We start from the raw sequence: 167,075 nt of genomic DNA, 5'->3' as shown, positions 1-167,075 counted from the left end.
GGCGGGCAGGGCGGCAAGCTGCGTGCGCCAGTGTGCTGTGGCCTGTTCCCGTGCGCTGTCGGCGGCCTGGGTCCAGGCGGCGAGATCGCGCAGCCGCACCGGCGGTGGCGGCACGCTGTCGCCATCATAGAGGCGCAGCACGTCGCCAAGCAGGCGCGACATGCTCCAGCCGTCGAGCAGCGCATGATGCCATGTCCACAGGAAGCGGTGGGTGGCCGGGCCGGTGCGGACCAGGGTCACCCGCATCAGCGGCGCTTGGGCGGCATCGAAGCGGCGGCGGTATTCGTCGTCGCACAGGCGAGCCCAGGCGTCGTCGGGATCGCTGGCGTCGCGTCCGTCCAGCAGCGTGACGGGCAGGTCGGCGTGTTTGGCGATGACCAGCAGGGGCTGCTTGCTGCCGCCGGCCTGCGGCAGGTCGGCGAAGGCGGCGCGCAGGATGTCGTGGCGGGCGATCGTCTCCCGCCAGACCGCCGCCAGCCGGTCGGGATCGAGCCGGTCGATGGTCGCCCACACCTGCACCATGTAGGCGTCGGAAGCCGGCGTCGAGACGCTGTGGCGCAGCATCGCCGCCTGCATCGGCGTCGCCGGCAGGATGTCGGCGATTGCCGGGGCGGCGATGGGCAGCGCGTCGATCTGCGCTTGGTCCAGATTGACCAGCGGGAAGTCGGATGGCGTCGCCTGACCGGGCGGGACCGTGGCACAATGGGCGGTCAGTTCCGCCAGGGCGGCGCGGAAATCCTCCATCAGGCCGGCGATGACGCCGTCCTCGAACAGGGCGGCGCTGGCGCGGGCATGTAGTGTCAACTCCCCCGCCATCACCTGCCCGTCGATGGAGATCAGGGCGCCGAGCGGCGCGTCGGGATCGGTGCCGGCACCGCACTCCTCCGCGGCAGGACGCCAGGGCGCCTCGGCGGCGGCGCCGTCGAACTGCCCCAGATAGTTGAAGGAGAGGGCGATGGGGCGACCGGACAGCGCGGTGCGGGCCTCCGGCGGTCCCAGATGGCGCAGCAGGTTGAAACCGATGCCGCCGTCGGGGACCGCGCGCAACGCCTCCTTGACGTGGCGGATGGCGCCGTCCCAGCCGGGCGGCGGGGCGAGGCGGACGGGATAGACGCTGGTGAACCAGCCGACGGTGCGGCCGACATCGAGGTCGGGGAACAGGCCTTCGCGGCCATGCCCCTCGACATGGACGGTCAGGGCGTCGGCCGGCCAGCGGCGCTGCACGGCGCGGGTGAACGCGGTCAGCAGCAGCGTGTCGATGCGGGTGCGGTAGGCGGCCGGTGCCTCGGTCAGTAGGGCACGGGTCTGCGCGCGATCCAGCCGCAGGCTGCGGGTGACGGCATGGCGGCGGGTGTTGAGCGACAGCGGCCCCTCGACCGGCAGCGGTGGCGTGTCGAGCGCGCAGCGCCAGTGGTCGATCTGGCCAAGGAAGCGGGGAACCTCCTGCACCAGACGCCTCGCCCACAGGGCGAAGGGCGTTCCGGCGGCGGGAAGCCGGTCGAGCATGCAGGGGCCTTGCAGGGCGGCCTCCAGATCCTCCAGCAGGATGCGCCAGGACACGCCGTCCACCACCAGATGATGGGCGACCAGGAACAGGCGCTGTTCGCCATCGGGCTTGCGGATCAGCAGCGCCCGCATCAGCGGGCCGCTGGCGAGGTCCAGCCGGCCCTGTGCCTCGTCGCACAGGCGGGTGAGGGCGGTATTGTCGGCGGCGTCCGCCTCCTCCAGCGGGATGGTCGCCGGCCCGTTGTCGTGGGTCTGCGTCCAGTTGCCCCCGGCATCGGCCGTAAAGCGAAGGCGCAGGGCATCGTGACGGCCGGCGACCATGGCCAGCGCGCCCGCCAGCCGGGCGGCATCCACCGGAACGGTCGCGGCCAGCAGCACCGACTGGTTCCAGCGGTCGCGGTTGGGAACCGGCTGGTCGAAGAACCAGGCCTGGATCGGCGCCAGCGGCGACGGACCGGCGGGGGCCTCGGCCGTGGGAGCGCTGGGAGCGGCCTCTTCCGCCACCAGGGCGAGGGCGGCGATGGTCTGGCGTTCCAGAAGCTGCTTCGGCGTGATGCGCAGGCCGGCGGCGCGGGCGCGGGCGACGATCTGGAGTGCGATGATGGAATCGCCGCCGATCTCGAAGAAATTGTCGGTGACGCCGATGCGCCCGGCGTTCAGCGCCTCCCGCCACAGCCGGACCAGCAACTCCTCGACCGGGTTGGATGGGGCGACCTGCGCTGCGGCCTCCCAGCGCGGGACGGGCAATGCTGCGCGGTCGAGCTTCCCGGTGGGGGTGACGGGGATGGCGTCCAGCACCATCAGCCGGGCGGGCACCATGTGGGCGGGCAGCCTTGCCGCCAGCGCCGCGCCGACGGCGGTAGGGTTCGGATGGGCACCGGGGGTGGGGACCAGATAGCCGATCAGGCGGGTGACGCCGTCGGTCTCCTGTGCCACCACCACGGCTTCGCGCACGCCGGGTTCGGCGGCCAGATGGGCCTCGATCTCGCCAAGCTCGATGCGGAAGCCGCGCAGCTTCACCTGATGGTCGCGGCGGCCGAGAAACTCGACGGTGCCGTCCTCCCTCCAGCGGGCGAGGTCGCCGGTGCGGTAGAGGCGGGCACCGGGACGGCCGAAGGGGTCTGGGATGAAGCGCTCGGCGGTCGCCGCCGGGCGGCCGAGATAGCCGCGGGCAAGGCCGCTGCCGCCGATCCACAGCTCCCCCGTCACGCCGATGGGCAGCGGGTTGAGATCGTCGTCGAGGATATGGGCGCTGCGGTCGCCGACCGGACGGCCGATGGGGACGTAGGCGCTGTCGGGCAGGCCGGCGCCATCGCCCTTCCACACCTCGCTCTTCCACACCAGCGGCGTCACAACGGTCTCGGTCGGGCCATAGCCGTTGATGGCGTGGCGGGGACGCAGCGCGCGGAACAGCCGCTCCAGCCCGGCGCGCGGCATCGCCTCCCCGCCGAAGGAATAGAGCTGCATCGGCGGCGGCTCGCCGCCCTGCTGCTCGGCCCAGGCGGCAAGCTGCTGGAGGTATTTCGGCGGGAAGCCGGCATGGGTCAGGCGGTGGCGGCGGATGGCGTCATAGGTCTGCTCCGCCGTCCACAGACTGTCGTCGCGCAGCAGGATGGCGCCGCCGGCCGTCAGCGCGGTCATCCAGCGCTCGTGCGCGCCGTCGAAGGTAAAGGACAGGAAATGCAGCTCGCGGCTGTCCGGGCCCATGTCGTAGACGGCGCCGGTGGCGACGCAATGCATGGCGAGCGGGCCATGCTCGACCGCCACCCCCTTCGGCGCGCCGGTGGAGCCGGAGGTATGGATGACATAGGCGAGACTTCGCGGCTGGATCGTCACCGCGGGCGCATGGTCGGGGGCGTCTGCTCCATCGCCGGGATGAAGGGTGGTCACGCCGTCGAGCGGGCTGTCGGCGATCAGCAGGGTCAGGCCGGCGGCCTCGCGGATCGCCTGCCAGCGCTCGGCGGGATGGGCGGGGTCGAGCGGGACGAAGGCGGCGCCCGATTTCAGCACGGCCAGGAAGGAGACGACCAGGTCGGGCGAGCGGGGCAGGCAGACGCCGACGCGCTGCTCCGGCCCGGCGCCGAGGGCGACCAGCCGGTTGGCGAGGCGGTTGGCCCGGCGGTCCAGCTCGCCGCGGGTCACGATGTCGTCACCGAACAGGATGGCCGGGGCGTCCGGCCGCTCCGCGGCGAGGCGGGCGAGCAGGACGGGCACTGGATCGGGCGTAGGACCGGTCCAGTCGGGATCCACGGACCAGCCGGCGATGGCCTGGATATCATCCTCGCAGCGGATGTCTAGGGCGCGGAGCGGGCGGTCGGGGGAGGCTGCGATCTGTGTCAGCAGGCGCTGCCAGCGCCGCAGCAGGCGGTCCGCCGGAGCGGCCTCCCCCCGGTGGGCGAGGCGGACGAGGATCGTGCCGTCGGGCCGCTCGGTGCCGGCGAGCGCGAGGTCGAACTTGGCGCTGCGCACCGGCAGCTCCAGCGGCTCCACCCGCAGGCCGTCGAGGCCGCCCGCGGCAAACGGAGCCGGGCGGTGGTCGAACATCACCTGGACCAGCGGATTGGCGCCGCGCTCCGCCCGCACCGTCTCCTGGATGGCGTCGAGGGGGAGATCCTGGTTGTCCTGGGCGGCGGTGACGGCGCGGGCGGCCTCGTGCAGCCAGTCGCGGAAGGGCGGGGCGGGGGGGAGGCGCAGGCGCAGCGGGAGGGTGTTGACGAAACAGCCGATGGCCTGCTCGGCCTCCGGCTGGCGGCGGCCGGCGACCGGGATGCCGACGATCAGCTCGTCCTGGCCGCTCATCCGGCCGAGAAGCAGGGCATAGGCGGCCAGCAGGACGGTGAAGGGGGTGCAACCTTCGCGGGCAGCCAGTTCCTTCAGCGTGGCGGAGAGGGTGGGGGGCAGGACGGCGGTCCGCTCGCCGCCGCTGTCGCTGTTGCCGTCGCGGCGGCTCTCCGTCTCAAAGCCCGGCAGGGTCAGGCGGGCGGGGGCGCCGGACAGGGTGTCGCGCCAGAAGGCGGCCTGGCGCTCGGCCTCCCCGGTCTCCAGCCACGCCGCCTGCCAGACGGCGAGGTCGGCATGCTGCGCCGGCAGTTCGGGCAACGCGGGAGGGCGGCCCTGGCGGGCGGTGTTGTAGGCGGCGGCGAGGTCGGCCATCAGCAGGCCGATGCTGGCGCCGTCTGCGGCGATGTGGTGCAGCGTCACCAGCAGCCAATGCTCGTCGGCAGCGAGGCGCAGCAGGTCGGCCCGCCAGGGGGGGGCGCGCTCCAGATCGAAGGGGGCGGCGGCAAGGCGTTCGGCAAGGTCTTGCGCCGTGTCCGGACGGCCGGTCAGGTCGTGGCGGTTCAGGCGGACGGGACGGTCCGGCAGCAGGACCGCCCACAGCTTGCCGTCGCCATCCTCGCGGTAGGCGGTGCGCAGGATCTCATGGCGGGCCGAAACCGCGTTGAGCGCCGCCTCCAAGGCTGCGGAATCGACCGTGCCGGTCAGCCGGAACGCGCCCGGCATGTGGTAGGCGGCCGAGGCCGGGTCGAGCCGGTGCAGGGTCCACAGCCGGCGCTGTGCGGGAGACGCCGCCACCGGAGCCGCCGCATCGCCCCGGCGTTTGGGGACCGGCAGCCGCGAAAAGGCGATGCCGCGCGCCCGCAGCGCATCGAGGAAGGCGCGCCGCCTGTCCGTCGGCAGCCGGGCGAAGCCCTGCGCGATGTCATGCAGGCTGGGGGCGAGCGTATCGGCCATGGAGGCGTACCGTTTCTGGAAAGGGAGGGAACGCAGAATTTCCCCCTCTTCCTGGGGGAAGAGGGGGCTACGGGAGAGAGGATGCCTAAGCCGCGGCGCGGTCGAGCTGGCCGGGTTCGGCTTCCGTGGCGCGCAGGGCCTGGGCGAGGGCGGCGGGGGTCGGGTGGTCGAAGACGAGGCCCGGCGGCACCTCCACCCCGAGGCGACGGCGCAAACGGGACACCAGCTTGATCACCAGCAGCGAATGGCCGCCGAGATCGAACAGGTTGTCGGTCGCGGCGACCCGCTCACGCTCCAGCAGGGTGGCGATCAGTCCGGCGATCAGCGTTTCCAGCGGGGCGGCGTCGTTGGCCGGCTGCCCCGAAACGCCGGCCGAAGCGGTGGCCGGAATTGCGGCGGGATCGGGCAGGGCGGCGCGGTCGATCTTGCCGTTGCCGAGCCTCGGCAGGCTGGCGAGGATGGCGATCTCCGCCGGAACCATCGCGTCGGGCAGGAGAGCGCGCAGGGCTTCCCGCAGGGCGGCCGGGTCGGGGGTGGTGCCGGCATTGGCAACCGCATAGGCGACCAGCCGGTCGGTGCGCACCAGCTTCACCGCCGCCTGGGCGATACCGGGCAGGGCGAGGAGTGCGGCCTCGATCTCCGCCGGCTCGACACGGAAGCCGCGGATCTTGATCTGGTCGTCGATGCGGCCGATCAGTTCCAGCCCGCCGCCGGGCAGCAGCCGGGCGCGGTCGCCGGTGCGGTAGAAGCGGGTGCCGTCTGGGTCGGTGAAGAAGGCCGCATCGTCCGGCCGGTCGAGATAGCCACGGGCGACCTGCGCGCCGCCGATGACCAGTTCGCTCTCTTCCCCGAGCAGGCGGACGTTGCTTCCTGCCAGAACGCGGTCGAGCGGCAGCCGGTCCGGCAGCGGCGCGTCCGGGGCCAGGGCATGGACCATCACGCCGACGGTCGTCTCGGTCGGGCCGTAATGGTTGAAGATGCGGCAGGCCGGTGCGGCGGAGCGGATCGCCTCCAGCAGCGGGCGGGCGGCGGGCTCGCCGCCAAGGATCAGGGTGCCGGGAAGGACCGGGGATGGCCGGTCGATCAGGGCGGCCAGATGCGAGGGAACGATCTTCAGGCAGTCGATGGCCTCATCCCAAATGAAGCGGGCGAAGGCGGCGCCGTCGGTCACCGTCGCCTCGTCCGCCACCACGAGGCAGCCGCCGGCCGCCAGCGCCCCGAATAGGGTGGTGTTGCCGAGGTCGGCGGCGACGGTGGAGGTCAGGGCGAAGCGGCGGCAGGCGGTCAGGCCGAGCGCCTCCGTCACGCCCGCCACATAGGCGGCAAGCTGGGCATGCTCGACCACCACGCCCTTCGGCGTGCCGGTCGAGCCGGAGGTGAACAGCAGATAGGCGGCGTCCTGCGGCGCCGGGGGCGGCAGCGCGATGTCCGGCGCCCGCTCCTCCAGCAAGGTGGCGACATCGGCGGCGGTCAGCAGCCGGCAGGGCCGGGCGGCATCGAGGACCGCGGCCCGACGGGCTTCCGGCCAGGCGGGATCGACCGGCACATAGGCGCCGCCGGTCCGCATCACGGCGTGGAGCGCGATGACCAGTTCGGCCGAACGGGGCAGGGCCAGCGCCACCCGCTGTTCCGTCCCGACGCCGTCGCGGCGCAGATGGCGGGCGAGCCGCTCGACCAGCGCGTCCAGTGCGGCGTAACCGAGCGTGCGCGTGCCGTCCTTCAGAGCCGGGGCGTCGGGGTTGCGGGCGGCCTGGGCGGACAGCAGGGCGGGGATGGTGGTCCCGGCGGTTATCTCAGTGCTCATCAGGCCATCTCCTCGATGCCGGTAACAGCCTGCCGCTCGATCATCGCGCCCATGGCGACGACGATGCGGCGCGGTCCCTCGAACGGGTCGCGGGCGTGGGCGGTCAGCATGTTGTCGACCATCACCGCGTCGCCGCGAAGCCACTGGAACCGCACGGCGCAGGCCTCGTAGGCGTCGCCGATCAGGGCCATGGTCTCGTCCGGAATGGTCTCGCCGTCGCCGAACAGCACGTTGCGCGGCAGCCGGTCGACGCCGACCAGGTCCAGCAGATCCTCGCGCAGATCGGGTTCCAGGCAGGCGGGGTGATGGAGCTGCAACTGGTTGAAGAAGCTGCGCTCGCCGGTCAGCGGGTGGCGGATCACCGCCGGGCCGCGGGTGCGGGTCTGCGGCGTCTCGTCGTCGAGCCAGCGCAGGTCGATGCCGCCGGCGGCACAGCGCGCCGCCACCGCCGCGCGGTCGTCGGTCTTGAAGAAGTCGCGCCAGCCGACGTCCAGCCGCGGCGTGAAGGTCCGGACATAGAGCAGGCCGCGCGCCTCCAGCGTCGCCACCAGATCGGCCGGCAGCCGCTTCAGCATCTCGCGGCAATCGACGATGGGGGTGCAGCCGCCGACCGGCGCCACCTGCTCGGCAAAGAACCACTGCTTGCGCGGCCAGCGGTCCAGATGGCTGCTCTCATTGTGGTAGAGGATCATCTGCCGTTCCGGATAGGGCGTGGAGCGGTAGGTGTTGCGCCCGCCCTCCTTCTTCGGCAGGTCGCCGTAGGAACCGAACAGGCCGGTCGGCTCCATCGCCTCGGCGAAGGTTTCGAAGCTCTGCGGGTCGGGCAGATCGAAGCCGCGGAACAGGATGGCGCCATGACGCAGCAGCAGCTCGTCGATCTGGCCGCGGTTGTCGCGCGCCCAGGATGTGGGGTCGAGGCCGGATTCCATCGGCTCCAGCATGATCGGGAATTCGGAGCCCGGCATGGGGAAGGAGCGGCGGACGGAAGCGTCGGAGGTGGGCGAGGCGCTGACGCGCCGGATCTGGTCCATGGGGTGGAACTCCTGACCGGCAAGGGGAGCGATCTTGGGGGTGTTGGGACGGATGGGTTGGGTCGGGTCGGCGACGGCGCGCTCCAGCAGCGCCACCCAGTTGCGGTGGAAGCGCTGCACGGTGGCCGGGTCGAACAGGGCGCTGGCGAACACCCAGTCGGCGGCGAGCGCCGGGCCGTCGGCGGTCCGCTCCGGCTCCAGGAACAGGGCCATGTCGAACTTGGACTGGCGGTCGGTTGGCGGGGATTGCCCGACGGTCAGGCCGGGCAATTCCAAAGGGCCGCCGGGGACGTTCTGGAGGACGAACAGCACCTGGACCAGCGGGTTGCGGCTGCGGTCGCGTGGCACGCCGACCGCCTCGACGATGCGGTCGAAGGGCAGGGCGTCATGGTCGAAGGCGTCGAGCGCCATGCGGCCGGTGCGGTCCAGCAGGCTGTCGAAGCTGTCCTCCGGCTCCAGCCGGGAGCGCAGCGGCACGACATTGACGAAGAAGCCGACCAGCCCCTCCAGCGCCCGGTCGGGGCGCCCGGCAGTGTCGGTGCCGACCAGCAGATCGTCCATGCCGCTCTCCGCATGCAGCATGGCGGTGAAGGCGGCGAGCAGAGCCATGAAGGCGGTGGCGCCGCGGCGGCGCGCCCATTCCTCCACCCGCGCCAGCAGGGCGGGGTCGAGGGCGAGGCGCAGGCTGCCACCCTGGGTAGCGGCGACCGGCGGGCGCGGCCGGTCGGTCGGCAGGGCGAGCGCCGTCGGCACGCCGGACAGGCGGTCTCGCCAGAAGCCGGTCAGTTGCGCGAGGCGTTCGCCCGACAGCAGGCGGCGCTGCCACACCGCATAGTCGGCATACTGCACCGGCAGCGGCGTCCAGTCCGGCGCCCGGCCGGCCAGCGCCGCGCGGTAGGCGGTGGCAAGGTCCTGGCACAGCACGCCGACCGACCAGCCGTCGGCGACGATGTGGTGCATGGCGAACAGCAGCCGGTGGCTGCCGGGCTCCATCCGCAGCAGACGGGCGCGCAGCAGAGGGCCGGCGGCGAGGTCGAAGGGGGTGCGGGCATCCTCCTCCGCCAGCGCCTGGGCGCAGGCCGTCCGCTCCATGGGCGGCAGGCCGGACAGATCCTCCAGCGGCAGCGGCACGAACAGCGCCGGAGCGGCGACGGCGGCAGGCTCCTCATCGCGCTCGGGATAGGCGGTGCGCAGCACCTCGTGCCGGGCGACCACGGCGTTCAGCGCGGTTTCCAGCGCCACGCCGTCGAGGTCGCCGGTCAGCAGCAACGAGGCCGCCATCACATAGGCGCTGCCGCCGCCGGACAGCCGGTCGACCAGCCACAGGCGCTGTTGGGCGGGGGAGAGCGGCATCGCCTCCCGCCGCTCGACAGGAAGCAAGGGCGGGGTGTCGTCGCCGGCTGGCAGGGACAGGGCATCGAGCCGGGCGGCCAGATCGCGCAGCACCGGCGTGTCGAAGACGGTTCGCAGGGCCAGACCGGGCCAGCCGTCGCGGCGCAGCCGGGCGATCAGTCGGGCGGCCAGCAGCGAATGGCCGCCAAGCGCGAAGAAATCGGCATCGCGGGCGATTCCGGCGCCGGGCAGCAACTCCTGCCACAGGGCGGCGAGACGGCGTTCGGTCACGGTGGCGGGTGGCTCGGCGACCGTTGCGGCGGGCTGTTCCGGATCGGGCAGCGCCTTGCGGTCGAGCTTGCCGTTGGCGTTGCGCGGCCAGACGGCCATGCGGACCCAGCGGGTCGGCACCATGTAGGGCGGCAGCAGGGCCGCGGCGTGGGCGGCGAGGTCCGGCGGCGGGGCCGTCTCGTCCGACGTTTCCCACCAGGCGGTCAGATGGTCGGCGCGGATGTGGACGGCGGCGCGGCGGACGGCGGGGTGGCGCTCCAGCGCCGCTTCGACCTCGCCGGCCTCGATGCGGAAGCCGCGCAGCTTCATCTGGAAATCGCTGCGCCCGGCCCATTCGATGACGCCGTCGGCCGACCAGCGGCCGAGATCGCCGGTGCGGTAGAGGCGCGACCCCGGAGCGCCGTCCGGATCGGGCACGAAGGCCGCCGCGGTGCGGCGCGGGTCGCCGAGATAGCCGCGGCCGACCCCGACGCCGCCGACGGCGATCTCCCCCACCGTGCCGAGCGGCACGGGAGAGAGGTCGCCATCGACGACGCGCAGCTCCGCCCCCGCCGTCGGCCGGCCGATGGGGGCGGCGGTGCCTGCGACGGGGGCGGCGTGCAGCGGATGGAAGGCCACGTCGTCGGCGCATTCGGCCGGGCCGTAGGCGTTCATCAGCGGCACGTCGGGGTAGGCATCGAACCACGCGGCGGCATCGGCCGCGCCCAGCGCCTCCCCCGTCGGCAGCACCCAGCGCAGGGCCGGCAGCGGGCGGGAGCGGCCGTCCGCACCGCGGGTTTCCGCCAGGGTGCGCATCAGCGACGGCACCGGCTCGAACAGGGTCACGCCCGATGCCGCCAGCCGGTCGAGCAGGGCGTCGGGATCGCGCATCACCGCATCGGGGACGATCTCCACCACCGCACCCAGCAGCGGGGCGGTCAGCGTCTGCCAGACGGAGATGTCGAAGCAGGCGGGGGCGGTCTGGGCGATCACGTCATGCTCGGACAGGCCGAGCGGGTCGAGCTTCGCCAGCATGTTGTTCAGCATGCCGTCGCGGGTTACCATCGCCCCCTTGGGCGTGCCCGTCGAGCCGGAGGTGAACAGCACATAGGCGCGCTGGTCGCCGCGGGCGGGCCGTGTGGGCAGGCTGCCGGCATCGGCGCGGGCCAGCAGGTCGGCGGGGGTGAGGGCGGGAATGTCGCAAGGCACGGCGGCATCGCGCACCAGCAGCGGGGTGCCGGCCTGCTCTATCACCTGCGCCCAGCGGGCCGGCGGATGGCCGGGGTCGAGCGGCACCCAGGCGCCGCCGGCCCGCAGCACCGCGACCATCAGGCAGAGCAGCTCCAGCCCGCGCGGGGCGAGCAGGGCGACGGCTTCGTCGGGACGGACACCGGCCGCGGCGAGGCCGCGGGCCAGCCGCTCCGAGCGCTGCCAAAGTGCGCCATAGGTCAGGGTGGCGCCGTCGCAACGGGCGGCGATGCGGTCGGGGTGGGCGGCGACGCGGGCGGCGACCCGCTCGACCCAGCCCGGCGACAGGCTGTAGGGGGCGGGGGTGACGGCCCAGCGGCGCAGGGCCTGCGCCTCCGCCTCGCCCATGCGCGGCAGGGCGGCCAGCGGGGTGGCGGCGCCGCGGGCGAGCGACAGCAGGGCGGCGCGGAAGCCCTCGGCGATGCGGGTGAGCGATGCGGCGTCGATGCGGCGGGCGTCGGCGTCGATGGTGGCGCCCAGCGTCTCGCCGGGGAAGACCTCCAGCGTCAGGCCGTAATGGGTGCGCTCGACATTGGCGCGCTGGCGCAGTTCGAGCGCGCCGACCCGGCGGCGCCGGCCCTCCAGCATCGGCAGGTTCTGGAAGACCAGCAGCGTGTCGAACAGCGGACCGATCCCGGCCTGCGCCTGGATGTCGGCCAGCGCGCTGTGCTCATGCTCGCGCATCGCGGCGTTGTCGGCCTGGATGCCGCGCAGATAGTCGCCGAGACGCCGGTGGCCGGGCGCGTGCACCCGCAGCGGCAGGGTGTTGATGAAAACGCCCAGCATATACTCGGCGCCGTCGAGGTCGGCCGGGCGGCCGGCGGAGGTGACGCCGAACAGCACGTCGTCGCGGGCCCCGCGGGCGGCCAGGACGAGGCCCCAAGCGCCCTGCACCAGCGTGTTCAGTGTGACGCCCAGGCCGCGCGCGGCGGCGGTCAGCCGGGCGGTCTCCGCCTCGTCCAGCACGATGCCGCGGCTGAGCGGGATGGCGCTGCCGGTTTCCGGAGCCGATTCCGGTGCCGGGGTCAGCAGGGGCAGCGGCGTGGCGGCCTCCACCCCGGCGAGGGCGCTGCGCCAGAAGGCGGCGGACCGGCTGGAATCCTGTCGCAGGGTCCAGGCGATGTGGTCGCGGAAGGGGCGGCGAGCGGGCAGGACGGGAGCCTCGCCGGCCAGACGGGCGCGGTAGCGTTCCAGCACCTCGTCCAGCAGCAGGATGGAGCACCAGCCATCGACCACCAGGTGATGGCGGCTCCACAGCAGCAGCCAGCGGCCGGCGGCGCAGCGGATCAGCGCCAGCCGCATCAGCGGCGCCCGGTCCAGCGCAAAGCCGCGCGCCCGGTCCTCCGCCAGGAAGGCCGCGAGGGCTGCGTCGCGGGCGTTTTCCGTCAGGTCGCTCCAGTCGCGGTGGGCGACGGGCAGGGTGGCGGCGCGCTCCACCAGCTGCAGCGGGCGGTCGGTGCCCTCCCAGCGGAAGGCGGTGCGCAGGATCGGGTTGGCGGCGACGGTGTCCTGCCACGCGGCGGCGAAACCGTCCGGATCGAAGGGACCGTCCGCCTCGACCGCCAGCTGGTTGACGTAAGCGCCGCCGGTGGGGTCGATCAGGCCGTGGAACAGCAGCCCCTGCTGGAGCGAGGACAGCGGATAGGCGTCCTCCAGCGTCGGACGTTCGGCTTGCAGGGCCGCCAGCGCCGCGGCGTCGAGTCCGCTGAGGGCGAAAGGCTCGATGCGCTTTTCGGCGGGCGCCGCGATGGGTTTGGCGGCAGGCAGCGCCGCGGCGATGGCGGCAACCGTGCGCTTCTGGAAGAACAGCTTCGGCTTCAGGGCCAGCCCCTTCGGCCGCGCCTTGGCGATGACTTGGAGCGCCAGGATCGAATCGCCGCCGATGGCGAAGAAATCCTCCTCCACCCCGACAGACGGGCGGCCGAGCACCTCGGCCCAGATCGCCGCCAGCGTTTCCTCGGCCGGGGTCAGGCTGCGGGGAGCGGGGGCGGTGACGGCCTGGGCCGGTTCATCGTCGGGCAGGGACTTGCGGTCGATCTTACCGTTGGACAGGCGGGGCAGGGCGGGCAGGGCGCGCAAGGCTGCGGGAACCATGGCGTCGGGCAGGGCCGCCGCCATGGAGGTGCGCAGCGCGTCGGTGTCCACCGTTTCCGGCGCGACGAAGGCGGCAAGGCGCAGGCCGTCGCCGGTCAGGGACGGGCGGGCGACGGTGACCGCTTCGGTGACGTCCGGCCGGGCGCGCAGCCACGCATCGACCTCGCCAAGCTCGACTCGGAAGCCGCGGATCTTCACCTGATCGTCGGCGCGGCCGAGGAACTCGATCATGCCGTCGGCGGCCATGCGCACGCGGTCGCCGGTGCGGTAGAGACGCCCGCCCCGGCCCCACGGGTCGGGCACGAAGCGCTCGGCGGTCAGGGCCGGGCGGCCGAGATAGCCGGCGGCGACGGTGGGGCCGCCGATGGCAAGCTCGCCGACGACGCCCAGCGGCACCGGGTCGCCATGGCGGTCGAGCACCGCGGCGCGAAGGCCGGGCAGCGGGGTGCCGATGGGCACCGGCTGGGCGGGGTCCTGCGGGGCCGGGGCAGTCAGGCAGCCGACGGTGGTCTCGGTCGGGCCGTAATGGTTCAGCACGCGGCAGCCGGGGGCGAGGGTTCGCAGATGCGCGACGAAGCGGCCGTCCAGCGCCTCGCCGCCGAGCACGAGGCAGCGGCGCGGCAGCAGGCGGGCCGGGTCGGGCACGGCCATCAGGGCGGCGAGGTGGGACGGCACGATCTTCAGCATGTCGACCGGCCGCGCGGCGAACTGGCGGGCCAGCGCGTCGGGATCCTCGGCCAGCGCCGGGGCGACCAGCCGCAGCGTCCGCCCGCCGAGCAACGCGCCGAACCATGCGGTGTAGCCGAGATCGGCGGTGACCGAGGCCAGCGTGGCGAGGGTGGCGTCCTCCGGCAGTTCCATCGCCGCCAGCACGCCCTGGGCGTAGTGGGCGAGGTTGCCCTGGGTGACGACCACGCCCTTGGGCGTGCCGGTGGAGCCGGAGGTGTAGATCAGGTAGGCCGGCAGATCAGGGCCGGTGGGGAGGCTGTCCGGTTCGGCCTCATCGGAGGGGGCGTCGATGTCGAGCCATGCGGCGTCGCCGCACCAGCCGGGAGCGGTCCCGCCGCCGACGATGGCGCGGCTGCCGCTGTCCTTCGCCAGGAAGGCGAGGCGGGCATCGGGCAGGGCGGGGTCGAGGCAGAGATAGGCCGCACCGGCCTTCCACGCCGCGATCATGCCGACCGCCAGCGCCGTGCCGCGCGGCAGCCACAGCCCGACGCGGTCGCCGGGACGCACGCCGGCGGCACGCAGCCGGCGGGCCAGCCGTGCGGCGGCGGTGTCGAGGTCCGCATAGGTCAGGGACTGGTCGCCATCCTCGACGGCGGTGCGGTGGGGGTGGCGGGCGACGGAGGAGTCGAACAGGGCGAGGGCGGTGGAATGATGCCCATTCCCGCCTTGGGAAGATCCCCTCTCCCCGGGTGGGAGAGGGAGAATTGGGGCCTCGCGCAAGGAAATGTCGGCTTCGTCGGCGGACGCCTGCAATGTCGAAACCGGAGCGTCCGGATCCTCCAGCACGCGCTCCAGCAGAGCCAGGAAGCCGCGGCGCATGCGAGCCGAGGTCTCTTCGCCGAACAGTGCCGGATCGGCGCGCCACTGGCCGGTCAGGCGGTCGCCCCCGTCCACCCAGCGCAGGTTCAGCGCGTTGGCGGCACCGCGCTGGTGGGCGAACAGCTCGCGCCGGACATGGCGGTAGACGACGGCGCGCTCGCCGACCGGGACATAGGTCGTCATGTGGCGGAACAGCGGGCCGCCGGTTCCGGCCAGGGCGGTGATGCGGGCCAGCGGCAGGCGGCGGTGGCGCAGCAGCGCCATCAGCGTGCGCTGGGCAGTGCGCGCGACCTCGGCTGCCGTCGGGTTACCGGACAGGTCGGCGGACCAGGGCAGCGCGTTCAGGGTGTAGCCGATCATCGCGCGGTCGGCGGCACCCTGGCGGCCGGACACCGGCGTGCCGATGGTGAAGCGGTCCTGGCCGCTCCAGCGGTGCAGGAAGATCTGGAAGACGGCGCCCAGCAGCGGGAACAGCCCGACCCCGAGACGCCCGGCGGTGGCGCGCAGCCTCGCGGTCGTCGTCGGGGAGAGGTGGACATCGGTCTCCTGAGGCCGGCCGGGTCGATCCATCCGGTCGGCGGGCAGATCCGGAGGCGGGGCGATGTCGGCCGTGCGCCCGCGCCAGAAGGACTCCAGCCGGGCGGCTTCGGGACCGCTTTGCAGGCTGCGCTGGCGCTCCAGCCATGCGCCGTAGCGGCCGGTCGCCAAGGTGGGCACCGCGGAGCCGGACGACAGCACCTCGTAAAGGGTGAAAGCCTGTTCGCAGAGAATCTCGAAGGACAGGAAGTCGCCGGCGATGTGGTGGATGGCGACCAGCAGGTGCAGCCGCCCTCCCTCCTCGTCCAGCAGCCGCACGCGGCAGGCGATGCCGCGGTCGAGCGGCAGCGGCGTGTCGGCCTCGCGCTCCAGCCAGTCGAGGCGCCCGGCATCGCTCAGCGGGCCTGCGGCGTGGACCGAGACGTCGGGCTGGAAGCCGGGCTGTCGTTCCATCACCAGCCGGCCGGTCTCGTCCTCGCGGTAGAGGCTGGACAGCGCCTCATGCGCCGCGATCGCCTGGGCGAAGGCGGCGGCCAGTGTTTGCGGGTCGGTGCCGGGCGCCAGCTCCACCGCGTAGGTCATGGTGTAGGCGGGATCGTCGGGGGCGAGGCGCCACGCGGTCCACAGGGCGCGCTGTTCCTCTCCGGCGTGAAGCACGGTGTCGGTGGGAAGGATGCTGTCCATGATGCTGACCCTCACGCGGCCGGGAGATCGGGGGAGCGCACCGGGTCGGCCATCGCGACGATCACCTTGCGGGCCCCGGTGAAGGGATCGCGCCCGTGGGCGGCCAGCATGTTGTCCAGCATCATCACGTCCCCTTCCTGCCAGGGGAAACTGCGGGTGCAGCCGTCCAGGACGGTGCGGATATGGTCGAGGTCGGCATCGGCGATGGGTGTGCCGTCGCCGTGGAAGACGTGGCGGGGAAGTTCGGTTTCGTCCTCCACCACCGCCAGCAGGCTGTCGCGCACGGCGGGCGGCAGGTTGGAGACGTGGAACAGGTGGGCCTGGTTGAACCACACCTCCTCCCCCGTCGCCGGGTGGCGGGCGACGGCCTGACAGATCTGGCGGGTGCGCAACTCGCCGTCCTCGGTCCATTCCCAGGCGATGGCGTTGGCGCGGCAGAAGCGCTCCACCGCCACCGGGTCGTCGGTGTTGAAGGCGCGCTGCCAGGGCAGGTCCAGCCCGTTGCCGTAGTTGCGCACATACATCAGCTGCCGCTCGGCGAAGCGGGCGCGGACGGCGGGATCGATCCGGCGGAAGACCTCGCGGCTGTCGGCAATCGGCGTCGCCCCGCCGGTCGCGGCTGCGGTGACGCAGTGGAACCAGATCGTCTGCGGCCATTGCAGGGTGTAGGCCTGCTCGTTGTGCAGCGGGATCGACTGGTGGGCCGGATATTCGGTGGAGGTGTAGACTCCCTTGTCCACCGCGGAGCGCGGGGTGGAACCGAAATCATAGTCCAGCAGCGGCTTTCCGAAACTCTCGACGAAGCTGCGGAATGCGGCGTCGCCATGGATGCCGAAGCCGCGGAACAGCAGCCCGCCGGCCTGCGGCAGCCGGGCCTCAACCACCGCCCGGATGTCCGGCAGCAGATCGCGCCATCCCCCCGGCGCCAGCGGGCCGTCCGCCGGCATCGCCAGCAGCGGCAGGTCGCCGCCGGGAAGCAGCGGGCGCAAGGTCAGGCTGTCGCTCCGGGAGGGGGCTTGCGGGGCCGTTCGGGGGTCGGAAAGGCGCTGGTCCATTGGTCGATGGTTCCGTCCGATTGCGGGCCCGATTTCGGGTCCGATTGCTGGCAAGGCGGCAGAAACGTCTTTACTGCGAGTAAGAATCGTTCGCATACTGGGGCACGCCATTGCCTCCGGCCGGCGGGTGGGCAGCAATCGCGGCGGGTGCCGGCGCTTCCTTGAGCACGCGGCAGGGTGGGATCGGCAGAGACACCACGCATTGCGCGGGTATTGGCGCCGTCACCATTCATCCGGACCGGACGTTAGCCTACTGCGAATCATCTTGCAAATGAGAATCAATCTCACTATGCAAGAAAGCACGACGCGATCTTCCAGGCGTCCTTACCCCGATAACGATCATCCCTTCCGCGTCCTCACCAGAAGGAGCTTCGGCATGAGCTGGGACAGCCCCGACACGCGATTCCACGTCGTGGTGAACGAGGAGGAGCAGTATTCGATCTGGCCCGACCACAAACCGGTGCCGGCCGGCTGGCGTACCGTCGGCGTCAGCGGCCCCAGGGAGGACTGCCTCGCCCACATTGAGCGGGTGTGGACCGACATGCGCCCGCTCAGCCTGCGCCGCGCGCTGGGCGAGGCCGCCTGACGGGCGCCGCCCGGTTCCCATTTTCCCCTTGAGGGAGGCTTTTGGCATGACCGCGACCCTTGCGGCGCCCTTCGGGCTGGACGGCTTCCGCAGCCAGCCGCCGATCCGCCTGCGCGACGACCCGATGCTGCGCCGGCAGGAGGCGCGCGAATCGAACGCGCGCTCCTATCCCCGGCGCATCCCGCTGGCCCTGACCGAGGCGCGCGGCATCTATCTGCGCGACAGTGCGGGACAGCTGTTCATCGACTGCCTTGCCGGGGCGGGGACGCTGGCGCTGGGCCACAACCATCCGGACGTGGTGGCGGCGATCCGGGCGACGCTGGACAGCGGTCTGCCGCTGCACACGCTGGACCTGACCACCCCGGTGAAAGACGCCTTTGTCGAGGAGCTGTTCGCGGCCCTGCCGCCGGCCTTCGCCCGCGACGCCCGCATCCAGTTCTGCGGCCCGACCGGCGCCGACGGGATCGAGGCGGCGATGAAGCTGGCGCGCACCGCCACCGGGCGGCGGACAATCGTCGGCTTCTCCGGCGGCTATCACGGCATGACCCAGGGCACGCTGGCGATCATGGGCAATCTGGGACCGAAACGCCCGTTGGGCGGCGGGACCGGCGACGCGCACATGCTGCCCTATCCCTATGATTTCCGCTGCCCCTTCGGGCTGGGCGGCGAGGCCGGGGTCGATGCCGGGCTGGCGCTGATCGACCAGCTGCTGAGCGATCCGGAATCCGGGATCGTCACCCCCGCCGCGGTGGTGGTGGAGGTGGTGCAGGGCGAGGGCGGCGTGGTGCCGGCCCCGGCGCGCTGGCTCCAGGGGCTGCGCCGGCTGACTCGCGCCCATGGCGTGCCGCTGGTGATCGACGAGGTGCAGACCGGGCTCGGCCGCACCGGCCGGCTGTTCGCCTTCGAGCATGCCGGCATCGAGCCGGACGTGCTGGTGCTGTCCAAGGCCATCGGCGGCAGCCTGCCGCTGTCGGTGGTGATTTATCGCGCGGAACTGGATTGCTGGGCGCCCGGCGCCCATGCCGGCACCTTCCGCGGCAACCAGCTGGCGATGGCGGCGGGCACGGCCACCCTGCGCCGCATCCGCGCCGACCGGCTGGACGAGCATGCCGCCGCCATGGGCGCGCGGCTGAGCGGCCATCTGCGGGCCATCCAGGCGGACCATCCCTGCCTGGGTGACGTGCGGGGGCCGGGCCTGATGATCGGCGTCGAGATCGTGGACGAACACCGGCCGCCGTCGCGGACCGGTGCCCGCCCGGCCGACGGCGAGCTTGCCCGGTCCCTGCAACGCCATTGCCTGGAGCGCGGCGTGATCCTGGAGCTGGGTGGGCGCCACGGCGCGGTGGTGCGCTTCCTGCCGCCGCTGATCGTCGATGCCGCCGAGTTGGACGAGATCGCCGACCGCTTCCGCACCGCCTTGCGGGCGGCGCTGGCCGAGCGGGCATCCGGCGCCAGGGCATCGGCGACCGTGCCCACCGGGCTGGCGGCGGAATAGGCGGGCCTTGAGATGCTAGTAAGTCTTAATCGCGTTAGCCTCGATCAGGTCGAGCGGAGTGCGCCGCTGTCGCTGGCGCAGGAACGGCTCTGGCTGCTCCACCGGCTCGACCCGGGCGATGCCGCCTACAACCTGACCCGCGCCTTCCGTCTCGCCGGCGCCCTGGAGGCGGCGGCGCTGGAGCGGGCGCTGGAGGCGCTGGCCTGGCGTCATTCCATCCTGCGCACCCGCTTCGCGGAACGGGACGGCGGGCCGGTGCAGCTGGTGCTGTCCCGGCCCGCGGTTCGGCTGGAGTGGGAGGTGGGGGATCTGGACGAGGCGGGGCTGGCCGGGCGGATCCGGGCGGAGACGCAGCGGCCCTTCGACCTTGCCGCCGGGCCGCCGCTGCGCGCCACGCTGCTGACGCTGGCCGGTGGCGACGCGGTGCTGCTGCTGGCGATGCACCACATCCTGTCGGACGGCCCGTCCAACCCGATCCTGGCACGCGACCTGCTGGCCGCCTATGGCGCGGCGGTGGCCGATGAGGAGGCCGACCCGGCAACGCTGCTGCCGCCGCTGGCCCTGCACTATGCCGACCATGCGCTGGAACAGCGCGGCGCGGCGGCACAGGCGCGGATCGACCGTGCGGTGGAGCGGGCGCTCGCCCGGCTGGGCACCGATGTGCCGGCGATGGAACTGCCGACAGACCGGCCGCGCCCGGCGGTCCGCGGCAACGGCGGGGCACGGCTGGAGTTCGCGCTTCCCGCCGACATGGCGGCGGCCTTGCGGGCATTCTCGCGGGCGGAGGGCTGCACGCCCTTCGTGCCGCTGCTGGCGGCGTGGCAGGCGCTGCTCGGCCGCTGGTCGGGTCAGGGCGATTTCGCCGTCGGCGTGCCCGATGCCGGCCGCGCCGACGAGGCGCTGGAACCGCTGGTCGGATTCTTCGTCGAGACGCAGGTCTTTCGCGCCCGGCTGGCTCCCGACCTGACCGGCCGCGCCCTGTGCCGGCGGCTGCGCGGCGAGATGCTGGCGGCGCTGAACGATGGAGCCGCTCCGGTCGAACGGCTGCTGGAGCGGCTGGACCCGGTGCGCGACGGCAGCCGCACGCCGCTGTTCCAGACCCTGCTGAATGTGCGGATGGAGGCGCCGGCCGTCGTCCGCCTGCCCGGCCTGACGGTGACGGCGCTTCCAGTGCCGGAAACCACGGCGAAGCTCGACCTCGCGCTCGATGTGGCGGTGGGGGAGGCAGGCGTCGTTTGCGCGCTGGATTACGCCACCGACCTGTTCGACACCGCGACGGCGGAGCGGATGGCGGTGGGCTTCCGGGCGCTGCTGGGCGGGATGATGGCTGACCCGGAGAGGCTGCTGGCCGATTTGCCGCTGATGGCAGCGGCGGAGCGGGCGGATGAGGTGACGCGCTGGAACCGCACCGCCCTGCCGCTCAACCCGGCGGAGGATCTGGTGGCGATGGTGGAGCGGAAGGCCGCCGAACTGCCGGACTGCGTCGCGCTGGTCGCCGGGAATGCCGCGCTGACCTATGGCGCGCTGAACGCGCGGGCCAACCGGCTGGCGCGCTGGCTGGCGGAGCGTGGCGTCGGGCCGGACCGGCTGGTCGCGGTGGCGCTGCCGCGCGGGGCCGATCTTGTGGTTTCGCTGCTGGCGATCCAGAAAGCGGGCGGTGCTTACCTGCCGCTCGACCCCGACCAGCCGGCGGCGCGCAACGCCCATATCCTGGCCCATGCCGCCCCGGTGCTGCCGCTCGACGCGCCGCCGGAGGAGTTCGCGGTGGGGTTCGAGGCTTTGCCGGACGGCAACCTCGGGCGGCCGGCGCATCCGCGCCAGCTTGCCTACACGCTCTACACCTCCGGCTCGACCGGCGTGCCGAAGGGCGTGCAGATCGACCGGCAGGCCTTCGCCAGCTTCCTCCATGCCATGCAGAAGCAGATCGGTTTGACGGCCGACGACCGGCTGCTGGCGGTGACGACGCTGGGCTTCGACATCGCCGGGCTGGAGCTGTTCCTGCCGCTGGCGACCGGCGCCCGCGTGGTGCTGGCGACGCGGGAGGAGGCACGCGATCCCCAGGCGCTGGCCGGGCTGATTGAGCGGCACGGCGTCACCGCGATGCAGGCGACGCCCGCCACATGGCGGATGCTGCTGGAGGCCACCGCGGCGCACTGGACCGGCTTGCGCGCGCTCTGCGGCGGCGAGGCGCTGGGCGCCGAGCTGGCGCGGCGCCTGCTGGAGCGCGGGGTGCGGCTGCTGAACGTCTACGGTCCGACCGAGACGACGGTCTGGTCCGCCGCTTGGCCGGTGGAGGGCGTGGCGGACGTTGAAGCCACCATTCCCATCGGCCATGCCATCGCCAACAACCGCCTGCACATCCTGGACGGCCGGCTGGAGCCGGTGCCGCCCGGTGTCGTCGGCGATCTGTGGATCGGTGGGATCGGGCTGGCGCGCGGCTATGGCGGGCAGCCCGGCCTGACCGCGGCGAGCTTCCTGCCCAATCCCTTCCCGGACGACGAGGCGCCGGGCTGCGGGGCTGGCAGCCGTCTCTACCGCACCGGCGACCGCGCCCGGCGGCGCAACGACGGCGCCATCGAGTTTCTCAGCCGCCGCGACCATCAGATGAAGATCCGCGGCTTCCGCATCGAGGCCGGCGAGGTCGAGGCGGCCCTGGACAGCCATCCGCAGGTGCGCCAGTCGGTCGTGACCGCCCATGTCCCGGCTGGCGGAGAGGCGCTGCTCTGCGCCTATCTGGTGACGGCGGACGGCAGCGAGCCGGCCGACCTGCAGGCCCATCTGGCGGCGCGGCTGCCAGCTTACATGCTGCCGTCGGTCTGCGTCGTGCTGGACCGGCTGCCGCTGAACGCCAACGGCAAGGTCGACCGCAAGGCGCTGCCGACCCCGGACGCGCCCGCGCGGTCCACCGGCTTCGAACCGCCGGCGACCGACACCGAAATCCGGTTGGCTGTGCTGTGGGACGAGGTGCTGGAGCGCCGCGGGCCCGGCCTCACTCTGGGCGCCACCGACGACTTCTTCCGGCTGGGCGGCCATTCGCTGCGGCTTGTGCGGTTGCAGACCCGCATCCGCAGCGGGTTCGGCCACGACCTGCCGCTGGCCGATCTGTTCCGCGCACCGACACTGCGCGCCATGGCGGCGCTGATCGACGCGCAGGGCGTGCGCGACGAGGCCGACGACCTCGCCTTCATGGCCGGTCTGCTTGCCGACGTTGAAAAGGACAATGCCGGACAGGCGGGTGCGCCATGATGCTGCTGATCCCACTGCTGCGCCGTTTCCGCTGGCGCCTGCCGCTGGCGCTGGCGCTGGGGGCGGCCGGGTCGCTCGCCGGGCTGTCGGTGATCGCCCTGGTCAACCGGCTGATTGCCGGCACCGCCTCGCCCGACGCGCCGACCATGGCGCTGATCGCGCTGCTGCTGGCGGGAGTGTTCGGCTTCGGCTTCGCCGCACAGGCGATGCTGACGGCGCTCGGCCACCGGGTGGTGTGCGAGATGCGCACCGCGACGGTGAAACGCCTGCTCGACACCGATGTGGAGCGGCTGGAGGCCATCGGCGCGCCTGCGCTCTACGCCACGCTGACCAAGGACATCGCCGCGGTGGGCCAAGCCTTCAACCGGCTGCCCTTCATCTTCAGCAACGGCGTGCTGGTTCTGGGCGGCTTCCTCTATCTCGGCTGGCTGTCCTGGCAGCTGTTCCTGCTCAGCGCGGCCGCGGTCGGGCTGGGGGTGGCGGCGGCCTATGGCTGGGTGTCGGCGATGCGCCGGCTGATGATCGAGGTGCGCGAGACCGACGACCGCCTGTTCGCCGGTTATCGCGGCGCCGTGGAGGGTCGCAACGAGCTGGCGCTGAACACGGCGCGCAAGCGCGTCTTCCACCGCCATGACGTGACCGGGGCGGCGGAGCATGCCCGCGACACCGAAACCCGCGCCGACCGCTATTGGGTGCTCAGCCTCAGCTGGACGGCGCTGGTCATCCTCGGGCTGATCGCCGGCATCTTCGCGGCGGGCGAGGGGCTGGGGCTGCCGCGGGCGCACACCGCCGGCTTCGTGCTGGTGCTGATGTTCCTGCGCATGCCGCTGAACGATCTGGTCGGCACGCTGCCGATCCTGCTGTCCGGCTCGGTCGCCCTGGCGAAGGTCGAGGCGCTGCGGCTGGAGCCGCACCGGGCGGAGTTCGGTGGGGAACAGGCTGCGCCCGCAGCGCTGCCCACCCACGGCCCGCTGCTGAGCCTGTCCGGAATCGTCTACGACCATCCGGCCCAGGGCGACGAGCCCGGCTTCCATCTCGGCCCCGTCGACCTGACGGTGCGGGCGGGGGAGACGCTGTTCATCGTCGGCGGCAACGGCGGCGGCAAGTCCACCCTGCTGACCCTGCTGGCCGGCCTGCGCCGCCCGTCCTCCGGCAGCATCCGGCTGGCCGGGCTGGAGGTGACGGAGGAACGGCGCGGCTGGCACCGCGAGCAGGTCAGCGCCGTCTTCTCCACCCCGCACCTGTTCGACCGGCTGGTCGGCCCCGGCGGGCAACTGGACGAGGAATTGGCCCAGGCCTTCCTGCGCCGGCTGCGGCTGGACCGCAAGGTGACGCTGGACGGCGACCGGCTGTCCGACATCCGGCTGTCGCAGGGGCAGCGCAAGCGCCTCGCCCTGCTGGCGGCGGTGGTGGAGGAGCGGCCGATCCTGCTGCTCGATGAATGGGCGGCCGACCAGGACCCGGTGTTCCGCCGCTTCTTCTACGAGGAACTGCTGCCGGAACTGAAACGCGGCGGCCGGACCATCGTCGCCGTCAGCCATGACGACCGTTTCTTCCACCTCGCCGACCGGGTGCTGCGTTGCGACGCCGGGGTGCTGACGCCCTGGAGCGAGACACCGGCCCAACCGGTGCAGGCGGCGCAATGACCCCGAAAAGCCCAATCCCGAAAAGCCCGACCCCTTTCCCGAACGCTTTTCCGCCGCGCCCGCCGCGGTCGGACATGAGGAGGCGCCTGCGATGACCGCCCTTTCCGATACCCTGGCTGCCGATATGGCCGCATCCGGCGGCGCCCCGTACTCCTGCGCGTCCCCCTGCCGCGCGTTGGGCCGTCCTTTTTATTCTCAGTGGGACGGCGCGGAATTGACCGTGCGGCTGGACGGCGCGGTGCAGCAGCGCTGGCGCCTGACCGGCGAGGGGCCGTCCGCCGAACTGGCCCTGCTGCAGACCGCGGCGGAGGGCGAAGCCTGCCGTCTGGCCGCCCTCGCGGCGCTGGAGGCCGCCTTCGTCCGCGCCGACGATCCGGCCACCCTGCGGCTGATGGCGCCGGACGATCTGGCCGAGGCGCTGCGGCTGGACGGTATCGCGGACGACGATGCCGGCGGCAGGCTGCTGGCGTCGGCCGGCATGCTGTTCCAGCGCCCGGACCTGTGGCTGCTGGGGGCGGGGTCCGGCGGGTTTCCGCAGACGCATATGGTGTCGAACGGGCGCTACCACCCGCGCCGGCCGCCGAAGCCGAAGGGCCTGCTCTATGCCCGCCACATCCCGTGGCTGGAGCAGACGCTGTCCTTCCGCGTCGCCGACATCGGCGAGGATCTGGAGCGCTTCCACCGCTGGCAGAACGACCCGCGCGTCGCCGTCTTCTGGCAGGAGGAGGGCGATCTCGCCAAGCACCGCGCCTATCTGGAGGCGCAGCTGTCCGACCCCCACACCATGCCGCTGATCGCCAGCCTGGACGGCGTGCCCTTCGGCTATTTCGAGGTCTATTGGGCCAAGGAGAACCGGATCGGCGCCTTCTACGACGCGCAGGATCACGACCGCGGCTGGCATGTGCTGATCGGCGAGGAGCATGTGCGCGGGCGCGCCTATGTCAGCGCCTGGCTGCCGTCGCTGGTGCATTTCATGTTCCTCGACGATTCCCGCACCCAGCGCATCGTCGGCGAGCCGCGCGCCGACCATCACCAGCAGATCCGCAACCTCGACCGCTCCGGCTTCGCCAAGGTCAAGGAGTTCGACTTCCCCCACAAGCGGGCGATGCTGGTGATGCTGCTGCGCGAGCGCTACTTCGCCGACCGGCTGTGGGTGCCGCGTGCCGATCCGGTCACCGGTAAGCAGGGGGCCTGAGCGATGCACGGCATCCCTTCGCTGATCGGCGACAACGGCCGGGTTCTGGATCTTGCCGGCGTCGGGTTCGGCCCGTCGAACCTCGCACTGGCGGTGGCGCTGCGCGAGGCGGATGCCGGGCTTGCCGTACGCTTCCTGGAGAAGCGCGACCGCTTCGTCTGGCACGGCAACATGCTGCTGGACGGCAGCCGGATGCAGATCTCCTTCCTGAAGGATCTGGTGTCGCTGCGCGACCCGACCAGCCGCTACAGCTTCCTCAACTACCTGCACCGTCAGGGGCGCTTGCAGGACTTCATCAATCTGCGGACCTTCTATCCCAGCCGGCGCGAGTTCAACGACTACCTGTCCTGGGTGGCGTCGGACTTCGACGGGCTGTGCGACTATGGGATGGACGTGGTCGCCGTCGAGCCGGTGCGGGTCGGCGATGCCGTGCCGCATGTCCGCATCCGCGCCCGCGATGCGGAGGGCCGCGAGCGCAGCCTGCTCGCCCGCAATCTGGTGATCGGCGCCGGGGCGACGCCGCTGGTGCCGGACGTCTTCGACGGGCTGGTGCGCAAGGGCACCGGCAAGGCGTCGAGCGGACCGCTGGTCATCCATTCCAACGATTATCTGGCCGCGGCCGGGGAACTCGCGCGGGCCGGCCGGGTCGCGGTGGTCGGGCTGGGCCAGAGTGCGGCGGAAATCTTCCTCGACCTGCATGCCCGCGGCGTGGATGTCGACATCGTCGCCCGCGGACCGGCGATGCGCCCGGCCGACAGCAGCCCCTTCGCCAATCAGGTCTTCGACGCCGACTATACCGGCTATCTCTACGGCCTTCCCCCGGCCGAGCGTGCCGACCTGCTGCGTGCCTTCCACAACACCAACTACGCGGTGGTCGATCCCGACCTGATCGACGCCATCTACGCCATCTTCTACCAGCAGAAGGTCGAGGCGACCGACCGCCACGGCCTGCTGACCCGCCACGAGGTGGTGGCGGCGCGGGCCGACGCCGCGGCGGGCGGCCTGCTGCTCGACCTCGCCGGCCTGGATGGCGGGGAATTGCGGCAGCGGCGCTATGGCGCCGTAGTGCTCGCCACCGGCTACCGCCGCCGCATCCATGAAGAGCTTCTGCGACCGATGGAACCCTGGCTGACCGGCGGGGAGGTGGGGCGCGACTATCGCCTGCCGACTGTCCCCGGCTGCACCGCCGGCCTGTATCTGCAGGGCTGCTGCGAGGCGACGCACGGCCTCAGCGACACCCTGCTCTCCATCCTGCCGATCCGCGCGCAGGAAATCGCCGTGGCCCTGACCGGGGGGACCGGCTGGGGCCGCGGCCAACAAATCCGTGAATTGACATCAGCACAGTGACGAATGGGGGATCATCGGAATGACGATTAACGGGCAGCCCGGACGCCTTGGGAGACAGAACAGGGGGCGCGTCCGCCTGCTGGCGTCGGTTGCGGCGGCAGCCCTGCTGCTGCCGGCCCTGGCCTTGGCGCAGGCGACGAAGAACACGGGAGACGCCGCCGCCTCGGGGACGACGTCGTCCGGGGCGATGACGTCCGGGGCGATGACCCTGCCGACCATCGACGTCGGCGCCGACCGCCAGCGCGACGCCAACCCGCCGACCACAATCGGCTCCAAGCTGCCGCTTGCCCCGCGCGAGGTGCCGCAGACCGTCACCACGGTGCCGCGCGAGCGCATCGAGGAGCAGAAGCTCATCACGCTCGAAGACGCGATGAAGCAGACGCCGGGCGTCACGGTGGAGCCGATCGACGGCAACCGCCTGCAATTCTATTCGCGCGGCTTCGAGATGACGAACCTGCAGTTCGACGGCGTGCCGACCACGCTGGACAGCCGCATCTTCGCCTCGCCCGATCTGGCGATGTATGAGCGGGTGGAGGTGCTGAAGGGACCGGCGGGGCTGCTGAACGGCATGGGCGGCCCCGGCGGCGCCATCAATCTGGTCCGCAAGACGCCGAAGAAGACGCTGGAAGGCTATGGCGAGCTGACCGCCGGCTCCTATGCCAACTACCGCGGCGAAGGCGACATCACCGGTCCGCTGAACCAGTCCGGCAGCCTGCGCGGACGCTTCGTCGGCGCCTATCAGGACCGCAACGGCTTCCAGGACTGGACCGAGCAGGACCGGGCGGTCGCCTATGGCAGCATCGCCGCCGACCTGACGCCCGACACCACCCTGACCGCCGGCGCCTGGTACCAGCGCATGAGCTACAAGGGTGCCTGGAACCTGCCGGGCTATGCCACGGTGGTGAACGGACAGCCGCAGTTCCGGCTGCTCGACGTCGACCGCTCGACCTCGCTGGGCGAGGAATGGAACCGCGACATCTTCACCACCAAGGGCGGCTTCGCCGATCTGGAGCACCGGTTCGACAATGGATGGGCGGTGAAGCTCGCCACCCATTATATCGACAATGAGATGGACCGGAAGATGGCCTATGCCTACTCCCCGGTCACGCCCGGGGTGAACCGGACGACGCTCTACGCCCAGAAACTCCGCTACGACCAGGACCAGATCGGCGCCGACCTGTCGGCCAGCGGCAATTTCGGGCTGTTCGGCCAGACCCACGAGGCGGCGGTCGGCGCCAATTACGAACGCTGGACCTTCCGCCACCGCGCGGCCAACCCGGTCGGCAGCTGGTCGGTGACGCAGAACATCTTCGCCCCCAACGCCTCGGCCCCCGAGCCGGCCTGGCGCAACTGGCAGCGGGACACCAAGACCACCACCGACAGCTGGGGCACCTACGGCGTCCTGCGCCTGAAGCTGGCCGATCCGCTGAAGCTGATCGTCGGCGGGCGGATGAACTGGTGGCAGACCAAGGTCGATGCCGACGCGCTGGCCGGCACCGCGGAGAGCAGCGCGTCCGTCCGCGGCAAGGTCACGCCCTATGCCGGCCTCGTCTATGAGGTGAACTCCACCTACGCGCTCTACACCAGCGTGACACAGATGTACCAGCCGCAATCCTTCGTCGATGCGTCGGGCAAGGTGCTGGAGCCGTTGAAGGGCCGGCAGTACGAGGCCGGCGTCAAGGCCGACTACTTCGGCGGACGCCTGCACGCCACCGCCTCAGTCTTCCACATCGAGGAGGAGAACCGGCCGCAGGCCGATCCGCGCTATCCCAACCAGTCGATCTACATCTCCGGCGGCAAGGCGCAGAGCCGCGGCTTCGAGCTGGACGTCTCCGGCGAGATCCTGCCGGGTTGGGACGCCTACGCCGGCTACACCTTCACCCGCGCCAAGAGCCTGGACAGCAGCGCCAACTCCGGCAGCGCCTTCACCGCCATCGCGCCGATGCACCAGTTCAAGCTGTGGACCAACTACCGCTTGCCCGAGAGCATCGACGACCGGCTGAGCGTCGGCGGCGGCGTCACCGCCCAGACCTCGATGTACAACGAGTTCCCGTCGCTGGGTGGCGCCCGCCTGACCCAGGGCGGCTATGCGACGGTGGACGCCCGCGTCGCCTATGACGTGACCGAGAAGGTGACGGCGGCGGTGAACGTCAAGAACCTGTTCGACCGCACCTATTACCAGCGCATCAACAACGTGCAGTCGGGCAACATCTATGGCGAGCCGCGCACCGTGCTGCTGACCCTGCGGGCCAAGCTGTAACGGCGGCTGTGCGGGGGTGGGGACCGGTCGGTCTCTCCCCCCGCAAGTCCCCAAGAAATCGCTTGTCCATCGCGGTGGGTGGGCGCAAAGCTCAGGTCTTCCGCCGGCCCTACCCCTTTCGAAGGAAGGGGCCGGCTCCGACCTTTTCCCAAGTGCCACCGCGATGATGACCCTGTTCCGCCGTGCCGTCCTGCCGTTCGGGCTGGCGGCAGCCCTGCTGTGCCTGCCTGCCTCGGCCATGTCCGGCCAGCGCAGCTATGCCGCTACCCATGGGGCGGCCCCCTTCGTGACCCAGCATCTGATCCCCGGATCGGACCTCGACCTCGCCCAGGTCGATCTGACACTGCCATCGGCCCGGGTGGTGGCGCTGACCATCGACGACGGGCCGGACGGGCATGACCCGCACATCCTCGACATCCTGCGGGCGCATGGGGCGAAGGCGACCTTCTTCTACATCGGCACCAAGATTCCGGAGCATCACGACATCGCCAGGATGGTCGCCACCTCCGGCAACGAGGTCGGCAGCCACACCCAGACCCATCCGATGACCACCGACCTGAAGCCGGCCGAGCGCGAGTGGAACCTGGCGCAGGCGGAAAAGGCGCTGGCGTCGGTCGGGGTGACGGCGACATGGTTCCGGCCGCCCTATGGCGATGTGGACGATGCGCTGGCCGCACTGGCGCGCCGGCACGGCATGGCGACGGTGCTGTGGACCGCTGACAGCCAGGACTGGAAGGACACCGGTCCCGACATCATCCGCCACCGCATCGTCGAGCGGCTGGCGCCCGGTGCCGTCGTGCTGATGCACAGCACCAAGGCGGCGACCGTCGCGGCGCTGCCGGCGATCCTGGAGGAAGGGGAGAGGCGGGGCCTGCGCTTCGTCACCATGAGCGACTGGGACGCGGCGATGCGGCAGTCGGTGACCCCGGAACTGGCCCTGCTGCACCCGGCTCCGCGGCGGCGGTGAATGCCCGCGGCGGGGGTAGGGATGCAAGGATGTCCCATCGGCGGGGACGCCCCGCCGGTGTAGGATGGCGCGGATAAGGCCGCCCCACGCCAAAGGAGCCTCCTCCTGCGGCCGCTGCCGGGAAAACCGCCATGCCTGTCGAACCCTTCACCCTGGTCCTCTCGCTGCTTCAGCAGATGTGCGTCTATCTGGTGATCGCCTATCTGCTGAGCCGCACGCCGCTGTTCCTGCCCTTGACCCATGTGACGGTGCGCTGGCCGCACAAGCTGGCCTGCTACGTGATCTTCTCGATCTTCTGCATCATGGGCACCTATTTCGGCCTGCACATCGACGACAGCATCGCCAACACCCGCGCCATCGGGGCGGTGCTGGGCGGCATCTTCGGCGGGCCGTCGGTGGGGCTGGCGGTCGGGCTGACCGGCGGGCTGCACCGCTATTCGCTGGGCGGCATGTCGGCGCTGGCCTGCGCCATCTCCACCATGGCGGAGGGGCTGATCGGCGGGCTGGTCCACCGCCACATGGTGCGCCAGGGCCGGATCGAGCCGCTGTTCAACCCGCTGCGCGTCGGCGCCGTCACTTTCGTGGCGGAGGTGGTGCAGATGCTGATCATCCTGGCGGTCGCCCGGCCGTTTGAGGCGGCGATGCATCTGGTGGAGGTGGTGGCGGCCCCGATGATCGTCGCCAACACCCTGGGGGCGGCGCTGTTCATGCGCATCCTGCTGGAGCGCCGGGTGCTGGATGAGAAGCAGTCCAGCGCCTTTTCCGCCAAGGCGCTGAAGATCGCCGCGCGCTGCGACGGCGTGCTGCGCGGCGGCTTCAACAGCGAGAACAGCACCCGCGTCGCCCGCATCATCTATGAGGAGACCGGCGTCGGTGCCGTCGCCATCACCGACCGGGAAAAGCTGCTGGCCTTCATCGGCATGGGCGACGACCACCATCTGCCGGGCACGCCGATCAGCTCACCGCAGACCCATCAGGCCATCGCCAGCAACCAGGTCATCTATGCCGACGGCAACGAGGTGGCCTATCGCTGCTCGATCAGCCCGGCCTGCCGGCTGGGGGCGGCGCTGGTGATCCCGCTGGTGGGGGAGGATGGCGGGGTGATTGGCACCATCAAGCTGTATGAGCCGAAGACCAAGATCTTCTCCACCATCAACCGCACGCTGGGCGAGGGCGTGGCCCGCCTGCTGTCCAACCAGATCCTGGCCGGCCGCTACGAGCAGCAGAAGGCGCTGCTGGCGCAGTCGGAGATCAAGCTGCTGCATGCGCAGGTGAACCCGCATTTCCTGTTCAATGCGCTCAACACCATCTCCGCCGTCATCCGCAACGATCCGGAGCGGGCGCGGCAACTGGTGCAGAACCTGTCGACCTTCTTCCGCAAGAACCTGAAGCGCCCCAGCCAGATGGCGACGCTGGCCGACGAGGTCGAGCATGTCAGCGCCTATCTCCAGATCGAGCTGGCCCGCTTCACCGGACGGCTGGCGGTGGAGATCGAGGTGCCGGACGATCTGCGCCACGCCCGGCTGCCGGCCTTCTCGCTCCAGCCGCTGGTGGAGAACGCGATCAAGCACGGCACGGCGCAGCTTCTCGGCGACGGCCGGGTGCGCATCGCGGCGCGGCGGGAGGGCGGCGACCTGCTGCTGGCGGTGGAGGACAATGCCGGGCTTTTCGAGGCGAAGCCGGGCGGCGACGGGCTGGGAATGACCATCGTCGACCGCCGCATCCGCAACCGCTACGGTGAGGCGTACGGCGTCTCGGTCGCCTGCGAACCCGATGCCTTCACACGTGTCACCCTGCGCCTGCCCCTTGAGGAAACCGTGCCCGCATGACGGCCTCCGCAATGCCCGCTGCCATGACTGTCCTGATCGTCGATGACGAGCCGCTGGCGCGGGAGGAACTGCGCCGCCTGCTGGAGGAGGCGGCCGACATCGGCATCGTCGGCGAATGCGCCAATGCCATCGAGGCCATCGGCGCCATCAACCGGCAGGCGCCCGACGTGGTCTTCCTCGACATCCAGATGCCGCGGGTCAGCGGGCTGGAGATGCTGAGCATGCTCGATCCCGAGCGGATGCCGCGCATCGTCTTCCTGACCGCGCACGACGAATATGCCGTCCAGGCCTTCGAGGAGCACGCCTTCGACTATCTGCTGAAGCCGGCCGATCCGGCGCGGCTGGCGAAGACCCTGCAGCGGCTGCGCCGCCAGCATGCGCCGCAGGAGCTGTCGGTCCTGCCGGGGGCGGCGGAGCTGCGCCACATCCCCTGCACCGGGGTCAACCGCATCACCCTGATGAAGCTGGCCGACGTCGAGTATGTCGTCTCCCGCCCTGCCGGCGTCTATGTGGTGGGGGAGGACGGGCAGGAGCGCTTCACCGAGCTGACGCTCCACACCATCCAGGAGAAGAGCCCGCTGTTCCGCTGCCACCGCCAGCATCTGGTCAATCCGGACCGCATCCGGGAAATCCGCTTTGTCGATGGCGGGCTGGCGGAAATCCAGACCACCGGCGGCCATGCGGTTCCGGTCAGCAGGCGCTTCCTGGGTGCGCTCAAGGAGCGGCTGGGGATGGGGTGAAGCCGGCGATGGCGAGATCCACCGCCGCGTCGGCATGGATGGCGGTGGTGTCGAACAGCGGGACGGCGCTGTCCTCCGGCTTCACCAGCAGCATGATCTCGGTGCAGCCGAGGATGACCGCCTCCGCGCCGCGCTCGACCAGCCGGGCGATCACCTCGCGGTAGGCCTGGCGGGAGGCCGCCTCGACCCGGCCCTGGACCAGCTCCTCGTAGATGATGCGGTGGACGGTGGCGCGGTCGGCCTCGTCGGGGATCAGAACCTCCAGCCCGTGGCGGTCGGCCAGCCGGCCCTTGTAAAAGTCCTGCTCCATGGTGAAGGCGGTGCCGAGCAGCCCGACGCGGCGGTGGCCGGATGCTCGGATGCGCTCGGCCGTGGGGTCGGCGATGTGCAGCAGCGGGATGGCGACGGCGGCCTGCACCTCGGCGGCCATGCGGTGCATGGTGTTGGTGCAGATCAGCAGGAAGTCGGCGCCGCCGCGTTCCAGCCGGCGGGCGGCGTCGATCATCAGGGCGGTGGCGTCGTCCCAGCGGCCGGCATGCTGCAACGCCTCGACCTCCGCAAAGTCGAAGGACCACATCAGGCAGCGGGCCGAGCGCAGCCCGCCCAGCCGGTCGCGGACGCCCTCGTTGACGATGCGGTAATACTCGGCGGAGCTTTCCCAGCTCATGCCCCCGATCAGGCCGATCACCTTCTGCGACACCGGGCGGGTCTCCTGTCCTGGCTTCGGATGGAACGTTTGGAACAGCATGAAACAGGTTTCGGCCTGCTGTTCACCTGTTCAACGGCCGCTCGCCGCTGACTCTTCCTTCCTATCATGGGGAGCCGTGGGGCGGGTAGGCCGCGATGAAACGGGCGCCTTGAGCCTCCGGCCATGACCGAATGGCCGCTGCCGGTGTTACCGGGGGGAGACTGTGCGGGACGGGAGGGGGCGATGGGCAGGGTGCGAAGGGGATGGGCGATCGTCGTCGATGCGGCCTATGGCTGGATGAACGACGACGCGATGAGCATGGCGGCCTCCATCGCCTTCTACACCATCTTCTCGCTGGCGCCGCTGGCGATCCTGGTGATCGCGCTGGCCGGGCTGGTGTTCGGCGACGAGGCGGCGCGCGGCGCGCTGGTCGATCAGCTGACGGCGCTGGTCGGGCACGATGCCGGCCAGACCCTGCAGGACCTGATCGCGCGGGCCGGCGCCAAGGAGACCGGCATCGTCGCCAGCCTCATCGGCATCGGCACCATCCTGGTCGGCGCCACCACGGTCTTCGTCGAGCTTCAGGCCGGGCTGAACCGCATCTGGCGGGTGGCGGCACCCCAGGAATCGACCATCACCTGGCTGGTGCGGGTGCGGCTGAAGGCGCTGGCGCTGATCGGCGCCATCGGCTTCCTGCTGATCGTCTCGCTGGTGGTCAGCGCCGGTCTGGCGGCGGCCGGCCGCTGGGCCTCGGCCTATCTGCCGGCGATGCCCTCGCTGCTGTGGCTGTTCGACGTGCTAGTGTCCTGGACGGTGCTGACCGGCCTGTTCGCCCTGATCTACCGCATCCTGCCCGACACCTACATCCGCTGGGCCGACGTCTGGCTGGGGGCGGCGGTGAATGCCTTCCTGTTCGCGGTGGGCAAGTTCATGATCGGCTTCTACATCGCCACCAGCGGCGTGGTGACGGTCTATGGCGCGGCCGGCTCCTTCGTGCTGATCCTGCTGTGGGTCTATTATTCCGCGGTCATCTTCCTGTTCGGGGCGGAACTGACCCGCGCCTATTCGGAGCGCAGCGGCAGCCGGGCGCGGCTGCCCGGACTGAACCCCGAGGCCGGTCACGGCCCCAGCCCCGGCCCCGGTGCGGGGGAGCAGGCTAACGTCCGCAGCAGCCGCGTCCCAGCGTCATCAGGATCTGCCGTGCCTTGAAGGAGCGGGGATCGAGCGGCGGCTCGTCCGGGGCGAGGCGGGCCTGGGCCTCGCGGTAGCGGTCGTAGCTGTCGTCGTTGAACAGGCGGCGCAGGTTGGCAAGCGCCTTGCGCAGGGGGGTGCGGGGGCAGGTGTCGGTCATCGGAGATCTCTGGCGAAAGCCGGCGCGGCGTTGTGGGACGTCCCACCCTAGCGCCGTTGCGGCAAGCGCCGGGCCGCTTTCCGGCGAGCGGCGCCCTGGCGGCGCGAGCGGCGCAATCGGGGGCTCGAGCGGTTTTGGGGCCATGCCGCCGACCCGGATTGTGCAGGCGATTTTCTTTGGACAATTGATCCGTCGAAGCCAAGCACGTCCCTTATCGACCGTCATCCCCGCGGAGGCGGGGATCCAGTGTTTTCCGAGCAGAACCAATGGATAAGCCTGGATCCTCGCCTACGCGGGGATGACGCCGAAAGAGGTGCTGGCCCGTTGGGAATGGGCAGGATCCTGAAAGTCAGCGCTCATCCGCCTTCGCGGGGATGACGGACGTGCCTTGCATGGAAATTTCGATTCCAAATGCGCTAGCCCTGTCCGGCCCGTCACACCGGTCCCTGCGCCTCTCCGACCAGCCAGTCGACGAAGCCGGCGACCAGTTTCCCCGCATCGGCCTGGGGTGGAACCAGCGCCACGTACCCCGTCCTCGGAACACGGATGTCGGGCAGCGGCGTCATCAGCCGTCCATTGGCGATGTCGATGTCCAGCATCGGCAGTGGGCCGATCCCGATGCCGAGCCCGTCCTCCACCGCCTGACGGGTGACGAAGAAGTGATCGAAGATCTGGCGGGGATGCCCGGCCAGATGCTGGAGCCCCGCCGCATCGAGCCAGCCGGTCCAATCGCCCGGACGGGTTTCGCTTGCCAGCAGCGTGTGGCCCTCGATGTCGGCGGGCTTGCGGATCGGCCGTTGCGCGAACAGCGCCGGGCTCATGATCAGCGTGTCCACATCGTCCAGCACCGGAACGACGCGGTGCTGGGGCCACACATGCTCCCTTGCCACGCCGCGCCGGATCGCCACGTCGACGCCGCCGCGCAATTCCTCCAGCACGGTCGAAACCGTCGTGACCGCCACCTCGACCTGCGGATGGCCGGCGTGGTAGCGGCCGAGCCGCGGGATCAGCCAGCGCATGGCGAAGCTGGTCGGGGCGCTGACCCGCAGGATGCGGCGGGCATCGGGCCGGCCGCAGGCTTCCGCCGCGACGGCCAGCCGGTCGAAGGACAGCCCGACCTCGGACGCGAAGATCCGCGCCATCGGCGTCGCCACCATGCGGCGCCCCTCCCTGGTGAACAGCCTCTGCCCGAGCCAGCTTTCCAGCGCGGCGATCTGCCGGCTCACCGCACCGTGGGTGAGGCCGAGTTCGGCCCCGGCCTCGGCATAGCTGCCGGTCCGGGCCGCGACCTCGAAGATGCGCAGGGCGTTCAGGGGAGGAAGGCGGCGCATGAGCGATCCTTTGGGGCAAACCCGTGAGGAAAACGAACGCTATCCGTGATTCAAACCATACTAGTCGATGAAACATCACGGGTATACCCTGCCTGCCCATTCAGATCAGCCGGGCAATGGCTGTGGCGCCGCCGGGAAAGCCAATGAAGATGAATCCGAGACAGTGGTGGACGGAGAAGAAGAAAAGCCTGACGGGTGCGTGTCTTGCCCATGCGGTGCATGACGGGTACACCGACGCCCTCTATGTCTTCCTGCCGGTGTGGCAGGCGCAGTTCGGCCTGTCCTATGCGATGCTTGCCGTCATCCGCGCCCTTTATTCCGGAACGATGGGAGGACTGCAAATCCCGGCCGACCGCGCTCTTCGTGGTCTGTCGCCGCGGGCGTCGCTGATCCTGTCGACCATCCTGGCGGCGGCGGGCCTGCTGATCATGGCGTTGCCGTTCGGCCTGCCGGGCCTGTGCGTCGGCCTTGTCCTGGCTGGCATCGGATCGAGCATCCAGCACCCCTGCGGCTCGATGCTCGTCACCGTCAGCTACGGCGCTGCATCGCGCCATCCGCTCGGCATCTACAACTTCTCAGGCGATCTCGGGAAGGCGGCACTGCCGGCGCTGGTCGCGGTGCTGCTGCCGACCGTCGGCTGGCAGCCGGTGCTGGGGCTGATGGCGGCCATCGGGATCGTCCTGTCGGCCGCCCTGCTGCCGCTGTTGCCGGCGACCCCCATCGTCCGGGCCGCCAAGACGGCGGCGGCGGGCCGCGGCCGTGGCGGCTTCGGCATCCTGACGGCGATCGGCGCGCTCGATACCGCCACCCGCATGGGCTATCTGCTCTTCCTGCCCTTCCTCATCCATGGCCAGGGCGGGGATTCGGCGACGGTCGGGCTGGCGCTGGCCCTGCTGTTCATCGGCGGCGCTCTGGGAAAGGCGACATGCAGCCTGCTCGGGGAGCGGCTGGGGGTGGTCGGCAGCGTCATGGCGACCGAAGCCGCCACGGCCGTGCTGATCGCGGCGACTCTGCTCACCTCGCTGACGCCGACCCTCATCCTGCTGCCGCTGCTCGGCATCGTGCTCAACGGCACCTCCTCGGTGCTCTACGGCACCGTGCCGGAGCTGTCCAACGGCGACACCGGCCGGGCCTTCGCGGTCTTCTACACCAGCGTCATCGGCTCCGGCGGGCTTGCCCCGATCCTCTACGGCGCCATCGCCGACCACAGCAGCCAGACGACCGGCGTGCTGGCCTCGGCGGCGACCGCCGCCCTGATCGTTCCGCTCGTCCTGATGCTGAGGCCGTATCTGAACGCTTCCGCCGCGGCACCGCATGGCGAGTCCGGCCTGCCGCGTTCCGCCTGACCGCTCCACCGCCATAAGGAGAACCTTTCGATGACCACAGTTTCCCAGGCGCCGCTGATCCTGATAACGGGTGGCGGGCGTGGCATGGGGGCTGCGACCGCGAGGCTCGCCGCTGCCCAGGGCTACGATGTCGCGATCAGCTTCGTTTCCGACGAGGCCGCTGCCCATGCCGTGGTGGCGGATGTCGAAGCCCTGGGGCGCCGGGCCTTGGCGGTGCGCGCCGACAGTGCCGAACCGGCGCAGGTCGCCGCACTGTTCGAGGCAATCGACCGCGAGTTCGGCCGGATCGACGTTCTGGTCAACAACGCCGCGGTGCTGGCGCGGCAGTGCCGGACCGAGGATCTCGGCTTCGAGCGGATGCAGCGCATCTTCGCCGTCAACGCCATCGGCCCGATCCTCTGCGCGCAGCAGGCGGCCAAGCGCATGTCGCATCGCCACAACGGGCGGGGCGGCGCGATCGTCAACATCTCGTCGGCATCGGCCCGGCTCGGCAGCCCGAACGAGTATGTCGACTATGCCGCCTCCAAGGGTGCCTTGGAGACCTTCACCATCGGCTTCTCCAAGGAGGTCGCGCGCGACGGCATCCGCGTCAACTGTATCCGCCCCGGCCACATCTACACCGACATGCATGCCAGCGGCGGGGAGCCGGGGCGGGTGGACCGCGTCAAGGACTCGATCCCGATGGGACGGGGCGGCCAGCCCGAGGAGGTCGCGCGGGCGATCCTGTGGCTGGCTGGCCCCGAAGCCTCCTTCATCACCGGCACCTTCCTGGACGTCACCGGCGGCAAGTGAGCATAAGCGGGGCGGCAGCCGGCGGGACATTCGGGCGCCGCCGCTCGCCCCCTGCCGGCTGCCGCTCGGCACGTCCCGGCTGCCGCTCGCGGCATTCCACCACACGGCACTTCGCGGCGGGATTACACCGGCGGCATATCCCTTTCAGGAGAGCCGTCATGGATCACGCCCTAACATTTGTGATCGCGACACTCTGCATTCTTGCGCTCTGCTACCGCTTCTACGGCGTGTTCTTCGTGCGCAAGGTTCTCCGTGCCGACGATTCGGAAGTCACCCCGTCCCACATCCTGGCGGACGGCAAGAACTATGTGCCCACCAAGAAATGGGTGAATGCCGGCCAGCATTTCGCCGCCATCGCCGCCGCCGGCCCGCTGGTCGGTCCGGTGCTGGCCGCCCAGTTCGGCTATCTGCCGAGCTTCCTGTGGCTGCTGATCGGCTGCGTCATCGGCGGCGCGGTGCATGACACCGTCGTGCTGTTCGCCTCGATGAAGCACAAGGGACAGTCGCTGTCCGAAGTCGCCAAGGCCGAACTCGGCCCGGTGGCCGGCTGGTGCACCGGTCTGGCGATGCTGTTCATCATCACCATCACCATGGCCGGCCTGTCGATGGTCGTCGTCCATGCGCTGGAACGCAACGCCTGGGGCGCCTTCGCGGTGTTCATGACGATCCCCATCGCCATCGCGCTCGGCCTGTACGAGAAGGTCACCGGCTCGTCCAAGGGCGCCACCCAGGTCGGCATCGCCGCCATCGCCGCCTCGGTCTTCGCCGGCCCCTACATCCAGGGCACGCTGCTGGGCGAGTGGCTGACGCTGCATGCCGAAACGGTCGCCGTCATCCTGCCCATCTACGCCTTCTTCGCCACCGCCCTGCCGGTGTGGCTGCTGCTGACCCCGCGCGGCTACCTGTCCAGCTTCATGAAGGTCGGCGTGTTCGGCGCGCTGGTCGTCGGCGTTGTCTTCATCAACCCGGAAATCCGCTTCCCCGCCCTGACCGACTTCATCCATGGCGGCGGCCCGGTGCTGAACGGCCCGGTCTGGCCCTTCATCTCAATCACCATCGCCTGCGGCGCCATCTCCGGCTTCCATGCCTTCATCGGGTCGGGCACCACGCCCAAGCTGATCGACAAGTGGAGCGACATCCGTCCGGTGGCCTTCGGCGGCATGCTGGCGGAATGCCTGGTCGGCGTCATGGCGCTGATCGCCGCCACCGCTCTGCACCCGGCCGATTACTTCGCCATCAACTCCGCTCCGGCCGCCTTCAAGGCCCTGGGCATGAGCGTGGTGGACCTGCCGCGGCTGAGCCAGGACATCGGCCTCGACCTCTACGGCCGGACCGGCGGTGCGGTGACGCTCGCGGTCGGCATGACCGAAATCTTCACCCGCGTGCCGTGGTTCAACAGCCTCGCCTCCTACTTCTTCCAGTTCGTCGTGATGTTCGAGGCGGTGTTCATCCTGACCGCCGTGGACAGCGGCACCCGCGTCGCCCGTTACCTGATCCAGGACCTGCTGGGCGACGTCTATGCCCCGATGAAGCGGTTGGACTGGGTCCCCGGTTCGATCATCGCCAGCGTCATCGCCTGCGTGGCCTGGGGGTATCTGCTGACGTCGGGCGACATCAACTCGGTCTGGGCCCTGTTCGGCGTGTCGAACCAGCTGATGGCCTCGGTCGGCCTGATCATCGGTGCCACCATCATCCTGCGGCTGGCCCAGAAGCGGATCTACATGCTGACCTGCCTGGTCCCGCTGGCCTACCTGTTCGTCACGGTGAACGTCGCCGGCTACTGGATGATCGCCAACGTCTATCTGAACAAGGCCGCCAAGGGCTACAACCCCTTCAACGCCGGCATCTCGATCATCATGCTGGTGCTGGGCTTCATCATCCTGATCGCCGCCTTCCGCAAGTGGAAGGAACTGCTCCAGGCCCGCGCCATCGAGGTTCCGATGGTCGCCACCCCGGCCGAATGACGGTTCAGGTGTCATAGAAATGCGAACGGGCCCTGTGGAGTGTTCCACAGGGCCCGTTCGCTTTTGTCCGTTCAGCGCTTCCGCGGCAATCAGGCCGCCGCGACGAGCGTCTCTTCCGCCGGCAGTTCGGCGGGAACCCAGGCGATCAGCTCCCGCCCGGTGTTGGCGAGGCGCTTCGGCTCGATGCGGCCGATGACGCGGGTGCCTTCCTTGGCGATGCGCAGGATGTCGCCATCCTCCGGAACCAGCGCGCGTTCGACACCGCAGCTGCGGGCGAGACGGGCGTGGGCTTCCATATGCTCGATGGTGCCATGGACCGGGACGGCGAAGCGCGGGCGGACCATCCCGTACATGCGGGCGAGGTCGTTGCGCTTCGGATGGCCGGAGACATGGACCGGCGCATCGGCCGGGGTGACGATCTCGACGCCCATGCCGCGCAGATGCTCGTGGATTTCGGCCAGCGCCTCCTCGTTGCCGGGGATGGCGCGGGCGGAGAAGATGACGGTGTCGCCCTCTTCCAGCCACAGGTCGCGGTGCTCGTTGCGGGCCAGACGGCTGAGTGCGGCGCGTTCCTCGCCCTGGCTGCCGGTGCACAGGAACACGAGGTTGTCGCGCGGTGTCCAGGACGCCTCGCGGACATCCATGAAGTCCGGCACATGGTCGAGGTAGCCGCAGGCCTGCGCCGCCTTTTCCATGCGCAGCATGGAGCGGCCGACCAGAACGACCTTGCGCCCGACCGCTGCCGCCGCTTCCGCCACCGCGGTCATGCGGGCGACGTTGGAGGCGAAGCCGGTCACCGCGATGGCGCCCGAGCGGTTGGCGAAGGCGCCGATCAGGCCGGCGCGGGCGTCGGCCTCCGATCCCGTCGAGCCGGGCACGTCGGCGTTGGTGCTGTCGCACATCATGGCGAGCAGACCTTCGTCGCCCAGACGCTTGAGGGCTGCGAAATCGGTGCTGCGGCCGACCAGCGGGTTGGGATCGAACTTCCAGTCGCCGGTGTGCAGGACCGTGCCGGCCGCCGTGCGGATCGCCAGCGACATCGGTTCGGGGATCGAATGGGTGACGGCGATGGTCTCGATCCGGAAGGGACCGATGGTCAGCGTGTCGCCGATCTCGAAGGTCTGCACCTTGGCGGCGCGGTGGGCGCCCTTTTCCTTCAGCCGGTCCCGGATGATGTGGGAGGCGAAGGGGCTGGCATAGATCGGGCAGCGCAGGCGCGGCCACAGATGGTGGATCGCGCCGATATGGTCCTCGTGCGCGTGGGTCACCACCAGCCCGACGACGTCCTGCATCCGCTCTTCGATGAAGGCGGGATCGGCCATCAGGCTGTCGATGCCGGGCATCTCGTCGCCGACGAAGGCGACGCCGGCATCGACGATCAGCCATTTGCCGGCATGGCCGTAAAGCGCCATGTTCATGCCGATGCGGGAACAGCCGCCCAGCGGAAGGAACAGGATCTCGTCCTTGCCCGGAACCGGGCCGGTGGGGCCGCCGCCATGGACCGGAGTGGCCGGAGGGCGGGAGCCGTCGAAGTCATCACGCGGACGCGGGTTGCGGTTGCGTGCGCGGTTGTTCGGCGCCATCCGGCGCCGCTTTGAATCAAACGTCATGCCTCTGTCGTACGTCTCACTTAGGCCGGCATTCGACGCTGCCGGACGGGCGTGCATCGCTCGTCGATGCGGATCTCGGGTTGGGAAGGAACCCTGCCGGAGGCGCCGTGCGGCGGCCGTCGGACGGCTGGGACCGAATGTTTCGTATGGGCTTATGTGGGCAAAGGGATGCGGACGTCAAGGGCGGTCGCAAAAGGTCACACGAAATGGTGGGGCATTGCTGGGATGCGTGGGGGGACCACAGGTCGGGTCGATGGCGCCGCCCTCCGGAAACTCCGCAGCCCGCTAGAGCTGGGATGCGACGGCCGCCTTGTCGATGACCGACCATACGCTGTCGATGCGGCCGTCACGAAACCGGTAGAAGACGTTCTCGCTGAACCGAACCCTCCGGCCGTTGACGGGAAGATCGAACAGAAGGCCTTTCGGGGTGCAGTCGAACAGCAGGCGGCTCGCGACATGGGGAGGCTGCGAGACCAGAAGATCAATGTTGAACGTCAGATCGGGGATTGCGCGGACATCCGCCTCCAACATCTCACGATAGCCGGACAGCCCGAATTTCCGTCCATTGTGCTGGACCTCTTCATGGACGAAAGTCCCCAGGCTTTGCCAATCCCGGTCGTTCAGGCAGGCGATATAACGGCGGTAAAGGGCGGAAAGATCGGCCTCGGTCATCTGGCAGCTCCCGGCGTCAGGCGAACATTGTCGTAGGACAGGGCAGAGGGGACAACGGTTCCGGACGCTGTACTGTATCCCGTGTGGCGACTACCGCAGCGCCACGGTCCCTCCCGAAGCCTCCAGGGCGGATTTGAACAGCGGCTGGCCGGCACCGGAAAGCCATTGCTCCAGACTCAGCAATTTCCCGAACTCCTCACGGAGGGCCGGGATGTCGACGGCGCCCGCGCAGCGGCCGTCGTCGACCAGTTCGGCGAGCCGGCCGAGGAGCGGGTTCTGCGCAAGGAGGCTGTCGGGAAAGCGGTTGTAGGTGATCGTTCTGCCCGCAGCCCGGCTGAAAGCGTCCTGCAATCCCCGGCCGGTCACGGTGTCCCCGGCGATCTCGATGGTGCGGCCGGCGAAGCGGTCCGGACCCGAGAAGATCGTCGCGACGATCCTGCCGATGTCGTCGACCGCGATGAACTGCATCGCCTGATCGGGGCGCATCAGGAACGAGTAGGTTCCATGGTCGAGCCCCATGCCCGGCAGCATCAGTATTTCCATGAACGTCACAGGACGCACGATGGTGCTGCGGATGCCGAGGCTCCGGACATGCTCTTCGATCCCGGTCTTCATGTCGAAATGGCCGAGGCCGGTGACCCCCTTGCCGGCGGCGGCGACGGATGTGTAGACGAGGTGGCGGACGCCGTAGGCCGCGGAAAGGTCGGCGATGGCCTTGCCGTAGCGAAGTTCCTGCTCGTCGGTGATGCCGTGGACGGGCCCCTGCCCGGAACTGGGCTGCACGCTGAAGACCCCATGGACGTCGGACATCGCCGCGGCGATGGAGGCATGGTCGGAAAAGTCGCCCGGACAAAGATCGATGCCGGCGGTCGCCAGAGCCTTCGCCTTCGTGCCGGCGGGGTCGCGGACCAGCGCTCTCACCAGCCAGCCTTCGGCCAGAAGCGCTTTGGCAACCGCTCCGCCCTGCTGTCCGGTGGCGCCGAACACCAGCACCGTCTTTTCGTCGGCCATCATGAGTTCCTCTTCGTAACCATTGTGGGTTACGAAATGACACCGCTATGAAAACCGCACAAGACGGCACAATTTTGTAAGTCGGTGACAGGGAGGTGACTGTTGGAAAAGACGATCCATGGCCGGCCCTACAAGGAAACCAAGCGAGGACCGGTCCTCACGCCCTGCGCGCCGAACAGCGTCCTGGCAAGGTTGGGCGACAAATGGACGATCCTGGTGATGAGCATCCTCGCGCTCGATCCCGCCAGGCCGTTGCGGTTTTCGGAGATCAGGACCGGGATTCCAGACATCTCGCAGCGCATGCTGACCCTGACCTTGCGGAACCTGGAACGGGACGGTCTCGTTCTGCGCCGCTATTTCGCGGAGGTGCCGCCGCGGGTCGAATATGAGCTGACGGCGATGGGCAAAACGATGCTGCCGGCTCTCGAAGGGTTCACCGGCTGGATCAGGGAGAACTGGCAGGAGATCGAACGGTCCCGTCAGGCCTTCGACGCGGCGGAGGCCGAGCGGTCCGCGTCCGGCACGTGATGGAAGCGCACCAGCGCCCATCCACTGCTATGCGGGTGGGCGCCGTGCGGCTCGACAGGCTCGGCCTCAGTGGTTGTCGCGCGGGATCCCCATCGTCTGGGCAACACGCTGGTACTTGACCGCCGGCTTCAGGACCATGCCCTCGTCCAGCTGGTCGACGATGCCGCGCTGGATTTCCTGCCACGGCGTCTGCGACGGCGGGGCGGGGTAGCCGCCGGCCGCCTCCAGCGTGGCCTTGCGGTCGGCAAGCTCCGCTTCGGAGATCAGGATGTCGGCGCTGCCGCGGCGCAGGTCGATCCGCACGCGGTCGCCGCTGCGCAGAAGGCCGAGATTGCCGCCGGCCGCCGCCTCCGGCGAGGCGTTGAGGATCGACGGCGACCCTGAGGTGCCGGACTGGCGGCCGTCGCCGATGCAGGGCAGGGAATGGATGCCCTGCTTGATCAGCTCGGCGGGCGGACGCATGTTCACCACCTCCGCCGCACCGGGATAGCCGATGGGGCCGGCGCCGCGGATGACCAGGATGGTGTAGGCGTCGATGCCCAGCGACGGGTCGTCGATGCGGTGATGGTAGTCCTCCGGACCGTCGAAGACGACGACCTTGCCCTCGAAGGCTTCCGGATCCTTGGGATTGGACAGGTAGCGCTCGCGGAACTCGTCGGAGATCACGCTGGTCTTCATGATGGCGGCGTTGAACAGGGTGCCGCGCAGCACGACGAAGCCGGCGTTGATCTTCAGCGGGTCGTCGATCGGGTGGATGACGCGGGTGTCGAGGATCTCGGTGTTGCGGCAGTTCTCGCCGATGGTGCGGCCGTTGACGTTGGGCGCATCCTCGCGGATCAGCCCCTTGGTCATCAGCTGGCCGACCACCGCCGGCACGCCGCCGGCGCGGTGGAAGTCCTCGCCCAGATACTCGCCGGCCGGCTGGAGGTTGACCAGCAGGGGCACGCCCAGCCCGTGGGTCTGCCAGTCGTCCACCGTCAGCGGCACGCCGATGTGCTTGGCGATGGCGTTGATGTGGATCGGCGCGTTGGTCGAGCCGCCGATGGCGGAGTTGACGACGATGGCGTTGAGGAAGGCGTCGCGGGTCAGGATGTCGGACGGCTTGATGTCCTGGCGCACCATCTCGACGATGCGCTTGCCGGTCTCATAGGCGGCCTGCTGGCGCTCGCGGTAGGGGGCGGGGATCGCGGCGGAGCCCGGAAGCTGCATGCCCAGCACCTCCGCCAGCGAATTCATGGTCGAGGCGGTGCCCATGGTGTTGCAGTAGCCGGTCGAGGGGGCCGAGGAGGCCACCAGCTCGATGAAGCCCTGATAGTCGATCTCGCCGGCCGCCATCATCTGGCGCGCCTTCCACACGATGGTGCCGGAGCCGGTCCGCTCGCCGCGGAACCAGCCGTTCAGCATCGGGCCGACCGACAGCGCGATGGCCGGGATGTTGACGGTCGCCGCCGCCATCAGGCAGGCCGGCGTGGTCTTGTCGCAGCCGATGGTCAGCACCACGCCGTCGAGCGGATAGCCGTGCAGAACCTCGACAAGGCCGAGATAGGCCAGGTTGCGGTCGATGGAGGCGGTCGGCCGCTTGCCGGTTTCCTGGATCGGGTGGACGGGGAACTCGATGGCGATGCCGCCGGCGGTGCGGATGCCCTCGCGCAGCCGTTCGGCCAGCACCAGATGGTGGCGGTTGCAGGGGCTGAGGTCGGACCCGGTCTGGGCGATGCCGATGATCGGCGCGCCGGATTGCAGCTCTTCGCGCGTCAGGCCGAAATTCAGGTAGCGCTCCAGATACAGCGCGGTCATGTCGGGGTTGGCGGGGTTGTCGAACCACGCGCGCGACCGCAGGCGCCGTTCTGAACCGGAGGCTGAACCGTCAGCGTTGGGCGGGAAGGGGGGCTTCGTCTCGGACATATCGACACCGGTTTCAGGTTGGGGCGCGGACCGTAGGCCCGGCGCCGGAGTTGTGGTTGCGTCTCTTCGGCCTTGTTAAGGCCGTGGTCGGATCAGGCCGCGCGCATGTCGGCCAGGAAGCGCGACACGCAGCCGCGCAGGTCGTCGGCCTCGCCGGACAGGCCGTCGGCGGCGGATTTGACCTGACGCGAGGCGTCGCTGGTGGCCTGGAAGGCGTGGGTCACGCCGGCGATGGTGTCGCGGACATCCTGGGTGCCGCGCGCGGCGCGCTGGATGCTGCCGCTGATCTCGCTGGTCGCCGCCCGCTGCTCGCCAATGGCGGAGGCGATGGTGCCGGAGACCTCGTTGACCTCGCCGATGACCTTGACGATCTCGGTGATGGCGCCGGCCGCCTCGCTGCTGACGCGCTGGACGGCGGCGATCTGGGCCTCGATCTCCTCGGTCGCCTTCGCGGTCTGGGCGGCGAGGCTCTTGACCTCGTTCGCCACCACGGCGAAGCCGCGGCCCGCCTCGCCGGCCCGTGCCGCCTCGATGGTGGCGTTCAGCGCCAGCAGGTTGGTCTGGGCGGCGATGGAGCCGATCAGTTGCACCACGTCGCCGATCTGGCGGGCGACGCCGGTCAGGCTGCGCACCGTCTCGTCGGTGATGCGGGCGATGCCGACCGCCTGTTCGGTCACCTCGGCGCTGTGGGCGACATGCTGGCTGATGGCGACGATGGAGACGGCCAGCTCCTCGGCGGCGGCGGCCACCGTCTCGACGCTGCCGGTGGTCTCGCCGGAGCTGCGGACGGCGTCGCCGGCAAGGCGGCTGGTCTCGTCGGTGGTCGACTGGATGGTCCGGGCGGTGGACTGCAACTGGGTGGCGGCGCTGGCGACGCGGCCCAGCGTGCTGTCCACCATCCGCTCGAACTCGCGGGTCAGGCGGTCGATGCGCTCGCCGCGGCGGACGCGGGCCTCATGCTCGGCAGCCTTGTCGGCGGCCATGCGGTCGGCCTCGATCAGCCCGGCCTGGAAGACCTGCACCGCCTTGGCCATGCCGCCGATCTCGTCGCGGCGGTCGAGGCCGGGCACGGTCACCGAACGGTCGCCGCCGGCCAGCCGGGTCATGGCGTCGGTCATGGCGACCACCGGGCGCGACAGGTTGCGGGCGATCAGCACCGCGGCGGCAAGGCCGAGGATCAGCCCGGCGGCCGACGCGCCGGCCATCGCCTGCCGGTAGCCGGCGATGTCGGCGGTGGTGTCGGCGCGCAGCTGCTGCTCGTCGGCGATGCCCTGGTCGGTCAGGCCGCGCGCCTGATCGCCGATGGCGGTGCCGAGCGGGGTCAGGGTGTCGTTGACCAGGGCGTCGCGGCGCTGGGTGGTTTCCACCAGCCGGTCGAAGCCGGCGGCATAGCCGTCGAGCGTCTTGAGGAAGGCGGACACCAGACCGCGCAGCGCCGGATCGGTCACCGTCTTCGCCATGGCGTCGCCATTCTGGGCGGCGGTCTTCAGCTCGGTCTTCGTCGCGGTGGCGAGGCCGGCGCTGCCCTCGCCCTGGAAGCGGGCGGCGACGGTGCGGGCGGCCTGGACATGCATCGCCGCCTGCGCCGCGAGGTTCAGGGCCTCGACATTGCCGCCGCTCTTGGCGTTGGTCAGGATGGTGCTGAGCATGGTCTGAAGCTTCGACCCGAACTTCGCCACCTCGGCCACCGCCTCGCTGCGCTGGCCGTGGGCCTCGCGGACGGCGGCGAAGCTGTCGCGATACTGGGCGACGCGGGCTTTCATCTGCTGCACCGCAGCGTTGTCGCCGCTGCCGGAGAGGCGCCGGTCGACGGCGGCGACGAGGTTGGCGGCCTCCGCCGACAGGGAGGCGACGGCTTCGGCATCCTCGTCGCGGCCGTTCAGCAGGAAGGCAGCGGTCTTCAGCCGCATGTCTAGCATCAGCGTCTGCATGCGCCCGAGATCGACCACCTGTTCCGCCAGCACGCCGTTGCGGCGCACCACCGTCTCCGTCTCCGACAGGGCATTGATGCCCACACCGGCGACGGCGGCGAGGAACAGCAGGATGCCGGCGCTGCCGGCGGTGATCCGGTGGCCGATGCGGGTGCCGAGTTTGATACCGGCTGCGGTGGGCATGCGGGGGACCTCCCAGTTGTGGGGCCCTGTTGCGGGACCCTGTCGCGGGGGCTGCTACCAGTCGAAGGAATCGGTGCGGTGCCAGCGGCCGACCATGCAGGCGTCGGCGACCAGTGACAGCGGACGGCCGTCCACGTCGCTCGCCCCGTCCGTCACCAGCCGGTGGAAGTGGCGGTAGATGCGCTGGTACTCGGTGTCGGGCTCGGCCAGCACCGGCACGCCATCCGCGAACAGGCGGGTGCCGCCATGGGTCAGGTCGAGGCGGCCATCGGCGGTGTGGATGACGATGGACCAGGTCTGCTCGCCCTGCTGGAGGAAGTCGAAGTCGGCGGTGATGCGGCCGATGCGGGAGCCGGGGGCGGCACCCATCTCCAGCGTCGCGGCGATGGGGGTGTCGCGGTTGGCCGGCACATGCAGGTCGGCGGCGCGGACGAAGACAGGGGCCGGCAGGATGTCGGTCAGGATCGACAGGGCGTTGATGCCGGGATCGAAGACGCCGAAGCCGCCCGCCGCGAAGATCCAATCCTGGCCCGGATGCCAGCGCCGGACATCCTCCTTCCAGGTGATGGCGACGCTGCGGATGTCGGCATTTGCCAGCCGGCGGCGGGTTTCCTCCACCGCCGGGTTGAACTGCGAATGCCAGGCGGTGAACAGGGTGCGGCGCGCGGTCTCCGCCTCCGCCGCCAGATCATGAAGCTCCGACAGGGTGGCGGCGGGGGGCTTCTCGATCAGCACATGTTTGCCGGCGCGCAGGGCCTCGACCGTCAGGCCGTGGCGGACGGCGGGCGGGGTGCAGAGCGCCACGGCGTCGAGGCCGGGCAGGGCCGCCAGCATGTCGGCCTGGGAGCGGAAGCTCGGCACGCCCTCAGCGGTCGCACCGTCAGGGCTGACCACGGCGGCGAGCTTGAACAGGCCGGTGGCGGCGATGGCGGGGATGTGCTGGTCGCGGGCGATCTTTCCCAGACCGACAAGTCCGAGGGTGGGGAGCGTCATGGCGATATGTCCGGTCGGGGAAGGTCGGCGGCGGTCACAAGACCGCCGTCAGGCCTTGCCCTTGTTGTAGACGTCGAAGCAGACGGCGGCGAGCAGCACCAGACCCTTGATCACCTGCTGCCAGTCGATGCCGATGCCGACGATCGACATGCCGTTGTTCATCACGCCCATGATGAAGGCGCCGATCACCGCACCGGTCACCCGGCCGACGCCGCCCGAGGCCGAGGCGCCGCCGATAAAGCAGGCGGCGATCACGTCCAGCTCGAAGGACACGCCGGCCTTCGGCGTGGCGGTGTTGAGGCGGGCGGCGAAGATCAGGCCGGCGAGTGCGGCGAGCACGCCCATGTTGACGAAGGTGTAGAAGGACAGGCGGCGGGTGTCGATGCCCGACAGCTTGGCCGCCTTCTCGTTGCCGCCCAGCGCGTAGATGCGCCGGCCGATGGTGGTGTCGCGGGTGACGAAGGCGTAGATGCCGATCAGCAGCGCCATGATGATCAGGACGTTCGGCAGTCCCTTGTAGGTGGACAGCAGCCAGCCGACATAGGCGACCACCGCGAACAGCCCGGCGCTCTTCAGCAGGAACAGGACCAGCGGCTCCTGTTCGATGGCGAAGCGGTGGCGGCGCAGGCGGGCGGCGACGCTGAAGGCGATCAGGATCGCCGGGGTGGCGAGGCACAGCACCATCGTGGTGGTGTGGAAGCCCTCGGTGCCGAAGATGTCCGGGATGAAGCCGGAGCTGAGGCGCTGGAACTCCACCGGGAAGGGGCCGACCGACTGGCCGGCCAGCAGCGCGAGGCTGAGGCCGCGGAAGACCAGCATGCCGGCCAGCGTCACGATGAAGGACGGGATGCGGAAATAGGCGACCCAGTAGCCCTGGGCGGCGCCGATGGCCGCACCGGCCAACAGGCTGACGATGGCGGTGGGCACGAAGTGCCAGTGGAACTGCACCATCAGGATGGCGGCCAGCGCGCCGATGAAGCCGACGATGGACCCCACCGACAGGTCGATGTGCCCGGCGACGATCACCAGCAGCATGCCCAGCGCCATGATGACGATGTAGCTGTTCTGCAGGACGAGGTTGGTCAGGTTCAGCGGCTGCAGCAGCGTGCCGTTGGTCATGTACTGGAAGAACGCCACGATCGCCAGCAGCGAGATCAGCATGCCGTAATCGCGCATGTGGCTCTTCAGGAACTTGGCCATCGAGGCCTGGCGCGGCGGCGCGGCCGGCAGGTTCAGTTCGGCGCTCATTGCAGGGACTCCCGGGCGGCGGCGGCGACGGCGGCGCGGGCTGCCGTGGCTTTCGAGGCGGACGACATGATGGCGTGCATGATCTTTTCCTGGCTGGCCTCGGCCGCCGGCATCTCGGCGACCAGGGCGCCTTCGTTCATCACATAGATGCGGTCGGCCACACCCAGAAGCTCCGGCAGTTCCGAGGAGATCAGGATGACGCCGCGGCCTTCGGCCACCAGCTGGTTGACGATGGTGTAGATTTCATATTTGGCGCCGACGTCGATGCCGCGGGTCGGCTCGTCCAGGATCAGCACCTTGGGGTCGGCGAACAGCCATTTGCTGAGCACGACCTTCTGCTGGTTGCCGCCGGACAGGTTGACCGTCTGCTGGAACACGTCCGCGCAGCGGATGCGCAGGCGGCGGCGGAAGTCGTTGGCGACCTCGATCTCGCGCTCGTGGTGAATGACGCCGCGCTTGGCGACACCGTCCAGATTGGCCAGCGTCACGTTGTGGCGGATGTCATTGTCCAGCACGAGGCCGTAATGCTTGCGGTCCTCGGTGGCATAGGCGAGGCCATTGCCCATCGCTTTGCTGATGGTGGAGACGTCGATCTCGCGCCCGTCGAGGAAGGCCTGCCCCCGGATGTTGCGGCCATAGGAGCGGCCGAACAGGCTCATGGCGAATTCGGTGCGGCCGGCGCCCATCAGCCCGGCAATGCCCACAACCTCGCCGCGGCGGACATGCAGGTCGATGTCCTTGACGACGCGGCGGCCCGCATGGATGGGGTGGTCGGCGCTCCAGTCCTTCACCTCGAACAGGATGCCGCCCGGGTTGCTGGTGCGGCGCGGATAGCGGTCGGCAAGGTCGCGGCCGACCATGCCCTTGATGATGCGGTCCTGGCTGATCGGCGCGTCGTGGCAGTCCAGCGTCTCCACCGTGGTGCCGTCGCGCAGGATGGTGACGCGGTCGGCGACCTTGGCGATCTCGTTCAGCTTGTGCGAGATGAGGATGGAGGAGATGCCCTGCTCCTTGAAGCGCAGCAGCAGTTCCAGAAGCGCGTCGCTGTCGCTCTCGTTCAGGCTGGCGGTCGGCTCGTCCAGGATCAGCAGCTTGACCTGCTTGGACAGCGCCTTGGCGATCTCGACCAGCTGCTGCTTGCCGACGCCGATGTCGGTGATCAGCGTCTCCGGCGAATCGGTCAGCCCGACCATGCGCAGCAGTTCGCGCGCGCGGGCGGTGGCGGCGACCCAGTCGATCCGGCCCCGTTTCGCCTGCTCGTTGCCGAGAAACAGGTTCTCGGTGATCGACAGCAGCGGAACCAGCGCCAGTTCCTGGTGGATGATGATGATGCCCAGCTTCTCGCTGTCGGCGATGCCGCGAAAGGCGCAGGGCTGGCCGCGGAAGCGGATCTCGCCCTCGTAGGTGCCGTGCGGGTAGACGCCGCTCAGCACCTTCATCAGCGTCGATTTGCCGGCGCCGTTTTCACCGATCAGCGCGTGGATCTCCCCCTCGCGGACCGAGAGGTTGACGTTGTCGAGCGCCTTGACGCCCGGAAACGTCTTGGTGATGCCGCGCATCTCAAGAATGCTGTCCATTTATGAACCTCTGAACGCCCGATCCGCTGTTGGGCGGAGCGCGGGGGAGGGCGCCGGTCGGCACCCCCTCCCGCGCCGCTCACTCACTTGATCTGCGATTCCTTGTAGTAGCCGCCGTCGACCAGGACCTGCTTCCAGTTCGAGGAGTCGACGCTGACCGGCTTCAGCAGATAGGACGGGACGACCTTCTTGCCGTTGTCGTAGGTCTTGGTGTCGTTGACCTGCGGGGTGCGGCCGGCCAGCAGGTCGTCGACCATGCCCACCGTGACCTTCGCCAGCTCGCGGGTGTCCTTGAAGACGGTGGAGCGCTGCTCGCCTGCCAGGATCGACTTGACCGACTGCACCTCGGCGTCCTGGCCGGTGACGACCGGCATCGGCTGCGCCGCCGAACCGTAGCCGACGCCCTTCAGCGACGAGATGATGCCGATGCTGAGGCCGTCATAGGGCGACAGCACGGCGTCGACCCGCTTGTTGCCGTAATAGGCGCTCAGCAGGTTGTCCATGCGGGCCTGGGCGACGGCGCCGTCCCAGCGCAGGGTCGACACCTTGTCCATGCCGACCTGGCCGCTGCCGACCTTCAGCTTGCCGCTGTCGATGTAGGGCTGCAGCACCGACATGGCGCCGTTGTAGAAGAAATAGGCGTTGTTGTCGTCGGGCGAGCCGCCGAACAGCTCGATGTTGAAGGGGCCCTTGCCCTCCTTCAGCCCGAGCGCCTTCTCGATGTAGGAGGCCTGGAGGACACCGACCTGGAAGTTGTCGAAGGTGGCGTAGTAATCGACGTTGGCCGAACCGCGGATCAGGCGGTCGTAGGCGATGACCTTCACGCCACGCTCGGCCGCCTTCTGCAGCACGTCGGTCAGCGTCGTCCCGTCGATGGCGGCGATCACCAGAACCTTGTCGTTCTTGGTGACCATGTTCTCGATCTGGGCGAGCTGGTTGGGGATGTCGTCCTCTGCATATTGCAGGTCGGTCTTGTATCCCTTTTCCTGGAAATACTTGACCATGTTGTTGCCGTCGTCGATCCAGCGCGCCGACGACTTGGTCGGCATGGCGATGCCGACGGTCGGCTTGTCCTGGGCCATGGCCGGGACGGCGGCGGCGGTGGCGACCAGGATGCCGACGGCGAGGCCGGCGAATTTCGAAGTGAAGGAAGTGCGCTTGGCGGACGACATGGACCGGAATCCTCCCCGTTACTACGGCACGCGATACGCCGCCCCCGCGTTCTGTGGCGCGGATGGCGTGGGACGCGATGGTTGGTGTCCCTAGCAATCCTCCCTTTTCCCATAACTGTCAAATATGATTATTCGGCAAATCGATATGCATTTCGGTATCGGTCTTCACCGTGCTGCGGCAGTGGTGGGGGAGGCGGCGGCGACGAGGCGCATCTTGAGTTCAGACGCCGCGCGGACGGCCGACAGCACGGTGCGGGCGCCGGGCGACAGCGGCCGGTCCTTCAGCCAGAAGATGCCGTAGGGCTCGACGCTGAAACGCTTGTGGAAGGGCATGATCGCGCAGCAGCCGCTGGGCGAGAACACCTGGGCCAGCGCGCGGGCGAAGACGGTGATCGACTCGGTTTCCGCCACCATCGCCATGGAAATGACCGGCGATGCGCTCTCGATCACCTTGTGCGGCAGCCGGGCGCCCTCGGCGCGGAACAGCGCCTCCACCCGGTCGCGCAGCAGGGTGCCGACGGGCTGGAGGATCCAGGTGGCGTCGGACAGATCCGCCGCGGTCAGCGGACGGCCGAGCCGGAGCAGCGGGTTGGTGTCATGGCAGATGAAGCACAGCTCCTCGCTGCTGATCTCCTGATACTCGAAGGCGGTGGGATCGTAATGGCCGGGCAGGCGGCCGATGGCGAAATCCATCACCCCCTGGTGGACCCGGTCGGCCAGCACGTCGCTGGTCTCCACCGCCACGGCGACCTTCAGGTTGGGATGGTCGCGGGTCAGGCTGCTGATGACCGGCACCACCAGCTCCACCGCCGGGGCCATGACGGTGCCGATGGACACCCGGCCGCTGTGGCCGGCGAGCAGGGCGTTCAGCTCCTCGCCCGTCTCCTGCAACTCACTGAGGATCATCCGGGCGTGGCGGATCATGAGGCTGCCGTACCAGTTCGGCTCGATCCCGCGGCCATGGCGGTCGAACAGCTCGATGCCCAGCGTCTCCTCCAGGTCGCCCAGCAGCTTGGAGGCGGCGGGCTGCGACATGTTCAGGCTGGCGGCGGCGCGGTGCAGGTTGCGGTGTTCGTCGAGTGCCGCGAACAGCTGGAGATGGCGCAGCTTCAGCCGCGCCTTCTGGAACCAGTTCGGCGGAAAGCGTTGGGGGGTCACGGGGGTGCGGCCTCCGATGGGGCACGGCGACTTGATAGCAGACGTCGGGATACGACATTTGGTATCGCAAGCGCCGATCTTCGTATTGGACGATTATCAAGAGGCCTCTTATCGTTTGCGCCGTCAACAAATTTAAAAATTCACCGGTGGCGGCGATTTGCCGGGGGCGAACTCCGGGACGAGAAGAGCGAAGCGAGGGGGAGTTAAGCGGGATGGCGCAGGAAGCGCGTTGCGTCTGGCAGGCCCGGGCTGTGCTTGGGGAAGGTCCGCTCTGGTCCCCGCGGCAGGATGCCGTCTATTTCGTCGATATCCGCGGATCCCGCATCCTGCGCCACGGCCTGTCCGATGGCTCGCAGGCCGGGTGGGATCTCGATGACGCCGCCTGCTGGCTGGTGGAGAGCGCCGACGGCGACGGCTTCATCGCGGGCTTGCGCTCGCGCCGGGTGGTCCGGCTGCGGCTGGAGCCGGGCCGGGCGGTCGTCGCCGGGGAGATCGCGCGGATCGAGCCGGACAAGCCGGGCAACCGCCTGAACGACGGCAAGGCCGACCGCGACGGCCGGTTGTGGGTCGGCAGCATGGACGATGCGGAGGAGGCGCCGGCCGGCAGCTTCTACCGCATCGACACCGATGGCGCCGTCACGCCGGTCGACGAGGGCTATACCGTCGCCAACGGGCCGGCGCTGGCGCCGGACGGGCGGACGATCTACCACACCGACAGCGCGGCGCGGACGATCTACGCCTTCGACATCGGCGCCGACGGCAGCCTGTCGGGCAAGCGCGTCCACATCCGCTTCACCGAGGCCGACGGCTATCCCGACGGCATGACCTGCGACGCCGAGGGCGGGCTGTGGGTCTGCCATTGGGACGGTGGCCGCGTCAGCCGCTTCCGCCCCGACGGCACGCTGGACCGCGCCATCGCCCTGCCGGTGTCGCGTGTCACCTCCTGCGTCTTCGCCGGTCCGGATCTGGACCGGCTGTTCATCACCACCGCGGCGCACGGCCGGCCGGACGAGCCGCTGGCCGGGTCGCTGTTTGAGTGCGACCCTGGCGTCCGCGGCCTGCCGCCCGGACAGTTCGGGTCTCCGTTGCGCTGACTGTCGATTCGATTTCGAGGAAGGACCTTACCGCCATGCCGTCCAGCGCCCGCCCCTATCGCGGCGTCTTCCCCGTCGTCCCCACCATCTTCACCGAAGCGGGAGAACTGGACCTCGACGGCCAGAAGCGCTGCGTCGATTTCATGATCGACGCCGGCTCCACCGGCCTGTGCATCCTCGCCAACTTCTCCGAACAGTTCGTGCTGACCGACGACGAGCGCACGCTGCTGATGGAGACCATTCTCGCCCATGTCGCCGGTCGGGTGCCGGTGATCGTCACCACCACCCATTTCAGCACCCGCGCCTGCGCCGACCGCAGCCGCCGCGCCCAGGATCTCGGCGCCGCGATGGTGATGGTGATGCCGCCCTACCACGGCGCCACCATCCGCGTGCCGGAAGCCGGCATTGTCGAGTTCTTCCAGCGCGTGTCGGATGCCATCGACATCCCGATCATGATCCAGGACGCCCCCGTCAGCGGCACGCCGCTGTCAGCGCCGCTGCTGGCGCGGATGGCGCGGGAGATCGCGCAGGTCTCCTACTTCAAGATCGAGGTGCCGCAGGCGGCGGCCAAGCTGCGCACCCTGATCGAACTGGGCGGCGACGCCATCGAGGGGCCGTGGGACGGCGAGGAGGCGATCACCCTGCTGGCCGACCTCGACGCCGGGGCGACGGGGGCGATGACCGGCGGCGGCTATCCCGACGGCATCCGCCAGATCGTCGATCCCTATCTGGCGGGCGACCGCGAGGCGGCGGTGGCGGCCTATGGGCGCTGGCTGCCGCTGATCAACCACGAGAACCGCCAGTGCGGCATCGCCACCGCCAAGATCCTGATGAAGGAGGGCGGCATCATCGCGTCCGACGCCATGCGCCACCCGACGGCCAACCCGCACCCGATGAGCCGCGACGGCCTGCTGGACGCCGCCAAGCGTCTCGATCCGCTCGTGATGCGCTGGGCGCGCTGAGTGGCACTCAGGTTGCGGCGTTCGAGTTAAGGAGAGATCCGAGATGACCATCACCGGCGAGATGCTGATCGGCGCCAAGGCCCACCGCGGCAGCCAGGGCGAATTCCGCGCTTTCGACCCCGCCACCGGCGAGGCGCTGGAGCCCGTCTTCGGCGGCGGTGGTGCCGCCGAGGTGGAGCGCGCCTGCGCGCTGGCCTGGGCCGCCTTCGACGCCTTCCGCGAGACCGGCCTGGAGCAGCGCGCCGCCTTCCTGGAGACGGTCGCCCAGAACATCCTCGACATCGGCGACGAGCTGATCGTCCGCGCCATGGCCGAGAGCGGCCTGCCGCGCGCCCGGCTGGAGGGCGAGCGCGGCCGCACCGTCGGCCAGCTCCGCCTGTTCGCCCAGGTGGTGCGCGAGGGAAGCTGGGTCGAGGCCCGCATCGACCCGGCCATGCCGGCGCGCACGCCGCTGCCGCGCGCCGACATCCGCCAGCGCCACATCGCGCTGGGGCCGGTCGCCGTGTTCGGCGCGTCGAACTTCCCGCTCGCCTTCTCGGTGGCCGGCGGCGACACCGCGTCCGCCTTCGCCGCCGGCTGCCCGGTGGTGGTCAAGGGCCATGGCGCCCATCCCGGCACCTCGGAGCTGGTCGGCCGCGCCATCCAGGCGGCGGTGGCATCCTGCGGCCTGCCGGAGGGCGTCTTCTCCCTGCTGTTCGGCACCGGCAACGAGATCGGCACGGCGCTGGTCGCCGATCCACGCATCAAGGCGGTCGGCTTCACCGGCTCGCGCGGCGGCGGGCTGGCGCTGATGGGGGTGGCGGCCAAACGGCTGGAACCGGTCCCGGTCTATGCCGAGATGAGCAGCATCAACCCGGTCTTCCTGATGCCGGCGGCGCTGGCGTCCCGCGCCGAGGCGCTGGGCAAGGCGTTCGTGGCGTCGCTGACCATGGGCGCCGGGCAGTTCTGCACCAACCCCGGCATCCTGCTGGCGGTGGACGGGCCGGACCTCGACCGCTTCGTCGCCGCGGCGGTGGAGGCCCTCGGCGGCAGCGCCGCCTCGACCATGCTGACGCCGGGCATCCATGCCGCCTTCGACAGCGGTGTCGCCAAGCTGGCCGGCAGCGGCGAGGTGGAGACTCTGGCGCGCGGTCTGGCCTGCAACGGGCCGAACCAGGCGCAGGCGGCCTTCTTCACCACGACGGCGGACGCCTTCCTGGCCGATCCTGAGTTGCAGGAGGAGGTGTTCGGCGCCGCCTCGCTGCTGATCCGCTGCCCCGATGTGGCGGCGATGACGGCGGTGGCGGAAAGGCTGGAAGGGCAGCTGACGGCAACCTTGCAGATGGATGGGGCGGACAAGGCCGCGGTGGCCGGGCTGATCCCGACGCTGGAGCGCAAGGCCGGGCGCATCCTGGCAAACGGCTGGCCGACGGGGGTGGAGGTCTGCCACGCGATGGTGCATGGCGGCCCGTTCCCGGCGACCTCGGACCCGCGCAGCACCTCGGTCGGCACGCTGGCGATCCGCCGTTTCCTGCGCCCGGTCTGCTACCAGGACATTCCCACAGAGCTGCTGCCCGAAGCCCTGCGCGACGGCAACCCGCTCGGGCTGTGGCGCCGGGTCGACGGGACTTTGGGACAGGAGTGATCGCCGGTCCAAGATGACCGGGGCCGGGACCGACCGGCACCAGCAACCCGCAACGGCTGCGTCGGAGGGAGCGCTGACGCAGAGTACACCGTCGGACCCGGCCCTGCGCCGGGCCTGACGGTCGGGCAGGGCGTGCGTCCAGCGCATCGCCGAAGCATCGCTCCCACCCAGTGCATCGAAGCAAAAACAAACCGCATTTAGAGGAAACGCAAATGGTGAGATCAGCTCTGCTGCTTGGCGCAGCCACCCTTTCGCTCGCCTGTGTCACGGCGGCCGGTTCGGCTTCCGCCCAATCGAAGTTCGACATCATGCTGGGCGGCGACGCCTATTTCGAAGGCGGTTACGTCAACCAGGACCGCGACTCCGGCCAGCGCAACACCGAGTTCCGCAACCGCCTGCGCCTGCTGGTGACGCCGAAGGCCAAGGCCGACAACGGGCTGGAATACGGCGCCCGCATCCGCCTGCTGGCGGAGAACGGCACCAACAACGCCCGCACCGTCACCAACGACCGCGCCTTCATCTTCGTCAACGGCGGCTTCGGCGTTCTGCATCTGGGCGTCGAGAACGGTCCGTCCGACGACAGCGGCATCATCGCCCCGTCCGACTGGGGCACCGGCGGCGTCGACGGCTCCTTCCCGTCCTGGCTCGGCAACAGCGCGGCCAACGCGCCGGTCACCATCGGCAACATCCGTGCGCTGATCTCCGGCAACAGCGCCACCCGCGCCACCTACTGGACGCCGGAGATCGCCGGCTTCAAGCTCGGCGCCTCCTACCAGCCGGCGTCGGACAGCAGCAACACCGACGTCAACCGCTCCAAGCTGGCGCTCGCCTCGGCCAACCGCACCGGCGCCTATCGCGACGTGTACGAGGTCGGCGGCACCTACACCAACACGCTGGGCGGCGTGGCGGTCAACGGCAGCCTGTTCTACCTGGGCGGCGAGGCCAAGAACTCCACCACCACCCCGGCGCAGCAGTTCGACAAGCTGTCCTCCACCCATGCCGGCCTCACGCTGGCCTATGCCGGCTTCAAGATCGGCGGCAGCTATGCCTGGTCGGGCGACAGCGGCTATGCCAAATCCAGCGCTGCCATCGTCAGCCGCGAGAAGCAGGACGTCTGGACCGCCGGCGCGCAGTACACCTTCGGCGCCACCACGCTGGGCGTCGGCTACCTGAACGCCAAGGACGCCGGCGACCTGACGGTGCGCGGCCGCAGCAAGTTCGAGCTGATCACCGTCGGCGCCAAGTACGTCGTCGCTCCCGGCTTCAGCCTCGCCCCGGAATACAACCACTTCAAGCTCAGCTCCGACGTCGCCGCCAACAGCGACAAGGGCGACATCTTCATCATCCGGACCGATCTGGCCTTCTAAGAACCGTTCGTTCTGGAAAGGCCGACCGACGTCCTGGCCTTTTCGTCTCCTTCGGCTTCGCGCCGCTGCGGCGTTTCTCTCCATCCCGCCGCGGTGGTTGCGTCCCGGCGCGCTCTCCCTCGGGTGCGTCGGCCCCGGTCCAAGCTGGAACGGGGTCATCTCACGGCCGGGCGGCACTCCGCTGCCCGGCCGTTTTTTTGACCGGATTTGGCCGAGTTTTTGGCCGCCACTTTGGCCGGCCATATCCTTTTCAGCATCGCATCGGTCAAGAATCGTATTGGACAGTTATGGTTCTGCGTACTTAAAGTAGGCATGACGAACAATTCCGGACCGGGCCGCGATCACGATCTTCCAGCGCCCCGTCCCATCGCCTGCCCCTCGTCCATCGCGCACCGCAAAAACCTCGCCATAAACACTCAGGGAGTGATTCGGATGTCCAGGAAATGGGTGATCTCCGCCGCCACCGCCGCCGCGGCCCTGTTCATCGGGCTCGGCGCCGTCCAGGCCGCCGACAAGAAGCTGGTGGTCGGCTTCTCGCAGATCGGCTCCGAATCGGGCTGGCGCGCGGCCGAGACCAAGACCGCCAAGGCCGAGGCCGACAAGCGCGGCATCGACCTGAAGATCTCCGACGCCCAGCAGAAGCAGGAGAACCAGATCAAGGCGGTGCGCTCCTTCGTCGCCCAGGGTGTCGACGCGATCTTCATCGCGCCGGTGGTGGCGACCGGCTGGGATTCGGTGCTGAAGGAGGCCAAGGAGGCCAAGATCCCGGTGGTTCTGCTCGACCGCCAGATCGAGACCAAGGACCAGAGCCTCTACATGACCGCCGTCACCTCCGACACCGTGCATGAGGGCCGGGTGGCCGGCGAATGGCTGGCCAAGCAGACCGGCGGCAAGTGCGCGGTGGTCGAGTTGCAGGGCACCGTCGGCTCGTCGCCGGCCATCAACCGCAAGAAGGGCTTCGACGAGATCGTCGCCAAGAATCCGGGGATGAAGATCGTCCGCACCCAGTCCGGCGACTTCACCCGTGCCAAGGGCAAGGAGGTGATGGAAAGCTTCATCAAGGCCGAGAATGGCGGCAAGGGCATCTGCGCCGTCTACGCCCACAACGACGACATGGCCGTCGGCGCCATCCAGGCGATCAAGGAAGCCGGCCTGAAGCCGGGCAAGGACATCCTGGTCGTCTCGATCGACGGCGTGCCGGACATCTTCAAGGCGATGTCGGAAGGCGAGGCGAACGCCACGGTCGAGCTGACGCCGAACATGGCCGGCCCGGCCTATGACGCGCTGATCGCCTTCAAGAAGGACGGCAAGGCCCCGCCGAAGTGGATCCAGACGGAATCGGCGCTGTTCACCCCGGACACCGCCAAGGCCGAGTATGAGCGCCGCAAGGACGCTTATTGATCCGGGTTGAGGGTTGCGGGAGGGCTCCCTCTCCCGTCCCGGGAGAGGGAAGGGGCCCAAGCGAAGCTTGGGAAGGGTGAGGGGGTGGGCACGAAGCTATGCGCTTCGGGGCCATGCGCTTCAGGTTCCTTGGATCACCCCTCACCCTCCCCACGCCTGACGGCGCGGGTCCCCTCCCTCTCCCGGGGCGGGAGAGGGCCTATCCGCCGCCCATTTGTTTTTCTTGCGCATCCGGCGAGGTCCGCCATGACGGCATCCACCGCTCCCCCTTCCGCATCCTCCTCGGGGCCGCTGCTGGCGATCCGCGGGCTGTCTAAGGCGTTTTTGGGCGTCCAGGCGCTCGACGGCGTCGATTTCACCCTGCGCCATGGCGAGATCCATGCCCTGCTGGGCGAGAACGGCGCCGGAAAATCGACCCTGATCAAGACCCTGACCGGCGTCTACCTGCGTGACGGCGGCACCGTGGCGCTGGAGGGGCGGGAAATTGCGCCGCGCGGGGTGGAGGAGGCGCAGCGCCTGCACATCGGCACCGTCTATCAGGAGGTCAATTTGCTGCCGAACCTGTCGGTGGCGGAAAACCTGTTCCTGGGGCGCCAGCCGATGCGCTGGGGGCTGGTCGACCGCGGCGCCATGAGGCGGCGGGCGCGGGCGGTGCTGCAGCCCTACGGCCTGTCCATCGACGTGACGGCCCCGCTCGGCCGCTTCTCGGTCGCCACCCAGCAGATCGTCGCCATCGCCCGCGCGGTCGACATGTCGGCCAAGGTGCTGATCCTCGACGAGCCGACCGCCAGCCTGGACGCGCAGGAGGTGGCGGTGCTGTTCAAGGTGATGCGCACCCTGCGCTCGCGCGGGATCGGCATCGTGTTCGTCACCCATTTCCTCGATCAGGTCTATGAGGTCTGCGACAGCATCACCGTGCTGCGCAACGGCCGGCTGGTCGGCGAGCGGCGCACGGCGGACCTGCCGCGCCTCGACCTCGTCGCCATGATGCTGGGGCGGGAACTGGAAGCGGCGGCCCACCGCATCGACCTCGGCCCGGCGGAGGTGGACAGCCGTCCGCCGCTGGCAAGCTTCAAGGGATTCGGCAAGTCGCGCAGCGTCGAGCCCTTCGACCTCGACATCCGCCCCGGCGAGGTGGTGGCGCTGGCTGGACTGCTGGGCTCCGGCCGCACCGAGACGGTGCGGCTGGTCTTCGGCATGGACCGCGCCGACAGGGGCGAGGCGACGGTGGACGGGCAGGCGGTGCGTCTGAAGGGGCCGCGCGACGCCGTGCGGCTCGGCTTCGGCTTCTGCCCGGAGGACCGCAAGAAGGAGGGCATCGTCGGCGAGCTGTCGGTGCGCGAGAACATCATCCTGGCGCTCCAGGCGCGGCAGGGCTGGCTGAAGCCGATCCCGCGCCACCGCCAGGAGGAGATCGCCGACCGCTTCATCCGCCTGCTCGACATCCGCACGCCGGACGCCGAGCGGCCGATCCAGCTGCTGTCGGGCGGCAACCAGCAGAAGGCGCTGCTGGCGCGCTGGCTGGCGACCGAGCCGCGGCTGCTGATCCTCGACGAGCCGACGCGCGGCATCGATGTCGGGGCGCATGCCGAGATCATCCGCCTGATCGAGCGGTTGTGCGCCGACGGCATGGCGTTGCTGGTCGTCTCGTCGGAGCTGGAGGAGATCGTCGCCTACAGCCGCCGCGTCGTCGTGCTGCGCGACCGCCGCCATGTGGCGGAACTGAGGGGAGGGGAGGTCAGCGTGGAGCGCATCGTCGCCGCCATCGCGTCGGAGACGCCCAATGCCATCGCGTCGGAGACGCCTGTTACAGCCGGATCGGGTGCAGAGGTGCGGCAATGACGCTGTCCGCCCCCGGCCCGGCGCGCAACCTGCCGCAATATGGCGCGCTGTTCGCCGTCCTGCTGGCCAACTGGCTGCTGTTTCCCGATTTCTTCGCGATCCGCCTGCAGGACGGCCGCTTGTTCGGCAGCCTGATCGACGTGCTGAACCGCGGCGCCCCGGTGGCGCTGCTCGCCATCGGCATGACGATGGTCATCGCCACCCGCGGAGTCGATCTGTCGGTCGGTGCCGTCATGGCGATCTCCGGCGCCATCGCCGCCACCATGACCGGGGCGGGCTGGAGCCTGCCGGCGGTGCTGGCGGCGTCGCTGGCCGCCGGGCTGCTGTGCGGGCTGTGGAACGGGCTGCTGGTGGCGGTCCTGCGCATCCAGCCGATCATCGCCACCCTGATCCTGATGGTCGCCGGCCGCGGCATCGCCCAGCTGGTGACGGAGGGGCAGATCGTCACCTTCACCAGCCCGGCGCTCGCCTTCATCGGCAGCGGGTCCTTCCTGACCGTGCCGATGCCGGTGGTGCTGACCATCGTCGTGCTGGCGGTGACGGCTCTGCTGGTGCGGGCGACGGCGCTGGGGCTGATGATCGAGGCGGTCGGCATCAACCGGCTGTCCAGCGCCGGGGCCGGCGTCAATACGCCAGTGGTGCTGGTCGCCGTCTATGTCTGGTGCGGGCTGTGCGCGGCGGTGGCCGGGCTGATCGTCACCGCCGACATCCGCGGCGCCGACGCCAACAATGCCGGGCTGTGGCTGGAGCTGGACGCCATCCTCGCGGTGGTGGTCGGCGGCACCTCGCTGCTCGGCGGGCGGTTCGGGCTGGTGCTGTCGGTGGTGGGCGCGTTGATCATCCAGTCGATGAACACCGGCATCCTGCTGAGCGGCTTCAAGCCGGAATTCAACCTGATCGTCAAGGCGGGCGTCCTGCTGGTCGTCCTGCTGCTGCAATCGCCGACGCTGACCCTGTTCCTGCCGCGGCCGAAGGGCGCGCGGCCGATCGGGACGGTCAAGCCGCCGGTGGCGCCGACCAGCGGAGGGGCGAAACCATGACCGGTGCACTCCAGCGCTTTCTGCCGCTGATCGTCACCACCGCCGTGCTGGTGGTGGGATTCCTGATCTGTGCTACGCAGTTTCCCAACTTCGCCTCCTGGCGGGTGGTGGCCAACCTTTTGACCGACAACGCCTTTCTCGGCATCACCGCGGTCGGCATGACCTTCGTCATCCTGTCCGGCGGCATCGACCTGTCGGTGGGCGCGGTGATCGGCTTCACCACCGTGCTGCTGGCCGTGCTGATCGAGCATGGCGGCTGGCACCCGGTTCCGGCCTTCGCCGTGGCGCTGATCGCCGCCGGCGGCTTCGGCGCGGCGATGGGCGGGGTGATCCATGTCTTCCAGATGCCGCCCTTCATCGTCACGCTGGCCGGCATGTTCATCGCCCGCGGCCTGGGCTTCGTCCTGACCACCGACTCCGTGCCGATCAACCACCCGCTCTATGGCGAGCTGAACGACATGGCGCTGCGCTTCGATTTCGGGCTGAAGCTGAGCCTGCCGGCGCTGCTGATGCTGGGGGTGGTGGTCGCGGCGGTGGTGCTGGCGCACTGGACGCGCTTCGGCGCCAACCTCTATGCGCTGGGCGGCAACCGCCAGTCGGCGGAGCTGATGGGCGTGCCGGTCGGGCGGACGACGGTGGCGGTCTATGGGCTGTCCGGGCTGCTGGCCGGGCTGGCGGGGATCGTCTTCTCGCTCTACACCGGGGCCGGCTATTCGCTGGCGGCGACCGGGGTGGAGTTGGACACCATCACCGCGGTGGTGATCGGCGGCACGCAGCTGACCGGCGGCTACGGCTATGTCGTCGGCACCTTCGTCGGCGTGCTGATCCAGGGGCTGATCCAGACCTACATCACCTTCGACGGCACGCTCAGCAGCTGGTGGACCAAGATCGCCATCGGCGTGCTGCTGTTCGTCTTCATCCTGTTGCAGAAGGGCCTGCTGGTGGTCTGGGCCGGCCGCGGCGGCGAACCGGCGGAGGCATGATGCCCATCGAGAGGTTTCTGTTCGACACCATTGAGGGCCGTCCGGTGGAGGGCTTCACCCTCTCCGCCGGCGGGTTGGAGGCAACAATTGTCGCCCATGGCGCCCGGCTGGTGCGGATGCTGGTTCCCGGCCATGACGGGGCTAAGGCGGACGTGGTGCTGGGCTTCGACCGGGTGGCCGATTACCTGGCGAGCGACGCCTATTTCGGCGCCACCTGCGGCCGCTACGGCAACCGCATCGGTGGGGCGGCCTTTACACTGGACGGGGTGCGCCATGCGCTGGCCGTCAACGAGCCGCCGAACCAGCTGCATGGCGGGCCGGACGGGTTCGACCGGCGGATCTGGGACGCACAGGTGGAGGAGGCGGAGAACGCCGTCACCTTCACGCTTGAGTCTCCCAATGGCGACCAGGGCTATCCCGGCACGCTGACGGCGACGACGCGCTACCGTCTGACGGACGACGGGGTGCTGGACATCGCCATGACGGCGACGACCGACCGGCCGACCATCGTCAACATCGTCCACCACAGCTACTGGAACCTCGGTGGGCATGGCTCCGGCGACCTGCGCGACCACCGGCTGACGGTGCAGGGCGGCTTCACCACGCCGGTCGGCGCCGACCTGATCCCGACGGGGGAGGTGCGGCCTGTGGACGGCACCCCCTTCGACCTGCGCGGCGGGGTGAGGTTGGATGAGGCGCTGGAGGCGGTCGGCGGCTTCGGCTTCGACCACAACTGGTGCCTGGAGGGGCCGGCAGGGGAATTGCGGCCGGTGGCGCTGCTGGAGCATCCGGCCAGCGGCCGGCGGATGGAGCTGGCGACCGACCAGCCGGGCCTGCAGGTCTACACCGGCGGCTATCTCAGCGAGAAGATCGTCGGCAAGGGCGGGCAGCCCTACTGCCGCTTCGCCGGGCTGGCGCTGGAAAGCCAGCGCTTCCCCGGCAGCCCGAACATCGGCCATTTCCCTTCGGCCCGGCTCGATCCCGGCGAGACCTACCGCCATCGCATGCAGCTGCGATTCCGGCCGGGCTGAGCGCGGCGCGGGAACCGTCCTGAGGCTTCGCGGGTTCATCCAAGGCGCGGCAGCGGCTCCGCTGTCGCCCTTGCGATGATGCCCACGACGCCGGAAGGAATGGTCGATATGGCCGCGATGCCTGACGCCGCCCGCCCAACTCCCAATTTTCAGGGTTCCGCCAGTCAGTTGGGCCAGCCCTGCGCCGATCCGATCCTGGTGCCCGGCCGGACCTGCTGGCGGATGGAGACGGCGGACCGCGTGGCGGTGATCATCGACGCCGCCGCCTATTTCGCCCGGATCAAGGCGGCCATCCTGAATGCCCGCCACACGGTGATGCTGATCGGCTGGGATTTCGACACCCGGATCAAGCTGGAACCCGACGATCCGATGCCGGGCGTGCCGAACGAGCTGGGTGATTTCCTGTCCTGGATCGTCCGGGTGCGGCCGGAACTGACGATCAATGTGCTGAAATGGGATCTGGCGATCCTGAAGATGCCGTTCCGCGGCGGGACGCCGCTGGTGCTGCTCGACTGGATCAGCAGCCGGCGCCTGCGCTTCCGCCTGGATTCCGCCCATCCGCCCGGCGCCTGCCACCACCAGAAGATCGCCATCATCGACGATGCGCTGGCCTTCTGCGGCGGCATCGACATGACCACCGACCGCTGGGACACGACCGACCACCGCGACGGCGATCCCCGGCGGGTGCGGCCGAACGGCGAGGCCTACGGCCCCTTCCATGACGTGACCACCGCCGTCGACGGTGCCGCGGCGCGGGCGCTGGGGGAGCTGGCGCGGGAGCGCTGGCACCGGGCGACCGGCGAGATGCTGACCCCGCCGCCGCCGGTCCCGGCCTTCTGGCCCGACGATCTGGAGCCCGACTTCCGCGATCTCCCGGTCGCCATCGCCCGCACCGATCCCATGGCGGATCATGAGGGGACGCAGAAGACCGGCAAGCGCGGCGTGCGCGAGATCGAGGCGCTGTATCTGGCCGCCATCGCCGCAGCGCGGGATTTCATCTATCTGGAAAGCCAGTATTTCGCCTCGCAGAAGATCGTCGGCGCCATCATCGACCGGCTGTCGGAACCGGACGGGCCTGAGGTGGTGGTGATCAATCCCGAACGCACGCCGGCCTGGATCGAAGAGGAGTCGATGGGCAGCGCCCGCTCGCTGCTGCTCCAGCGCCTGCACGAGGCCGTCGCCAACCCCCGCTTCCGCATCCTGGCGCCGGTGACCGAGGGCGGCGAGGGCATCTATGTCCACGCCAAGGTCCTGGTGGTCGACGACCGGCTGCTGCGGGTGGGGTCGTCCAACATCAACAACCGGTCCCAGGGGCTGGACACCGAATGCGACCTCGCCATCGAGTGCGCACCGGGGGAACGGCCGGAGGTCTGCCGCTCCATCCGCTCGGTCCGCACCCGCCTGATGGCGGAGCATCTCGGCGTCTCCGTCGAGGAGGTGGAGCGCACCGAGGAGGCGGCCGGATCGCTGACCGCCACGATCGACCGGCTGATCCGCCCGGCCGGGCGTTCGCTCCGCCCGCTGGAGCCGCAGCCGCTGACCGAGACGGAACGAAAGCTGGTGGAAGAGCGCCTGCTCGACCCCGACCGTCCAGAGCCGATGGCGACCACCATCCTGCGCGGGGCGACGGTGTTCGGCGACGTGAACCGGACGGCATGGCGCATCGGCGCCGGGGTGGCCGCGGCGGCGGCGGTGGGGGTCGGACTGGCTCTTCTTGCCCGCCGGAACGGGCGGCATAAAAAAATGCGCGGGGAGTGAATTCTCTGCTTGCGGGCCGCGATCCATCCCGCTACATAAGCGCTCCCCGCGGCGCCCAACGCGGTGCGGGGAAAGCGCTTGTGGCGGAATTGGTAGACGCGCTAGGTTCAGGTCCTAGTGGCTGAAAGGCCGTGGGGGTTCGAGTCCCTCCAAGCGCACCAACACTCCAAGTGTTGGTGTAGAGGTGCAGAAGTATAGTGGGGCCATAGCTCAGCTGGGAGAGCGCTACAATGGCATTGTAGAGGTCAGGAGTTCGATCCTCCTTGGCTCCACCACTTCTGAAGAGTTTGAGTAGGTTTAGGTCTTGTCTGTCGGGGTGAAGCCTTGTATAAGGCGCCGCTCCTCAGCGCGGGTGTAGCTCAGTTGGTTAGAGCGCCGGCCTGTCACGCCGGAGGCCGCGGGTTCAAGTCCCGTCACTCGCGCCACTTTGCGGGCGTAGCTCAGGGGTAGAGCACAACCTTGCCAAGGTTGGGGTCGAGGGTTCGAATCCCTTCGCCCGCTCCATGACTGGAGCGACAGTTTTGGGTTCCCGTGGTCTCGTAGCTCAGCGGGAGAGCACTACGTTGACATCGTAGGGGTCACTGGTTCAATCCCAGTCGGGACCACCATCTATGAAGGCCGCCAACCGGAACGGGTTGGCGGCCTTCGCCGTTTCCGGGCCGCTTGCTGCGGCTGCCCGTCTGCTCCGCTCTCAGATCTCCGCCGGTGGCCTGACCGGGATCGGCCCGCCCGCAACCGGGGGAGGGGCCGGCAGCGACCGCAGCGACGCCCGCGCCGCCTCGCGCATCGGGGCGAAGCCGTCCTCCGGAAAACGGCGCATCAGCGTCTGGTAGGATGCGCGCGCCACCTCCGGGCAGTTCAGGATGCGGAACTGGTCGCCCTGGCGCAGCAGGGCTGCGGCCTCGTCGGTCTTCGGATGGCCGGCGATGGAGGACGCGACTCCGTACCAGCGCCCATAGGCCGACCACATCTCGCGCACGGCATCGCCGTCGCATCGGCCGGCGGTCAGCGCTTTTTCAAGGGCTTGGCGGTAATCGCTGTCGGGGGCCTGCGACACTTGCGCACAGCCTCCCAGGACAAGCAGGCAAGCAGCGGCTGCGGCCGCCCCAAGGACGGACAACGTCGTTCCGGACATGGAACCTCCTCAAACGCGGATGCCCGGGGACCCTATGACATCAGGGTTAAACCAGCGTTCATGTTTGTAAGCGTTGGTTTTCCGTTTCATCACCAGCGTTAACCATAGGTGGCGGGCGAATTAATGGTTGTTTGCAGCGATCACTCGAAAATCGCATAGAGCTTCCAAGTAAAACGCCACATGAATAAAAATTTATCCAGTCTTTAGTCGAACGGAACCATTAAAACCACGTAAAACCGGGGTCGCGCCTATGTCTATCCGGGTAACCCAATCTGTTGACATGTTGCCTTTGGATAGGTTCTTTTGGGGCTGTGATAAGCATGTGACATCAGCGCAATTGCGTAAAAAACAATGCTTTATCTGCGCTTGCTCGACAATGGAGAATCCAATGCAGGCTTTGTTGATTGAGCCAGCCGATCTGATCGCCGACGCCATCGGCAAGCAACTCGCCCTGTGCAAGGTTAACCATGACCGCCTGGACCTGAATGGACTGCGCGATCTGGTGGGCGGGCATGGCTCCGTCGACATCGCGCATGACGCGATCATCATCGGCGATGTCGGCGACACCGAAGCCTGCGTCGCCATGCTGCGCGCCCGCAACGTCACCGCCGCGATCATCTGCCTGATCGAGCGCCGCTGCGCCAACACCACCGCCGGCATCCTGCGGGCCGGGGCCGACGACGTGCTGGTGAAGCCGGTCGTCAGCACCGAAATCCGCGCCCGGCTGGAGGCGATCCGCCGCCGCTCCTACGGGCTGACCAGCAACGCGGTGACGGTGGGCCGCCTGACCGTCTTCCTCGACGGCCGCGATCCGGAGGTGGACGGCGAACGCCTGCGCCTCAGCCAGCGGGAACACGCCATCCTGTCGGTGCTCGCCCTCAACCACCGCCGCGTGGTGTCGAAGGAGCACATCTACGAGGAGGTCTACGGCCTGTCCGGCTCCGACCCGCTCGACAAGGTGATCGACGTCTATATCTGCAAGCTGCGCAAGAAGATCGACACGGCGACCGGCGGCGGCCGCTACATCGAGACGGTCTATGGCCGCGGCTACAAGTTCGAGGCGCCGCCCGACCATGTCGCTCCCGACCGTGGCCAACTGATGCTGGACCGCTGGTCGAACGCCGGCGCGCTGTCCGGAACCCGCGTGCCCTTCATCCCGCCGGTGGTCCCCAGCAACGCCGTCCGCGCCGCGGCCCGCGCCGTCGGGCGCTGATCCTCCGCTTCAAATCCTCTGCCCGCCCGACCCCGAAAACACCGTCCGTCCCGAACGCTTCCGATTTTTTACCCCGGCTTAAACCGGCCCGGTCATCCTCGAATTCGCCGCTCGCGCCCCCGCACACCAGATCGGGAAGGCCGGCGCGATTGGCCCCGGCGTCAGAAAGGCGCCATGCATCTCGCGAATGGAGATACCCATGGCCTCGATTATGACGAACACCTCCGCCATGACCGCGCTGCAGACCCTGCGTCGCGTGACCGGGGATCTGGAGACCACGCAGGACCGCATCTCCACCGGCCTGAAGGTCAACAACGCCAAGGACAATGCCGCCTACTGGTCGATCGCCACGACCATGAAGGCCGACGTCGCCGGCTTCAAGGCGGTGAAGGAATCGCTGGAGCTGGGGTCCGGCACCACCAACACCGCGTCGGTGGCGTCCAAGAACATCGTCGAAAACCTTCAGACGCTGAAGGCCCGTGTCATCGCCGGCCAGACCAACGGCGTCGACAAGTCGCTGATCCAGAACGACGTCGACCAGCTGGTGAAGCTGATCAAGGGTGCCGCCGCCGACGCCTCCTTCAACGGCGACAACCTGCTGCGCGTCACCTATTCGAACGACGGCACGGCCAAGGACAAGAACGTCGCCATCCTCGCCTCGCTGAGCCGCGCCGACGGCACCGTCGATCCGAGCTACATCGATTTCCAGCGCCAGGACATGCGCGTGGAATCCATCGTTGGCAAGGCCACCATCGAGCAGCAGGTCGATTCGACCAATGCCACCAAGGCCAAGGTCGACATCAAGTTCGGCGCCCCCGGCGACACCTTCATCGATGGCCAGAGCCTGGGCCTCGGCAGCCTGACGCTGACCGTGACCAAGGAGGACGGCACCAAGGCCGACGTCTCGGTCGACCTGTCGGCGCAGAAATACACCACCGATCTGGCGACCACCCAGGGCAACATCGCCACGGCGGTCAACACCGCCCTGACCGCCGCCGGTGCCGACTTCCAGGTCGCCTTCACCGGCGACACCCTGACCTTCACCGACCAGGACGTGAACACCGACGGCAACTTCACCGCCCAGGTGTCCGGCCTGTGGGTCGGCTCGAAGGAGAGCGACGCCTTCGGCGGCCTCGCCGATCTGACCCAGATCGACGTGGTCAACAACTCGAAGAAGTCGCTGGAGGTCATCAACAAGCTGCTCGACAGCGCCATCGGCAAGGCGTCGGTCATCGGGTCCATCGAGAACCGCGTGTCGGTGCAGAACGACTTCGTGTCGAAGCTGACCGACTCGATGAACAAGGGCATCGGCGCCCTGGTCGATGCCGACATGAACGAGGAATCGAGCCGCCTGCAGGCCCTCCAAGTCCAGCAGCAGCTCGCCATCCAGGCTCTGTCCATCGCCAACCAGGGTCCGCAGAACATCCTGTCGCTGTTCCGCTAAGTCCCCTCGCGGGCGGCTCCATTGTCCGAACCCCTGGACGATGGAGCCGCCCCGTCGGCCATGCCCGTTCATCACGCCCGTCGCCGGACGGAGCGGGCATCGCCGACGGCCGGCCCCCCGCCCGTCTTTCGACAGACCCACCGCAACCGGTCCGGCATCCCGCCGCCAAGGACCCCACCGCAGGGGTGCGCCCATGAGCATCGCCGCCTATCACCAGACCATCGCCGAGTGCGACGATCCGCGAAAGATCGAGTACCGGGTGTTCCTGCGGATCACCCTGGCGCTGGAGAACAACCGCGACGCCGACTGGCGCTCCGCCGCGCTGAAGGACGCGCTGTGGCGGAACCTGGAGCTGTGGAACGCGCTGCGCGCCGACCTGCTGGAGGACGGCAACGCCCTGCCGGAGGCATTGCGCGCCGGTCTGGTCTCGCTCTCCTTCGCAGTGAACCGCAACACCCAGCGGGTCCTGCGCGGCGAGGGTGGCATCGACCTGCTGCTCCACATCAACCGCTCGGTGATGCAGGGCCTGCAAGGGGCTGCCCAGGGGGCGGCGCAGCCCGCGCTGGAACTGGCGACGGAGGATCTGTCCTATGGCACTTAAGCTGCGCCTGAAGCCGTGCGAGCGCGTGGTGATCAACGGCTGCGTCGTGCAGAACGAGAACCGCCGCTACACCCTGACGATCTCCAACTTCGCCCAGATCATCCGCGGCAGCGACATCCTCCAGGAGGAGGATGCGGTGACCCCGGTGCGCCGCGCCTATTTCCTGATCCAGAGCATGCTGCTCGATCCCGAGGTCGCCGCCACCGGCAGCGGTGCCGTAGCGGCGATGATGGCGCAGCTCTACACCGCCTTCGCCCGCCCCGACATCCAGGACCGCATCGCCCGCGCCATGGGCCATATCGGGGAGCGCGACTATTACAAGGCGCTGTCCGCCCTGCGTCCGGTGATGGAGTATGAGGGCACGCTGCTGGCGGCGTCCCCCTCTGCCTCTCCCTCTGCCCCGGCGGCCTCCTTCCAGGCGGACGGCATCGGCCATCACGCAGGAGGCTGACGCCATGCCGACCCCCGTCACCGGCGTGACCGGCCCGTCCGGCGACCGCGCCACCACCACCAGCGCCGACATCATCGCGGAAGCGCGCCAGCGTCAGGCCGACCGGCTGCGCGCCGCCCAGGCCGAGACGGCCAAGCCGGTGGAGGCGGCCGAGCGCGCCCAGCAGGCCGCCGGGAAGGCCGACGCATCCGAGGCGGAGGCGAAGCACGCCGCCCGGCCCTATCGCGTCAACCTCGATCCCGACACGAGGCGGCTCTACACCGAGGTGCTCGACACCGCGACCGGGGAGGTCATCATGCGCATCCCCGCCGGCTATGGCGCCGAAACCGATGCGGCCGACGAGGATCCCGTCCTTCCGCAAGGCGAGGACGGCCGGGGCGGGGAGGTCGAGGCATGACGACGCTCGTCGATCTGCGGATGGTCAGCAAGAACCACGACCGCTACGAACAGGCGGTGCGCAGCCGGCCGGCGGTGCAGCGCGCCATTTCCTATTTCCAGGACAACATCGGCAAGATCGCCAGTACCGAAGACTTCATGAAGGACGACAAGCTCTACCGCTTCGTCCTGGACGCCTTCGACCTCGGCAGTCAGGCGAAGTCGCGCGGCCTGATCCGCAAGGTTCTGGAAGAAGGGGTGAGCGACCAGTATTCCACCGCCAACCGGATGAGCGATACCAAGTTCCGCGAGATGGCGACCATCCTGGGCTTCGCCGAGAACGACGGCGCCAACCTGAAGCAGCCGGCCGTCGTCCAGGCCATCGTCGACCGCTATGTCGCCGTGACGCTGGAGGTGGAATCGGAGGACAGGAACCCGGCGGTGCGGCTCGGCCTCTATTTCCAGCGGCGGTCGGCGAACATCACCAACTGGTATCAGGTCATGGCCGACAATGCCCTGCGCAAGGTGGTCTACACCACGCTGGGGCTGCCCGACCAGACGGCGCTGCTGGACGTCGACAAGCAGAAGGCGCTCTTGGAAAAGCGGATGGACATCGCCGACCTCAAAAGCCCGGACAAGGTCGCCAAGTTCCTCGACCGCTTCGCCGCGATGTACGACATGCAGAACGGCAGCGCCGCTGCGACCGCCGCCATGCCGTCCATCGGGCCGATTTCCCGCCGCGGGCGGGCCTCGGTCATCTCCATCGATCCGTCCATCACCATGACGCTGATGAGGTTCCCGCGCTTCTGACAGGGCCGCGGGGCTCGCCCGAGCGGGAGGAGTCCAGCCGTGCAGACGCCAGCCGGCACCCCACCGGACCACAGGTCCGGCGACTTGCAGGACCACAGGTCCAAAGAGCCACAAGACCGTAAGGCTCGTGACCGCATCCGCCCGCCGGCCACCACCGGGGCCGCCGCCGTGGCTCTGCGCGGTGCGTCCGCGGAGGACGAGGATGACGGGCGCGACGCGCTGCACATCCTGCCGCTGTCGATCCTGCCGCTGGAAACGCCGGGGCTGCGCCGGGCGCGGCTGATCAAGAATGTCCGGCTGGAGACGGTGGCGGAGCTGTTCAACGACGCCCAGACGGGCAGCGGCCAGATCCGCATCGACCAGCTGTCGAAATGCTTCGGCATCGACGGCCCGGAATTCCGCCGCGACCTGCGCAAGATCGTGCAGATCGCCGAGGCCGCCAGCTTCGACGTCTACAGCCTGCGGCTGGAGCTGCGCCGCCTGAACATCGATGTGGAGGAAGCGGCGGCGCTCCGGCTGTCGGCCGCCAAGCGGGCCGAGCTGACCAGCTACATGCGCGTCTTCACCCGGCCGCTGGTGGAGCATGTCTATGGCGTGCAGGGGGCGGACATCGCCAGCATGGACGAGCTGGTCCGCCTGTTCGCCCAGCCCGACGTGGAGGAGGCGCGGCGCCGCCTGCAACTGACCGCCGACCGGCTCGACATTCCGCTGGGGGAGATTCCGGCCTTTCTGGAGGAGTATGCCGACATCTTCCTGTCGCTGGCCTATTTCAAGCGCTGCCTGGACGACATCGTGCCCGACGTGCAGGGCTTCCTCGGCTGGATGGCGGAGCTGTATCAGGTCAGCGAGGTGCGCCGCGACGCCCGCCAGGGCCGCATGCTGGACGACATCGGCCATGACCTGACCGACATCGCCACCTCGATCACCGGGCGTTTCGAAAGCTTCGACACCCGCTCCCGCGATTTCTGGCGCGACATCAACCCGGAGAGCTTCCGCAGCATCCGCGACCTGATCGTCACCCATCACCTGACCATCGGCGGGGTGCTGTGCGGTCTGGCGGTGAAGATGAACCTGTGGAAGCACCGCTTCTCGCGCGGCGGCGGCCCGGTGCGGCGTCTGGAGTTCATCCGCTCGGAAATCCTGCCGGGGCTGGCCCACATCAAGACCATCGAGCAGACCTCCCGCAACAACATGGGCTGGTGAGGGGGCACTCCTGATACTCCCTCTCCCGCCCCGGGAGAGGGAAGGGGCCCGCCGCGAAGCGGTGGGAAGGGTGAGGGGTGATCCAAGGAACCATGCGGTTCGGGATTCTTGCTCTACCCCTCACCCTCCCCACTTCGTGGGTCCCCTCCCTCTCCCGGGGCGGGAGAGGGCATCGACCGCCAAATCCCGGAAAAAGCGCTGCCGCACCCTTGTTTCGAACGCCGAACTCCACATCTAACCGAATGTCGGCGGTGACGCCGCGACCCAAGAATGTCGGCGGCGACGCCGCGAACCCGGTACGATCCCGCGTGACGAGGCCATTGCCCGGCCGGCGCGGCAACTTCGGTGATCTTCCCTTGATCTAAGTTCCCCGGTTCGGCCCCCGCTGCGGGAGTGCCGGCGCCATCCTCTCCGATCCCGTGACGCGCAGGCCGCCGCGACCCTCCCCCGTGCCGTGGCGCCGCCGGTGGGATCGGAGAGGACCCCCCTTTTTTCCAATTCCGAGCGTCGCATCCGCCAGGGACGCGCGCATGCCCCGCGCATCCGGCGCCGGGGCGGGCACAAGGAACCCCATGGGTACGAATCCGAACACCGACTCCAAAACCATCGAAACCCGGCAATCGAATTTGGGCCGCGCCCTCGTCCTCCACCCGGTCCTGCGCGGCGTCGAGACCGTCCGCAGCCCCGAAGCCTCGCTGGAGGAGGCGGTCGGTCTTGCCGCAGCCATCGAGCTTGAGGTGGCGCAGGCCGCCATCGTCAAGGTCAACCAGCCGCGCCCGGCCACCCTGCTGGGCGGCGGCGCCATCGAGCAGCAGGCCAAGCTGATCGAAGACGCGCGCGAGGCGGGCGAGGCCATCGACCTTGTCATCGTCGACCATCTGCTGACCCCGGTGCAGCAGCGCAATCTCGAGACGGCCTTCGGTGCCAAGGTCATCGACCGCACCGGCCTGATCCTGGAGATCTTCGGCGCGCGCGCCCGCACCCATGAAGGCCAGCTTCAGGTCGAGCTGGCGTCGCTGACCTACCAGAAGTCGCGGCTGGTGCGGTCCTGGACCCACCTTGAACGCCAGCGTGGCGGCTTCGGCTTCCTCGGCGGTCCCGGTGAATCCCAGCTCGAACTCGACCGCCGTCTGATCGGCAACCGCATCGTCAAGATCAAGCGGGAGCTGGACGATGTCCGCCGCACCCGCGGCCTGCACCGCAAGGCGCGCGCCAAGGTGCCCTATCCGGTGGTGGCGCTGGTCGGTTACACCAACGCCGGCAAGTCCACCCTGTTCAACCGGATGGCCGGCGCCGACGTGTTCGCGAAGAATCTGCTGTTCGCGACGCTGGACCCGACCATGCGGCAGGTGGTCCTGCCGTCGGGGCGCAAGGTGATCCTGTCCGACACGGTCGGTTTCATCTCCGACCTGCCGACCCATCTGGTCGCGGCCTTCCGCGCCACGCTGGAGGAGGTGCAGTCGGCCGACATCATCCTGCATGTCCGCGACATCGCCCATCCCGACACAGAAGCCCAGAAGGCCGATGTGGAGGCGATCCTGACCGATCTCGGCATCGATCCGGAACGCGACCCGCGCGTGGTCGAGGTTTCCAACAAGATCGATTTGCTGGACGGGGCGGAGCTTGAGGCCGTGCTTGCCCGTGCCGAACGGTCCGGCAACGCCTGCGCGCTGTCCGCCGCGACCGGGGAGCGTCTGGACACGCTGTTCCGTATCCTCGACGAGCGGATGACCGCCGGCCGCGAGCTGGTTGAACTCGATGTCGAGCATGGCGACGGGGCGACGCTCGCCTGGCTCTACGCCCATGGCGAGGTGGTCGGCCGCCGCGACGACGACAGCCACGCCCATCTGCAGGTCGCCATCGAGCCGGCGACGCTGGCCCGCCTGGGCCATCCGGGGCAAGAGCGTGCCGCGGCCTGAGCGAGGCTTTCAAACTTTGAAGGAAGGGGGCTGCTGGAAACGGCGGCCCCTTTTCCTATGGAGTCGGACGGGACACCACATAAGCGGCGGCACCCACCATGACCAGCCCGGTGCCGGCGAGCACCGGGTAGCCGGGAGAGGTCAGGGCCAGGATGGCGAAGCTGGACGACATGCCGCCGACCGCCATGACCTTCGCCTTCACCGGAATGGCGCCGCGATCCTGCCACTCGCGGATGGCGCGGCCGAACCGCGGGTCGTTGCGCATCCGCTCGCGCAGTTCGGGATTGCCGCGGGCATAGGCCCAGCCGGCGACCAGCAGGAAGGGGACGGTGGGCAGGATCGGCAGGAAGGCTCCGGCGGTGGCCAACCCCACCGCGCCATGGCCGACCAGCAGCCACAGCCGCCGCCGTCCCTTTCCCTTTCCCTGTTCCAGGCCGTTGCCTGCATCCATCGTCCGACCGCCCGCTCCGAAGCCTCCCGGTTCCGGATCATTGAACCGCGCCCGGCGGTGCCGCGCAAGCTGGGGTTGGTCACGGCGCCGTGCGCGCCATCCCTGGCGTGCCGGCCCTGGCCGTCGCCTCCAGGCTGTACAGCTTCGCCAGCAGTTGCGGCGCCGGCTGTTCGGTACCCGCCGGCACCCCCGCTGTCGCTGCCATTTCCGCCGCCGGCGCCGATTTGCGGCGCAAGGCCTCCTCCAGCGATTGGGGGGAGGGCAGGGCGCGGTCGCCGCCGCTGCCGCCGCCCATCCAGGGCAACGCCCCTGCCGGCGCCTGCTCCGCCGCGGCGGTCTCCGTTCCCTCCTCCAGCAGGCTGCCGATATGGCCCAGCACGCTGTCGCCGGTGACCTCCTCGAAGGCGACCATGGCGGCGCTGCCGATCAGGCCGGGCAGCCCGCCGAACAGGAAGCCGCCGGCCAGCCGGGCTGGGATGGAGATGTCTTCCCCCGTCGCCTCGCGGTAGACCGACGACACCACGGGCAATTGCTGGAGCGGGTTGACCACGTCGAGCAGATCGTCGAAGCCGACGCTCATCCTGTCGGCCAACGTTTCCTCCGGCTCGGCGGCGGCCTTGCGGTGTGCCGAGGGCGGGGTGACGGCCTGGGCGGCCAGTTTGGTATTGATGCTCATGCGTGGTCTCCGAGGGCGGCGAGCAGCGACTCCAGCCGTGCGAAACTCCCGGCGGAGGGCGAGGGGTCGTCCTTGCCCTGGCGCAGGAACTCCTCCAACTGCGGATGCAGGTCGATGGCGGCGTCGGTCTCCGGATCGGTGCCGCGCTTGTAGGCGCCGAGCCGGATCATCTCCTTCATGCCGTCATAGCTGGCGGCCAGCGCGCGGGCGCGGCCGACGATGCGGTTCTCGCGTGCGTCATGGCAGCCGGGCAGGCTGCGCGACACGCTGCGCAGCAGGTTGACGGCGGGATATCGCCCCTGCTCGGCGATTTTGCGGTCCAGCACCAGATGGCCGTCGAGGATGCCGCGCACCGCATCGGCGATGGGTTCGTCATGGTCGTCGCCATCGACCAGAACGGTGAAGATGGCGGTGATGTCGCCGTCTCCACCGCTTTCAGGACCCGGCCCGGCGCGCTCCAGCAGGCGGGGCAGTTCGGCGAAGACGCTGGGCGGATAGCTCTTGGCGGTCGGCGGCTCGCCGGCGGCCAGCCCGATCTCGCGCTGGGCCATGGCAAAGCGGGTGACGCTGTCCATCAGGCACAGCACATGCTTTCCCTGATCGCGCATCTCCTCCGCCACCGTCATGGTCAGCAACGCCGCCTGCCGGCGCATCAGCGGCGGCTCGTCCGAGGTGGCGACGATGACGACGGAGCGCGCCAGCCCCTCCGGCCCCAGATCGTCCTGGATGAATTCGCGCACCTCGCGCCCGCGCTCGCCGATCAGGCCGATGACGATGGCCTCGGCCTCGGCATGGCGGGCGACCATCGCCAGCAGCGTCGATTTGCCGACGCCGGAGCCGGCGAACACGCCCAGCCGCTGGCCGCGGCAGAGCGGCACGAAGCTGTCGATCACCCGGATGCCGCTGTCCAGCCGCCTGCCCACCCGGCGGCGGGCGCAGGCGGCTGGCGGCGGCTGGCGCAAGCTGCGCGGATGCTCGCCGTTCGCCAGCGGGCCCTTGCCGTCGATCGGCTCGCCCAGCGCGTTGACCACCCGGCCGAGCCAGCCGGGGCCGGGCCGCAGCGTGAAGGCGGTGTCGTCGGTGACCGCGGCGCAGCCCTCCGCCACGCCGTCGAGGCTATCGAAGGCCATCAGCAGCGAGCGCCCGTTGCGGAAGCCGATGGTCTCGCACAGCACGCGCCCGCCGCGCAGCGTCTCCGCATGGCATTTGTCGCCGACCGACAGCACGCGCTGCAACCCGTCGACCTCCAGCGTCATGCCGGCGGCCGAGCGGATTTCCCCGCGCCATCGGCGCGTCGGCAGCCGGTCGAATTCCGCGGCCAGGGTGGCGAGTGCCGGCATCGCTTCTGTCTCCACCATCTCCATCGATGCAAGGCATCCTGGAGCAACGAATTTAAATCCGGCTTTAAACCGGCGGGATCATCGTCCGATCCGGTGTTCCGGCGAGAATTGCCGGCAAGAATTGATGGACCGAGGTCGCAATGGATTTGGGTAAAATCGGTTTCTTTCAGCTTGCCGGCACGCGGCTGGACTATCTGGCACAGCGGCAGAAGCTGGTCGCCGAGAATGTGGTGAATGCCAACACGCCCGACTACCAGGCGCGCGACCTGAAACCCTTCGACAGCGTGATGGACGGCATCCGCCCGGTGGAGACCGCCCGCACCTCCGGCCTGCATCTGGCGAGCACCCGCTCCACCGCCGGCTTCCGCGAGGAGGGCAGGGCCGCCCTCTGGGAATCGACACCATCCGGCAACGCGGTGTCGCTGGAGCAGGAGATGATCAAGGGCAGCGAGACCCGCGACGCCTTCGCGCTGACCACCAGCCTGTTCCAGCGCAATGTGCAGATGCTGCGCATGGCCTGGAAGAACGGCTGACGGCTTTTAGGACGGAGACGACCCGATGATGAACGATGTCCTCGGCGCCACGCTGAAGATCGCCGGCGCCGGCCTTCAGGCGCAGTCGACCCGCCTGCGCGTGGTGGCGGAGAACCTTGCAAACGCCGACAGCACCGCCACCGCCAGGGGCGGCGATCCCTACCGCCGCAAGACGGTGTCCTTTGACAGCGTGATGGACCGCGGCGTCGGGGCGGAGCTGGTGCAGGTCAAGCAGATCGGCCGCGACCGCAGCGACTTCCAGCTCGCCTACGACCCCTCGCACCCGGCGGCCGACGACAAGGGCTACGTCAAGAAGCCCAACGTCCAGCCGCTGGTCGAGATGATGGACATGCGCGAGGCCGGCCGCGCCTTCGAGGCCAGCATGAACGTCATCGAACAATCGCGCGCGATGATGACCCGCGTCGTCGACCTGCTGCGCAGCTGAGGAGCCGTTCCATGATCGAGATGTCCGTCGGCCGCGTCGCCGCCGCCTACGCCGCCAACCGCAGCCCCATCGCCAGCGGCGTCGCCGAGGCGCAGACGGCGACCTCCCCGCTATCCTCTGCGAACCAGTCCGACGCGGTGGCCGCCAGCGCCGAGAGCGATTTCGGCGGTTTCCTCGACAAGTCGATCTCCCAGGCGGTCGACACGCTGAAGGAAAGTGAGCGGGTGTCGCTGGCCGCCGTGTCGGGCAAGGCCAGCGCACAGGACGTCGTGCGCTCCGTCCTGGCCGCCGAGATGACGGTGCAGAGCGTCGTCGCCATCCGCGACAAGATGGTCCAGGCCTATCAGGAGATCATGCGCATCGCGGTCTGAGCGGGTGCGTCAGCCCACCGGGAAGAATCCCCTCTCCCCCCGGGGAGAGGGTTAGGGTGAGGGGGACGCACCGCGTGGCTTCCCGAGAATCCTCGCCTTGCATCCCCCTCACCCCGGCCCTCTCCCCGGGGGAGAGGGGGATTTTCCACTCCATAGGAAAACCAAGGACCACCCCATGAACCAGGCCGACGTTCTGGAGGTGCTGCGCAGCGGCATCTGGACGACCCTGCTGATCGCCGCCCCGCCGCTGATCGTCGCGGTGGTGGTCGGCGTGTCGATCTCGCTGGTGCAGGCGCTGACCCAGGTGCAGGAGATGACGCTGACCTTCGTGCCGAAGATCGTCGCGATCCTGGTGGTGACGGTGCTGGCGCTGCCCTTCATGTACGGCGCGCTCGCCACCTACGCCGACCGGTTGAGCGACCTGATCGTCGCGATTGATTGATGCGCCTCCCCCCGTTGCGAGCGGCCGCGCTCCCCCTTCTCGGGCTGCTCGTAAATCCGGCCGGCGGTGCGGCGGCGCCGCCGGCCAACCTCTCACAGATCGGGGTGTGGAGCACCGCCCTCTACGCCCCGCCCAAGCAGCCCGCCCCACAGCCCCCGGCCAAAGCCCTGCCGCCCGAAGCCCAATGCATCGCCGCCATCCTCGATGCGGAGAAGGCGGCCGGCATCGCCGACCATCTGCTGCTGGCGATGGGCTTCACCGAGTCCGGCCGGCGGACGGAAGACCGGCTGTTCACCGCATGGCCGTGGACGGTCAACACCGAAGGGCGCTCCCATTACTTCCCGACGCGCGACGCGGCGATATCCTTCGTGCGCGAGACCCAGGCGCGCGGCGTCCAGTCCATCGATGTCGGCTGCCTGCAGGTGAATTTGCGCTGGCACCCCGACGCCTTCCCCGACCTCGTCACCGCCTTCGATCCGGTCGCCAACGCCCGCTATGCCGCGTCCTTCCTGTCGGCGCTGCGGCGCGACCATGGCTCGCTGGAGACGGCCATCGCCCGCTACCACTCCGCCCAGTCCGAACGCGGCGAGGCCTATCGCCAGCGGGTGACCGGCAATCTGCGCTGGGTCGCCGGGGCGCTGGGCTATCTGGAGACCTTGGCGGCCGGCCCCGGCGGCTCCGCCCCGGTCTGGACCGCGGCGGAGCGCGGGCGCCTGAGCTTCCTGTCCGGCCTGTTCGCCGACGGCCCGGCCCGCCCGCTGCTGCCGGCCGGGCAGAACTGAAACCGGTTCACTGCGGGAAATGCTCGACATGGCATTCCGCGGTCCGGCCGTAATAGACCACCCGCCTGCCGGAGAAGGACACCATATAACCGGCGCATCCGGCCGCCTTCACCGCCTCGCAGAAGCCGCGGTAGCTGTAGCCCGGCGCGTTGGACTGCGCCGCCCGCACCGCCGCCTCGACCCCATCCGCCCGGAAGGCCGCTGCGACCGGCGTCGGCGTCGCGATGGCCGGCAACTCCACGCTGTCGCCGTCCGGCAGATAGTAGGTGCTGGTCCCGCGGCGGTAATCGACGGCATAGCCTTCGAAGCCGGCGTCGATCAGCACGGCGACGATGGACGGGAAGTTCATCGTGCCGTCATGCGACGCGGCAAGGCAGGTCTGGGCAATCGTCTTCTGCTGCGCGTTCATCGGCGCTCTCCTTCTTGCGATGGGTTTGCTGAGGGAGGGGATCAGCCGGTCGGGCTGCTTTTCAGCCCATGCGACCCGGCGATCTTCCTCAGGATCCGGTCGAGCTGCGCGCGTTCCTCCGCCGTCAGGCAGGCGAAGGCCGCCTCGTCGTTCTCGTCGGCCAGCCGGGCCAACTCCGGCAGGATCCGGCTACCTGCCTCCGACAGCGCCAGCACATGGGCGCGGCCGTCGGCCGGGTTGTCGTCGCGGGTGACCAGGGCCTTGGCGACCAGCCGGTCGGCCAGCTTGCTGATGGCGCCGCGGGTCATGCCCATCCTCCCGGCGAGCCGGTTGGGGGCCAGCGGACCCGCGCCATGCAGTTCCCGCATCATGACCCATTCGGCCACCGTCACGTCCTTGCCCTCCAGACGGCGGGCGAAGGCGAAGGACACATGGTTGGACACCATGCGCATCCAGTAGCCGAGATGGTCCGTCAGCCGGGAAACCGCGCCGTTGGTGTTCATAAGAATCCACCCCATTGGTTGAGTAGGAAACTATCGCGATTTTTGTTTCTTAGTCAACAAATTTCCCGCCCCGACCCCGTACCGGGTCCCGCCCTTAAATCCCGGTTTTACCGCACCCCCCTATCGTTGCCGGACCATCTCTCCTCCACAAACCCGCCGGGACCCCCATGACCCTCACGGATCACGTCCGCAGCCGGTTCGGCCTGATCGGCGACATCGGGCTGGCGAACCGCGACGTGCTGTTCGCGGTCGGCATCCTGCTGGTGCTGGCGGTGCTGTTCCTGCCGGTGCCGTCCTGGTTCCTCGATCTCGGGCTGGCGCTGTCCTTCTCGGTCGCGGTGCTGGTGCTGATGGTGTCGCTGTGGATCCCGCGGCCGCTGGACTTCTCCTCCTTCCCCACCGTGCTGCTGGTGGTGACGATGCTGCGGCTGGCGCTGAACATCGCGTCCACCCGCCTGATCCTCAGCGAGGGGCACAACGGCCACGCCGCCGCCGGCCACGTCATCCAGGGCTTCAGCCAGTTCGTGATGGGCGGCAACTTCGTCATCGGCGTGGTGATCTTCTGCATCCTGGTGGTGATCAACTTCGTCGTCATCACCAAGGGTGCCACCCGCATCGCCGAGGTCGGCGCCCGCTTCACGCTGGACGCCATCCCCGGCAAGCAGATGGCCATCGACGCCGACCTCTCCGCCGGCATGATCGACGAGGCCGAGGCGCGCCGCCGCCGCAAGGAACTGGAGGACGAGAGCACCTTCTACGGGGCCATGGACGGTGCGTCGAAATTCGTGCGCGGCGATGCGGTGGCCGGGCTGGTCATCACCGTCATCAATGTTCTCGGCGGCATGGCCATCGGCATCGCCCAGAAGGGGATGAGCTTCGACCATGCCGCCTCCATCTACACCACCCTGACGGTGGGCGACGGGCTGGCGACGCAGATCCCGGCGCTGGTGGTGTCGCTGGCCGCCGGCCTGCTGGTGACCAAGGGCGGCAATGTAGGCTCGGCGGAAAAGGCGGTGATCGACCAGCTCGGCGCCTACCCGAAGGCACTCTTGGTGGCGTCTGGCCTGCTGGTCTCGCTGGCGATCACGCCCGGCCTGCCGATGACACCCTTCCTTGCCATCGGCGCCGCCTTCGCCCTGCTCGGCTGGTACGCGCCGCGCCGCAAGGCCCGCGCCGCCGCGCTCGCCAAGCTGGAGGAAAGCCGCAAGGCGCCCGCCGCCGTCCCGGAGGAGGCGGTGGAGGACATGCTGAAGGTCGACGAGGTGAAGGTGGAGGTCGGCAACCACCTCGTCCCGCTGATCCTCAACAAGAACGGCCCGCTGACCACCAAGGTCAAGACCCTGCGCAAGCGCTTCGCCACCGAGTTCGGCTTCGTCCTGCCCTCGGTCCGCATCAAGGATTCCAGCTTCCTGGCCCCCAAGAGCTACGTCATCAGCATCATGGGGGTGGAGGCGGCGAAGGGCGAGGTGCGGCCGAAGCATCTGCTCGCCATCGACCCGACCGGTGGTGCTGTGCCCGACATCGCCGGCGACTCCACGCGCGAGCCGACCTTCGGCCTCCAGGCCAAATGGATCGACCCGGCCCGCCATGAGGAGGCGGTGGCGAAGGGCTACACCGTCGTCGATCCGGAAAGCGTCATCACCACCCACCTGACCGAGGTCATCAAGGACAACCTCTCCACCCTGCTGACCTTCGCCGCCTTGCAGAAGCTGATCGACGGGCTGGGCCGCGAGTACCAGAAGCTGATCAACGACATGGTGCCGAGCCAGATCTCGCTGGTCGTGCTCCAGCGCGTGCTGCAACAGCTGTTGTCGGAGCGGGTGTCGATCCGCAATCTGCCGGCCATCGTCGAGGCGGTGGCGGAGGCTGTCGGCTGGACCCGCCACATCACCTTGATCACCGAACATGTGCGGATGCGGCTGGGCCAGCAGATCCACCAGGGGCTGGCCGGACCCGACGGCTTCGTCTCGGTGATCGCGCTCAGCCCGCGCTGGGAGCAGGCGCTGCTCGACAACATCGTGGTCGAGGGCGACGACCGCCGCTTCGTCATGCCGCCCAGCCAGGTGCAGGAGTTCCTGACCGCCGTGCGGCTGAAGATCCAGAAGCACGCCACCTCACAAATCTGGCCCGCCCTGCTGGTGGGAGCCGAGGCGCGGCCCTTCGTGCGGTCGCTGCTGGAGCGGGTCAGCCCGATGACCCCGGTGCTGAGCCATGCCGAGCTGCACCGCAAGGCGGCGCTCAAGACCGTCGATCAGGTCTGAGCCGCCGATGGACGCCCCCATGGACGGCCTCAGCCAGTTCCTCACCCTGGAGATCTACCGCGGTCTGCTGGTGTTGGCGCGGGTGGCGGCTGCCATCGGCCTGTTGCCGGGCTTCGGCGAGGCGGCGGTGCCGATGCGCGTGCGGGCGGCGCTGGCGGTCATCGTCACGCTGGTGCTGTTGCCGGGGGTGGAGGGTTTGCCCGACCGCATGCCGGAGCAACCGGTGGAGATGCTGCGGGCGCTGGCGGGCGAAACGCTGGTCGGCGCCTATCTCGGCCTCGGCGCCCGGCTGTTCATGGCCGCCCTCCAGACCACCGGCGCGGTCGCGGCCCAGGTGGTGGGGCTGAGCAACCCCTTCTCGATGGCGGCGGCGGGGTTCGAGGGCGGGTCGGTGCTGTCCGGCGTTCTGCTGATCGGCGGGCTGGCGCTGCTGTTCGCATCCGACGTGCATTACCTGATGATCGGCGCGCTGGCCCGCTCCTACGGTTCCTGGCCGGCGGGGGTGTTCCCCGACCTCGGCATGGTCGCCCAGCGCTTCGCCGAACTGCTGGCGACCACCTTCCGGCTGGGGGTTGGTTTGGCAGCACCCTTCATCCTCTATGGGCTGGTGGTCAATCTGGCCCTGGGGCTGGTCAACCGGGTGATGCCGGCGATGCCCGTCTATTTCGTCGCGACGCCCGGTGTCCTGATGATCGGCATGGGCCTGTTCATGGCGACCGCCGGGGCGATGCTGACCGCCTTCGTCGCCGCACTCGGCGGCTGGCTGTCGGGGTCCTGACTTGCGGAGATTGGGCCATGGCGGAGCAGGACGACGAACAGAAGACCGAGGAACCGACAGAGAAACGCCTGCGCGAGGCGGCGGAGAAGGGCGACGTTCCCCGCGCCCGCGACGTCGGCCTGCTGTCGGCGATGGTCGCCGCCTGGATGATCGTGCTGATGGCGGTGCCCGGCGTGGCGTCGAGCCTGTCGGCCCTGCTGCTGCCGCTGATCGAGAACCCCGACGACATCCGCATCGACGGCAGCGCCATCGACGTCATCCACAGCCTGCACTGGCTGATCGGCGGCGTCGCCGTCGCCCTGCTGCCGGTGCTGGGCATCCTGCTGGCCGGGGTGGCGGTGTCGGCGCTGGGGCAGGGGCCGTTCGTGGTGGCGTCCGACCGCATCCGGCCGAAATGGTCGCACCTGTCGCCGTCGTCCGGCTGGAAGCGGATGGCCGGCCGGCCGGCGCTGGTCGAATTCGCCAAGAGCCTGGTCAAGCTCGCCATCATCAGCGGTGCCGCCTGGCACGCGCTGGCGCCCTACATCGCATGGACGGAGGATACTGTGGGCATGGACGTCGCCGGATTGCCCGTGCTGCTGCGGGACGTGACCTTGCGGCTGCTGCTGGCCGTCCTGCTGGCGACCGTCCTGATGGCGGCGGTGGACGTGCTGTGGAACCGCCTGGAGTGGCGCCGCCGCCTGCGCATGAGCCACCAGGAGATCAAGGACGAGTTCAAGCAGATCGAGGGCGATCCCAACGCCAAGGCCCGCCTGCGCGACATCCGCCGTTCGCGCTCGAAGAAGCGGATGATGGCGAACGTTCCGCGCGCGACGGTGGTCATCACCAACCCCACCCATTTCGCCGTGGCATTGGAGTATGAGCGCGGCCGGACCGCCGCCCCGATCTGCCTCGCCAAGGGTGCCGACCTGATCGCGCTGCGCATCCGCGCGCTGGCCCAGGAGCACAACATCCCCATCGTCGAGAATCCACCACTCGCCCGCGCCCTCCACGCCTCGGCGGAGGTCGATGCCACCATCCCGCTCCAGCATTATCAGGCGGTGGCGGAGGTCATCACCTATGTGCTGAAGCTGAAGGGCGGTCTGGCGCGGCGGGGGTGAGCGTCGCGCCTGCTGGACCAAGGCCGGCAAACAGCCGCCAATTGTTTCAAATAACAAATCTCAAACCTTCCAAAAAGCCACGCTATCGGCTTGCTAACGCGCGAATATCTGGCGCTACCTCGCAATTGTCACAAATTCGATTGAGAGAGTTTTAGATGCGCATTCTGAAGATCGCTGCTGTCGCCGTCGTCGCCATGATGGCCGTTCCCGCCATTGCCTTCGCCGATGATTTCGAGGCGCTGTGCACGGCCACCGACAAGTCCGAGCCGACCGTCGCGTCGTGCAAGTGTGCGTCCGGCAAGCTGACCGGCGCCGAGCGCAACACCGCCATCGAGGCGATGAAGGCGATGAACGCCGCCATGGCCTCCGGCAAGGCCGAAGACGCCGCCGCGGCCACGCAGAAGCACAGCAAGGGCATCGAGATCGTGATGACCGCGCAGGCCACCTGCATGTAATCGGCTCGCGCCGTCTGCCTGTCGTCTACTGCCTACCGGTTGTCCGGGCCGTCCATCGGGCGGCCCGTTCCGTTCCAGTGTCCTGCGCATCGTCCGAAAATCCCCGCCGGCCTCGCCGTCCAGGGCGGCCCCCCTTGCCATCCAGCCGGTCGCGTGTCAGGAACGGATCCGTCAGCCCGTGACGTGAAGGGGACCTCCGATGCCGCCGCTCTCCGCCAAGCCCGCCGCCAAGGCGGCAGCGCCCAAATCCGCCGCCGGGTCGCTGGCCGGCTTCTGTCCCTGGGCGGGGGAGGACGGTGTCCGGGTCTACCTCCGTCCGGTCGGGCTGATGCCCATCGCCGCCTGGGCCAAGGGGGCGGCGGTGCCGCTGGCCGGCGGACGCTTCGCCTTCTCCACCGCCGAACTGATCGTCCGCGATGGCCTGCACCATGGGGCCTCCCGCATCGACCGCGCCTTCGCGCCGCTGTCGGAGACCCTGGCCTGGGGCTGGGAGCGCTCGCGTGCGGTGGCGGAGGCGCTGGACCGCCAGCTGGGCGCCCTGACCCGCGCCCGCGCGCCCTTCGCCGGGCTTTCCCCCGACCGGCCGCAAATCATGGGTATCGTCAACGTCACGCCGGACAGTTTCTCCGACGGCGGCGACTTCCTCGACCCTTCCGCCGCCATCGACCATGGAGAGGCGATGCTGGCGGCCGGCGCCGACATCCTGGACATCGGCGGCGAGTCCACCCGCCCCGGCGCCGTCCCGGTCCCACCCGAGGAGGAGGAGCGGCGCGTCCTGCCGGTCATCCGCCATTTCGCCGAAAAGGGGGCGACCGTCTCGGTCGACACCCGCCATGCCCGCGTGATGGAGTCCGCCGCCGCGGCCGGCGCCCGCATCGTCAACGACATCGCCGGCCTGTCCGACCCAGACGCGCTGCCGGTGGTGGCCCGCACCGCTATCCCGGTGGTGGTGATGCACATGCAGGGCGACCCCGGCACCATGCAGGCCAACCCGACCTACCGCGACGCGGCGCTCGACGTGTTCGACTGGCTGGAGGAGCGGGTCGCCCGCTGCGTCGCGGCCGGCGTGGCCCCGGAGCGCATCGCCGTCGATCCCGGCATCGGTTTCGGCAAGAAGACGGAGCACAATCTGGAGATCCTGCGCCACACGTCGCTGTATCATGCGCTGGGCTGCACGGTGCTGATCGGCCTGTCGCGCAAGGGCTTCATCGGCCGGCTGTCGCGCGAGGAGCCGCCGAAGGAGCGGCTGGCCGGCTCGCTCGCCGCCGGGCTGGAGACGCTGAACCAGGGGGCGCAGATCCTGCGCGTCCACGACGTGGCGGAAACGGCGCAGGCCCGCGCCGTCTGGGAAGGGCTGCATCGGCGTTGAGGGCCGCCCCTGCCGGTTGAGGAAAAAGACGGTACGCCTGTAACCCTTTCGCGCAGCCGCCGATGGGGCCTTGACCCGGCCCGGCTGCCGCGCGAAGAAACATCCTTCGCTTGCACATCCGGTCCCGCACCCCGACATGCGGGGCCTGGATACCGTTTCTGCACGAGGTTTTCATGACGCGACACCTGTTCGGCACCGACGGCATCCGTGGCACCGCCAACATCGACCCGATGACCGCCGAAACGGCCCTGCGCGTGGCGATGGCGACCGCGTTGCAGTTCCGCCGCGGCGACCACCGTCACCGGGTGGTGATCGGCAAGGACACCCGCCTGTCCGGCTATTTGCTGGAACCGGCGCTGACCGCCGGCTTCATCTCCATGGGGATGGACGTGGTGCTGGTCGGACCGCTGCCGACCCCGGCCGTCGCCATGCTGACCCGTAGCTTGCGTGCCGACATGGGCGTGGTGATCTCCGCCTCGCACAACCCCTATCAGGACAACGGCATCAAGCTCTTCGGCCCCGACGGCTACAAGCTGTCGGACGAGGTCGAGGCCGCCATCGAGGCGCGCATGGCGCTGCCCTTCGCTCCCGACCTCGCCCGTCCGGCCGATCTCGGCCGCGCCAGCCGGATGGAGGACGCCACCGGCCGCTACATCGAATATGTGAAGAACACCTTCCCGCGCGGCCTGCGGCTGGACGGTCTGAAGATCGTCGTCGATTGCGCCAACGGTGCCGCCTACAAGGTGGCGCCCAAGGTGCTGTACGAGCTGGGGGCCGACGTGATCCCGGTCGGCGTCACCCCGGACGGCACCAACATCAACAAGGGCTGCGGCGCCACCGCCACCCAGACCCTGCAGGAGCAGGTGGTCGCCCATGGCGCCCATCTCGGCGTCGCGCTCGACGGCGACGCCGACCGCCTGATCATGGTGGACGAGGCCGGGCGCCCCATCGACGGCGACCAGCTGATGACCCTGATCGCCACCTCCTGGGCGCGTTCGCAGACGCTGCGTGGCGGCGGCGTGGTCGCCACCGTGATGTCCAACCTGGGCATGGAGCGCCATCTCGGCGGGCTCGGCCTGCATCTGGCCCGCACGCCGGTTGGCGACCGCTACGTCGTCGAGATGATGCGCGAGCGCGGCTACAATGTCGGCGGCGAGCAGTCGGGCCATGTCGTGCTGTCGGACTATTCCACCACCGGCGACGGGCTGATCGCCGCGTTGCAGGTGCTGGCGGTGCTGATCCAGGCCGACGGCCGCTCTGCCAGCGAAGTCTGCCGCGTGTTCGATCCCGTCCCGCAGAAGCTAACCAACGTCCGCTTCACCGCCGGGACCAAGCCGCTGGAGGACGCCGTCGTCCAGCAGGCGATCAAGGAGGGCGAGGCGCGGCTGGCGTCGAGCGGCCGTCTCTTGATCCGCAAGTCCGGCACCGAGCCGCTCATCCGCGTGATGGCGGAGGGCGACGACGCCGCGCTGGTCGACAGCGTGGTCGCCGACATCGCCGGCACCATCCAGGCCAGCGCCGCCCGCAGCCTGGAGGCCGCGCAATGAGCGCCGAGAGTGTCAATGGCAGCACCGTCAACGGTCGCGTCCTGATCGTCGCCGGGTCCGACTCCGGCGGCGGTGCCGGCATCCAGGCCGACATCAAGGCGGTCAGCGCGCTCGGCGCCTATGCCATGACCGCCATCGCCGCACTGACGGCGCAGAACACCACCGGCGTCTATGGCGTGGTGCCGGTCGATCCGGCTTTCGTCGCCTTGCAGATGAAGCTGGTGCTGGAGGATATCGGCGCCGACGCGGTGAAGATCGGCATGCTCGCCAACGCCCCCGTCATCGAGGCGGTGGCGGCGGAGTACGAGGCGCGCGCCGTCAATGTGCCGCTGGTGCTCGATCCGGTGATGATCGCCAAGAGCGGCCATCACCTGCTCGACCCCGACGCGGTGCTGACCCTGCGCCGGCGCCTGTTGCCGCTGGCCGAGGTGGTGACGCCCAACCTGCCGGAAGCCGAGGCGTTGACCGACCTGCCGATCCGCGACCTCGACGACATGCGCCGCGCCGCCGAGCTGATGCTCAGCTTCGGCCCGAAATCGGTTCTGCTGAAGGGCGGCCATCTGGAGGACGACACCCTCTACGACCTGCTGCTGACCGAGGAGGGCGAGACGGTGTTCGAGGGCCGCCGTGTCCACACCCCCCACACCCACGGCACCGGCTGCACCCTGTCCTCGGCCATCGCCGCCGGTCTGGCCCAGGGCCTGAACCCCCGCGACGCGGTCGCCCGCGCCCGGCGCTATGTCGAGACGGCGATCCTGACCGCACCCGGCCTCGGCCACGGCCACGGTCCGCTCAACCACCTGCACACGGTGCGGGAGTTTTCGTAAGGGGCTGATAGTCCCTCTCCCGCCCCGGGAGAGGGAAGGGGCCCATGCAGAGCATGGGAAGGGTGAGGGGTGACCCAAGGAACCATGCGGTTCGGGAGTCTTGCCCTACCCCTCACCCTCCCCACGCCTTCGGCGCGGGTCCCCTCCCTCTCCCGGGGCGGGAGAGGGCGATCATTCCTCACGGCACCCGCTTCTTCTCCAGCTTGCGCGCCAGGGTGCGCCGGTGCATGCCGAGCCGCCGCGCGGTCTCGGAGATGTTGAAGTTCGTCTCCACCAGCGTCTCGTGGATGCGCTCCCACTCCAGATTCTTGATCGAGGTTGTGCGGACGGTCGGGGCGATGGAGGTGTCGCCTTCGGTGCGGTCGAAGGCGGCCTCGATGTCGTCGGTGTTGGACGGCTTCGCCAGATAATGGCAGGCGCCCAGCTTGATCGCCTCCACCGCGGTGGCGATGCTGGCGAAGCCGGTCAGCACGACGATGCGGGTCTCCTCGTCGGCCTCGTGCAGCTCCTTGACGCATTCCAGCCCCGATCCGGTGGCGAGCTTCAGGTCGACCACGGCATAGTCGGGGTCCAGCGTCTGCAGAAGCTCCCGCATCTCCTCCAGCCCGGCGCAGGCATGGACCTCGTAGCCGCGGCGCTCGAAGGACCGGCGCAGAGCCTTGGCGAAGGACGCATCGTCCTCGACGATCAGCAGGGTGCGGAGGGCGTCCTCTTCCAACTCAGTCGTCTCCATCGGCGCCTCCCGGCGACAGGGCTGACAGCGGCAGGGTCAGCGTCACGGTGGCGCCGCCGCCCGGCCGGTTCTTGGCCGAAACCGTCCCGCCCAGCTTGCGCAGCACATTGACCACCAGGAACAGGCCGAGCCCGCTGCCCGGCCGCTTCTTGGTGGAGCGGTAGGGCTTGCCCAGCTCCTCCAGAATGGCGGGGTCGAAGCCGGGGCCGCCGTCGTTGACCGCCACCACCAGATTGTCGCCCTGCCGCAAGGCGGCGACGCCGATCCAGCCCGGCGAGGCTTCCAGCGCATTGTCCAGCACGTTGAACAGCACCTGTTTCAGGGCGAGGTCGGCGATCATCCGCTCACTTGGGCCGACCGTGTTGTCGTAGTCGAAGCGCTTGGGCGACCGGCTGGACAGCCAGTCCTCCACCAGCCCGTCGAGGAACCCCTTCACCGTCGTGCGCACCGTGCCCTCGCCGCGCGCCTCGCCCGACGACATCAGGATGCCCGACACGATGGTCTTGCAGCGGTCGATCTGGTTCTGCATCTCCGCCATCTCGTCGGCCAGATCGGGGTCGGAGGCCAGCGACGGCATGCGGCGCCAGTCGTTAAGGATCACCGACAGGGTGGCGAGCGGCGTTCCCAGCTCATGCGCCGCACCCGACGCCAGCAGGCCCATGCGGACGATGTGCGCCTCCTCCATCGAGCGCTGGCGCAGCTCGGCCAGATAGGCGTCGCGGGCGCGCAGGTTGCGGTTGATCTGGGTGAGGAAGGGGACCAGCAGGCTCGCCGCCAGCACGAAGCAGATGAACATGCCCTGGATGTGCAGGCTGAACAGCTCTCCCTCATAGGCGGGCGGCAGCGGCAGCGGCTGGTGGGTGCCGATCAGCCAGGTGAATCCGGCGGTCGCCACCAGGACCAGCGCCCAGGCCGACCAGGCCTCCAGCAGCACGGCGCCCAGCGCCACCTGGAGAAGATAGAGCGAGATGAAGGGGTTGGAGGCGCCGCCGCTGAGATAGAGCTGCAAGGTCAGCGCCCAGACGTCGATCAGCAGCTCCAGGAACAGCTGGGTGTTGGAAACGTCGGAGCTGCGGCGGATCTGGATCAGGCTGGCGATGTTCAGCGCGATCAGGACGAAGATCACCGCCGCCATCGGCAGCAGCGGCAGGCGGATGCCCATCTGCGAATGGACGATCAGGATCGTCACGATCTGTCCGACGACGGCAAGCCAACGCAGCTGGACGAGCAGGAACAGGTTTTTGCGGTCGGTGGTGTCGCGCACGAAAGACGTCCTGTTCCTCACCCGGTTCATCAGCCCATCGACTTATATAGAGAGTTACCGGCGGGCGGGGAGTTTTAGGACGCCTGTTTTCCACTGAGCGTTTTCCGTTGGCCGATTTCCGCTTTCCTTCAGGCCCGCCGACGCCGCATCTCGCTGCGGATCACGAACAGGACGGCGCCGACCAGCATCAGGTCCAGCGCGAACCACGTCAGCGCATAGCCGAGATGGCTGTTGGGGAAGCTGACCACCGTCAGCCCGCCGACCGGCCAGCCGCCGGGATTGCGGGTGCCATCGGCGTCTATGAAATATGGGGCGACATCGGTCAATCCGGTCGCGGTGGCGATGGCGGCGACGTCGCGGGAGTACCAGCGGCCGGCGGCCGGGTCGTTGCTGCGCAGGAACCCGCCCTTCGGCTCGGTCAGGCGCAGCAGGCCGGCGACGGTCACCTCGCCCCCCTGCTGACCGTGCGGCTGCCCGTCGGCGCGGGTCGCGGGATTGCGCTTGTCCGGCGGCACGAAGCCGCGGTTGACCAGAACGGTGAAGCCGCGGTCGGTGACCAGCGGCGTCATCACCCAGAAACCGCCGCCCAGGTCGCTGACGGCCTGCACCAGCGTCTCGCGGTCGTTGAGGAACCGTCCGGTGACGGCGACCCGGCGGTATTCGTCCGACGCGGCGGTGACCGACGCCCACGCCTCCGGCCCCGGAGCGGGGACCGGGGAGGCATGGATGCGGGCGTCCACCCGCTCGATCAGGTCGAGCTTCCATACCCGGCGTTCGAGCTGCCAGATGCCGAGCGCGGTCAGGCCGGCGATGCCGGCGAGCGCCAGAAGGCCGAAGAGGGCCAGCGCCCAAGCCGGGCGGGCCCTCTTCACCGAAGAACCGCCCGCAGGGGGCGCGGACGGCAGTCCGGTCACGGCATCTTGCTCATGTCGTGGCTCATGCCGGGCATCATGTTGGTGTTCAGGTGGTACATCACCCAAAGCGAACCGGCGAACATGATGACCACGACGATGATCGTGAAGATCATCGCCAGCATCGACCAGCCGCCTTCGACGCGGCCGTTCATGTGCAGGAAATAGACCATGTGGACGATGATCTGAACCACGGCCAGCGCCAGGATCACGACCGTGGTGGTCGTGGTGTCCAGCGTGCCGTTCATCACCAGCCAGAACGGGATGACCGTCAGGATCACCGACAGGACGAACCCGATCATGTAGCTGCCGAAGGTGCCGTGGGCGCCCGCCGGGTGGCCGTGGTCCCCATGATCCCCATGGCCATGGCCGCCGTGATCGTGCCCGTGGCCCTGATGGGCGTGGTGGTCGCTGTGCGCGTGGGTGCTCATCGCAGCGCTCCCATCAGATAGACGAAGGTGAACACACCGATCCAGATGACGTCCAGGAAGTGCCAGAACATGCTGAGGCACATCAGGCGCCGGCGGTTGGCCGGGATCAGGCCGCGGCGGGCGACCTGGACCATCAGCGTCACCAGCCACACGCTGCCGAAGGTGACGTGCAGGCCGTGGGTGCCGACCAGCGTGAAGAAGGACGACAGGAAGGCGCTGCGCCACGGGCCGGCGCCCTCATGGATCAGGTGGGCGAACTCGTACAGCTCGATGCCCAGGAAGGCGAGGCCGAACAGCAGCGTGATCGCCAGCCAGCCCTGGGTCTGGCCGGTGCGGCCCTTCTCCATCGCCAGCATGGCGAAGCCGTAGGTGATGGAGGACAGCAGCAGCATGGTGGTGTTCAGCGCCACCAGCGGCAGGTCGAACAGCTCCTTCGCCGTCGGGCCGGCGGCGTAGCTGGTGCCCAGCACGCCGTAGGTCGCGAACAGCACCGCGAAGATGAGGCAGTCGCTCATCAGGTAGATCCAGAAGCCGAGCGCGGTGCTGGCGGCTTCGTGGGCGTGCTCGTCCCTCACATAGAAGACGGGCGGGGTGGCGTCACGCGGGGTGTCGTGCCCCGCGTGGCTGCCGTGCATGGCTTCAACGGTCGTCGTCATGCTTTACACCTGTCCGGAGAGCAGACGGGTCCGCTCGCTCTCGGTCCGCACCACCTCATCCACGGGGATGTGGAAGTCGCGGTTGTAGTTGAAGGTATGGCCGATGGCGACCACCAGCAGGCCGATGAAGCTCACCGCAGCCAGCCACCAGATGTGCCAGATCAGGGCGAAGCCGAGGGCGGTGCTGATGCCGGCCAGGATGATGCCGGTGCCGGTGTTGCTCGGCATGTGGATCGGGCGGAAACCCTCCAGCGGACGGGCATAGCCGCGCTTCTTCATGTCCCACCACGCGTCATTGTCATGGATGACCGGCGTGAAGGCGAAGTTGTAGTCCGGCGGCGGCGAGGAGGTCGCCCATTCCAGCGTGCGGCCGTGCCACGGATCGCCGGTGAGGTCGACCAGCTGCTTGCGCTTCAGGACGCTGACGGCGATCTGGATCAGGAAGGAGCCGATGCCGAGCGCGATCAGGACGGCGCCGAAGGCGGCGATCTGGAACCAGATCTGCAGCGACGGATCCTCGAACACGCGCAGGCGGCGGGTTACGCCCATCAGGCCCAGGACGTAGAGCGGCATGAAGGCGAAGTAGAAGCCGATGACCCAGAACCAGAAGGACATCTTGCCCCAGAACGGGTCGAGGCGGAAACCGAAGGCCTTCGGCCACCAGTAGTAGATGCCGGCGAACAGGCCGAACAGCACGCCGCCGATGATGACGTTGTGGAAGTGGGCGATCAGGAACAGGCTGTTGTGCAGGACGAAGTCGGCCGGCGGAACCGCCAGCAGAACGCCGGTCATGCCGCCGATGACGAAGGTCAGCATGAAGGCGATGGTCCACATCATCGGCAGCTCGAACCGGATGCGGCCGCGGTACATGGTGAACAGCCAGTTGAAGATCTTCGCACCCGTCGGGATCGAGATGATCATCGTCGTGATGCCGAAGAACGAGTTCACGCTGGCGCCCGAACCCATGGTGAAGAAGTGGTGCAGCCACACCAGGTAGGACAGGATGGTGATGACGACGGTCGCGTAGACCATCGAGGTGTAGCCGAACAGCTTCTTGCCGGTGAAGGTGGAGGTCACTTCCGAGAAGATGCCGAAGCAGGGCAGGATCAGGATGTAGACTTCCGGATGGCCCCAGATCCAGATCAGGTTCACGTACATCATGGGGTTGCCGCCCATGTCGTTCGTGAAGAAGTGCGTGCCGACATAGCGGTCCAGCGACAGCAGGACCAGAACGGCGGTCAGGATCGGGAAGGAGGCGACGATCAGGACGTTGGTGCAGAGCGAGGTCCAGGTGAAGACCGGCATCTTCATCATCGTCATGCCGGGCGCGCGCATCTTCACGATCGTGCAGATCAGGTTGATGCCCGACAGCGTCGTTCCGACGCCCGCCACCTGCAAGGCCCAGATGTAATAATCGACGCCGACGTCCGGGCTGGCCTCCAGCCCCGACAGAGGCGGATAGGCCAGCCAGCCGGTGCGCGCGAACTCACCCACGAACAGCGAGGCCATGATCAGGACGGCGCCGCCGACGGTCATCCAGAAGCTGAAATTGTTCAGGAACGGGAAGGACACGTCGCGGGCGCCGATCTGCAGCGGCACGACATAGTTCATCAGCCCCGTCACGAAGGGCATCGCGACGAAGAAGATCATGATCACACCGTGGGCGGTGAAGACCTGATCGAAGTGGTGCGAGTTGAGGTAGCCCTCGCTGCCGTTGAAGGCGATGGCCTGCTGGGCGCGCATCATGATGGCGTCGGCGAAGCCGCGCAGCAGCATGATCAGGCCCAGGATCATGTACATGATGCCGATGCGCTTGTGGTCGACGGTGGTGAACCACTCTTTCCACAGGTAGCCCCACAGCTTGAAATAGCTGAGGGCGGCGACCAGCGCGATGCCGCCCAGCATCACCGCGAAGAAGGTCGCGACGACGATGGGCTCGTGATAGGGGAAGGACTCCAGGCTGAGGCGCCCGAAGAGGAAGGTCGTCAGTGTCTCAAGCATGCCGGTGTGCCCAATCAGGGATTGGCCAGCCGCTGCGGCCCGGCCGGGGAGGCGGACGCGCTGATCGGCGTGACGGTGGGGCGCTGCACGGCGGCGCCCGAGTTTACGGCGGCTTCGTTTGCGGCGGCTTCAACAGCCTCGGCGACGGTGCACAGGCCGGTCGCCTGCGTGTCCGGGAAGCCGGCCAGCGTGTTGGCCCGCAGGATGGCGTCGGCTGCGGCCTTGCCGCCAGCGTTCAGCCCGCCGGCGCGGTCGATGGCGGCCATGTCGCTCATGCACATGGTGCCGGGACGGACGCACATGTTCACGACGGCGTTGAACAGCTTCGGATCGACGGTGCCGAAATGCTGGACCGGAACGGCCTCGCTCGGCTTTTCCAGCGCCAGATAGGCGTTGCGGTCGAGCGAGCCGCCGGCCGTCTTCACCTTGGACACCCAGCCGTCGAAATCCTGGTTCGACAGGCCGAGGAAGGCGAAGCGCATGTGCGAGAAGCCCGCACCGCTGTAGTTGGACGAGAAACCCTTGTAGGTCCCCGGCTCGTTGATCACGGCGTGGAGCTTCGTCTCCATGCCCGGCATGGTGTAGATCATGCCGGCCAGCGCCGGAACGTAGAACGAGTTCATCACCGTCGAGGCGGTGAGGCTGAAGCGGATCTGCCGGTCGACCGGGGCCGCCATCTCGTTCACGGACGCGATGCCGTATTCCGGATAGACGAACAGCCATTTCCAGTCGAGCGCCACCACCTGCACGTCCAGCGGCTTGGCGCCGGCCGGAACGGGCTTGTCCGCCGCGATGCGGTCGAGCGGACGGTAGGGATCGAGCTTGTGGGTGGTCACCCAGGTGATGGCACCCAGGCAGATGATGATCAGCAGCGGGGCGGCCCAGATCACCAGTTCAAGCTGCGTCGAATGGTCCCAGTCCGGTTCATAGCGGGCTGTGTTATTCGACTGACGGTAACGCCAGGCGAACAGCACGGTAAGCGCCATGACCGGGACGATGATCAGGAGCATCAGCAGGGTTGAGATGACCACAAGGTCACCCTGCTGGCTTGCAACGTCGCCGGCCGGGTTCAGCACGACCAGGTTGCAGCCACTCAACGCCGCCATCACTGGCAGCAGGGCGATTGCGCGATAACGGCTCAAGGCAGGACCTGTATCAAAGGTTTGCTTTGGGGAGAGAGCTAGCGGCAATAGCCTAGCCCCGACATTGGACAATTTGTCCAATGCCTCACTCCTGCGCGCTTGACAGATCACCGACTGTTGCGGTGACATATTGTATGATCTGCGGATCATCGCAAGCGAAATTACGCAGCCGGAGCCGACATGATGACTTCATCGATTGCGGCCGTAGAACGGGACGGAAGGCTGGTGAACGCGCGGCATCACGGGATCAATCCCGGTGAGATTGCCATCGGCGTGATCATTGGCCGAACCTCCGAGTTTTTCGACTTTTTCGTTTACGCCATCGCTTCCGTGATCGTTTTCCCGAAGCTGGTGTTCCCCTATGTCGATCCGCTGACCGGGACCCTGTGGTCCTTCGCCATCTTCGCGCTGGCCTTCGTCGCGCGACCGATCGGCACCTTCATCTTCATGGCCATCGACGAGAATTACGGGCGCAGTGCCAAGCTGACCATCGCCCTGTTCCTCTTGGGCATCTCCACCGTGGCGCTGGCCTTCCTGCCGGGCTACGAGTCCATCGGCGTCGCCGCCGCATGGCTGCTGGCCCTGTCCCGCATCGGGCAGGGTGTCGCGCTGGGCGGCACCTGGGACGGTCTGGCCTCGCTTTTGGCGATGAACGCGCCGGAGAACCGGCGCGGCTGGTACGCCATGATCCCGCAGCTGGGCGCGCCCATCGGCCTGATCGTGGCGAGCGGCCTGTTCGCCTACATGGTCAACAGCCTGTCGGCTGAGGATTTCTTCGCCTGGGGCTGGCGCTATCCCTTCTTCGTGGCCTTCGCCATCAATGTGGTGGCCCTGTTCTCCCGCCTGCGGCTGGTGCAGACGCCGGAGTTCGAACGCCTGTTCGTGAACCGGGAACTGCAGCCCGCCCCCGTGGTGGAGACGCTGCAGGTGGAAGGCAAGCGCGTGGTGATCGGCGCCTTCGCCCCGCTGGCGAGCTTCGCCCTGTTCCACATGGTCACCGTCTTCCCGCTGTCCTGGATCTTCCTGAACGCGAATCAGGAAACCGGCGTCTTCCTGGTGATCGAGGTGATCGCCGCCGCCTTCGGCGTTCTGGCCATCGTCGCCTCGGGCTACATCGCCGACCGCGTCGGGCGGCGCACGCTGCTCGGCACCTGTGCTGCGGCGATTGCGGTGTTCAGCGGCTTCGCCCCGATGCTGCTCGACGGCGGCAAGGTGGGCGAACTGGTGTTCATGGTGCTGGGCTTCGTCATCCTCGGCCTGTCCTTCGGCCAGTCGTCGGGGTCGGTGGCGTCGGGCTTCAGCCAGCAATACCGCTATACCGGCTCGGCGATGACCTCCGATCTGGCCTGGCTGTTCGGCGCCGGCTTCGCGCCCTTCGTCGCCCTGTTCCTGTCCAGCCATTTCGGGCTGATCGCGTCAGGCCTCTATCTGCTGTCCGGTGCGGTCTGCACGCTGGTGGCCCTGAAGATCAACAAGACGCTCTCGTCCTGACCGAACGCCTTTATGGCGAATTCCCCCTCTCCCCCGAGGAGAGGGGATCTTCATCCTGCAGCGCGTTCACGATCAGCCGGCCAGCCGGCCATGAACGGATCAGGCCGGCGGCGCGCAGTTCCGGCAGGGCACCGCCGATCTGTTCCGCCGAAAGCCCGGTCGCTTCGACCAGGGCGGGACAGGTCTGCGGGCCACTTTTCAAAGCTGAAAGAACAGCGGCGGACGCTCCTGAAGCCGACAGCGACTCGGCAGCGCGTGGCGGGGTCCGGCCGCGGGCGGCGGCGATCATGACCGCAAGCGCGCGCAACTGCCCTTGCCGGTGCATCGCCTCGCCGCCAGGATCGTCGCGCAGCGACAGCGCCGTGTGGCAGCGGGCCGCAACCCGCGCGAGGGCGGCGAGGTCGTCCCTCCGGTTCGCCACCGTGGCGGCCACCGCCTCCTGCGCCAGTGTCTCCAACTCAGCATCCGCGACTGCCCAATCCCGCCGTCCGATGGCATCGAGCAGTTCGTCGCCCAGTTTCCCGAAGGCCGTGTCGAGCGCGCTCATTCATCCCCCTCCGGATCGGGCAGCGCAGGCCAGTCGTCCGGCGTCCAGCGGGAATAAACATAGCCAGGCGCCGGGTCGGACAGCGGCAATGTCAGACACTGGATGTGCGGGGCGCTGGCCTGGCTCGCCCGCGGCTGGAACAGCAGGGCCACGCCGCACGCCCCGATCACCTTGTCCTCCTCGCCGTTGGCGCGGCAGGTGCGGTTGAAGCGGTGCGACAGCGCCATGCTGTTGACGACGATCACCCGGCAATAGCCGGCGCGCGACGAGGCCGCGCCCTCCTTGGCCTGCCAGCGTTCCGTGGTCAGCCCGCTGTCCATCACCGGGGTGACCAGCCAGTCGACCATCATGCCGGACGCGATCCAGGCGCTGGGCTCCGTCCGCCCCAGATCCTCGCAGATGGCGACGGCGAGCCGGCCGAGATCGGGCAGCTCGAACAGGATGAAACGGTCCCCCGTCTCGATGTCCTCGCGCGCGCAGTCCAGCAGCCGGCCGTTGCGGTCGCGCAGGTCGTAGGAACGGCACTGGTTGCTGTCGAGGTCCCAGCAATGCAGCTTGGTCTGGCTGCCGGCCATCCGGCCGCAGCGGTCGAGCAGGATCGCGCGGTTGCGCGGCCGGCCGGCCACCTCCTCCTTCACCCCGACCAGGGCGTAGCGGATCGGGCCGCCCACCGCCTGGGCGCGCAGGGCCTGCTGAATCGCCGATACGGTTTCGGGCCCGGCGGACACCTCCGGGAACAGGATGAAAGTGGCGCCTTGCGCCGCCAGACCGGCGACGGCATCGGCGGCGCGTCGGCCGAAATCGCGCGGGGTCGGGTCGTACCAGTCTTCGCCGTCACGGTGGAACCGGCGGATGGGAAGGTCGTCCTCGGCTTGCGCCAGGGGAACGACGCCGATGACCGGTCTCCAGGCCGGATCGCCCGGGTTCTGATCTGACACCGCAGCGATGCGGCGGTACTCCACGGCGATGCGGCGGTCCGGGTCGCCGTCGCGCTCGGCCTCGATGGTCAGGCCGGGCGGCACGACGAGCAGGCTTGCGAACAGGTCGACCGGATCGAAGTCCTCCGGATGCCCATCCGGCGGCGCCGTCTCGCGGATGTTCATTGCGCGGGCAAGCAGGCCGGGGCGCAGGATCAGCTGTCCGTCCGCCGGATCGGCATTGAAGCGCCCGTCCCGGTTCAGCCGGCGCAACGCCTCCAGCCGCTCGGCCGGCAGCGGATCGTCGGCCCGGACATCGTAGCGGGAGGCCAGCGGCGCGAACCATGCGTCGATGGCCTGCGCCGCTGCCAGGGTGCGGTCCAGCCGCAACCCGGCCCACTCCGACCCGGCCCACTCCTCCAGCGCCGGGGCACCCTGCCGCAACCGTTCCGCGGCCTCATCGGCCAACCGCCCGGTGCGGGCATGGTCCACCTCCAGCCCGTGGGCAAGAGTGCGGACCTCGTTCCGGCGTTCCTGAAGCCGCCGCCACAGGTCCATGAACAGATCGGCCGGATGCGTCATCTGGTTTAGGAGCTTGCTGCTTGGCTTTGCGCCGGCTGGAACTGCAGGATCCTCGGCGTCCGCATGTCCTGGCCGATGGGGGCGTCGCTGGCCGCACCGCGCATGGCGGAGACCGGTCGGGGGAAGCCGCTGCGGCCGCTGTAATCCGGCACCGGCAGGCTGCGGTGATAGGCCTCCTCCCGGTGCAGTTTCTGGACGCAGACCACATCCAGCACCGTCGTCGCCATCACCGCGCCGAAGGCGATGCGGGCGTTGCCGGCGCGCGGGTTGTCCTCCATTCCGGCCGCCAGCGTCGCCATGTCGACGGCGTCGCCGGCGATGCGGCTCCAGATCCAGGGCTTGGGATCGCCGAGCGCCAGCAGGCCGACGCCCGCGGTGATTTCCCGCACGCCATAGGCGCGGATCAGATTGGTCTTGTCCTCCATCCCCATCCAGCGGGCGATGCTGCGGCCGGCCATCAGTTCGGCGACGCCGAGGCCGATGCTGAACCAGCCCAGCCCGCGGGCGAGATTGTCTCCGGCCGAGGAGCGGTCGTAATAGGCCATGATGTCACCTCAGGGCTTGAGGACCACCTTGATGCAGCCGTCCCGCTTGTCGCGGAAGGTCTTGTACATCTCGGGTCCCTGGTCGAGCGGAACGGTGTGGGTGATGACGAAGGACGGGTCGATCTGCCCCTCCTGAATCCTGTTCAGCAGATCGTCGGTCCAGCGGTTGACGTGGGTCTGGCCCATGCGCCAGGTCAGTCCCTTGTTCATCGCCATGCCGAAGGGCAGCTTGTCGATCAGCCCGCCATAGACGCCGGGGATCGACAGGGTGCCGGCGGGGCGGCAGACGTAGATCATCTCGCGCAGCACATGGGCACGGTCCGATTCCAGCATCAGCGCCTGCTTGGCGCGGTCGTACATCGAATCGAGCGTGGCGGTGGCGTGCGCCTCCATGCCGACGGCGTCGATGCATTTCTCCGGACCCTTGCCGCCGGTCAGCTCGTTCAGCCGCTCGACGACGCTTTCCTCTTCGAAGTTGATCGTGATGGCGCCGCCGGCCTTGGCCATCGCCAGCCGTTCCGGCACGCGGTCGATGGCGATGACCTGCTTGGCGCCGAGCAGGATGGCGCTGCGGATCGTCATCTGCCCGACCGGGCCGCAGCCCCAGATCGCCACGGTGTCGGTCGGCTGGATGTCGCACTGGGCGGCGGCCTGCCAGCCGGTGGGGAAAATGTCGCCGAGGAACAGAACCTGTTCGTCGGTCAGCCCGCCGGGGATCTTGATGTGGGTGCGGTCGGCCATCGGCACCCGCACATATTCGGCCTGCCCGCCGGCATAGCCGCCGGTCAGATGGGTGTAGCCGAACAACCCGGCGGTGGTGTGGCCGAAGACCTTGTCGGCCAGCGCCTTGTTGCGGTTGGAGCGCTCGCAGACCGAATAGTTGCCGCGCTTGCACTGGTCGCACTCGCCGCACCAGATGGTGAAGGGAACCACCACCCGCTCGCCGACCTTCAACGCGCTTTTGGCCTCGGATCCCACCTCCATCACTTCGCCCATGAATTCATGGCCGACGATGTCGCCCTTCTCCATGCCCGGCATGAAATTGTCGTGCAGGTGGAGGTCGGAGCCGCAGATGGCGCAGGTGGTCACTTTGATGATGGCGTCGCGCGGATGCTCGATCTCCGGATCGGGGACCGTGTCGCAGCGGATGTCGTTGGCGCCGTGCCAGACCAGTGCTCTCATCGAAATCTTCCCCCTTCGGCCACCTCGTTGGTAGCCTGGGCAACAGGGCCGTCCGGCCAAGCGTTCCGCCGCCGGCCGGCCCCTTGCCTTCAGGGGAAAGTCAAAGGATCAGTGCCTTTTCACGGGCGACATTGCCGGACATGATGGCGGTCTGGCCGTCATCCAGGCTGTTGCGCAGGGCGGGGAAGTCGATCTCCTCCTCCTGCCGGATGTGGCCGTCGACGATGCGCTTCAGGTCAAGCGCGACGGCGAGCCAGCGCGGATCGTCCTTCGGCGTCTGCTCCAGGGTGAAGAGATGCATCTTCATCTCGGCATGCTCGCCGTAGAGATGCTTGGCGTCCTCCTCCTTGCGGGCCTCCTCGTGCAGCAGTGGATAGACGACGTCCTCCTCCGCCATGGCATGGGCGGCCAGCCGGCGCTTCAGCCGCAGCAGCAGCTGGGTGCGGCGGCCCGGCGCGTCGATGGGGGTCTGCACCATCTCGACGAGCAAAGCCTGGATGTGGCGATGGTCGTCGATCAGCGCGTCGATGCCGTCGCGCCCGGCGGCATGACGGGCGGTGCCGGCCAGCTGCGCCACCACCGGTGGCAGCAGCCGGCTCGCGACCAGGGCCAGCGCAGCGCCGCCGGCCATCATCGCAAGCCCGCGCGGCGACAGCCAGCCCGTGCCGTCCTGATGCGGGTAATCCGATCCTGAGTAACGTGCCATGAGGGGGACTCCTTCCTGCCGGTTGGGTCTTCTGGCCCACCAACAGGCAAGCGAGCCCCGGCGTTCCGGTGGCCCCTCAGGAGGCGGCCCGTCAGGACCGCCGGGCCGCCCCCGACGGTTCACCCGGCGCGTCGGCGGTCGTCACCAGCAGGTGGAGAAGCATCAGGGCGGTGAAGAACAGGTAGGATTGCAGGATGTTGTAGGAGGTGTCGGCAAGCTCGCTCAGGGGATGGAAGAAGTCGTTGCTCAGGATCGCGAAGCCGGCGCCCAGCATCAGCAGCCGGCCCAGGCTCCGGCGCCGGTCGCCGCTGGTCCGTTCCAGAGCCGCCCGGTCGATCAGCACGAACAGCAGATAGGCGCAGACCGGCAGCAGGACGCCGTAATGCGGAACCCAGGCGATGGGCGTGCCGATGGTGAAGCAGGTGCCGGCCACCAGGAAGGACGCGACCGGCTGCCGCCCGCCATTCCTGATCCGCCAGAGCAGGCCGAACAGGACGAAGGCCACGCCGGAAACCAGGGTCGCGATGTGAACCAGCGGGTGGTAGGGGGCGAAGGCGCTGCCCCGCCATTCGGTGTCGCCGTTGGTGGTCGACATCAGGTTGGGGCCGTTGTGTAGCAGGCGGTGCAGCAGCCCGTTGACGGTCTGGTTGGAGTAGTAGCTTTCGCCATGCTGGCCCAGGAAGGACAGCACATCGAGGTAATGCAGCGACGGCACGAAGCCGTAGAGCGCGCAGGCGGCGGCGAAGCCGGGAAACACTACGGCGGCCCAGCCGATGGCGAACCCCCATTCCCGCCGCAGCAGCGCCCAGACCAGGAATAGCGACATCTGCGGCTTGATCAGCGTCGAGGCGCCGAGCAGCACACCGGCGAGCACCCGCCGGTCGCGCAGGTAGAACAGGGTGGCGAAGACGAAGGCGGCGTTCAGCCAGACCTGGATCTGGCCGACGGCGAAGGCCTTGACCACCGGGTAGAAGCACAGCGCCGCCACCGCCCCCAGGGCGGCCAGGGTCAGCCGGCTGACGCCGCCGCGCATCGCCCGGTCGAAGCCCATGCGCTCCGCCAGTTCGCGCATCAGCAGCGCCATGCCGCCGGCGGTGGCGACGACCATCAGCAGATTGATCATGGCGTAGATGCGCAGATGCAGCAGCCCGACCGCCGACAGCGCCTCCATCACCAGCAGCGAGGTCAGCGGATACTGGAACTTCACATGCTGGGTGAAGAAGACGGCGTCATAGACATTCTCCTTCCCATGCTGGCGCAGCCAGGAGAAGGCCGTCATCATGGGTTCCCAGCTGTCGAGCGGAAGCCGTTCCGGCGACCGGCCCGCCACCAGCAGCAGGACATCCCACACCGTGGTGTCGCCGGTGCCGCCGTCCAAATAGGGCCGGAAGACGACGCCAAGCAACGTGTCGGCGCAGAGGACGAACAGGAAGGCCACCGACACCGTCCAGGCGGCGAAGCGGTCCTTGGCCAAGACGTCGACCGCACTGCTCCTGCTGCCGCCCAGCGGTCCTTCCAACGTTCCTTCCGCCGCGCGCACGAAATCCTTCGATCTCATCGACGACCACTCCCTGGCATGATTTTCCGGCTTCGACAGCCGGTAAGTCCGCGCAACTATGCCAGAGTGACGCGATTGGGGAATGCGCCCCACCCGTGCCGGATCGGAGTAATGCCATTAAGCGCCGGCCATCCGCAGCGGTAGCAAGATACCACGCTGCGCCGGGAATAGGCGCGTTCGGGCGGCGGAAGGTCCAAGGAAAGCGACTTCGCGGAGAACCGGTCAGCCCGGCTTCCCCGCTTCCCGGTTGCGCGGCCGTTTGCCGGCATCCTCCTTCGGCGTCGGTGGGGCGGCGTGCTGGTCGGGCAGGTCGCGGCGTTGGCCGGTGCCCTCGCCGACGGTGACGGTGGTCGACGGTCCGCCGCCGACGGTGTGGGGCAGATCGTCGGCGCTGCCGGTTCCGACGCCCATGCCCTGGCCGGCGCGGCCGGGGGTGACCGGACCGCCGCCCTGGGCGCCCGGATTGGGGCTGTCGGCGTTGGAGACGTGGCGTTCCCGATCCTGATCCTTGCGCTTGTCCATCTGGTCCTCCCGGATTGCGGTTGCTCATCGGCCAACATGCCGATGGGGCTGGAGTTCCGGCATTTGCCGGACGGGGAGGGGTAGGAACGACCGGCGGCAGGCATGGTTTTCTGGCTGCGGCGGTCTTGGTGAAAATCCGGGCGAATAGCCGGGAGAAAACCGGACCGCCGCCGCGGATCACGGAGGCATCATGACGGCAGAGCCCTCGCCCACCTATCCTCCGCCTCAGCCCCCCGGCCTAAGCGCCGTGCTGGAGCGCAACATCCAGGCTCTGCAAGCCCGCCGCAAACGGGAAGAGGTGGAGGCCTCGCTGCAGGATCGCATCGCCGACGCGATCACCCGCTTCACCGGAAGCATGCGCTTCGTCTGCCTGCATCTGGTGCTGTTCGGCGGCTGGATCCTGGTCAATCTGGGCTGGATCCCGCTCGTGCAGCCGTGGGATCCGTCCTTCGTCGTGCTGGCGATGGTCGCCTCGGTGGAGGCGATCTTCCTCTCCACCTTCGTCCTCATCAGCCAGAACCGCATGGCCGCGGCGTCGGACAAGCGCGCCGACCTCGATCTGCAGATCAGCCTGCTGGCCGAGCATGAGGTGACGAAGCTGGTCACCCTGGTCTCCTCCATCGCCGACCATCTCGGGGTGAAGACGGAGGTCGATGCCGAACTGGACGTCATCCGCCAGGACGTCGCCCCCGATGCCGTTCTGAACGAGATCGAGGCGACCCGGGTTCAGAAGCGGACGGAGTGAATCGCCGCTTCGAACCGACCCTCCGGCAACCCGTCGTTGTCGAACGCATAGAGGTTATGCGTCTAGGGAATCCCTCGGTTCTGCTTGGCGTATTGTTCTGGAGTCGAAGAATATTCTAAGGTCACGCTACCCCCATTTCGGGCTGGCGCAGACGCCGTCTCGACAGAGACCAACTTCAGAGACCAGATTCAGGCCCCCGGTGACCCGACGGTGATGGCGTCTTCTCACATAATCGTCGGTGGCGCCACCTGGTTCTACCTGTCGAGCCGGTACGGGATGACCTTCGACGCGGTCGCCTTCGGGGCGGCGATTCTGGGGGCGCTCGCCCCGGACATCGACCATCCGAAATCGACGCTCGGCCAGCTGGTCAAGCCGCTCTCCACCGCGATTTCCAACATCTTCGGCCATCGCGGCGTCACCCATTCGGCGCTGGCCATCGCAGGCTGCCTGTGGGTTCTGCACGAACATGCGGCCTATCAGCATGTGCTGATCCCCTTCATCGTCGGCTACCTCACCCATCTGGCCGGGGATCTGCTGACGCCGGCCGGCCTGCCGCTGCTGTGGCCGATCAAGCGGCGGCGCAACTTCGCCCTGCCTATTCTGAAGACCGGCGGCTTTTCCGAACAACTGGCGGTGACGCTGATGGCGGGCTGGATGATCTCCGGCCTGTTCGCCGGCGGCTGGCCGGAATTCCCGCTGCAACGGCCCTGGCGCTCGGTGGTGGCCGCGGCGCAGACCTATCTGGGCGAGGGCGGCATGGAAAAGGCCGCTCCCCCGCTGCCCGTGCGCAAGCCGCCGGAAACCAGCCGGACCAAGCCGTTGAAGGGTTGATGCCGCCGGGCGGAAGCGCTGTCACGGACTGACGGTGCAGGATACGGTGGCGACATTGGTCTTCGAGCCGCTGACTGCCGCAGTCAGGTTCGCCACGCTCCAGGACGTCATCGGCGCTTTCGCCATCGTGTATCGAACGGCGCAGGCACAACCCGGCCCGCTCGCCGGTTTGGTCGAGCCGGTGCCGGAGTTTAGAACGAAGGTGAAAGCCTGGTCCGTGAGGGTTATTGTTTTGCCCAGGTCAGTCGAGTCAAAGTAGATGGAGGGAAGGTCGGCCCAGTAAAGACTGGTGGCCGTCGAGGCGATGGTGGTATCGGTGCTGGAACTGGTCGAATAATTGTCTGCGCCATAGAGCGGATTGCCGCTGCTGGTAGCGCTGATGTTCGGCCAATTCTTGCGCTTGTCGCTGTCTATGACTGCGGTATAGCTGGTGCCGCCACCGGTGACGGTGTAGGTGCCGCCAGCAGGCGTGTTGTAGGAAATCCGGCCGGGGGAGGTCGTCGCCGTGCCGGACATGATTTCACGCTTCAATCCCTGGCCATTGTTGCACTGGCCGGCAGTGCCGCTGATGGTCGAGGTCACCTCGAAGCCATAGCCCATCCAGTATTGTGACGACGCTTCGCCGCTCTTTGGCCCCAGGGGACATTGCACGGCTTTCTGACCGGATGGGCAGGGTTTCGTCGTGACCACCGTGCATTCCTCGAAATTGGCCGTGGCGTTCACGCAATAGGCCTGGGACGTGCCGGACGTTTTCACCGTCATCGCGGAGCAGGAACAGGCGGCGACCGCCGACTGGGCGCCGGCAATCGGCAGCATCGCCACGAGGATCGCAACGACCGGCCTGACGGAGAAGAGCGGATACATGGACGGCATGATGCACAGTCTCCTGGCTGGAGATGGGGCGGACGCGGCTATGGCCAAGGCCCCCTCATCGAGCGGGAGCTGCGCCAATTCTCACGCATATGCTCGCAAAAGTCTAGATTGTGTTTATAGATAGTACAAATACGCGATGTATCCTTTGTTACACTCTTTTTAAGAGCTTAAGTCTTGCCCTGTGGATGTCCGTTGGGTCCTTCCAGCCCCCGCCGGGCAAGGGCAGCGCAAATCCCGGCGCATCAGGCTTCAGGCGCGATGGCATGGGGCGCGGCCGTTCGGGCGCTTGCCCAGGAATCCCATCAAATCTTCCGGAATGAACCCAAAAATCCACGATGACTATCGGAGATGTGGCCGCATATCCGAATTTTATTCCGCAAAAACTGAATTGCCCGAAGAGCGCTCTCAAAAACAGGCAAGATGTTCTGACATTTTGCCGCATAACCCATCATATATTCCGTTTAAATGCACGAATCCGGAATTTTATATGGAGAAACGCCATAAATACCAGATGGAAAGGATCCTGGAAAATCGGTTAGCCTGACAGGCGTTGGACCGGCTTCACCGACTGCCGGACACGGGCTTTTCGAAGCCGCCGCCCCAAGCCCCCCGACCAGAGCCAGCCACGCGATGAACCAGATGATCGACCCGAGCGCCGCCCCCGCTTCCGAGCCGTCCCTCTCCAGCGGGGCCCTGACCACCGGGGGCGCCCCCTTCGCCGCCTTCGCCCCCGTCGTTCGTCCGGCCAGCCCGCTGCGTCAGGCGATCACCGCCGCCTACCGCCGGCCGGAGCCGGACTGCGTGGCGTGGCTGGTGGAGCAGGCGGCGCTGCCGGCGGAGGTGACGGATGCTGCGGCCCGGACCGCGCGCACGCTGATCTCGGCCTTGCGCGCCAAGCCGCAGGGGCGCGGGGTGGAGGGGCTGATCCACGAATACAGCCTGTCGAGCCAGGAGGGCGTGGCGCTGATGTGTCTGGCGGAGGCGCTGCTGCGCATCCCCGACCGCGCCACCCGCGACGCGCTGATCCGCGACAAGATCGCCGGCGGCGACTGGCGTGCCCATCTCGGCAACAGCCCGTCGCTGTTCGTCAACGCCGCGACCTGGGGGCTGCTGGTCACCGGCAAGGTGACGGGCGTGCTGGGCACCGGCTTCGGCGGCGAGCAGGCGCTATCGTCGGCGCTGACCAAGCTGATCCTGCGCGGCGGCGAGCCGCTGATCCGCCGTGGCGTCGATTTCGCCATGCGGATGATGGGCGAGCAGTTCGTCACCGGCCAGACCATCGACGAGGCGCTGTCCAACAGCCGCAAGATGGAGGCCGAGGGCTTCCGCTATTCCTACGACATGCTGGGCGAGGCGGCGACCACCGCCGCCGACGCCGACCGCTATTACGCCGACTATGAGACGGCGATCCACGCCATCGGCAAGGCCTCGGCCGGGCGCGGCATCTATGACGGCCCTGGCATCTCGATCAAGCTGTCGGCCCTGCACCCGCGCTATTCGCGCGCCCAGTCTGAGCGCGTGATGGCGGAACTGCTGCCGCGCGTCACCGAACTGGCCCGGCTGGCCCGCAGCTACGACATCGGCCTGAACATCGACGCCGAGGAGGCCGACCGGCTGGAACTGTCGCTCGACCTGCTGGAAGCGCTGTGCTTCGATCCGGACCTGAAGGGCTGGAACGGCATCGGCTTCGTCGTCCAGGCCTATGGCAAGCGCTGCCCCTATGTCATCGACTTCGTCGTCGATCTGGCCCGGCGCAGCGGCCACCGGCTGATGGTCCGTCTGGTCAAGGGCGCGTATTGGGACAGCGAAATCAAGCGCGCCCAGGTCGACGGGCTGGAGGATTTCCCGGTCTACACCCGCAAGCTGCACACCGACGTGTCCTATGTCGCCTGCGCCCGCCGGCTGCTGGGCGCCCCCGATGCGGTGTTCCCGCAGTTCGCCACCCACAACGCCCAGACGCTGGCGACCATCTACCAGATGGCCGACCACCTGAACGGCGCGTTCAAGGTCGGCCAGTACGAGTTCCAGTGCCTGCACGGCATGGGCGAGCCGCTCTACAAGGAGGTGGTCGGCCCGCTGAAGCGGCCCTGCCGCGTCTATGCCCCGGTCGGCACCCACGAGACGCTGCTGGCCTATCTGGTCCGCCGCCTGCTGGAGAACGGCGCCAACAGCTCCTTCGTCAACCGCATCGCCGACAAGAGCGTGTCGATCGACGATCTGGTCGCCGACCCGGTGGCGCTCGCCCGTGCAACATTGCCCGTGGGCGCCAAAAACCCGCTGATCTCCCTGCCGGCCGATCTCTACGGGGCGGAGCGGGCGAACTCCGCCGGTCTCGACCTGTCGAACGAGACGGTTCTGGCCGACCTGTCCGTCGCCTTGCGTAACAGCGCCACCGTCGCCTGGACCGCCGCCCCGCTGCTGGCTGACGGCGAACGCCAGGGCAAGGCCCAGCCGGTGCTGAACCCGGCCGACCATCGCGACGTCGTCGGGCGGTGCATCGAGGCCGGCCCCACCGACATCGCCGACGCCTTCCTGTTCGCCGAGGCCGCCGCCCCGGTCTGGGCGGCCACCCCGCCGGCCGAGCGCGCCGCCTGCCTGTTCCGCGCCGCCGACACGATGCAGGCGCGCCTGCCGACCCTGCTCGGCCTGATCATCCGCGAAGCCGGCAAGTCCACCGCCAACGCCATCGCCGAGGTGCGCGAGGCCATCGATTTCCTGCGCTATTACGGCGCCAGGGTCCGCGACGGCTTCGCCAACGACACCCATTTGCCGCTGGGGCCGGTGGTCTGCATCAGCCCGTGGAACTTCCCGCTCGCCATCTTCTCCGGTCAGGTCGCCGCGGCGCTGGCCGCCGGCAACCCGGTGCTGGCCAAGCCGGCGGAGGAAACCCCGCTGGTCGCGGCGGAGGCCGTGCGCATCCTGCATGCCGCCGGCGTGCCCGCCGGTGCGGTCCAGCTTCTGCCCGGTGCCGGCGAAGTCGGTGCCGCCCTGGTCGGCCATGCCGGCACCCGGGCGGTGATGTTCACCGGCTCCACCGAAGTGGCCCGCCTGATCCAGCGCCAGCTGGCCGAGCGCCTGTCGCCGCAGGGCGCGCCGATCCCGCTGATCGCCGAGACCGGCGGCCAGAACGCCATGATCGTCGACAGCTCCGCCCTGGCGGAGCAGGTGGTCGGCGACGTGATCGCCTCGGCCTTCGACAGTGCGGGGCAGCGCTGCTCGGCCCTGCGCATCCTCTGCCTGCAGGAGGATGTCGCCGACCGCACGCTGACCATGCTGAAGGGCGCGATGCGCGAACTGCGCATCGGCAGCCCCGACCGGCTGGCCGTCGATGTCGGCCCGGTCATCACGGCGGAGGCGCGCGACGGCATAACCCGCCACATCGAGGCGATGAAGGCCAAAGGCCGCCGGGTCGAGTCCCTGCCGCTGTCGGCGGAGACCGCCAACGGCACCTTCGTCGCGCCGACCATCGTCGAGATCGACGGAATCGCGGATCTGGAGCGCGAGGTGTTCGGCCCGGTCCTGCACGTCCTGCGCTTCCGCCGCGACGATCTGGACCGACTGGTCGATGCCATCAACGGTACCGGCTATGGCCTGACCTTCGGCCTGCACACCCGCATCGACGCCACCATCGACCGGGTGACGAGCCGGATCGAGGCCGGCAACCTGTACGTCAATCGCAACACCATCGGCGCGGTGGTCGGCGTACAGCCCTTCGGTGGCCACGGCCTGTCCGGCACCGGCCCGAAGGCCGGCGGCCCGCTGTACCTGTCGCGCCTGCTGTCCGTACGTCCGTCGCTGGACCTGGGTATGCGTGGCGACGACGCCGTACGTGCGCCGGCCCATGCGCTTGCCGATTGGCTGGCCGATCAGGGCAAGGCGGAGATCGCCACCGACATCCGGTCGCTGGCGAAGCGCTCTCTCGTCGGCGGCAGCGTCGAACTGGCCGGTCCGGTGGGTGAAAGCAACGTCTACAGCCTGATCCCGCGCGGCCGCATCCTGCTGCTGCCGCAGACGGAAGAGGGGCTGTACCGTCTGCTGGGCGCCGCACTCGCCGCCGGCAACGAGGTGGTGGTCGATGGCGACGGCGCCGTCACCGCCGGCCTGACCGGTCTGCCGGCGGAGCTTGCTGCCCTTGTCCGGGTGAGCGCGAACTGGACGGGGTTCGGGCCGCTGGCCGGTGCGCTGGTGGAGGGCGACTCCGCCCGCCTGCTGGCCGCCAACCGCCGCATCGCCGAGTTGCCCGGCCCCCTCGTCCTGACCCAGGGCGTTCCGGCCGGCGGCGAGGGGGTGGAGATCGCCTGGCTGATGAACGAGCGCTCCCTCAGTGTCAACACCACCGCGGCAGGCGGCAACGCCAGCCTCGTGGCTATGAGCTGAGAGCGGGAGGGGGCTTTCCCCTCTCCCCCTGGGGAGAGGGGATTTCGGCAAGAGCCCCGCGCAACCTTTCCGCCGTTTCGGCATCCGCCGGGAAGAAGGCCTCGATCGCCAGTTCCGACAGGGTCACGTCCACTGCCGTCCCGAAAACCGTGGTCGTGCTGAACAGGTTCAGCAGACCGAAGGATGTGTGCAGCCGCAGTGGCACCACCACGTCGGGATGATGCCCGGCCTCGCTGCCACCCGCCGAACCGGACGCCGGTGCCGGGTAGCCCTGCAGTTCGCTGCGCAGGGCGACCAGAACCGGGTCGGCGCCCGCCTCGATCTGGCGGGTCAGGCGGGACAGCACATGCTCCCGCCACTGCGACCAGTTGCCGATGCGCCCGGCCAGCCCGCCGGGATGCAGGCTGAGGCGCAGGACATTGATCGGCCCGGCCAGCAACTCCGCCGACACCCCCTCCAGCAGCGGCGCCACCGCCCGGTTCGCTGCCAGCAGGTGCCAATGTCGGTCCACGGCCAGTGCCGGGAAGGGCTCGTGCCCGGTCAGCACCAGATCGACCGCCTTGCGCGCCGCCTGCATCGCCGGGCTGTCGAGGCTGTGCTCGCTGTAGACCGGGGCGAAGCCGGCGGCGACCAGCAGGGCGTTGCGCTCGCGCAGGGGCACGTCCAGCCGTTCGGCCAGGTGGATCAGCATGCCGCGGCTGGGCTGCGACCGGCCGGTCTCCAGAAAGCTGACATGCCGGGTCGAGATGTCCGCCTCGCAGGCGAGGTCGAGCTGGCTGAGGCCGCGGCGCTGGCGCCAGGACCGCAGCAAGGCACCGACTGGGGGCGGGGCCGGAGCCCGGCCGTTTCGCGCGGCGGTCTGGGGAGTACCATCGGGCATGGGACTTGGCTCCGAACCGGTGATGCCGCCTATGGTTGCCGTCATCCGCGGGCGAAGGCCAGCAGTTCCGCGTTGAAGTGGTCGCGGTGGGTGATGAACAGGCCGTGCGGCGCCCCTTCGTAGAAGGACAGCCTGGCGTTCGGCATCAGCGCCACCGTGCGCTCGGCGAGCGCCAGCGGCGTCGTCACGTCGCGGTCGCCATGGACGACCAGCGTCGGCACGGCGATGGCCGGCAGCTCCGCCCGGAAATCGGTGGAGGTGATGGCGCGGTTGCACTCCAGCAGGGCCATCAGCGAGGATTGCAGCGCCATGCCGGTGATCCAGCCCTTCATCTCTGCCGAGGTCTCCCCGTTCACGAAGGGGTCGATGTTGTCGCCGAGCCATTTCGGGAAGTCGCGCAGCAACTGCTCCGTCCGGAAGGCTTCGAACAGCGCCGGATCGACCCCGTCGGGATTGTCGCCGGTCCGCGCCATCAGCGGCGTGATGGTCCCGACCATCACCACCCCCTTGACCCGCCCGTCACCGTGCCGGGTCAAATAGCGCACGATCTCGCCCGTCGCCATCGAATGGCCGACCAGCGTCACCTCCCGCAAATCCAGCCCGTCCAGCAGTGCCGCGATGTCGTCCGCCAGCCGGTCGAACCCGTAGCCGGACGGCGATTCGTCCGACCTGCCGTGGCCGCGGCGGTCGAAAGCGATGCAGCGGCACCCCTGTTCGGACAGCGGCGCCATCTGATAGGCCCAGGCGTCGGAGGTCAGCGACCAGCTCGACACGAAGACGATGGGGTGGCTGCCGTCCTGCTTGCCCCAGTCGCGGTAGAACAGGCGCACGCCGTCGTCGGTGTGGATGACGCTCATGATCGATCTCCCTGCAAAAAACTTCCGGTCAAGCCGTCGGCACTTGGTCGAGGAAGCCGGTGACGCTGCGCAGCCGGCCATCTGCCGCCAGCAGGGCGAAGTCAGTGCCGCGGGCGAGCGGCTCGCCAGCGACCGGATCGCCATTGGCCGGCCCCAGCGCCCAGGAGAAGCGCAGCCGGTCATTGTGAGCGTCCACCGTACCCAGCAGGCTGAAGCGCAGGCCGGGGAATTGCCGCTGCACGGCATCGATCAGGGCGTCCAACCCGTCATGGCCGCTCGCCCCCGCCAGTGGGTCGAGATAGCTGGCGTCCTCGCTCCAGCCCTGAGCGATCAGGGCGCGGCGGCGTTGCGGGTCGGTCTCGTTCCAGGCGGCGATGTAGAGGTCGGCGATTGCGGCGGGGGTGGTGGTCGCGTTGGTCATCGTCAGGTCCTTTTCTCTGTCCGCCGGATCGTCCCGGCGAACCCAGAATTGCCCGATGGCGGGAGCTGAATCGATTACGTGCCAGGTAATGCCGTACGCGAACGATCCTGCGGCAGGCGCATGCCTGCCATCACCGCCGCACTGCGGTACGCAGGTGCGCGATCCGGTTAAGGTCCTGCACCGTCACCGCTGCCGTTCGGATCCTCGATGCGCCTGATCTTCCTGCTCGGCCTTGCCGGCTTCGCCAGCGCCTTCTCCCTGCGCACCACCGATCCGATGCTGACGCTGATCGCCGACGATCTCGACGTGACCGTGCGGCAGGCGGCGCTGCTGGCCTCGGCCTATACGCTGCCCTACGCGCTGATGCAGATCGTGCTGGGACCGGTGGGCGACGCCATCGGCAAGTCGCGTCTGGTCCGGCTGGCGCTGTCGGTCCTGACGGTCGGTCTGGTGCTGTCCACCATTGCGCCGACCTACGGCACGGTGATGGCCGGGCGCATCCTGGCCGGTGCGTTCGCCGGCGGCATCATCCCCGCCTCCATGGCGCTGATCGGCGACCGGGTTCCCTATGAGGAGCGGCAGATCGCCATCAGCCGTTTCCTGCTGGCGGTGATCCTCGGGCAGATGTCGGGCTCCGCCGTGTCGGGCGCGCTGGCCGAGGCCTTCGGCTGGCGCGCGGTGTTCGGCCTGTCCGCCGGCCTGACCGCGCTGATCTGCGCCTCCGCCCTGATCGGGCTGGCGCGGGAGGTCGAGACGCGCTCGCCCCTGTCGGTGGCGGAGGCGCAGCGGCGCTATGCCACCGTGCTGACCAACCCGGCCTCGCTGTTCGTCTTCGCCACGGTGGCGGCGGAAGGGCTGCTGATCTTCGGCGTCTTCCCCTTCGTGGCGCCGGTGCTGATCGAACATGGCGCGGCCGGCGCCTTCCAGGCCGGGCTGACCATCGCCGCCTTCGCCATCGGCGGCGTCGTCTACAGCGCCGTGGTGCGGCGGCTGATCGCCTCGCTCGGCCAATGGGGCATGATGAAGGCCGGCGGGCTGGCGGCCGGTCTGGCCTATCTGGTCATCGCCTTCCCGGTGCCCTGGCCGGTGGTCAGCCTCGCCTTCCTGGTCGCCGGCTTCGGCTTCTACATGCTGCACAACACCATGCAGACCCAGGCGACGGAGTTGGCGCCGACCGCCCGCGGGTCGGCGCTGGCCCTGTTCGCGTCCAGCTTCTTCATCGGCCAGGGCATCGGCCCGGTGCTGTATGGCTACATCTCCACCCACACCGGCTTCGGGCCGCTGTTCCTCGGCGTCGGCGCCCTGACCGCCGGGCTGGGCTTCGCCTCGGCCCGGCTGATCCGGCGCCGGTGAGCGCGCGTTCCGACTTAGCGGGCCAAGAGGATCTTGTATCCTTTTTCATGCATGCATTTGGTGAGATAGCTGCCGAGCGAGACGACCGGAGTGCTGAGTTCGCAGTCGGCAAGGTCGCGATTGTATTTGACGATATCGACGCCTTCCATATCGACAATCGGAGCCTCAGCCTTGGTCACGCAGCCGGCGAGAATGGTCAAGGCGACTGGAGCGGACAGGGCAAGAAGAACCAAGCGAGTCATGAAGTCTTTTTTCCTTTTTCCGGAATTTCGATGCGAAGGGCGTCGTTGCGGCAACTTGCCCGATGCCTTGGATCAGAGCGCGACAAACGCAGCGATGCAAGAACAAGTTGATCGCCTGCCTCCATGAACCCCTCAGGGTTATAGTGTTGCCCGTCACAGGCAGGACCGGATGTAAGGCCGGTTCGCCTCCCACAGCTCGTCCAGGATGGCGGCGGCTGCCGTGCTGGAGTTGATGACGGGGTCGATCAGCAGGGCCTGGAGCGCCAGTTCCTTCGACCCGTGCAGCGCTGCTTCCACCGACAATTGCTGCACGTTGGCCTGGACCGACAGCAGCTTCAGGATGCCGTCGGGCAGCCGGCCGAGCGACACCGGGTGGACGCCCGCGGCGTCGGCCACCAGCGGCACCTCGACCGCCAGCTCGTCGGGCAGGCCGGGAATGACGCCACGGTTGATGACGATGCCGCTTTCGATGAAGCGCTTCTGGTTGTGCAGCTGGCCGGCGATCACCGCCACCGCCCGCTCGCCCCAGGACGGCCTGGTCCAGTCGTCTGGGATCGGCCGACTGCCGTCGATGACGCCGTCCATCAGGTCGCGCAGGATGACGCGACCCTCTTCATCGTGGCGGAAGTCGAAGCCGTGCTCCCCGGCTTCCCAGCCATAGGGCAGGAATTCGCCGGTGTGGTCGTCGCTGGGGGTGACCCACAGGCCGAAGGCGTGGAACAGGCGGCGCGCCAGCGGGGTGAAGGACGGGTCGTGCGCCGCCTCCCGCTCGCGCAGCAGCGGGTAGAGATCGCGGCCCGTCGCCTTCTCGCGGATTGCGGTCAGCCATTGGAAATGGTTCAGCCCGGCGCCCCATACATCGACCTCCTTCTCGGCCATCCCCAGGATCTGGCAGACGAACCAGCGCGCCAGGAAGATGCCGTGGCAGAGCCCCAGCGTCCGCACAGCGGTGCAGCGCGACAGACCCAGAACAATGCGGCTTTCCGGGTTCGACAAATTGATGAACAGGGCGTCCGGGCAGATCGCCTCGACGTCGCGGGCGATGTCGACGATCAGCGGCAGGGTGCGGAGCGTGAAGAACAGCCCGCCGGGTCCGCCATTCTCGCCCAGCGTGTGGCGGATGCCGTGCTTTTTCGGCACCTCGAAATCCAGCTTCCACAGCCGGTTGCGGTCGATGGCGATGGCGCACAGCACGAAGCCGGCACCCTGGAGGGCGGCCTTGCGGTCGGTGGTCTTCTCGATGGTGATGCCGGCGTTCCCCTGGCGGTTCAGCACCCCGGCCAGCGCCGCCATTCGGTCGAGCGCGTCGGCGTTGGTGTCGACCAGCGTCAGGGTGCTGCCGGCCAGCTCGGTGGTGGAGAACAGATCCTGGAACAGGCTGAGCCCGAAGGCGGCGCTGCCGGCGCCGATGAAGACGATTTTGGTGGTGTTTGGCATGGGTGGTTTCCTCCGCAAAGGAAGCGGCCGGCCGCCGTCTTTTGGGATCAGGCTACGCCGTTCGGGCAGGTCCGCACAGTGCCCGTTTGCAGCCACCTGTGGCTGCGCCACCGCGTCGCGCCCCGAGCGTCCGCATGCTTGCCCCATGGCGGAGCAGGCCCGGCTGGGGCATGCTGGGGAAAACGGACCGTCCCTGTGGGAGGATAAAGATGGACAGCTTCAGCCAGCCCGTGTCCCAGGCCGCCGACGCCAAGCCGCTGAGTTTCCCGCCGGATTTCCGCTGGGGTGCGTCGACCGCCGCCTACCAGATCGAAGGGGCGGTGACGGCCGACGGGCGCGGGACTTGCGTGTGGGACACATTCACCGCTGATGGACGCATCATGGACGGCAGCAGCGCCGCCGTCGCCTGCGACCATTATCACCGCTACCCGGAAGACATCGCGCTGATGAAGGCCGCGGGCTTCGACAGCTACCGCTTCTCCATCGCCTGGCCGCGCATCCTGCCGACGGGAACCGGGGCGGTGGAGACGCGCGGACTCGACTTCTACGACCGGCTGGTCGACAGCCTGCTGGAGGCCGGCATCACGCCGATGGCCTGCCTCTACCATTGGGACCTGCCGCAGCCGCTGGAGGATGCCGGCGGCTGGCAGGGGCGGGAGATCGTCGGCCCCTTCGCCGACTATGCCCGCATCGTCACCGCCCGGCTGGCCGACCGGGTCAAGAGCTGGATGATGCTGAACGAGCCGAACGTGGTCGCCATCTTCGGCTATGGCGTGGGCGAGCACGCCCCCGGCCACAGGCTGGGCGAACAGGGCATCCTGCGCGCCCTGCACCACCAGAATCTGGCGCAGGGCGCGGCCTTGCGCGCCATCGCGGCGGAGCGGTCCGGCCTGACGCTGGGCACCGTCCTCAACCTTCAGCCGAGCGTTCCCGACAGCGACCGGCCGGAGGATGTCGCCGCCGCCGCCCGCTGGGACGCGGTGTGGAACCGGGTGACGCTGGACGGGCTGATGCGCGGGCAGATCCCGGCGCTGCTCGCCGATAAGATGGCGGAGTTCGTGCTGCCCGGCGACGAGGAGGCGATCCGCCACCCCATCGACCTGCTGGGCATCAACTACTACTCCCGCATGACGATGAAGCATGAGGAGGGGCGGCCCTTCGCTGTCGGCTGGGGCGAGGCCCAGTGCCGGCGCTGGACCGGCATGGCCTGGCCGGTGCAGCCGGAGGGGCTCTACGACCTGCTGAGCGAACTCCGCACCGATTACGGCAATCCCGCCGTCTTCATCGCGGAGAACGGCTGCGCCTATGACGACGTGGTGACGCCGGACGGCCAGATCCACGATGCCGAGCGGGTGCTCTACTACCGCGAGCATCTGGAATCGGTGGCCCAGGCGTTGGCCGACGGCTGCAACGTCAAGGGCTATCTGTGCTGGAGCCTGCTGGACAATTTCGAATGGGCCTTCGGCCTGTCGAAGCGCTTCGGCATCGTGCGGGTCGATTACGACACGCTGGAACGCACGCCCAAGGACAGCTACCGCTTCCTCGCCGAGGTGGTGAGAACCGGGAGACTTTAACCGTTCTTTCGCCGCTGCCCCTGTACTTTCGGCCTGTCACACCCTATTCGTCAGTTATACGGATGGTGAAGGATTGAGGGCGCAAGCCCCGGGATGGGCGGCATGACCGGCAAGACAGGCGGCGGGAAGGGCAGTGAGCCCGGCGACAAGGCTGGCCACAGGGACGGCGACGGGGATCGCGACACGTCCGGCGGAAACACGCCCGGCTTCGCCCGCCGCTTCCTGAGCCTGGCGGGCGGCTACTGGCACGGACGCTCGCGGGTGACCGTATGGGCGCTGACCGTGGCGCTGGTCGTGCTGACGGTCGGGCAGGTCTCGGTCCCCGTCCTGATCAACCTGTGGAGCGAGCGGCTGTTCGACGCGCTCGAACAGCGCTCCATGGACCGTTTCCTGACCATGATCGGTCTGGTCGGGCTGATCATCCTCTACAACATCGTCATCGTCGTGCTGCATCTGCGGGTGAAGCGCCGTCTCCAGATGGGCTGGCGCGACTGGCTGACCCGCAAGCTGCTGGAGGACTGGCTGCGCCGCGGCCGTCACCACCAGATCGCCTATATGCCGGGCGAGCACGACAACCCCGACGGCCGCATCGCCGAGGACATCCGCATCACGGCGGAGATGGCCATCGACCTCGGCCATTCGCTGACCTATTGCGCGCTGCTGCTGATCAGCTTCACCAACATCCTGTGGATGCTGTCCGGCACCCTGTCGGTCACGCTGCTGGGGATGGAACTGGCGGTGCCGGGCCATCTGCTGTTCGTGGCGCTGCTCTATGCCGCGGTGGGCACCACCATCGCCATGCTGATCGGCCAGCCGCTGGTCAACGCGGTCAACCGGCGCCAGGGCTACGAGGCCGACTTCCGCTTCGCGCTGGCCCGCATCCGCGAGAACGGCCAGACCATCGCCCTGCTGCATGGCGAATCGGCGGAGCGCGGACACCTTGCCGGCCTGTTCGGCGGGGTGGTGCGGGGCTGGAACGGCCAGACCCGCGCGCTCAGCCACATGATGGTGTTCAGCGCCAGCTATTCCGTGCTGTCCGCCGCCTTTCCGATCCTGGTCGCCGCCCCGCGCTACATCGTCGGCACCATTTCGCTGGGCGTGCTGATGCAGACGGCGCAGGCCTTCCAGCAGACGGTCGGCGCCCTGTCCTGGCCCATCGACAATCTGCCGCGCGTCGCCGAATGGCGGGCGTCGGTGGAGCGCGTGCTGAACCTGCACGACGCGCTGGTGCGGCTGGACCGCAATGTCTGCGACGTGCCGGACGGCCACATCCAGGTGGTGCGCTCCGACGATCACGACACGCTGACCTTCCGCGGCGTCGCCATCGATGAGCCGAACGGCACGGCGGTCGTCCATCCCTTCGACCTGGAGGTGCGGCCGGGCGACCGCGTGCTGATCGGCGGCGACGCGACGGCGACCATCCGCCTGTTCCGCGCCGTGGCCGGCGTCTGGCCCTGGGGGCGCGGGCTGATCACCCTGCCGGCCCACACCCGCGTCTTCTTCATGCCCGAACGCCCCTATCTGCCCCATGCCAGCCTGCGCGCGGTCCTGGCCTATCCCGGTACCGCGGCGTCGGTCGGCGACGACAAGGCGGCCGGTGCGCTGGTCAGCGTCGGGCTGCCCGACCTCGTCGGCCGACTGGACAGCATCGACCATTGGGACGAGGTGCTGTCGGTGCCCGAGCGCCAGCGGCTGGGCTTCGCCCGGCTGCTGATCCGCCGCCCCGACTGGATCTTCCTGGAGGACGCGACCGACAGCCTCGATCCCCCGGCGGAGGAGGAGCTTCTGTCGCTGATGGAGCGCGAACTGCCGCACGCCACCCTGCTGACCATCGGCCACCATGCCGGGCTGGCCGCCCACCACGGCCGCAAGCTGGTGCTGGAGCGCACCAACGGCGCCGTCACGCTGCGCGAGGAGGCGCGGCCGATCCGGCCGATGGAGGAGAGCGCGGCGTAAGGCCGTCCCCGGAACCTTGGAACCCGTCCGAAAAGCTGCCACACTGCGCGGCGGACACCTTATCTTACCCACAGCATCGCCGCCTCCCGAGAATCGCCCCGCATCACCATGGACATGAGCGTGAAGAAGACCAGCGTCAACGCCGCATGGCGGGGGCTGGCGAACTGCCGGGGGTGCGGCATCCGGGACTCGGCACTGTTCGCCGACCTGACGGAACCGGATTTCAACCTGATCCATCTGCCCATCGACGAGATGACGGTGGCGCCGGGGGCGGCGCTCTACCATGTCGGCGACGAGCCGGCGGCGCTCTACACCGTGCGCGGCGGGCTGGTGAAGCTGGTGCAGTATCTGCCGAACGGCGGCCAGCGCATCGTCCGGCTGCTGCGCACCGGCGACACCGCCGGGCTGGAGGCGGCGCTGGGCGAGCCCTACCGCCATACCGCCATCGCCATCCATCCGGTCCTGACCTGCCGCATCCCGCGCGCGGTGATCCAGCGCCTGTCGGAGGAGACGCAGCACCTGCATCAGCAGCTGATGCGCCGCTGGCATCAGGCGGTGGAGCGGGCCGACGCCTTTCTGGTCGAACTCGGCACCGGCAGCGCGCGGGCGCGGGTCGCCCGGCTGTTCCTGACCCTGGTCGACGACCGGGGCGAGTGCGACTTCTTCGGTCGGGAGGATGTCGGCGCCGTGCTGGGCATCACCACCGAGACCGCCAGCCGCGTCGTCGCCGAACTGAAACGGCAGGGCCTGCTGGAGGAACTGCGGCCCAACCGCTTCCGCTGCGACGTGACCGCCCTGCGCGACTTGGCGGACGGGCCGTAGCCCGGGTCCCCAGGTCCGTAGCCCAGGTCCGTCGCATCCGAAGAGAGTGTTATTGACGCAAAGCCCTTCTCCCCTTGCGGGGCGGGATCGGCCAAACGCCAACGTCGTTTTGCCGATGCGCGCATTGGGATTCATTTGTGTGAATGATTTAGCCCCCGGGGGGAGAGGGGGTCTTTGCGTCGGTGGGCGTGCTGATGATCAGCAGGGTGTCCTGCGGCTGGATGATGTAGCGGTTGCGCTCGGTGAAGGGAATGTCGCGGCCGTGGCTGTGGACCTGCACCACCATGCCGGCGGTGACCTCCGCCATAGTCAGGCCGACCTCGTCCGGCTCCGCCCGGCGTTCGCTGAGCACCATCTGCCCGCCGGCCGACATCAGGTCGCACAGGAAGGGGGTTGCGTAGCGCGTCTCCACCGCATCGGCCATCAGGTAGCCGCCGATCTTGGGCGGCGACACCACCAGATCGGCGCCGCTGAGGTTGGCGAGCTTGATGTTCTCCTCCTGCTTGATGTTCGCCACGATCTTGGTGGCGGCGGACAGGTGGCGCACGGTCAGGATCACCAGGATGGTGGTGTCGTCGCGCCCGGTGCTGACGATCACCGCCTTCGCCTTGCCGACACAGGCGTTCTTCAGCGTCTCCTCGCTGGTGCCGTCGCCAAGCAGGCCGACGAAGCCGCAGTCGGCTGCCAACTGGATGCGGTCCTCCGATTCGTCGATGACGACGATATGGTCGGCGGGATGGCCCTTCGAAACGGTCTCCTGCGCGGCGATGAAGCCGCTGTGCCCGAAGCCGCACAGTACGATGTGGCCCTGCAGCTGCTTCTGAATGCGGCTCAACCGGAATTCCTCCACGATCCTCTGCACCACCAGCTCATAGGCGGTGCCGAGAAAGATGAACCAGATGAAGATGCGGATCGGCGTGACGGCGAAGGCGTCGATCAGCCGGGCGGTGTGGCTGACCGGTACGATGTCGCCATAACCGACGGTGGTCACCGTGATCATGGCGAAGTAGAGGATGTCGGGAAAGCTGATGTGATTGTCGATCTGGTCCTTCAGACCGTCGCGGTCGAACCAGAACACCGCGATGACCAGGGCGATCAGGGCGGCGACGATCCCGACGCGCAGCAGCAGGGTCTTTTCCGCCGACAGTCCGGAGCGGACATGGAGAAGCCGCCCCTGGCGCAAGGACGGCTTGCTCCGTCTTCTATCCTGTATTCGCCGATCCACCGTATCCCGCATCCGCCGTCGATCCGACGGGACTTGTCGAAAGCCCCGATTGTCTGAACGTAAGAGATCGCCGTCCGGCTGCAAGGCTTGCGCTTTAGAGTGTGATCGCTTCAAGCGGAATCGCTTGAAGCGTGAATCACACGGAAACCCAAAAGCTTGGAATCAGTCTGGTGCTTCCTGAAGCACCAGACTGATTCTAGAATTTGAACACCGCTTCCATCCCGGCGAAATGGATGGTCTTGGCCGGGCCGCTGTCCTTCAGGAAGGAACCCGGCTGGAACAGAGAATAGGAGATCAGCCCCTCGAAGGAGCGGCCGGAGCTGTAGGACAGCACCAGTTCGCCCTGCGTGCCGACATAGCGCGCCTTCGACGCCGAACCGGACCGCAGCAGCCCGCCGGTCAGGTCGTAGACGCCGTCGTCCAGGCTTTCCCGCCAGAAGGCGATGGCGGAGGCCGACAGGCTGAACGCGTCGGACAGGGCGAGGTCCAGCGACGGATGCAGGTTCATCAGGTTGAACGGGCCGATGGGCGTCAGTTCGCCGAAATACTTGGCGCGCGGGAACAGCGGGTTGAAGGTCTCCAGCCGGTCGTCGCGGGGGTTGCCGTCGCCGCTGGCGATGTTGGCCTTCAGGCCGAGCCGGGGTTGCAACGGCAGGTCCGTGAAGCGATAGCCGCTGTCGGTGGCGAACGACCAGGCCCGGATCGACCCGCTGCCGAAACGGCCGAACTGGCCCATCGCTTCCCAGTTCCAGTCCCAGCCGTCGGCCTTGCCGAAGCTGCGCAGGCCGAGCGTGTGGCGCAGCTCGTTCGCCCTGCCGGCATCGAAGCCGGCGCGGCGGTTGCGATAGCCGATGTAATAGGCGTCCAGCCCAGCGCTGCCGCCCCAACCCAGATCGAGCGGACGGGTGGCATAGAGCCCCCAGGCGGAGCGCTTGGCGTCGCGACCGTCGTCGAACAGCTCCGGCGTCGGCTGGACCGGACGGCCGAAGAAGGCGTCGACCCGCCAGGGGCCGGCGGTGACGATGCCCTTCACCGCGTCGAAGGCGCGCGGGACGTTGGCGCCGTAGCGGATGGAGATCAGCCGTTCCGAGCCATAGGCCAGCATCTGACGGCCGACGCGCAGCGTGCCCTGGGCCTCGCCCAGCGGGGCGTTCAGATCGGCGAAGCCCTGCATCAGGTCGATGCGGTCGGCATCGGGCGGCGCCAGCGGGTCCAGCTTGCCCACTGCGTCGGCCATGATCAGCTGGCCGAACAGGCGCAGGCTTTCCCCCACGCGCAGGTCGGCGTAGGGCAGGGCGCGCCACAGCCCGTAGGCGTCGTTGCGCGGCTCGTCCTGGCCCCAGCCGCTGTTGCGGATCGCCTCGCCGCGCAGGCGCAGCTCCAGCCCGGTGGAGAGCGAGGCGAAACCGTCCGGCGTGACCGGGATGGCCTTGAACCGCTCCCAAGAGGCGCCGGACCGCGCCTCGGGCGACAGGAGGTAGCGGTAATCCTCGTCATAGCGGGTGTTGGTCAGGGGCGGCGGTGGATTTGTCGATTGGGCCGCATAGGCCGGACCGATCCACAGCAAAAGGGCGACCGCCGCCGCGCGAAGGCGGGCCGTCATGGGGCATCTCCGTGATGGCGCTGGACTGCACCGATCCTATGGCGATGCCCGGCCGGGTGATTGCTCCATCCGAACCGCTTTTGACGGTTCTGCGCACCCGCTTCCCGGCTTGGCCGGATTTGGCAGGGAGGGCGCCTGGGCCCTCCCTCGCCGCAGCAGTTACTTGCTGTAGTCGTAGAAGCCGCGGCCGGTCTTGCGGCCGAGGTAGCCGGCGTCGACCATCTCCTTCAGCAGCGGGGCCGGGCGGTACTTCGGATCGTTGAAGCCTTCGTAGAAGACCTCCATCACCGACAGCATGGTGTCCAGACCGATCAGGTCGGCCAGCGCCAACGGGCCGATCGGGTGGTTGCAGCCCGCCTTCATGCCGGCGTCGATGTCCTCGGCGGTGGCGATGCCTTCCTGGAGCGCGAAGATCGCCTCGTTGATCATCGGGCAGAGGATGCGGTTGACGGCGAAGCCGGGGCTGTTCTTGGCGGTGATCGGCGACTTGCCGACGCGCTTGGCGAAGGCCATCGCCTTGGCGTGGGTGTCGTCGCTGGTCTGGATGCCGCGGATGATCTCCAGCAGCGCCATCAGCGGCACCGGGTTGAAGAAGTGCAGGCCGATGAAGCGGTCCGGACAGTCGGTGGCCGTCGCCAGCTTGGTGATGGAGATCGAGGAGGTGTTGGTGGCGACCAGCGCTTCCGGCTTCAGGGTGGCGCAGAGATCCTTCAGGATCTTGACCTTGAGGTCTTCGTTCTCGGTCGCGGCCTCGATCACCAGATCGCAGGTGGCGAGCTTCGACTTGTCGGTGGTGGCGGTGATGCGCGCGACGGCGGCCTCGCGGTCGGCGGCGGTCATCTTCTCCTTCTTGACCAGACGGTCCAGGCTGCCGCCGACGGTCGACAGGCCGCGCTGCACCGCCTCTTCGGAGATGTCGGTCATGACCACCGTCAGGCCGGCGACGGCGCAGACCTGGGCGATGCCGTTGCCCATCTGTCCGGCGCCGATGACGCCGATCGTTTCGATCCCCATGCTCTCGGCCATGTTTCTTGTCCCTATCGGTTAAGCGTATGCGTTGGTTCGCAGATGCAGCATCTTCTACACGCTTTTTCGTTGCGCTGCGATGACTTGTCGTAAGGGGCAACAGCGGCTTTCGCCCGGCGCGGCGACCTGCCGCAGGTCCGGGTGTCGGCGGAAATCCGCCTGCCCGTACAACGCCATCGGCGGATTTCCGCCGATGCGGGCCATGACGCCGAAGGCCGGCTCCAGGCTTTTCAACTGTTTGCGCGACGAACTGACAATGGCACGCCCCTTGCTCTCTTCCAGGCCAACCGCGGCGACGGGCCGCGGATCAAGCCCCATGGGAGAGACACGATGCTCCGGAAGACTCTGCTCGCCGCCACCGCCTTCGCTGCCGCGGCACTCGCTGCCCACGGCGCCTCGGCTGCCGATCTGGTCCGACTCGGCAACCTGAAATTCGCCCATTACGGGGCGGTTTCCTACATGAAGGAGATTGCCGGCAAGTACGACCTGAAGATTGAGGAGCGGGTCTTCCCCAAGGGCATCGACATCCTGCCGGCCATCGTCGCCGGCGAGATCGACGTGGCCGCCAGCGCGGTGGACGCCGCCATCGCCGGCCGTGCGTCGGGCGTGCCGATCTATGCGGTGGCCGGCTTCGCCAAGGGCGGGGCGCGCATCGTCGCCAAGCCGGATGCCGGCATCAGGAGCGTCGCCGACCTGAAGGGCAAGAAGGTCGCCACCCCGCGCGGCGGTGCCCAGGAACTGATCCTGCTGGCCGAGCTGGCGAAGCATGGGCTGAGCTGGTCCGACCGTTCCGGCAAGGACGTGCAGATCGTCTACATGGCCTACGCCGACATGAATCAGGCCCTGCTGGCCGGCAGCATCGACGCCATGTCGCAGTCCGAACCGCAGTCGAGCCAGGCCATCAACAAGGGCTTCGGCGTCGAGGTGGTGAAGCCCTACGACACCGAACTGGGCGAGCCGGTGCGGTCGCTGGTCATCACCGAGGACTTCTACAAGAAGAAGCCCGACGTCGCCCAGCGTCTGGTCAACTGCTTCGTCGAGGCGACGGCGACCTTCATCGCCAACCCCGATCTGGCCGAGAAGTATGTCCGCGAACAGATGTTCAAGGGCCAGATCTCCAGCCAGGACTTCCGGGATGCGATCGGCAATTCGCCCTACAGCTACGACCTGTCGGTCCATCACGTCCAGGTCACGACCGACATGATGCAGAAGTTCGGCGTCGGCCGCATGGACAACCCGCCGAAGGCCGCCGACTGGGTGAAGCTGGATTTGCTGGAAAAGGCGAAGGCGACCAAGGCCGCGGCGAATGACGCCGGCACCGGCACCGTGAAGGCGAACTGAGCCCCACCCAGCGGAAGGAGGACGTTCCATGTCCCAAGCCAAGCCCCGTTTCTCGCCCGCGGCCCTGCTGCGCGGCTCCCTGGTGCCGGTCCTAGTGATCGCGCTGTGGCAGATCCTGTCCACGTCCGGCCTGATCAACCCGGTGGTGCTGCCGTCGCCGGTGCAGGTGGTCGTGCGCTGGTGGGCCTATCTGCTGCCGACCGAAGCCTACGATCCGGCGCAGTCCAGCTGGATCCTGTGGGCGCTGTCGGGCGAGATGCTGTTCGATGCCTGGTCCAGCCTGTACCGCGTGGTGCTGGGCTTCGCCGTCGGCGCCGGGCTGGCGCTTCCGCTGGGGCTCGCCATGGGCGGCAACCCGCGCATCTACGCGCTGTTCGACCCGCTGATGCAGGTGCTGCGGCCGATCCCGCCCATCGCCTACATCCCGCTGGCGATCCTGTGGTTCGGGCTGGGCAACGCGCCGGCGGTGTTCCTGATCGCCATCGGCGCCTTCTTCCCGGTTCTGATGAACACCATCGCCGGGGTCCGCCATGTCGACGGCATCTATCTGCGCGCCGCCCGCAACCTGGGCGCCGGCAAGCTGACCATGTTCGTCCGCGTCATCCTGCCGGCCGCCACCCCCTACATCCTGGCCGGCGCGCGGATCGGCATCGGCACCGCCTTCATCGTCGTGATCGTGTCGGAGATGATCGCCGTCAACTCCGGCCTCGGCTTCCGCATCCTGGAAGCGCGCGAGTTCATGTGGTCCGACAAGATCATCGCCGGGATGTTCACCATCGGCCTCCTGGGCCTCGCCATCGACATCGGCATGAACCGCCTGAACAACCACCTGCTGCGCTGGCACCGCGGTCTTGAGAATTGATGGGGAGGGAATGGAGATGACGCCCATGCTGAGGACCGTTGCCGACACCGCACCCGTCGCCCCCGTCGCCGACGCGGCGCCCGTGCAGATCCAGGTGCGCGGAGTGGAGAAGACTTTCGCGATCGGGGCGCAGAAGATCGTTGCCTTGCAGAACATCGATCTCGACATCCGCAAGGGCGAGTTCGTCTGCCTGCTCGGCCCATCGGGCTGCGGCAAGTCCACGCTGCTGAACGCGGTGGCCGGGTTCCAGCCGCCGACGAAGGGCACCGTCACCGTCGATGGCCGCATCATCACCGAGCCCGGTCCCGACCGTGGCATGGTGTTCCAGGAATATGCCCTGTTCCCCTGGATGACGGTGGCGCAGAACGTCGCCTTCGGCCTGGAGATCAAGGGGATGTCCAAGGCGGAGATCGCGGAGAAGGTGGAGTGGCTGCTGCAGAAGCTGCACCTGCAGGACTTCCGCAACCGCTTTCCGAAGGATCTGTCCGGCGGCATGCGTCAGCGCGTCGCCATCGCCCGCGTGCTGGCGCTCGACAGTCCGATCCTGCTGATGGACGAGCCGTTCGGCGCGCTCGACGCCCTGACCCGCCGCACGCTTCAGGACGAGCTGCTGCGCATCTGGGAGGAGGTCGGCAAGACCATCCTGTTCGTCACCCACTCCATCGAGGAGAGCATCTATCTGGCCGACCGCATCATCGTGATGACCTACCGGCCGGGCACCATCAAGCGCGATGTCGTCGTCGACATGCCCCGCCCGCGCGACGGCTCCGCCCCGGAGTTCAACCGCCTGAAGCGCGAGCTGTCCCAGATGGTGATGGAGGAGCAGCAGCGCTTCAGCCAGGACGAAATCCGCTCCGTCACCGCGGATTGACGGGAAGAGGTTCAAGCGGACAGGAAGGGGCGCCCCGCCGTGGGCGCCCTTTCTTATGTCAGAGCTTCGCCGCCTCTTCGCTCAGGCGCTGGCGCAGCCAGCCATGCGAGGGGGAGCCGGTGTTGCGGCGGTGCCAGATCATCGACATCTCGTAGTCGCCGATGTCGAAGGGCAGCGGGCTGGTGGCCAGCCCCAGCGCGTCGGCGTACAGACGGGCCAGCCGGGCGGGCAGCGAGGTCAGCATCGGCACCTGCATCAGGATCATCGGGATCGCCAGGAACTGGGTGGTCGAGGCGGCGACCCGCCGGCTGGTGCCGAGTGCCGCCAGCTCCTCGTCGATGAAGCTGGTCATCCCGCCGCGCAGCGACGGCATCAGGTGCGGATAGCGGGTGTAGTCCTCCAGCCCGATCGGCGGGGTGACCGGCACGAGTTTCGGATTGTACAGACAGGCATGGGTTTCCCGATAGAGCACCTGCCCGTCGTGCCAGCGCCGCAGGTCCGGCAGATAGCCGATGGCGAGATCGAGGGTGCCGTCGTCCAGCGCGTTCAGCATGGCGTCGGGGTCGAGGTTGAGCAGCGACACCGACACGCGCAGATTGCCTTCCGCCGCATCGCGCAGGATGCCGGTCAGCAGGACCGCCTGCATGGAATCGGTGGTGGAGATGGTGAAATTCCGCTCCTCCCGCTGGGGATCGAAATCCTCCTCCGCCGACAGGGCGCGGGCGGCGCCGACCAGCAGGTCGCGCAGGGGTTCGGCCAGACGCTGGGCACGCGGCGTCGGCTCCATCCGGTTGCCGGTCCGCACGAACAGCGGGTCGCCCACCAGCGTGCGCAGCCGGCCCAGCGCGTGGCTGACCGCCGACTGGCTGACGCCCAGCGCGTCGGCCGCACGGGAAACGTTGCGGGTTTCCAGCAGCGCGTCGAACACCTTGATCAGGTTGAGGTCGAGCGCCGGGTTATGAATTGCTTTCATGACGATATGAACCAAAGCGTTCTAGTTCATTGTGCACTGGACGGTGTATTCTGTCTAGCCAGCGCTGATCCAACAGCCATCAATCAAAAAACCATATTCCGTAGCCAACGCCCACAACCGGGCAGCGGACCTGTCGTCGTCCTCCCTCAGATCGTCGGGGCAGGCCGGCGGTTCCGTTCAGGGAGAAAGAGGCAAGAGCCATGGTTCGCATCAACGTCAACGGCGAGGAGCGTCAGGTCGACGTTCCCGAGGACATGCCGCTCCTGTGGGTTCTGCGGGACGAGCTGAACATGACCGGCACCAAGTTCGGCTGCGGCATCGCCCAGTGCGGCGCCTGCACCGTCCATGTCGACGGCACGCCGACCCGCGCCTGCCAGACCCCGGTCGGCATGCTGACGCCGGACAGCAAGATCACCACCATCGAAGGCGTTAAGGGCAAGGCCGCCCAGGCCGTCCAGGCGGCGTGGCAGAAGCTGGACGTCGTCCAGTGCGGCTATTGCCAGTCGGGCCAGATCATGAGCGCCGTAGCACTCCTGACCGACAACCAGAACCCGACCGACCAGGACATCGACGCGGCGATGGACGGCAATGTCTGCCGCTGCGCCACCTATGTCCGCATCCGCGCGGCGATCAAGGATGCCGCCCAGACGATGAGGGCCTGATCCATGCTGCATCATCTGATCCGTCAGGCCGCCCAACATGGTTTCGGCGACGGGCTGTCGCTTACGCCTCTGCCCGCCCCCTCGCGCCGCGGCTTCCTGAAGGCCATCGGCGCCGGGGCCGGCGCGCTGGTCGTCGGCGCGCATCTGCCGATGCCGGCGCTGGCCGCCGAAGCGGCGCCCAAGATCGTCGGCCCGGCCGACCCGCGTCCGCATGCCTTCGTCATCGTGGCGCCGGACAACACGGTCACCGTGCTGGCCAAGCATCTCGACAAGGGCCAGGGCATCGTCACCGGCCTCGCCACCATCGTGGCCGAAGAGATCGATGCCGACTGGAGCCAGGTGCGCGGCGCCTTCGCCCCGGCTGACCAGAAGCTGTACGCCAATCATTTCTTCGGCGTGCAGGGCACCGGCGGTTCCACCGCCGTGGCCAACAGCTGGGACGAGCTGCGCATGGCCGGCGCCGCCGCCCGCGCCATGCTGGTCGCCGCGGCATCCGCGCGCTGGAAGGTTCCGGCCGGCGAGGTGACGGTGTCGAAGGGCGTGGTCCGCCATGCCGCCAGCAACCGCAGCGCCACCTTCGGCGAACTGGCGGAGGAGGCGGCGAAGCTGCCGGTGCCGCAGCAGGTCAAGCTGAAGGAGCAGAAGGACTATGTGCTGATCGGCAAGCCGGATCTGCACCGGCTGGACCACATCAGCAAGACCAACGGCACCGCCATCTTCTCGATGGACATCCGCCGCCCCGGTCAGGTGACGGCTGTGCTGGCCCGCAGCCCGCGCTTCGGCGGTACGGTGAAGAGCGTCGACGATGCCGCCGCCCGCAAGGTGCCGGGCGTCATCGAGGTGATCAGCCTGCCGGTCGGCGTCGCGGTGATCGCCAAGAATACCTGGGCCGCCATGAAGGGCCGCGAGGCGCTGACGGTCGCCTGGGACGACGCCAAGGCCGAGACCCGCGGCACCGACGCCATGCTGGCCGACTACCGCAAGACGGCGGAAAAGCCGGGCTCGGTCGCGGCGAACAAGGGCGATGCCGACAAGGCCATCGCCGACGCCAAGGCCAAGGGCGGCCATGCGGTGGACGGCGAATTCGTCTTCCCCTATCTCGCCCATGCGCCGATGGAGCCGCTGAACGCCGTGGTGGCGCTGAACCCGGAGGGTGGCTGCACCATCTGGGCCGGATCGCAGTTCCAGACGGTCGAGCAGATGACCGCCGCCCACATCCTGGGCTGCAAGCCGGAGCAGGTGAAGATCGAGACCCAGTGGGCCGGCGGCAGCTTCGGCCGGCGCGCCACCACCAACGCCGACTATATCGCCGAGGCGGTGATGATCGCCAAGGCGTATCCCAAGGCCCCGGTGCATCTGGTCTGGACGCGCGAGGACGACATCAAGGGCGGCCGCTACCGCCCGCTGTTCCTGCACAGGATCACCGCGGCGGTCGACGCCAAGGGTGCGCTCGTCGGCTGGAAGCAGCGTATCGTCGGCCAGAGCTTCATGGCCGGCACGCCGTTCGAGGCGGTGATGGTCAAGGACGGCGTCGACGCGACGATGGTCGAGGGCGCCTCGGACATGGCCTATCCGGTGGCGAACCTCGCGGTCGATGCCCACACCGTCGCCTCGCCGGTCACCACCCTGTGGTGGCGGTCGGTCGGGCACACCCACACGGCTTATGCCAAGGAGGTGATGATCGACCGCCTCGCCAAGGCGGCCGGCAAGGATCCGGTGGCCTTCCGCATGGAGATGCTGAAGGACCATCCGCGTCTGGCCGGCGTGCTGAAGCTGGCGGCCGAGAAGGCCGGCTGGGGCCAGCCTTTGGCGCAGGGCAAGGGCCGCGGCGTCGCCGTGCATGAAAGCTTCAACACCTATGTCGCCCATGTCGCCGATGTGACGGTCGATGCCAAGGGTCAGATCAAGGTGGACCGGATCGTCGTCGCCGTCGATTGCGGCGAGGTCGTCAACCCGGACATCGTCAAGGCGCAGATGGAGGGCGGTGCCGGCTGGGGCATCGGCCACGCGCTGCGCGGCGAGATCACCATGACCGACGGCGTGGTCGATCAGGCCAACTTCGACAGCTATCTGCCGCTGCGGATGTCGGACATGCCGGTGGTGGAGGTCCACATCGTGCCGTCGCACGAGCGGCCGACCGGCGCCGGCGAGCCGGGCGTCCCGACCGTGGCCCCGGCGGTGGCGAACGCCGTCTTCTCGGTGACCGGCCAGCCGTTGCAGACGCTGCCCTTCAGCCGGGGCGGCATCGTCAGTTAAGGCGAGGCTTTGTCCGAGACTGCGACGATCCCGGCCGTCCGCGCAGCGGCTGGGATCGTTGCAGGCGGGATCGTCTCGACCGGGATCGACTTGGAGCGATGGGCAGGCCAGCCATGGTCGACCAGCAGCTTCACCGCAGGATCCAGCAGCACAGGGCCGGCAGGGGCGGGAGTCTCCGCCGGCCCTTTTGTGTGTGGCGCATCGAGATGCAGAAGCCGGGCGAGCTGCCGGGAATGCGCGTCCGTCAAGGGGGACGCGGGAAGCCGTGGTCCCCAAGGGTCTTTCCAGGCTTCTGCCGCAGCGGTCGCCGGCGTCAACACCGTGAGATAGCAGGCCGCCCGCAGAACCCCACCCAGCAGCAGAACGGCCAGCGCCAGGATTGCCCAATGGCGGCGGCGCAGCCGCAGGGCGACTCTGTCGGTCTGCGGTGACTGCTCTTCAACGGGACGGGTTCGGTCGGTCGCGGTCATGCGGGGCATAGCATGGCCCAAGCCGGCATCGGTCCGCCCGGCTTTTCCCGGCGAAATGCCGGGGCAGGGGGAGTGCCCCTCGCATCCCGCCCTGACCGGCCGGCATTCTCCGTCCGGATAATAATCCCTGCCGCCTTCCCAGGAATTGCAACGGAGGCGACATCCCCGTCGGCGATGGGTTCAGACAAGCCGCCGGCGTTCGATCTCCGCCTGCACCTCGCGGAACCAGCGCAGCTTGTCCTCGAAAGGCAGGCGGGCGAGACCGCTCGGCGACGGTACGACCACGTCGGCGACGCCGTCGAACAGGCTGCGCTCCTGCACCCCCCAGGGTGCGTCGGGCAGGCCGGTCGCCGCCAGATAGACGCCCTTGCCGGTATAGGCCAGCACCCGCGGCCGGACGAAACCGACGATCCGCGCCAGCCGCGGCACGCCGCCGCGCAGTTCCGCCCGCGACAGGTCCGCGGCGCTGGCAGTGGCGCGGGCGACGAGGTTGGTGGAGCCGAGGCCGATCGCCGGCAGGGTGACATCCTCCTCCGGCCGGTAGAGGCGCGGCGTTAGCCCGGCCTCGTGCAGCAGGCGCCAGAACTGGTTGCCGCGCCCGGCATAGTGATGGCCGAGCGCGCCGGAGCGCAGGCCGGGATTGAAGCCGACGAACAGGCAGTCGAGCCCCGGCGCCACGATGTCCGGCAGCGGTCCGGCGGGGGGCGGCAATCCCGGCGGGGAAGGGGCCGGAACATCGTCGAACAGGTCCATGGCAATCGCATCCTCTCCGCAAGGGAGAGGAATATAGGACGCCGACGCCCCGCTCAAAGCGAGGCGGCCACCGCGGGTGCGGGCGGACTGCCGCGTTCATCCTGCAACAGGGCCAGGACGCGATCGGTCATGCGCAGGGCCAGCGCCACGATGGTCATGGTCGGGTGGTCGGCGCCCATGGTCGGGAAGACGGAGCTGCCGGCGATGTAGAGGTTGCCCACGCCGTGGACGCGCCCATCGGGATCGACCACGCCGTGGCGCGGCGAGTCATGCATGCGGGTGGTGCCCATATGGTGCCAGCACCAGCCGACATCGGCCATCGTCGCCTCGGCCGTGCTCTCCGCGTCCTCCACCGTGATCAGGCCGCGGCGCAGCAGGTCCTCGCGCAGCAGGCGCTGGGTTTCGCTGGCGCCCCAGCGGTCCTGGGCGGTCAGGCGCCAGTCGACCTTGGGCAGGTTGCGGCCGAACGGGTCGGTGGCGTGGTCCAGCGTCACCCGGCTTTCGGGGTTGGGCACCGGTTCCAGCACCGTTTCCAGGGTGAAGCGGCGGGGCAGCCAGCCCGGATCGATGGTGCTGTCGAACAGCGCATGGGCCAGCTGCGGCATGCTGCGCAGGATGCGCGGGCCGGCGTTGCGCAGCAGGCTTGCCGCCTCGTCCTCCGACACGCCGAAGCGGCGGCAGCGGTGGCGCGACGGCAGGAGCCGCAGGTCGCGCATCGCCTTGAAGGCGTCCAGGGCTGCCGAATGGTAGGAGGCGACCAGATATGTGCGGGAGTTGGGCAGCGCGTGCCGTTCCTGGAGAGCCTCGGTCGGCGACAGGGCCAGCGCGATCGACGGGTGCGGCCGGCGCAGCCGCCGCCGGGCGAGGCACAGGCTGACGTCGTAGAGCGTGCGGTGATGGCCCTGCCGGGTCAGGCGGATCGGCGAGGTCTTGAAGCGCGGGTGATCGGCGAAGTAGCGGCCGACTAGATCGTTGCCGTTGCCCAGACCGGCCGCCTGCACCTTGTTGGACAGCAGCAGGATGCGCGCATTCTCGATGCCGCCGCAGCCCAGCACGAACAGCCGGGCGCCGACGGTGAAGCCGGGGCCGTCCAGGGTGCGGACCTGCACCCGTTCCACCGCACTGGCCGAATGGTTGGTTTCCAGCCCGGTGACGTTGGCGTTCAGGAAGGCGGTGATGTTGGCGGCCCGCCCGATCTCGGCGCGATAGGCCTCGCCCATGCGGATCGGCGGGCTGAGCTGGGCGACGCGGTTCTCGAACGCGCCGCTGCTGCCGTCCTCGTTCTCCACCGGAATCAGTTCGGTCTTCGGCCCGCGGACCTGCTCCATCCAGTAATCGTTGTCGTACTCGAAGGGGCCGAGGCCGAGCACGCTGTGCGAGCGCTCGTAATAGGGCATCATCGTGTCGCGCGGGATCGGCCAGCCGCTGCCGGGAATCCAGGGGCGCTCGGCGAAATCCGTCCGCTCCAGCGGGCGGGAGAAGCCGCCCCAGCAGTTGGTGCTGCCGCCCAGATAGCGGCTGCGCGCGGTGGTCAGCCGCTCATAGGGCAGACCGACGTTGCGGCCGGCGTACAGCGCCTGGGAAATGCCGTCGACCTCCAGCCCGCCGCCTTCCAGCAGGACGACGCTCAAGCTGCCGCCCGCCAGTTCGCGCGCGATGGTCAGGCCGGCGGCACCGCCACCGATCACGCACAGATCGCAGTCGATGTGCGTGCCGTTCAGGACATGGCGGGCGTCACGAAGCAAGCGGGCCTCCGTACTGGGGACATAAGCATACCGGGGTCATCGGGGTCATAAGCCTCCCTTCTTGCCCCGGACGCGTGGCCTAGGCCGAGCACTCATTCGGATATACCCCCGGCGCGTCCCCCTTGGTCCAGAGGCTGCAAAAGCGCGGCACCCCGGACGAACCGGACGGCCCTCGACCGGGAGGGAACGACCGCCGCGCCCAACGGTTGAGAAGGGCAAGAGGGGTGCTTCGGCCCGGCCGCAGGTTTGGCCGTCCGGCACCGGAAACCTTGCAAGTCACAATGCAATTCGAGGAGCCGCCGCTATGAAACGCCACCATCTTCTCGCGACCGCCGCCATGCTCCTGTTCACGGCGCCTGCGCTGTCGCTGGCCCAGACGCCGGCGCCGGCCAAGACCGTGACCGAGAAGGGCCAGTTGGCGCAGCAGGACATGACGTTCGCCGAAAAGGCGGCGATCAGCGACATGTTCGAGATCCAGGCGGGCAAGCTGGCGCAGGATCAGGCGAAGGAACAGGGCGTCAAGCAGTTCGGCAGCCATATGGTGGCCGACCACACCAAGACCTCCGACGCCATGAAGACCATGGCCCGGGAAAAGTCGATGACCCTGCCGACCAAGCTCGATTCCGAGCACCAGCAGAAGCTGGACAAGCTGCGCGGCCTGAAGGGCGACCAGTTCGATTCCGCCTATCTCCAGGGCCAGATGGACGCCCACCAGACCGCCGTCACCCTGTTCCGCCAGCAGGCGGAGAATGGTAAGGACGCCGACCTGCGGCGCTTCGCCGAACAGAGCCTGCCGACGCTGGAGCAGCATCTGCGCCAGGTCCGCGACCTGCGCCCGAATGTCGCTTCCGCTGCCGGCGGTGCCGCCCAGCAAAGCACCAGCTTCGAAAAGATGATGGGCAAGGATGTCTATGGCGAGAACGGCAAGAAGCTGGGCGATGTCGCCGACATCATCCTCGACGCCCAGACCGGCAAGGCCACCCAAGTGATCCTGAACCGCGGCGGCGTGCTGGGCATCGGCGCCAAGCATGTGGCGCTGGACTACAACCTGCTGCGCTCCGACAGCGACCGCCTCGTCGCCCGGCAGGTGACCGAGGATCAGGTCAAGCAGATGGCGGAGTTCAAGTACGACGACACCACCGTCTCGCTGGGCAAGCGCCATGGCACCAGCAGCGACAGCAGCACCGACCACAACACGACCGGCCACAATGCGGGTGCGGCCGGCGGCATGGACAGCACCCAGCCACGCAATCCGCAGCCTAACCAGTAATAATCCAGCAGCGATTTCCTGAAATCCAGCCGCCCGCCGCCGGAAGTCCATTTCCCGGCGGTCCGGGGTGGCCAACCGATGGAGAATACGCGATGGCGAACGCCAGCAAGAAGCACATGAGCCCGAGCGGGCAGGGCAAGGGCACCGGCACCGGGGCCACCACCGACCTGCCGGCCGGCGCCATCGGCGACAACATGGTGCTGTCGAACCGCGACAAGTCCCGTCACTCCGACGCCCGCGGCCTGGACAGCAAGGCCGTGCAGACCGAACAGATGCAGGATCACGCCGCCAACCACAATCCGGACAACGACCGTCCGGAGGAATAAGGGGCAAGGCAGCTTGAAGGCGTCTGTCGGGCGGGACCGGCCAGTGCCGGTCCCGTTTTTTGTGCCTGAGCCACTGAAAGCCAGCCGCTGAAAGCCAGCCGCAGAAAACGCCGCTGAAAGCGGGCCGTCAGAACTGCTTCAGCAGCCGGTCGATGTAGTTGCGCTCCTCCTGCGGGCGTCCGTACTGGCCGGAGCGGCGGCGCAGTTCGTCGAGGATCTCACGGGCGCGCTGGAGTTCAGACTGTTCCGGAATCTTCACGTCGTTGGAATCCTGCATGCCGTAGCCGGACGGGCGGCGGCCAAGCGGGTCGCGGCCCCGGCCCTGGCGGGGCATCTGGCCCTGCTGACCCATCATCGCCGGCCCGCCCTGGCCCATCATCTGCTGGGCCATCTGCTCGGCCATCCCCTGCATGCCCTGCTGAAGCTGTTCCATCGCCTCGGTCTGTGACGGAACCGCAGCACCGGGGGCGCCCTGCTGCAAGGCCTGGGCGGCGTCGCGCATGGCGCGTTCGGCGCGGCCCAGCGGCTGGGGGATCTCGCCGCCCTGCTGTTCACCCATGCGCCGCATCAGCTCGCCCAGCTGGCGCCGCAGCGCCTCCTGCTGCTCGGCCTGCTTCTGCATGGTCGGGCTTCCCGAATTCTGCTGCTGGCCCTGCTGGTTCCGGCGCTGGTTGGGCTGGCGGCCGCGGGGCTGGTCGCCCTGCTGCCCCTGCTGGTCCATCGACTCCTGCGACTGGCGGAAGCTCTGGTCGAGGAGCTGCTGCTGCTGCTGCGCCAGCTTCTGCAACTGCTGCATCATCTCCCAGTTTTGGTTCTGCTGCTGCTGGCCGCTCTGCTGGTTCATCTGGGCCATGGCGCCGGAGCGCATGTTCTCCAGCATCTGCTGGAGCTGGGACAGCATCTGCCGGGCGGCGTCGCGCGACCCCGTCTGCGCCATCTCGCGCATGCGGTCGAGCATCTGCTGCAAGTCATTGCGGTCGGTCATCTTGTCCGCCATCTCCGGCGGGACCATCGGGATCTGCTCGCCGCGCTGCATGGCTTCCAGCATCCGCTGTTCCATGGCGTCCATGAACTTGTCGAGCGCCGCCTGCAACTCGTCCATCAGGCGGTTCAGCTCCTCGTCGGAGGCGTTCTTGTCCAGAGCCTCGGACAGCCGCTTTTCGGCGTCGCGCAGGTCTTTCTCAGCCAGCGACAGGCCGCCGTCCTCGATGCGCAGCGCGGTTTCCCACAAAAGCTGCTGGAGGGCGGGGACGGACTCCGCGCTCTGGTCCAGCATCAGTCGGGCCAGGGCGGTGCGCAGGGACAGGAAGGCGACGATGTCGTTGCCGTAGCTGTCGGGGCGGGCGGAGATCTCCGCCAGCGCGCGGGCGACCTGGACACGGGACTCCTGCGGGCTGCGGGTCAGGATCTTGCGCTGGTTGACGATGGCGCGGGCGACGGGATGGTTGAAGGTGCGCTCCGGCAGGATGATCGCCGCATCTTCCGAGCGGCCGGTCTGGCCGGCCCCATCGGCTGCGGTCAGCCGAACCGTCACCGGCATGCCGGCCCAGGGATGGGCGGTCAGGTCCTGGAAGGCGGTGCCGCGCGCGTCCTTCGGGCGGACGCCGGGGAGCGACAGCGGGAATTCGAGCACCTGCTCGGTGCCGGCCTTGTCCGGCTTGGGTGCGGCATCGGGCTTCGCCGCGCCGGGTGCAGGGGCGGGCGGCGTCTCCGGGGCGAGGCGGATTTGCGCCTTCACCTCGGTCAGGCCGTAATCGTCGCGGGCGGCATAGTCGAGCTTCAACGCGCCACGTTCGCCGGCAGCGGGCGGAGTGGCGTGGGCGATGATCGGCGCGCGGTCGGGCACCACCTGGATCGGCCAGGAGCCCAGCGTGCGACCGCCCTGGGTGACGGCGATGCGGGTGCCGCCGGTCACCGGCTTCTGCACCTGGAAATTGCTGGAGTCCACCGCCTCGAACGGGCCGGTCTGGTCGCCGGCCTCCAGGCTGGGGGTGCCGCTGCCGCCGGTGACGCGGGCGAGAACGAGGCTGCCCTGAGGGATATGGACCGGCTGGTCCGCGGCAGGCGTTCCGGCGGCGGTTTGCTGGGGTGCCGGCTGGGCTCCTGGCTGGGCGGCGGGCTTCGCGGCGGAGCCGGATTTCAGGAAGACCGGCGGCAGGCCGGTGTAGTCGGGCGGGTTGATCCAGAGATCCAGCGTCGCCGCCGCGGTGGCGGTGCCGCCGGCGAACTGCGGGGTCAGTGCGGCGGCGATCCGCGGGCGCCAGTCGCCCCAGGCGGCGGCTCCGGCGACCACCAGAGTCAGGATCACCAGGGCGCGCAGGGCATAACGGTCGTGCGACGGCACCTCGGTTCCCGGCCAGGCGACGCGCAGGCCGCGCATGGCGGCGCGCGTGCGTTCCTGATGCAGGCGCCACAGCGCCTGTGCGGTCGGGTCGTTGCCGGCGGGACGGTCGCGCAGGGTGTGCAGCGGACGGTGGGCGAGGCCGCTGTCCCGCTCCAGCCGGCGGCGGGCCTCATCCTCGACCGGGGTGCGGAAACGCCGGATGCCGATGGTGAGCGACCACAGGAAGGCGGCGGCCAGCACCAGCAGGGACAGCCCATGCAGCCAGCCCGGCAGTAGGATCAGCAGGTTGAGCAGGGCGAGCGCCAGGAAGCCGCCCAGCACCGACAGCGGCGCCCACAAAGCCGGCCCCAGCCGTTCCCACAGCAGCGCCGCGCGCGCCTGGGCAAGGCGGAGCCGGGGTTCCGTCACGCCGTCCGCCGGGTCCGCGGTCCGCCGTCGCTCAGCTCCGGCGTCGCTGCGTCGCTCGTTCTGCTTCATGCCGCCCCCTTCGCGCCGTACGGCAGCCGGTCCGGCATGTCGCCTGCCGCGGACCGGTGTGCTCGCGCGAACCAATCATATAGGCGCCGCCCGGGGAATTTACCCGCCGGTTCGTTCACCTCTAATCGATGGTACAGCCCATCATCGCGGCATGGCGAAACTATGACGCGCGGCGATGGGCTGAAATTTCGTGGAGGATCAGTCGCCGTCGCCGGCCGGCAGCGGCTTGGTCACGGTGGTGCGGCGCCGGGTTTCGCGGTGCAGGATGTAGAGGCCGCTCGCCATCACCACGGCGGCCCCGGCGGCCATGGTCGCGGTCGGCACCTCGCCCCACATGAACCAGCCGAAGATGACAGCCAGCAGCAGCGAGGTGTAGTTCAGCGGTGCCACCACGGCCGCCGGCGCCAGCGAATAGGCGCGGGTCAGCATCAACTGGCCGCAGCCGCCGAACAGGCCGGTCACCAGCAGCAGAAGCCAGTCCATCGGGTCCGGCGTGACCCAGGAGAAGGGCAGCGACAGCCCGAGCAGGACGGTGGTCAGCAGGGTGAAGTAGAAGACGATGGTGTCCGGCCGCTCCGTCCGGCTCAACTGGCGGATGGCGATCATCGCCAGCGCGTTGGTCAGCGCGCCGAACAGCGCGATCATGGCGCCCAGGTTCAGCACGTCGCCGCTCGGCCGCACGATGATCAGCACGCCGGCGAAGCCGACCAGCACCGCGCTCCAGCGGTGGATGCCGACCTTCTCGCTCAGCAGCGGCACCGACAGCGCGGTGAGGAACAGCGGCGCTGCGAAGTTCAGCGCAATGGCGTCGCCCAACGGCAGCAGGTGGAAGGACCAGAACATGGCGATCATGGTGGTCAGCCCGATCAGCGACCGTCCCATATGGCCCCAGGCATAGCGGGTGCGTAGCGTCGTCGCGAAACCGGTGCCGAGATGGATCGCCAGGCAGACCGGGATCAGCGCGAACAGGCTGCGGAAGAACATGACTTCTGTCACCGGGAAGCGGTCCATCAGGAGCTTCGCCAGGACGTTCATCAGCGAGAAGAACAGCACCGACATCAGCATCGCGGCGATGCCGCGGGGCGTATTGTCGACGCGCTCGTGCGTGGGGTGGGTGGTCTGAGGCGGGGCGGTCACGGTGCGCCGAGCCTACCAAGCGTTGCCGCCCGCGTCACGGTGTCGCGACGCGGGCGGTCATGCCGGGGCGGTATGGCGGTGTTGCGTAAACCCGCTTCGGTTGTCCGTCAGGACTGGACCTTGAACAGGCCGGAGACCTCCGCCTCGGCGCGCAGCCAGTGCTCCTGCTCGCGGCCCTCGGGGCGGCCGTCCTCTTCCCAGATCTGATAGGCGCGTTCCTGGATCATGCGGTTGCGGTGGCCGCTCAGCAGCCCCTCGGCGATGTTCATGTTCAGGCGGGCGAGCGAGACCAGCTTGGCCGTCTCGATGGCGCCCTGGGTCGCCAGCATGGTGGTGGACACGACATACTGCGCCAAGTTGCGCAGGTTGGCCTTCACCTCCGGCTCCACCGGGCAGTCGCTGTTCAGCAGGACCGTCTTGATGGCGATCCACAGCTTCAGGTTCTGGTCCAGCGTGACGGTCACCTTGTCCGGCGAGTCCGATTCCAGAAGGGCGCCGGCCGCCTGCAGCAGGACGATGCTGTCCTGTTCCACCGACGCGAAGTTGGTGCGCAGGATGGTGTCTGCCCAGCTTTCCACCGGAGGCTCGAACACCGGCGCAGCGGCGGCAGGAGCGGTTGCGGGAGCGGCGGAGGAGGCGGTCTTGCGCTTGGTGGCCATGGTGGGTTCCCCAGGGAGCGTTCGGTCCGCGTCCACTTGAGCCAACCATGTTTAAAATGCGGTTAAGACGCTACCGTTGCGCGCGTTTTCACCGCACCGGACGCCGCGGCACGATGTCCCGGTCTTGTCCGGGCGGTCACGGGCCGCCGAAGGGCAGGCGGTAGTAAAAGCCGAAGACGTTGTTGGTGCCGGCCGCCGGATCGCCCGCCGAGGCATCGTTGACGATGCGGCTGTAGCCCAGGCTGAAGCGCGACTTGTTGTCGAACTCATAGCCCAATTCCAGCTGCGAGCGGAATTCGGTGGTGGGGGCGCCTTCGCGCCGGGCGGTGGGCAGGGTGCCGGCGCCGACGCTGGGGGTGAAGACGAAGGAGCCGAGCGGCACGTCGACCAGCACGCCGCCGCTTAGGCCCCCGGAAAGGCCGCGGGAAAGACCGGTCACGGCGCTGCGCGGGGTCACGCTGCTGCCGGTGGCCGGTCCGATCCAGGGCTGGATGTTGACATAGGGTTCGATCTGCGGGACCAGCGAAGACCCGATCCGCACCTTGCTGTTCAGGACGGTGAGGTTGCTTTCCGGCGGCAGTTGCTGACTGTAGGCGAGGCCGCCCAGCGCCCAGTTGCCGAACCGGCCGTCGGCGTCGATCGACTCCGCAAGCGCAACTCCGCTGGTCGCAACTCCGCCCCCCGTCAGGGCGAACCCGAGCAGACTGGCGGCCAGGACGGCCGGCAGGCGTTTCCTCTGGTGGCTGCTGCGCATGCGTTTCACGGGCACCCCCCTCCCCACGGCCCTCTTCACGGCAAATCGGGTCGGACCATGAGGTCCGGCCACTATAACGAAGGGGCGTGGCAACTGACCCATGGAGTATCGGCACTACCCCTAGGATGTCGTTATCGCCATCTGCGTTTCAACCATGAAAGCAGGAGCGGGGCAGGATCATGCTCTGTTATTCTATCGTCATGACCGCGCATCCCGCCGAACCGTCTGCCGGCCGGTCTTCCGATGCCGGGCAGCAAGAGGAGGTGATCGCCTTTCTCGGCGATCCGCACACCCATGGCGGGCTGGCGGTCGAGCGGATCGACACCCATGCGGCATCGGTGTTCCTGGCGGGGGACCGGGCGCTGAAGCTGAAGCGCGCGGTGCGCTATCCCTATCTCGATTACTCGACGGTCGGGAAGCGCCATGACGCCTGCGCCGAGGAACTGGCGATCAACCGCCGCACCGCGCCGGCGCTTTACCGCGGCGTGGTCGCCATCCGCCGCGGGGACGATGGCCGGCTGCGGCTGGACGAGAGCGGGGGTGCAGATGGAGCCGTCGACTGGCTGGTGTCGATGGCGCGCTTCCCGGACGAGGCGCTGTTCGACCGCATGGCGGAGCGGCAGGCGCTGACCCCCGCCCTGATGCGCCGTCTGGCCGAGCGGATCGCCGCCTTCCACCGGGAGGCCGCTTCCCGGTCGGATGGCGGCGGGGCGGAGGCGATGCGGGCGGTGGCCGACGGCAATATCACCGATCTGCAGGCCGCTCCGGACCTGTTCCCCGCAGCGATGTTGGAACTGCTGGCGGAGCGCACCGGCGATGCGCTCGACCGGCTGGCGCCGGTGCTGGAGGAGCGGCGGCGGGCGGGGTTCGTCCGTCATGGGCATGGCGACCTGCATCTGCGCAACATCGTCCTGCTGGACGGCGAGCCGACCCTGTTCGACGCCATCGAATTCGACGAGGCGTTGGCGGTGGCCGACGTTTTTTACGATCTCGCCTTCCTGCTGATGGACTTGGATCACCGCGGGCTGCGGCCGTTGGGCAACGCCGTGCTGAACCGCTATCTGGAGGAGACGGGCGATTATGCCGGGCTGGCGGCGCTGCCGCTGTTCCTGTCGCTGCGGGCGGCGGTGCGGGCCAAGGTGTCGGCCGCGGCATTGCGGCTGGAGGGGGCGGCGGACGAGGCTTTGGCCGGGGAGGCACGGTGCTACCTGGAGCAGGCGCTTGCCGTGCTCGACCCGGTGCCGGCGCGGCTGGTCGCGGTCGGCGGGCTGTCCGGCAGCGGCAAGACGCGGCTGGCCCAGGAGATCGCGCCGGACTTGGGACCGCCGCCCGGTGCGGTTGTCCTGCGCAGCGACGTGCTGCGCAAGCGGCTGTGCGGGGTGGCCGACGGCGACCGGCTGCCGGCCGAGGGGTATGGCCCGGCCATGACGGAGCGGGTCTATAGGGAGCTTTACCGGCGGGCCGCGGCGGTGTTGGCCGCCGGTCAGGCCGTGGTGGTCGATGCGGTCAGCGCCCGGCCCGACGAGCGCAACCGGATCGCGGAGGTCGCCGCCGGGGCCGGGGTCCGCTTCGACGGCATCTGGCTAGAGGCACCGCTGACGGAGCGGGTGGAGCGTGTGACCAATCGTCGCAACGATGCCTCAGACGCCACCGCCGAGGTGGTGGAACGGCAGGAATCCTACGATCTGGGGAGCATCGGCTGGGCGCGCCTGGATTCTGGCAGGGTTGCGTCGGATGTGCTGGACGACGCCCGTGCAAGCTTGGCCTAATTCGAGGTGAGACAACGCGTTAAGGGCCATATCTCAAAGGTTGGCGGCCTCCGCCCCGGGCCGCGGACCGCAGCGACGACGGGGCAAATGACGGCAAGGGCGAGAATTGCCCGCCACACCGGCGGGTGGACCGCCGCCGTCCGGGAAGGGCCGCTCGAACCGGTCCGGGAGGAGTCCATGACCTACAAGACCATCCTTGTGCCGCTGTGCGGCAGTGACAACGATCCGGTCGCCCTGAAGGGCGCGGTGGTGGTGGCGCGGGACTTCGACGCCCACCTCGTCGGCCTGTTCGTCCGCCTCGACCCGCGCGATGCCGTGCCGATGCTGGGCGAGGGCATGTCCGGTGCCATGGTGGACGAGATCATGCGCGCGGCGGAGACGGAGTCGAACAACCATCGCGCCGCCGCCCGCCGCCATTTCGACACCGCGGTCGCGGAGGCCGGGTTCGAAATTCGCGATGTCCCCGGCGGGGTCGAGGCGCCGTCCGCCTCCTGGCGCGAGGTGATCGGCCGGATCGAGGACGTCGTGCCGGCGGAAGGCCGCCTGTCCGACCTGATCGTCTGCGCCCACACCTCCATCGAGGCCGACACGCAGGGCTACACCACCATGGAAACGGCGCTGCTGGGTTCCGCCCGGCCGGTGCTGCTGGTGCCGAAGACCCTGCCGGCGGAGATCGGCCACACCGTAGCCGTCGCGTGGAACGGCAAGACGGAGGCGACGCGCGCCGTCGCCGCGGCTCTGCCCTTCCTGCGCAGCGCCGACCGCACCCATGTGCTGACCGCCGAAACTTCGGTTACCGAGGGCGCGACAGGACGTCGCATTGCCCAATATCTCGCTTGGCAAGGGGTTAACCCGGAGTTAACTGTATTGCATCCGGGATCGGAACCCGTTGGGGAGACGGTCACCAAGAAAGCCGTTGAGCTGGGCGCCGACCTGCTTGTCATGGGCGGCTATGGCCACAGCCGGATGCGGGAAATGATCCTGGGCGGTGTCACGCGCTACGTGCTGAACCACGCCGGGCTGCCGGTTCTGATGGCTCACTGATTTTTGCCGGTCTTCGGCCGCGCGGTTTCCCCGCCGCCTTCAGTTGGCGGGGGCCCGTGCGGCTCCGGCATTTGCAGGGATGCCGTTTCAAGCAGGACCGTTCCACGACCCTGCCAGCAGGGCGGTCCGGCCGTTCCCGGGAGGAACGCGCCATGTTGACGATCAAGGACTGCATCGCGCTGAGCGATCTCACCGAAGCCGAGATCGACGCGATTGCCGAACACGAACATGTTCCGGAAATGGTCGCCGTGGAGATGGGCCATTGCCTTGCCCACTGCCCCGGCGGGGCCGACCGCATCGCCCACATCATCGCCGACGACATCGCAGAGGCCTGTGCCCACGGCCAGGTCGCCCATGCGGTGGATCTGATGCACACCCTGCGCGAATTCGTGGAAACGCATCCGCGCGGGTAAAGGTGTAAGGCCATGTTGAAAGGGACGCGGCCGGGAACAGTCCGGCCGCGACGGGGTTCTATTGGCAATCGTTCAACATGCTCACACCACGATTGCCCTCAATTGCCAAGGACCCCGACGATGGCCAGCAAGACCACCGGTACCCAGGCCGACATCTTCGCCCGCATCAAGACCGACCACGACACCATCCGCAGCCTTCTGGACAAGACCGAGAAGGCCAATGGCAGCGGCCGCGCCGTGTTCGAGGAACTGCAGCGCGAGCTGTGGGCCCATTCGAAGGTGGAGGAGGGCGTCTTCTACGCCTCTCTGAAGAAGGTGAAGGAAGCGAAGTCGGAAACCGTCGAGGGGCTGAACGAGCATCACCTCATCAACGGCCTGCTGGACGAGCTGAACGCGATGAAGACAACCGACAGCGGCTGGAAGGAAAAGCTCCAGGTGCTGGGCGAACTGGTCCGCCACCACCTGGATGAGGAGGAAGAGGAGTTGTTCGAGGAGGCCAAGGAGGCCCTGGACGACGACCGTGCCGCCGAACTGGGCAGCGCCTATGCCGAGCGCAAGACGCACATCATGGCCGGTCTGGCGCCGCTGTAAGCCGGTTGGCTCCGCCCTCTCCCAACGGGGGAGGGGGCCGAGTCCGTTCGGTTGCCGTCGGCCGGCAAAGGGGCCATATCAGGGGCCTCTTTGAATTGGCCGGCGGTGTCGATGTCCAAGCGTGCAAGCTCCAACTGTGCAAGCATCGAGCGGGTGCTTTCCCGGCGAGGGATGCGGTTCGGCCGCTCGGCGCTGGCTGCGGTCGCCCTTGGACTATCCGCGCTGATGACTCCCGCAGCCGCAGCGCCGGCTCCGCCGGCGAAGGAACTGGCGCAAAAGACCTGCGGCACGCTGGCCGCGCGCGTCGACGAGGTGCCCGGGCGCGGGCCGCTGTTCCTGCGCAGCTACGACAATTCCTACGCGCCCGGCCCGACCTCGGAGCCGGCGCTGTCCAACGCCGCCTTCACCTACGACAACGCGCTGGCGATCATGGCGCTGACCGCCTGCGGCCAGCGTGACAAGGCGTTGCGCATCGGCGAGGCGCTGCTCGACGCCGTGTCGCTCGACCGTGCCGGCTGGAAGGGGCGTCTGCGCAACACCTATCGGGCCGGCGCACAGAAGCAGCGGCCGATCCCGCCCAACGGCTGGTGGGATGCCGTCGGCAATCATTGGGGCGAGGACCCCTATCAGGTCGGCACCGCCACCGGGAATGTCGCCTGGGCCGGTCTTGCCCTGCTGACGCTGGCCGACGCCACCGGTGAGAAGCGCTTCCGCGACGGTGCGGTCGAACTGGCGCGCTGGGTGGTGGAGCATACCCGCGACCCGCGCGGCCCCGGCGGCTTCAACGGCGGCGTCCAGGGCTTCGACGACGCGCCGCAGCCGCTGACCTGGAAATCGACGGAGCACAACACCGATCTGGTCGCGCTGTTCGCGTGGCTCGGCAAGAGTTCCGGAGACGGTTCGGGCGACGATTTCGCCGGGCCGGAGCGTGAGGCGCGCGCCTTCCTCGACACGCTGTGGACGGCGGGCGGCGACCATTTCCCCATCGGCACCGCGCCGGACGGCGTGACGATCAGCACCTCGACCTCCGGCCTCGATGCGCAGCTCTGGCCGCTGCTGCTGCCGAAGGCGCCAGAGGCGTGGCGGGCGGCACTCGCCTACGCGGAGCGCGCCCATGGCGCCGACGGCGGGTTCGACTTCAACGACGACCGCGACGGCATGTGGGTGGAGGGCACGGCGCAGGCGGCGCTCGCCTACCGCAGCGTCGGCCGCCGCGGCGATGCCGACCGGCTGTTCGGCGAGATTCTGAAGGAAGTCAGCCCCGGCGGCTATCTCTACGCCACCCGGCCGCAGGTGCTGTCCACCGGGCTCGCCATCGGGCCGGACAGCAAGACCGACGACTTCCTCTACTACCGCCGGCCCCATCTGGGCGCCACTGCCTGGGCGGCGCTGGCGGCGCTGGGCTGGAATCCGTTCACGGGGAAGAGTGTGCCGTAACCGCCTATCCGTGGAAATGCTCGTAGAGCTTCCGTGCGATCGCCTCGCTGATGCCGGGGGCTGCCTCCAGATCCTTCAGCCCGGCGGACGCGACGGCGGTGGCGCTGCCGAAATGATGCAGCAGCGCCTTCTTGCGGGCCGGGCCGATGCCGGGGATGCCGTCGATGCGGCTGTGTGAGATCGCCTTCATCCGCCGGGCGCGGTGGCTGTCGATGGCGGTGCGGTGGGCTTCGTCGCGCAGCCTTTGCAGGAAATGCAGCACCGGATCGTTGGGCTCCAGCGTCAGCGGCGGCTGGCCGGGGCGGAAGAAGCGCTCCCGCCCGGCGTTGCGGTCCGGTCCCTTGGCGATGGCGACCAACGGGATGTCGGTGATCTGAAGCATCGCCAGCTCGTCCTTCACCGCGTTCAGTTGGCCGAGACCGCCGTCGATCAGGACTAGGTCGGGCCACTGGCCGGAATCCCGACCGGCATCGCTGCTGCGGTGGAAGCGGCGGGTGAAGGTCTCGCGCAGCATGGCGTAATCGTTGCCGGCGGCCTCGGGATCGCGGATGTAGAAACGGCGGTAGGCATTGCGCTGGAACCCCTCCGGCCCGGCCACCACCATGGCGCCGACCGGGAAGGATCCCTGGATGTGCGAGGTGTCGTAGATCTCGACCCGGCGCGGCGCGTCGGGCAGGCCGAAGACACGCGCCACCCCCTCCAGCAGCGTCGCCTGGGTGGAGCGCTCGGCCAGCCGGCGGCCCAGCGCGTCGCGGGCGTTGGTCTGCGCATGTTCGACCGCGCGGCGCTTCGGCCCGCGTTTCGGACATTCCACGGCGACGTGGCGCCCGGCGGACAGGCTCAGCGCCTCCTCGAGCAGTTCCGCTGATTCGACCGGATCGCTCAGCAGCAGCAGGCCCGGCGGCGGGGTGTCGGCATAGAGCTGGGCGGCGAAGGCGGCCAGGATGTCGCCCGGCTCCTCCTCGGCATCCACGCGCGGGAAGAAGGCGCGGGTGCCCTGGTTGCGGCCCCCGCGGAAGAAAAAGGCCTGGACGCAGGCCGCACCGCCCTCCCGGTGCAGGGCCAGCACGTCGGCATCGCCCAGCGTGTCCTCCAGATTGATGTCCTGGCGGCTTTGCAGCGCGGTCAGGGCGCGGATGCGGTCGCGCCAGCGGGCAGCGTCCTCGTATTCCAGCCGGTCGGAACTGTCGAGCATGTGGCGGGCGAACTCCGCCTGCACCTCCGCACTGCGGCCGGACAGCACGTCGCGCACGCCCTGGACCTGGGCGGCGTATTCCTCTTCGTCGACGCGGCCGACACAGGGAGCGGAGCAGCGCTTGATCTGGTGTTGCAGGCAGGGCCGGGTGCGCGAGGCGAACACCCCGTCGTCGCAGGTGCGCAGCAGGAAGGCGCGTTGCAGGGCGGCGATGGTCATGCCGACCAGATGCGGCGAGGCGTAGGGGCCGAACAGGTCGGACTCGCGACGGTTGCCCTTTCCCGATGTGCCGCGCCGCTCGGCGCTGCCGCGATGATGCATCAGCCGGGGGAAGTCGTGTCCTTTGCCGATGACGATGTAGGAGAAGGAGCGGTCGTCCTTCACCAGGATGTTGAAGGGCGGCAGCAGGCTGCGGATCAGGTTCGCTTCCAGCAGAAGCGCCTCGGCCTCGGTGTGGGTGGTGACGAACTCCATGGAGCGGGTCAGCGACACCATCCGCCGGGTGCGGTTGGGCAGCCCGTCGGTCCGGGTGTAGCTGGCCACCCGCCGCTTCAGGTTCTTCGCCTTGCCGACATAAAGGACCGACCCGTCGGCCGCCAGCATCCGATAGACGCCGGGCGTGTCCGGAAGGGTCGGCAACTGGGCGCGGATCACGTCCGCTCCGCTGCCGGGCACCCCGTCCATAAGCTCTCTCGTTCCCGCAAAGATCCGATTCGCCGCTTACCCAAGCAGTAGAACGGAACGGGACCAAGAGACAAGAATCGGATGACGCGATTCCGACGGGGTGCCGCAGGACCCTGCCATGCGGTCGGGAGGCCGGTCAGCCGCCGAACACGGTGTTCAGCTGGGCGCCGACGCGGACGAAGGTGGTGCGTTTCGGCACTTCCTTCAGCCGGGTGGCGCCGATGTAGGTCATCATGCTGCGCACGCCGCCCATGATCTCCTGCATCGTGTTCTCCACCGGGCCGCGATAGGGGACCTCCACCGTCTTGCCTTCCGACGCGCGGTAGGAAGCGACGCCGCCGGAATATTTGTGCATCGCGGTGTCCGACGACATGCCGTAGAAGGTCATGGCGACCGGCACCCGGTTGCCGTCCCGGTCCTCGTAGCGGATCTCGCCCTCGCACTCGTCATGGCCGGCCAGCATGCCGCCGAGCATCACGAAGTCGGCGCCGGCGCCGTAGGCCTTGGAGATGTCGCCCGGCACAGTGCAGCCGCCGTCGCCGCAGACCTGCCCCTTCAGCCCGTGGGCGGCGTCGGCGCATTCGATGATGGCCGACAGCTGGGGATAGCCGACGCCGGTCATCTTGCGGGTGGTGCAGACCGAACCCGGCCCGATGCCGACCTTGACGATGTCGGCGCCGGCCAGCAGCAGCGCCTCCGTCATGTCGCCGGTGACGACGTTGCCGGCCATGATGACGGCGTCCGGATTCTCCTCGCGCAGGCGGGAGATCACCTCGACGAAGCGCTCGGTGTAGCCGTTGGCGACGTCCAGGCAGATCTTCCCCACCGGCGCCTTGGCCTTCACCGCCAGGAACTTGTCGTGGTCGGCCTCGGCGATGCCCATCGAATAGAAGACGTTGGACAGGGTGGCCGATTCAGCCTCGGCCCGGAAGAAGTCAGCCAACTCGTCCGCCTTGTAATGCTTGTGCAGGGCGGTCATCGCGCCGAAGCGCGACAGCGCGCGGGCCATGCCCATGCTGCCGGTGACGTCCATGTTGGCGGCGATCAGCGGGAAGCCTGTCCAGTCGCGCTGGGTGTGCAGGAAGGTGAAGGTCCGGTTGACATCCACGTCGTTGCGGCTCTGCAGCGTGCTGCGTTTCGGTCGGATCAGCACATCCTTGAAGTCGAGCTTGAGGTCGCTTTCGATGATCACCGCACACCTACTCATCTCTGTTCGGTGGGCCAACCGCTTTTCATCAGGCCCAACACCACAGAGTGGAGGCGATGACGCGGTTCGGCAAGCGGCGTCGGGGCTGCGGTGAGGGGTGCCGCGTTTGAAGCTGTTTCGCTGAAACGAGGGGTATCCGCCTACTCCTCCGCCTCCTCCCCGTCGCTGTTGGCCGCGTCGCTGCCGTCGGCGACATGCACCTGGCAGTCGGCGTTGCTCAGCACCTCCATCAGTTCGGCGGGCGGCAGGCGGTCGGTGAACAGCGCGTCGAGCACGCGGACGTCGGCCATGCGGATCATGGCGTTGCGGCCGAACTTGGTGTGGTCGGTGACCAGGAAGACCCGGCGTGAGCTTTCGATGATGGCGCGGGCGACGCGGACCTCCTGCTCGTCGTAATCCAGCAGGTCGCCCTCGGAATCGATGCCGCTGATGCCGATGATGCCGATGTCCACCTTGTAGCGGCGGATGAACTCCACCGTCGCCTCGCCGATGATGCCGCCGTCGCGCTCGCGCACGAGGCCGCCGGCGATGGACAGGGCGAAGTTCGTGTTCTTGTGCAGGATGGTGGCGACGTTCAGGTTGTTGGTCAGCACCCGCAGCCGCTTGTGGCCGAGCAGGGCCTGGGCCACCGCCTCTGTCGTCGTGCCGATGTTGAGGAACAGCGAGGCATCCTCCGGCACGTGGCGGGCCACCAGTTCGGCGATGCGGCGCTTTTCCTCCGCCATCAGGGTCTGGCGGGTGGAATAGGCGATGTTTTCCACGCTGGACGGCACGGTGACGCCGCCGCGGAAGCGCCGCACGGCCGACTGGCCGGCCAGATGCTCGATGTCGCGGCGGATGGTCTGCGGCGTGACGTCGAAATGTTCGGCCAGCCACTGGATCTGCACCATGCCCCTGGCATGGACCAGGGCCACGATTTCCTGCTGGCGGCGTTCGGCGTCCAGGCGCGCATCCATCGGTGGGCTGTCTCCGGTCTCGAAAGGGTCGTGAGTGAATCAGATGCGCGCGATGGGTCAAAGCGAAAACCGCCGGCCCCGTCGGCGTTCATCCCGGCCTCGTTCCCAACTTCATTCCAGGCGGGCCGGGCGAGTCCGGCACCCGGCAAGACCTACGGCCCCGTACGGTTGATATGTACGCCCGATATTGTTCGTAGCACAAGCATGTTTCTTTACGAAAATGAACGCGCATGTTATGACAATATCCACGCGGTTCCGATGTCTGCCCGATGGCGTCAGCCCGATCAGGGTTTGCCGCGACTGACGGTGGTCACCACCATCCTTCAAACTTGTCGTGATGTTCAACGATCCGTCTTGCCGACATAAAGATAACGTATAGGAGAGGGATATGACGCAACTGACGCCAGCCGGGGGGCGGCGAAGTGTTCGGCTCGGCATTCAGGGGCGGCTGTTTCTGGCCTTCGGCGGGGTGGCGATGCTCGCCGCCTTCGCCAGCGTGATGGCATGGTGGTCGCTGACCGAGACCGGGCGCTCGATGGGCGAGATCGGCCGCAGCAGCGTGCCGGCCATCGTCCGCTCGCTCACTCTGGCGAAGGACAGCACGGCGATCGCCGCCGACGCGCCTGCGGTGGCGGCCTCGCGCGATGCGGCGGAACTGACGGAGCGGATGGACGGCCTGACCAAGCGGCTGGCGGGCCTGCGCGACCGCATCGGGGCGATGCGGAGCCAGGCCGGCGGAGGAAGTGGCGGGGGAACCGGCGGCATGGCCGCGGATGCGGACGCGGTCGCCAAGCTGCTGGAGCGCATGGGGGCGGCCCTCGACACGCTGGGCAAGCGCACCGCCGAACGGCTGGCGCTGGAGGAGAAGCTCAACACGCTGGTCGCCGACGCGGTGATGGCCCACGAGGATTTCACCGATCTGGTGGCGCCCTTGCTGGAGGTGTCGACCCTGTCGGTCAACAATGTGGTGGGCGATCTGGCCGCCGCGCAGGCGGTCGAAACCGCAACCGGGCTGGGCCGCCGGCTGGCGCAGGAGGAACTGCCGGTCATCACCCAGCTGATGAACGTGCAGGCCAACGGCAACCTTGCCTTCGGCATGATCGCCGCCGCCTCCAGCGTGCCGCATGGGGCGACGCTGAACAACATCCGGTCGAAGTACAATTGGGCGCTGCTGCGCGTCGACAACGCCATTGGCGCCCTGCCGAAGGACAGCCCGGACCGGCCGTCGCTGGTCAAGGCGCGCGATGGGCTCGCCGCTTTCGGCGGTGGCGCCGGCAGCGTCTTCCGCCTGCGCGACGAGCAGGCGCGCATCACCGCCGACATCGAAAGCGCGCTGGCCGAGACGGTGCGGCTGACCACCGACCTGAACGGCACCATCGATGCGGTGGTCGCGCACCAGCAGGAGCGCACCGATGCCGATGTGACGCGGACCGAAACGGCGATTTCCGGAGCGGTCGCGATCCAGGGCAGCGCCGCGGCGGTCGTGGTGCTGTCGAGCCTGCTGATCGCCTGGTTCTATGTCCGCAACCGGCTGACCCGGCGGCTGATGCGGGTGATCGACGCCATGCGCGCCGTGGCCGGCGGCGATCTGGCTGCCGACGCCGCGGTCGGCGGGCGCGACGAGATCGCCGAGATGGCGGGGATCGTCGGCGTCTTCCGTGACAAGAGCGCCGAGATCGCCCGCCTGCAGGAGGAGCAGGACGCGATGAAGCAGGCGGCCGATGCCGAGCGGTCGCGCACCATCCAGTCCATCACCGCGAGCATCGAGGCCAGCGTGAAGGAGGCGTCACGCCACATCAGCGCCGCATCCGCCGACATGCGCGAAGCGTCGGAGGGAATGTCTTCCACCGCCGAGCAGACCTGCCGCCGGATGACCGACGTGCGGTCGGCGGTCGCCGACACCGCGACCAACGTGCAGACGGTGGCCGCCACCGCCAGCCAGCTTTCCGCCTCCATCGGCGAGATCACGCGGCGGGTCGGCGATTCCAGCCAGATCGCCCGCAGTGCGGTGGAGGAGGCGCGCAGCACCAACGACCTGATGGTGGAACTCGCTGCCGCCGCCCAGAAGATCGGCGACGTGGTCGGCATGATCAACGCCATCGCCGGCCAGACCAACCTGCTGGCGCTGAACGCCACCATCGAGGCGGCACGGGCGGGGGAGGCCGGGCGCGGCTTCGCCGTGGTGGCGGAGGAGGTGCGCAGCCTCGCCGGCCAGACCGCCAAGGCGACGGAGGAGATCGCCCAGCAGGTCCAGGCGGTGCGCACGACGGCGCAGGGAGCGGTGTCGGCCATCGACGACATCGGCCGCACGATCAGCCGCATCGACGAGATCACCGCCATGGTCGCCGCCGCGGTGGAGGAGCAGTCCGCCGCCACCGACGAGATCGCGCGCAGCATCAACCACGCTTCCGACGCGGTGCAGAGCATCGCCGACACGGTGGTGTCGGTGGACGATGCGGTAAACCGCACCGGCAGCGCCGCCGCCCAGGTGGTGGACGCCACCCGCGCGCTTTCGCAACGGTCCGAAAGCCTGAGCGAGGATATCGACCGCCTGCTAGGCCGCATCCGCGCGGCGTGAGCCGGGTGCGGGGAGGGGAGCCGGATCAGCCTTATTTCCGATAGGAAAGATGCCCGATCCGGCGTAGCCTCAAAAACATGGTCCGCTGAACAAACATTTTCCTTTTCAAACGCGAACGAACATTCTATGTTCCGAAACGAAAGCGGCCGGGTTCGAGAAGGAACCGCCGCGGTACGGAGAGGAACCCATGGCAAACGAGTCCGCGGTTACCGACCTACTGATCGTCGGCGGCGGCGTGAACGGGGCGGGCATCGCCCGCGACGCGGTCGGGCGCGGGATGTCGGTGGTGCTGTGCGAACAGGGCGACCTTGCGGGCGCCACCTCGTCGGCCAGCACCAAGCTGATTCACGGCGGCCTGCGCTATCTCGAATATTACGAATTCCGTCTGGTGCGCGAAGCGCTGCAAGAGCGCGAGGTGCTGCTGCGCGCCGCGCCGCACATCATCTGGCCGCTGCGCTTCGTGCTGCCGCACGACAGCAGCATGCGCCCGGCCTGGATGGTCCGCATCGGCCTGTTCCTTTACGATCACCTTGGAAAGCGCAAGCTGCTGCCGGGCTCGCACGGCGTCGACCTGACCAGTGCGCCGGCGGGCAAGCCGCTGGCGGGCGGATTCACCAAGGCGTTCGAATATTCAGACTGCTGGGTCGAGGACAGCCGGCTGGTCGTGCTGAACGCGATGGACGCCAAGGCCCGCGGGGCGGAGATCCTGACCCGCACCCGCTGCGAGAAGGCCGAGCGCAAGGGCGGCCTGTGGGAAGCGACGCTGGTCGACACCCACACCGGCGCCACCCGCACCGTCCGCGCCCGCGCGCTGGTCAATGCCGCCGGGCCCTGGGTGCGCGAAATGATCGCCAAGCGCACCGGCGTCACCGTCGACAAGTCGGTCCGTCTGGTCAAGGGCAGCCACATCGTCGTGCCGAAGATGTTCGACGGCGACCATGCCTACATCTTCCAGAACGACGACCGCCGCATCGTCTTCGCCATCCCGTACGAGCGCGAATTCACCCTGATCGGCACCACCGACCTCGATTATTCGGGCGATCCCGGCGCGGTGGCGATCTCCCCTGAGGAAATCGCCTACATGTGCCGGGCGGTGTCGCGCTACTTCGCCAAGCCGGTGCGCGAAAGCGACGTGGTGTGGACCTACAGCGGCGTCCGGCCGCTGTTCGACGATGCCAGCGGCAACGCCTCGGCCGTCACCCGCGACTATGTGCTGGAGATGGACGAGCCGGCCGGCGACGCGCCGATGCTGTCGATCTTCGGCGGCAAGATCACCACTTTCCGCCGGCTGGCGGAGGAGGCGACGGAAAAGCTGGGCAAGGCGCTGGGCAAGGGCGGCATCACCTGGACCGCCGACGTGGCGCTTCCCGGCGGCGACATCGCCAACGCGGATTTCGCCGGCTTCCTGGCAGGCCTGAAGCGCAGCCGGCCCTGGCTGCCCGATGCGCTGGCCCTGCGGCTGGCCCGCGCTTACGGCACGCGGGTCGAGCGGCTGCTGGGCGACGCCAAGGGGCTGGCCGATCTGGGCATCGATTTCGGGGGCGGCGTTTACGAGGCCGAACTCGACTATGCCGCGCGGGAGGAGTTTGCCATGACCGGCGACGACTTCCTGTGGCGGCGCTCCAAACTTGGGCTGCACCTGGACGCGAATGTCCGGGAGGCCATCGGCGGCTGGTTCGACCGGCGCCGCGAAGCAACGGCCAACAGGGGTACGGGCGGCGATACCGCCACCCTGCGGTCGATGGGAGGAATGCGGTGACACTCACACTGGAAGGCGTGGCAAAGCGCGTCGGCGCCGAGCAGCATCTCCACCCGTTGTCGCTGGAGCTGCAACCCGGCAGCTTCAACGTGCTGCTGGGGCGGACGCTGGCCGGCAAGACGACGCTGATGCGGCTGATGGCCGGGCTGGATGCGCCCAGTGCCGGGCGGGTGCTGGAAAATGGCAAGGACGTGACCGGCACATCGGTGCGCCATCGCGACGTGGCGATGGTCTATCAGCAGTTCATCAATTATCCGGCGATGACGGTCTTCGAGAACATCGCCTCGCCGCTGCGCCGCCAGGGCAAGGACAAGGCGGAGATCGACGCCAAGGTGCGGCGCACCGCCGCCATGCTGCGGATCACCCCCTATCTCGACCGGTTGCCGGCCGAGCTGTCGGGCGGCCAGCAGCAGCGCTGCGCCATCGCCCGCGCGCTGGTGAAGGGTGCCGGCCTGCTTCTGCTCGACGAGCCGCTGGTCAACCTCGACTACAAGCTGCGCGAGGAGCTGCGCGCCGAACTGCGCGAGATCTTCGCCGACGGCAAGACCACCGTCGTCTACGCGACCACCGAACCGCAGGAGGCGCTGATCCTCGGCGGCAACGTGACGGTGCTGCACGAGGGGCGGATGTTGCAGACCGGGGCGACCGGCGAGGTGTTCCACACGCCGGCCTCGCTGGAGTGCGCACAGGTGTTCAGCGACCCGCCGATGAATGTGGTGGACGCGATCCTGACCAACGACCGCGTGGCGCTGTCGGACGGCACCAGCCTGCCGCTGTCCGCCCATGACCGCAACCTGCCGGCCGGTCCCTGCAAGGTCGGCATCCGCGCCAACCACCTGACGGTCTTGCGGCGGAGCGAGCGGCTGGTGCCGGTCAAGGGCGAGGTCGCCCTGTCGGAGATCAGCGGGTCGGAGACCTTCGTCCATCTGCGCCACGGCGACAGCACGCTGATCGCGCGCGAGGAGGGGGTGCACAGCCACCCGATCGGCAGCGACATCCAGGTCTATGCCGATCCCGACCGCATCTTCGTCTTCTCCACCGTGGGCAAGCTGGTGGCGGCACCCAACTGGCGGCGCGGCGCGCTGCGCAACATCGCTTAAGGGGGCGGGAGCGATGGCGACCATCCAATTCGACAATCTCGGCCACTCCTATCACCCGCACCCCAGCAAGCCTGAGGACTACGCGCTCCGCCGCCTGTCGCAGGAGTGGGAGGACGGCAAGGCCTATGCGCTGCTGGGGCCTTCGGGCTGCGGCAAGTCCACGCTGCTGAACATCATCTCCGGCCTGCTGGTGCCCAGCGAGGGGCGGGTGCTGTTCGACGGGCTGGACGTGACCCGCTGCACCCCGGAAGAGCGCAACATCGCCCAGGTGTTCCAGTTCCCGGTCATCTACGACACCATGACGGTGTACGAGAACCTCGCCTTTCCGCTCCGCAACCGCAAGGTTCCGGCGGCCGACGTCGACCGCCGCGTGCGGCAGGTGGCCGAGGCGCTGGACCTGACCGCCGATCTGAAGAAGCGCGCCCAGCGGCTGACGCCGGACGCCAAGCAGAAGATTTCCATGGGCCGCGGTCTGGTGCGGTCGGACGTGGCGGCCATCCTGTTCGACGAGCCGCTGACCGTCATCGACCCGCACACCAAATGGATCCTGCGCCGCAAGCTGCGCCAGATCCATGAGGAATACCGCCTGACCATGATCTACGTGACCCACGACCAGGTGGAGGCGCTGACCTTCGCCGACAAGGTCGCGGTGATGTACGAAGGCGCCATGGTCCAGCTCGGCACCCCGCAGGAGCTGTTCGAGAACCCAGAGCACACCTTCGTCGGCTATTTCATCGGCAGCCCCGGCATCAATCTGATGCCCTGCACGCTGGGCAATGACCACGCGCTGGTCGACGGCATCGCCATCCCGCTGCCCGACCGCGCCATGTCTTCAGCCGGCGGCCGGGTGGGCGGCAAGTTCGAGCTGGGCATCCGGCCGGAATTCCTGGAGCTGACCCGCAGCGGCAATGCCGGCGCCATTCCGGTGCAGGTCACCGGTGTCGACGATCTCGGCACCTCCAAGCTGGCGACCGTGCGGTTGAACAGCCACACATTGAAGGTTCGGTTGAGCGAAGAGCAGGAAATCCCGGCTCTCGACGCCGCCATCCGTTTTCCCACCCGGTGGACCAAGCTCTACCGCGACAGCCATCTGGTCGGTTAAGGAGCCATGAGCCATGGATAAGGTCCAGGACAACCGGGCTTGGTTCCTGATCATCCCGGTCTTTCTGATCGTCGCCTTCAGCGCCGTGGTGCCGCTGATGACGGTGGTCAACTACTCGGTGCAGGAGATCTTCGGCCCCGGCCAGACGTTCTTCGTCGGCACCGAATGGTTCGAGGCGGTGCTGAAGGACGAGCGGCTGCACGATGCGCTGGTCCGCCAGATCATCTATTCGCTGGCGGTGCTGGCCATCGAGATTCCCTTGGGCATCCTGATCGCTCTCGGCATGCCCGGCGGTCGCAGCGCTAAGACGTCGCTGACGCTGGTGCTGCTGGCCCTGCCGCTGCTGATCCCGTTCAACGTGGTCGGCACGATCTGGCAGATCTTCGGCCGCGGCGACATCGGCCTCCTGGGCGCCACCTTCCGCGCCATCGGCATCGACTACAACTACACCAACAATTCGGCCCATGCCTGGGTGACGGTGCTGGTGATGGATGTCTGGCACTGGACCAGCCTCGTGGCGCTGCTGTGCTACGCCGGCCTCCAGTCGATCCCGCCGGCCTTCTATCAGGCGGCCAAGATCGACGGCGCCTCGAAATGGGCGGTGTTCCGCTACATCCAGCTGCCGAAGATGCGCGGCGTCCTGATCATTGCGGTGCTGCTGCGCTTCATGGACAGCTTCATGATCTACACCGAGCCGTTCGTGCTGACCGGCGGCGGTCCCGGCAACTCCACCACCTTCCTCAGCCAGTATCTGACGCAGATGGCGGTGGGTCAGTTCGACATCGGCAAGGCCGCGGCCTTCTCCATCGTCTACTTCCTGATCGTGCTGCTGTTCAGCTTCATCTTCTACACCATCATCACCCGCACCGGCGAGGGAGAGAAGAAATGAGCAAGGCTGCGGTTCTCGCTCCCGGTTCGCTGGCGGCCCCGGCAAACATCCGCCGCTCCTCCGCGCGGGTATCCAACAGGACCATCGTTCTGGTCTGCTACATCGTCTTCCTCATGCTGCCCATCTACTGGATGGTCAACATGTCCTTCAAGACGAACGAGGAGATTTTGTCGGGCCTGACACTGTACCCGCACAATCCGACGCTGCGCAACTACGCCATCATCTTCACCGATCCCAGCTGGTACAGCGGCTACATCAACTCGATCTATTATGTGACGCTGAACACCATCATCTCGCTGACGGTGGCGCTGCCGGCGGCCTACGCCTTCTCGCGCTACCGCTTCATCGGTGACAAGCATGTCTTCTTCTGGCTGCTGACCAACAAGATGGCGCCGCCGGCCGTGTTCCTGCTGCCCTTCTTCCAGCTCTACCAGACGGTCGGGCTGTTCGACACGCACATCGCCGTCGCTCTGGCCCACTGCCTGTTCAACGTGCCGCTGGCGGTCTGGATCCTTGAAGGCTTCATGTCGGGCGTGCCGCGCGAGATCGACGAGATGGCCTACATCGATGGCTACAGCTTCCCGCGCTTCTTCGGCACGGTGTTCCTGCCGATGATCCGGGCCGGCGTCGGCGTCACCGCCTTCTTCTGCTTCATGTTCAGCTGGGTCGAGCTGCTGCTGGCCCGCACGCTGACCTCGGTCGACGCCAAGCCGATCGCCGCCACCATGACCCGCACCGTCAGCGCATCGGGCATGGACTGGGGCCTGCTGGCCGCCGCCGGCGTGCTGACCATCCTGCCGGGCGCGCTCGTGATCTGGTTCGTCCGCAACTACATCGCCAAGGGCTTCGCCCTGGGCCGGGTCTGAGGGAGGCCCCGCGTCATGGATATGGACTGGATGGCGTGGACCGCGCCGACCGCGATCTTCTTCCTGTGCATCGCCCTGATGCTGGCCGGCATGACGGTCTGGGAGGTGGTGTCGCCGACGGTGGAGGCCAAGGGCTTCCTGCCGATGCGCACCACCCGCGGCGACCGCCTGTTCATCGGCCTGCTCGGCAGCGCCTTCATCCATCTGGGCTGGCTCGCCGCGACCGACGCGTCGCTGTGGGGCGCCTCCGCGGTCTCGCTGGTGTGGATCGCCCTGGTCATCCGCTTCGGCTGAGGAAAAGACAGAGTTTCCAAGGGATCCGTTCCCCGCGGGGCTGCGGGGATGACGGGAAGAGCGGTGGTTTCCGCTGGTAAGAGCAATACGAAACGTCAACCCGACACCAAGTCGATCAAATGGGAGGAAGCATGCTTCAGCAACAGACTTCGCGTCATTCTCTGCGGCGCCGCCTGACCGGGGCCGTGATGGCCGGTGGCATCGGCGTCCTGCTGGCGATGGCGTCGGCCGGCCCGTCCGCCGCCATGACGCCGGACCAGGAAGCCGTCGCCAAGCGCATCATCGAGGAACTCCAGCCCTCCACGCTGTCCAAGGACGAGCAGATGAAGGAACTGGAGTGGTTCGTAAAGGCCGCCGAGCCCTACAAGGGGATGGAGATCAACGTCGTCTCGGAGACGCTGACGACGCACGAGTTCGAATCGAAGACGCTGGCCAAGCTGTTCAGCGACCTGACCGGGATCAAGCTGAAGCACGACCTGATCCAGGAAGGCGACGTCATCGAGAAGCTGCAGACGCAGATGCAGTCGGGCCGCAACGTCTATGACGCCTACGTCAACGACAGCGACCTGATCGGCACCCATGTCCGCTACGGCCAGGCCATCGCGCTGTCCGATTTCATGAGTGGCGAGGGCAAGGACGTCACCCTGCCGACGCTGGACGTCAAGGACTTCATCGGCACCAGCTTCACCACCGGTCCGGACGGCAAGCTCTACCAGCTGCCCGACCAGCAGTTCGCCAACCTCTATTGGTTCCGCGCCGACTGGTTCGCCCGTCCCGACCTGAAGGAGAAGTTCAAGGCCAAGTACGGCTACGACCTGGGCGTCCCGCTCGACTGGTCGGCCTACGAGGACATCGCCGAATTCTTCACCAACGACGTGAAGGAGATCGACGGCGTCCGCGTCTACGGCCACATGGACTACGGCAAGAAGGACCCGTCGCTCGGCTGGCGCTTCACCGACGCGTGGCTGTCGATGGCCGGCGCCGGCGACAAGGGCCTGCCGAACGGCAAGCCGGTGGACGAGTGGGGCATCCGCGTCGAGGGCTGCCGCCCGGCCGGCGCCTCGGTCGCCCGCGGCGGCGACACCAACGGTCCGGCCGCTGTCTATTCTCTGAACAAGTACATCGACTGGCTGAAGAAGTACGCGCCACCGGAAGCCGCCGGCATGACCTTCTCCGAAGCCGGCCCGGTGCCCGCCCAGGGTGCGGTCGCCCAGCAGATCTTCTGGTACACCGCCTTCACCGCCGACATGACCAAGCCGGGCCTGCCGGTGGTCAACGCCGACGGCACGCCGAAGTGGCGCATGGCCCCCTCGCCGCACGGGCCCTACTGGGAACAGGGCATGAAGCTCGGCTACCAGGACGTGGGGTCGTGGACGCTGCTGAAGTCCACCCCGGCTGAGCGTCGCAAGGCCGCGTGGCTCTACGCCCAGTTCACCGTGTCGAAGACCGCGTCGCTCAAGAAGACGCTGGTCGGCCTGACGCCGATCCGCGAGAGCGACATCAAGTCGGAGCCGATGACCCAGGTGGCGCCGAAGCTGGGTGGTCTGGTCGAGTTCTACCGCAGCCCGGCCCGCGTCGCCTGGACGCCGACCGGCACCAACGTGCCGGACTATCCGAAGCTGGCCCCGCTGTGGTGGCAGAACATCGCCGAAGCCGTGACGGGTGAGCGCACCTCGCAGCAGGCGATGGACAATCTGGCCGAGCAGATGGAGCAGGTGCTGGCCCGCATGGAGCGTGCCAACATCGGCGGCGAGTGCGCACCCAAGCTGAACCCGAAGAAGGATCCGAAGGAGTGGTTCGCCGCCCCCGGCGCTCCGAGGGCCAAGCTCGACAACGAGAAGCCCAAGGGCCAGACCATCGCCTATGACGACCTGCTGAAGGCGTGGAAAGAAGGCCGCGCCCAGTAACGGGCTGGCAAGACGGTTCTCCTCCTGGCGCTTCGTCCTGGTTGGGCCAGGGGTAAACTGTGGGGCGGCGGCATGCTGCCGCCCCACTCTTGTTTTCTGAAGGTTCCCTCTCCCGTCCCGGGAGAGGGAAGGGGCCCAAGCAAAGCTTGGGAAGGGTGAGGGGCAATCCACGGATCGGGATTCATGTCCGGATCACCCCTCACCCTCCCGCCTTCGGCGGGTCCCTCCCTCTCCCGGGGCGGGAGAGGGTATTAAAGTCCAAGAATTCACGAGGGAACGCTTCCATGAGCAAGGCCGGCCACATCCTCGCCATCGACCAGGGCACCACCTCGTCGCGGGCGATCCTGTTCGACGGCCGGGGGACGCCGCTGGCCGAAGCACGCCGCGAGTTCCCCCAGCATTACCCCGGCGACGGCTGGGTCGAGCATGATCCCGCCGATATCCTGCGCGACGTGCGCACCGTGGCGCGCGAAGCGGTGGAGAAGTCCGGGATCGATGCGTCCGCCATCGCCGCCATCGGGATCACCAACCAGCGCGAAACCGCCGTCGTGTGGGACCGCGCGACCGGCGAGCCGATCCACCGCGCCATCGTCTGGCAGGACCGCCGCACCGCCGCGCTCTGCCACGATCTGGTGGCGGCGGGCAATGCCGAGCTGGTGCGCTCCAAGACCGGCCTGCTGATCGACGCCTATTTCTCCGCCACCAAGATCGCCTGGATCCTCGACCATGTGCCGGGTGCCCGTGCGCGGGCCGAGCGGGGCGAGCTGTGCTTCGGCACCATCGACAGTTTCCTGATCTATCACCTGACCGGCCGGCAGGTGCATGCGACCGACGCGACCAACGCCTCGCGCACCATGCTGTTCGACATCCATGCCCAGGACTGGGACGACGAATTGCTGAGGCTGTTCCGGGTGCCGCGCGCCATGCTGCCGCGGGTGCTCGACAGCTCCGACGATTTCGGCGCCACCGAGCCGGACCTGCTCGGCCGGCCGATCCCCATCGCGGGCGTTGCGGGCGACCAGCAGGCGGCGGCCTTCGGGCAGGCCTGCCTGACGCCGGGCATGGCGAAATCGACCTACGGCACCGGCTGCTTCGCGCTGATCAACACCGGGGAGACGCCGGTGGTGTCGAAGAACCGGCTGCTGACCACCGTCGCCTATCGGCTGAACGGCAAGACCGCTTACGCGCAGGAAGGCTCGATCTTCGTGGCCGGCGCCGCGATCAAATGGCTGCGCGATGGCATCGGCATCATCACCCATGCCAGCCAGACCGACGACATGGCGACCCGCGTGCCCGACAGCCACGGCGTCTATTTCGTCCCGGCCTTCGTGGGCTTGGGTGCTCCGCATTGGGACTCGGCCGCCCGTGCCGCGATCTTCGGCATGACTCTGGATGTCGGCCCGGCCCACATCGCCCGTGCGGCGCTGGAGGCGGTGGCCTTCCAGACCCGTGACCTGATGGAGGCGATGGCCGGCGACTGGGGCGGCACCATCAACGCGCTGCGCATCGACGGCGGCATGGCGGCCAACGACTGGCTCTGCCAGTTCCTGGCCGACCTGCTGAACATGCCGGTCGAGCGCCCGAAGGTGATCGAGACCACGGCGCTGGGGGCCGCCTGCCTTGCCGCGCTGAAGGTCGGCGTGTTCGATGGGCTGGAGTCGGTGTCCGACGCCTGGCGCAGCGAGCGCCGCTTCGAGCCGCGCATGGATCAGGGCAAGCGCGACCGCCTCTATGGCGGCTGGCGCGACGCCGTGGCGCGGGTGCGGTCGGAGCGTTGACGGCTCCGGTGGCGGAGATTTGCAGAGACTCTGGCGCAGACGGGCAAGTGGCCCGGATCGGCTGCCGGTAATCTGACCTTGGTTGCGCGCTCCTCCCTCGGGTGCGTCGTCCTCGCCGGTTCAGCGGGGACACTGGGCCGGACGGTCGATACCGTCCGGCCCGTTTCTTTTCCGGCCCGATTCTTCTCCGGTCATACCCCTTCGCGGTCGGCCAGCATGTGGCGGATCTCGCTCTTCAGCAGCTTGCCGGTGGCGGTGTGGGGCAGGCTGTCGACGAAGCGGACATCGTCGGGGATGCACCATTTCGCCACCTTGCCGTCGAAGACCGCCAGCAGCTCCTCTCGCGTCACGGCGGAATCCGGCTTGCGGACGACGACCAGCATCGGGCGCTCGCCCCACTTTTCGTCGGGCACGGCGACGGCGGCGGCTTCCTGGACGCCGGGATGGCCGACGGCGATGTTCTCCAGGTCGATGGAGCTGATCCACTCGCCGCCCGACTTGATGACGTCCTTGGTGCGGTCGACGATCTGGACATAGCCGTCGGCGTCCATCGTCACCACGTCGCCGGTCTCGAACCAGCCCGGCACCGTCTGGTGGGCCGGGCTTTCCGTCACGCCGAAATAGCCGGAGCAGACGGTCGGGCCGCGCACCAGCAGCCGTCCGAAGCTGGTGCCGTCGCGTGCCACGTCAACGCCGGAGCCGTCGACAACGCGGAACTGCACGCCGCAGATCGGCCGCCCCTGCTTGGAGGCGAGTGCCAGGGCGGCCTCGGCATCCTGTCCGCGATGCTTGCCCTTCGGCGTGTTGGCAAGACCGAGCGGGCTGGTCTCCGTCATGCCCCAGGCATGCAGGACCTCGACCCCCATCTCCTGGAAGCGCTGGATCATGACCGGCGGGCAGGCGGAGCCGCCGATGGCGATGCGGCGCATGGTGGTCAGTTTCTTTTTGTTGGCGTCCAGCCAGTTCAGCAGCGCCAGCCAGACGGTCGGCACGCCGGCGCTGTTGGTGACCTTCTCGGCCTCGAACAGCTCATAGAGGCTGGCGCCGTCCAGCTTGCCGCCGGGGAAGACCAGCTTGGCGCCGACCATCGGCGCGGCGTAGGGCACGCCCCAGGCATTGACGTGGAACATCGGCACCACCGGCAGCACCACGTCCGACGCCGACAGGCCGAACACGTCCGGCACGCAGGCGGCGATGGCATGCAGGTAGGAGGAGCGGTGGCTGTACAGCACGCCCTTCGGGTTTCCGGTGGTGCCGGAGGTGTAGCACATGCCGCAGGCGGTGTTCTCGTCCAGCTCCGGCCAGTCGAAGCCGTCGGGCTGGTCCGCCAGCAGATCCTCGTAGCACAGCAGGTTGGGCAGGCTGGAATCCTGCATGTTGGCGCGGTCGGTCATCACGACGATGGCCTTCAGCCCGGTCAGCTCGTGGGCGATGCCCTCCAGCAGCGGCAGGAAGGTCAGGTCGGTGAACAGCAGCCGGTCTTCGGCGTGGTTGACGATGTAGGCGATCTGTTCCGGGAACAGGCGCGGGTTGATGGTGTGGCAGACCATGCCCGAGCCGCCGATGCCATAATAGCATTCCAGATGGCGGTAGCCGTTCCACGCCAGCGTGCCGATGCGATCGCCCGGCTTCATCCCCAGCGCCGCCAGCGCGTTCGCCAGCTTCTGGGCGCGGACCCAGGCGTCGGCATAGGTGTAGCGGTGGATCGGCCCCTCGGTGGTGCGCGACACGATCTCGGTGTCGGCATGGTAGAGCGCTGCGTGACGCAGGATCGACGTCACCAGCAGGGGGCCATTCATCATCATTCCGCGCAGCATCGTTTCACTCCCGGTTCGGTCGCTTCTGGTTTTGGGCAGTTTGGTTTTGGGCAGTTTGGTTTTGGATCGTCTGGTGGTGGGGCATCGTCATGCATGCAGGCGGTGAGCCGCCGTTCGGCGTCGGCCTCCATCGCCTTCAGCTCAAGGATCACATCGCTGATTTCGGAGCGCATCCGCTCAAGCTCAACGAGGCGGGCACGGATTTTGCGCAGCCCGTCGCGGTATTGTCCGGCGCTGGGCCGGCCGGAGCGATAGTGTGCGAGATATTCGGCGATCTGTTCCAGCGAGAAGCCGACCCGGCGGAACTTCAGGATCATCATCAGCCGCGCGCGGTCGCGGTAGGTGAACACCCGCCGCCCTCCGGCGCGTTGCGGCGCCAGCAGTCCCTTTTCCTCGTAATAGCGCAGCGCCTGCGGCGTGAGGTCGAACTCCGCCGCCAACTCCGTCACACCATACACCCGGTCCCGTTCGGCCATGGACAATCCCCTGTGCCGACGATTTCGCCACGGGTGCCAGGGGGAAGTCAACGTCAATGAGCTAAAGCAGGCTTTATGCTGCAGCCATCCGTTCTTTCGCTTGCCGCGACCTTTGGGTTGCGGACGGCCCGGTGCGACTGTGGCAGAGATTTCACATGACAAGCCGCAGCGGCCGGTGCTTCCTGCGCTCGGATTTCGGCATGCAGGCGGACGGGACGCGGGGGAGTGGGGTGACGGGGAGGACCAGCTTTTTGCGCCGCCTGATCGGCGAGCCGTGGGACCTTGCCGCGGCGTTGGGACTGCTGGCCCTGCCGGTGCTGGTCGCCGTCACCTTCCGGCAGTACGGCATCTCCAACGACGAAGAGGTGCAGCATGTCTATGGCGCCAAGCTGATCGACTGGTACCGCAGCGGCTTTGGCGACGATTCAGCCTTCGCCTACAAGAACCTCTATCTCTATGGCGGGCTGTTCGACATGGCGGCGGTGGCGTTGGCGCCGCTGTTGCCCTTCGACCCGTACGAGACACGGCACCTGCTCTGCGCCCTGATCGGGGTGGCGGGGGGAGGTGGCGGGGGGTGTGACGCGCGGTGCCGAGTCCACCGGGAGCCTGACAATCTGTAGGGCGATGGCGATCACCAGCGCGATCAGCAGCATGAAGGCCAGCCGCAGGGCATCGACCGGCATGCCCTCCACCCGCGCCAGATCCTCGTCCACCGTCACCGCCAGCAGCCGGCGCCACAGCAGCGC

135 protein-coding genes and 5 tRNA genes are annotated in these 167,075 nt (G+C 68.6%); 80 read left to right on the top strand and 60 right to left on the bottom strand.

The features are described from left to right. From GBZ48_RS11930 to GBZ48_RS11915, 4 genes are all read right to left on the bottom strand, one after another. The coding region (locus GBZ48_RS11930) for a non-ribosomal peptide synthetase (RefSeq protein WP_174471242.1) at nucleotides 1-5,241 on the bottom strand (5,241 nt) is incomplete at its 3' end. Nucleotides 5,242-5,326: 85 nt separating this feature from the next. Continuing rightward, complete coding sequence (locus tag GBZ48_RS11925; RefSeq protein ID WP_174471241.1) at nucleotides 5,327-7,045, bottom strand: non-ribosomal peptide synthetase; 1,719 nt, start codon at nucleotides 7,043-7,045, stop codon at nucleotides 5,327-5,329. Next, entirely contained in the window at nucleotides 7,045-15,789 is an 8,745-nt protein-coding gene (locus GBZ48_RS11920) for a non-ribosomal peptide synthetase (RefSeq protein ID WP_174471240.1), read from the bottom strand. Before GBZ48_RS11920 ends, GBZ48_RS11925 begins: the two co-directional genes overlap by 1 nt. 11 nt (nucleotides 15,790-15,800) lie before the next feature. After that, nucleotides 15,801-16,844 (bottom strand): TauD/TfdA family dioxygenase, encoded by a 1,044-nt coding sequence (locus GBZ48_RS11915; RefSeq protein ID WP_174471239.1) that lies wholly within the window; start codon nucleotides 16,842-16,844, stop codon nucleotides 15,801-15,803. Between the two features lie 376 nt (nucleotides 16,845-17,220). Between GBZ48_RS11915 and GBZ48_RS11910 the strand changes: the two genes are divergently transcribed. The 10 genes from GBZ48_RS11910 to btsR all read left to right on the top strand — a co-directional run bounded on the left by GBZ48_RS11910 (nucleotide 17,221) and on the right by btsR (nucleotide 32,155). Next, entirely contained in the window at nucleotides 17,221-17,430 is a 210-nt protein-coding gene (locus GBZ48_RS11910) for an MbtH family protein (RefSeq protein WP_174471238.1), read from the top strand. Nucleotides 17,431-17,476: 46 nt separating this feature from the next. Continuing rightward, nucleotides 17,477-18,925 carry a diaminobutyrate--2-oxoglutarate transaminase gene (locus GBZ48_RS11905; RefSeq protein ID WP_174471237.1) on the top strand — a complete coding sequence of 483 codons (1,449 nt, stop codon included), beginning with the start codon at nucleotides 17,477-17,479 and terminating at the stop codon, nucleotides 18,923-18,925. Nucleotides 18,926-18,937: 12 nt separating this feature from the next. After that, nucleotides 18,938-22,171: a non-ribosomal peptide synthetase gene (locus GBZ48_RS11900; RefSeq protein ID WP_174471236.1), complete on the top strand. Its 3,234-nt coding sequence runs from the start codon at nucleotides 18,938-18,940 to the stop codon at nucleotides 22,169-22,171. After that, entirely contained in the window at nucleotides 22,168-23,817 is a 1,650-nt protein-coding gene (locus GBZ48_RS11895; protein WP_174471235.1) for a cyclic peptide export ABC transporter, read from the top strand. Before GBZ48_RS11900 ends, GBZ48_RS11895 begins: the two co-directional genes overlap by 4 nt. A 91-nt stretch (nucleotides 23,818-23,908) precedes the next feature. Continuing rightward, complete coding sequence (locus GBZ48_RS36185) at nucleotides 23,909-25,012, top strand: GNAT family N-acetyltransferase (protein ID WP_246307145.1); 1,104 nt, start codon at nucleotides 23,909-23,911, stop codon at nucleotides 25,010-25,012. A 3-nt stretch (nucleotides 25,013-25,015) separates the two neighbouring features. Then, nucleotides 25,016-26,359 (top strand): lysine N(6)-hydroxylase/L-ornithine N(5)-oxygenase family protein, encoded by a 1,344-nt coding sequence (locus GBZ48_RS11885; protein WP_174471234.1) that lies wholly within the window; start codon nucleotides 25,016-25,018, stop codon nucleotides 26,357-26,359. A 19-nt stretch (nucleotides 26,360-26,378) separates the two neighbouring features. Continuing rightward, nucleotides 26,379-28,619: a TonB-dependent siderophore receptor gene (locus tag GBZ48_RS11880; protein ID WP_174471233.1), complete on the top strand. Its 2,241-nt coding sequence runs from the start codon at nucleotides 26,379-26,381 to the stop codon at nucleotides 28,617-28,619. 163 nt (nucleotides 28,620-28,782) lie between these two features. Beyond that, nucleotides 28,783-29,586, top strand: coding sequence for a polysaccharide deacetylase family protein (locus GBZ48_RS11875; protein ID WP_174471232.1), 804 nt, complete (start codon nucleotides 28,783-28,785; stop codon nucleotides 29,584-29,586). Between the two features lie 131 nt (nucleotides 29,587-29,717). Beyond that, nucleotides 29,718-31,415 carry a sensor histidine kinase gene (locus tag GBZ48_RS11870; protein ID WP_174471231.1) on the top strand — a complete coding sequence of 566 codons (1,698 nt, stop codon included), beginning with the start codon at nucleotides 29,718-29,720 and terminating at the stop codon, nucleotides 31,413-31,415. 23 nt (nucleotides 31,416-31,438) lie between these two features. Beyond that, nucleotides 31,439-32,155: a two-component system response regulator BtsR gene (btsR, locus tag GBZ48_RS11865; RefSeq protein ID WP_174471253.1), complete on the top strand. Its 717-nt coding sequence runs from the start codon at nucleotides 31,439-31,441 to the stop codon at nucleotides 32,153-32,155. Here btsR and GBZ48_RS11860 read toward each other — a convergent pair. Continuing rightward, nucleotides 32,130-32,903 (bottom strand): aspartate/glutamate racemase family protein, encoded by a 774-nt coding sequence (locus GBZ48_RS11860; RefSeq protein ID WP_174471230.1) that lies wholly within the window; start codon nucleotides 32,901-32,903, stop codon nucleotides 32,130-32,132. The genes btsR and GBZ48_RS11860 overlap by 26 nt on opposite strands. A 183-nt stretch (nucleotides 32,904-33,086) precedes the next feature. Here GBZ48_RS11860 and GBZ48_RS11855 point away from each other — a divergent pair, with 183 nt between their 5' ends. Beyond that, nucleotides 33,087-34,052, top strand: a complete 966-nt coding sequence (locus GBZ48_RS11855; RefSeq protein WP_174471229.1) for a YihY/virulence factor BrkB family protein — start codon at nucleotides 33,087-33,089, stop codon at nucleotides 34,050-34,052. On the opposite strand, the gene GBZ48_RS11850 is transcribed toward GBZ48_RS11855, so the two are convergent. Further along, nucleotides 34,000-34,194, bottom strand: coding sequence for a YbdD/YjiX family protein (locus tag GBZ48_RS11850; RefSeq protein ID WP_109446591.1), 195 nt, complete (start codon nucleotides 34,192-34,194; stop codon nucleotides 34,000-34,002). The two genes, GBZ48_RS11855 and GBZ48_RS11850, sit on opposite strands and share 53 nt — an antisense overlap. Nucleotides 34,195-34,628: 434 nt before the next feature. Continuing rightward, nucleotides 34,629-35,525, bottom strand: a complete 897-nt coding sequence (locus tag GBZ48_RS11845) for a LysR substrate-binding domain-containing protein (RefSeq protein WP_174471228.1) — start codon at nucleotides 35,523-35,525, stop codon at nucleotides 34,629-34,631. Nucleotides 35,526-35,674: 149 nt separating this feature from the next. Here GBZ48_RS11845 and GBZ48_RS11840 point away from each other — a divergent pair, with 149 nt between their 5' ends. From GBZ48_RS11840 to GBZ48_RS11830, 3 genes are all read left to right on the top strand, one after another. Next, nucleotides 35,675-36,871 (top strand): MFS transporter, encoded by a 1,197-nt coding sequence (locus tag GBZ48_RS11840; RefSeq protein WP_209798363.1) that lies wholly within the window; start codon nucleotides 35,675-35,677, stop codon nucleotides 36,869-36,871. Nucleotides 36,872-36,901: 30 nt separating this feature from the next. Then, complete coding sequence (locus GBZ48_RS11835; protein ID WP_174471226.1) at nucleotides 36,902-37,663, top strand: SDR family oxidoreductase; 762 nt, start codon at nucleotides 36,902-36,904, stop codon at nucleotides 37,661-37,663. Nucleotides 37,664-37,821: 158 nt separating this feature from the next. Next, a complete protein-coding gene (locus GBZ48_RS11830; protein ID WP_174471225.1) occupies nucleotides 37,822-39,627 on the top strand; it encodes a carbon starvation CstA family protein in 1,806 nt (601 codons plus the stop codon). Between the two features lie 89 nt (nucleotides 39,628-39,716). On the opposite strand, the gene GBZ48_RS11825 is transcribed toward GBZ48_RS11830, so the two are convergent. The 3 genes from GBZ48_RS11825 to GBZ48_RS11815 all read right to left on the bottom strand — a co-directional run bounded on the left by GBZ48_RS11825 (nucleotide 39,717) and on the right by GBZ48_RS11815 (nucleotide 42,923). Next, entirely contained in the window at nucleotides 39,717-41,237 is a 1,521-nt protein-coding gene (locus GBZ48_RS11825; RefSeq protein ID WP_246307144.1) for a ribonuclease J, read from the bottom strand. A 285-nt stretch (nucleotides 41,238-41,522) separates the two neighbouring features. After that, entirely contained in the window at nucleotides 41,523-41,909 is a 387-nt protein-coding gene (locus GBZ48_RS11820; RefSeq protein WP_174471224.1) for an ester cyclase, read from the bottom strand. Nucleotides 41,910-41,999: 90 nt separating this feature from the next. Continuing rightward, nucleotides 42,000-42,923: an NmrA/HSCARG family protein gene (locus tag GBZ48_RS11815; protein ID WP_209798364.1), complete on the bottom strand. Its 924-nt coding sequence runs from the start codon at nucleotides 42,921-42,923 to the stop codon at nucleotides 42,000-42,002. Nucleotides 42,924-43,022: 99 nt separating this feature from the next. Here GBZ48_RS11815 and GBZ48_RS11810 point away from each other — a divergent pair, with 99 nt between their 5' ends. Further along, nucleotides 43,023-43,448, top strand: a complete 426-nt coding sequence (locus GBZ48_RS11810) for a winged helix-turn-helix transcriptional regulator (RefSeq protein WP_174471223.1) — start codon at nucleotides 43,023-43,025, stop codon at nucleotides 43,446-43,448. 66 nt (nucleotides 43,449-43,514) lie between these two features. Here the strand turns inward: GBZ48_RS11810 and GBZ48_RS11805 are convergent, their stop codons facing one another. The 7 genes from GBZ48_RS11805 to GBZ48_RS11775 all read right to left on the bottom strand — a co-directional run bounded on the left by GBZ48_RS11805 (nucleotide 43,515) and on the right by GBZ48_RS11775 (nucleotide 53,615). Next, nucleotides 43,515-45,353, bottom strand: coding sequence for an IlvD/Edd family dehydratase (locus GBZ48_RS11805; RefSeq protein WP_174471222.1), 1,839 nt, complete (start codon nucleotides 45,351-45,353; stop codon nucleotides 43,515-43,517). Between the two features lie 92 nt (nucleotides 45,354-45,445). After that, entirely contained in the window at nucleotides 45,446-47,467 is a 2,022-nt protein-coding gene (locus GBZ48_RS11800) for a methyl-accepting chemotaxis protein (protein WP_174471221.1), read from the bottom strand. Between the two features lie 54 nt (nucleotides 47,468-47,521). Then, nucleotides 47,522-48,460, bottom strand: coding sequence for a Gfo/Idh/MocA family protein (locus GBZ48_RS11795; protein ID WP_174471220.1), 939 nt, complete (start codon nucleotides 48,458-48,460; stop codon nucleotides 47,522-47,524). Between the two features lie 48 nt (nucleotides 48,461-48,508). Beyond that, the gene (gene mmsB, locus GBZ48_RS11790) at nucleotides 48,509-49,708 is read right to left on the bottom strand and encodes a multiple monosaccharide ABC transporter permease (RefSeq protein ID WP_174471219.1); all 1,200 of its coding nucleotides are present in this window, start codon (nucleotides 49,706-49,708) and stop codon (nucleotides 48,509-48,511) included. Further along, on the bottom strand, nucleotides 49,705-51,285 hold the full coding sequence (gene mmsA, locus GBZ48_RS11785) for a multiple monosaccharide ABC transporter ATP-binding protein (RefSeq protein ID WP_174471218.1): 1,581 nt from the start codon (nucleotides 51,283-51,285) through the stop codon (nucleotides 49,705-49,707). The genes mmsB and mmsA overlap by 4 nt, the downstream gene beginning before the upstream one ends. Nucleotides 51,286-51,368: 83 nt before the next feature. Beyond that, a complete protein-coding gene (chvE, locus tag GBZ48_RS11780) occupies nucleotides 51,369-52,457 on the bottom strand; it encodes a multiple monosaccharide ABC transporter substrate-binding protein (RefSeq protein ID WP_174471217.1) in 1,089 nt (362 codons plus the stop codon). Between the two features lie 165 nt (nucleotides 52,458-52,622). Beyond that, nucleotides 52,623-53,615: a LysR substrate-binding domain-containing protein gene (locus GBZ48_RS11775; protein WP_174471216.1), complete on the bottom strand. Its 993-nt coding sequence runs from the start codon at nucleotides 53,613-53,615 to the stop codon at nucleotides 52,623-52,625. Nucleotides 53,616-53,827: 212 nt separating this feature from the next. Here GBZ48_RS11775 and GBZ48_RS11770 point away from each other — a divergent pair, with 212 nt between their 5' ends. The 15 genes from GBZ48_RS11770 (at nucleotide 53,828) to GBZ48_RS11700 (ending at nucleotide 67,325) form a co-directional block, all read left to right on the top strand. Further along, nucleotides 53,828-54,709, top strand: coding sequence for an SMP-30/gluconolactonase/LRE family protein (locus GBZ48_RS11770; RefSeq protein WP_174471215.1), 882 nt, complete (start codon nucleotides 53,828-53,830; stop codon nucleotides 54,707-54,709). 35 nt (nucleotides 54,710-54,744) lie between these two features. Continuing rightward, complete coding sequence (locus tag GBZ48_RS11765) at nucleotides 54,745-55,671, top strand: dihydrodipicolinate synthase family protein (protein WP_174471214.1); 927 nt, start codon at nucleotides 54,745-54,747, stop codon at nucleotides 55,669-55,671. Between the two features lie 43 nt (nucleotides 55,672-55,714). Continuing rightward, complete coding sequence (locus GBZ48_RS11760; RefSeq protein ID WP_174471213.1) at nucleotides 55,715-57,295, top strand: aldehyde dehydrogenase (NADP(+)); 1,581 nt, start codon at nucleotides 55,715-55,717, stop codon at nucleotides 57,293-57,295. A 212-nt stretch (nucleotides 57,296-57,507) separates the two neighbouring features. Continuing rightward, on the top strand, nucleotides 57,508-58,662 hold the full coding sequence (locus GBZ48_RS11755; protein ID WP_174471212.1) for a porin: 1,155 nt from the start codon (nucleotides 57,508-57,510) through the stop codon (nucleotides 58,660-58,662). Nucleotides 58,663-59,094: 432 nt separating this feature from the next. Beyond that, nucleotides 59,095-60,063, top strand: a complete 969-nt coding sequence (ytfQ, locus tag GBZ48_RS11750; protein WP_098735378.1) for a galactofuranose ABC transporter, galactofuranose-binding protein YtfQ — start codon at nucleotides 59,095-59,097, stop codon at nucleotides 60,061-60,063. A gap of 246 nt (nucleotides 60,064-60,309) precedes the next feature. After that, nucleotides 60,310-61,905: a galactofuranose ABC transporter, ATP-binding protein YtfR gene (gene ytfR / locus GBZ48_RS11745; protein ID WP_174471211.1), complete on the top strand. Its 1,596-nt coding sequence runs from the start codon at nucleotides 60,310-60,312 to the stop codon at nucleotides 61,903-61,905. Beyond that, nucleotides 61,902-62,945 carry an ABC transporter permease gene (locus GBZ48_RS11740; protein ID WP_174471210.1) on the top strand — a complete coding sequence of 348 codons (1,044 nt, stop codon included), beginning with the start codon at nucleotides 61,902-61,904 and terminating at the stop codon, nucleotides 62,943-62,945. Before ytfR ends, GBZ48_RS11740 begins: the two co-directional genes overlap by 4 nt. Further along, nucleotides 62,942-63,928 (top strand): galactofuranose ABC transporter, permease protein YjfF, encoded by a 987-nt coding sequence (gene yjfF, locus GBZ48_RS11735; protein ID WP_174471209.1) that lies wholly within the window; start codon nucleotides 62,942-62,944, stop codon nucleotides 63,926-63,928. The genes GBZ48_RS11740 and yjfF overlap by 4 nt, the downstream gene beginning before the upstream one ends. Next, nucleotides 63,928-64,959 carry an aldose epimerase family protein gene (locus tag GBZ48_RS11730; protein WP_246307143.1) on the top strand — a complete coding sequence of 344 codons (1,032 nt, stop codon included), beginning with the start codon at nucleotides 63,928-63,930 and terminating at the stop codon, nucleotides 64,957-64,959. The genes yjfF and GBZ48_RS11730 overlap by 1 nt, the downstream gene beginning before the upstream one ends. A 108-nt stretch (nucleotides 64,960-65,067) precedes the next feature. Continuing rightward, nucleotides 65,068-66,717 carry a phospholipase D-like domain-containing protein gene (locus GBZ48_RS11725; protein ID WP_174471207.1) on the top strand — a complete coding sequence of 550 codons (1,650 nt, stop codon included), beginning with the start codon at nucleotides 65,068-65,070 and terminating at the stop codon, nucleotides 66,715-66,717. A gap of 74 nt (nucleotides 66,718-66,791) precedes the next feature. Next, nucleotides 66,792-66,878: transfer RNA gene (locus GBZ48_RS11720), tRNA-Leu, on the top strand. Nucleotides 66,879-66,916: 38 nt separating this feature from the next. Then, nucleotides 66,917-66,992 (top strand) — tRNA-Ala (locus GBZ48_RS11715). Between the two features lie 73 nt (nucleotides 66,993-67,065). Next, nucleotides 67,066-67,142: transfer RNA gene (locus GBZ48_RS11710), tRNA-Asp, on the top strand. A gap of 4 nt (nucleotides 67,143-67,146) precedes the next feature. Continuing rightward, nucleotides 67,147-67,221 (top strand) — tRNA-Gly (locus tag GBZ48_RS11705). 29 nt (nucleotides 67,222-67,250) lie between these two features. Next, nucleotides 67,251-67,325 (top strand) — tRNA-Val (locus GBZ48_RS11700). A gap of 83 nt (nucleotides 67,326-67,408) precedes the next feature. Here the strand turns inward: GBZ48_RS11700 and GBZ48_RS11695 are convergent. Continuing rightward, nucleotides 67,409-67,774 carry a tol-pal system YbgF family protein gene (locus tag GBZ48_RS11695; protein WP_343049526.1) on the bottom strand — a complete coding sequence of 122 codons (366 nt, stop codon included), beginning with the start codon at nucleotides 67,772-67,774 and terminating at the stop codon, nucleotides 67,409-67,411. A 466-nt stretch (nucleotides 67,775-68,240) separates the two neighbouring features. On the opposite strand from GBZ48_RS11695, the gene GBZ48_RS11690 reads away from it, so the two are divergent. The 8 genes from GBZ48_RS11690 (at nucleotide 68,241) to hflX (ending at nucleotide 75,868) form a co-directional block, all read left to right on the top strand. Next, nucleotides 68,241-69,065, top strand: coding sequence for a winged helix-turn-helix domain-containing protein (locus GBZ48_RS11690; protein ID WP_174471205.1), 825 nt, complete (start codon nucleotides 68,241-68,243; stop codon nucleotides 69,063-69,065). A gap of 199 nt (nucleotides 69,066-69,264) precedes the next feature. After that, nucleotides 69,265-70,509 (top strand): flagellin N-terminal helical domain-containing protein, encoded by a 1,245-nt coding sequence (locus GBZ48_RS36715; protein ID WP_174471204.1) that lies wholly within the window; start codon nucleotides 69,265-69,267, stop codon nucleotides 70,507-70,509. A 193-nt stretch (nucleotides 70,510-70,702) separates the two neighbouring features. Next, nucleotides 70,703-71,110 carry a flagellar biosynthesis regulator FlaF gene (locus tag GBZ48_RS11680; protein ID WP_174471203.1) on the top strand — a complete coding sequence of 136 codons (408 nt, stop codon included), beginning with the start codon at nucleotides 70,703-70,705 and terminating at the stop codon, nucleotides 71,108-71,110. Beyond that, nucleotides 71,100-71,561: a flagellar biosynthesis repressor FlbT gene (locus GBZ48_RS11675; protein ID WP_174471202.1), complete on the top strand. Its 462-nt coding sequence runs from the start codon at nucleotides 71,100-71,102 to the stop codon at nucleotides 71,559-71,561. Before GBZ48_RS11680 ends, GBZ48_RS11675 begins: the two co-directional genes overlap by 11 nt. A 4-nt stretch (nucleotides 71,562-71,565) precedes the next feature. Next, nucleotides 71,566-71,958: a flagellar protein FlaG gene (locus GBZ48_RS11670; RefSeq protein WP_174471201.1), complete on the top strand. Its 393-nt coding sequence runs from the start codon at nucleotides 71,566-71,568 to the stop codon at nucleotides 71,956-71,958. Then, nucleotides 71,955-72,746 carry a DUF1217 domain-containing protein gene (locus GBZ48_RS11665; protein ID WP_174471200.1) on the top strand — a complete coding sequence of 264 codons (792 nt, stop codon included), beginning with the start codon at nucleotides 71,955-71,957 and terminating at the stop codon, nucleotides 72,744-72,746. Before GBZ48_RS11670 ends, GBZ48_RS11665 begins: the two co-directional genes overlap by 4 nt. A gap of 39 nt (nucleotides 72,747-72,785) precedes the next feature. Next, nucleotides 72,786-73,949: a hypothetical protein gene (locus tag GBZ48_RS11660; RefSeq protein ID WP_343049525.1), complete on the top strand. Its 1,164-nt coding sequence runs from the start codon at nucleotides 72,786-72,788 to the stop codon at nucleotides 73,947-73,949. 572 nt (nucleotides 73,950-74,521) lie between these two features. After that, on the top strand, nucleotides 74,522-75,868 hold the full coding sequence (gene hflX / locus GBZ48_RS11655; RefSeq protein WP_174471199.1) for a GTPase HflX: 1,347 nt from the start codon (nucleotides 74,522-74,524) through the stop codon (nucleotides 75,866-75,868). Between the two features lie 55 nt (nucleotides 75,869-75,923). On the opposite strand, the gene GBZ48_RS11650 is transcribed toward hflX, so the two are convergent. The 3 genes from GBZ48_RS11650 to fliI all read right to left on the bottom strand — a co-directional run bounded on the left by GBZ48_RS11650 (nucleotide 75,924) and on the right by fliI (nucleotide 78,335). Then, nucleotides 75,924-76,319 carry a YbaN family protein gene (locus GBZ48_RS11650; protein WP_174471198.1) on the bottom strand — a complete coding sequence of 132 codons (396 nt, stop codon included), beginning with the start codon at nucleotides 76,317-76,319 and terminating at the stop codon, nucleotides 75,924-75,926. Between the two features lie 79 nt (nucleotides 76,320-76,398). Then, nucleotides 76,399-76,995 carry a hypothetical protein gene (locus GBZ48_RS11645; protein ID WP_174471197.1) on the bottom strand — a complete coding sequence of 199 codons (597 nt, stop codon included), beginning with the start codon at nucleotides 76,993-76,995 and terminating at the stop codon, nucleotides 76,399-76,401. Then, nucleotides 76,992-78,335, bottom strand: a complete 1,344-nt coding sequence (gene fliI, locus GBZ48_RS11640; protein ID WP_174471196.1) for a flagellar protein export ATPase FliI — start codon at nucleotides 78,333-78,335, stop codon at nucleotides 76,992-76,994. The genes GBZ48_RS11645 and fliI overlap by 4 nt, the downstream gene beginning before the upstream one ends. A gap of 140 nt (nucleotides 78,336-78,475) precedes the next feature. Here fliI and GBZ48_RS11635 point away from each other — a divergent pair, with 140 nt between their 5' ends. From GBZ48_RS11635 to GBZ48_RS11615, 5 genes are all read left to right on the top strand, one after another. Continuing rightward, the gene (locus GBZ48_RS11635) at nucleotides 78,476-78,868 is read left to right on the top strand and encodes a flagellar biosynthesis protein FlgG (protein WP_098735359.1); all 393 of its coding nucleotides are present in this window, start codon (nucleotides 78,476-78,478) and stop codon (nucleotides 78,866-78,868) included. Between the two features lie 25 nt (nucleotides 78,869-78,893). Then, nucleotides 78,894-79,313: a flagellar basal body rod protein FlgC gene (gene flgC / locus GBZ48_RS11630; protein WP_109049423.1), complete on the top strand. Its 420-nt coding sequence runs from the start codon at nucleotides 78,894-78,896 to the stop codon at nucleotides 79,311-79,313. An 11-nt stretch (nucleotides 79,314-79,324) separates the two neighbouring features. After that, nucleotides 79,325-79,684 (top strand): flagellar hook-basal body complex protein FliE, encoded by a 360-nt coding sequence (gene fliE, locus GBZ48_RS11625; protein ID WP_174471195.1) that lies wholly within the window; start codon nucleotides 79,325-79,327, stop codon nucleotides 79,682-79,684. 175 nt (nucleotides 79,685-79,859) lie between these two features. After that, on the top strand, nucleotides 79,860-80,126 hold the full coding sequence (fliQ, locus tag GBZ48_RS11620) for a flagellar biosynthesis protein FliQ (protein ID WP_174471194.1): 267 nt from the start codon (nucleotides 79,860-79,862) through the stop codon (nucleotides 80,124-80,126). Continuing rightward, nucleotides 80,126-80,908 (top strand): lysozyme family protein, encoded by a 783-nt coding sequence (locus GBZ48_RS11615; RefSeq protein WP_174471193.1) that lies wholly within the window; start codon nucleotides 80,126-80,128, stop codon nucleotides 80,906-80,908. Before fliQ ends, GBZ48_RS11615 begins: the two co-directional genes overlap by 1 nt. Before the next feature lie 7 nt (nucleotides 80,909-80,915). Here GBZ48_RS11615 and GBZ48_RS11610 read toward each other — a convergent pair whose 3' ends face one another. Together GBZ48_RS11610 and GBZ48_RS11605 are read right to left on the bottom strand one after the other, a co-directional pair. Then, the gene (locus GBZ48_RS11610; protein ID WP_174471192.1) at nucleotides 80,916-81,317 is read right to left on the bottom strand and encodes a DUF1398 domain-containing protein; all 402 of its coding nucleotides are present in this window, start codon (nucleotides 81,315-81,317) and stop codon (nucleotides 80,916-80,918) included. 41 nt (nucleotides 81,318-81,358) lie between these two features. After that, complete coding sequence (locus tag GBZ48_RS11605) at nucleotides 81,359-81,820, bottom strand: MarR family winged helix-turn-helix transcriptional regulator (RefSeq protein WP_174471191.1); 462 nt, start codon at nucleotides 81,818-81,820, stop codon at nucleotides 81,359-81,361. A 167-nt stretch (nucleotides 81,821-81,987) separates the two neighbouring features. Here GBZ48_RS11605 and flhA point away from each other — a divergent pair, with 167 nt between their 5' ends. The 7 genes from flhA (at nucleotide 81,988) to thiD (ending at nucleotide 90,157) form a co-directional block, all read left to right on the top strand. Further along, nucleotides 81,988-84,081 carry a flagellar biosynthesis protein FlhA gene (flhA, locus tag GBZ48_RS11600; RefSeq protein ID WP_174471190.1) on the top strand — a complete coding sequence of 698 codons (2,094 nt, stop codon included), beginning with the start codon at nucleotides 81,988-81,990 and terminating at the stop codon, nucleotides 84,079-84,081. Between the two features lie 7 nt (nucleotides 84,082-84,088). Continuing rightward, the gene (locus tag GBZ48_RS11595) at nucleotides 84,089-84,859 is read left to right on the top strand and encodes a flagellar biosynthetic protein FliR (RefSeq protein ID WP_246307142.1); all 771 of its coding nucleotides are present in this window, start codon (nucleotides 84,089-84,091) and stop codon (nucleotides 84,857-84,859) included. A 17-nt stretch (nucleotides 84,860-84,876) separates the two neighbouring features. Continuing rightward, nucleotides 84,877-85,959 (top strand): flagellar biosynthesis protein FlhB, encoded by a 1,083-nt coding sequence (gene flhB, locus GBZ48_RS11590; protein WP_174471189.1) that lies wholly within the window; start codon nucleotides 84,877-84,879, stop codon nucleotides 85,957-85,959. Between the two features lie 155 nt (nucleotides 85,960-86,114). Continuing rightward, nucleotides 86,115-86,414 (top strand): hypothetical protein, encoded by a 300-nt coding sequence (locus tag GBZ48_RS11585; protein ID WP_174471188.1) that lies wholly within the window; start codon nucleotides 86,115-86,117, stop codon nucleotides 86,412-86,414. Between the two features lie 199 nt (nucleotides 86,415-86,613). After that, complete coding sequence (gene folP / locus GBZ48_RS11580; RefSeq protein ID WP_174471187.1) at nucleotides 86,614-87,783, top strand: dihydropteroate synthase; 1,170 nt, start codon at nucleotides 86,614-86,616, stop codon at nucleotides 87,781-87,783. 173 nt (nucleotides 87,784-87,956) lie between these two features. After that, complete coding sequence (gene glmM / locus GBZ48_RS11575) at nucleotides 87,957-89,330, top strand: phosphoglucosamine mutase (RefSeq protein WP_174471186.1); 1,374 nt, start codon at nucleotides 87,957-87,959, stop codon at nucleotides 89,328-89,330. Then, complete coding sequence (gene thiD, locus GBZ48_RS11570) at nucleotides 89,327-90,157, top strand: bifunctional hydroxymethylpyrimidine kinase/phosphomethylpyrimidine kinase (protein ID WP_174471185.1); 831 nt, start codon at nucleotides 89,327-89,329, stop codon at nucleotides 90,155-90,157. Before glmM ends, thiD begins: the two co-directional genes overlap by 4 nt. Before the next feature lie 178 nt (nucleotides 90,158-90,335). Here the strand turns inward: thiD and GBZ48_RS11565 are convergent, their stop codons facing one another. The 7 genes from GBZ48_RS11565 to cyoA all read right to left on the bottom strand — a co-directional run bounded on the left by GBZ48_RS11565 (nucleotide 90,336) and on the right by cyoA (nucleotide 97,295). Further along, nucleotides 90,336-90,890, bottom strand: a complete 555-nt coding sequence (locus tag GBZ48_RS11565; protein WP_174471184.1) for a response regulator transcription factor — start codon at nucleotides 90,888-90,890, stop codon at nucleotides 90,336-90,338. Continuing rightward, nucleotides 90,877-92,154 (bottom strand): ATP-binding protein, encoded by a 1,278-nt coding sequence (locus tag GBZ48_RS11560; RefSeq protein ID WP_343049524.1) that lies wholly within the window; start codon nucleotides 92,152-92,154, stop codon nucleotides 90,877-90,879. Before GBZ48_RS11560 ends, GBZ48_RS11565 begins: the two co-directional genes overlap by 14 nt. Before the next feature lie 128 nt (nucleotides 92,155-92,282). Continuing rightward, nucleotides 92,283-93,026: an SURF1 family protein gene (locus GBZ48_RS11555; protein ID WP_343049523.1), complete on the bottom strand. Its 744-nt coding sequence runs from the start codon at nucleotides 93,024-93,026 to the stop codon at nucleotides 92,283-92,285. 38 nt (nucleotides 93,027-93,064) lie between these two features. After that, nucleotides 93,065-93,496: a cytochrome o ubiquinol oxidase subunit IV gene (gene cyoD / locus GBZ48_RS11550; RefSeq protein ID WP_174471181.1), complete on the bottom strand. Its 432-nt coding sequence runs from the start codon at nucleotides 93,494-93,496 to the stop codon at nucleotides 93,065-93,067. Then, the gene (gene cyoC, locus GBZ48_RS11545) at nucleotides 93,493-94,152 is read right to left on the bottom strand and encodes a cytochrome o ubiquinol oxidase subunit III (RefSeq protein ID WP_425485989.1); all 660 of its coding nucleotides are present in this window, start codon (nucleotides 94,150-94,152) and stop codon (nucleotides 93,493-93,495) included. Before cyoC ends, cyoD begins: the two co-directional genes overlap by 4 nt. Before the next feature lie 3 nt (nucleotides 94,153-94,155). Next, a complete protein-coding gene (gene cyoB / locus GBZ48_RS11540; protein WP_174471180.1) occupies nucleotides 94,156-96,153 on the bottom strand; it encodes a cytochrome o ubiquinol oxidase subunit I in 1,998 nt (665 codons plus the stop codon). Between the two features lie 14 nt (nucleotides 96,154-96,167). Beyond that, nucleotides 96,168-97,295 carry a ubiquinol oxidase subunit II gene (gene cyoA / locus GBZ48_RS11535; RefSeq protein WP_174471179.1) on the bottom strand — a complete coding sequence of 376 codons (1,128 nt, stop codon included), beginning with the start codon at nucleotides 97,293-97,295 and terminating at the stop codon, nucleotides 96,168-96,170. A 180-nt stretch (nucleotides 97,296-97,475) separates the two neighbouring features. On the opposite strand from cyoA, the gene GBZ48_RS11530 reads away from it, so the two are divergent. Then, entirely contained in the window at nucleotides 97,476-98,786 is a 1,311-nt protein-coding gene (locus GBZ48_RS11530) for an MFS transporter (protein ID WP_174471178.1), read from the top strand. A 10-nt stretch (nucleotides 98,787-98,796) separates the two neighbouring features. On the opposite strand, the gene GBZ48_RS11525 is transcribed toward GBZ48_RS11530, so the two are convergent. The 7 genes from GBZ48_RS11525 to GBZ48_RS11495 form a co-directional block, all read right to left on the bottom strand. Then, complete coding sequence (locus tag GBZ48_RS11525) at nucleotides 98,797-99,333, bottom strand: DprA-like winged helix domain-containing protein (RefSeq protein WP_174471177.1); 537 nt, start codon at nucleotides 99,331-99,333, stop codon at nucleotides 98,797-98,799. Further along, nucleotides 99,330-100,832: a nitrilase-related carbon-nitrogen hydrolase gene (locus GBZ48_RS11520; RefSeq protein WP_174471176.1), complete on the bottom strand. Its 1,503-nt coding sequence runs from the start codon at nucleotides 100,830-100,832 to the stop codon at nucleotides 99,330-99,332. The genes GBZ48_RS11525 and GBZ48_RS11520 overlap by 4 nt, the downstream gene beginning before the upstream one ends. A gap of 5 nt (nucleotides 100,833-100,837) precedes the next feature. Beyond that, the gene (locus tag GBZ48_RS11515) at nucleotides 100,838-101,377 is read right to left on the bottom strand and encodes a cyclase dehydrase (protein WP_174471175.1); all 540 of its coding nucleotides are present in this window, start codon (nucleotides 101,375-101,377) and stop codon (nucleotides 100,838-100,840) included. 9 nt (nucleotides 101,378-101,386) lie between these two features. After that, the gene (locus tag GBZ48_RS11510) at nucleotides 101,387-102,559 is read right to left on the bottom strand and encodes a zinc-dependent alcohol dehydrogenase (protein ID WP_174471174.1); all 1,173 of its coding nucleotides are present in this window, start codon (nucleotides 102,557-102,559) and stop codon (nucleotides 101,387-101,389) included. Between the two features lie 100 nt (nucleotides 102,560-102,659). Then, nucleotides 102,660-103,265, bottom strand: coding sequence for a hemerythrin domain-containing protein (locus tag GBZ48_RS11505; protein ID WP_174471173.1), 606 nt, complete (start codon nucleotides 103,263-103,265; stop codon nucleotides 102,660-102,662). 91 nt (nucleotides 103,266-103,356) lie between these two features. Beyond that, on the bottom strand, nucleotides 103,357-104,823 hold the full coding sequence (locus tag GBZ48_RS11500) for a glycosyltransferase family 87 protein (RefSeq protein ID WP_174471172.1): 1,467 nt from the start codon (nucleotides 104,821-104,823) through the stop codon (nucleotides 103,357-103,359). A gap of 222 nt (nucleotides 104,824-105,045) precedes the next feature. After that, complete coding sequence (locus GBZ48_RS11495; RefSeq protein ID WP_174471171.1) at nucleotides 105,046-105,345, bottom strand: hypothetical protein; 300 nt, start codon at nucleotides 105,343-105,345, stop codon at nucleotides 105,046-105,048. Nucleotides 105,346-105,535: 190 nt separating this feature from the next. On the opposite strand from GBZ48_RS11495, the gene GBZ48_RS11490 reads away from it, so the two are divergent. Both GBZ48_RS11490 and GBZ48_RS11485 read left to right on the top strand, forming a co-directional pair. Continuing rightward, complete coding sequence (locus GBZ48_RS11490) at nucleotides 105,536-106,090, top strand: DUF1003 domain-containing protein (protein WP_174471170.1); 555 nt, start codon at nucleotides 105,536-105,538, stop codon at nucleotides 106,088-106,090. 213 nt (nucleotides 106,091-106,303) lie between these two features. Beyond that, on the top strand, nucleotides 106,304-106,921 hold the full coding sequence (locus tag GBZ48_RS11485) for a metal-dependent hydrolase (RefSeq protein ID WP_174471169.1): 618 nt from the start codon (nucleotides 106,304-106,306) through the stop codon (nucleotides 106,919-106,921). Nucleotides 106,922-106,942: 21 nt separating this feature from the next. On the opposite strand, the gene GBZ48_RS11480 is transcribed toward GBZ48_RS11485, so the two are convergent. Continuing rightward, nucleotides 106,943-107,794 (bottom strand): hypothetical protein, encoded by an 852-nt coding sequence (locus tag GBZ48_RS11480; RefSeq protein WP_174471168.1) that lies wholly within the window; start codon nucleotides 107,792-107,794, stop codon nucleotides 106,943-106,945. A gap of 630 nt (nucleotides 107,795-108,424) precedes the next feature. Here GBZ48_RS11480 and putA point away from each other — a divergent pair. Further along, entirely contained in the window at nucleotides 108,425-112,171 is a 3,747-nt protein-coding gene (putA, locus tag GBZ48_RS11475; RefSeq protein ID WP_209798365.1) for a trifunctional transcriptional regulator/proline dehydrogenase/L-glutamate gamma-semialdehyde dehydrogenase, read from the top strand. Here the strand turns inward: putA and GBZ48_RS11470 are convergent. Genes GBZ48_RS11470 through GBZ48_RS11460 form a run of 3 tightly spaced genes read right to left on the bottom strand, consistent with a single transcriptional unit; the run spans nucleotide 112,161 to nucleotide 114,329 of the window. After that, the gene (locus tag GBZ48_RS11470) at nucleotides 112,161-113,051 is read right to left on the bottom strand and encodes a helix-turn-helix domain-containing protein (protein WP_174471167.1); all 891 of its coding nucleotides are present in this window, start codon (nucleotides 113,049-113,051) and stop codon (nucleotides 112,161-112,163) included. The two genes, putA and GBZ48_RS11470, sit on opposite strands and share 11 nt — an antisense overlap. Nucleotides 113,052-113,092: 41 nt before the next feature. Further along, nucleotides 113,093-113,908 (bottom strand): alpha/beta fold hydrolase, encoded by an 816-nt coding sequence (locus GBZ48_RS11465; RefSeq protein WP_174471166.1) that lies wholly within the window; start codon nucleotides 113,906-113,908, stop codon nucleotides 113,093-113,095. 28 nt (nucleotides 113,909-113,936) lie between these two features. Beyond that, nucleotides 113,937-114,329, bottom strand: coding sequence for a nuclear transport factor 2 family protein (locus GBZ48_RS11460; protein ID WP_174471165.1), 393 nt, complete (start codon nucleotides 114,327-114,329; stop codon nucleotides 113,937-113,939). 207 nt (nucleotides 114,330-114,536) lie between these two features. On the opposite strand from GBZ48_RS11460, the gene GBZ48_RS11455 reads away from it, so the two are divergent. Beyond that, on the top strand, nucleotides 114,537-115,682 hold the full coding sequence (locus tag GBZ48_RS11455; protein ID WP_174471164.1) for an MFS transporter: 1,146 nt from the start codon (nucleotides 114,537-114,539) through the stop codon (nucleotides 115,680-115,682). 14 nt (nucleotides 115,683-115,696) lie between these two features. Here GBZ48_RS11455 and GBZ48_RS11450 read toward each other — a convergent pair whose 3' ends face one another. Both GBZ48_RS11450 and GBZ48_RS11445 read right to left on the bottom strand, forming a co-directional pair. Next, nucleotides 115,697-115,924 carry a hypothetical protein gene (locus tag GBZ48_RS11450; RefSeq protein WP_174471163.1) on the bottom strand — a complete coding sequence of 76 codons (228 nt, stop codon included), beginning with the start codon at nucleotides 115,922-115,924 and terminating at the stop codon, nucleotides 115,697-115,699. 153 nt (nucleotides 115,925-116,077) lie between these two features. Continuing rightward, entirely contained in the window at nucleotides 116,078-117,361 is a 1,284-nt protein-coding gene (locus GBZ48_RS11445) for a family 4 glycosyl hydrolase (RefSeq protein ID WP_174471162.1), read from the bottom strand. A gap of 209 nt (nucleotides 117,362-117,570) precedes the next feature. On the opposite strand from GBZ48_RS11445, the gene GBZ48_RS11440 reads away from it, so the two are divergent. From GBZ48_RS11440 to GBZ48_RS11430, 3 genes are all read left to right on the top strand, one after another. Beyond that, a complete protein-coding gene (locus GBZ48_RS11440) occupies nucleotides 117,571-118,935 on the top strand; it encodes a GH1 family beta-glucosidase (RefSeq protein ID WP_174471161.1) in 1,365 nt (454 codons plus the stop codon). Nucleotides 118,936-119,037: 102 nt separating this feature from the next. Next, complete coding sequence (locus GBZ48_RS11435) at nucleotides 119,038-120,891, top strand: ABC transporter ATP-binding protein/permease (RefSeq protein WP_246307140.1); 1,854 nt, start codon at nucleotides 119,038-119,040, stop codon at nucleotides 120,889-120,891. A 120-nt stretch (nucleotides 120,892-121,011) separates the two neighbouring features. After that, on the top strand, nucleotides 121,012-121,713 hold the full coding sequence (locus GBZ48_RS11430) for a Crp/Fnr family transcriptional regulator (RefSeq protein WP_425485988.1): 702 nt from the start codon (nucleotides 121,012-121,014) through the stop codon (nucleotides 121,711-121,713). A 148-nt stretch (nucleotides 121,714-121,861) separates the two neighbouring features. Here GBZ48_RS11430 and GBZ48_RS11425 read toward each other — a convergent pair whose 3' ends face one another. The 4 genes from GBZ48_RS11425 to GBZ48_RS11410 all read right to left on the bottom strand — a co-directional run bounded on the left by GBZ48_RS11425 (nucleotide 121,862) and on the right by GBZ48_RS11410 (nucleotide 125,885). Continuing rightward, the gene (locus GBZ48_RS11425; protein WP_246307138.1) at nucleotides 121,862-122,896 is read right to left on the bottom strand and encodes a potassium channel family protein; all 1,035 of its coding nucleotides are present in this window, start codon (nucleotides 122,894-122,896) and stop codon (nucleotides 121,862-121,864) included. 238 nt (nucleotides 122,897-123,134) lie between these two features. Further along, nucleotides 123,135-124,541 carry an alginate export family protein gene (locus GBZ48_RS11420; protein WP_174471158.1) on the bottom strand — a complete coding sequence of 469 codons (1,407 nt, stop codon included), beginning with the start codon at nucleotides 124,539-124,541 and terminating at the stop codon, nucleotides 123,135-123,137. A gap of 159 nt (nucleotides 124,542-124,700) precedes the next feature. Next, entirely contained in the window at nucleotides 124,701-125,567 is an 867-nt protein-coding gene (locus tag GBZ48_RS11415; protein WP_174471157.1) for a 3-hydroxybutyryl-CoA dehydrogenase, read from the bottom strand. A gap of 54 nt (nucleotides 125,568-125,621) precedes the next feature. Further along, entirely contained in the window at nucleotides 125,622-125,885 is a 264-nt protein-coding gene (locus GBZ48_RS11410; RefSeq protein WP_174471156.1) for a hypothetical protein, read from the bottom strand. Between the two features lie 12 nt (nucleotides 125,886-125,897). On the opposite strand from GBZ48_RS11410, the gene GBZ48_RS11405 reads away from it, so the two are divergent. Genes GBZ48_RS11405 through GBZ48_RS11395 form a run of 3 tightly spaced genes read left to right on the top strand, consistent with a single transcriptional unit; the run spans nucleotide 125,898 to nucleotide 128,641 of the window. Further along, entirely contained in the window at nucleotides 125,898-126,908 is a 1,011-nt protein-coding gene (locus tag GBZ48_RS11405; RefSeq protein ID WP_174471155.1) for an ABC transporter substrate-binding protein, read from the top strand. Nucleotides 126,909-126,936: 28 nt separating this feature from the next. After that, nucleotides 126,937-127,770, top strand: coding sequence for an ABC transporter permease (locus tag GBZ48_RS11400; protein ID WP_174471154.1), 834 nt, complete (start codon nucleotides 126,937-126,939; stop codon nucleotides 127,768-127,770). A gap of 25 nt (nucleotides 127,771-127,795) precedes the next feature. Further along, the gene (locus tag GBZ48_RS11395; protein WP_211105721.1) at nucleotides 127,796-128,641 is read left to right on the top strand and encodes an ABC transporter ATP-binding protein; all 846 of its coding nucleotides are present in this window, start codon (nucleotides 127,796-127,798) and stop codon (nucleotides 128,639-128,641) included. 58 nt (nucleotides 128,642-128,699) lie between these two features. Here the strand turns inward: GBZ48_RS11395 and GBZ48_RS11390 are convergent, their stop codons facing one another. Beyond that, entirely contained in the window at nucleotides 128,700-129,614 is a 915-nt protein-coding gene (locus GBZ48_RS11390) for a LysR family transcriptional regulator (protein ID WP_174471153.1), read from the bottom strand. A gap of 200 nt (nucleotides 129,615-129,814) precedes the next feature. Between GBZ48_RS11390 and GBZ48_RS11385 the strand changes: the two genes are divergently transcribed. Together GBZ48_RS11385 and GBZ48_RS11380 are read left to right on the top strand one after the other, a co-directional pair. Beyond that, nucleotides 129,815-130,276: a (2Fe-2S)-binding protein gene (locus GBZ48_RS11385; protein ID WP_109448342.1), complete on the top strand. Its 462-nt coding sequence runs from the start codon at nucleotides 129,815-129,817 to the stop codon at nucleotides 130,274-130,276. Nucleotides 130,277-130,279: 3 nt separating this feature from the next. Further along, nucleotides 130,280-132,532, top strand: coding sequence for a xanthine dehydrogenase family protein molybdopterin-binding subunit (locus GBZ48_RS11380; RefSeq protein WP_174471152.1), 2,253 nt, complete (start codon nucleotides 130,280-130,282; stop codon nucleotides 132,530-132,532). Here GBZ48_RS11380 and GBZ48_RS11375 read toward each other — a convergent pair. The 3 genes from GBZ48_RS11375 to GBZ48_RS11365 form a co-directional block, all read right to left on the bottom strand. Then, nucleotides 132,529-133,002, bottom strand: coding sequence for a hypothetical protein (locus GBZ48_RS11375; protein WP_174471151.1), 474 nt, complete (start codon nucleotides 133,000-133,002; stop codon nucleotides 132,529-132,531). The genes GBZ48_RS11380 and GBZ48_RS11375 overlap by 4 nt on opposite strands. 180 nt (nucleotides 133,003-133,182) lie before the next feature. Then, nucleotides 133,183-133,755, bottom strand: a complete 573-nt coding sequence (locus tag GBZ48_RS11370) for a mismatch-specific DNA-glycosylase (protein WP_174471150.1) — start codon at nucleotides 133,753-133,755, stop codon at nucleotides 133,183-133,185. A 53-nt stretch (nucleotides 133,756-133,808) separates the two neighbouring features. Continuing rightward, a complete protein-coding gene (locus GBZ48_RS11365; RefSeq protein ID WP_174471149.1) occupies nucleotides 133,809-135,500 on the bottom strand; it encodes an FAD-dependent oxidoreductase in 1,692 nt (563 codons plus the stop codon). A gap of 304 nt (nucleotides 135,501-135,804) precedes the next feature. Here GBZ48_RS11365 and GBZ48_RS11360 point away from each other — a divergent pair, with 304 nt between their 5' ends. Beyond that, on the top strand, nucleotides 135,805-136,770 hold the full coding sequence (locus GBZ48_RS11360; protein WP_174471148.1) for a DUF4142 domain-containing protein: 966 nt from the start codon (nucleotides 135,805-135,807) through the stop codon (nucleotides 136,768-136,770). A 92-nt stretch (nucleotides 136,771-136,862) separates the two neighbouring features. Further along, nucleotides 136,863-137,096, top strand: a complete 234-nt coding sequence (locus tag GBZ48_RS11355) for a hypothetical protein (protein WP_174471147.1) — start codon at nucleotides 136,863-136,865, stop codon at nucleotides 137,094-137,096. 127 nt (nucleotides 137,097-137,223) lie between these two features. Here the strand turns inward: GBZ48_RS11355 and GBZ48_RS11350 are convergent, their stop codons facing one another. The 4 genes from GBZ48_RS11350 to GBZ48_RS11335 form a co-directional block, all read right to left on the bottom strand. Beyond that, nucleotides 137,224-139,917, bottom strand: coding sequence for a TIGR02302 family protein (locus tag GBZ48_RS11350; RefSeq protein WP_174471146.1), 2,694 nt, complete (start codon nucleotides 139,915-139,917; stop codon nucleotides 137,224-137,226). A gap of 198 nt (nucleotides 139,918-140,115) precedes the next feature. Then, a complete protein-coding gene (locus GBZ48_RS36915) occupies nucleotides 140,116-141,054 on the bottom strand; it encodes an EamA family transporter (protein ID WP_174471145.1) in 939 nt (312 codons plus the stop codon). A gap of 107 nt (nucleotides 141,055-141,161) precedes the next feature. Further along, nucleotides 141,162-141,713: a DUF2934 domain-containing protein gene (locus GBZ48_RS11340; RefSeq protein WP_174471144.1), complete on the bottom strand. Its 552-nt coding sequence runs from the start codon at nucleotides 141,711-141,713 to the stop codon at nucleotides 141,162-141,164. Between the two features lie 136 nt (nucleotides 141,714-141,849). Continuing rightward, nucleotides 141,850-142,467: a hypothetical protein gene (locus GBZ48_RS11335; protein ID WP_246307148.1), complete on the bottom strand. Its 618-nt coding sequence runs from the start codon at nucleotides 142,465-142,467 to the stop codon at nucleotides 141,850-141,852. A 179-nt stretch (nucleotides 142,468-142,646) separates the two neighbouring features. Here GBZ48_RS11335 and GBZ48_RS11330 point away from each other — a divergent pair, with 179 nt between their 5' ends. The 5 genes from GBZ48_RS11330 to GBZ48_RS11310 all read left to right on the top strand — a co-directional run bounded on the left by GBZ48_RS11330 (nucleotide 142,647) and on the right by GBZ48_RS11310 (nucleotide 147,721). After that, nucleotides 142,647-144,236 carry a bifunctional aminoglycoside phosphotransferase/ATP-binding protein gene (locus GBZ48_RS11330; RefSeq protein ID WP_246307137.1) on the top strand — a complete coding sequence of 530 codons (1,590 nt, stop codon included), beginning with the start codon at nucleotides 142,647-142,649 and terminating at the stop codon, nucleotides 144,234-144,236. A 177-nt stretch (nucleotides 144,237-144,413) separates the two neighbouring features. Further along, nucleotides 144,414-145,280, top strand: coding sequence for a universal stress protein (locus GBZ48_RS11325; protein ID WP_174471143.1), 867 nt, complete (start codon nucleotides 144,414-144,416; stop codon nucleotides 145,278-145,280). A 152-nt stretch (nucleotides 145,281-145,432) separates the two neighbouring features. Next, nucleotides 145,433-145,693, top strand: a complete 261-nt coding sequence (locus GBZ48_RS11320; protein ID WP_109049467.1) for a hypothetical protein — start codon at nucleotides 145,433-145,435, stop codon at nucleotides 145,691-145,693. 120 nt (nucleotides 145,694-145,813) lie between these two features. Continuing rightward, on the top strand, nucleotides 145,814-146,284 hold the full coding sequence (locus GBZ48_RS11315) for a hemerythrin domain-containing protein (RefSeq protein ID WP_174471142.1): 471 nt from the start codon (nucleotides 145,814-145,816) through the stop codon (nucleotides 146,282-146,284). 225 nt (nucleotides 146,285-146,509) lie between these two features. Then, a complete protein-coding gene (locus tag GBZ48_RS11310) occupies nucleotides 146,510-147,721 on the top strand; it encodes a hypothetical protein (RefSeq protein WP_246307136.1) in 1,212 nt (403 codons plus the stop codon). A gap of 4 nt (nucleotides 147,722-147,725) precedes the next feature. Here GBZ48_RS11310 and uvrC read toward each other — a convergent pair whose 3' ends face one another. From uvrC to GBZ48_RS11295, 3 genes are all read right to left on the bottom strand, one after another. After that, nucleotides 147,726-149,600, bottom strand: a complete 1,875-nt coding sequence (uvrC, locus tag GBZ48_RS11305) for an excinuclease ABC subunit UvrC (RefSeq protein ID WP_174471140.1) — start codon at nucleotides 149,598-149,600, stop codon at nucleotides 147,726-147,728. 136 nt (nucleotides 149,601-149,736) lie between these two features. Beyond that, nucleotides 149,737-150,792 (bottom strand): GMP reductase, encoded by a 1,056-nt coding sequence (locus GBZ48_RS11300; protein WP_174471139.1) that lies wholly within the window; start codon nucleotides 150,790-150,792, stop codon nucleotides 149,737-149,739. Nucleotides 150,793-150,947: 155 nt separating this feature from the next. After that, on the bottom strand, nucleotides 150,948-151,763 hold the full coding sequence (locus GBZ48_RS11295; RefSeq protein WP_174471138.1) for a DeoR family transcriptional regulator: 816 nt from the start codon (nucleotides 151,761-151,763) through the stop codon (nucleotides 150,948-150,950). Between the two features lie 388 nt (nucleotides 151,764-152,151). On the opposite strand from GBZ48_RS11295, the gene GBZ48_RS11290 reads away from it, so the two are divergent. The 9 genes from GBZ48_RS11290 (at nucleotide 152,152) to glpK (ending at nucleotide 164,036) form a co-directional block, all read left to right on the top strand. Beyond that, nucleotides 152,152-154,341, top strand: a complete 2,190-nt coding sequence (locus tag GBZ48_RS11290; protein WP_174471137.1) for a methyl-accepting chemotaxis protein — start codon at nucleotides 152,152-152,154, stop codon at nucleotides 154,339-154,341. A 187-nt stretch (nucleotides 154,342-154,528) separates the two neighbouring features. Beyond that, a complete protein-coding gene (gene glpD / locus GBZ48_RS11285) occupies nucleotides 154,529-156,100 on the top strand; it encodes a glycerol-3-phosphate dehydrogenase (protein ID WP_174471136.1) in 1,572 nt (523 codons plus the stop codon). After that, nucleotides 156,097-157,200 carry an ATP-binding cassette domain-containing protein gene (locus tag GBZ48_RS11280; RefSeq protein WP_174471135.1) on the top strand — a complete coding sequence of 368 codons (1,104 nt, stop codon included), beginning with the start codon at nucleotides 156,097-156,099 and terminating at the stop codon, nucleotides 157,198-157,200. The genes glpD and GBZ48_RS11280 overlap by 4 nt, the downstream gene beginning before the upstream one ends. Before the next feature lie 13 nt (nucleotides 157,201-157,213). Next, nucleotides 157,214-158,302, top strand: a complete 1,089-nt coding sequence (locus GBZ48_RS11275) for an ABC transporter ATP-binding protein (RefSeq protein WP_174471134.1) — start codon at nucleotides 157,214-157,216, stop codon at nucleotides 158,300-158,302. A gap of 13 nt (nucleotides 158,303-158,315) precedes the next feature. Continuing rightward, nucleotides 158,316-159,191, top strand: a complete 876-nt coding sequence (locus GBZ48_RS11270; RefSeq protein WP_174471133.1) for a carbohydrate ABC transporter permease — start codon at nucleotides 158,316-158,318, stop codon at nucleotides 159,189-159,191. Then, the gene (locus GBZ48_RS11265) at nucleotides 159,188-160,057 is read left to right on the top strand and encodes a carbohydrate ABC transporter permease (protein WP_174471132.1); all 870 of its coding nucleotides are present in this window, start codon (nucleotides 159,188-159,190) and stop codon (nucleotides 160,055-160,057) included. The genes GBZ48_RS11270 and GBZ48_RS11265 overlap by 4 nt, the downstream gene beginning before the upstream one ends. Nucleotides 160,058-160,072: 15 nt before the next feature. Next, complete coding sequence (locus tag GBZ48_RS11260; RefSeq protein ID WP_246307135.1) at nucleotides 160,073-160,351, top strand: DUF2160 domain-containing protein; 279 nt, start codon at nucleotides 160,073-160,075, stop codon at nucleotides 160,349-160,351. 131 nt (nucleotides 160,352-160,482) lie between these two features. Then, nucleotides 160,483-162,258: an ABC transporter substrate-binding protein gene (locus GBZ48_RS11255; protein ID WP_246307134.1), complete on the top strand. Its 1,776-nt coding sequence runs from the start codon at nucleotides 160,483-160,485 to the stop codon at nucleotides 162,256-162,258. Nucleotides 162,259-162,542: 284 nt separating this feature from the next. Continuing rightward, complete coding sequence (gene glpK, locus GBZ48_RS11250; protein ID WP_174471130.1) at nucleotides 162,543-164,036, top strand: glycerol kinase GlpK; 1,494 nt, start codon at nucleotides 162,543-162,545, stop codon at nucleotides 164,034-164,036. Nucleotides 164,037-164,227: 191 nt separating this feature from the next. Here glpK and GBZ48_RS11245 read toward each other — a convergent pair whose 3' ends face one another. Together GBZ48_RS11245 and GBZ48_RS11240 are read right to left on the bottom strand one after the other, a co-directional pair. Continuing rightward, nucleotides 164,228-165,853: a 3-(methylthio)propionyl-CoA ligase gene (locus GBZ48_RS11245; RefSeq protein WP_174471129.1), complete on the bottom strand. Its 1,626-nt coding sequence runs from the start codon at nucleotides 165,851-165,853 to the stop codon at nucleotides 164,228-164,230. Then, a complete protein-coding gene (locus tag GBZ48_RS11240) occupies nucleotides 165,838-166,329 on the bottom strand; it encodes a MerR family transcriptional regulator (protein ID WP_174471128.1) in 492 nt (163 codons plus the stop codon). The genes GBZ48_RS11245 and GBZ48_RS11240 overlap by 16 nt, the downstream gene beginning before the upstream one ends. Before the next feature lie 155 nt (nucleotides 166,330-166,484). On the opposite strand from GBZ48_RS11240, the gene GBZ48_RS11235 reads away from it, so the two are divergent. Beyond that, on the top strand, nucleotides 166,485-166,949 hold the full coding sequence (locus GBZ48_RS11235) for a hypothetical protein (RefSeq protein ID WP_174471127.1): 465 nt from the start codon (nucleotides 166,485-166,487) through the stop codon (nucleotides 166,947-166,949). The last annotated feature ends 126 nt before the right edge of the window (nucleotides 166,950-167,075 follow it).

The organism is Azospirillum melinis, assembly GCF_013340935.1.
GTDB classification, from domain to species: Bacteria; Pseudomonadota; Alphaproteobacteria; order Azospirillales; family Azospirillaceae; genus Azospirillum; species Azospirillum melinis.
Note: the sequence above shows the minus strand (reverse complement) of the source record. Positions and strands in the feature narration are given on the sequence as shown.

Coding starts and splice junctions, on each gene's coding strand:
- GBZ48_RS11925 (WP_174471241.1), bottom strand. CDS start 7,045: ATGAGCACTGAGATAACCGCCGGGACCACCATCCCCGCCCTGCTGTCC.
- GBZ48_RS11920 (WP_174471240.1), bottom strand. CDS start 15,789: ATGGACAGCATCCTTCCCACCGACACCGTGCTTCACGCCGGAGAGGAA.
- GBZ48_RS11915 (WP_174471239.1), bottom strand. CDS start 16,844: ATGGACCAGCGCCTTTCCGACCCCCGAACGGCCCCGCAAGCCCCCTCC.
- GBZ48_RS11910 (WP_174471238.1), top strand. CDS start 17,221: ATGAGCTGGGACAGCCCCGACACGCGATTCCACGTCGTGGTGAACGAG.
- GBZ48_RS11905 (WP_174471237.1), top strand. CDS start 17,477: ATGACCGCGACCCTTGCGGCGCCCTTCGGGCTGGACGGCTTCCGCAGC.
- GBZ48_RS11900 (WP_174471236.1), top strand. CDS start 18,938: ATGCTAGTAAGTCTTAATCGCGTTAGCCTCGATCAGGTCGAGCGGAGT.
- GBZ48_RS11895 (WP_174471235.1), top strand. CDS start 22,168: ATGATGCTGCTGATCCCACTGCTGCGCCGTTTCCGCTGGCGCCTGCCG.
- GBZ48_RS36185 (WP_246307145.1), top strand. CDS start 23,909: ATGACCGCCCTTTCCGATACCCTGGCTGCCGATATGGCCGCATCCGGC.
- GBZ48_RS11885 (WP_174471234.1), top strand. CDS start 25,016: ATGCACGGCATCCCTTCGCTGATCGGCGACAACGGCCGGGTTCTGGAT.
- GBZ48_RS11880 (WP_174471233.1), top strand. CDS start 26,379: ATGACGATTAACGGGCAGCCCGGACGCCTTGGGAGACAGAACAGGGGG.
- GBZ48_RS11875 (WP_174471232.1), top strand. CDS start 28,783: ATGATGACCCTGTTCCGCCGTGCCGTCCTGCCGTTCGGGCTGGCGGCA.
- GBZ48_RS11870 (WP_174471231.1), top strand. CDS start 29,718: ATGCCTGTCGAACCCTTCACCCTGGTCCTCTCGCTGCTTCAGCAGATG.
- btsR (WP_174471253.1), top strand. CDS start 31,439: ATGACTGTCCTGATCGTCGATGACGAGCCGCTGGCGCGGGAGGAACTG.
- GBZ48_RS11860 (WP_174471230.1), bottom strand. CDS start 32,903: ATGCTGTTCCAAACGTTCCATCCGAAGCCAGGACAGGAGACCCGCCCG.
- GBZ48_RS11855 (WP_174471229.1), top strand. CDS start 33,087: ATGGGCAGGGTGCGAAGGGGATGGGCGATCGTCGTCGATGCGGCCTAT.
- GBZ48_RS11850 (WP_109446591.1), bottom strand. CDS start 34,194: ATGACCGACACCTGCCCCCGCACCCCCCTGCGCAAGGCGCTTGCCAAC.
- GBZ48_RS11845 (WP_174471228.1), bottom strand. CDS start 35,525: ATGCGCCGCCTTCCTCCCCTGAACGCCCTGCGCATCTTCGAGGTCGCG.
- GBZ48_RS11840 (WP_209798363.1), top strand. CDS start 35,675: ATGAATCCGAGACAGTGGTGGACGGAGAAGAAGAAAAGCCTGACGGGT.
- GBZ48_RS11835 (WP_174471226.1), top strand. CDS start 36,902: ATGACCACAGTTTCCCAGGCGCCGCTGATCCTGATAACGGGTGGCGGG.
- GBZ48_RS11830 (WP_174471225.1), top strand. CDS start 37,822: ATGGATCACGCCCTAACATTTGTGATCGCGACACTCTGCATTCTTGCG.
- GBZ48_RS11825 (WP_246307144.1), bottom strand. CDS start 41,237: ATGACGTTTGATTCAAAGCGGCGCCGGATGGCGCCGAACAACCGCGCA.
- GBZ48_RS11820 (WP_174471224.1), bottom strand. CDS start 41,909: ATGACCGAGGCCGATCTTTCCGCCCTTTACCGCCGTTATATCGCCTGC.
- GBZ48_RS11815 (WP_209798364.1), bottom strand. CDS start 42,923: ATGATGGCCGACGAAAAGACGGTGCTGGTGTTCGGCGCCACCGGACAG.
- GBZ48_RS11805 (WP_174471222.1), bottom strand. CDS start 45,353: ATGTCCGAGACGAAGCCCCCCTTCCCGCCCAACGCTGACGGTTCAGCC.
- GBZ48_RS11800 (WP_174471221.1), bottom strand. CDS start 47,467: ATGCCCACCGCAGCCGGTATCAAACTCGGCACCCGCATCGGCCACCGG.
- GBZ48_RS11795 (WP_174471220.1), bottom strand. CDS start 48,460: ATGACGCTCCCCACCCTCGGACTTGTCGGTCTGGGAAAGATCGCCCGC.
- mmsB (WP_174471219.1), bottom strand. CDS start 49,708: ATGAGCGCCGAACTGAACCTGCCGGCCGCGCCGCCGCGCCAGGCCTCG.
- mmsA (WP_174471218.1), bottom strand. CDS start 51,285: ATGGACAGCATTCTTGAGATGCGCGGCATCACCAAGACGTTTCCGGGC.
- chvE (WP_174471217.1), bottom strand. CDS start 52,457: ATGTCGTCCGCCAAGCGCACTTCCTTCACTTCGAAATTCGCCGGCCTC.
- GBZ48_RS11770 (WP_174471215.1), top strand. CDS start 53,828: ATGGCGCAGGAAGCGCGTTGCGTCTGGCAGGCCCGGGCTGTGCTTGGG.
- GBZ48_RS11765 (WP_174471214.1), top strand. CDS start 54,745: ATGCCGTCCAGCGCCCGCCCCTATCGCGGCGTCTTCCCCGTCGTCCCC.
- GBZ48_RS11760 (WP_174471213.1), top strand. CDS start 55,715: ATGACCATCACCGGCGAGATGCTGATCGGCGCCAAGGCCCACCGCGGC.
- GBZ48_RS11755 (WP_174471212.1), top strand. CDS start 57,508: ATGGTGAGATCAGCTCTGCTGCTTGGCGCAGCCACCCTTTCGCTCGCC.
- ytfQ (WP_098735378.1), top strand. CDS start 59,095: ATGTCCAGGAAATGGGTGATCTCCGCCGCCACCGCCGCCGCGGCCCTG.
- ytfR (WP_174471211.1), top strand. CDS start 60,310: ATGACGGCATCCACCGCTCCCCCTTCCGCATCCTCCTCGGGGCCGCTG.
- GBZ48_RS11740 (WP_174471210.1), top strand. CDS start 61,902: ATGACGCTGTCCGCCCCCGGCCCGGCGCGCAACCTGCCGCAATATGGC.
- yjfF (WP_174471209.1), top strand. CDS start 62,942: ATGACCGGTGCACTCCAGCGCTTTCTGCCGCTGATCGTCACCACCGCC.
- GBZ48_RS11730 (WP_246307143.1), top strand. CDS start 63,928: ATGCCCATCGAGAGGTTTCTGTTCGACACCATTGAGGGCCGTCCGGTG.
- GBZ48_RS11725 (WP_174471207.1), top strand. CDS start 65,068: ATGGCCGCGATGCCTGACGCCGCCCGCCCAACTCCCAATTTTCAGGGT.
- GBZ48_RS11690 (WP_174471205.1), top strand. CDS start 68,241: ATGCAGGCTTTGTTGATTGAGCCAGCCGATCTGATCGCCGACGCCATC.
- GBZ48_RS36715 (WP_174471204.1), top strand. CDS start 69,265: ATGGCCTCGATTATGACGAACACCTCCGCCATGACCGCGCTGCAGACC.
- GBZ48_RS11680 (WP_174471203.1), top strand. CDS start 70,703: ATGAGCATCGCCGCCTATCACCAGACCATCGCCGAGTGCGACGATCCG.
- GBZ48_RS11675 (WP_174471202.1), top strand. CDS start 71,100: ATGGCACTTAAGCTGCGCCTGAAGCCGTGCGAGCGCGTGGTGATCAAC.
- GBZ48_RS11670 (WP_174471201.1), top strand. CDS start 71,566: ATGCCGACCCCCGTCACCGGCGTGACCGGCCCGTCCGGCGACCGCGCC.
- GBZ48_RS11665 (WP_174471200.1), top strand. CDS start 71,955: ATGACGACGCTCGTCGATCTGCGGATGGTCAGCAAGAACCACGACCGC.
- hflX (WP_174471199.1), top strand. CDS start 74,522: ATGGGTACGAATCCGAACACCGACTCCAAAACCATCGAAACCCGGCAA.
- GBZ48_RS11650 (WP_174471198.1), bottom strand. CDS start 76,319: ATGGATGCAGGCAACGGCCTGGAACAGGGAAAGGGAAAGGGACGGCGG.
- GBZ48_RS11645 (WP_174471197.1), bottom strand. CDS start 76,995: ATGAGCATCAATACCAAACTGGCCGCCCAGGCCGTCACCCCGCCCTCG.
- fliI (WP_174471196.1), bottom strand. CDS start 78,335: ATGCCGGCACTCGCCACCCTGGCCGCGGAATTCGACCGGCTGCCGACG.
- GBZ48_RS11635 (WP_098735359.1), top strand. CDS start 78,476: ATGGATTTGGGTAAAATCGGTTTCTTTCAGCTTGCCGGCACGCGGCTG.
- flgC (WP_109049423.1), top strand. CDS start 78,894: ATGATGAACGATGTCCTCGGCGCCACGCTGAAGATCGCCGGCGCCGGC.
- fliE (WP_174471195.1), top strand. CDS start 79,325: ATGATCGAGATGTCCGTCGGCCGCGTCGCCGCCGCCTACGCCGCCAAC.
- fliQ (WP_174471194.1), top strand. CDS start 79,860: ATGAACCAGGCCGACGTTCTGGAGGTGCTGCGCAGCGGCATCTGGACG.
- GBZ48_RS11615 (WP_174471193.1), top strand. CDS start 80,126: ATGCGCCTCCCCCCGTTGCGAGCGGCCGCGCTCCCCCTTCTCGGGCTG.
- GBZ48_RS11610 (WP_174471192.1), bottom strand. CDS start 81,317: ATGAACGCGCAGCAGAAGACGATTGCCCAGACCTGCCTTGCCGCGTCG.
- GBZ48_RS11605 (WP_174471191.1), bottom strand. CDS start 81,820: ATGAACACCAACGGCGCGGTTTCCCGGCTGACGGACCATCTCGGCTAC.
- flhA (WP_174471190.1), top strand. CDS start 81,988: ATGACCCTCACGGATCACGTCCGCAGCCGGTTCGGCCTGATCGGCGAC.
- GBZ48_RS11595 (WP_246307142.1), top strand. CDS start 84,089: ATGGACGCCCCCATGGACGGCCTCAGCCAGTTCCTCACCCTGGAGATC.
- flhB (WP_174471189.1), top strand. CDS start 84,877: ATGGCGGAGCAGGACGACGAACAGAAGACCGAGGAACCGACAGAGAAA.
- GBZ48_RS11585 (WP_174471188.1), top strand. CDS start 86,115: ATGCGCATTCTGAAGATCGCTGCTGTCGCCGTCGTCGCCATGATGGCC.
- folP (WP_174471187.1), top strand. CDS start 86,614: ATGCCGCCGCTCTCCGCCAAGCCCGCCGCCAAGGCGGCAGCGCCCAAA.
- glmM (WP_174471186.1), top strand. CDS start 87,957: ATGACGCGACACCTGTTCGGCACCGACGGCATCCGTGGCACCGCCAAC.
- thiD (WP_174471185.1), top strand. CDS start 89,327: ATGAGCGCCGAGAGTGTCAATGGCAGCACCGTCAACGGTCGCGTCCTG.
- GBZ48_RS11565 (WP_174471184.1), bottom strand. CDS start 90,890: ATGGAGACGACTGAGTTGGAAGAGGACGCCCTCCGCACCCTGCTGATC.
- cyoD (WP_174471181.1), bottom strand. CDS start 93,496: ATGAGCACCCACGCGCACAGCGACCACCACGCCCATCAGGGCCACGGG.
- cyoC (WP_425485989.1), bottom strand. CDS start 94,152: ATGACGACGACCGTTGAAGCCATGCACGGCAGCCACGCGGGGCACGAC.
- cyoB (WP_174471180.1), bottom strand. CDS start 96,153: ATGCTTGAGACACTGACGACCTTCCTCTTCGGGCGCCTCAGCCTGGAG.
- GBZ48_RS11530 (WP_174471178.1), top strand. CDS start 97,476: ATGATGACTTCATCGATTGCGGCCGTAGAACGGGACGGAAGGCTGGTG.
- GBZ48_RS11525 (WP_174471177.1), bottom strand. CDS start 99,333: ATGAGCGCGCTCGACACGGCCTTCGGGAAACTGGGCGACGAACTGCTC.
- GBZ48_RS11520 (WP_174471176.1), bottom strand. CDS start 100,832: ATGACGCATCCGGCCGATCTGTTCATGGACCTGTGGCGGCGGCTTCAG.
- GBZ48_RS11515 (WP_174471175.1), bottom strand. CDS start 101,377: ATGGCCTATTACGACCGCTCCTCGGCCGGAGACAATCTCGCCCGCGGG.
- GBZ48_RS11510 (WP_174471174.1), bottom strand. CDS start 102,559: ATGAGAGCACTGGTCTGGCACGGCGCCAACGACATCCGCTGCGACACG.
- GBZ48_RS11505 (WP_174471173.1), bottom strand. CDS start 103,265: ATGGCACGTTACTCAGGATCGGATTACCCGCATCAGGACGGCACGGGC.
- GBZ48_RS11500 (WP_174471172.1), bottom strand. CDS start 104,823: ATGAGATCGAAGGATTTCGTGCGCGCGGCGGAAGGAACGTTGGAAGGA.
- GBZ48_RS11495 (WP_174471171.1), bottom strand. CDS start 105,345: ATGGACAAGCGCAAGGATCAGGATCGGGAACGCCACGTCTCCAACGCC.
- GBZ48_RS11490 (WP_174471170.1), top strand. CDS start 105,536: ATGACGGCAGAGCCCTCGCCCACCTATCCTCCGCCTCAGCCCCCCGGC.
- GBZ48_RS11485 (WP_174471169.1), top strand. CDS start 106,304: ATGGCGTCTTCTCACATAATCGTCGGTGGCGCCACCTGGTTCTACCTG.
- GBZ48_RS11480 (WP_174471168.1), bottom strand. CDS start 107,794: ATGCCGTCCATGTATCCGCTCTTCTCCGTCAGGCCGGTCGTTGCGATC.
- putA (WP_209798365.1), top strand. CDS start 108,425: ATGAACCAGATGATCGACCCGAGCGCCGCCCCCGCTTCCGAGCCGTCC.
- GBZ48_RS11470 (WP_174471167.1), bottom strand. CDS start 113,051: ATGCCCGATGGTACTCCCCAGACCGCCGCGCGAAACGGCCGGGCTCCG.
- GBZ48_RS11465 (WP_174471166.1), bottom strand. CDS start 113,908: ATGAGCGTCATCCACACCGACGACGGCGTGCGCCTGTTCTACCGCGAC.
- GBZ48_RS11460 (WP_174471165.1), bottom strand. CDS start 114,329: ATGACCAACGCGACCACCACCCCCGCCGCAATCGCCGACCTCTACATC.
- GBZ48_RS11455 (WP_174471164.1), top strand. CDS start 114,537: ATGCGCCTGATCTTCCTGCTCGGCCTTGCCGGCTTCGCCAGCGCCTTC.
- GBZ48_RS11450 (WP_174471163.1), bottom strand. CDS start 115,924: ATGACTCGCTTGGTTCTTCTTGCCCTGTCCGCTCCAGTCGCCTTGACC.
- GBZ48_RS11445 (WP_174471162.1), bottom strand. CDS start 117,361: ATGCCAAACACCACCAAAATCGTCTTCATCGGCGCCGGCAGCGCCGCC.
- GBZ48_RS11440 (WP_174471161.1), top strand. CDS start 117,571: ATGGACAGCTTCAGCCAGCCCGTGTCCCAGGCCGCCGACGCCAAGCCG.
- GBZ48_RS11435 (WP_246307140.1), top strand. CDS start 119,038: ATGACCGGCAAGACAGGCGGCGGGAAGGGCAGTGAGCCCGGCGACAAG.
- GBZ48_RS11420 (WP_174471158.1), bottom strand. CDS start 124,541: ATGACGGCCCGCCTTCGCGCGGCGGCGGTCGCCCTTTTGCTGTGGATC.
- GBZ48_RS11415 (WP_174471157.1), bottom strand. CDS start 125,567: ATGGCCGAGAGCATGGGGATCGAAACGATCGGCGTCATCGGCGCCGGA.
- GBZ48_RS11410 (WP_174471156.1), bottom strand. CDS start 125,885: ATGGGGCTTGATCCGCGGCCCGTCGCCGCGGTTGGCCTGGAAGAGAGC.
- GBZ48_RS11405 (WP_174471155.1), top strand. CDS start 125,898: ATGCTCCGGAAGACTCTGCTCGCCGCCACCGCCTTCGCTGCCGCGGCA.
- GBZ48_RS11400 (WP_174471154.1), top strand. CDS start 126,937: ATGTCCCAAGCCAAGCCCCGTTTCTCGCCCGCGGCCCTGCTGCGCGGC.
- GBZ48_RS11395 (WP_211105721.1), top strand. CDS start 127,796: ATGCTGAGGACCGTTGCCGACACCGCACCCGTCGCCCCCGTCGCCGAC.
- GBZ48_RS11390 (WP_174471153.1), bottom strand. CDS start 129,614: ATGAAAGCAATTCATAACCCGGCGCTCGACCTCAACCTGATCAAGGTG.
- GBZ48_RS11385 (WP_109448342.1), top strand. CDS start 129,815: ATGGTTCGCATCAACGTCAACGGCGAGGAGCGTCAGGTCGACGTTCCC.
- GBZ48_RS11380 (WP_174471152.1), top strand. CDS start 130,280: ATGCTGCATCATCTGATCCGTCAGGCCGCCCAACATGGTTTCGGCGAC.
- GBZ48_RS11375 (WP_174471151.1), bottom strand. CDS start 133,002: ATGACCGCGACCGACCGAACCCGTCCCGTTGAAGAGCAGTCACCGCAG.
- GBZ48_RS11370 (WP_174471150.1), bottom strand. CDS start 133,755: ATGGACCTGTTCGACGATGTTCCGGCCCCTTCCCCGCCGGGATTGCCG.
- GBZ48_RS11360 (WP_174471148.1), top strand. CDS start 135,805: ATGAAACGCCACCATCTTCTCGCGACCGCCGCCATGCTCCTGTTCACG.
- GBZ48_RS11355 (WP_174471147.1), top strand. CDS start 136,863: ATGGCGAACGCCAGCAAGAAGCACATGAGCCCGAGCGGGCAGGGCAAG.
- GBZ48_RS11350 (WP_174471146.1), bottom strand. CDS start 139,917: ATGAAGCAGAACGAGCGACGCAGCGACGCCGGAGCTGAGCGACGGCGG.
- GBZ48_RS11340 (WP_174471144.1), bottom strand. CDS start 141,713: ATGGCCACCAAGCGCAAGACCGCCTCCTCCGCCGCTCCCGCAACCGCT.
- GBZ48_RS11335 (WP_246307148.1), bottom strand. CDS start 142,467: ATGCGCAGCAGCCACCAGAGGAAACGCCTGCCGGCCGTCCTGGCCGCC.
- GBZ48_RS11330 (WP_246307137.1), top strand. CDS start 142,647: ATGCTCTGTTATTCTATCGTCATGACCGCGCATCCCGCCGAACCGTCT.
- GBZ48_RS11325 (WP_174471143.1), top strand. CDS start 144,414: ATGACCTACAAGACCATCCTTGTGCCGCTGTGCGGCAGTGACAACGAT.
- GBZ48_RS11320 (WP_109049467.1), top strand. CDS start 145,433: ATGTTGACGATCAAGGACTGCATCGCGCTGAGCGATCTCACCGAAGCC.
- GBZ48_RS11315 (WP_174471142.1), top strand. CDS start 145,814: ATGGCCAGCAAGACCACCGGTACCCAGGCCGACATCTTCGCCCGCATC.
- GBZ48_RS11310 (WP_246307136.1), top strand. CDS start 146,510: ATGACTCCCGCAGCCGCAGCGCCGGCTCCGCCGGCGAAGGAACTGGCG.
- uvrC (WP_174471140.1), bottom strand. CDS start 149,600: ATGGACGGGGTGCCCGGCAGCGGAGCGGACGTGATCCGCGCCCAGTTG.
- GBZ48_RS11295 (WP_174471138.1), bottom strand. CDS start 151,763: ATGGATGCGCGCCTGGACGCCGAACGCCGCCAGCAGGAAATCGTGGCC.
- GBZ48_RS11290 (WP_174471137.1), top strand. CDS start 152,152: ATGACGCAACTGACGCCAGCCGGGGGGCGGCGAAGTGTTCGGCTCGGC.
- glpD (WP_174471136.1), top strand. CDS start 154,529: ATGGCAAACGAGTCCGCGGTTACCGACCTACTGATCGTCGGCGGCGGC.
- GBZ48_RS11275 (WP_174471134.1), top strand. CDS start 157,214: ATGGCGACCATCCAATTCGACAATCTCGGCCACTCCTATCACCCGCAC.
- GBZ48_RS11270 (WP_174471133.1), top strand. CDS start 158,316: ATGGATAAGGTCCAGGACAACCGGGCTTGGTTCCTGATCATCCCGGTC.
- GBZ48_RS11265 (WP_174471132.1), top strand. CDS start 159,188: ATGAGCAAGGCTGCGGTTCTCGCTCCCGGTTCGCTGGCGGCCCCGGCA.
- GBZ48_RS11260 (WP_246307135.1), top strand. CDS start 160,073: ATGGATATGGACTGGATGGCGTGGACCGCGCCGACCGCGATCTTCTTC.
- GBZ48_RS11255 (WP_246307134.1), top strand. CDS start 160,483: ATGCTTCAGCAACAGACTTCGCGTCATTCTCTGCGGCGCCGCCTGACC.
- glpK (WP_174471130.1), top strand. CDS start 162,543: ATGAGCAAGGCCGGCCACATCCTCGCCATCGACCAGGGCACCACCTCG.
- GBZ48_RS11245 (WP_174471129.1), bottom strand. CDS start 165,853: ATGCTGCGCGGAATGATGATGAATGGCCCCCTGCTGGTGACGTCGATC.
- GBZ48_RS11240 (WP_174471128.1), bottom strand. CDS start 166,329: ATGGCCGAACGGGACCGGGTGTATGGTGTGACGGAGTTGGCGGCGGAG.
- GBZ48_RS11235 (WP_174471127.1), top strand. CDS start 166,485: ATGACAAGCCGCAGCGGCCGGTGCTTCCTGCGCTCGGATTTCGGCATG.